Origin of the sequence: Amycolatopsis sp. 195334CR (assembly GCF_017309385.1) — a bacterium.
Lineage (GTDB): Bacteria > Actinomycetota > Actinomycetes > Mycobacteriales > Pseudonocardiaceae > Amycolatopsis.
The window spans coordinates 2,121,274-2,351,959 of sequence record NZ_JAFJMJ010000002.1; the positions used below are offsets into that span (position 1 = coordinate 2,121,274).

The following is a 230,686-nucleotide window of genomic DNA, read 5'->3' on the forward strand; positions in this document are numbered from 1 at the left end:
ACGTGCAACCGCATTCGGGGGCGCAGGCGAACGCGGCCGTGCTGGCCGCCCTGCTCGCACCGGGGGACACCTTCCTCGGCCTCGACCTCGCGCACGGCGGCCACCTCACCCACGGCATGCGGCTGACCTTCTCCGGCAGGTACTTCGACGCCGTGCCGTACCACGTGCGGGAGGACAACCACCTCGTGGACATGGACGAGGTGGCCCGGCTGGCCCGCGAGCGGCAGCCGAAGCTGATCATCGCGGGCTGGTCGGCCTACCCGCGTCAGCTGGATTTCGCCGAGTTCCGGCGGATCGCCGACGAGGTCGGTGCCTACCTGATGGTGGACATGGCGCATTTCGCCGGTCTGGTCGCCGCCGGGCTCCACCCGAACCCGGTGCCGTACGCGGACGTGGTCACCTCGACCACGCACAAAACCCTCGGCGGTCCACGAGGCGGCGTGGTGCTGGCGAAGCGGGAGCTGGCGAAGAAACTCAACTCCGCGGTGTTCCCCGGCCTCCAGGGCGGTCCGCTGGAGCACGTGATCGCGGCCAAGGCGGTCGCGTTCAAGCTGGCCGGGGAGCCCGCGTTCCGGCTGCGCCAGGAACGCACGCTGGCCGGGGCGAAGCTCCTCGCCGACCGGCTGCTGGCCGAAGACGGGGTCGGCGTGGTCTCCGGCGGTACCGACGTGCACCTGGTGCTGGCCGACCTCCGGCATTCCGAAATGGACGGAAAGCAGGCCGAGGACCGGCTGCACCGGGTGGGGATCACGGTGAACCGCAACGCCGTGCCGTTCGACCCCCGGCCGCCGATGGTGGCTTCCGGCGTGCGCATCGGCACCCCCGCACTGGCCGCCCGCGGCTTCGACGAGGCCGATTTCGCCGAGGTCGCCGACATCATCGCGCTCGCGCTGCGCCCCGGCACCGGCGAAGCGGAACTCGCCGCGCTGGCCGCCAGGGTCGAAGCGCTCGCCGAACGCCACCCCCTCTACCCGGAGCTGCCGGTATGACCCAGACGAACCCACCGGGCGCGGACCTGCCCGAGCACCCCGACTTCCTGTGGCGCAACCCGGAACCGAAGAAGAACTACGACGTGGTGATCGTCGGCGGCGGCGGGCACGGCCTGGCCACCGCGCACTACCTCGTCCGCAACCACGGGATCACCAACGTGGCGGTGCTGGAGAAGGGCTGGCTGGCCGGCGGGAACATGGCCCGCAACACCACGCTGATCCGGTCGAACTACCTGTGGGACGAGTCCGCGGCGATCTACGAGCACTCGCTGAAGCTGTGGGAGGGGCTGGAGGACGATCTCGGCTACCCGATCCTGTTCTCCCAGCGCGGGGTGCTCAACCTGGCGCACACCGAACAGGACGTCCGCGACTCGGTCCGCCGGGTGGAGGCGAACAAGCTCAACGGCATCGACGCGGAATGGCTCGGGCCCGACGAGGTCAAGCGGATCTGCCCGATCATCAACACCGCCGAAGACATCCGCTACCCCGTGCAGGGCGCGACCTACCAGCCGCGCGCGGGCATCGCGAAACACGACTACGTGGCGTGGGGTTTCGGCCGTCGCGTGGACGAAGCCGGGGTGGACCTGATCCAGGACTGCGAGGTCACCGGGTTCACTGTGGACGGTGACCGGGTGACCGGGGTGCGCACCACCCGCGGGGACATCGGGTGCGGCACGGTCGCGCTGTGCGCCGCCGGGCACACCTCGGTGCTGCTGGACCAGCTCGGCGTGCGCGCCCCGCTGCAGTCGCATCCGCTGCAGGCACTGGTTTCCGAGCTGCTGGAGCCGGTGCACCCGACGATCGTGATGTCGAACGCCGTGCACGTCTACGTCTCGCAGGCGCACAAGGGCGAGCTGGTGATGGGCGCCGGGGTGGACTCCTACAACGGGTACGGGCAGCGCGGTGCCTTCCACATCATCGAACGGCAGATGGCCGCCGCGGTGGAGCTGTTCCCGGTGTTCGCCCGCGCGCACCTGCTCCGGTCGTGGGCGGGCATCGTCGACGTCACCCCGGACGCGAGCCCGATCGTCGGGCACACCCCGTACGAGAACGTCTTCGTCAACGCGGGCTGGGGGACCGGCGGGTTCAAGGCGACCCCGGGCATCGGCTGGTGCTTCGCGCACACCCTCGCCCACGGCGAGCCGCACCCCTACGTCGCGCCGTTCGGCCTGGACCGGTTCACCACCGGTGCGCTCGTCGACGAACACGGCGCCGCCGCCGTGGCCCACTGAACCGGGAGGTCCGTCATGCAACTGATCCACTGCCCCTGGTGCGGCCCGCGCGAGGAGGTCGAATTCCACTACGGCGGCCAGGCCGACATCGCCTATCCCGAGCGCCCGGCCGAACTGTCCGACCAGGAATGGGCCGAGTACGTCTTCTACCGCGACAACCCGAAGGGCACCTTCGCCGAGCGGTGGAGCCACTCCGCCGGGTGCCGCCGCTGGTTCAACGCGGTCCGGGACACCCACACCTACCGGTTCCTGAGCACCGCGAAACCACGGCAGAAGGAGGTGCGGGTATGAGCCGCGTCCACGGCTACGGTCGCGTCGACCGCGACCGCGTGCTGTCGTTCACCTTCGACGGCCGCACCTACACCGGGCACCCCGGCGACACCCTCGCGTCGGCGCTGCTGGCCAACGGCGTGCACCGGGTCGGCTCCAGCGTCAAGCTCGGCCGCCCGCACGGCGTCAGCGCCGCGTGGACCGAGGACGCGACCGCGCTGGTGCAGATCGAGCGGCCGTTCCCCGAGCCGATGCTCCAGGCCACCACCGTCGAACTGGTCGACGGCCTGGTCGCCCGCGGGGTCGACGGCCAGGGCCGCCTCGCCGAGGTCCCCGACCCCGCCCGCTACGACCGCAAGCACACGCACACCGACACCCTGGTCATCGGCGCCGGCCCGGCCGGGCTGCTCGCCGCGCTCGGCGCGGCCCGCGCGGGGGAGGACGTGGTGCTGGTCGACGACCGGCCCGGCGCGGGCGGCAGCCTGACCGGGACCGAGTCGATCGGTGGCCGTCCCGCGCTCGAATTCGTCGCGGACGCCGTCGCCGAGCTGGCGCGCCTCGGTGTGCGGCACCTCCAGCGCACCACCGCGTTCGGCCAGTACGACGACGGGTTCGTGCTGGCGCTGGAACGCCGCACCGACCACCTGGGCTTCGACGCCCCCGCCCGGCGCAGCCGTCAGCGCGTGCACCGCATCCGCGCGCTGAAGGTCGTGGTCGCCACCGGTGCGCAGGAACGGCCGATCGTGTTCGAGGACAACGACCGGCCCGGCATCATGCTGGCCGCCTCGGCGCGGGACTACCTCCACCGGTACGGCGTGCTCGCCGGCCGCGAGATCGTGGTGTTCACCAGCGACGACGCCGCGTATGCCGCCGCGGTCGACCTGGCGGGGGCGGGCGCGCGGGTGACCGTGCTCGACGTCCGCGACAACCCGCCGCGCGACTGGGAAATCCGCGCGAACGAGGCCGGGATCGTGGTGCACCCGTCGGCCGCGGTCACCGGGACCGAGGGCGAGGAACACGTGCGGGCCGTGCTCGCCCGGACCACCGACGGCGGCGTCCGGCTGCCCGCCGACCTGCTGCTGGTCTCCGGTGGCTGGAACCCGGTGGTGCACCTGTTCAGCCACGTGCGTGGGGCACTGGCCCACGACCCGGCGCTCGGCGCGTTCCGCCCGTCCGGCTCGCTGCCCGGCGTGGTGGTGATCGGCGCGGCCAACGGCACCCTGGACCTGGCCGGTGTGCTGCGCGAAGGCGCCGGCCCGGACGCACCGGCGGCCGGTCCCGAACCGGTCCGCACGCCGAGCGCGGTGGTGTGGCGCACCGACGGCGACCCGGACCGCCAGTTCGTCGACATCCAGCGCGACGCCACGGTGACCGACATCGGCCGCGCGGTGGGCGCCGGGCTGCGCTCGGTGGAGCACGTCAAGCGGTACACCACCATCGGCACCGCGCACGACCAGGGCAAGACCTCCGGCGTGATCGCCTCGGGCATCACCGCGGAACTGCTCGGCGTGGGGATCGAGGAACTCGGCACCACCACCTTCCGCCCGCCCTACACGCCGGTCGCGTTCGCCGCGCTGGCCGGCCGGTCGCGGGGCAGCCTGTTCGACCCCGTGCGCACCACCCCGCTGCACGACTGGCACGTCGAGGCGGGCGCGGTGTTCGAGGACGTCGGGCAGTGGAAGCGGGCGCGGTACTACCCGCGCCCCAGTGAGGACATGGATGCTGCGGTGCTGCGGGAGTGCGCGGCCACCCGGTCCGGTGTCGGCGTGCTCGACGGCTCCACGCTCGGCAAGATCGACGTGCGCGGCCCGGACGCCGGGATCCTGCTGGATCGCTTGTACACCAACATGATGAGCACGCTGAAGGTCGGCCGCGTCCGGTACGGGGTGATGTGCGGCAACGACGGCATGGTGCTCGACGACGGGACCGTGCTGCGGATCGGCGAGCAGCACTACCTGCTCACCACGACCACCGGCGGCGCGGCCACCGTGCTGGACTGGATGGAGGAGTGGCTCCAGACGGAGTGGCCGGAACTGCGGGTGCACCTGACCTCGGTCACCGAGCAGTGGTCGGTGTTCCCGGTGGTCGGCCCGCGCTCCCGGGACGTCGTCGGCGAGGTGTTCGCCGAGCTCGACGTGACCAACGAGGCGTTCCCGTTCATGTCGTGGCGCGACACCACGCTCGACGGTGTGCCGGTGCGCGTCGCCCGGATCTCCTTCTCCGGTGAGCTGGCCTACGAGGTCAACGTGAACTCCTGGTACGCGCCCGCGCTGTGGCAGCGCCTGCTCGCGGCGGGGGAGAAGTACGGGATCACCCCGTACGGCACGGAAACCATGCACGTGCTGCGCGCGGAGAAGGGCTACCCGATCATCGGCCAGGACACCGACGGCACGGTCACCCCGCAGGACCTCGGGATGGGCTGGGCGGTGTCGAAGAAGAAGGAGGACTTCGTCGGCAAGCGCTCGTTCGCCCGGCCGGAGAACCAGAACCCGCAGCGCAAGCAGTTCGTCTCGCTGCTGCCCACCGACGGCTGCACGAAGCTGCCCGAGGGTTCGCAGATCGTCGAGCTGCACGAGGACGGCAAGCTGCCGGAACCGCCGGTGCCGATGCTCGGGCACGTCACCTCCAGCTACCACAGCGCGGAACTCGCGCGCCCGTTCGCGCTCGCCCTGGTGAAGAACGGCCGCGCCCGCATCGGCGAGGTGGTGCACGTGCCGGTGGACGGCGCGCTGGTGCCGGCGCTGATCGGCGAAACCGTGCTGGTCGACCCGGAAGGAGCCCGCCGCGATGGCTGACACCCTGTACCGCACGCACCCGCTGGAGAACCGGCGCGCGGCACTGGCCGGGCTGCCCGGCGGGCTCACCGCGTACCCCGAGCCCGAGTTCGCGGCGGTGGACCTGCGGGTCGATCCGGCCGGGCCGGGCGCCGAAGCGGTCGGCCGCGCGCTCGGCACGGCGCTGCCGGTCGAGCCGAACACCTGGACGCACACCGCCGACGGCCAGCTGATTTGGCTCGGCCCCGACGAATGGCTGGTCACCAGCACCACCGCGCTGCCGGAGCAGTTCGAGCAGGAGCTGGGCTGGGTGGTCTCGGCGTTCGACGGCGCGGCCGTCGACGTTTCCGCGCAGCGCACCAGCATCCGGCTGCGCGGGGAGCACGCCAGGGACCTGCTCTCGCTGGGCTGCTCGATCGACCTGCGCCCGACGGCGTTCGGCCAGGGCGCCTGCGCGCAGACGCACCTCGGCCAGACCGGGGTGCTGCTGCTGGCCCTCGGCGCGGCCGACTTCCGGCTGTTCGTCCGCCAGTCCTTCGCCGCGTACCTGGCGGACTGGCTGGTCGACGCCGCCCAAGACGTTCCGGAAGGAGACCTGACATGAGCACGCCCCGCGTTGTCATCATCGGAGCCGGGATCGTCGGCGCCAACCTGGCCGACGAGCTCACCGAGCGCGGCTGGGACCAGGTCACCGTGCTCGACCAGGGCCCGCTGCCGCTGACCGGCGGTTCCACCTCGCACGCGCCCGGCCTCGTCTACCAGACCAACGCGTCGAAGACGATGACCCAGTTCGCGTCGTACACCGTGGAGAAACTGCTGGGCCTGGACGCCGATGGCTGGTGCTTCAACCAGGTCGGCGGTCTGGAGGTGGCGACCACCCCGGAACGGCTGGCCGACCTGCACCGCAAGCACGGCTGGGCGCTGTCCTGGGGGGTGCCCGCCGAGGTGATCGGCCCGGACCGCTGCCTGGAGCTGCACCCGTTGCTGGACAAGGACAAGGTGCTCGGGGCACTGCACACGCCGACCGACGGGCTGGCCAAGGCGTCCCGTGCGGTGGTCGCGCTGACTGCCCGCGCCGAGGCACGCGGTGCGGTGTTCCGCGGCTCGACCCGGGTCACCGACGTGCTCCAGCAGGGCGGCCGGGTGACCGGCGTGCGGACCGACGCGGGTGACGAGATCCCGGCCGACATCGTGGTGTCGTGCGCCGGGTTCTGGGGCCGCGCGGTCGGGGAGCTGGTCGGCATGAAGGTGCCGCTGCTGCCGCTGGCCCACCAGTACGCCCGCACCGGGCAGCTGCCGGAACTGGTCGGCCGCAACGACGAGCGCATCGAGGCGAGGCTGCCGATCCTGCGGCACCAGGACCACGACCTGTACTACCGCGAGCACAACGACTGCCTCGGCATCGGCACCTACGCGCACCGCCCGATGCCCGCGCGGCTGGCCGACCTGCCTGAGGTCGACGGGGTGAGCGAGCAGGCCATGCCGTCGATGCTGCCGTTCACCGAGGCCGACTTCGCGCCGTCGTGGGAGCACAGCAGGCAGCTGCTGCCCGCGTTGCGGGACGCCAAGGTGGAAACCGGGTTCAACGGGGTCTTCTCGTTCACCCCGGACAACGGGCCGCTGATCGGCGAATCACCGGACGTGGCCGGGTTCTGGATCGCCGAGGCGGTGTGGGTGACGCATTCGTCGGGCGTGGCCAAGGCGGTCGCGCAGCTGCTCACCGACGGCCGCAGCGAGTTCGAACTGCACGGCTGCGACGTCAACCGGTTCGACGAGCTGCAGACCACCGATTCCTATGTGGACGAGACCGCGCAGCGCAACTTCGTGGAGATCTACGACGTGCTGCACCCGTTGCAGCCCAAGCTGTCCCCGCGCGAAGTGAAGGTCAGCCCGTTCTACGACCGGCAGAAGGAGCTCGGCGCGTTCTTCCTCGAAGCACACACGTGGGAGCGCCCGCACTGGTACGAGGCCAACGCCCGGCTGGTCAAGGACCTGCCGCCGGAGTGGCAGCCGCCGTCGCGGGACGCGTGGTCGGCGATGTTCCACTCACCGATCGCCGCGGCCGAGGCGTGGAGGACGCGTACCGCGGTCGCGCTGTACGACATGACCCCGCTCAAGCGGATCGAGGTCGCCGGGCCCGGCGCGACGGACTTCCTGCAGCGGCTGACCACCGGCAAGATGGACAAGTCCGTCGGTTCGGTCACCTACGCGCTGCTGCTCGACCAGGCGGGCGGTGTCCGCTCGGACGTGACCGTGGCCCGGCTCGACGAGAACCTGTTCCAGGTCGGCGCGAACGGGAACCTCGACCTCGACTACTTCCGGCGGCAGGCCCCGGACGACAACAGCGTGCAGATCCGCGACATCACCGGCGGCACCTGCTGCGTCGGGGTCTGGGGCCCGCTGGCCAGGGATCTGGTGCAGCCGCTGAGTGACGCCGACTTCTCGCACGAGGCGCTGAAGTACTTCCGCCTGCAGCGGGCGCACATCGCCGGTATCCCCGTTGTCGCGATGCGACTGTCCTATGTGGGCGAACTGGGCTGGGAGATCTACACCAGCGCCGAATACGGCAGGCGGTTGTGGGACGTGCTGTGGGAGGCCGGGCAGCCGCTCGGGGTGATCGCCGGTGGCCGTGCCGCCTTCAACAGCCTGCGCCTGGAGAAGGGCTACCGGGCGTGGGGCACCGACATGACCACCGAGCACACGCCGTACGAAGCCGGGCTCGGCTTCGCGGTGAACAAGAAGAAGACCGGGTACGTCGGGCACGAGGCGATCGCCGGGCTGGAGCACGAAACCCCGGCGCGGCGGCTGGCCTGCCTCACCGTCGACGACGGCCGGAGCGTGGTGCTCGGGCACGAACCCGTGTTCCTGGACGGGGGAGCGGCCGGGTACGTCACTTCGGCCGCGTTCGGGCACACGATCGGCAAGCCGATCGCCTACGCCTGGCTGCCGTCCTCGGCGGTGGAGGGCACCTCGGTGGAGATCCAGTACTTCGACCGGAAGGTACGGGCCACGGTCACCGCCGAACCGCTGGTCGACCCGGACATGACCCGCATCCGCCGGTGAAGGGGCAGTCGCTCATGCGCAAGCACGCCATCGAGACCTATTTGGACGATCTGGCCGCCAGGACCCCGGCTCCGGGCGGTGGCGCGAGTGCCGGGGTGCACGTGGCGCAGGCGGCCGCGTTGCTCGGGATGGTCGCCCGGTACAGCTCGGGTGACACGGTGGCCGAGATCCGGGACGCCGCGGACGAGTTGCGCGAGCGGGCGCTGTCTCTGTCCGAAGAGGACATCACCGCGTTCGGTGCGGTCGGGGCGGCCTACCGGCTGCCGCGTTCGTCGGCCGAGGAGGAGCGGGCCCGGTCGGCGGCCATCGCCGAGGCGCTGGTGGGGGCGGGCCGGGTGCCCGCCGAGGTGGTCGCGGTGGCGGAAGCCGTGGTCGTGCTGGCCGAGCGCCTGCTGCCGGTCGGCAACCGCAACGTGGTCACCGACATCGCGGCAGCCGCCGACGCCGCTCGCGCGGCGGCCACCACGGCGCGGGTCAACGTCGAGATCAATCTCGCGGGCATCACCGGCCCGGCCGAGCGCGAGGCGCTGGCGCGGGCGATCGCGGTGGTGGACGAGATCGCGGCCCGCGCCGACCGGGTGACCGCCGCCGTCCGGGCGGTGATCGCGCGATGACCAGTCAGCTGCTCTCGACCACCGAGGTGCTCTCCGGGGCCGCGCTGGCCGGGGAGATCCGCGCGGAGGTGACGGCGGCCGCAGCCGGTCTGGCACCGCACCTGGCCGTGGTGGTGGCGACCGCGGACGAGTCCACGGCGTGGTACGTCCGGTCGATCAAGGGTGCCGCAGGGAAGACCGGGATCCGGTGCAGCGTGGTGGATCTCGGCCCGGACGCCACGCCGGAGCGGATCCGCGCGACGCTCGCGGAACTGAGCGCGGACCGGGAGGTCGACGGCATCATGCTCCAGACGCCGTTGCCCGACGGCGCCGACTTCGGCGAGTTGGCCGGGGCGATCAGCCCGGCGAAGGACGTCGACGGCGCGAATCCCGTCTCGCTGGGACGCCTCGCGGCCGGGCGGCCGGCCTTCGCCCCGGCGACCGCGGCGGCGGTGATGGCTTTGCTGGACCACTACGAGATCCCACTGGCCGGACGACGGGCGGTGGTGGTCGGACGGTCCACTGTGGTCGGTAAGCCGGTGGCGCAGCTCCTGCTCCACCGGGACGCGACGGTGACCGTGTGCCACCGCCACACCAAGGATCTCGCCGCACACACCGCCGAGGCGGAGGTGCTGGTGGTCGCCGTCGGGCGGCCCGAGATGATCGGCGAGGTCCGGCCGGGCGCCACCGTAATCGACGTCGGCACCACCGCAACGGCAGACGGCGGCTTGGTAGGCGATGTCAACGCCGCGGCCGTGACCGGCGTGGCGGGCGCCCTGACCCCAGTCCCCGGCGGCGTCGGCCCGGTGACCACGGCTTTGTTGCTGAGCCACACCGTGCGCTCAGCCGCGGGGAGGGCCCCATGACCAGCACCGCTACCACGCTCGGCGCCACGACCACCGCCGCCGCTCCGCGGGCCGCGGCCTCCGGCGCCAGGACCAGCACCGCCACCGAGCGACCTGCCGCAACCGGGACCGCCACCGAGCGACCCGCCGCATCCGGCGCCGTGACCGGTGCCGCCACCGAGTCTGCCTGCGTGCCCGGCGCCATAGCCGCGCCGAGTGCGTTGCCGTTCGATCGGCCGGGGATCCGCCCCCTCCTGTGCGGGATCGTCAACGTCACCCCCGATTCGTTTTCCGACGGTGGCGCCTTCGCCGACCACGACGCCGCTGCCGAGCACGCGCTGCGCCTGATCCGAGAAGGCGCCGACCTCGTCGACCTCGGAGGCGAGTCGACCCGCCCCGGTGCCCACCCGCCCTCCGTGGCCGAGGAGATAGCCCGCGTCGTACCGGTGATCGAGCGGCTGGCGAAGCGCACGGACAAGCCGTTGTCGGTGGACACCTCACGCCCCGAGGTCATGCGGGCCGCCGTCGCCGCCGGCGCCACGGTGATCAACGACGTCCGCGCCCTCCGCTACCCGGACGCCCTGGAAACCGCCGCCGAGCTGGGTGTGCCGGTTTGCCTCACGCACATGCTCCGCCCACCGCACCTGATGCAGCGCGACCCCGTCTACGTCGACGTGGTGGCCGAGGTCCTGACCTTCCTCCACCGGCGGATCGAGGCCTGCGAGGCCGCGGGAATCCCCCGCGAGCACGTGATCGCCGATCCGGGGTTCGGCTTCGGCAAAACCCTGGCGCACAACCTCGAACTGCTGCGCTCACTACCGGCGTTCGCCGAGTTGGGGGTCCCGGTGATGGCCGGGTTGTCGCGCAAGGCGATGCTCGGCCGGCTCACCGGGCGGCCGGTGGACCAGCGGGTGGCCGCCTCGGTGACCGCCGCCGTGCTCGCCGCGCAGCGGGGAGCACGGATCCTCCGCGTCCACGACGTGGCCGCGACGAGTGACGCGCTCGACGTCCTCGAAGGCCTGGGGTGAACCGTGCCGTCAGATGATCGCCCGGATCGCCTTCTCGAAGCCGGTGACGTGGTCGCGGGCCAGCCCCGCGGCGCGCTCGCCCTCACCGGCGGCGATGGCTTCGAGCAGGCCCACGTGCTCGCCGATGTGCGGGTCGAAGTGGGTGATCCGGTCGAGGAACAGGCAGAAGATCCTGGTCGCGAGGTTGTTGTAGCGGACCAGCGTGTCCTCGAGGTGCGGATTGCCCGCGGCGCGGTAGATCGCCCGGTGCACCCGCATGTCCCAGTGCATCAGCTCGTCGCGTGCCATGGTGCGCACGTCGTTGGTGCGGATCGTCTCGGCGAGCTCGGCCAGCTTGTCGCGCACCGCCTCGCCCGAACCCTCGGCGGCGCGGCGGGCGGCCAGCGGCTCCAGCTGCACGCGGATCTCGGAGATGTAGGCGAGATCGGTGATGTCCACCCCGGTGGCGAAGGTGCCGCGGCGGGGGTAGGAGATCACCAGCCGGTCGACCTCGAGCCGTTTGAGCGCTTCCCGGACCGGCGTGCGGCCGACGCCGAGCGATTCGGCCACCGCGACGTCGTCGATCGGGGCCATGGGCGGGATCTCCAGCATGATCAGCCGGTCGGTGAGCGCGGCGTAGGCGCGGTCGGCCAGGGAGGTGGGCGGCCGCTCGAGCTCGTCTGGGGCGATGGTCACCGCCCCATCCTACGCAGGATTGGCCGCGAATTGATATATGAGTCGGAGCGCCGATGACCATCTCCGTGTTCGACCTGTTCAAGGTGGGTATCGGGCCGTCGAGCTCGCATACCGTCGGCCCGATGCGCGCCGCCTACCTCTTCGTCACGCGGTTGCGCGAGACCGGGCGGCTCGGCCGGACCGCCCGGGTGCGCTGCGAGCTGTTCGGCTCGCTCGGCGCCACCGGGCACGGCCACGGCAGCGTCAAGGCCGTGGTGCTCGGCCTGGCGGGGGAGCAGCCCCACCTGGTCGACCCGGTGGCCGCCGATCCGGCCGTGGCCGCGGTGCGGGCCGAGCGGCGCATCCAGCTCGGCGGCAAGCACGAGATCGCCTTCGACGTGGACGAGGACGTGGTGCTGCACCGGCGCGAGCGGCTCGACTTCCACAGCAACGGCATGGTGTTCACGGCCCACGACGACACCGGCGCCCTGCTGGACCGGCGCGAGTACTACTCGGTCGGCGGCGGCTTCGTGCTCGACGAGGACGAAGCCGGACGACCGGTGCTGGTCGAGGACCCGACGCCGGTCCGCTACCCGTTCACCACCGGCGACGAGCTGCTCGCCCTGACCGCCGGAACCGGGCTGCGGATCAGCGACATCATGCTCGCCAACGAACGCTCGTGGCGGGGCGAACCGGAGATCCGCGCCGGGCTGCTGCACATCTGGGCGGTCATGCGCGAGTGCGTCGACCGCGGCACGCACACCGGGGGCACACTGCCCGGCGGGCTCAAGGTCCGCCGTCGCGCGGCGGCCCTGCGCGAGCGGCTGGAGTCCGGTGTGGACGAACCGGATCCCCTGCACGCCATGGAATGGGTCACCCTGTTCGCGCTGGCGGTGAACGAGGAGAACGCGGCGGGCGGCCGGGTGGTCACCGCGCCGACGAACGGTGCGGCCGGCATCGTGCCCGCGGTGCTGCACTACGGCGCCCGGTTCCTGCCGCGCTTCGGCGACGAGGACGTGGTGCGCTTCCTGCTCACCGCGGGCGCGATCGGCCTGCTGTTCAAGGAGAACGCCTCCATCTCCGGGGCCGAGGTCGGCTGCCAGGGCGAGGTGGGCTCGGCCTGCTCGATGGCCGCGGGCGGGCTGGCCGAGGTGCTCGGCGGCTCCCCGGCGCAGGTGGAGAACGCCGCCGAGATCGGCATCGAGCACAACCTGGGCCTGACCTGCGACCCGGTCGGCGGACTGGTGCAGATCCCGTGCATCGAGCGCAACGCGGTGGCCTCGATCAAGGCGATCACCGCGGCCCGGATGGCGGTCCGCGGCGACGGCGCGCACCACGTGTCGCTGGACAAGGCGATCAAGACCATGCGCGAGACCGGCGCGGACATGAAGGACAAGTACAAGGAGACCGCCCGCGGCGGGCTGGCGCTCAACATCGTCGAATGCTGAAGTCGAATGCTGGAGGAGAACCCGTGAGCGACACCTTCACCCTCACCCTGAGCTGCCCCAACCGCACCGGCATCGTGCGCGCGGTCAGCGGGTACCTGTTCGAGCAGGGGTGCGACATCGGCGAGCACCGGCAGTTCGACGACAACGTGCGGGACCGGCTGTTCATGCGCACCCAGGCCACCGCACCGGCGGGCGCCGACCTGGACCGGATCGCCGCCGACTTCGAGCCGGTGGCCACCGAGTTCGGCATGACCTACGAGTTCAGCCCCGAGCGCCCGGCACGCGTCCTGGTCATGGTGTCGAAGCTGGGGCACTGCCTCAACGACCTGATCTTCCGCTGGCGCGCGGGCAGCCTGGGCGCCGACATCGTGGCCGTGGTGTCCAACCACGAGGACCTGCGCCCGATGGCCGAGTCAGCCGGCCTGCCGTTCACGCACATCCCGGTCACCCCGGAAACCAAGGAAACCGCCGAAGCGCGACTGCTCCGCCTGGTCGACGACTACGAGGCCGAACTGGTGGTGCTGGCGCGGTACATGCAGATCCTGTCCGACGCCACCAGCAAGGCGCTGCACGGGCGCGCGATCAACATCCACCACTCGTTCCTGCCCGGGTTCAAGGGCGCCAAGCCGTACCACCAGGCCTACGACCGGGGCGTGAAACTGGTCGGGGCCACCGCGCACTACGTCACGTCCGATTTGGACGAAGGCCCGATCATCGAGCAGGAGGTCATCCGGATCGACCACACGCACGACCCGCGTGCCCTGCAGACCGTCGGCCGGGACGCCGAGGCGCTGGCCCTGTCGCGCGCGGTCCGCTGGCACTGCGAACGCCGCGTCCTGCTCAACGGCCCCAGCACGGTCGTCTTTCCCTGAACCGCGTGCTGGGTCAGGGTGCGGCCGGCGGGAGGTCCATGATGCCGGTGGCCTGCGACCAGGCACAACGCCACGTGCCGCCGTCCTGGGTGTAGACGTCGGTGTGCCAGGCCTCGTGCCGCGGGATGTCCGCGCCGTGGACGGTGAGTTCGATGACGCACCGGTAGCGGAGGACGACGACATCGGTGCCGACGATGGCGTCCACGTCGCCGATCAGCGACAGATCCCGGTAGGCGACCCGCCCGGTGGTGAGGAGATCCAGGTACTCGGCCTTCGTCCACACCGTGCCGGTCGGGTTGCACAGCCGGTACTCCTCGGCGTGCAAGCGGTCGTAGGTGCCGCGATCCACGTCGAGGAGGCACTGGATCCGTTCCCGCTCCGCCTTGATCACCTGGCCGGCCACGTCGTCGGTCATACCCGCTCCCGTCCACTCGTTCGTTGACGTCGGGACACAGCCTAGGCGGCGGCGACTTCCCTGAGTACCGAAAGAAAAGCGTCCACCGCGGGCAACCGGCTGTTCTCCCGCGTGGCCACCGCGATGGTGCGCGTGATGGCCGGTTCGACCGGCACCAGGCTCACCCCGGGAAAGCCCTCCACCGCGGGCCTCGGCACCAGCGTGACCGCGAGTTCGTTGGCCACCAGCGCCATCTGCGTCGGGAAATCGTCGACCACGTGGTGGATCCGGGCTTCCACGCCGTGGCGGCGCATCGCCTGCAACTGCGCCTCGTGGCTGTCGGTGCCGGGGCGGCAGGCGGTCCACACCTCGTCCCGCACCTGGTCGAGGGTCAGCGAAGCTCGCCCGGCGAGCCGGTGCGTCGCGGCGATGGTGAGCACCACCTCGTGCACCAGCAACGGTTCCAGCCGGATGCGGGGTGGCACCCGGACCGGCAGGGTGGACCAGCTCTCCACCACCACCGCGTCCAGCTTCCGGTTGCCCAGCATCGGGATCAGGTCGATCGGCTCCCCGCTGCGGGTGCTCGGCACGACTTCCGGGTGGCGGTCGGCGAGCACCCGCAGCGCCGGGCCGAGCAGCAGGCCGAAGCTGCTGTTGAGCGCCCCGACCCGCAGCGGCCCGCTGACCCGGCCGTGCAGGGTGTGCAGCGCGTGCTCCGCGCGGCCGGCCGCCTCGGTCATCTCCCTGGCGGCCTCGGCGACGATCCACCCGGCGGCGGTCAGGCGGACGCCCCGCCCGTCCGGTTCGAGCAGGGCCGCGCCCGCTTCCCGTTCCAGCTTGCGGATCTGCTGGGTCACCGCCGGGCCGGTGACGTGCAGGACCGCCGCGGCGGCGCTGATCGAGCCGTGTTCGGCCACGGCGGCGAACACCCGGAGGCGCTCCCAGGTCAACATCTAAGCCATACTAATCAGACCAAGCAAATAATAGTAACTTGTGCTGCGCAGTGGCCGCGCCGGACAGTGGACCACGTGGTGACCACGGCAACTCCTCGCGCGCTGACCGCCCCGCCGGTGTGGGTGGTGCTCGGCGCGCTTTCCCTGTCCTCGTCGTCGATCCTGATCGCGATCGCCGGCACCCCGACGGCGACCACCACCTTCTGGCGGTGCGGCCTCGCGCTGGTCCTGCTCGCGCCGCTGCTGGCGTGGGAACTGCGGCGGCACGGCCTGCCCGACCGCCGGACGCTGTGGATGGGCTCGCTCGCCGGGGTGTTCCTCGGCGCGGACTTCCTGCTGTGGAACGTCAGCATCGGGGACGTGGGGGCCGGGATCGCCACCGTGCTGGCGAACCTGCAGGTGGTGATGTTCCCGCTGGTGGCGCGCGTGTTCACCGGGGTCCGGCTGGACCGGCGGTTCGTGCTGGCGCTGCCCGTCCTGCTGGTCGCCGCCGCGGCCGCCGGCGGGGTGATCGGGCCGGTGGCGCTCGGCGAGAACCCGTTGCGCGGTACGGTGTTCGCGTTGACCGCGGCCCTCGGTTACTCGGGATTCCTCTACTTCAGCCGGGAATGCGGGGTGCGAGCGCCCCGGCACGTGGTCACGCCGGTTTTCTTCGCCACGGCGTCGGCCGCCGCACTGGCGGTGGTGTTCGGCGGGCTGACCACCGGCATCCAGTTCTCGCTCGGCCCGCGGACCTGGCTGGCGCTCGCGCTGGTGGCGGTGTTCGGTCAGGTGCTGGGCTGGTTGCTGGTGGGATGGGGCCTGCCGAGGCTCGCGCCCGCGGTGTCGTCGGCGCTGCTGTTGCTGCAGCCGATCGGGGCGGTGCTGCTGGCGATGGTGGTGCTGGGGGAGGTCCCGTCGGTGACGCAGGTGGCGGGCGGCGCCGTCGTGCTCGCCGTGGTGTGGTTGCTGGTCGCGGGAAAACCGCGGAATTCACCCCATCAGGGCTAGTCGGCGGCGGCCGGGTTTGAGATCGACTTCGCCGCGGCTAACCCCCTGGCGACCGGCCGGGAAAAACCGGCCGCGGGCGTAGGAGAAAGAATGAGTTTGTTCGACAAGGCGAAGGAAGCCATCGGCAACAACCCGGACAAGGCCGAACAGGGCATCGACAAGGCCTCGGACGCGGCGAAGTCCAAGTTCGGCGACCACGCCGACAAGGTGGACCAGGCTTCGGACAAGGCGAAGGACTACCTGCGCAAGGACGACAACCCCGAAGGCCACTGAACGCCACCCGCGAGGCGGTGCGGTGAACCCCACCGCACCGCCTGTTTCCCCGGTTTCATGAATGGCGGGCGGGCTTCGGATAAGCGACGTTCGTGAGTTCTTCCGAAACCGCCCACAATCGTTGCTGCAGTTGGACGTCGTGCGCCCGGCTGCTCGCCGTGACCAGGTCCGGGAAACCGCCGATCTCGAACAGCCCGGCGGGACCGAAGTAATCACCACCCTTGACGCCGGGGTCGGTGGCCGCGCGCAGGGTGGGGAGGGCGCCCATCGCCGGTGTGCGGCCGAAAAGGCGCGCGATCACCAGGTTCGGGACGCGGAAGAACGGTGACGAATACCGGAACACCTCGGTGCTGGCACCGCCCGGATGCGCCGCCACGGAGATCGTGTCCGTTCCGGACAGTCGCCGGTGCAGTGCCTGGGTGAACAACAGGTTGGCCAGCTTCGACCGGGCGTAGGCACCGCCCCCGGACTGCGGGTCGGCCGGATCGATGCGCCCGAAGCGGTGCCCGATGCTGCTGACCGTGACCACCCGCGACCCCGGCGTGGCGAGCAGCAGGTCGAGCAGCCGCCCGGTGAGGGCGAAGTGACCGAGGTGGTTGACGCCGAACTGGATCTCGAAGCCGTCCTCCGTGCGGCCGGACAGCCCGGTCACCCCCGCGTTGTTCACCAGCAGGTCGACGCGCCGGTGGCGGTCGCGGATCTCCTCGGCCGCCTCGCGCACCGAATCGAGTGACGCCAGGTCCAGCCGCACCACTTCGGTGGTCCCGCCGATCCGCTCGGCCGCCGCCCGTGCCTTGTCCGGGTTCCGGCAGGCCAGCACCACCGAGGCGCCGCGTGTGGCGAGCGCTTTCGCGGTTTCGAACCCGATGCCGGTGTTGGCACCGGTGACCACCGCGACCCGGCCGTGCTGGCCGGGAATGTCCGTTTCGGTCCACTTGCCCATGCTCGACTCCTAACCTGAACCAGTCGTTCATGTTGTATCATGAACCGGGAGTTCAGGTTTGTCGCGAAGGGTGGGCACGGTGGCCGGACGGGGAGGCTTGCGCGCGGACGCGGCCCGCAACCGGGCGGCGATCCTCGACGCCGCCCGCACGCTGATCGCCGCCCACGGCACCGAAGTGGGCATGGACCGGATCGCGGCCTCGGCCGGGGTCGCGGTCGGCACGCTCTACCGCCACTTCCCGACCAAGAACGACCTGGTGCGGGCGATCGTGACCGAACTCGGCGCGACGATCGCCGGGACCCTCGACGTCGCACTGGCCAGGATCGGTGCCGGGCGGAGCACCGCGCTGGACGAGCTCGTCGCACTGGTGCACCGGGTGGTGGTGACGATGGGGCAGGAACGGCTCCTGCGGGACGCCCTCGGTGAAGCCGGGGAACTGCACGCCGTCCGCGAGAGCGCCGAGCGGATCCTGGGCCGCCTGGTCGCCGAAGCCCATCGGGACCGGGCCCTGCGACCGGACGTGACCGCCGAGGACATCGCTCTCCTGCTCGCCACCTCACCCGGCGACGAGGTCCCGCGCCCGGCCCGGGAACGCTGGGTGGAACTGGCGCGGCGCGCCCTGGTCGCGCCCGGGGCCTGAGACCGCCCACTGTGGACAGTCGGGGCGGCCGGAACCGCCCTGGCTACGCGAGACCTATATCGGCTCGGGCGCGCTGAAGTATAGGGGCGTTATAGACCGTTGCTGATCAATGGCACCCAGTAGATGGTCGGCAGTGGCCTCGCGGCGACCCGCCGCGTCGGGCCCGGCTCGAGGAGTGGGTGGCGTGGGCGACAACGAACCTTGGCTGAGCCGGATCGCGGACACGGTGCGCCGATCGGGGACGGGCCTGATCACCGACGAGGGCCGCGTTTCGTGGGCCGAACTGGTGGACCGCGCGTGGAAGATCGCGGCCGATCTGCGGGCCTACCCGCACGGGCTGGTGGTCGCGCCGGACGGCGGGCCGGATTCGGTGGTGGCCCTGCTCGCGGCGGGGCTCGCCGAACCCGCGCAACCCTGGGTGATCGGCGATCCGGCCCGGTGGGGCACCGGGGAACCGATCGGCGGAACCGCGCTGTGGGCTGCCGGGCCGCAAGCCGCGCCACCGGCCGAAATCGACGGCGCCACCTACGCTACGGCCACCGAAAGCGTGACGGGACAACCCCAACTGCTCTTCGGGCGGCCGGACAGCCTGCACGAAGCAGCCCGGCTCTACGCCGAGGGGCTGCCCGAATTCGCCGACGCCGAGTTGTTCGCGGCCTGCGCGCCGATGGACTTCGCCGAGACCTTCCACCTGGTCGTGCTGCCCTCGATCGTGCTCGGCCGGGACCTGATGCTGTTCCAGCCGCGCCAGTGGCGGGCCGCGGGCACGGCGTTCGACGGCAGGCCGGTGGTCTGCCTGACCACCACCGCGCTCGCCCTGCTCGGCGCCAGGGCGGCCCCCGAAGACCGGGACTACACCGGCGTCTGCTTCCTCCCGTCCGGCGGCGGCCTCACCCCCGAACGCGCCGAGCGCGTGGCGGCGCGGTTCGCCGGCTGTTCGTTCCTGAACGTGCTCGGCTCACCCGAGACCGGGCTGCTCGCCGTCACCCGTGAGGTGGCTGAGGACGGCCACGTCGGGAAACCGCTGGCAGGCAAGCAAATCTGGCTCCGCGACGTCGGCGAGGACGGCGTCGGTACATTGTGGACGGCCGGACCGGACGCCCGGATCGCCGCCTCCGACGGCTTCCTGCGCCGCACCCCGGACGGTGCGGTCAGCAAGGGCCACCTCGCGCACGCCGTTCCCGGCGGCGGGTTCGTGCTCGACGGCCAGGCGGGCGACCTGGTCGAGCTCGACGGGCGGAGCGTCGACCCGGCCGAGGTGGTCGCCGCCGTGCGCGGCCTCCGCGGGGTGGTCGACGCCTCGCTGACGGTGGACCGCTCCGGCCCGGCCGAACGGGTCACCGTGGTCGCCACCGGCGACGTCACCGAGGAGCAGGTCCGGCGGCGGCTGGGCGCGCTCGCCGTCGCGCTGGTGCCGCACGAGGTCGTCTGCCACATCCCCACCGCGTGAACAAGGAAGGTGCGATGAGCAAGGATCTGGTGGTCCTGGTCAACCCGAACAAGGTCTTCCCGCCGATCGCGCCGTACGCGCTCGACGTGCTGACGACCTCGCTGGAGAACGCCGGATTCGCCGTCGAGGTGGTGGATCTGACCTTCGGCCGCGACGAATGGCAGCTGGTGCTGCGCGACTACTTCACCGGCCGGGACCCGTTGCTGGTCGGGGTGACCGTGCGCAACACCGACACCGTCTACGCCTTCGAGCAGCGGCCGTTCGTCAACGAGCACAAGGAGATCATCGACGAGATCAAGCAGCTGACCGGGGCCCCGCTGGTGACCGGCGGGATCGGCTTCTCCACCATGCCGTTCGCGCTGCTCGACTACTTCGACGTCGAGTACGGCGTCAAGGGACCGGGCGAGCTCATCCTGACCCAGCTGGCGGACGCGCTGCGGGCCGGGCGCGACCCGCGGGACATCCCCGGGCTGATGGTCAACCACGGTGGTGGCCGGGTGGTCCGGAACCCGCCTGCCCAGCTGCTGGCCGGGCGGGACAACGGGGCCACGATCCAGCTGGGCGGGCAGTTCGAGAGCCGGGCGTGGCAGGCCGAGACCACCTCCAGCTACCGGCGGCACGCCGAGGTCCCGTTCCGGGTGGACAACCTCGCCTACTACCGCGGTGGCGGGCTCGGCAGCATCCTCACCAAGAACGGCTGCGTCTACCGGTGCACGCACTGCGTCGAACCCGACGCGAAGGGCACCCGGTTCGCCCGCCGGGACGTCGCCTCGGTGGTCGACGAGATGGAGATGCTGACCGACCACGGCATCTACGACCTGCACACCACCGACAGCGAGTTCAACCTGGCCATCAACAACAGCAAACGGCTGCTGCGCGAGATCGTGGCCCGCAAGAACCGCGACCACAGCACCTCGCTGCACCGGCTGCGGTTGTGGGTCTACTGCCAGCCCGCCCCGTTCGACCAGGAGTTCGCCGAACTGCTCGCCGCGGCGGGCTGCGCCGGGGTGAACGTGGGCGCCGACCACGTGCGCGCGGACCTGCTCGGCCGGTGGAAGGTGACCGATCGCGGCGGCGCGTACTACACCTTCGCCGACACCCAGCGGCTGGTCGAGCTGTGCCACGCCAACGGCATGATGACCATGGTCGAGGCGCTGTTCGGCATGCCGGGCGAGACGCTGGAGAGCATGGCCGACTGCATCGACCGGTTCATGGCACTCGACGCCACGGTCACCGGGTTCAGCCTCGGCCTGCGGTTGTTCCCCTACATCGACCTCGGCCGCGAGCTGGCCGAGGAATGCGACGGCGTGCGCACCGCGGCCGGGCTCCAGTCGAACACGGCCACCGGCCCGATCGTGCTCAAACCACTGGAGAAGTGCTCCGGCCCGGTGGAGTACGAGCGGCAGTTCATGTTCGACGAGAACGGCGATTTCCGATTGGTTTGTTATTTCTCGCCGGAATTGCCGGAGGACGAGGAAACGGTCAACTCGCCGACCGGCCGCTGGTACCGGTCCCTGCAGTTCCTCTGGGACTACATCCCGGAGTCCGAACTGTACCGGGTGATGCTGCCGACCGCGGCGGGCATCAGCACCTACGACAACAACTACGCCGACAACCCGTTCCTCACCAGCCTGGTCGGCCTCGGTTACACCGGCGCGTTCTGGGCGCACTGGCGTGATCGCGAGACGATCATGGCGGTGGCCAAGGACAACGGGCTGCTCGCCGACGTACCGGTCTGAGCCACGGTGCCGCAGAGGAATCGAATAGATCAACTATAGCCGGAACTGATGGTATCGGGTTCGAATTCGCAACATCCCGAATGCGCCGGACTGCCCTGAATGAGGTGCTGATATGAGTGTGAAGAATCCCGATCACGTCGTTATCGTAGGCGGCGGTACGGCCGGGTGGATGACGGCTTCGTACCTGAAAGCGGCGTTCGGCGACCGGTTGTCGGTCACGCTCGTGGAGTCCGGCCGGATCGGCACGATCGGCGTGGGCGAAGCGACGTTCAGCGACATCCGGCACTTCTTCGAGTTCCTGGACCTGAAGGAGGACGACTGGATGCCCGCCTGCAACGCCACCTACAAGCTGGCGGTGCGCTTCCAGGACTGGCGCCGGCCGGGGCACCACTTCTACCACCCGTTCGAGCAGGTGCGCTCGGCCAACGGGTTCCCCCTGGCCGAGTGGTGGATGCAGAACGGGCCGACCGACCGGTTCGACAAGGACTGCTTCGTGATGGCCTCGCTGTGCGACGCCGGCCGCAGTCCCCGGTACCTCGACGGTTCGCTGCTGGGCGACGTGTTCGACGAGGGTGCGGACGAGCCAGCCGGGCTGACGATGGCCGAGCACCAGGGCAAGACGCAGTACCCCTACGCCTACCACTTCGAGGCGGCGCTGCTGGCGAAGTACCTCACCGGGTACTCCACCGACCGCGGCGTGCGGCACGTCATCGACGAGGTCCAGGAGGTCAAGCTCGACGAGCGCGGCTGGATCGACCACATCGTGACCAAGGAGCACGGGGCCATCCACGGCGATCTCTTCGTCGACTGCACGGGTTTCCGCGGCGTGCTGCTGAACCAGGCGCTCGAGGTGCCCTTCGTGTCCTATCAGGACACCCTGCCGAACGACCGGGCGGTCGCCCTCCAGGTGCCGCTGGACATGGAGAAGCGGGGGATCCGCCCCTGCACCACCGCCACCGCCCAGGACGCGGGCTGGATCTGGACCATCCCGCTGTTCGGCCGGATCGGCACCGGCTACGTCTACGCCAGCGACTACCTCAGCCCGGAGGACGCCGAGCGCAGACTGCGCGAGTTCGTCGGTCCGGAGGCGGCCGAGGTCGAGGCCAACCACATCCGCATGCGCATCGGGCGCAGCGCGCAGTCGTGGAAGAACAACTGCGTGGCCATCGGGCTCGCCAGCGGGTTCGTGGAACCGCTGGAGTCCACCGGGATCTTCTTCATCCACCACGCCATCGAGCAGCTCGTGCGGCACTTCCCCGGCGCCGACTGGCAGCCGAAGCTGCGCGACAGCTACAACGACTCCGTCGCCAACGTGATGGACGGCGTGCGCGAGTTCCTCGTCCTGCACTACCGGGGTGCCGCGCGCGACAACACCCAGTACTGGAAGGACGCCAAGACGCGGCAGATGCCGGACGCGCTGGCCGAACGCGTCGAGCGCTGGAAGGTCCAGCTCCCCGACTCGGAGAACATCTTCCCGTACTACCACGGCCTGCCACCGGTGTCCTACATGTGCATCCTGCTGGGCACCGGCGGGATCGAGGCCCGGCCGTCGCCGGCGCTCGCGCTGGCCGACGACACCGCCGCGCAGAAGGAGTTCGCCTCGATCCGGGACAAGGCCAAGTACCTGGTCGAAACGCTGCCCACGCAGTACGAGTACTTCGCGGCGATGCGGTCATGACCGCCCTCGGACTGCTGCACGCCGCGGGCGCGCTGCTGGTGGTGCTGGCGATCGGCTGGCTTGGCCGGTTCGCCGCCCGCTCGCTGCGGCAGCCCGAGGTGATCGGTGAGATCGCGGCCGGCCTGCTGGCCGGGCCGCTGGTCATCGCCCTGCTCGGCCGGACCACCTTCGACCTGGTGCTGCCGGGCGAGGTGGTCGGGGTGCTGAAGCTGGTGGCCGAGGTCGGCCTGGTGTTGTTCCTGGTCGGCCTCGCGCACAAGCTGCGCGGCGGCGGGCGGGCGATTTCCCGCCGCACCACCGGCTGGCTGGTGGTCGGCGGGCTGGTCCCGGCACTGGCCTCGGGGCTGCTGCTGGCCTGCTGGATCATCTTCGTGGAGGACCCGGCGGTGCGCGGGCAGGCGCCGGTGGCGGCGTTCCTGCTGATGTGCGCGATCGTCATGTCGATCACCGCGGTGCCGGTGCTGGCCAGGATCCTCGCCGACCGCGGCCTCACCGATTCGGCCGAGGGACGGCTGTCGATGACGGCGGCCATCATCATCGACACCGTCGGCTGGCTCCTGCTCTCGGTCGCGGTCGGCCTGGCTTCCGGGCGGTTGAGCGGTTTCCTGCAGGCGCTCGCGGTGCTCGGCGGCGGTGCGCTGGTCGCGTTCGCCGTGCGGGCCGGGCTGCGCACCCGCCTGGCGAGCGCGCTGTCCGAACGCCGTCCGGTGGTCGCCGGGATCGGCCTCGCGGTGATCGCGCTGGTGGTCGCGCTGGGCGTGGAACGCCTCGGCCTGACCGCGATCTTCGGTGCCGTGCTGGTCGGGCTGGCGGTTCCGGCGAGCGGGGCGTGGACCGGTGTGGTGGCCGCGGTGACCAAGGTGGGCCGGGCGCTGATCCCGGTGTTCTTCGTGGTGACCGGGCTGACCGTGTTCGCCGCGAGCTTCGGCTCGCTGCCGTGGGCGCTGATCGTGGTTTCGGTGGTGCTGGCGGTGCTCGGCAAGGGCGGGGGCAGCTATCTCGGCACCCGCCTGGCCGGCGAGTCCGGCCACACCGCGATGAAGGTCGGGGTGCTGATGAACACCCGCGGCCTGACCGAGCTGATCGTGCTCAAGGTCGGCTTCAGCACCGGGATCCTCACCGCGCCGATGTTCGTCGCGCTGGTGATCATGGCGGTGGTGACCACCGCGATGACCGGTCCGCTGCTCCTGCTGCTGGACCGCCGGGCCGTGCTCGCACAGGCGGTGCCGTCGTGACCGAGTCGATCCTCGGCCGGGACCTCGCGGCCACGCCCACCGGGTTCCGCGCGATGATGCGGGGTTTCCCGACCGGCGTGGCCGTGGTCGCGGCCTGCGACCACACCGGGCAGCCCCGCGGCATGACCTGTTCCTCGGTCTGCAGTGTCGCGCTGGACCCGCCGACCCTGCTGGTGTGCCTGCGTTCGGGCAGTCCCACCCTGGCGGCGGTGACCGACCGCGGCCTGTTCACCGTCAACCTGCTGCACGAACGGGCCCAGTCGACCGCGGAGTCGTTCGCCTCCGGTCAGCCGGACCGGTTCGACCGCACCGACTGGGAGGCGGGTGCCGCCGGGCCCCGGCTGCTCGCGGACAGCCACGCCGTCGCCGACTGCCGGGTGGCGGACACCCGGGGGATCGGTGACCACGTGGTGGTGTTCGGCGAGGTCGAGCACGTCACCTGGGACGAGGACTGCCACCCCCTGCTGTACGGCCTGCGCCGGTACGGCCGCTGGGGCGACTCGCGGTGATCCGCGGGTAACGCCCCGGCGGCCGCCGCCGCTGTCTCGATCGACCTCGGGGTATTGCGTGGCCCGCCATGTCCACAGTAGACTCAGGCGTGACGGAACCGGTTGCCGGTCAAGGAAAATCAGCCGGCGCAGCGCACGGGGGAGTGGGTCACGGCGAGTGCGGCCACCAGTTCGGGGAGCTGGTATCGGCTCGGCACCGCGGGGCTGACCGTGAGGAAGTGCGCCGCGACGAGCTCGTCGAGCAGATCGAGGGTGGTGTGCACCGATTCGCCGAGTACCCCGGCCGCGGTGGCGCAGGTGAAGGACCGCGTACCGCGGGAAGCCAGCGCGGACAGCGCGTGGATCAGCCGGTCCGGCAGCTTCGTGTAGGCGGGCTTGAGGAAATCGCGCACGTCGAGATCACCGATGCGCAGTTCGGCCAGTCTCCGCCGGGGATCGGCGAGCCGTTCGGCCAGCTGCGCCAGCGTCCAGTGCCGCCGGGCGGCCAGGATGGCGCCGCTGATCCGCACCGCCGCGGGGAGCTGGCCGCACAGCTTGGCGATCTGCAGCGCCGCCTCTGTCTCGGCGGTGACCCTGGCTTCGCCGGCGATCTTCTTCAGCAGTTCGACCGATTCCCGCGGGGAGAACACGTTCAGCGAGATGCGGGTCGTGCCCTCCAGGGTGGCCAGCGGGAACCGGCTGGTCACCAGCATGCCGCAGCTGGAGTCGCCCGGGTGCAGCGCGCGCACCTGGCGTTCGTCGGCCGCGTCGTCGAGCACCACCAGGGTCCTGGTGCCGGAGAGAATGCTGCGGTAGGCGTCGATCCGGGCGTAGAGCGTGTTGGGCTGCTTGGACTCGGACAGCCCGAGCTGGCCCAGCGCGGTGCCGAGCACGGTCATCGGGTCGGGCGGGTTCGGCGTTTTCCCGCCGAGGTCCACCAGCAGCTGGTGATCGGGGAAGTGGTGCCGGAGCTGGCGCGCCACCCGCATGGCGAGCGTGGTTTTCCCGGCACCGCTGGGGCCGCCGATCGCACACGCGGTGGGCGGGTTGTCCTGCCCGGCCGAATCGGCGAGCACGGAGAACGCCAGTGCGGCCTCGTCGGCGCGGCCGACGAAATCGCTCGGTTCGTGCCGCAGCCCCGGCCCGGTCAGCCGGACGCCCGCGGTCACCGGCGCGGCCGGTGACATGACCAGCTCGGAGGTCAGGATCGACTGGTGCAGCTCCTGCATCTCGCGGGACGGGTCCAGGCCGAGCGAATCCACCAGCGTGCTGCGAAAACTCCGGTAGACCGCGAGCGCGTCGGCGGTGCGGCCGCAGCGGTGCAGGCCGGTCATCAGCTGCATGCACGGCCGTTCGCGCAGCGGCTCGGCGGCCACCAGCGCGGTCAGCTCGGCGATCAGCGACTCGTGCCTGCCCAGCGCGAGCTCGGCGTCGATGCACTTCTCCAACGTCAGCAGCCGCGCCTCTTCGAGACGCGGCTGCTCCACCGCCGCGAGGTGGCGGGTCACGCCGGCCAGTGCCTGGCCGTTCCACTTCGCCAGTGCCGCCCGCAACAGGGTGGAGGCCTCGGCGTGTCTGCTGTCCGCCAGTGCTTCCTGGCCTTGTCTGGACAGGTGCTCGAATTCCACCAGGTCGACCTGGGTGTCCCTGCCCTCGGTGAACCGCAGCCGGTAGCCGGGGGGCTGGCGCTCGATCTTCACCGCGTCGCCGAGCAGGCCGCGCAACCGGGAGGCGTAGGTCTGGATCTGTGCCTGGGTGGTGCTCGGGAGCTGGTCGTCCCACAGGATGTTCATCAGCCTGCCGTCGGAGACGACGCGGCCGTGGGCCAGCAGCAAGGAGGCGAGGACCGTGCGTACCTTGGGCCCGCGCAGTTCGATTGGCGTACCTCCGGACCAAGCACTAACCGGTCCGAGTACCTGAAACCGCATCGAATCCCCCAGTTGATTCGGTGGCTGGTCGTTACTACGCGAGTGCGTAACTCGGAGGCTAGCAGTGAGGAAAAAACATCACAATGGGCTAGGGAGTTTCCCCTAGGGGTGCGTCCGTCATTGCCCGCCGTGGCCGCGCGAAGTCATGCACTGACTGGTTTCGCCAGGGATCGGGGCGGCTTCGGCTATCCGCCCGCGCGATCCGCACCGAGTGCACAAAAGGTCGGGACCATTACCATTAGCGGAACGTTAATTGTCTGTGCTTACGCCAATAATTGCAGGTCAGCGTGGCGAATAGGGTGGTAGAGCGCGCTACCGGCCGGTGCCTGCGAACGGGTGACGCGGTGCCGGTGAGCGGGATCGGCGGTGCGGCGGGGTGGGCCCGGGGGTAATGCCGGCGGCTACCTCACGAGGTGTCAGCGCAATTCACCTGGATGCGCCACGGCGGTAGCGCGATCGACGCACAGTGACCCCATGACAATCGTCATTGGCGCGCACCGGGACGGCGGGCCGGTGATGAATGCGCGTTCATTTTGCCACGCGCCCCGGCGCGCGCGGAGTCGATATTGGTTCCGTATGGCTCGGTCTTGCATCGTTCGCCTCGAGCCGAACCCCTGTCCGTGAGGAGATTCGAGGCGATGGCAACGGCAGCGCCCTGGGCGCCCACAGTGATCCGTCCCGCCGACGTCGACGCCGAGGCGACCGCCGCCGGGTTGAAGGGACACCTGGGATCCATTGATCTCGGTGCCCTGCTCGTCGAGCGCAAAGCGCTGGTCTGGCGCGGTTTCGGGGTGGAGCGCGCCGAGTTCGACGCGATGGTGGACCTCCTGCTGCCCCAGCGCTGGGCCTACCGCCACGGCAACTCGCCGCGCACGAAGGTCGGCGACAACATCTACACCTCGACCGAGTACCCGCCCGAGTACACCATCTCGATGCACAACGAGCTGTCCTACGCACCGCGGTACCCGAGCCGGTTGCTGTTCTTCTGCGAGCAGGCACCGGAGAGCGGGGGAGCGACGCCGGTGGTGGACGGCGCGCGGTGGCTGGCCGCGCTCGACGACGAGGTGCGCGAGGCGTTCGCCGGCGGGGTGCGCTACCGGCAGAACCTGCACAGCGGCCTGGGTTTCGGGAAGAGCTGGCAGGACACCTTCGAGTCCGACAGCCGCAGCGAGGTGGAGGGCTTCCTCGCCGACACCGGCGCGGAGTGGGAGTGGCGGTCCGACGGCGGGCTGCGGATCGAGCAGCCGGGCCCGTCGACGAAGCTCGACGAGCGCACCGGGACCGAGGTGTGGTTCAACCAGGCCGACCAGTGGCACGCGGCGAGCCTCGGCGACGAGACCGCGGCCGCGCTGGCCGCGATCATGCCGGAGGGCGACCTGCCGCAGTCGGTGCTGTTCGCCGACGGCTCCCCGGTGCCCGCCGAGTACGTCACGCAGGTGCGGGACCGCGGGCTGGCCGAAGCGGTGGACGTGGACTGGGCGCCGGGGGATCTGATGCTGATCGACAACGTGCTGGTCGGGCACGGCAGGCGGCCGTTCACCGGCCCCCGCCGCGTCCTGGTCGCGATGGCGGGATGAGAAGGGGCTGCGAAATGCTGGAAACTGTTGCGGCGGAACGAACTCTGCCCTACGTGGTGACCGGGGAGCGGGACCGCCTGGAGCCGGTGATCGACCGCGACCGGGCGCGGCTCCGCCAGGCGCTGCTCACCCACGGCGCGCTGCTCTTCCGCGGCTTCGACGTGCCCGACGTGGCGGCGTTCGAGTCGGTGGTGCGCGAGATGTCCGGTGAGCCGATGACCTACAACGAACGGTCCTCGCCGCGCCACGCGATCAAGGGCAACGTCTACACCTCGACCGACTACCCGGCCGACGAAGAGATCTTCCTGCACAACGAGAGCTCGTACCAGGCGGCCTGGCCGCGCCTGCTGTACTTCTACTGCGACAACGAGCCGACAGCGCGCGGGGCCACCCCGCTGGCCGACATCCGCCGGGTGTACCAGGCCATCGATCCCGAGGTGCGGGAGGAGTTCGAGCGCCGGGGCTGGATGCTCACCCGCAACTACCGCCAGGGCGTCGGCATCGCCTGGCCGCAGGTGTACGGCACGCAGGACCCCGCCGAGGTGGACCGGTACTGCGCCGGCCGCGGCATCGGCACCGAATGGCTCGGCCCTGACCAACTGCGCACCACGGCGGTGCGGCGGCCGTCCTACGCCCACCCGGAGACCGGTGAGCGGGTCTGGTTCAACCACATCACCTTCTTCCACCTGACCACGCTCGAAGCGGAGGTGCAGGAGGGCCTGCTCGCCATGTTCGGCGAGGAGGGCCTGCCGATCAACACCTACTACGGCGACGGCGGCCGCATCCCCGACGACGTGATGGACCACCTGCGGGCCTGCTACCGGGCCGAAACCCGCCGGTTCGACTGGCGCCACGGCGACGTGCTGGTGGTGGAGAACATGCTGACCGCGCACAGTCGCGAGACCTACGAGGGCCCGCGCCGGATCGCGGTGGCGATGTGCGAGGCCCACGTCTCGGACTACCTGAAGGCAGCCGACGCATGACTTCCGGGCTGTCCGCCCCGCGGAGATCGGGGTGGTGCCGGATCTTCCGCCCGAGACCGGCGGCGACCACCCGGCTGATCTGCTTCCCGCAGGCGGGCGGCGCCGCCAGCACCTTCCACGGCTGGGCCGAGCGCCTGCCGGAGTCGGTGGAACTGGTGGCCGTGCAGTACGCGGGCAGGCAGGACCGCGCGGACGAGGAGCCGATCGGCGACGTCGGAACGACGGCTTCGCTGGTGGCGGCCGACCTCGAGCCGTTGTTCGACCGGCAGGTGGCGTTCTTCGGGCACAGCCTGGGCGCCACCATCGCCTTCGAGGTGGCCAGGAAGCTGCACCCGCGCTTCCCGACGCCGATCTCGCGGCTGATCGTCTCCGCGCGGCTGCCGCCGTCGCGGTGCCTGCCGCGGGGTGACCGCTTCCGCAGCGACGAGGAACTCCGCCGGTACCTCGGCCGGGCGGGCGGCCGGTCGGCCGAGGTACTGGCGAGCGAAGAGCTCTGGCGGCTGGCGGTCCCCGCGTTGCGCGGTGACCTGCGGATGGCCGACAGCTACACCTACGTCGAGGGCGCGCCGCTGACCTGCCCGATCACCGTCATCGCCGCCGAGCAGGACCACGGCTGCGGCCCCGCCGACCTGCGTGGCTGGGCCGCGCACACGATCGGCGCGCTGGACGAGCACGTGGTGCCCGGCGATCACTTCTACGTCAACGCTCCCGGCGGGGAGCTGTTCACCGTCCTGGTCGACGCGCTGGGGGCCCGTTGACCCGCCAGTTCGGGAGCGAAATGGAGAGCCGAATGTCCCAGACTGCCAATGTGGAAACCTGGCTGCGGCGGCGTCGCGGGTCCGGTGGCGCCGGCGGGATCGCCAGGGTCGAGCGCGGCGGGCCGCTGCCCATGTCGTTCGGCCAGGAACAGATGTGGTTCCTCGACCAGCTGGTCCCCGACAGCGCCGAGTACCTGGTCCCGTTCGCCATCCGGCTGACCGGTGAGCTCGACCGGAAAGCGCTCTCGCGGGCGTGGGACGGGCTCGTCGAGCGGCACGAGATCCTGCGCACGCGGCACGTGCTCGACGACGGGGAACCGCGTCAGCTCATCGACGAGCCGCGGTCCGGGCAGCTGTCGATGGTGTCGGTCGCCGGTGCCTCGGCGCAGCAGCGCGTCACCGAACTGATCGAGGCGCAGTCCGCGCTGCCGTTCGACCTCGGGCGGCAGTGGCCGGCGCGCGCGACGCTGGCGGAGGTCAGCGACACCGAGCACGTGCTGATCGTGGTCTTCCACCACATCGCGTGCGACGCGTGGTCGTCGCGGCTGGCGCTGTCCGACCTGTGGACCCTCTACGCCGACGGCGAGGCGGCGAAGCTGCCGGAACTGACCGTCCAGTACGCGGACTTCGCCGCGTGGCAACGCGCGAGGCTGACCTCCGACACCGGCGACAAGCAGCTCGCCTACTGGGAGGAGGTGCTGGCCGGGGTCCCGCAGCTGGACCTGCCCACCGACCTGCCGCGCCCGCCGGTGCGCGGGTACGCCGGGGCCGAGGTGGACTTCGAGCTGCCGCCCGAGGTCGGCGCCGAGGTGGTGGCGCTGGCCCGTGCCGCGGGCACCACGCCGTTCGTGGTGCTGCTGACCGCGTTCCAGTCGCTGCTCGCGCGCTACACCGGCAGCACCGACGTCCCGGTCGGCACCATCGTCTCCGGGCGGACCCGGCCGGAACTCCAGCACCTGGTCGGCAACGGCATCAACACGGTGGTCATCCGCACCCGGTGGGCCGGGCGGGAGAGTTTCCGCGAGCTGGTCGGCGGGGTCCGCGAGACCGTGCTGGACGCCTTCGACCACAGCGCCGTGCCGTTCGCCAGGGTGGTGGACAAGGTGCAACCGCGCCGCGACCCGTCGCGGACCCCGGTGTACCAGGCGGTGTTCTCCTGGCACGAAGCCGGTGGTCACGGCCCGGAACTGATCGCCGGGCTGAAGGTCGAGCCGATCCCCGTCGGCGGTGGCGTCGCGCGGTGCGATCTGGAACTCCAGGTGGGCCAGACCGCCGAGGGCGGGCTGAGCGCGAGGCTGATCTACGCCACCGAACTGTTCGAGGCCGCCACGATCGAACGCATGGCCGCGCACCTGACGCGCCTGCTCACCGCCGCGGTGGCCGACCCCGACCAGCTGGTGTCCGCGATCGAGATGCTCGACGACGCGGAACTGGCTTCGCTCACCAAGGCCGCGGAACCGATGCCCGCCACCGAAGACGTGTTGCGGCGCTTCGATCAGCAGGTCGCCCGCACCCCCGACGCCGTCGCGGTGCGCACCGACGACGGTGAGACGACGTTCGCCGGGTTGAACGCACGCGTCAACGGGATCGCCGCGCAGCTGCGGGAAGCGGGCACGAGCCGGGGCGAGATCGTCGGCATCCTGCTCGACCGCGGCGTCGACCTTTTGGCTTCCATGCTGGCTACCTGGCGCGTGGGCGCGGCGTACCTGGCGATCGGCCCGGAACTGCCGCCGCTGCGCTGGGGTCAGCTGCTCACCGACAGCTCGGCCAAAGTGCTGATCACCGGTGAAGACGTCAGCGAAGTCTTCGGCGGACGGGTGCTGGTGCCGGACCACAGCGATTCGGTAGAGGGCGAATGGCCCGGCGTGTTCGACCTCGACGCGCTGGCGTACGTCGTCTACACCTCGGGCTCGACCGGCCGCCCCAAGGGCGTCGCGGTGACCCACCGCGGCCTGATCAACCACCTGGACTGGGTGGTCGACAGCTACATCGGCGACCGCACCGGTGGCGCGCCGCTGTTCTCCACGGTCGCCGGTGACGTGGTGGTGCCGACGTTGTTCGCGCCGCTGCTGGCCGGTCAGCCGGTGCACATGTTCCCGCAGGACCTCGACCTGGCGGACCTCGGCGCGCGGCTCGCCGCGGCCAAGCCGTTCGCCTTCGTCAAGCTCACCCCCGGCCACCTCGAACTGCTGTCGCACCAGCTGACGCCCGCCGAGATCAACGGGCTGGCCGGTTCCGTGGTGACCGGTGGCGACGTGCTGCTCGACCACGTGGCGAAGCAGTGGAACTCCTGGCTGGGCGACGGACGGCTGGTCAACGAGTACGGGCCGACCGAGATCACCGTCGGCAACTCGACCTACCTGCCGGGCGAGGACTCGCGGCGCGAGGTGGTGCCGATCGGCAGCCCGATCCCGCACACCAGCATGTACGTGCTCGACGAAGCGCTGCGCCCGGCGGCGGTCGGCGTGATCGGCGAGGTCTGCGTCGGCGGGTCCGGCGTCGCGCTCGGTTACCTGGACCAGCCGGGGCAGACCGCGGACAAGTTCGTGCCGGACCCGTTCGGGGCGCCCGGTTCGCGGTTGTACCGCACCGGCGACCTCGGGCGCGTGATGGCCGACGGCAACCTCGAGTTCGTCGGCCGCGCGGACGGTCAGGTCAAGGTGCGCGGGTACCGGGTGGAACTCGGCGAGATCGAAGGGGTGCTCACCGGGCACGCCGAGGTCGAGGAGTGCCGCGTGGTGCTGCGCGGCGAAGGCGACCAGCGTGATCTCGTCGCCTACGTGGTCGGCGCCGCCGACACCGAGCGGCTGGGCACCTGGCTGGCCGGCACGCTGCCCGAGTACATGGTGCCGAAGCTCGTGCCGCTGGACCGGATCCCGTTGACCGCCAACGGAAAGCTCGACGTGTCCGCGCTGCCGGAATGGGCCGCGCCCGAGGTGGACTTCGTGCCGCCGCGGACGCCCGTGGAGGAGCGGATCGCCGAGGTGTGGGCGGAGGCGCTGCGGGTCGAACGCGTCGGCGTGCACGACGGCTTCTTCGACGTCGGCGGCGACTCGATCCGGGCGGTGGCGCTGGTCGGCGCCCTGCGGCACGCCGGGTACGACCTGTCCGTGGCGGACGTGTTCAGCTACGGCACGGTCGCCAAGCTCGCCAAGCTGATCGAAGGCCGCGAGCAGGTCTCCGAATCGGGTTCGGTCGCGCCGTTCTCGCTGATCAGCGAAGCGGACCGGGCGCTGGTGCCGGACCGCGTCGAGGACGCGTACCCGTTGTCCCGCAACCAGACCGGCATGATCTTCGAGATGCTCGCCGACGAGCAGAACCCGTACCACTGCACCACCACCTTCTTCATCAAGGACCCGGCGCCGTTCTCGCTGGCCGCGATGACGCAGTCGGCCCGGCTGCTCAGCCAGCGGCACGAGGTGCTGCGGACCTCGCTGCACCTGTCCGGGTACTCGGTGCCGATGCAGCTGGTGCACGACGACGCGCAGATGGCGGTCGGCATGCGCGACCTGCGGGGGATGGCCCCCGACGAGGTCGACCAGGTGCTCAAGGAGCACGTGGCGCACGAGCGGGCCAACCTGTTCGACATGACCGTGCCCGGCCTGATGCGGTTCTTCGCCTTCCCCACCGACGAGAACGGGTACTGGCTCTCCATCACCGAATGCCACCCGGTGCAGGAGGGCTGGGGGTACCACTCGATGGTGATGGAGCTGCTCACCTGCTACGGCTCGCTGCGCAGGGGTGAGGAACCCGTGCCGTACCACCGGCCGGAGGTCCGCTTCGCCGACTTCATCGCCGAGGAGCTGGCCGCCATCGAATCGCCGGAGCACTCCGGTTACTGGCGCGACCTGATCACCGGGCACACGCCGTTCGCGCTGCCCGACGAATGGGGCGACCGCGCGGCACCCGGCGCCAAGCACCAGGCGATGGCGGACTGGCGCGATCTCAAGCCGCGGCTGCGCGAGGCGGCGGCCGCCGCCGGGGTGTCGATGAAGTGCGTGATGGTGGCCGCGTTCACCAAGGTGCTGGCCCAGCTGACCGACGAGGAGTCGTTCCACTTCGGACTGATCACCGACGCCCGCCCGGAACGGCTCGGCGCGGACACGGTGTACGGCATGTACCTGAACACCCTGCCGTTCGGCGCGCGGCGCCCGGCCGGGACCTGGCGGGACCTGCTGCGCGCCACCTTCGAGCGCGAGGTCGGGCTGTGGCCGCACCGGCACTTCCCGTACCCGGAGATCGTGCGGATGGCCGACAAGCGGCAGCGGCTGATCGACGTGATGTTCAACTACCACGACTTCAACCAGGTGGACACCGATCTGGTGGCCGAGCGGAAGGGGCTGGACGACAGCCCGACCGACTTCGGCCTGACCGTGTCCACCCGGGTGGACCTGGTGCTGGTGACCGCCGACTACCGCAAGCTCGGGCCGGCGCAGGCCGAGCTGATCGCCCAGACCTTCCGGCTGGTGCTGGAGGGCATCGCGAACGACCTCGACGGGGACGCCACCGCGACGCTGCTGCCGGAGGGGCACCGCGCCTGGCTGCTCGACTCCGCCAGGGAACCGGCGCGGCCCGCCGGGCGGGCGAACGCGGTTTCCCACGTGCTGGCCGCGTTCGGCGAGCAGGTGGCACGCACGCCGGACGCCGTCGCGGTGCGCTGCGGTGACGAGGTGCTCACCTACGCCGAACTCGACGAGCGGGCCGCCCGGCTGGCGCACCACCTGCGGGCACGGGGGTTCACCCCGGGCTCGGTGGCCGGGGTGATCGGGCGGCGGGACCTGAACCTGTTGCCCACGCTGCTGGCCACCTGGAAGGCGGGCGGGGCGTACGTGCCGCTCGACCCGGCCGCCCCGGAGGACCGGCTGGCCTACGTGCTGGCCGATTCCGGTGCCCAGTGCGTGCTGACCGCGCCCGGGCTGACCAGCCGGGTCCCGGCCGCGTTCACCGGTCCGACGGTGTTCACCGACGCGGTGGGCGAAGCGCGGCTCGACGACCCGGGCACCGGGGACGGGCTCGCCTACGTCATCTACACCTCCGGTTCCACCGGACGGCCGAAGGGCGTGCGGGTCAGCCACCGCAACCTGGCCAACTACCTGGGCTGGGCGGCGGCCGACTACCCGGCGGGCGGGGACGGCGGGGCGCCGCTGCTGTCCACCATCGCCTCCGACCTCCCGGTGACCGCGTTGTTCGTGCCGTTGCTGGTCGGCCAGGCGGTGCACGTGCTGCCCGACGACCTCGACCTGACCCACCTCGGCGCCGCGCTGCTCGCGGGCGGGCCGTACAGCTTCGTCAAACTGACCCCCGGTCACCTGGAGGTGCTCGCGCAGCTGATCGACCAGCCGGTGGCCGCCACCATGGTGGTCGGCGGCGAGGCGTTGCGGGGCGCGGTCGCCCAGCGGTGGGCGTCGATGCCCGGCAGCCGGGTGATCAACGAGTACGGGCTCACCGAGACCACCGTCGGCAACTCGGTGCAGGTGTACGGCGACGGCTCGCGGCCGGTGGTGCCGATCGGCAAGCCGGTGCCGAACTCCGCGATGTACGTGCTGGACAACCGGCTCGAACTGGTACCGGCCGGGGTGGTCGGCGAGGTGTGCGTGGCCGGCGACGCGGTGGCGATGGGTTACGTGAACCGCCCGGCGATGACCGCGGAACGGTTCGTGCCCGACCCGTACGGCCCGCCGGGGTCACGCCTGTACCGCACCGGCGACCTCGGCCGGGTGCTCGCGGACGGTTCGGTCGACCTGGTCGGGCGCCGCGACGGGCAGGTGAAGATCCGTGGGTACCGAGTGGAACTCGGTGAGATCGAAGCCGTGCTCGGCGACCACCCGCGGATTTCCGAGGCCAGGGTGCTGTTGCAGCCGACCGCGCGCGGGGACCGCAAACTGGTGGCCTACCTCGTCACCGACGGTGAACCGCTCGGGCTGGAGGAGGTCCGCTCGTGGCTGGCCGATCGCCTGCCCGACTACATGCAGCCCTACGCGGTGGTGCCGCTGGAGCGAATGCCGTTGACCGCCAACGGAAAGCTCGACACGGCGGCGCTCCCACTGCCGGACGGCGGCGGGGCCGAGGACAGCTATGTGGCGCCGGTGGGCCCGCTCCAGGAACAGCTCGCCGCGGTCTGGGGCGAGGTGCTCGGGCGCCGGGTCGGCGCGGAGGACACCTTCGCCGAACTCGGCGGCGACTCGATCAGCGCGGTGGCGCTGACCGGCGCGCTGGACAACGCCGGCCTGGGCGTCACCGTGCGGGAGTTGTTCGCCCACCCGACGGTGGCCGGGCTGGCGGGTTTGCTGGCCGCGCGTTCCGGCAGCTGATGGCGCGCGCGGCAGGCCGGGGCCCGGCATGAGTGCCGGGCCCGCGGCGGCGGGGACCCGCAGCGACCCGCCGCCGCTGCGCCGCAACACCGATTTCCTGTTGCTGTGGACCGGTGCCGGTGGGGCCGAGCTCGGCGCGCGGATGAGCGTGATCGCCTTCCCGCTGCTGGTGATCTGGCACACCGATTCACCGGTGGGGGCCGGGCTGGTCTCGTTCGCCGGACTGCTGCCGCTGCTGTTGTTCCAGCTGCCCGCCGGCGTGCTGGTGGACCGCTGGGACCGGCGGCGGCTGCTGATGCTGTGCAACGCGGTGGCCGCGGTGGGCATGCTGAGCGTGGCGGTGGCGCTGGCGTTCGGTGTGGTGTGGCTGCCGCACCTGCTGCTGGTGTGCTTCGCCGACGGCACGTGCATGGTGTTCTACCGGCTCGCGGAACGCACGGCGGTGCGGAACGTGGTCGCGCCGGAACACCTCACCGCGGCGATGTCGCAGAACGAGGCGAGGGGACGGGCGGCCAGCCTGATCGGCCAGCCCGCCGGGAGTTCGCTGTACGCGCTGGTGTGGTGGTCGCCGTTCCTCGCCGCGGCGGTCGGCCACCTGGTCTCGCTGGGCAACCTCACCCGGGTCAAGCGTCCACTGCAGACGGAACGGGTGAAGCGGAAGCGGGATCTGCGCGCGGACCTCAGCGCGGGCTTCAAGTGGTTGTGGGGACAGCGGTTCCTGCGGGCCGCCACGGTGGTGGTGGCGGTGACCAACTTCCTCGCGCAGATCGTCACCATGGCGCCGCTGGTGGTGTTCAAGGAAACCGGCGTGTCGGCGGCGCTGGCCGGGCTGGTCGGCCTGCTCGGCGGGCTCGGCGGGGTGTGCGGGGCGCTGACCGCGTCCTGGGTGCTGCGGCGGGTTTCGCTGGGCAGCCTGATCTGGCTCGATCTCGGCGCGCGGTGCGTGCTGGTGCCGATGATGGCGTTCACCACCTCGGTGCCGCTGCTGGTGGCGCCGTTCGCGGTGATGTCGTTCACCGGCGCGATGATGAACGTGGGGGCCGGGGCGTACATGGCCGGCGCGGTACCGGACGAGGTCCACGGGCGCGCGATGAGCGTGATGCTGCTGACCGCCGGGGGCGCGAACTCGGCGGGTGCGCTGGCGGCCGGCATGCTGCTCGGCTACCTCGGTACCCAGACGACGCTGCTGGCGGTCGGGGGCGTGCTGGTCGTGGTGACGGTGGCCGCGGTGTTCTCCCCGTCGATCCGCAAGGGCCCCGACTGGGAGCACTGACCAAGAACACGAATGTGGCCTCCGGAGCGGATTCCGCCCCGGAGGCCACATTCGTGTCCGCACACTTCGACGCCAAGAAGAAGGTGGCTTCCCTCGCACCCAGGCGCGAGGGAAGCCACATCCACACCGGCGTTACGCGTCGAGTTCGGCCATGCGGTTGCGCAGGCTCAGCGGCCGCATGTCGGTCCACACCTTTTCGATGTGGGCCAGGCATTCCTCCCGGGTGCCCTCGGTGCCTTCGTGGTGCCAGCCCGCCGGGGTCTCGCGGCCGGCCAGCCAGATCGAGTACTGCTCCTCGTCGTTGCGGACCACGCGGTAGACGAGTTCGTTCTCTGCCATCGGTTTTCCCTTTCTCACCAGGTACAAGGAGTTCAGAAGCTCGGGGCCGACGTCGGCGCGCGCAGGGAGCCGAGGTACGGGTGCCACAGGTGGTCGGGGTCGTTCTCCACCGCGGCCACCACCTCGCGCATGGCGGCCAGCGCCTTGGGCTCGGTCCCGTCGTACACGTCGCCCTGCAGCATCTTCAGCACGTCGATGCGGTACCGCGGGTCCTGGACGAACGCGGTGAACAGCACGTTGAGCCGGTAGTAGATGGAGATGAACTCGTACCAGTACTTCACCGCGCGGCGCAGTTTGGTCTCGTAGGCGTCGAACCGCTTCTTGTCGAAGTCACCGGCCGCGTGCGCGGCGATGATGTCCTGGCTGGCGATCCGCGCGCTGTTGAGCGCGACGCTCACCCCGCTGGAGAAGATCGGGTCGACGAACCGCGCCGCGTCGCCGATCATCACGAACCGGTCGCCGCAGATCTGCTCCATCGCGTAGCTGTAGTCGCCCTCGGCCTTGAACGGCCGGATCTGCTCGGCCTTCTTCAGCGCCTCGGCCAGCTCGGGACGGCTGGAGACGAAGTCCCAGAAGAACTGCTCGCGGTCGGTGGCCGCCTCGGCGAACCGCTTCTTCTGCGTCACCACGCCGATGCTGGTGATGGTGTCGGTGATCGGGATCTGCCAGACCCAGGTGTCCTTGATCGGCAGGAAGTGCACGAAGATGTGGTCCGCGGTGGCCACGTTCGGGCTGAGCGCCTCGCGGTCGAGGCCCTCGAACCAGGTGTGCAGCGCGTACTGGTCGAACACCGGGTCGGCGACCTTCACCTTGAGCTTGCGGCCCAGCAGGGTCTGCCGCCCGGAGGCGTCGACCACCATGCGCACGGTGTAGTCGGTGGTGCGCGGGCCGAACCGGACGCTCAGCCGGACCACGTCCGGGTCGTCGAAGTCGACGTCGAGCACGCGCGCGCCGTTGAACACGGTCGCGCCCTGCTCCTGCGCGTGCCGCAGGAGGATGGCGTCGAACCGGCCGCGGTCGACGTGGAAGGTGTAGTCGCGGTCGACGCCGGCCTGGTTGCGCTCGACGAACTGGACTTCGGCCGACCAGTCGTGGCTGAGCCCCTCGTAGCCCATCGTCGGGATGGACCTCGACTCGGCGGAGGTCCAGGAAGCCCCGTACTTGCGCGGGAACTTGGCCTCGTCGATCTTGTCGAGCGCGCCGATCTCGACCAGCACCGGGGTGGTCGCCGGGACCAGGGACTCACCGACGTGGGGGCGCGGGAAGGTCTCGCTCTCGAAGACCACCACCGACAGGCCCGCCCTGGCCAGGTAGGAGGCCATGGTCGAACCGCCGGGTCCGCCGCCGATGATGGCGACGTCGAAATCAGCTGTCTGGGAAGGCACAGGAGCTCCGTTCATCGGTGGGAGGCCGCGGCCGACTCGGCGAGCACCAGCCCGGCGATGGTGCGGATGTCGCGGAAGTTGCGGGCGCTGATCTTGGCGGGGGAGATGTGCACGCCGTACTCCTCGCGGACGTGCGTCATCAGCAGCGCGGTGCGGAGCGAGTCGAGGATCCCCCACTCCAGCAGCGGGCTGGTGAGTTCCAGCTCCTCGTCCTCGTCGCCGAACAGGAACTCCGTCCGCACGTACCGGAGCAGCGCCTGCTCCAGCTCTTCGGTGTTCACCCTGGTCTCCTTTCCTGAGCGAGCGCGGGCCGCCCGGCCAGTGCCCGGCGGTCCACCTTCCCGTTGGCGGTGCGTGGCAGGTCCTCGGTCAGGTGGACCTGGTCGACCACGGCGTAGGACGGGAGCGTGGTGGCGCAGTGCGCCTTGATCGCCAGCCGGCCCGGCGACTGGCCGGGGGCGGGCACGACGAACGCGACCAGCCGCGCCTCGATGCCCGCGCCGGTGACGATGACCGCGGCGTCGTCGACCGCGGGGTGCGTGGTGATGGCGACTTCGACCTCGGCGAGCCCGATCCGGTGGCCGCGCACCTTGACCGTGTGGTCGGCGCGGCCCACGTAGTCGAACGCGCCGTCGTCGAGCACGCGGACGATGTCCCCGGTGCGATACGGGCCGGCCTGCGGCGGGGCACCCCAGTACCCCATCAGCACGGTCGGCCCGTCGACCAGCAGCTCGCCCTCCTCGCCGGGACCGGCGACGCCGCCGTCGGCCCGCTCGGCCCACACCTTGTCGCCGCTGCACGCGCGGCCGATCGGCACCGGCTGGTCGCGGGCCAGGTCGCCGGGCGTGACCTCGTGGAAGGTGCACACGTTCGTCTCGGTCGGGCCGTAGAGGTTGAGCAGGCGGGCCGGGGTCCACGCGGCGAGCGAGCGGACACCGGCGATGGGGAACGGCTCCCCGGCGAAGCTGACCACACGCAGCCCGGGGGGCGGCGGTGCGTCGAGCAGGCCGCCGTGACGCATCATCAGCACGAGCGCGGAGGGCACCGAATACCACACGGTGATCCGCGCGTCCCGCAGGAAGCGCACCAGTTCGGCCGGGCTGTAGGCCAGCTCGGCGGGCAGCAGGTGCACCGACGCGCCGGTGGCGAAGGCCGCGTACAGGTCCATCACGGACAGGTCGAAGACCAGCGGCGCGTGGTTGGCCAGGCGGTCGGCGGGGCCGATCTCCAGTTCGGCCGCCGCCCAGTGCACGAAGGCCAGCGCGTTGCGGTGGCTGATGCACACGCCCTTAGGCGTACCGGTGGAGCCGGAGGTGTAGAGGATGTAGGCCAGCTCGTCCGGGCCGACCGCTTCGGCGACCGGAACCAGACTGTCCACTGTGGTCACCGTCTCGCGCAGGTCGACCACCGGCACGGCCGGTGCCGAGCCGAGCGCGTCCAGCCGGGCGGTGTCCGCGCAGAGCACCGCGGCACCGCAGGCCTCGGCCAGCGAGAGGACCCGCCGGACCGGCGCGGTGCCGTCCATCGGCACGTAGGCCGCGCCGAGCCGGAGCACCGCCTGCATGGCCACCACCACGTCGACGGACTTGTCCGACCAGAGCAGCACGCGGTCACCGCGGCGGACCCCGAGCCGGGCGAGCCTGCGGGCGAATCCGTTGGCCCGGCGGTCGAGTTCGCGGTAGGTCAGGTTGTGCTCGCCACAGGCGACGGCGAGCCGGTCCGGGTGGGCCGCCGCCGTCTCGGCGACGAGCGAATGCAGGTTCACAGGCCCATTCCCCTCGCCACGATGGTGCGGTGGATCTCGCTGGTGCCGGAGAAGGTGGTGCTGGGCACCGAATCCCGCAGCTGCGCCTCGATCCCGGTTTCGGCCAGGTAGCCGCTGCCGGCGAACACGCGCATCGCGGTCAGGCTGTTGGCCACCGCGGCCTCGGACACCGCCAGCTTCGCCAGCGACACGGCCGTCACGTCGGTGCGCCCCTGGTCCATCAGCCAGCACGCGCGGTACAGCAGCAGCCGCGCGCTCTCCAGCCGCTGGCGCATCTCCGCGATCGGGTGCGCCACGGCCTGGAACTCGCCGATGCGCTTGCCGAACTGCTGCCGCCGCCTGGCGTGGGTGACGCAGCGCTTGAGCTGCGCCTCCATCAGGCCGAGGTAGATGGCGAACAGGCAGGCGCGTTCCCAGCCCATCGAGTGCTGGAAGATCATGCCGCCCTGGCCGGGTTCGCCGAGCACGTGGTGGGGCCCGACCTCGGCGTCGGCGAGGGTGAGCCGTCCGGCGGGGCAGCCGTGCAGGCCCAGCTTCACCATCGGCGGGCCGACCGAGAGGCCCTCGGTCCCGCGCGGCACCACGAACCCGGTGGTGCCGAGGAAGCCGTCGGCCGGGTCGGTGACCGCGTAGACCACAAAGACGTCGGCCAGGGGAGCGTTGCTGGAGAACGACTTCTCGCCGGTGAGCCGGTAGCCCTCGGCGGTGGCCACCCCTTTCATGGCCAGCCCGCCGACGTCGGAGCCCGCGCTGTCCTCGGTGATCGCGTTGGCCGCGATCAGCTCGCCGTTCGCCAGCCCGGGCAGCAGCTCGGCCGCGGTCTCGGGGGTGCCGAAGTCGCGGATGGCCACGCAGCAGGCCAGCAGGTGGGCGGCGACCCCGAAGGCCAGCCCGGTGTCCGGGCAGGCCTGGCCGAAGGTTTCCAGGCACAGCGCGGTGTCGACCGCGCCGAGCCCGCCGCCGCCGTGCTCGACCGGCAGGCACAGCCCGGTGAGCCCGAGATCGGCGGCCGCCCGCCAGCGCTCCCTGGTGAAGTGACCGTCCGGTGTGGACGGAGGAGCGCCGCCGAGCCGCTCGCGCACGGCTTCGGCCAGTTCCGCGCGGCGCTGCCGTTGCGCCGGGGTGAGGTCAAATTCCATGGGCGTGTTCCGACTCGAGTTCGGCGCGGATCCGGCTCTCCACCACTTCGGCCAGCGCGGCCACGGTCGGGCCTTCGAACACCGCGCGGATCGGCAGTTCGATCTCGTAGGCGTCCTGGATGGCGGCGACCAGCCGGATGGCCAGGATCGAGTTGCCGCCGGTCTGGAAGAAGTCGCTGTGCGCGCCGACCTCGTGGCCGAGCAGCCCGGCGAACACCTCCGCGATGTGCGTCTCGACCACGCCCTCGGGCGCGACCAGTTCGGTCTCGTCCGGCGCGGCCTGGGCGATGAGCTTCCGGGAGTCGAGCTTCCCGTTGGCGGTCAACGGGAACCGGTCGACGAAGGTGTACGAGCCGGGCACCATGTACGCCGGGAGCCGCCGCGTGCATTCAGCACGCAGCTCTTCGGCGAGTCCGGCGTCTTCGGCCGCGGGCACCACGAACGCCAGCAGCCTGGTCTCGCCGTTGTCGGTGTCGTCTCCGGTACCGGCCAGCACCACGGCTTCGCGGACGGACGGGTGCTCGGCGAGCACGGCGCCGATCTCCCCGAGTTCCACCCGGTACCCGCGGATCTTCACCTGGTCGTCGCTGCGGCCGAGGAAGTGCACGTCCCCGGACGGCAGCACGGTGGCCAGGTCCCCGGTGCGGTAGAGGCGTTCCCCGTCACCGAACGGGTCGGGCAGGAAGCGCTCGGCGGTCATCGCCGGCGCGTTGGCGTAACACCGGGCGAGACCGATGCCACCGACGTACACCTCACCGACCACGCCGACCGGGACCGGCCGCAGCAGGGGGTCGAGCACGCGCATGGTGACCCCGGGCAGGGCGCGGCCGATCGGCACGGCCTCGCCGGTGACCGGCGGCTGGACCGGGTAGGTGCAGGTGCCCACCGTCGCCTCGGACGGCCCGTACTCGTTGATCAGCCGGTTCGGCCCGAGCACGGTGGCCCAGTGGTCGGCGAGCCGCACCGGGAGCGCCTGGCCCGCCACCACGATCACCCCGGCCAGGTCGGCCGACCAGTCCGCACCGAGCTGCTGGGACAGGATCTCCAGGTGGCCCGGGGTCAGCTTGATGAAGCTGAACGGCGCCAGGTTCCGCAGCAGCGAGCCGAGTTCGGTGAGGTCCATGTCGCCGGGCAGCAGGTGCACCGGCTGCCCGGCCAGCAACGGCGCCCACAGGTTCGGGACCACCAGGTCGAAGGCGACCGAGGAGAACACCGGCGCGCCACCGGAGCCGCGGCTCGCCAGCTCGCCGGTGGCCCACCGCAGGTGGTTGGCCAGCCCGCGGTGGGTCACCTGCACGCCCTTCGGCTTGCCGGTGGATCCCGAGGTGTAGATGACGTAGGCGAGCAGATCGGCGTCGGTGACCCGGTCCGGGCGGTGCCGCGGCGCGTCCTCGTTCTTGTCTTCGTCGAGCAGCAGCACCTTCGCGGTGGACCCGGCCAGCCGCTCGCGGAGCGCGGCGGTGGTGATCACGATCGGCGACCCGGCCTCGGCCAGCACCAGTTCCGTGCGCTCGGCCGGGGCGTCGGGGTCGAGCGGCAGGTACGCGGCGCCCGCCTTCCACACCCCGAGGAACGAGGTCATCAGGCCGATACCGCGTTCGAGCAGCACGGCGACCACGGAGTCCGGGCCCGCGCCGAGTGCCTGGAGGCGGTGCCCGAGCTGGTTGGCCGCGGCGTCGAGCCCGGCGAAGGTCAGCCGGTCCGGTCCGCAGGCCAGCGCGGTCGCGTCCGGGGTGCTGAGCGCCTGGCGCTCGAACAGCTCCAGCGTGGTGGTGTCGTCGGCCTCGACCGCGGTGCCGCGGGCCGCCTCGTCGAGCATCGCCCGCTCCCCGGCGGACAGGAAGTCCACTTCGGACAGTGCGACGCCGGGATCGGCGGCGATCGCGCCCAGCAGCGCGACGAAGTGCTGGGTCATCCGCTCGACGGTGGCCGGTTCGAACAACGCGGTGGCGAACTCGAGCCCGCCCGCCATCGTGCCGTCCGGTTCCGCCCGCAGGTACAGCGTCAGATCGGTCTTGGCGATGCGGGTGAGGTCGAGCAGGGTGTCCCAGTCCTCCGCGTCGGCGGCCGAACCGGTCAGCTTCTCGTCGTGCAGGTCGAACGCGACCTGGTAGAGCGGGGTCCTGGACAGGTCGCGCTCCGGCGCGAGTTCGGCGACCAGCCGGTCGAACGGCAGTTCCTGGTGGGCGAAGGCGTCCTTGCAGGTGTCGCGCACCTCGGCCAGCGCGGTGGGGAAGTCGGTGTCCGGGTCCAGCCGGCAGCGCAGCACCAGGCTGTTGAGGAAGAACCCGACGATGCCCTCCAGCTCGGGCCGGTGCCGCCCGGCGACCGGGGTGCCGATCACCACGTCCCAGTCGGATTCGTAGCGGGCGAGCAGGGTCGCGAACGCGGTCAGCAGCGTCATGAACGGCGTCGCCCCGGCACGCTTGCCCAGGTCGTCGAGCGCCTTCGTGACGGTGGCCGGGACGGTGAAGCCGATCATCCCGCCACGCCCGTCGCGGGCGGCCGGGCGCGGTTTGTCCAGGCGCACGGTGGTCGGCGTCGCGCCGTCGAGCACGGTGCGCCAGTGCGCGAGTTCCTTGTCGATCACCTGCTCGTCGAGCCGGTCGCACTGCCACGCCGCGAAGTCGGCGTACTGCAGCTCCATCGGCGGGAGGGCGGGGGAGCGCTCGGCCCGCACCGAGGCGAGCAACTCGGTGAACTCGCGTTCCAGCACCGCCGAGGACCAGCCGTCCAGCACGATGTGGTGCGCGGAGAGCACCAGCACCTGGTGGTCCGGGGTGCGCCGGAGCAGCGCCCTGGTCACCGGGCCGGTCTCGATGTCGAACGCGCGGTCCAGCTCCCGGTCCAGTTCGGGGCGGAACTCCTCCTCCGGCAGCTCCACCACGCGGAGCTCGTACGCGCCCGGCGGATCGATCACCTGCACCGGGTCGCCGTCACGCAGGACGAACCGGGTGCGCAACGCCTCGTGCCGGGCCAGCAGCAGGTCCAGCGCGCGCTGGACCTGCGCGGTGGTGGTGTCCGCGGCCACCCGGACGAACAACGCGGAGACCCATTCCCGGCTGCGCGGCCGCATCCGGTCGAGCACCCACATCCGGCGCTGCCCGAACGACAGCGGCAGGTCGCCGTCGCGGGACACCCGGGTGATCCGGTCGTCCGGCGCGGTCGCCTCGGTGATCAGCGCGGCCTGCTCGGCGAGCGTGCTGGCGTTCATCAGCTTGCTCAGGTCGATCGACGCGCCGGACGCCTTGCGCATCCGGTTGGCCAGGCGGGTCAGCTGCAGCGAGGACCCGCCGAGCGCGAAGAAATCGTCGTCGGGGCCGACGGTCTCCTCCTGGAGCAGGTCGCACCAGATCTGCGCGACGATGCGCTCGGCAGGCGAGAGTTCGGCGGTGCCGGGCGGGGTTTCGGCCTCCGGCACCGGCGCGGGGAGCGCGGTCCGGTCCACCTTGCCGCTGGCGGTGGTGGGGAAGGCGGTCAGCCCGAGGTAGGCGACGGGCAGGTGGGTGGCGGGCAGCCGCTCGGCGAGGAACTCGCGCAGGTCCTCGGGCACCGCCCCGGTTTTCGTCCGCACGTAGGCGGCCAGGCGCGTCCCGCCCTCGGCGATGGTGAACCCGGTGACCACGGCACCGTCGAGCGCGGGGTGCGCGGCGAGCGCGGCCTCCACCTCACCCGGTTCGATCCGGACGCCGTTCACCTTGACCTGGTGGTCGAGCCGCCCGACGTACTCCAGCAGGCCTTCCTCGATCGTCCGCACCAGGTCGCCGGTGCGGTACCGGCGGGACCCGGGAGGGCCGGACGGGTCCGGCACGAAGCGCTCGGCGGTTTCCCCGGGACGGCCCAGGTACCCGCGTCCGACACCCGGGCCCGCGGCGAGCAGTTCACCGGTGTGCCCGAGCGGGACCGGCTCGCCGTGTTCGTCGACCACCAGCACCCGCGTGCCGTCGACCAGCCGCCCGATCGGCACCGGCCCCGACCGCTGTGCCGGGTCGAAGCGGTGCGCGGTGACCTCGATCGTGCATTCCGTGGGGCCGTAGGTGTTCCACACCTCGACCGCGCCGGGATCGGGCAGCAGCGCCAGGAACCGGTGCGCCAGTTCGGCGTGCAGCTGCTCGCCGCCGGAGGACAGCACCCGCAGCGCGCGGCACGCGTCCCAGCCGGGTTCGGCGACCAGCGCGCGCAGGACCGAGGGCACCACCTGGAGCACGGTGATCTCCTGCTCGGCGACCACCCGGACCAGCGCGGCGGGTTCGCGCTCGACGCCGACCGGAGCGACCACCACGGTGGCACCGCAGATCAGCGGCGCCCAGACCTCCCACTCGGCGGCGTCGAAGGTCATCGGCGTCTTCTGCAGGATCCGGTCACCGGGCCCGAACGCGTGCGCGCGCACGGTCCACCGGATGTGGTTGGCGACACCCCCGTGGTGCACCACCACGGGTTTCGGCATCCCGGTCGAACCGGAGGTGAACAGCACGTACGCGGCGTTGTCGTGGTCGACCGGCACGCGTGGTGCTTCCGCCGAGTATCCATTCGCGACGGTCAGGTCGTCGTCCAGCACCACGGGTTTCGCGCCGGAGCCGGAGAGGTCGACGCGGGGCTGGGTGAGGACCACGTCGGCACCGGCTGCGCGCAGCAGGGCGTCGGCCCGGCGCCGGGGGTGCGCCGGGTCCACCGGCAGGTAGGCCGCGCCCGCCCGCCACACCGCGAGCAGCGCCACGATCAGGTTCACCCCGCGGTCCAGGCAGAGGCCGACCACGCTTTCGCGGCCGATCCCGTTGGCCGCCAGCAGGTTCGCGAGGCGGTTGGCGCGGGCGCCGAGTTCGGCGTAGGTCAGCGAGCGGTCCGCGCCCGCCACGGCCACCGCGTCCGGGGTGACGGCGGCCTGGCGGGCGATCAGCTCGGGCACGGTCAGCGTTTCCGCCTGGTGGTTCATCGGGTTCTCCTCAACGGCTCAAGAGGCTCAGGGGATTCAGGCGAGGACGTGACCGTCCCTGGTGCGCAGCGCGCGGGAGCGCCGGTGGTCGAGGTGGACGAAGGTGCGGTGCAGCCAGCGGTCCTGGCCGTCGTAGCGCGGGGTGAACAGCGTCCGGCCGTGCAGCGTCACGCGGTTGTCGACCAGCGCGAGGTCGCCCGGCGCCATGATCAGCGCCTCGGCCGCCTCGGTGATGGCGTCGTGCAGCACCTCGAGCGCGTTCTTGGCCTCGTCGTCGTTGCCGGAGGTGGCGTGGAAGTCCACCTGCACGTCGGGATCGGCGGGGTCGCCGGTGAACACCGCGTGCTGCGGCGCGCCCTCGCCGTCCATGCCGAACGACGGCGGCGCCTCGGTGGTGAACCGGCGTTCGCCGAGCACCTGCCGGATGTCGGCGGGCAGCGCGCCGACCACCTGGCGAACGCAGGACAGCAGCAGCCCGGCCACCCGCTCGTGGTCCGCGCGCACGCAGAACAGGCCGACGAAATCGGGGCGGCGCGGGTGGAAGGCGTTCTCCACGTGCATGGCGAGCCGGGTGCTGCCCGCGTTGCTCTGCTGCGCCTCCATGCCCGGCACCGGCACCACGTTCTGCACCAGCGCGCCGGACTTCTCGTTGCGGTAGGCGATCACCTCGCCGAGCTGCATGGACAGCAGCCCGATCACCGCGGCGCCGACGCTCGCCACGCGCTCGACCGAACCGGGCTCGGTGGGCGTCGGCCGGTCGGCGGCGCCGGGCAGGTTCCGGATCAGCAGCGCGCCCGCGTCGCCCGGGTCGTTGGCGAACTCCCGCAGGCGCTGCCGCACCCGGACCGGCAGTTCGGCCGCGTGGTGGCGGCAGTCGTCGATCCACCGGCCCTCGTCGATCAGCCGCGGCGGGGTGCCGACCAGTTCGCGTGCCACGGCGAGGACCTGCTCCCGCTCCGCGTCGGTCACCACGAACTCGAAGTCCTTGGTCATGTTGTTCCCTCCAGCCGCCCGTCGAGGGGCGCGACAAGTGGTGTTCGGGCGAAGAGGCCGGCGACGGTCAGCCCGGGGTCGTGCGCGATGGCGGTGAACGCGGCGGCCACCCGGTCGAGCAGGGCGGTGGCCTCCTCCCGGCTCACGGCGTCGGGCCGGAAGCCGAGCCGGACCTGGACCCGCGGCCCCGGCACCACGACGAGTCGCAGCGGGTAGGGGGTGTCGTCGCTGAGGTGGTGGTCCGCCACGTGCAGATCACCCAGGGCGGCGTCCCATTCGGCGGGGTCGAACGGGTAGTTGAGCACCATCAGGGTGGTGTCGAACAGGGTGACCCGGTCGTGGCCGGACTGCCGCTGGATGTCGGCCAGCCCGAGGTGGTGGTGGTTGAGCAGCGGGACCTGCTCCCGCGCGAGCCGGGCCAGCGCGTCGGCCACCGGCGCCTCGTGCTCCAGCCGGACCCGCACCGGCACGGTGTTCGTGAGCAGCCCGACCATGTCGTGCACCCCGGCGATCTCCGGCGGCCTGCCGGAGACCGAGGTGCCGAAGATGACGTCCTGCTCGCCGGTGAGTTCACCGAGCAGGCCCGCCCAGACCAGCTGCACCACCGCGTTGAAGGTGACCCCGGCCTGCTTGGCCCGCTCGGTGAGCCGCGTGGCCACGTTCTCGGGCAGGTGGGTGATCAGCAGTTCGTGCGTCACCTGGTCGGCAGGCAGGTCGGGGGCGACCCGCGTCGGGCCGGCCACCCCGGCGAGGTAGTCCGCCCACGCCGCGCGCGCGGCACCGGTGTCCTGCGCGCGCAGCCAGGTCAGGTAGTTCCGGTAGCGCGGCGGCGCGGGGAGCACGCGGTCGTCGCCGTGCGGGTAGCAGGCGAAGAACTCGCGCAGCACGATCGCCATGGACCAGCCGTCCCAGACGATGTGGTGCGCGGTGAGCACGAGCTGGTGGCGGTCCGGGCCGAGCCGGACCAGCTGGACCCGCAGCGGCGGTGGCTGGTCCAGCCGGAACCGGGCGGCCCGGTCGGCGTCGGCCAGGTGCGCCGCGCGGAGGTCGCGCTCGCCGGGGTCGAGGTCCGAGAGGTCGTGCTCGGTCCACGGCACCGGCGGCGGGTCGGCGGGCACCAGCTGGACGGGCTCGGCCACGTCGTGGTCGAAGGCGGCGGCCAGCGCCGGGTGCCGCCGGACCACCGCCGCCAGCGCGGCCCGCAGCCGGTCCGCGTCCAGCGGCCCTTCGAGGATCATCCGCAACTGCTCGTTGTAGACGTCGATGGTGTCCTTGGTGACCAGGTGGTGCAGCAGGAGCGCCTCCTGCAGCGGGGTCAGCGGCAGGATGTCGGCGGTACCCGGCCGGTCCCGGGTGAGCTCGTCGATCTCCTCCTGGTCGAGGTCGACCAGCGGCACGTCGGACGGGGTCATTCCGCCCGCGCCGGGTAGCGCGGCGTGCGCGGCCAGCCCGGTCAGCGCGTCCCGCAGGAGGCCGAGGAAGTCGATGACGTCGGCTTCGTCCAGCACCCCCGACGGCCACATCGCCCGCACCGTGAGTTCCGTCCCCTGTGGACGGTCGTAGGCGAGGACGTTGATCTCCAGCTCGTGCGGCATCACCATGCGCGGGTCGGCGGCGCCGTCGAACGGGTCGTCGCCGGTGAGCGCCCAGTCCGCGGCCTCGGAGACGGTGAGCCTGCCGAGGTAGTTGAAGGCCAGCCGGGGCGAGCCGAGCGGGGCCAGCACCCGAGCGGTGTCGTCGTTGAGGTACCGCAGCAGCCCGAAACCGAGGCCGTGATCGGGGATCGCGCGCAGTTGCTCCTTGACCCGCTTGAGCACCGGGCCCAGCTCGGCGCCGCCGGAGACCACGGCGGGCCAGTCGAGCGCCCCGGGATCGACGGCCACCGGGTGGATGCTGGTGAACCAGCCGACCGTGTTGTCCAGCGCGACCGGCTGCCCGGCGTCCTGGCGGCCGTGCCCTTCCAGGTCCACCAGCACGGCGGTGCCGCCGGGCAGCCACCGTTCGCGCCAGCGCCGGGCGGCGAGCGCGAACGCGGTCAGCAGCACGTCGTTCTGGGTGGCCCGGTACCGGTCGGGCAGCACGGTCAGCAGCGGTTCGGCGAGGCCGTCCGGCAGCGTGAGTTCGGTGGCGGCCGCGGTGTCGAAGGTGTCGGTGCCCGTGCGTTCCCGCTTGCCGATGGGCGGGTCGTCGGTGGTGAGGACGCGTTGCCACAGCGCGGCCTGCGCCGTCCAGCGGGGTTCGGCCGCCGCGGTGGCGAGCTGGTTCGCCCAGGTGCGCGGGGACGTGCCCGCCGGTGCCCACCGCGCGGTCCCGTCGGCGGCCACCACCTCCCACGCGTGCGCCAGGTCGTCGAGCAGGACGCGCCACGAGACCCCGTCCACGGCGAGGTGGTGCAGCACCAGGAGCAGCGTGCCGTGGTGGTCCTCGCCCGCGTTGCACCACACCGCGCGCACGAGGCTGCCGTCGGCCGGGCACAGCGCGGCGACGGCAGCCTCGCGCTGTTCCTCGACCACGGCGTCGAGATCGAGCCCTGTGACGTCCACAGTGGACAACACGTCCGCCGTGGCGGGTGCGTCGGCACGCAGCGAACGCACGTCGGTGAGCCGCGTGCGCAGCGCCGGGTGGCGGTCGATCACCAGCTGCAGGACCTTGGCGAGCCGGTCGTGCCCGGCCCCGGCCGGGACGCGGACGCACACCGACTGGTGGAACCGGTCGATCGGCCCCAGTTCCGTCGCCCAGCGCACGATCGGGGGAGCGGGGAACGCGCCGAGGCCGTCGTCGGCCTCCGCGGTCACGTCCCGCCCGACCACCTCGGCGAGTTCGGCGACGGTCGGGTGCTCGAACACCTGCCGCGGGGACAGCACCAGACCGGCCGCGCGGGCGGCGGAGACCAGGCGCAACGCCAGGATGCTGTCGCCGCCCTGGGCGAAGAACGAGTCGTGCACGCCGATCTCGGCCACCCCGAGCACTTCGGCGAACATCCCGCAGAGCGCCGCCTGCACCTTCGTCGCCGGGGGCTGGATGACCCTGGGCCCGGAACCCGCCGGGTCCGGCAGCGCGTCGCGGTTCACCTTTCCGTTGGGCAGCACGGGAAAGGAGTCGAGCACCAGGATCGAGGACGGCACCATGTGCTCGGGCAGCGCGTCGCGCAACCGGCGGCGCAGCCCGCCCGTGTCCACCGCCGCGCCCGGCGCCCGCAGCGCGTAACCCGCCAGCTGCTTCCCACCGGACCGTGTGCCCTTCACCAGCACGATGGCGTTCTCCACGCCGGGAGCCGAGCCGAGCGCGGCCTCGATCTCCCCGAGCTCCACCCGGAAACCGCGGATCTTGACCTGGTGGTCGGTGCGGCCGAGGAACTGCAGCCTGCCGTCGTCGCGCTGGAACACCCGGTCCCCGGTGCGGTACATCCGCGCGCCGGGCTCGGCGTAGGGGCAGGGGAGGAACCGGTCCGCGGTGAGCCCCGGCTGGTTGAGGTACCCGCGGGCGACGCCGTGCCCGGCGATGTACAGCTCGCCCGCGACCCCGGGCGCCACCGGCCGCAGGTCGCCGTCGAGGACGTACACCGCCACGTTGTCGGTCGGCCCGCCGATGGTCACCGGCTCACCGGGCAGCAGCCGGCCACCGGTGGCGCAGGAGGTTTCGGTGGGGCCGTACATGTTCATCATCCGGCGGTCGCGGGCCCACCGGCCGACCAGGCGGTCGTCCGAGGGTTCGCCGCCGACCACCAGGTGCACGAGGTCCGGCAGGTCCCCGTCCGGCAGCTGGCGCAGCACGCTGGGCGGCACGGCGGCGTGGGTGATCCGCTCGGACTTCAGCGTGGTGATCAGCTCGGCGGGGGTGATGCTCGCGGGCTCGGGCGGCAGCACCAGCCGGGCCCCGGCGACCAGTGCAGGCCAGATGTCCTCGCCCGCGGCGTCGAAGGCGGGGGAGAGGTACTGCAGCACCCGGCTGTCCGGGGTGATGCCGAACCGGCCCACGTGGTCGAGCGCGAAGTTGACCAGGCCCTGGTGCTGTGCGACCACGCCCTTCGGCGAACCGGTGGACCCCGAGGTGTAGATGACGTTGGCCGCCGAAGCGGGGGCGAGCGCGACCGGCTCGGCGGGGTGCCCGCCGGACGGCAGTTCGCCGGCGTCGACCATGACCACGTCGGCGGGCAGCACGGCGGCCGCGGTGGCGCTGTCGGTGACCAGCACGCACCGCGGCGCGCTGTCGGTCACCATGTACCGCAGGCGATCCGGCGGGTAGGCGAGGTCGAGCGGCAGGTAGGACGCGCCGGCGCGGAGCACGGCGAGCATCGCGACGATCAGCTCGGGGGAGCGCGGCATGGCGAGCCCGACGACGTCCTCCCGGTGCACACCGCGCTCGATCAGCCGGGCGGTGAGCAGGCCCGCCTTCGCCTCCAGCTCGCCGTAGGTCAACTGGCTCCCGGTGCCGCTGAGCGCGATCGCGTCGGGTTGCCGCCGGGCGACTTCGCGCACGAGGTCGACCACGGTGCGCCCGTCGCGGGCGCGGGCGGTGTCGTTGCGCCGGACGAGCACTTCGGCGCGTTCGGCTTGGGTGAGCAGCTCGATCGACCGGAACTCCTGGTCGGGCGCGGCGGTGGCGGCCAGCACGAAGGCGGTCCACCGGCGCAGCGCCCCCGCGAGCCCATCGGCCCGGTGCAGCGCGGGATCGGCGTCGACGGCCAGTGCCAGGCCCTGCTCGGCCGCGCCGGTCACGCCGAAGGTGAGGTCGATGCTCGGCCCCGACGCCAGGTTGACCGCGCTCGCCGTCGCGTCGGCGAAGCGGAACTCCCTGGCGTACGGCATGAAGTTGAGGATCGGGCCGAGCGGCCCGTCCTCGGCGAGCCGCGTGCCGAGCGCGTGGCACAGGTCGTCGTAGCGGAAGCGCTCGTGCCGCTGCACGGCGGCGGTCTCCTCGGCGACCAGCGGCACCAGTTGCCGCAGGGTCATCGACGGCGACACCTCCAGCCGGAGGGCGAGGGTGTTGGCGGCCATGCCCGGGGTGAGGCTCGCGCGCCCGCCGCGCCGCCCGTTGCCCGCCAGCCCGAGCACCACGTCCCGGCGGCCGGTGATCCGGTGCAGGTAGGCCGCGGTCGCCGCGACCACCGCCAGCTGCCAGGTGGTGCCGAGCCCGGCGGCGGCCTCGGCCAGCGGCGCGGATTCCCCGGCGGGCAGGTAGGACACCTGCCGCGCGCGGATCGTGCGCTCGTCCCGGTCACCCAGCACGGCGGGCACCCGCATTGGCTCGGGGGAGTCGGCGAAGCGCTTGGTCCAGTAGGCGCGGTCGGCCTCGAAGTCCGCGCTGGCCCGGTACTTCTCGTCCTTCGCGATCAGTGCGTCGAGCCCGCCGAGGCGGGCGGTGGTCCGGTCCTGCCCGCGCACCAGGGCGGTGTAGGTGTCGGCGAGCGCGTTCTGCATCAGGTGCATGCTGTGCCCGTCGGTGAACATGTGGTGCATGCGCAGGTAGAGCAGGTGCCGGTGGCCGGTGATCCGCAGCAGCGCGGCCCGGGACACCGGTCCGGTCGCGAGATCGATCGGCTGGTCGAGGTCGTGGTGCATCCAGTCGAGCGCTGCGGTGTCGTCGGGCAGGTCCAGTTCGTGCAGCGGCGGGACGCACTCGGCGAGCACCTGGTTCAGCTCACCGTCGGCGGTTTCCTCGACGCGCAGCACCCGCAGCACGTCGGCTTCCGCACCGAGCGCGGCCCACGCCCGCCGGAACAGCGGCAGGTCGAGCGGTCCGGTGACGGTCAGGTATTCCGCGCAGGTGTACCGGCGTTCGGTCGGATCCTGCTGGTGGGCCAACCAGACGGCTCGCTGCGCACTGGACACCGGCAGTCGTCCGTGGTTCCCCGTGACCATTTCGCTCCTGTCGCGCGCTCACCGCAAAACCCCAACGTCTGTGATGGTGTTGGCGCCGACTATGCGCGAGCTATACCGGTCGCGGAGCGCGGAAGTATAGGGCCGGTATAGGCCCTTGCTGATCATGGGAATATGAGACGTACGAACGGTGCCGCCCGCGTTCTGTGGCCGGCCGCGCTGCTCGCGCCGCTGGTGTTCGGCCTGGCCCCGGCCGCGGCCGCCGCCCCCGCGGCGTGCACGTGGAGCGAGAGCGTGCTGCCCATGCCCGCCGGCGCGCTGGCCGGTGACGTGGCCGCGACCGACAACAGCGGTGGGTACGCGGGCACCATTTCCTTCGGCGCGGATTCCGAACAGGGCGGGCCCGCCGTGTTGTGGAAGAACGGGCAATTCACCAATTACGGCTACCTGCCCGATCCGGCGTACGACAAGTTCGTTTCCGTCCAGGACGTGAACGGCGCCGGAACCGTCGTCGGCACGGCTTTCACCGCGGATTGGGGCATTCCGAGCGCCATTCGCTCACGTGACGGCAAACTGGAGCGCCTCCCCGAACTGCCCGGCGGAACGGCCTCACAGGCCGAAGGCATCAACGAGCGCGGCGACATCGTCGGTGCCGTCGAAACGGAAGTCGACGGCGGGCCGTTCTGGCACCCGGTGCTCTGGCCCGCCGACCGGCCGGGTGAAGTGGTGGAACTGACCGGGCTGCCGGAAACCCAGGGCTACGCCACCGGTATCGACCAGGACGGCACCGTGCTCGTCGAGGTCGACGACCCGGACCAGAACCGCGTGCCGTACCTGTGGAAGGACGGGGCGGCGAAGCCGCTTCCGTTGCCCGGCGGTGGTTATGACGTGATCACACGGGGCATCTCGAACGGCCGCGTGATCGGCCAGGTGTCCTACGAATCGGGTGACGCGGGCGGCGTGGTGTGGGACCGGAACGGCCGGCCCACCGCGGTGGCGCGGGGCGCCGATCTCCAGGACATCAACGGGAACGGGCGGATCGTCGGGCGGACCGACGCGCCCGACTGGGACGAGTACGGCGTCTGGAACCTGGCGGCCCTCGACTCCACCCTGGGCTACACCGCGGAGCGCGGGCTCGAACTGCGGGTTTCCAGCGACGACGGCACGATCGCCGGTCGCACCTGGAAGTTCCCCGGCGGCCGGGACGAGCCGACCGTCTGGAAGTGCGCCTGACTCACTGGTGAGCGCCGCGGTCCGGCGCCGGCTCGCGACGCGACAGCCGGCGCCGGATCAGCTCGGTCACCAGCGGCACCACCAGCGCGATGCCGAAGCCCACCAGCAGTCCCTTCACCGGGTCGTCGGCGAAACTGGCGCCGCCGAGGTAACCGACCGCGGTGCAGTACCCCGCCCACAGCGTCGTGCCGATCAGGTCCAGCACGAGAAAACGGCGCCAGGGATAGGAAATGCTGCCGGGCGCGATCGCCCCGGTGATCCGGCCGCCGGGCAGGTGGCGCCCGGCCACGATCAACGCGGGCGCGTGCCGGTGCGCGGCGCGCCTTGCCCGTTCGGACCACCGGCGCGCGCGTTCCCCGCGTTGCAGCCGAGCCAGCACCCCGGGGCGCACGCGCCTGCCGATCCAGTATCCCGCGCAGTCACCGGCCAACGCGCCCGCCGCGGCCAGCACGGTGAGCAGCGCCAGGCGTTCCGGATGCGCGGCGACCAGCACGGCGACGGTGACCACCGCGGTTCTGCTGGGCAGGAACGGAATCAGCGCGTTCGCCGCGGAAAGCACGAACACGAGCACCCAGGGCCAGGGGGAATCGACCGCTTCACGCAGGCCGTCGACCACCGAATCCAGCATCTCGAACATGGCCGGTTCCGATTCACCTCGCCGTTTTCGGCCGTGGTTCCGGGAAACGCCCGCGGCTCGGCATGAACGACTCCGTTCGAAGGGGGTGAATTCGATGCTGGCACCAGGCCTTGCCGAAGGCTACCGGGACGGCGTCGATCTCGGGGTTGTTTCAGGGAATTCCCGCGTATAACGCCCTATTCAGCTCCGCTGTGTGCGGCGCTTGCCGCAACATACCGCAAAAGCCTGCATAAGACGGCAGGCAGGGGTGTTAACGTAAGGTCGTGGCCAAGCAAGCCGTGATCTACAAGACCGAGGCGGGGGAGCGCGAGATCCTTCGCCGCTACGAGGAAATCCTCGCGGGCTGGCCGGTTCCGGCCGGACGCCACCACGTGCCGACCCGCGAGGGCGACACGTTCGTGCTGGTGAGCGGCCCCGAGGACGCGCCACCGCTGGTGCTGCTGCACGGTTCCGGCTCGAACGCGGCGATGTGGGCCGGGGACGTCGCGGCCTGGGCGCGGCACTTCCGCGTGCACGCCGTCGACATGATCGGCGAGCCCGGGCTGTCCGCGCGCTCGCGCCCGCCGCTCGACTCCACGGCGTACGCCGACTGGCTTGATGACGTCCTGGATCACTTCGGCCTCGACAGCGCCGCGTTCACCGGCGCCTCACTCGGCGGCTGGCTCGCGCTCGACTATGCGATCCGGCGACCGAGGCGGGTGGACCGGCTCGCGGTGCTGTGCCCCGGCGGGGTCGGCCGTCAGAAGTTCGGCTTCCTGTTCAAGGTCGCGCTGTACCGGCCGTTCGGCGCCTGGGGCCTGCGCCGGTCGATCAAGGCGGTCGCGGGCGTCGATCCCGGCGACACCCCCGAGGTCGCCGACTACCTCACGCTGATGTTCACGCACTTCCAGCCCCGCCGGGACCGGCTTCCCGTGTTCTCCGACGAAGCGCTGCGCGGGCTGGCCATGCCGGTGAAGGTGATCGTCGGCGCGCGCGACGCGATGTTCGACTCGGCGGAGACGGCCCGGCGCGTCGAGAACACCGTGCCGCACGCGGAAGTCACCGTGCTGCCGGACGTCGCGCACTCCATCATCGGCCAGACGCAGCCGATCATGGACTTCCTAACGCGTTGACCAGCTCGTCCAGTCCGCCGAACCGCCCATCGAAGGCGTCGGTCGCCGCCGGTGGGTCGCCGACCGGCCGTTCGACGTAGGCGGTCCGCATGCCCGCCGCCTGGGCGCCACGCAGGTCCCAGGCGTGCGCCGCCACCATGAGCACGCTTTCCGGCGGACAGGCGGCGACATCGATGGCGAGCCGGTAGACCTCCGGCGACGGTTTGTACGCCCGCACGGTTTCGCCCGACAACGCGGTGTGCCAGCGAAGTCCGGCGTGCGCGCTGATCCGCAGCAGGGCCGTGCGGCTGGCGTTGGACAGGCCGATCACCGGGAACCGCTGCGCGAGCCGGTCGAGGCCGGCGACGGAATCGGGCCAGGGCGGCAGGTGCTGCGCCTGCCGTGCCACGGTCGCGGGATCGTCGCAGCCGGCCACTTCGGCGGCTTCCCGGTCGATCGCCTCGGAGTCGGCGTACGCGCGCTGCCCGGCCGCGATGCGCTGCTGTTCGGTCTCGACGTGCCGCTGCCACGAGGCGAGTGCCTCGTCGTCGGGCAGCGCGGCGCGAATGCCGCGCGGCTCGTCGACCAAAGTGCCGAGGACGTCGAAAACGACCACCTGGATGCCGCGGATCTCGACCATGCCTGCTCCCGTCACCCCTTCGACTGGTGACGATGTTGCCAGCCGGGTCCGTCACCGGTCAAGATGGTGACGTGGATTTCGCCTTCGTCAGCGGCAACCCGGCCCTCGACCTGGCCGGGACCGTGGGTTCCCGCCGGGACGCGCCGGTCGACACCCTGGCCACCCCCGCGGACCTCGAACGCTGGGTGGCCGCCTGCGCCGAGCTGCCCAGCCAAGTCACCGCCGACGCGGTGACCTTCGAGCAGGCGCTGGAACTGCGCGAAGCGCTCTACCGGCTCGCACTGGACCGCGTGCTCGACCAGCCCTTCGACCGGGCCGCTCTCAAGACCGTGAATCGCGCAGCCGCCGGACCGGTACCCGCGCTGGAACTCGGCGACGCGGGCGTCCGCATCTCCGGGGACCTGCGTGCCGTGCTCGCCCACCTGGCCCGGAGCGGGATCACCCTGTTCGCCGATCGGGAGGCGTGCCTCAAGGAGTGCGGTCGCGCGAGTTGCACCCGCATCTACGTCGACCGCTCGCGCGGCACCCGCCGCACCTGGTGCGGCATGGACGAATGCGGCAACCGCGTCAAGGCCGCCGCCTACCGCGCCCGGCAGCGGGCCACGCGCTGACGCAACTTCGGCACGCCACCATTGCGTAGCATGCAACAATGCCCGACCACCTGGATCTGAACCTGCTGCGTGTGTTCGACGCCCTGCTCCAGGAAAGCAGCGTCACCGCGGCGGCCGAACGCCTCCACCTGTCCATCCCGGCGACCAGCCGGGCGCTGGGCAGGCTGCGGCGGGCGATGGGCGACCCGATCCTGGTGCGGGCCGGGCGGGGCATGGCCCCGACGCCGTTCGCGCTGCGGACCGCGCCGCGGGTGCGGTCCCTGCTCGACGAGGCGGTGGCCCTGATCAGCGCGGACCGCGAAATCACCCCCGCCGAGCTCGAACGTACTTTCACGATCCGGATCAACGACGGGGTGGCCGCGACGCTGGCCACCGCCGCCGTCGAAGCCACGGCGAGGCTGGCTCCCGGGGTGGTTCTGCGCTTTGTCACCGAGGGCAGCGAAAGCGCCGAGGCGCTGCGCGACGGTTCGGTGGACCTGGACATCGGCGCGGGGGAGCTGCCCGCGCCCGACATCAGGTCCGCGGCGCTGTACCGCGAACGCGTGGTCGGCATCGTCCGCGCAGACAGCGCGCTGGGCCGCCACCGCCGCCCGTCGCTGGCGCAGTTGTGCAAGCACCCCCACGTTTCGGCGTCCCGGCGAGGGCGGGCGCGGGGTCCGCTCGACGAGGTGCTGGCCGCGGCCGGTCTCCAGCGCCAGGTCGCCGCCGTGGTGCCGACCTCTGCGGTGGCGGCGTTCCTGGTGGCGTCGAGCGACTACGTCGGGCTCGTACCGCAGCGCCTCGCCGAGCAGTTCGGCGACGCGCTGGGCATTCGCTGGTTCCCGATCGCCGCCGAACTGCCGGAGATCGACGTGCGGCTGCTCTGGCACGCGCGGCTCGACGCCGACCCGGCCCACCGCTGGCTGCGCGGCACCCTCCGCGACGCGCTGTGACCATCCACTGTGGACAGCATGAATAGTCAGAGAACGGACGATTGACTCGTCCGGGTGACTGTTATAGCTTTTCGAGGTCCGGGATTGGACTAGACCAGTCCAGGTGGTGGGGGTCTACCGCCCGCCAGCCGCCTTCGACGGGAAGAGGTCATCGTGCCGAAAGGGCATGTGAACAGTCGTTCCAAGGGGATGAGAGCCCTCACGCTCTCCTGCGCCGGCCTGCTGGGGGCCACCATGCTCGCCGCGGCCGGGCCCGCGAGCGCGACCGGAGCGCAGAACGAAACCGGAGCGCAGAACGAGATCGCACAGGCGGAACAGGCCCTTCGCGGGCTGACGCTGGAGCAGAAGATCGGCCAGTTGTTCGTGGTCACCGTCTACGGCAAGTCGGCGACCGACGCGCACGCGATGAACCAGCAGATGTACGGGGTGGCCACGCCGGCCGAGGTCGTGCGCAAGCACCAGGTCGGCGGGGTCATCTACTTCAACAACGACGACGCCGACAACGTGGACGACCCGCTGCAGCTGGCCAGGTTCTCCAACGGCCTGCAGCGCGCGGCGCTGTCCTCCGGCGCGCGCATCCCGCTGATCACCTCGATCGACCAGGAAGGTGGCCAGACGACCAGGATCAGCGCGCCGGCCACCGAGTACCCGAGCAGCATGGCGCTCGGCTCGACCAGGTCGGCGGAGAACGCCGGGAAGATCGCCGCGATCAACGCCCGCGAACTGCGCGCGATGGGCATCAACCAGAACTTCGCCCCGGTCGCGGACGTCAACTCGAACCCGCTCAACCCGGTGATCGGCACCCGCTCGTTCTCCTCGGAGCCGGGGCTGGCCAGCGAGCTGGTGGCCGCCGAGGTGCGCGGTTACCAGGACTCGGGCAAGCGGACCGAAACCGTGTCCACCTCGGCCAAGCACTTCCCCGGCCACGGTGACGCGGCCACCGACAGCCACACCGGGCTGCCGATCATCGAGCGGTCCGAGGCCGACTGGCGCAAGATCGACCTGCCGCCGTTCCAGGCCGCGATGGCCGAGGGCGCGGACTCGATCATGAGCGCGCACATCTCGATGCCGAGCCTCGACCCGTCGGGCGCGCCGGCGACGCTGTCCAAGCCCATCATGACCGGGCTGCTGCGCGAGGAACTGGGCTACGACGGCGTGGTCGTCACCGACGCGCTTCGGATGGACGCGATCCAGAAGCTGTACCCGAACACCGAGGCGCCGGTGCTGGCGCTCGAGGCGGGCGTGGACCAGATGCTGCTGCCCGCGAACTTCGCCGACGCGGTCAAGGGCGTTTCGGACGCGGTGGCCAGCGGCAGGCTCACCGAGGAGCGCATCGACCAGAGCGTGCTGCGCGTGCTGAAGCTGAAGGCCAAGCGCGGCATCCTGGCCAAGCCGCTGGTGGACGAGCGGGCCGTGGGCAAGATCGTCGGCAGCAAGAAGCACCGCGACGCGGTCTCGAAGATCACCGACCGGGCGACCACGGTGCTGCGCAACGACGCGGGCCTGCTGCCGCTGAAGAAGCCGGGCAAGGTGCTGGTGGCCGGCTGGGACAAGGCCGACTTCCCCGGTTACCCGGCGGACCCGGTCACCTCGCTGGCGAAGGAACTGCGCGGCACCGCGCGCCCGACCGGGGAGAACCCGACCGAGGCCGACGTCGCCGGTGCGGTCGACGCGGCCAAGGGCGCGGACACGGTGGTGGTGCTGGCCAACGGCCTGCGGACCAGCCCGGCCCAGGTCTCGCTGCTGAAGGCGTTGCAGGCAACCGGGAAGCCGGTGGTCGCGGTGTCGCTGCAGGAGCCGTACGACCCGGCCTTCGCCGACGCGCCGACCTGGGTGGCCACCTACGACTGGCGCGACGTGTCGATGTCGACGCTGGCGAAGGTGCTGCGGGGCAAGCTTTCCCCGGCGGGCAAGCTGCCGGTGGACATCCCGGCGGCGGACGACCCGGCGAAGATCCTGTTCCCCTTCGGGCACGGCCTGACCTGGTGAGCTGAGCGCGATAGCCTCCAGGGAAATCCGAATCACTTCCCTGGAGGCGGTCGTGCGCCGGCTGACGCTCGTGCTGTGCCTTGCCCTGATCATGGTGGCCTTTCCCGCCGCGACCGGTTCGCCCGCGGTGGCCGAGCAAGTCGTGGTGGCGTGTGCGAACACCACCACCGACGACGACCGGCTCAACACCGCCATCGCTGCGACTTCTCCCGGCGACGAGGTGGTTTTCGAGGGTACGTGCCTGATCGACGGCACCATCAAGCTGCTCGGTGAGCGCGCCTACCGCGGGCGGTCCCGTGCGGGCACGGTGATCCGGCAGGCGGCCGGGGCGAACCTGCCCGCGATGCTCGCCAGCGATTCCTACCTGGACAACGTGCCGTACACCGGGCTGCCGGTCGCGGTCGAATCCGTTTCGCTGGACGGCAACCGGGCGGCCAACCCGGCCGCCGGGGACGCGCTGGTGCTGCGGTCCTGGCAGTCCACCGTCCAGGACGTGGAGATCTTCGGCGCCACGCGGCACGGCATCCGGCTGACCAATCTCTCGGCGAACGGCACCGCACTGCAGAACACCCAGGTGAACGGCCGGATCGTGGGCAACCACGTGGCCGAGTCCGGTGGCCGCGGCATTTTCGTCGAGGACACCGGGAACTCCGTCACCGACTGGCAACTGCTGGACAACTGGATCGCCGACTCCGGCTCCGACGGCATCGCGCTGGACAACACCGCGGGCTGGATGGTCCAGCGCAACCACGTCTACGGCGTCGGCGGCACGGCCATCGCCGCGCAGCGCCTGTTCGCCAGCACGGTTTCGGACAACTACATCGAGGACTTCGTCACCGCCGGGCTCCAAGCCTCCCTCCAGGGAGATGCCGCCTCGACGATCGCGAACAACCGGATCTTCCGGTTCAACGGCGGGGGCGGCACCTTCCTGTCGCTGGGGGTCAACTACGGCACCGGGAACGCGACGGTCACCGGCAACGCCATCCGCGGCGGCGGTACCGGCACCGGACTGGACTACCAGCTCGGTGGCGGCACCGCCTGCCTGGTGGCGTCCACCGGCAACCTGGTCACCGGCGTCACCACGCCCCGCCGGGTGGCCACCGGGGTCACCGTGACCGCGGGGCTCTGACGGTCAGCAGGAAGTGTCCACTTCGGGCAGTTCCGTCTCGCTGAAGTACTGGTGCACCAAGGTCTTCGTGCACTCGGACCGGGTGGCCGCGCCGTGACCCATGCCCTCGTGGGTGACCAGCACCGAACCGGGTAGTTGCGCGGCCACGTGCTGGGCGCCCTGGTGTGGCGTCGAGGCGTCGTACCGGGAGTTCAGCACCATGATCGGCGGCGCGTCACCGGCCCGGAGCGGGCGTTGCGGGTTGGTGGCGGGCACGGGCGGGTTGATGCACAACGCCGCGGTGTCGTAGGCGGAGGAGCGGACGTCGGGCGCCACCGCTCTGGTCCGCTCCGCCAGCCGCTGAATGTCCGAATAGGACCCGAGATCATTCCGGTTGTCCGCGCACTGCAGGAAGATCGGCAACGGGGTGGTTTCGGCGGCGGCCGTGGCGGGTGCCGGTGCGTCCAGGTTCGCGATCTCGGCGGCCACGGCGGGCAGGTCCGGGCGCGTCAGCGGCGACACGACCCGGCTGGTGAGCGTGGACGCGCTGATCGGCAATGTCCCGGCTTCGGCGCGGTCGAACAACGCGGCGAGCCGGGCGCGCACGTCGGTGCCGTGCAGGACGCACGCGGCGTCGGTGTCGCACCACGCGACGAACTGGTCGAACGACTCCTGCCCGGCCAGCGCCCCGGTCACGGCGAACTGGCCGGAATCCACGCTGTGGTCGTAGACGCCGTCCAGGACCATGGTCCGGATCCGCTCGGGGAACTGCTCGGCGTACATCTGCCCGGCCACCGTGCCGTAGGACAACGCGTAGACGTGCAGCTGGTCCTCACCGAGGGCGGTGCGCAGCAGGTCGACGTCCCTGGCCACCTGCGTGCTGTCGAGGTGGTCGAACACCGGGCCGGTGCGTTCGCGGCAGTCCGCGCCGACGGCTGCCTGCGCGGTCAGCAGCTCGTCGAACTCGGCCTGGTCGCGCGGTTCCGGACGGTCCAAAGTGGCCACCAGTGCCGAGTCGCAGAGGACCGGTGAACTGCGGCGGACCCCGCGTGGGTCGAAGCTCACCACGTCGAAGTGCTCGACGACCTCGGGCGGCAGCAACAGCCCGAGGATGCGCTCGTCGGTGACCGCGTCGACGCCGGAACTACCCGGTCCGGCGGGCAGGTACACGATCGTGCCCCGCTTCTCCCCGGTGGCCGCGTGCCGGGCGGCGGCCATGCCGAACCGGGCGCCGTCGGGCTCGGCCCAGTCGACGGGGACCTGGAGCGTGGCGCACCAGGCGTTCTCGGCGCAGGAAGTCCATTCGGGAGCGGCCGAATCGGGCAGGACCATCGACGCGGCCAAAGCGGTCGAGAGCAGGAGCAGGCGTAGGTTCATGGGCTCCACGGTGGCCGCGGGACCGGCCCGGCACCTCCGACCCGCGGCCACGGCCTTCTCCTACCGCGGGAGGAGGCGGGCCCGCCCGCGAGTTCCTAAGGTCGGGGCGTGACCACCTTGCGATGGCTGCCGATCCGCGTGCTGCCCGTGCTGGTGACGGCCGCCTACCTGGCCGCGCTGCACGGTCCGGTGCCGGTGACCGCGCTCGACTGGGTGCTCGGCCTCGCCGCGGCCGGGCTGACCGGCGCGGGCGCGTGGATCCCGCTGACCGCGTCCCTCGCCCAGGCGGGGCTGCTGCTCGCGGTGGACGGCGGTGGCGCGCAGGCGGTGATGCCGGTGCTCTTCGTGCTCGCCATGATCACGCTCGGTGAGCTGTGGATGCGGCGTGACGGCTGGGCCTGCCTGGTGGGCACCGCGGTGTTCGCCGCCGCGCAGGTTTGGCTGTACGCGCCTCGCCTCGACCCGCTGCTGACCTCGGCGTCGGTGCTGCTGACCACCGCGCCGCCGGTGCTGCTCGGGGTGTACATCCGGTCGGTGCTGCGGGTCGCGCTGGAGGCGGACCGCCGTCGCGAGGAGGCGGTGGTGGCGGCGCGGGTGGCCGAGCGCACGGCCATCTCCCGCGAACTGCACGACCTGGTGGCGCACCACCTGGCCTCGATCGCGGTGCAGGTCGGCGCGGCCCGCCACGCGCTGCGCGGCACCGATCCCGGGGTGGACGAGGCACTCGCCCAGGCGCACACCACCACGCGGACCGGGCTGGCCGACCTCAAGCGGCTGATGACCGTGCTGCGGGATCCGGCGTCGATGACCGAGGCCGCCGGGGCCGCCATCGCCGGGGAGGACGGCCTGCCGACCGCGCTCGCCGCCGCGGTGGGCCGCACCCGCGCGAGCGGGGTGGTGCTCGACGCGGACGTCGATCCCGACGTGGTGGGCCTCGATTCGATCCACCGCCTCGCCGTGCTGAGAGTCGTCCAAGAAGGACTGACGAACGTGGTGAAGCACGCGGGCCCGCACCCGCGCGCCACGCTGACGGTAAGAGCCGGCGACGAGGCCGTGCGGATCGTGATCACCGATGACGGCACGGGGGCGCGACCCGGTTCGCCGGGTTTCGGGCTGGTCGGCATGCGGGAACGCGTCGAGCTGCTCGGCGGCCGGGTCACCGCGGGCGGCCGGGACGGCGGCTGGACGCTGGACGTGACGATCCCGTCCGGGGGAGAGCCGTGATCCGGGTATTGCTCGCCGACGACCAGCGGCTGGTCCGCGCCGGGCTGCGGATGCTGTGCGAGGGCAGCCCGGACCTCGAAGTGGCCGGTGAGGCCGGGAACGGCGACGAGGCGATCCGGCAGGTGGCCCGGCTGGACCCCGACGTGGTGCTGATGGACCTGCGGATGCCCGGCGTGGACGGCATCACCGCCACCGCGCGCATCGCCGCGGCACACCCGGAGGTGCGCATCCTGGTGCTGACCACCTTCGACGACGACGAGCACCTGTACCCGGTGCTTTCCGCCGGGGCACGCGGTTTCCTGACCAAGGACGCGCCGCCGGAAGAACTGCTCGACGCCATCCGCCGCACGGCCGCGGGGGAGTCGCCGTTCAGCCCGCAGGTGCTGCGCCGCCTGGTGCGCACGGCGGTCGGCGCGCACCGGGCTCCCGTGCGGGAACTGGGAACGCTCACCGACCGGGAACGCGAGGTGCTCGCGCTGGTCGGCGAAGGCCTGTCCAACGCCGAGATCGCCGACCGGCTGCACGTGGCCGTCAGCACGGTGAAAACGCACGTCACCGCGTTGATGACGAAGACCGGCGCGGACAACCGCGTCCGGCTCGCGGTGCTGGCCCACCGGGGCAGTTCGCCGAGGACTTAAGCGCGTTGCCGGTCGTGGCGGCCGTGGAAATACTTCGCGGTGGACGATCGTGGACGGAAGGAACAGCATGAGCAATCCATTCGACGACGAGAACGGCCGGTTCTACGTCCTGGTCAACCACGAGGACCAGCACTCGCTGTGGCCCACCTTCGCCGAGGTGCCCGGTGGCTGGCGCGTGGTCTTCGGTGAGGACAGCAGGGCCGCGTGCCTGGACTACGTCGAGAAGAACTGGACCGACATGCGGCCGAAGAGCCTGATCGAGGCGATGGCGGCCGAGCAGAACTAGGCGGGGGATCGCATGTCGCTCGCTATCGAGGCCGACGGGCTGGTCAAGCGCTATCGCGGGACGACCGCACTGGACGGGGTGGACCTGGCCGTGCCGGCGGGCAGCGTGCTCGGCGTGCTCGGCCCGAACGGCGCGGGGAAGACCACCGCCGTGCGGATTCTGGCCACCCTGGTCCGGCCCGACGCCGGGCGCGCCGTGGTCGCCGGGCACGACGTGACCGGCGACCCGGTGTCGGTGCGCCGGTCCATCGGCCTCACCGGCCAGTACGCCGCGCTGGACGAGGAACTGTCCGCCACCGAGAACCTGGTGCTGATCGGGCGCCTGCTGGAACTGTCCCGGGCGCAGGCGAAGGCCAGGGCGAAGGAACTGCTCGACGGCTTCAGCCTCACCGAGGCCGCGGGCCGTGCCGTCCGGACGTACTCCGGTGGGATGCGCCGCCGCGCCGATCTGGCCGCGAGCCTGGTCGGCCGTCCCGAGGTGCTCTACCTCGACGAGCCGACCACCGGACTGGACCCGCACAGCCGCAACGAGGTCTGGGACGCGGTCCGGGCGCTGGTGGCCGACGGGGTGACCGTGCTGTTGACCACCCAGTACCTGGAGGAAGCCGATCAGCTGGCCGACCGGATCACCGTGTTCGACCGCGGCAAGGTGGTCGCGGGCGGGCGCCCCGACGAGCTCAAGCGGCGCGCGGGCGGGCAGACACTGGAGATCCGGCCCGCGCTGCCCGTGGACGGTGACCGGGTGAGCGCGCTGCTGGCCGAGCTGACCGGCCGTCCGTCCGAAATGGACGAAGACGGGCTGATCACCGCGCCGGTCGGCGATCCGATGGTGCTCTCGGCGCTGGTGCACCGGTTGCGCGAGGAACGGATCGACTACGCCGAACTGGGTCTCCGATCGCCCACTTTGGACGAAGCCTTCCTGAGCATCACCCGGGGGCGGGCACTGGTCACCGAAGGCAGTGCCCGGTGACCGCCGCGGTGCGGATCGGCCCGGCGAGCGCGCTGCGGCAGAGCCTGGCGCTGGCCGGGCGCGGGGTGGTGCGGATCAGGAAGAACCCGGACACCCTGCTCGACGTCACCGTGCAGCCGATCCTGATGCTGTTGCTGTTCTCCTTCCTGTTCAGCGGCGCGATCGCGGACGGGGACCACGCGGGGTACCTGCAGCAGCTGGTGCCGGGGTTGATGGTGTTCGGCACGCTCTACGTCAGCGTCGGTACCGGGGTCGCGTTGTGCACGGATGTCGCGAAGGGCGTGTTCGACCGGTTCCGCAGCCTGCCGATCGCGCGCTCCGCTCCGTTGGCGGGGGCGGTGCTCGGTGACGTGGTGCGGTACCTGATCGCGGTGCTGGTGCTGCTGGTGGTCGGGGTGGTGCTCGGGTTCCGGGTGCAGACCGGGCCGCTGCCGGTGGTGGCGGCGATGGCGTTGATGGTGGCGTTCGGCTTGTGCCTGTGCTGGGTCTCGGTGCTGGTCGGGTTGCTGGTGCGCAGTCCCGCGGCGGTGCCGGGGTTGTTGTTCGCGGTGATCATGCCGTTGAGCTTCGGCAGCAGCGTTTTCGTGCCGGCCGCGACCATGCCGGACTGGCTGCGCGTGTGGGCCGAGGTGAATGTGGTGACGTTGCTGAGCGAGGTGAACCGGGGGTTGCTGGTCACCGGCACCGTGCCGGGTGGCGCGCTGCTCGGGGCGCTGATGTGGATGGCGGGTTTTGTACTGGTGTTCTTCCCGTTGGCGGCGCGGGCTTATCGGCGGCGCCTTACCTGAGTTGTTTGGCGGGATGGGGGAGGTGAGGATGGCTGGTTGGTTGCTGTCCCGTTGCCGGCCGCCGGTTTGTCAGCCTTCCCTGCAGCGGGGTGCGAAACGTTAGCCGGGGGCCTGACTGGAGCCACAACCAGACTCCCCCTTCCCCAACCCGGTCCGCAGCCAAAAACACGGTGAGGATCTGCTTGTCAAGGCATCTTTCCCGCCTTGACAAGCAGATCCTCACCGTAGTCACAATCAGCTGCCGGGTTGGGGAACCACCACCCCCGGCCGCGAATCAAGCATGATGCTCCCGCAGCAACTGAGCGATCTGGAACGCCAACTCGATCGACTGGCTCGCGTTCAACCGCGGATCACAGGCGGTTTCGTACCGGGTACCCAGATGGGTGTCGAGCACCTCGTCGGCACCGCCGAGGCATTCGGTCACGTCGTCCCCGGTCAATTCCAGGTGGACCCCACCCGGGTGCACACCTTCCGCGCGGTGCGCCGAGAAGAAGCCGGCGATCTCCGCGGTGATGTCCGAGAGGCGCCGCGTCTTGTAACCGCTCTGGGAAACAAAAGTATTGCCGTGCATGGGGTCGCACGCCCACACCGGCGAATGCCCGGTCGACCGCACGGCCCGCAGCAGCGGCGGCAGCAGATCCCCCACGCGCTCGGCGCCGAGGCGGGCGATGAGCACCAGCCTGCCCGGCACGAAGTCCGGGTCGAGCCGGTCGCACAGCGCGCGCAGGTCGTCCGCGGTGGTCGACGGGCCCACCTTGAGCCCGATCGGGTTGGCCACCCCGGACAGGAACTCCACGTGCGCACCATCGAGCTGCCGGGTGCGGTCGCCGATCCAGAGCAGGTGCGCGCTGGTGTCGAACCAGCTGCCGGTCGCCTGGTCGAACCGGGTCAGCGACTGCTCGTACTCCGGCAGCAGCGCCTCGTGCGAGGTGAACAGCTGGACCTGGTGCAGCGCCTGCATCCCGCCGGTGTCGACCCCGCAGGCGGACATGAACCGCAGCGCCCAGGTGATCGCGTCGGCCGCCGCCTCGTAGTGCCGTCCGGCCGGGCTGGCCAGCACGAACTCCTGGTTCCAGGCGTGCACCTGGTCCAGGTCGGCGAACCCGCCCTGGGTCAGCGCCCGCAGCACGTTCAGCGTGGCCGAGGCGTGGTGGTAGGCCCGCCGCATCCGGTCGGCGTCCGGGACCCGCGCTTCGGGTGTGGGTTCCGGGCTGTTCACGATGTCCCCGCGGAACACCGGCAGCTCCACCCCGTCGACCACCTCGGTGGGCTTGCTGCGGGGTTTGGCGAACTGGCCGCCGATGCGCCCCACCTTGACCACCGGCAGCCCGGAGCCGTAGGTGAGCAGGATGGCCAGCTGCAGGATCACCCGCAGCTTGCTCCGCACCCCCTGTTCGGTGCAGGAGCGGAAGGTTTCCGCGCAGTCACCGGCCTGCAGCAGGAACGACTGTCCACTCGCGACGGACGCGAGCTGCCGCTGGAGCGAGGTGATCTCGGCGGGCAGCACCAGCGGTGGCTGCAGCGCCAGTTCGTCGGCCACCGCCCGCACGGCCAGCGGATCCGGCCAGTCGGGTTGCTGGTGGATGGGCAGCCCGCGCCACGAACCGGGCTGCCAGTCCACCGGGGCGCGGTGCGCGGCGGCGAGTTCGGGTACCAGGGTCATCTGCATGCTGAAAGCAGCTCCTTCACCAGTGCCGAGGGGTCGTCCCCCTGTTCGATCCGGCCGACGATGGCGCTGCCGACGACGGCGGCGTCGGCGTGCCCGCGCAACGCGGTCAGCTGGTCCGGCCGCGAGATGCCGAACCCGGCGGCGACCGGCAGCGCGGTGGCGGCCCGGACGCGGTCGAGCAGGCCGGTCACGTCGGCGGGCAGGGCGGACCGGCTGCCGGTGATGCCGGTGACGGTCACGCAGTAGACGAATCCGGTGGAGGCCGCGCAGGCCGCCGCCACCCGGGGCGCGGAACTCGTCGGCGCCACCAGGAACACCGTGTCCAGTCCGGCCGCGCGCAACGCCGGGGCCACCGGCGCGGCCTCCTCCACGGGCAGGTCCGGCACGATCACCCCGGCCACCCCCGCCTGCGCGGCGTCGGCGGCGAACCGCTCGGGGCCGTAGTGCAGCACGGGGTTGACGTAGGTCATCAGCACCACTGGCGCGCCCTGCTCGGCGGCGATGTCGGCGGCCGTCTCCAGGCAGGTCTCGACGGTGGCGCCGGCGTCCAGCGCGCGGCGGCCCGCCCGCTGGATCACCGGGCCGTCGGCCAGCGGGTCGCTGTAGGGCACGCCCAGTTCGATCGCGCCCACCCCGGCCGCGGCGAACCGCTTGCCGAGCTCGCGGGTGGTCCGGTCGTCCGGATCGCCCGCCATCAGGTACGGCACCAGCGCGATGCCGCCGTCAGGTCGCCGCAAGCGCGCCGATAGCCGGGTTGCCGTTGGTGTGCTCATCCACCGCCCCTGTCACCGTGTCCATGTCCTTGTCACCCCGGCCCGAAAGGCAGACCAGGATCCGCCCGCCGGGGCCGAGTTCGGCGGCCAGCGTGCCCGCGTGCCGCAGCGCGTGCGAGGTCTCCAGCGCCGGGAGAATGCCTTCGAGCCGGGTGCACAGGCGGTACGCCGCCAGCGCCCCGTCGTCGTCGACGGCCACGTACGAGGCGCGGCCCTGTTCGGCGAGCATCGCGTGCTCGGGACCGACGCCCGGGTAGTCCAGCCCCGCCGAGATCGAGTGGGTGGGCCGGATCTGCCCGTCGTCGTCCTGGAGCACGTAGCTGAAACTGCCGTGCAGCACGCCGGGCGTGCCCCTGGCCGCGGCCGCGGCGTGCTCGCCGATGCCGGTGCCCGTCCCGCCGCCTTCGACGCCGATCAGCCGCACGCCGGTGTCGTCGAGGAAACCGCTGAACATGCCGATCGAATTGGACCCGCCGCCGACGCACGCCAGCACCACGTCCGGGAGCACGCCCTCGGCGGCGAGGTACTGCTCGCGCGCCTCGTCGCCGATCACCCGCTGGAACTCGCGGACCATGGCGGGGTACGGGGCCGGGCCCACCGCGGACCCGATGATGTAGTGCGTGTCGCGCACGTTGGTCACCCAGTCGCGGATGGCCTCGGAGGTGGCGTCGGTGAGCGTGCCGGTGCCGGAGGTGACCGGCCGGACCTCGGCGCCGAGCAGGCGCATCCGGCGGACGTTGACCTCCTGGCGCCGCATGTCCAGCGCACCCATGTAGATCGTGCAGGACAGCCCGAAGCGCGCGCAGACGGTGGCCGTGGCCACCCCGTGCTGCCCGGCGCCGGTCTCGGCGATGATCCGCCGCTTGCCCATGTGCCGGGCCAGCACGGCCTGCCCGAGCGCGTTGTTGAGCTTGTGCGCGCCGGTGTGGCACAGGTCCTCGCGCTTGAAGTGGATCTTGGCTCCGCCGTGGTGCTCGGTCAGCCGTTCCGCCTCGTAGAGCGGGGTCGGCCGGCCGACGAAGGTGGCCGAGCGCTGCCGCAGCTCGGCCAGGAAGGCCTCGTCGGTGCGCAGGTGCTGCCAGGTCTCGCGCAGTTCGTCCAGCGCGACCATCAGGGTTTCGGGAACGTAGCGGCCGCCGAACCGGCCGAAGCGGCCCTCACTCACCGTCGCTCAACTCCTCGATCGTGGTCGCCGGATCGGCCGACCGCATCAGCAGTTCGCCGACGAGCACCGCGTCGGCGCCGTCCTTCCGCATCCGGCGGGCGTCGCCCGCGCCACCGATCCCGCTCTCGGCCACCAGCAGCGGCTCTCCGCCGACGTGACGGCGGATCCGCCCGGACAGGGTCAGGTCGATGCTGAAGTCGCGGAGGTCGCGGTGGTTCACCCCGAGCACCCGCGTTCCGGCGGCCAGCGCCCGGTCGGCTTCCGCGGTGTCGTGCACCTCGACCAGCGCCTCCATGCCGAGTTCGCGGGTGAGCGCGAGCAACTCGGCCAGTTGCCCACCGGGCAGGGCCGCCACGATCAGCAGCAACGCGTCGGCGCCGAAGGCCCTGGCTTCGTAGACCTGGTACTCGTCGGTGATGAAGTCCTTGCGCAGCACCGGAACCCGCGCCTCGGTACGGGCGATCGGCAGGTCGTCGACGGACCCGCCGAAGCCCTCTTCGTGGGTCAGCACGGAAATCGCGGCGGCCCCGCCCGCGCGGTAGGCCGCGGCCAGCCCGGCCGGGCGGTAGTCGTCGGTGAGCGGACCCTTCGACGGGCTGCGTGGTTTCAGTTCGGCGATCACCCCGAGACCGGGACGGCCCAGCGCCGCGGCGAAATCGCGGGGTGCGGGCGCGACCGCGGCTCGTTCGCGCAGTTCGGCGAGCGGGGTGGTGGTGCGGTGCTTCTCGGTCTGCCGGTCCGCCGCGTCGAGCAGCTTCCCGAGGATCCCGGAACGGGCGGCGATCACGCGGGCACCTCTTCGGTTTCCGCGTGCCACGAGGTCACGGTCCAGTTCTCCAGCAGTTCGCCGGCCGCGCCGCTGTCGAGCGCCCGCGCGGCGAGGTCCAAGCCCTCAGCCCAGTGGGCCGCGCGTTCGGCGGCCTTCAGCGCGGCCGCGGCGTTGAGCAGGACCACGTCCCGCGCCGGGCCGGTCTCACCCCCGAGCACGCGGCGGATGATCTCGGCGTTGACCTGCTTGTCCCCACCGGTCAGCGCACCGGGCCCGGCGGGGGCCAGGCCGAGCTCGGCCGGGTCCAGCCGGGACACCTGGTACCCGTCGCCGGTCACCTCGGCCACCACCGCGGGCGCGGCGGTGCTCAGCTCGTCCATGCCGTCCTCGGAGTGGAACACCAGCGCGTGCCGCACGCCGAGGCGGCCGAGCACCTCGGCCATCGGCGCGACCAGGTCCTGGCTCGGCACGCCGACCGTGCGGAACTCCGCGTTGGCCGGATTGCACAACGGGCCCAGCAGGTTGAACACGGTGCGGACACCGAGTTCACGCCGGGGCCCGGCGGCGTGGCGGAAGGCGGGGTGGAACACCGGCGCGTACAGGAAGGTGATCCCCGCGGTCCTCAGGCAGTGGGCCGCGCCGGCCGGTCCGAGGTCGACGCGCACGCCCAGTTCCTCCAGCACGTCGGCGCTGCCGCAGGCCGAGGAGACGCTGCGGTTGCCGTGCTTGGCCACCGGCACCCCGCACGCCGCGGCCACGATCGCCGCGGTGGTGGAGATGTTGAAGGTGTCCAGCCCGTCCCCGCCGGTGCCGCAGGTGTCCAGCACCCCGGGATCGATCGCCAGCGGGGTGGCGAATTCGCGGGCCGCCAGCGCCATCCCGGTGATCTCGTCCACGGTCTCACCGCGGGCGGCCAGCGCCATCGCGAAGCCGGCGATCCGGGCCTGGCCCGCCTCCCCGGACATGATCACCCGCATCGCGTCGGCGGCCTGTTCCGTGCTCAGCGCCTGCCCTCTGGCCAGCGGTCCCAGCTGTTCAATCATCAGCGTGCTCCAGGAAGTTGGCGATCAGTTGCTTGCCCTCCGGGCTGAACACCGACTCGGGGTGGAACTGCACCCCGAAGGTCGGGTGCGCGCGGTGGCGCAGGCCCATCACCACCGGGCCGGCGGTGGCGTTGACCACCAGCTCGGCGGGCACGGTGGCCGGATCGACGACCAGCGAGTGGTACCGGGTGGCGGTGAACGGGTCGGGCAGCCCGGCGAGCACGCCGGTGCCGTCGTGGGCCACCGGCGAGGTCTTGCCGTGCATCGGCGCGCCGCGGCGGATCACGCCGCCGAAGGCCGCAGCGATGACCTGGTGACCGAGGCAGACACCGAGGATCGGCAGCCTGCCGCTGAGTTCGCGGACGGCGGCCAGTGAAATCCCCGCCTCGGCCGGCGTTTTCGGGCCGGGGGAGATGACCAGCAGGTCGTGCCCGGCGAGTTCGTCCACAGTGGTCTCGTCGTTGCGGCGCACCACCGGTTCGGCGCCCGCCTCGGCCAGGTAGTGCACCAGGTTGTAGGTGAACGAGTCGTAGTTGTCGATCACGGCGACCCGGGGCCTCACGGGCGGGCCTCCGCCGCGTGCACGGCGGTGAGCATGGCTCGTGCCTTGTGGCAGGTTTCCCGGTACTCGGCGGTGGGATCGGAGTCGGCCACCACCCCGGCGCCCGCCTGCACGTGGACCTGCCCGTCGGCGATCACCATGGTGCGCAGGGCGATGGCGAGATCGGCGGCACCGCCGAAGCCCACCGTGCCGATCGCGCCGCCGTAGACCCCGCGCCGCTCGTCCTCCAGCTCGGCGATGATCTCCATCGCGCGGATCTTCGGCGCGCCGGAGAGGGTGCCGGCCGGGAAGGTGGACCGGAGCGCGTCCAGTCCGGTCCGGCCGGGCGACAGTTCACCGGACACAGTGGACGAAATGTGCATCACGTGGGAGAACCGCTCGATCCGCATCAGCTCGTCGACGGTCACCGTGCCGGGCACGGTGACCCGGCCGAGGTCGTGCCGCCCGAGATCGACCAGCATCACGTGCTCGGCCCGCTCCTTCTCGTCGGCGAGCAGTTCCAGCTCCAGCGCGAGGTCGTCGGCGGCATCGGTGCCGCGCGGGCGGGTGCCCGCCAGCGGCCGGGTCTGCACGCGGCGGCCGTCGGCCCTGACCAGCAGTTCGGGGGAGGCGCCGACGATGTGCCTGCCCCCGCCGAGGCTGAGGTGGTACATGTACGGCGAGGGATTGGTGGCGCGCAGCTGCCGGTAGAGGTCGAGCGGACTGGCCTCCAGCGGTTTGCTGAACCGCTGGGAGAGCACGATCTGGAAGGCGTCGCCCGCGGCGATGTACTCCTTGGCCCGCTCGACCCTGGCCTCGAACTCGGCCTGGGTGAAGTTGGACCGCCAGCCGGCCAGCACGTCCGCCGGTGGCTCCGGGCTGGTGGTGAAAGGCGCGGGCGGGACCGGCGTCAGCAACCGCTCGCGGATCTCGGCGAGCCTGCCGGTGGCGGCGTCGTAGCTCTCCTCGCGCGGGCGGTGCGCGGTGATCAGCAGCACCCGGCGCGTGGCGTGGTCGAACACGACGAGGTCGTCACAACTGAGGAACGCCGATTCGGGCAACCCCGGCGGCGCCCCGGCGGACACCGGGAGGCGTTCGAAGTGCCGGGCCGTCTCGTACCCGAGATACCCCATGGCACCCCCGTGGAACGGCGGCAGCCCGCGCACCGGCGCGACCGAGCGGTCGAGCAGCGCGGCCAGGGCGTCGAGCGGGTCACCGGCGGGCAGTTCCAGCGGGCGCGGCCGGTAACCGAGGTAGGAATACCGCGCCACCCCACCGGAAACCGGCACGCTCTCCAGCAGGAAGCCCGGTTCGTCCGGGCCGCACAGCTGGGTGAACGCGGTGACCGGGGTGACCAGGTCGGCCAGGAACTCCTGGTACACCGGGACGATCTCGTGGTCGCGCGCGAGGGCGGCGGTGGTGGTCCGATCGGGCGTGGACCGGTGGTCCGCGGCGAGCACCTGCTCGGCGAGGTCGGTCGTCATGGGCACTCCAATCGGCGGAGCTACCCGCCGTCCAGGCTGTCGGGTCCGGAGGAAATCGTGCGCGGAAAAAACGTGCGGAGAGCTGACCCGCGGAGCGTAGGTTCGGGCGCGGTGGCCGCGCCAGTGGGTTAAGCGGCCGGTAAAACGGCCTGCGTCAGGTGTACCACCAACCGCGCTGAACTGCGATATTCATTCTCCGCGCGCGCTTATAGCCGTTGTAGAGGACGGGCTGCGAAGCTGGCGGTCTTCGACCAGTCGGGGAGAACGGGGGGCGGATGCGCAGCTCGGCCGTGCTCGAATTGTTCGGGTCGCGGGTTTCCCGCTCCCCGGACGCGATCGCCGTGCGTTCCGGGCGGGAGGCCGTGAGCTACGGCCAGCTGGACCTCGCCTCGGCACGGCTCGCCTTCCGCCTGGCCGCAGGCGGCGCCGGGCCGGGAAAAGTGGTGGCACTGCACCTGGACCGCGGTCCGGAGCTGGTGATCGGGCTGCTCGCCGTGCTCCGGACCGGTGCCGCGTTCGTACCGCTGGACGCCGCTCATCCGGCCGGGCGGCTGCGGTGGCTGCTGGAGGATTCGGGTGCCGATCAGGTCGTTTCGAATTCACCGCTGCCCGGCGGTTTCGGGAATTGCGCGGTGGTTCCGGTGGTCGGCCCCGGCACGGAGTTGTTGCCGGAACGGCCGATCGATCCGGCGGCCGCCGCCTACCTCATGTACACCTCCGGATCCACCGGTCCACCCAAGGGCGTGGTGGTCGAACACCGCCAATTGGCCTCTGTGTGCGCGGTGTGGGAAGAACTGTACCGGTTGCGTGAACGTCCGCTGGAATTCGTTTCCGTGACCGGTTTCGCCACCGATCTGTTCTTCGCCGATTTCGCCCGTTCGGTGCTGTACGGCGGGACGCTGATCCTCGCCCCTCGTGAAGCCATCACCGACCCCGCGCGACTGCTCGACCTCATCGAGCACACGGGTGGCACCGCGCTCGAACTGCTGCCGTCGCTCGCGAAGGCACTGGGCCAGGAAGCGGCACGGCGTGGTGGCATGCCACCGCTGGACCTGGTGTCGGTGGGATCCGAGGCGTGGCCGAGTGGGGACGGCCGTGCCTTCCGCGCCCTGCTGAGCCCGGAAACCCTGCTGTTCAACGCGTACGGCACCACGGAGACCACAGTGGACTCCTGCGTGTACCGCGTGGCGTCACCGGATGATTGGCCGGGCTCGGTGCCGATCGGCCGCCCGGTGCCCGGAACCACCGCCTACGTGCTCGACGAGGACCTGGCCGATGCCGAGACCGGTGAGCTGTACCTCGGCGGCGAAGGCGTGGCGCGGGGATACCACCGGCGCCCCGGGCTCACCGCCTCCCGCTTCCTGCCCGACCCGTTCCGCCCCGGCAAGACCATGTACCGCACCGGCGACCTGGTCAGGCGCCAGGAGAACGGGGTGCTCGAACACCTGGGCCGGGTCGACGACCAGCTCAAGATCCGCGGTTTCCGCGTCGAACCGGGAGAAATCGAGAACGTCCTGGTCCGGCACCCCGCGGTGGACCGGGCGGTGGTCGCGTCACCGGACGAGCCGGGGCGCCGAAGACTCGTCGCCTACTTCGTGCCCGTCGAAGCGGAACCGCCGGCGACGGCGCACCTTCGCGAGTTCCTGGCGGCCAGGCTGCCGGAACACCTGGTGCCGACCGCGTTCGTCGCGCTGGAGCGCTTCCCGGTACTGCCCGGCGGGAAGGTCGATCGCCGCGCGCTGCCCGCTCCGCCGCGCACGGTCGAGGGCGCGGAACCGCGCACCGAGTCGGAACGCGTTCTCGCCGGGATCTGGCGTGAGGTGCTCGAACTCGACCACGTCGGTATCGACGACAACTTCTTCGATCTGGGCGGGGATTCGATCCTCGGCATCCAGGTCGGCGCGCTCGCCAGGGCACGGCTCGGGGTGGTCTGGCCCTATCGCGCGTTGTTCGACCGGCCGACCGTCGCGGAACTGGCGGCGCTGCCCGGTGAACCGGCGACGGAGGTGCGCGTCGCGGAAGCGGGGGACCGGTTCCCCGTGTCGTTCGCGCAGCGGCGGCTCTGGTTCCTGCACACGCACTCACCCGGCGCGGAGTACAACCTCCCGAAAGCGCTGCGGTTGCGCGGCGAACTGGACGTCGACGCCCTGCGATCGGCCTTGACCGCGCTGGTGGAACGGCACGAGATCCTGCGCACGAGCTTCCCGGTCGAGCGCGACGTGCCCTGGCAACGGATACACCCACCGGCCCCGGCCGACCTCGAACTGGTCGACCTCGACGGGGAGCAGGGCCTGGACGATCTCCTGCACGCCGAGGCGGAGGTGGTCTTCGACCTGGCCGAGCGCCCGCCGGTACGGCTGGTGCTGGCGAAGCTCGGTCCCCGGGACCACGTCCTGGTGCTGAACCTGCACCACCTGCTGACCGACGACTGGACCAGCCAGATCCTGCTCGCCGAACTGGCGGAGCACTACCGCGCGGCGGTTACGGGCGAGGCGTCGCGCCTGCCGCCGCTACCCGCCCGATACGCGGATTTCGCACGCTGGCAGGCCGAACACCTCACCCCTGAACTCGCCGACCGGCAGTTGTCCTTCTGGCGCACCCAGCTAGCTGGGCTGCGCCCCTTCGAACTCCCACCGGACCGGCCGCGACCGGCCCGCCGCTCGGCCGAGGGGGCGGCACACCGGACCGAGTTGTCCCCGGAACTGACCGCCCGGCTGGCCGAGTTCGCCAGGACCCGCCGGGTCACCCTCTTCACCACCCTGCTCGCCGCGGTCAAGCTGGTGTTCGCCCGGCTGGCCGGCGAGCCCGACGTGGCGGTCGCGACGGTGGAGTCCGGGCGGGAGCGGGCCGAGTTCGCCGACGTGGCCGGCTTCTTCGTCGGCACCGTGGTGCTCAGATCCACAGTGGACGAGGAACAAAGCTTCGACGGCCTGCTCGCGCGGGTGCGCGAAACCGTGCTGGCCGCGATGGACAACGCCGACGTGCCGTTCGACCGCGTGGTCTCGGCGCTGGCCCCGAAACGGGACCTGGCCGCCCTGCCGCTGGTCCGCACCGCGGTGGTGATGCAGAACGCGCCGGTGCGCCACGGCGTCTTCCCCGGGTTGTCCGCCGACGAGGTGGACCTGCCGATGACCGCCGCGAACATCGACCTCAACACCGAGTTCCGGCTCGTCGGCGACCGGCTCCACCTCGTCGTCAGCTACCGCACGGACCTCTACGACCGGCGCACGATCGAACGCCTCACCGCACAGCTGACCGAAGTGCTCGCGGCGGTGGTCGAGGAACCGGACCGTCCCCTGTGGACGATGCCGCTGACCACGGCGCCCCTCGCGAAGCCCGTGTTCGGGCTCTCGCTGCCGGCGACCCCGATCCTGTTCGCCGACCTCGCCCGCCGGTACCCCGACGAGGTCGCCGTGGTCGCCGGTGTGGTTGAACTGACCTACCGCGAACTGGCCGAACGGGCCGAGGCACTGGCCGATCGCCTCGCCGAAATCGGCGCCGGGCCGGAGGTCCCGGTGGCCGTCTGCCTGCGGCGCGGGATCGACCTGGTGGTGAGCGTGTTCGCGGTGTTCCAGGCCGGCGCGGTGCTGGTACCGGTCGACCCGGGGCACCCGCCCGACCGGATCGCCTTCGTACTGGCCGACTCCCACGCGCTGGTCGTGCTCACCGACGAGGCGGGCGCGGACCGGCTGCCCGGCGGCGCGCCGGTGCTGCGGGTCGACGGTGCCCAGCCGGTCGCGCCGAAGCGCCGTCAAGTCGTTCCCCAGCCGGACAACCTGGCCTACGTCGAGTACACCTCCGGCTCCACCGGGGTGCCGAAGGCGGTGATGGTCGAACACCGGTCGCTGGTCAACAGCGCGGCGGACGCGCGTGTCCAGCTCGGCCTCGGGCCCGGCACGCGGATGCTGCTGCACTCACCGATCACCTTCGACTTCGGCCTCTGGCAGCTGCTGATGCCGCTGCTGTCCGGCGCGGCGGTCTGCCTGAGCGAGGCGGGGGAGCGGGACGGCACATTGACCCTGGCCGAGCAGATTCGCCGCGACCGGATCACCGTGGCCTCGCTGACCCCGGCCCTGCTGTCCACAGTGGATCCCACCGCGGTGCCCGGGCTGGAACTGGTGACCGTCGGCGGCGAGCAGTGCCCGGCCGAACTGGCCAGGAAGTGGCTGGCGCACACCGCGTTCGGCAACTTCTACGGCCCGACCGAGGCCACCCTGGCCTCCACCGGCCTGATGCTGGCCAGGGGCGCCGATCCGGGCCCGGGTGCGGCGATGCCGATCGGCCCGCCCATCCAGGGCAACACCGGCTACGTGCTCGACCGGTACCTGCGCCCGGTGCCGCCGGGCGTCGACGGTGAGCTGTACATCGGCGGCATCGGGGTGAGCCGGGGTTACTTCGGCCGGCCCGGCCTGACCGCCGACCGCTTCCTGCCGGACCCGTTCGGCCCGCCCGGTTCGCGGGTGTACCGCACCGGTGATCTGGTCCGCCGCCTCGATGACGGCTCCCTGGAGTTCCGCGGCCGGATCGACCGGCAGGTCAAGGCCCGCGGGTTCAGGGTGGAGCCCGCCGAGATCGAGGCGATGCTGACCGGGCTGCCCGAGGTCAGCGAGGCGGCGGTGATCGCCGACGACGGTGGCCGCCTGCTCGCCTACGTGGTCGCGGAAACCCCGCTGGACGACGAACTGCTGCGGGCGGAAACCGCACGGGTGCTCCCGGCGTACATGGTCCCGGCCGCCTTCGTCACCCTCCCCGAACTTCCCCTGACGGTGAACGGAAAGCTCGACCGGGCGGCGCTCCCGGTGCCGGAGGCACGCTCCCGGTGCAGCTACCGCGCGCCCGGAACCGAAGCCGAGGCGCGTCTCGCGGAGATCTTCCGTGAGGTGCTCGACGTGGAACGCGTCGGCGTCGACGACAACTTCTTCGAACTCGGCGGCGACTCGATCCTGAGCATCCGGGTGGCCGCGGGCGCGAACCGCGCGGGTCTCCGGCTGACCTCGCGAGAGGTGTTCGAACGGCAGACTGTCGCCGAGTTGGCGGCCGGGCTGCCCGCCGAACCGAGCCCGGTGGTGCGCGACGACACGGCCGTGTCGGGTGCGGTGGAACTCACCCCCATCCAGCGGTGGTTCCTCGATACCTTCACCGTCCACCCCGGACAGTTCACCATGTCCCGCTTCCTCGAACTCGCGCCGCGAGTCGACCGGGAGACCGTGCGGACAGCCGTGCTCGCTCTCGTCGCCCACCACGACGCTCTGCGCCTCCGGTTCAGCCGGGAGCACGGGCAGTGGCTCCTCGCGACCGAACCCGGGGAGGTCTTCCGCGCCCATGATCTGTCCGAAGTGGATGACGCCGGTCAAGCGATGGACCGCCGGATGGCGGAGGCCCGCGCGGAACTCGACCTCGCCACCGGTCCGCCGTTCCTGGCCGATCACTTCGACCTGGGGGAGGGGCGGCCACCCCGGCTGCTCCTGACCGTGCACCACTTCGTCGTCGACGGGGTCTCCTGGCGCATCCTGCTGGAAGACCTCCGCACCGCGTGCGCGCGGCGGGACCTCGGCCCCAAGACGACCTCGTTCCAGCAGTGGTCGCGAATGCTCCGCGAGCAGGTGGAAGCGGGCGCGCTGGACGGCGAACTGCCCTACTGGACCCGGGTCCACGAGCGCACCGCACCGCCGCTCCCGCTGGACGGCCCCGGCGGGCAAGGGCGCACCGAGACGATCACCGTCCGGCTGACCGCCGAGGAGACCGCGGCGCTGCTCCGCGAGGTGCCCGGCGTCTACCGCACGCAGGTCAACGACGTGCTGCTCAGCGCGCTGTCGGTGGCCGTGTCCGGCTGGACCGGCCACGATCGCGTGCTGCTGAACCTGGAGACCCACGGCCGGGAGCAACTGCCCGGCCAGGCCGATCCGTCCCGCACGGTCGGCTGGTTCACCAGCCAGTTCCCCCTGGTGCTCGACCTGCCGCGGGACCGGGACTGGCGCACCGTGCTGCGCTCGGTCAAGGAGCAGGTGCGCGAGGTCCCCGGCCGCGGGCAGAACTACGACGCGCTGCGGTACCTGTCCGGGGTGCTCGACGGCGGGCACCCCGCGGAGATCAACTTCAACTACCTCGGCCGGTTCGCCGACGCGGCCAACGAGCTGTACCTCCGCGAGTTGCCGGTCGTCGACGGCCCGCATCCCGAAGAAGCACGCCCGTTCCCGCTGGAAGTCACCGGCGTCGTCGAGGCCGGGGAACTGGTGCTGCGCTGGGACCATTCACCCGCGACACTGGCCGGCGCGACCGTGCGTGGCCTGGCCGAACACACCACCGACGCGCTGCGGGCGATCATCGCGCACTGCCGCGCCGACGGCGCCGGTGGTCGCACCCCGTCGGACTTCCCGCTGGCCGGGCTCGACCAGGCCGCGGTGGACCGGCTGGCCGGTGACGGACGGTCGGTGGAGGACGTCTACCGGCTCACCCCGATGCAGGCCGGGATGCTGTTCCACACCCTGGCCGGCGGCGACGAGGTCTACACCTGCCGGACGAGCGTGACCTTCGACCGCGTGACCGATCCGGCCGCGTTCGCCGAAGCCTGGCAACTGGTGGCCGGTGCGGCCCCGGCGTTGCGCAGCACCGTGCACTGGGCCGGGCTGCCCGAACCCGTCCAGGTGGTGCACCGGCCCGCGCCACTGCCGGTGACCTGGCACGACTGGCGCGAACTCCCCGACGAGCGGGACCTCGTGCGACGCCTGCGTGAGGACGACCAAGCCGCCGGACTGGACCTCACCGGCGCACCGCCGACCCGGCTGGCGTTCGCCCGGCTGGCCGGCGACCGGGTGCACGTGCTGATGACCACGCACCACCTGTTCATCGACGGCTGGAGCCTGGCCAGGCTGCTCTCCGACGTGACCGCCGCGACGGAAGCGCTGAGCCGGGGAGAACAGCCGGACCTGCCACCGCAACGCCCGCTCCGGGACTACTGCGAATGGCTGGCGGCCCAGGACCACGATGCCGTCGCGGCCTACTGGGGCAAGGTGCTCGACGGTTTCCGCGAGCCGACCCCGTTGCCGTTCGACCGCCCGCCCGCGCCCGGACACCGCACCCGCCGGACCGGGACCAGGACGTTGCGGTGGAGCGAAGAGCGCACCACCGGACTCCACGACTTCGCCCGCCGCCACCGGCTCACCGCGCACACCGTGGTCCAGGCGGCGTGGGGCTTGCTGCTGTCCCGGCACGGTGGCACCGGCGAGGTGCTGTTCGGCACCACGGTCTCGGTGCGCCCGCCCGAACTCCCCGGCGCGGAGACGATCATCGGCCCGCTGATCAACACGCTGCCGGTCCGCCTCACCGCGGATCCGGGGACGACCGTGCTGGACTGGCTCGCCGAGATCCAGGCCGGGCAGGCCGAGGCCCGTGAACACGCCTTCTACCCGTTCTCCCGGCAGCAGGAGCTGACCGAGGTGCCGCCGGGCGTGAACCTGTTCGACAGCACCATCGCCTTCGAGAACCACGCGGAGAACCCGTTCGAGGTGGATTTCGACGGCGATGACGTGACCAACTTCGCGCTCGGGCTGGTCGTGTTGCCCGGTTCCTCGCTCCACTTCGAACTGTCCTACGACGAGGACCTGTTCGACGACGCCACCGCGGAACGGCTGGTCGCCCGCCTGGACACCGCACTGCGCTCGCTGACCAGCGCGCCGGAGCAGCCGCTGGCGGCCGTCCGGATCCTGCCCGACGCGGAACTGGACCTGCTCGGCCGCTGGGGCGCGCCACTGCCGCCCGCTCGGCAGCGAACCGCGGCCGAACTCTTCGCCAAGCAGGTGCGCCGCGACCCGGACGCCGTGGCGGTTTCCGGCGGCACCGACCTCACCTACCGAGAGCTGGACGAGCGGGCGGGCAGGCTGGCGCACCGGCTCGGCGTGGGCCGCGAGTCCGTGGTCGGGGTTTGCCTCGACCGCGGTGCCGACGCGCTCACCGGCATGCTCGCGGTGGCCAAGGCCGGGGCCACCTGGCTGCCGATGGACCCGGCCCAGCCACCGGACCGGTTGCGGTGGCTGGCCGAGGACGCCGGTGCGGCCGTGGTGCTGACCGACCGGAATTCGGCGGGACGGTTCCCCCGCGAACTCCGGGTGGACGAGGTGCGGTGGGATCGCGGGCCGGTGCTAGACCGGCCGTCCCGGCTCGACGACGCCGCCTACGTCAGCTACACCTCGGGCACCACCGGGCGGCCGAAGGGCGTGGTGGTGCCGCACCGGGGACTGGCCGCACAGGTGTCGGCGCTGTCGAGATCTATCGGTACCGGGCCGGGAAGCCGGGTGCTGCAGTGGCTTTCCCCCGCCTTCGACGCGTCCATCCTCGAAGTGCTCGCCGCGTTGTTCACCGGCGCGACGCAGGTACCGGCGCCACCGGGCACCCCGGTGACCGGGCTCGCGGAGGTGGCGCGGGCGCACGGCGTGACCCACGCGATGATGCCGCCGTCGGTGCTGGCGGTGCTGCCGGAAACCGACTGGCCCGCCGAGGTCACCGTGCTGACCGGCGGCGAGGCGGTCCCGGCCGCGCTGGCCGCCCGGTGGTCGAAGGGGCGGCGGCTGGTCAATTCCTACGGCCCGACAGAGGTGACCATCAGCCCGACGTTCGGCCGCCCACTGTCCGGAGTGGACGCCCCGCCGATCGGCCTGCCGATCGAGGGCGCCGTGGTCCACCTGCTGGACCCGGCCCTGCGCCCGGTCCCGGTGGGCGTGGTCGGCGAGATCTTCCTCGGTGGCGACGGCGTCGCCCGCGGGTACCACCGCGCGCCGGGCGCGACCGCGGCGAGCTTCGTGGCCGATCCGTTCGGTGAGCCGGGCGCCAGGATGTACCGCACCGGTGACCTGGCGCGGTGGTCCTCCGACGGCGAGCTGTACTTCGCCGGTCGCGTGGACGCGCAGGTGAAGGTGCGCGGGGCACGCGTCGAGCCGGGTGAGGTCGAAGCCGCGCTGCTGCGGCACCCCGAAGTGCGCGAGGCCGCGGTGACGGCGGCGGGCACCGGCGCCGAACGGCGGCTGGTGGCCTGGATCGTGCCGCGGCACCGGCCGGGGCCGACGGCGGGCGAACTCCGCGAGCACCTCGCGGCCATCCTGCCCGAGCAACTGCTGCCCGCCGAGTTCGGCGTGCTCGACCGGATGCCGCTGACCTCGCGAGGCAAGCTCGACCGGGCGAAGCTGGCCGGTACCGCGGTGGCACCCGGCGCTGACTACCTGGCGCCCCGCACGGACAGCGAACGGCTGGTGGCGCGGGCCTGGGCGACCGTGCTCGGCCGCGAGGAGATCGGCGTCCGGGAGAAGTTCTTCGAGGCGGGCGGGTCCTCGCTGACGCTGGTCCGGCTGGCCGGGGAGTTCGCCCGGCTTGGGCGCACCGAACTGCCGGTCGCGGTGCTGCTGGAGCACCCGACCATCGAAGCCATGGCGAAGCGCGTCGGCCAGGCACGACCGGCCGCGGACCACGAACTGTGAGGCAGGGGATGAACGCGGAACCGATAGCGGTGATCGGCGCGGCCTTCGCGCTACCGGGTGGGCTGCGCACCTTCGACGCGTTGCACACCGCGCTGTCCGACGGCCTGGACGCGGTCCGCGCGCCGGGTGCCGACCGTGTGGTGCACGCCGGTGGCGAGTCCGATGTGGACTACCTGCGGCAGGGCTACCTGGACCGGGTGGACGTGTTCGACCACGGCTTCTTCGGCCTCTCCCTCGGCGAGAGCGAGCTGATGGACCCGCACCAGCGGCTGAGCCTGCAACTGGTGCACGAGGCGCTGGAGCACGCCGGGTACGCGCCGTCGGGACTGCGTGGTTCGGACACCGCGGTGATCGTCAGCGCGCCCGACCCGGCCTACGCCCGGCTGTACCAGGGCGAGGACTCCCGGCAGGTGCTGGGCTCGCTCCCGGCGGCCGTCGCGGCCAGGATCGCCTACCTCCTCGACCTCACCGGACCGGCGCTGGTGGTGGACACCGCGTGCAGCGGCAGCCTGAACGCGGTCGCGCTGGCGGTGGCGCACCTGCGGGCCGGCCGGACGGAACTGGCGGTCTGCGGTGGGCTCAGCGTCGATTCGGTACTCACCCCCGCACGTGGTCACGAGCCCTTGCCGGGTGTCGGGTCCGGCGCCGGGGTGTGCCGTCCGTTCGACGCGGGTGCCGACGGCACGGTCGGCGGCGAGGGCGGCGGTTTTGTCGTGCTGAAGCGGCTTTCCGCGGCACTGTCCGATCAGGACAACGTGCTCGCCGTGCTCCGCGGGGTGGCGGTCAACCACAACGGCGCCCGCGCGGTCGGCATGAGCGCGCCGAGCCCGTCCGCCCAGGCCGAGGTGATCCGCGCGGCACGGCACGAAGCGGGCATCGCCGCCGAGACGATCGGTTACGTCGAAGCCCACGGCTCGGCCACGCCGCTCGGTGACGTGATCGAGGTGACCGGGCTGGCCGAGGCGTTTCCCGGCGGGTCGCCGCCGATCGGCTCGGTGAAGAGCAACTTCGGCCACCTCGACCACGCGGCGGGTATCGCCGGGCTGCTCAAGGTGATCTGCGCGCTGCGGTACGGGACGCGGTATCCGACCGTCCACTTCGAACGGTCGAACCCGGCGTTCCCGGCACCGATCGTGGTGGAGACCGAACCGGTGGCCTGGACGGAGGAGCCGAGGCGGGCGGGGCTCAGCTCGTTCGGCATCACCGGGACGAACGTGCACGTGGTGGTGGAGCAGGCTCCGACGGCCACGGCCGTGCCGGACGACGGTGAACCGCGGCTGGTGACCGTGTCGGCGAAAACCCCGGCAGCGCTGACCGAGTACCTGCGGTCGCTGGCGGAGTTCACCGAGAACACCTCGCACTCGCTGGCGCAGATCGCGTCGGTGCTGAACGCGGGCCGCGATGACCACCCGTACCGGCGGGCCTTCGTGGCGCGGGACGTCGGCGAACTCGCCGGGGCACTGAGACAAGCTGTTCCGCCGGAGCGGCCGTCCGCCGAGGTGCCGGTGGTGCTGCTGTTCTCCGGTGACGGGGAGGACTGGGCGCGGCAGTTCGAGCTGTACCAGCTGGTGCGCTCGCTCGGCCTGGACGACACGAGAATGGTCGGCAGCGGCACCGGGAACCTGGCGGTCCGGCTGGCGCGGGGCCGCATCACCCCGGCCGAGGCCGAAGCGGCCGCCGCGGACCTGACCCCGGGCGTCGACCCCGACGGCCTGCGGCGAGCCGTGCGCGGGTTCGTCTCCGACGGCGCGGTGCTGCTGGAGATGGGGAAGGACGGGATCCTCGCCCGGGAGATCGCCGAACTGGAACCGGACCTGCCGATCGTCCGGCTGCTCGCCGACGGCGGCCCGCTCGCGGCGCTGGCCGAACTGTACGAACTCGGGGTGGACCTCGCCTGGCCTGCCGGGGACCGGCCGCCACGGATCGAGGTGCCGACCTACCCGTTCGAACCGGTGTCGTGCTGGGTTCCTCGGCCTCAACCCACCGTCCCCGCACCACCACCCGTCGCCGTGGTCCAGCCGCCGCCCGCCGACGACCTCGAGCAAGCCGTCGCGGCGGTGTGGGCGCGCGTGCTCAAGGCGGAGGGCATCGGCCCCGACTCGGACTACTTCGAACTCGGCGGCACCTCGATCGCCGGGATCAGCCTGATCCGGGAGTTCGAGAACGAACTGCAGGCCCGGCTGAGCTTCACCGAGTTGTACGAGCACCGCACGGTTCGCGCCCTCGCCGCCCTCATCGCGCAGCGCCGGACGGACGGGCCGGTGGACTGGTCCATCCCGGTCCTGCCCCGCGGCGGCCCGCTGCCGATCTCCATCGGCCAGGCGCAGCTGTGGTACCTCGACGTCCTGGACCCGGGCACCCCGCTCTACAACATCCCGCTCGACCTCCGCTACCGCGGCCCGCTGGACCGGGAGGCGATGCGCGGTGCCTTCGCCGACCTGTCGGCCAGGCACGAGATCATGCGCACCCGGATCGTGGCCGACGAGAACGGCCGTCCCCACGCGCTGGCCGACCTCCCGGGCGTGGACCTCCGGATCGTCGAACTGCCCTCGGAGGCGGCGCTCGCCGAAGCAGCACACCGGGAAGGCGCCCGGCCGTTCGACCTGGCCGCCGGGCCGCTGGTGCGGGCCGTGCTCTTCGCCATCGGCGAGCACGACCACCAACTGCTGTGCACCTGGCACCACATCGCCTTCGACGGCTGGTCGCCCCGGATCTTCCTGCGCGACCTGAGCGAGTTCTACACCGCGCGGGTGACCGGCGCCGAACCCGTGCTCCCCGAACTCCCCGTGCAGTACCCGGACTTCGCCGGCTGGCAGCGCACCTGGCTCGACGACGAACGCCGCGAGCGCGCGCTGGTGTTCTGGCGGCGGCAACTGGCGGACCTGCCCCGCACCGAACTGCCGCTCGACCACCCCCGGCCACCGGTCGAAACCCACGCGGGCAAGCTCCTGGGCTTCACGCTGGAGTACGACGTGGCCGAGCGCCTGCGCGAGCTGAGCGCGTCGGCGGGGGTGACCACCTTCGTCACCATGCTCGCGGTGTTCGACGTCCTGCTCTACCGGTGGGCCGGGCACGAGGACGTGGTGGTCGGCGCGGCCACCTCCGGCCGGATCAACCCGGCCACCCACGAACTCATCGGCTACTTCAACAACGTGGTGCCCTTCCGCACCCGCCTGGACGGCAACCCCGGTTTCCGCGACCTCCTGCTCCGCGTGGCCGGCACGGTGGCCGGTGTGCTCGACCACGAAGAGCTGCCGTTCGCCGACATCGTGGCCGATCTGCGCCCGGAGCGGGATCCGTCCCGCCACCCGCTGTTCACCGTGTCCTACACCCACCAGAACACCGAAACCCACCCGGCCGAGGTCCCCGGCATGGTGGTCAGCACCCCGGAGGAACGCGGGTACGGCATCGTCGACGGCACGTCGAAGCTCGACCTGACCCTCGGCCTCGCCGACCAGGACGGCGGCCCGATGGGCTGCTACCTCGAGTACGCCACCGCTCTGTTCGACGAAGCCACCATGGTGCGGCTCGCCGCGTTGTTCCGGCAGATCGTGGCCGAGGTGCTGGACCACCCGGACCGGCCGATCGGCGAACTGGGCCGCGGTGCCGAGAACGACGAACCCCGAGGAGATTCGATGAGCACGCCCACCGACACCGAGCGGGTGCTCCACGGCATCTGGACCGAGCTGCTCGGCCGGGACTCCATCGGCCCGGACGAGGACTTCTTCCTGATCGGCGGTGACTCGATCCTGAGCGTCGGCGTCGCCGCGCGGGCGGCGCGAGCCGGGATCACCGTCACCGCGCAGGACATGCTGAAGTACCCGACCCTGCGGAAACTGGCTGAGATCGCCGCACCGGCACCGGCCCCCGAACCGGCCACCGCCGACAGCGGGCCGATCCCGCTCACCCCGCTCATGCTCGACATGCTGGAAGCGGGCGGGCAGCCGGGGGCCTCCGACTTCGTCGTCTCGGAACTGCTGGAGGTCGCCCCGGGCACCGGGCTCGACCGGCTGCGTGGCGCGCTGGCCGAGCTGGTCCGGTGGCACGAGCCACTGCGGTACCGGTACCGCCGGAACCGCCTCGGCTGGCGGATCGAACCGGCCCCGGCGGTGTCCACTTCGGACATCCTGGACAGCAAGGTGCTCCCGCCGCTGGACGAGGCCGCGGAGCTGGCGCTGCTGACCACCGACGCCGCCGAACTCAGCGCCGAGCTCGACATCACGGCCGGGCGGATGGTGCGGGGCCGCTTCTACGACCGGGGCGCCAGCCGCCCCGGGCTGATGTTGCTGGTGCTGCACCACTTCGCCCACGACGAGATCTCCACCGTCCCGTTGCTCGACGACCTGAACGGCGCGCTGACCGGGAAGAACGACGCCACCGCACCGCGCCCGCCAGCGCTGCGGAACTGGTCCTGCCTGCTCACCGGGCTGGCGCAGAGCGACGAACTGGCCGGCGAACTCGACTACTGGACGAGCGTGCTGCGCCAGGGCGCGGGCGAGGTGCTGCCCGAGAGTTCCGGCAACGCCCCGGGTGTGCTCAAGCGAGTGGTGGAGGGCGAACGGCTCGCCAAGCTGCTCTACGAACCGGGGCCGACCAGCCGCGAGGCGTCGTTGTGCGCGGTGGCCTGCGGCTGGTCGCGCTGGCGCGGTGAGCCGGGTGCGTTCCTGTCCACCATCGGCCACGGCTACCCGAACCCGTTCCGCCCGGAGGACCGCTCGCGCTCGCTGGGCTGGTTCACCAACGGCTTCCCGATGTACCTGCCGGTCGACCCGGCGGCCGACGCCGCGGCCGCGCTGCCCGAGATCGCCGACGTGCGGCGCTCGGTGCCCAACGACGGCGTCGGCTACGGCGTGCTGCGGCGGCTCAGCCCGGCCACCCCGGACGTGCGCGAATTCCGTTCGCTGGCCGAGCCGACGGTGATGGTGGAGCACCGGACCAGCGGGGTGAACCCGATCCGGCTCGGCGGCCCGCTGTCGATCCGGTCGGTGCCGATCCCGCTGCCGATGCCCTCCCTGCTGGCGTTGCGGCCGATCCTGTTCTCCACCTCGGTGCGCGACGGGCGGGCCGAGATCGAACTCGTGCACAGCGAGCGGTTCGGCACGAAGGAGATGGAGGTGCTCGCCGACCGGGTGGCCGAGGCGTTCGCCGAACTGGACGCCGTCCGGTGACCGCCCCGCTGGCGGTCCGCTCGATCGCGGACTTCCGGCCGGAGCGGGTGGTGAAGGTCCCCGACCTGCCGGAGCTGGCCGAGCTGACCGACGCCGAACGACAGGCATGCCTGGCCCTGGGCATCGAGCGGGTCCACGCGGACCCGGACCACGACGCGGTGGACCTGGCCGCGGGCGCGGCGCGGAAGCTGCTCGCCGAAACCGGAGCTTCACCCGGCGCGCTGCTGGTGATCGGCTCCCGTGCGCCGGGGCGGCTGATGAGTTCGGAGGCCACGCGGTTGCAGGAACTGCTGGGCCTGCCCGACGCGCTCACCTTCTCCGTCGGCGGGCTCGGCTGCGTGTCGATCACCCCGGCGCTGCTCACCGCGCGCGGACTGCTGGCCGCCGACCCCGGTCTGGGGGAGGTCCTCGTGGTGCACGGCAGCAAGCCACCGACCCCGCGGCGGTACCGGCACCCGGTCACCGTCAGCGGTGACGGCGGGCAGGCGGTGCTGCTCGCCAGGACGGGCCCGGTGCGCGTGCTCGACATCGCGCAGGCCACCAACGGCGCCTACTGGGATCTGTACACAGTGGACTTCCGGGACCGGCCCACGGCGGACTGGCGCGAGGAGTGCGCCGACACGCGGCGGTATTCGTTCACGCTGGCGATGGAGGGCCGGGCGCGGTTGCGCGAGCTGTACCGCGAACTGCTCGCCAGGAACGGCATGACCACCGGCGACGTGACCTGCCACCTGAGTCAGAACCTGTCGGCCGGGGCGTTCCGGTTCACCGAAGAAGCCCTCGGCGTCCGGCTCGCGGCCGCGTGTGCCGGGAACCTCGCGGTCAACGGGCACCTTGGGCCGAACGACGTCCTGTTCAACCTGTCCGGCGCCATCGCGGGCGGTGAGCTGCCGCCGGGTTCGCGCGCGGTGGTGTTCAACGCCAGCCCGGTCGCGGCGTGGAGCCTGCTGCTGGTCGAACACGCCGGTGGCGAAGCGGAAACGCACTACCTGTAGGAGGGAACGGATGCGGACCGAGGTGACCGACGCGGAGGTGCGCGCCCCGCTGCTGGAGTTCGTCACGTCGCTGGTCGGCGTGGCGCTGGGGCCGGACGAGGACTACTTCGAGCAGGGACTGGTCAGCTCGCTCGTGGCGCTGGAACTGGTGACCTTCGTGGAGCACCGGTTCGGGCTCACCGTCGACGTGGAAGACCTGGACCTCGACCACTTCCGCACGGTGAACCGGCTGACCGCGTTCGTGCTCGCGAAGCTGGCGGGCTGAGGTGGATCCGGCCGAATTCGACGCCGCGAGCTGGGACGCGCAGGGCGAACTGCCCGCCGAGGTGCGCCGGGCGGTGGCCGGTTCCGGCTGGTTCGGCACGGACCTCCCGGCCGAGTACGGCGGCCGCGGCGGTACGCAAGCGGAGCTGGGGGAGTTGTGCGCCGAGGTCGGAGGCGCGTGTGGTTCGGTGCGGGCGCTGATCACCGTGCAGGGCATGGTCGCCGCGGCCATCCACCGCTGGGGTACCGCGGCGCAGCGGGCGGACTGGCTGCCCGCACTGGTCTCGGGTGACCAGCTCGCCGGGTTCGCCGCGACCGAACCGGGAGCGGGAACCGAACTGTCCGCTGTGGACACCCGCGTCGAGCGGTCCGGGAGCGGGTTCACCGTGACGGGTGAGAAGCGCTGGATCACCTTCGGCCGGGCGGCGACGGTGTTCCTGGTGCTGGGCAGGCTCGACGGCAAGCCGGTGACCGTGCTGGTCGGGGCCGACCGCGCCGGGGTCAGCGTGGAGCCGGTGCACGGGCAGCTCGGCCTGCGGGCCGCGATGATCGCGCACGTGCGCTTCGACGGTGTCCGCGTACCGCAGCGGAACCTGGTGGCACCGCCCGGATTCGGACTGTCCCATGTGGTCGCCACCGCACTGGACCACGGCCGGTTCACCGTCGCCTGGGGCTGTGCCGGGATGGCCGCGGCCTGCGTGGCCGACGCCGCCGGGCACACCGCGCAGCGGCGGCAGGGCGGGGTGCCGCTCGCCGAGCACCAGCTCGTGCGGTCGATGCTGGCCCGGATGTCGGTGGCCACCACCGCCGCGCGCGAACTGTGCCGGAGCGCGGCGAACGCCCGTGACGCCCGGGAGCCGGGCGCGGTCGCGGCCACGGTGATGGCGAAGTACGCCGCCGCGCGGGCCGCCGCCTCGGCGAGCCAGGACGCCGTGCAACTGCTCGGGTCCGCCGGGTGCGCGCCGGACAGCCGCGCCGGCCGGTTCTTCCGCGACGCCAAGGTCATGCAGATCATCGAGGGCTCGGACCAGGTCGCCGAGCTGCACATCGCCGAACACCTGCTGCGGCAGCACAGAACGGGGGAAAATGGGCACGCCGGTGAAATGCCTGGTCTGGGATCTCGACGACACGCTGTGGCGGGGAGTGGTGCTGGAGGGTGACCGCGCGGAACCGGTCCCCGAAGCCGTGCGCACGCTGCGGGAGCTGGACGAACGCGGGATCCTGCACGCCACCGCCAGCCGCGGTGATCACGCCACCGCGGTCGCGCACCTGGAGCGGCTGGGCCTGAAAGACCTGTTCACCGTGGTGGAAGTGGGGTGGGGCGCCAAATCCGGCGCGGTCCGGCGGGTGGCGGAACTGCTCAACCTCGGCCTGGACAGCTTCGCCTTCATCGACAACGACCCGGTCGAACGCGCCGAGGTGGTCGCGGCCCTGCCCCAGGTCCGCGCCTACGCCGCCGAGGACGCGGGGAAGCTCCCCGGGCTGACGGAGTTCCAGCCGGTGACCCGGACCGCGGAATCGGCCCAGCGCCGCCGGTTGTACCAGGTGGAAGCCGGGCGGCGGGCGGCGGAGGAAGCACACGACGGCACCGCGCCGGAGTTCCTCGCTTCGCTGGGGCTGACCATGACCATCCGCCGCGCCACCGCCGGTGACCTGGCCAGGGCGCACGAACTCACCGTGCGCACCCACCAGCTCAACACCACCGGGCTGACCTTCGACGAGCGCGAACTGGGGCGGCTGGCCGAGTCCCCGGACCACGAGGTGCTGGTCGCCGAGCTGACCGACCGGTTCGGCCCGTACGGGGTGATCGGGCTGGCCCTGACCGAGAGCGACCCCGCGAACACCACGATCAAACTGCTGCTCACCTCGTGCCGGGTGGCTTCCCGCGGCGCGGGCGCGGCGCTGATCGAGCAGGTGGTGCGGCGGTCGCTGGCCGCCGGGCGGCGGCCGCGGGCGGAGTTCGTGCCCACCGAGGTCAACCGGATCATGCTGGTCACCCTGCGGTTCAGCGGGTTCGAGGTGGAGCACGACGCGGGCGACCGGCTGCTGCTGGCGCACCGCGGTGAACCGGTCTCGCGGTCCGGGCACATTCGCGTACTGGCCGAGACCCACTGACGACGGAGGAGCGGGGACATGGGGAACTACGCGGTGCTCGGCGGCGGCACCATGGGCTGCGGGGTCGCGCAGTGCCTGGCCGCGGTGGGGCAGGTGGTGGTGTACGAACCGGCGGCCGCCGCGCGCGGCGCCGGACCGGGCCGGGTGCGCGACGGCGTGCGCCTGGCCCGGATGCTGCGCCGCACCGGCCCCGCACCGGACGAGGTGCTCGACCGCATCCGCTGGACCGATCGCTGGGAACAGCTGGACGCGCCCGAGTTCGTCGTCGAATGCGTGCCGGAACGCCTGCCGCTGAAGGAAAAGGTGCTGCGCGCGGCCGAGGAGCACAGCGCGCCGGGCGCGGTGTTCGCCTCGTGCACCTCGGCCATCCCGGTCGACCACCTGGCCGGCTGGCTGGGCGATCCCGGCCGGATGATCGGCACCCACTTCATGAACCCGGCCCCGCTGAAGGACGCGGTGGAGGTGGCACGCGGTCCGCGCACCACCGAGGAAACCCTGCGCCGCACCACGGAACTGCTCACGCGCATCGGCAAGAAGGCCATCGTGGTCGGGGACGCGCCGGGTTTCGTGTCCAACCGGGTGCTGATGCTCACCGTCAACGAAGCGGCCACCGTGCTGCACGAGGGCACCGCCGACGCGGCCACCGTGGACGAGGTGTTCCGCGAGTGCTTCGGGCACCGCATGGGCCCGCTGCGCACCGCCGACCTGATCGGCCTGGACACCATCGTGGACACCCTGCTGGTGCTGCTGGAGTTCACCGGGGACCCGCGCTTCCGGCCGAGCCCGCTGCTCGCGGAGCTGGTCGCGGCCGGTCACCTCGGCGAGAAAACCGGCCGCGGATTCCACCGGCCCCGGGTTCATGAGGGGGATTCGGCGCCAGCTTAATGCCTTGGACGGGACCGGAATCGGTCGGCAAGCTGATTGCCGGTGATTGTTTGGTGCCCGCCACTGGCGCTGGTGGCTGATATTGTCAGGGAAGGGTTTCTATGCCGGAAAACGTGGTTATCGTGGGCGGGGGAACGGCGGGCTGGATGACCGCGGCCTATCTCCGGGTCGCGTTCGGCGACCGGGTCGGGGTCACCCTCGTCGAATCGAAGTCGGTCTCCTCGATCGGGGTCGGTGAAGCCACCTTCAGCACCGTGCGGCACTTCTTCGACTACCTCGGGCTCGACGAGCGCGAGTGGATGCCGGAGTGCCACGCCACCTACAAACTCGCCATCCGCTTCGAGAACTGGCGTGAACCGGGCAAGCACTTCTACCACCCGTTCGAACGCACCAGGGTGGTCGACGGTTTCCCGCTGACCGACTGGTGGCTGCAGCAGCAGCCGAGCGACCGCTTCGACCGCGACTGCTTCGTGATCGCGTCAATGGCCGACGCGAAGAGCTCACCCCGTTATCACGACGGCAGGCTGTTCGACCAGGAGTACCGCGAAGCCGACGACCAGCCGCTGTTCCGGTCGACGTTGTCCGAGCAGAACGCGCAGTTCCCGTACGCGTACCACTTCGACGCCACGCTGCTGGCGAAGTTCCTGACGAAGTACGCCACCGAACGCGGCGCCAAGCACATCCAGGACGACGTGCTCGACGTGGCGCTGGACGCCGAAGGCGCGATCAGCCACGTGGTGACCAAGGAACACGGCGAACTGCACGGTGACCTGTTCATCGACTGCACCGGATTCCGGTCCCTGCTGCTGGGCAAGGCGCTCGGCGAGCCGTTCGTCTCGTTCCAGGACACCCTGCCCAACGACAGCGCGGTGGCGCTGCGGGTGCCGGTCGACATGGCCGACCGCGGCCTGCGCCCGTGCACCACGGCGACCGCGATGGACGCCGGCTGGATCTGGACCATCCCGCTGTACGAGCGGCTGGGCACCGGCTACGTCTACGCGAGCGACTACTGCGGGCCGGAGGAGGCCGAGCGGGCGCTGCGCGAGTTCGTCGGCCCGGCCGCGGCGGACCTGGAAGCCAACCACATCAAGATGCGCATCGGCCGCAGTGAGCGCTCGTGGGTGCGCAACTGCGTGGCGATCGGGCTGGCCAGCGGGTTCGTCGAGCCGCTGGAGTCGACCGGGATCTTCTTCATCCAGAACGCCATCGAGCAGCTGGTGAAGCACTTCCCGGACGCCGAGCGCTACGACGCCCTGCGCACCGCGTACAACCGCCAGGTGGGCAACGTCATCGACGGCGTGCGCGAGTTCCTGGTGCTGCACTACTACGCCGCCGCCCGCAACGACAACCGGTACTGGCGGGACGCGAAGACCCGCCCGATCCCGGACGGCCTCGCCGAGCGGCTGGAGCTGTGGCGCACCCGCCTGCCCGACGCCGACTCGATCTTCCCGCACTACCACGGGTTCGAGCCGTACTCCTACCACGCGATGATCCTCGGCCTCGGTGGTCTGGAGGTGAAGGCCTCGCCCGCCCTCAGCCGCTTCAACGACGCCGCGGCGGCGAAGGAACTGCAGCTCGTCCGGGACCAGGCCGCCGAACTAGTGACCGGATTGCCCAGCCAGTACGAGTACTTCGCGCACTTGCACAGCCTCGCTCCCGCGGAGCGAGCCCGCCGCTAGAAAGTGTTTTTGCCGGTTTGCGTGGCGGTGCGGGTGGCGGAACCTCAGGCGTCTTCTCGCTCCGGGATCTTCACCTCATGAATGCCGATTCACCACGGTGAAGCTGTCCTCGCGAGAAGCCGCCTGAGAACCCGCTGCGGTGCGAGTTGGTGGCTCACGGCAAGCGGCTCCGCCGCTTGGTGAAACACCACCCGGGGCACCGCGCCCCATGAGTACGGAGGTGTGCGGATGACCGAATCGATGACCGCGCCCGGGGTGACGGCCGACGCCGTCACCGTCGGGGCGGGGGAGTTCCGGGCGCTGATGTCCGGGTTCCCCACCGGCGTGAGCATCGTGACCACCCGGGATCTCGACGACCGGCCGTGGGGCATGACCTGCTCGGCGATCTGCAGCGTCTCGGTGGACCCGCCGACCCTGCTGGTCTGCCTCCGCCGGGAGAGCCCGACGCTGGCGGCGCTGCTGCGCCGGGCCACCTTCACGGTGAACCTGGTCCACGAGCACGGCCGCCCGGCGGCGGAACTGTTCGCCTCGGGGGCCGCCGACCGGTTCGACCGGGTCCGCTGGACCGCCGAGCCGGGCGCCGGCGGGCCCCACCTGGTCGACGACGCGCACGCGATCGCCGACTGCGCGGTCACCCGGCACGAGGTCGTCGGCGACCACAGCGTCGTGTTCGGCCAGGTCTTCCGGCTCAGTCCCCAGGCACCGGTGCCGCCGCGCCCGCTGCTCTACGGCAGACGCCAGTTCGCCAGCTGGCCCGGCTGAAGCCGGAACCCTTCTTCGGCGGCCCCGGCGCCGGTTCGGTGCCGGGGCCGCCGCTTTTCCGCGAGTCCGAATGTTGGGGGAACGCAGTGACTGAATCGACCGACCAGCGCACGCTCACCGGCGTGTTCGCCGAGCGCGTCGCCGAGCGGCCCGGCGCCACGGCGGTGGTCTCCGACCGGCTCACGCTGACCTACCGGGAACTCGACGCGCGCGCGGGCAGGCTCGCGGCCCGGCTGGCCGCGGCGGGCGCGGGTCCCGGCTCGGCGGTGGCCGTGCTGATGGAGCGGTCCGCCGAGGTGATCGTCACCTTTCTCGCGATCCTCAAGGCGGGCGCGCACGTCGTGCCGGTGCACGCGGGCTCCGGTGCCGAGCGGACCCGGTTCTTCCTGGAGACCACCGGCGCGAACCTGGTGGTCACCGACGAGGCACTGGCCGGGCAGGTCCCGGACGGCGTCCCCACCCTTCGAACAGCCGACGAACCCGGCCCGGAGCTGTCCCGGCGCGTGCTGCCGGACCAGCTGGTCGCGGTCATGTTCACCTCGGGATCGCAGGGACGGCCGAAGGGTTCCGCGCTCAGCCACCGCGACGTGGTGTGGCTGGCCGGGGACGAGCACTGGCGGCCCGGCGGTGTCGGCCGGTTCCTCGCTCATTCACCGCACGCCTTCGACGCCACCACGCTGGAGATCTGGGTACCGCTGCTCACCGGCCGCACGGTGGTGGTCGCCCCGCCCGGCGAGGTGGACGCGCCGGTGCTGCGCCGGATGGTGGCCGAGCACGGGGTGACCGATCTGTGGCTGACCGCCGGGCTGTTCCGCCTGCTCGCCGAGGAGGACCCGGGCTGCCTCGACGGCGTGCGCGAGGTCTGGACCGGTGGTGACGTGGTCTCACCCGCCGCCGTGGCCCAGGTGCGGGCGGCCTGCCCGGGCTTGGCCGTGGTCAACGGCTACGGCCCCACGGAGACCACCACCTTCGCGCTCAGCCACCGGATCACCGGGCGGACCCCGGCCGGGCACGTGCCGATCGGCCGGGCCCTGCGCGGCAAGCGCGCCCACGTCCTCGACGACCGGCTGCAACCGGTCACGCCCGGCGGCACCGGCGAGCTGTACATCGGCGGCGACGGCGTCTCCCAGGGTTACCTCGGCAGGCCGGACCTGACCGCCACCCGGTTCCTGCCGGACGTCTCGGGCGCGGGCCGCATGTACCGCACCGGCGACCTGGTGCGGCTGGGCACCGACGGGGTGATGGTATTCGCCGGTCGCGCCGACGACCAGGTGAAGGTGCGTGGCTTCCGCGTCGAACTCGGCGAGGTCGAGGCCGCGCTGGACGCCCATCCGTCGGTCGCCCAGTCCATTGTGGTCGCCAGGGAGGACCGGCCGGGGGTGAAGCGGCTGGTCGCCTACGTGCTGCCCGCCGGGGACACCACCGGCCTGCTCGCCGACCTGCCACTGCCCGAATACCTGGTGCCCGCCGCACTGGTCACCGTGGACGCGTTCCCGCTCACCGCGAACGGCAAAGTGGACCGGCAGGCGCTTCCCGCGCCGGAGTTCCACGCCGGTTCGGCCGAAGCCGGGACCGAGACCGAGGAACTGGTCGCCGGGATCTGGGCCGAGGTGCTGGGGACCGGCCCGGTCGGGGTGCACGACAACTTCTTCGACCTGGGCGGGGACTCCCTGCTCGGCCTGCGTGTCGTCGCGCGCCTGCGGGCGAACGGGCTGAACCTGCCCGCCCGCGCGCTGTTCGACCGGCCGACGGTGGCGGGGCTCGCCGAGGTGGTCACCGCGGCCGCCCCGGACGAGCTGGTCCCGGTCCCGCGCCCGATCGAGGGCGTGCCGTTGTCCCCCGCGCAGGAACGGATGTGGTTCGTCCGGGAGTTCAGCCCGGACAGCCGCGAGTACCACACGGGCGCGGCGGTGCGGTTGACCGGCGTGCTCGACCGGGCGGCGCTGGAGGTCGCCTGGGCCGCGCTGGTGCGGCGGCACGAATCTCTGCGGACGACATTCTCCACTGTGGACGGCCGTGCCGTGCAGTCGGTCCTTGAGCCCGGCCCAGTGACGCCCATCCCGGTCGTGGACGACGTGCGCGCCGCGCTGGAACCGTGGTTCGACCTGGCCGCCGGCGAGGTGGTGCGCCCCCGGCTCGTGCTGGACGGCGCCGAACCGGTGCTGGTGCTGGCGATGCACCACATCGTCACCGACGGATGGTCCATGGGCGTGCTCACCCGGGATCTCGGCGCGCTGTACCGCGCCGCGCTGGAGACCGCCGAGACCGACCCGGCCGTCCTGCTCGACCGCGCGGACCTGCCCGCGCTTCCCGTGCAGTACGCGGATTACGCGGTGTGGCAGCGGAAGCAGCGCGGCGATCTCGACTACTTGCGCCGTGAGCTGGCCGGGGTCCCGGCCCTGGAACTGCCGACCGACCGTCCGCGCCCGGCGAACCGAACCGCCGCGGGTGCTACCACGACGTTCACCGTCCCCGCCGAACTACTGGACGAGTTGCGCGCGCTCGGCCGTCGCGAGGGCTTGAGCTTGTTGATGACCGCCGTGGCCGCGGTGCAGTTGGTGCTGTCGCGGTACTCGGGGCAGGCGGACTTCGCACTGGGCACGGTGACCTCCGGCCGGGACCGGGCCGAGGTCGAGCCGATCGTCGGCCTTTTTGCCAACACGCTGGCAATTCGGGCTCGGGTGGAGGGGACCGAGCCGCTGCCGGGGTTCCTGGCGCGCGTGCGGGAGGCCACGCTGGCCGCCCTCGCCCACGACGTGCCGTTCGAGCAGGTGGTGGACGCGGTGGTAACCGACCGGGACACCAGTCGCACGCCGGTGGTGCAGGCGTTGGTGACCCTCCAGCAGCTCGGCTGGGACGAGGTCACCGCCGGCGAGCTGACCCTGCGGACCGAGGCCGTGCCCCGGCTCGGGTCGCAAATGGACCTGGCGTGGGAGTTCTGGGAGGCGGGGGCGGAACTTCGCGGGGAACTGACCTACAACAGCGACCTGTTCGACGCCACCACCGCCGACCGCCTGGCGGCGCAGACCGTCGCGGTGCTGGAAGTGCTGGCGTCCGGTGTGGACTCGCCACTGTCCGCTGTGGACCTGTTGCCCGCTCCGGAGTTCGACGAGGTGGTGCACGGGTGGAACGACACCGCCGGTGAAGCGGTGCCGGGTACCTTGCCCGGGCTGTTCGCCGAGGCCGTGGCGCGGACTCCGGACGCGGTCGCGGTGATCGCGGGGGAAGAGGCGGTGTCGTACGCCGAACTCTCCGCCCGCGTCGACGAGCTGGCTCGGTACCTGGTCTCGGCTGGCTTGCGGCCGGAATCGCGGGTCGGGGTGTGCGTGCCGCGTGGGGTGTCCCTGGTGGTGGCCTTGCTGGCGGTGGTGCGGGCTGGCGGCGCGTATGTGCCGATCGACCCGGACTACCCGGCGGACCGCCTCGCGTTCATGGTGGCCGACTCGGGCGCGGTGGCCGTGCTGGCCGACGGTGAGCTGCCGTTCGAGGCCGAGGTGCCGGTGATCGACGTGACCGCGGTGCCGGAGGCGTCGGATGCGCTTCCGGTGGTGGCAGCCGACCAGGCGGCTTATGTGATCTATACGTCGGGGTCGACGGGGCGGCCGAAGGGTGTGGTGGTCTCGCACCGGTCGATCGTGAATCGTCTGCAGTGGATGCAGGATGAGTATGGGCTGACTGGTGCGGATCGGGTGTTGCAGAAGACTCCGTCTAGCTTCGATGTGTCGGTTTGGGAATTCTTCTGGCCCTTGATGGTGGGGGCCGGTCTGGTGATGGCTCGCCCCGGCGGTCATCGTGACCCGGCTTACTTGGCCGAGGTGATTCGGCGGTATGGGGTGACGACTATCCACTTTGTGCCGTCGATGTTGCAGGCTTTTGTGCTGGAGGCATCCGGGTGTGTGGGGTTGCGGCGGGTGATTTGCAGTGGTGAGGCGTTGCCCGTGAGTCTGCGGGATGAGTTCGTGCGGGTGTTGCCGGGGGTGGGGCTGCATAATTTGTATGGGCCGACGGAGGCTGCGGTTGATGTGACGGCGGCGGAGGTCACGCGCGGACCGGTGACCATTGGTGGGCCGATTCTGAATACCCGGGTGTATGTGCTGGATGGGTGGTTGCGGCCGGTGCCGGTTGGGGCGCCGGGTGAGTTGTATCTGGCGGGGGTGCAGTTGGCGCGGGGGTATCTCGGTCGGCCGGGGTTGACTTCGGAGCGGTTTGTGGCGGATCCCTTTGGTGAGGGGCGGTTGTACCGCACGGGGGATGTGGTGCGGTGGACTGACGCTGGGCAGCTCGACTATCTCGGTCGTTCCGATGATCAGGTGAAGATTCGGGGGTTCCGGATCGAGCTGGGGGAGATCGAGGCGGTGCTGGATCAGCACCCCGATGTCACCCGGTCGGTGGTGGTGGCGCGGGAGGATCAGCCCGGCGTGAAGAGGCTGGTGGCATATGTGGTGGGCACGGTCCCCGAGGCTTATCTCGCGGAGAGGTTGCCGGAGCACATGGTTCCGGCGGCGATCGTGGAGCTGGACGAGATTCCGCTCGGGCCCAGTGGCAAGGTGGATCGGAAGCAACTGCCCGAGCCTGAGTTCACCAGCAGCGGGTTCGTCGCGCCGCGGACCGAACTGGAGTCGGTGATCGCGGGCGTCTGGGCCGACGTGCTGGGTGTGGAACGGGTCGGCACCGGCGACAACTTCTTCCGGCTGGGCGGCGATTCGATCCTGAGCCTGCGGGTGGTGGCGCGGCTGCGGGCACTCGACCTGGAGGTCTCCCCGCGAGCGCTGTTCGACCGGCCGACGGTGGCCGGGCTCGCCGGGCTGGTGGCCGCCGGAACCTCCGCCGCCCCGGTGGTTGCCCGGCCGCACGAGCCGACGGGTGACGAGCTTTCCTCCGGCCAGGAGCGCATGTGGTTCGTGCAGGAGTTCGACCCGTCGAGCACCGAGTACAACTCGGGCGTCGCGGTCCGGTTCGCCGGTGACCTCGACGAGGCTGCCTTGGCCGTCGCCTGGCGGGCGCTCGTGCAGCGGCACGAGTCCCTGCGCACCACCTTCGCGGCCGTGGACGGACGAGCGGTGCAGCTCGTGTGGGCGACCGGGCACGTCGAGATCGAGACGATCGACCTGGCGCCGGGCGAGACCGTCGCCGAGTTCGTCCGCGGCGAGCTCAGCCGCGGGTTCGACCTGCGGTCGGGACCCGTCGTCCGGCCGGCGTTGCTGCGCCTCGCCGCGGACGAAGCGGTGCTGGTGGTGGGGCTGCACCACATCCTCACCGATGGCTGGTCGCTGAAGGTGCTCGTCGATGACCTGGGCGCGTTGTACCGGATCGCGGTGGAGGAAGGGCTTCAGGAGCCGGAAGCGGTGCTGGCTCGCTCGGGGCTGCCCGAGTTGCCGGTGACCTACGCGGACTTCGCCGCCTGGCAGCGGGAACGCGTCTGGGACGTGGAGTTCTGGCGGCAGGAGCTGGACGGGGTCCCGGCACTGGAACTCCCGACGGACCGCCCGCGCCCGGCCGTGCGGACCACGGCCGGGGCGACGGTCGGCATTGCCGTGCCCGAAGACCTGGCCGCCGAGCTTCGGCGGATGTGCCTGGGCCGCGGGGTCACGCCGTTCATGGCGCTGGTCGCGGCGGTGCAGCTGGTGCTCGCCCGGTACTCGGGGCAGGACGACTTCGCGGTCGGCACGGTCACCGCCGGGCGTGACCGCCCCGAGGTGGAGAACCTGGTCGGGCTGTTCGTGAACACGCTGGCCCTGCGCACCCGCGTCGACCACGGCGCGTCGCTGGGTGAACTGCTGGGGCGGGCTCGGGAGACGGTGCTGCGGGCGTTCGCGCACGCGGACGTGCCGTTCGACCGGGTGGTAGACGCGGTGGTGACCGGGCGCGACACCAGCCGGACGCCGATCGTGCAGGCGGTGGTGCTGTACCAGGACGGTGATGGTTCCACTGTGGAGCTTCCCGGCGTGCGGATGGAGGAACTGACGCTCGCCCGCGAGACGGCGCAGTTCGAGCTGACCTTCGAATTCACCAGCACGCTGTCAGGTGTGCTCAACTACAACCGGGATCTGTTCGACGCGAGCACTGCGGAACGCCTCTCGGCCCAGGTGGTGGCGGTGCTGTCCGCCATGGTCGACGACCTGGACGCCCGGTTCGTGAACACGTTGCCACCGGCCGAGTTCGCCCAGGTCGTTTCGGGTTGGAACGCGACGGCTGGTCGGTCGGTGCCGGGTACCCTCCCGGGTCTGTGTTCCCACTCCTCCGATGCGGTGGCGGTGATCGCCGAGGACGAGTCGGTGTCGTATGCGGAGTTGTCGGCGCGGGTGGATCGTCTGGCGCGGCACCTTGTTTCAGTGGGTGTGGAGCCGGAATCGCGGGTCGGAGTCTGCGTGCCGCGTGGGGTCTCCTTGGTCGTGGCCTTGCTGGCGGTGATGCGAGCGGGTGGCGCTTATGTGCCGATTGATCCGGACTACCCGGTGGATCGCCTTGAGTTCATGCTCGCGGATTCGGGTGCGGTCGCGGTGGTGGCCGATGAGTTGCCGTTCTCGGCTGATGTTCCGGTGATCGGTGTGGACGCTCCGGATGCGGAGGCCACTCTCCCGGTGGTGGTGCCGGATCAGGCTGCTTATGTGATCTATACGTCGGGGTCGACGGGGCGGCCGAAGGGTGTGGTGGTCTCGCACCGGTCGATCGTGAATCGTCTGCAGTGGATGCAGGATGAGTATGGGTTGAGCGTCGGGGATCGGGTGCTGCAGAAGACTCCGTCTAGCTTCGATGTGTCGGTGTGGGAGTTCTTCTGGCCGTTGATGGTGGGGGCTGGGTTGGTGATGGCTCGCCCCGGTGGGCACCGTGACCCGGCTTATCTGGCCGAGGTCATTCGGCGGAATGACGTGACGACTGTCCACTTTGTGCCTTCGATGCTGCAGGCATTTGTGCCGGAAGCCGCCGGGTGCGGTGGGTTGCGGCGGGTGATTTGCAGTGGTGAGGCGTTGTCGGCGGCCCTGCGGGATGAGTTCGTGCGGGTGTTGCCGGGGGTGGGGCTGCATAATCTGTATGGGCCGACGGAGGCCGCGGTGGATGTCACCGCTGCCGACGTGACCATGGGGCCGGTGACTATCGGTGGGCCGATACTGAACACTCGGGTGTATGTGCTCGACAACTGGCTGCGGCCGGTGCCGATCGGGGCGCCCGGTGAGCTCTACCTCGCGGGGGTGCAGCTTGCGCGGGGATATCTCGGTCGGCCGGGGTTGACTTCGGAGCGGTTTGTGGCGGATCCCTTCAATCAAGGGCGTCTTTACCGCACCGGGGATGTGGTGCGGTGGACCGCGACCGGTCAGCTCGACTACCTCGGTCGTTCCGACGACCAGGTGAAGATCCGGGGGTTCCGGATCGAGCTGGGGGAGATCGAGGCGGTTCTCGATCAGCACCCCGACGTCTCCCGTTCCGTGGTGGTGGCGCGGGAAGATCAGCCTGGGGTCAAGAGGCTGGTGGCGTATGTGGTGGGCTCCGCGAGCCAGGCGTACCTCTCCGAGAGGCTGCCGGAGCATATGGTTCCCGCGGCGATCGTGGAGCTCGACGAGATTCCGCTCAACCCGAGCGGCAAGGTCGACCGGAAGCAACTGCCCGTGCCCGAGTTCACCAGCGAGGGCTCCATCGCCCCGCGGACCGAGCTCGAAACAACGATCGCCGGGGTGTGGGCCGAAGTGCTCGGCCTCGACCGTGTGGGCGTCTTCGACAACTTCTTCGACGTCGGCGGCGACTCGATCCTCAGCCTCCGCGTGGTCTCCCGCCTCCGTGCGCTCGGGCTCGCGGTCACCTCACGCGACGTCTTCGTCCGGCAGACGGTGGCCGGGCTGGCCGTGATCGCGGAACCCGCCGCGGAGACCACTGTGGACACCGCGCCGGTGGGCGTGGTCGGCCTGTCCCCGATCCAGCGCTGGTTCCTCGACACGCACCCACTGGCGCCCGACCACTTCACCATGACCATCCAGGTGGAACTCCGCCCGGCCGTGGACACGGCACTGCTGGTCCAGGCCTGGCAGGCCGTCGTCGCCGCGCATCCCGGGTTGAACCTCCGGTTCGGTAACGGAACCCAGGAGGTGGCCGAGTCCCCGTCCGAGGTGTGGTGGCGGACCGACCAGGACTTCGACCCCGCCCTCCAAACCGGACTCTCGTTGACCGCGGGACCGGTCACCCGCTGCGTCGTCCTGCGGGGCAACCGGGTCGCCTTCGTCGTGCACCACATGGTGGTCGACGCGGTGTCGTGGCGGATCCTGCTGGAGGACGTCGGCGCCACCTACGAACGCCTCCGCGCCGGTGAACCAGCCGCCATCGAACCCACCGGCACCGCCTTCGACCGCTGGACCGCGGGTGTGCTGGCCGCCGCCGAACTGGGCCGGTTCGACGACCAGGCCGGTTACTGGACCGAGCTGGGCCGGGACGCCACCTGGGAACTGCCCGGCGACCCGAGCGCCACCGACACGGTGGCCGGGCAGCGCGTGGTGCACGCCGAGCTGTCCGCCGACGAGACCGAGGCCCTGCTCCACCAGGTGCCCCCGGTCTACCGGACCCGCATCAACGACGTCCTGCTCGCGGCACTCGGCGTGGCGCTGACGGACTGGCTCGGCTCCACCCGGGTCATGATCGCGATGGAGGGCCACGGCCGCGAGGAGGAACTGCTGCCCGGCACCGACCTGGGCCGCTCGGTGGGCTGGTTCACCACCCTGTTCCCGGTCGAACTGCACACGGAATCCACAGTGGACTGGGCACGGGCGATCACCAGCACGAAGGAGAACCTCCGCCGCATGCCGGACCACGGCTTCGGCTACGGCGTGCTGCGATACCTGCGGGAACGCCCCGAACTTTCCCGCGACCCGGAAATCGGGTTCAACTACATCGGCCAGTTCGACGTGGACGCCGACAGCCCGGTCTTCGACCGCTTCCTGCCGGTCACCGGCGACCACCACCCGGAGGAAGCGCGGCCCTTCCCGCTCGACATCACCGCCGAGATCAGCGAAGGCCGGTTGCGCGTCGCCTGGGCCTACGCCGGAGCGCGGTTCGACGACGCCGAGATGGCCCGCGTGGCCGAGGCCTTCACCGGCGCGCTGCGGGACCTGATCGCGCACTGCGCCGAGCCGGGCACCGGCGGGGCCACCCCCGGCGACTTCCCGCTCGTGCGCCTCGATCAGACCACTGTGGACACCCTGCTCGACGGCGGCCGCGACGTCGCCGACGTCTATCCGCTGACTCCGATGCAGCAGGGCATGGTCTTCCACACCGTGCGGGAGCCGGAAAGCCCCGCCTACCTCGAACAATTGGTGTTCACCCTGGACGGCGTCGCGGATGCGAACCGGGTGGCCGAGGCCTTCCGGCAGGTGGTGGCCGAGTCGGACGCACTCCGCACCAGGGTCGTCTGGGACGGGGTGGAGGTGCCGCTCGGCGTGGTGCAGCGGACCGCCGAACTGCCGGTGACCACCGTCGATCTGTCCGGAATGGACGAAGCCGCGTTCGACGGCCTGATCGCCGCCGACCGCGCCGCCGGGATCGACCTGAGCACCGCACCGCTGACCAGGGTGACCCTCGCCCGCCTGGCCGGGAACCGGGTGCGCGTGCTGTGGACCTTCCACCACGCCCTGCTCGACGGCTGGAGCACCGCCATCGTGCTCGACGAGGTGCTCGCCGCCTGCGCGGGCCGCCAGGAAGCCGTGGCCCGCCGCCCGTTCCGCGACTACGTGGACTGGCTCGGCACGAGGGACACGCAGGCGGGCCTGGCCTACTGGCGTGGCCTGCTCGACGGCTTCGGCGAGGCCGTGGCCCTGCCGTGGGACCGCACCCCGGCGCCGGGCATCCAGTCCTGGGCCGCCAGCAGGGTGGACCTCACCCCGCCGGACGGGCTGACCGAGCGGGTGGTGGACTTCGCCCGCCGGCACCGGCTCACCGTCAACGCGCTGGTCCAGGGCGCGTGGGCGCTGCTGCTGTCCGGCCACTCCGGCGCCACCGACGTGGTGTTCGGGGCGACCACCAGCGGCCGTCCCGCCGAACTGGCCGGTGCCGAGTCGATGATCGGGCTGTTCATCAACACCGTGCCGGTGCGCGCCCGCCTCGATCCGGAGACCGAGCTGATCGCCTGGCTTCGCGCACTGCAGGACATCCAGCTCGAATCCCGCCGCCACGAACACGTCCCGCTGGCGCGCATCCAGGCCTCGGTCACCGACGGGCAGACACCGCTGTTCCACAGCATGGTGTTGTTCCAGAACTACCCGATGAGCGAGCGCAGCGCCGACGGCGCGATCACCGTCACCGGGCTCGAAGCGCTGGAGGCGACGAACTACCCGCTGACGCTGATCTCCTTCCTCCAGGACCGGCTCGGGTTTGTGCTCGGCTACGACCAGGACCTGTTCGACGAGGACACCGTCCTGGTGCTCGGCAACCGGCTCATCGCCCTGCTGGACCGGATGACCGCCGCCGCCGGACAGCCGCTCAGCGCGCTGAGCGTGCTCACCGGCGCCGACCACGACCTGGTGGTGCGCGGCTGGAACGGCGGCGGGACCGGGGTCCCGGCGCTCACCCTGCCCGAGGTCTACGCGCGCGGTCGTTCACTCGCGGCCGGGGAACCGGCGGTCGTCGACGGCCCCGATTCGTTGACCTACCAGGAACTCGACACGAGGTCGGACCGGCTCGCGCGGCAGCTCGCCGGAGCGGGCGTCGGCCCGGACGTGGTGGTCGCGCTGTGCCTCGACCGCGGCATCCCGTGGCTGGTGGCGATGCTGGCGGTGAGCAAGGCCGGTGGCGCGTTCGTCCGGCTCGACCCCGACCACCCCGCCGACCGCCTCGAGTTCATGCTCGCCGACTCCGGGGCGGCGCTCGTCGTGACCGCCGGTGGGGTTCGCGCGCCCGGCTCGCTGCCGGTCGTCGATCTCGACCAGGAGTACGCGGACGTGTCCGCCGAACCGGTTCCGGCGCACCCGGACCACCTCGCCTACATCATGTACACCTCGGGTTCGACGGGACGGCCGAAGGGCGTGGCGGTGTCGCATCGCGGGGTCGCCGGTTTGGCGGCGGCGCACGAAAAGGCGCTCGATCTGGGCGTGGGTTCGCGGGTGTTGCAGGTGGTGTCGCCGAACTTCGACGCGGCGGTCGCGGACGTGGTGATGACCTGGTACGCGGGCGCCACGCTGGTGCTTTCCGGCCGTGCGCAGGTCACCGGTGAAGAGCTGACCGAACTGCTCGGCACCGCCGAAGCCTCGCACGTGATGGTGCCGCCGGGTGTGCTGGCGACCGTGCCTGCCGGGGAGTTCCCGGCGTTGCGGCGGGTGATGACCGGTGGCGAGGCGATGAGCGCGGAGGTGGTGGCTCGCTGGGGCCGGTATGGGCTGATCAACGCCTATGGGCCCAGCGAAATCTCGGTGACGGCCACGCTCAGCGGACCGCTGACCGACGCGCGCGCGGACTCGTGGCCGATCGGTGGTCCGATCGACGGCCTGCGGGTCTACGTGCTGGACGGCTGGCTGCGCCCAGCCCCGGTCGGGGTCGCGGGTGAGCTTTATGTGGCAGGTAACGGTCTCGCCCGGGGTTACGTGGAACGGCCCGGGCTGACGGCCGAGCGCTTCGTCGCGGACCCGTTCGACCCGAGGGGCGGGCGACTCTATCGCACCGGGGACCTGGTGCGGTGGCTGCCGGACGGGCAGCTGGTGTTCGTCGGCCGGTCCGACCACCAGGTGAAGATCCGCGGCGTCCGGATCGAACTCGGCGAGATCGAGGTGGTGCTCGACCAGCACCCTGCGGTGGCGAAGGCGGTGGTGGTCGCGCGCGAGGACACGCCGGGCGTCAAACGGCTCGCGGCCTACGTGCTCGCCGCCGACGGGCAGCGGGTGGACACCGGCGAGCTGCGCCGGTTCGCCGGCGAACGGCTGCCGGAGACGATGGTCCCGGCCGCGGTGGTCGCGCTCGACACCATTCCGCTGACCGCCAACAGCAAGATCGACCGGGCGGCCCTGCCCGCGCCCGAGTTCACCGGCGAGGACGCCGTCGCCCCGCGCACCGAACTGGAAGCGGTGCTCGCCGGGGTGTGGGCCGAGGTGCTGGGCACCGGCGAACTCGGGGTGTCCGACAACTTCTTCGACGTGGGCGGCGATTCGATCCTCAGCCTGCGGGTGATCTCCCGGCTGCGCGCACTCGGCTTCGGCGTCTCGGCGCGAGCGCTGTTCGACCGGCCGACCATCGCCGGGCTGGCCGAGCTGATCTCGGCCGACCTGGACGGCGAACCGCGGGCGGCCGAGGCGATCACCCGGACGGTCAGCGGCGCCGCCGGGCTTTCCCCGGCCCAGGACCGCCTCTGGTTCGCGCAGGAATTCGAGCCGGGCAGCATCGAGTACAACTCGGGCTTCGCCGTCCGCCTCTCCGGCGCGGTGGACGTGGACGCCCTCCGCACGGCTTGGGACGCCGTGGTCCAGCGGCACGACGCCCTCCGGACCACCTTCGACGCGGTCGACGGCCAGAGCACCCAGCTGGTCGGTTCAACGGGACCGGCGCTCGAAGTGCTTGACGTGCCCGCCGGCGAAGTCGACGCCGTCGTGCACGCGGTGCTGGAGGAGCCCTACGACCTCGGAACCGGGCCCGTCGTGCGGCCTCGGCTGGTGCGGGGTTCGCCCGAGGAAGCCGTGCTGGTGGTCGGCATGCACCACATCGTCACCGACGGCTGGTCCACCGGGATCGTGCTGCGCGAACTGGGCGTGCTGTACGGCGAACCGGACGCGGTACTGCCCGCGCCGCCGGTGCGCTACGTGGACTTCGCGGCGTGGCAACGAGATCGGGACTGGGACGAGCGGCTGGAGTTCTGGCGGGGCGAACTCGCCGGGCTGCCGGTGCTGGAGCTGCCCGCCGACCGGGAACGCCCGGCCGTGCGCACCACGGCCGGCGCGGTGACCGAATTCGCGCTGTCGGCGGAGACCGTGGCCGAGCTGAAGGTCCTGTGCCGCCGCGAAGGGGTCACGGTGTTCATGGCGCTGGTGGCCGCCGTCCAGCTGACGCTCTCGCGGTACTCCGGTCAGGACGACTTCGCGCTGGGCACGGTCACCTCCGGCCGCGACCGCGCGGAGATCGAAGGCGTGGTCGGCCTGTTCGTGAACACCCTGGCGCTGCGGGTGAAGGTGGACCACTCGGCCACGCTCGGCGAGTTGCTGACCGGGGTTCGCGAGACCGTGCTGCGCGCGTTCGCCCACGCCGACGTGCCGTTCGACCGGGTGGTCGACGCGGTCAGCACCGACCGGGACACCAGCCGTCCGCCGGTGGCGCAGGCGATGGTGATCCACCAGAACACCCCGCGCGAACCAGCCGGGTTCGCGGGCCTGGTCACCGGCGAGTTCCCGGTCGAACTGGCCGAGGCGAAGGCGGACCTGTCGGTGGAGTTCGAGGAACGCGCCGACGGTGGCCTGCGAGCGAGCGTGCTCCACCGCACCGATCTGTTCGAGCGAACCACCGCGGACCGCATGGCGGACGCGTTGCGGCGTGCCATCGAGGCGTTCACCGGTGGCGCGGACACCCCGCTGGCCGTGCTCGGCGCACTGTCGGACACCGAACACGAGCAGGTCGTGCGCACCTGGAACGAGTCGGGAACGGTGACGCCCCGGACCCTGCCCGAGTTGTTCGGACTGGGCCTGCTCAAGGCCGCGGCCGAACCGGCGGTGGTCGACGGCGACCGCACGGTGACCTACGCCGAGCTGGACGCCATGGCCACCGGCCTGGCGCGGCGGCTGGCCGGGCGCGGTGTCGGCCCGGACGTGGTGGTCGGCATCTGCGCCGGTCGTGGCGTGGACTGGCTGGTCGCGCTGCTCGGCGTGGCCAAGGCCGGTGGCGCGTTCGTCCGGCTGGACCCCGCGCACCCGGCGGATCGGCTGGCCTTCGCGCTGGCCGACTCGGGCGCGGCGCTGGTGCTCGCCGAACCCGGTGCCGAGCTGCCGGACACCGGCGTGCCCGTGCTCGACCTCGACCCGGCCGGACCGGAGGCCGAACCGGTGCCGCCGCACCTGGACCAGTTGGCGTACGTGGTCTACACCTCGGGTTCCACCGGCCGCCCGAAGGGAGTGGCGGTCCCGCACCGCGGGCTGGCGGCACTGGCCGAAGCACACGTGCGCGCGCTGGGACTGACCGTGGGTTCGCGGGTGCTGCAGGTGGTCTCGCCGAACTTCGACGTGTCCGTGGCGGACCTGGTGATGACCTGGTCCGCCGGGGCCACCCTGGTGCTGTCCGGCCGGGACCAGGCCACCGGGCACGAACTGGCCGACCGGCTCACCGACGGGCGGATCACCCACGCGATGATCCCGACCGGACTGCTCGGCGCGCTGCCCACGGGCCACTACCCGGACCTGCGGCGGCTGGTCGCCGGCGGCGAGGCGATGAACGCCGAGGTGGTGCGCACCTGGGGCGCGTACGGCCTGGTCAACGCCTACGGGCCGAGCGAGGTCACGGTGGCGGCGACGCTGAGCGGGCCGCTGACCGACGGCGCCCACTGGCCGATCGGCAAGCCGGTGCCCGGCACGCGGGCCTACGTGCTCGACCGGGCGCTGCGCCCGGTCCCGGCCGGTACGCCCGGCGAGCTGTACCTCGCCGGGGACGGGGTGGCGCGGGGTTACGCGGGCCGCCCGGCGCTGACCGCGGAACGGTTCGTCGCCGAACCGGCGCGGCCCGGCGGCCGTGTCTACCGCACCGGCGACGTGGTGCGCTGGCGGTCCGGTGGGGACCTGGAGTTCCTCGGCCGTTCGGACGACCAGCTCAAGATCCGCGGGTTCCGGGTGGAGCCGGGGGAGGTGGAGGCGGTGCTCGACACCCATCCCGGGGTCGCGCGTTCCGCGGTGGTCGCCAGGACCGACACCGCCGGGACGCGACGGCTGGTCGCCTACGTCGTCGCCACCGAAGAGTCCGATGTGGAGGGTGCGCGGGCGTTCCTGCGCGAACGGCTGCCGGAGCACCTGGTGCCGTCGGTGGTGGTGCCGCTGGCGGAGTTCCCGCTGACCGGCAACGGCAAGGTGGACCGCGCCGCGCTGCCGGTGCCCGCGTTCGACCGGCCGGACACCGAGTACGTGCCGCCGCGCACCGAGCTGGAGGCGTCCATCGCCGAGGTCTGGGCCGAGGTGCTCAAGATCGACCGGATCGGCGTGCACGACAACTTCTTCGAGATCGGCGGCGACTCGCTGCTGAGCATCCAGGTGGTCTCGCGCCTGCGCGGCCTCGGGCTGGTCATCTCGCCGCGCGCGTTGTTCGACCGGCCGACGATCGCCGGTTCGGCCGCGCTGGTGGTGGCCGACGCGGGCGCCGGGACCGCGGTGGTCCCGGTCGCGCGCGGAACCGGCGGGCTGCCGATGTCGGCCGCCCAGCAGCGGTTGTGGTTCGTGCAGGAGTTCGAACCGGACAGCACCGAGTACAACTCGGGGCTGGCCGTGCGCCTGATCGGTGAGCTGGACCTGCCCGCGCTGCGGGCCGCGTGGGCCGCGCTGGGCTGGCGCCACGAAGCACTGCGGACCCGGTTCGGCACCGAGGACGGGCAGGGTGTGCAACTGGTCCAGCCGCCCGAAGCGGTGCCGGAGCTGATGGCCGAGGAAGTGGCCGCCGCCGAGGTCGGCGCGCGGGTCCGGGCCGAGCTGAACCGCGGCTTCGACCTCCGCACCGGACCGGTGGTGCGCCCGCACCTGTTCCGCGTCTCGGACCGGGAAGCCGTGCTGGTGCTGGCGATGCACCACATCGTCACCGACGGCTGGTCGATGGGGATCGTCACGCGGGAACTGGGCGCGCTGTACGAAGCCGCGCTCGACGGGACCCACCGGGCGCCGGAGGAGCTGGTGGCCGCGGCCGGGCTGGCCCCGCTGCCGGTGCAGTACGCGGACTTCGCGGTGTGGCAACGAGCCCTGCCGTGGGACGAGCGGCTGGAGTTCTGGCGCGGCGAACTGGCCGGGGTCCCGGTGCTGGAGCTGCCGACCGACCACCCCCGCCCGGCCGTGCGGACCTCCTCGGGCGCAGGGGTGGAGTTCGAGGTACCGGACACCGCGGCCGTCCGGCGGATGTGTCGCCAGGAGAACGTGACCGTGTTCATGGCCCTGGTGGCCGCGGTCGAGCTGGTCCTTTCGCGGTTCTCCGGGCAGGACGACTTCGCGCTCGGCACGGTGACATCCGGTCGTGACCGGGAAGAACTGGAAGGCGTGGTCGGGTTCTTCGTGAACACCCTGGCGCTCCGGGCGAAGGTGGACGAGTCGCTGGAGATCGGCGAGTTCCTCGGCGGCGTTCGGGAGACCGTGCTGCGGGCCTTCGCGCACGCCGAGGTGCCGTTCGACCGGGTGGTGGACGCGGTGGCGGACACCAGGGACACCAGTCGCACCCCGGTGGTGCAGGCCGTGGTGGCACTGGAGAACGTGCCCCGCGGCGGGTCGGCGATGGCCGGGCTGGCCGTGGAGGAACTCGCGCTGGGCCGGGAAACCGCGCAGTTCGATCTGTCCTTTGTGTTCGGTGAGCGGGACGGCCTGCTCCGCGGTTCGCTGACCTACAACAGCGATCTGTTCACCGCGGCCACGGCCGAACTGCTCACCGGCTGGGTGGTGGCGGTGCTCGGCGGCCTGGCCGCCGGTGGCGCGGTGGCCGAGGCCGGCGTGCTGCCACCGGGTGAGCGGGATCGGGTCACCGGTTTCGCGGGCACGCCCGGCGAGGCACCCGGCACGCTGCCGGAGCTGTTCGCCGCCGCGGTTGGCCGCGATCCGGAAGCCGTGGCCGTGGTGTCGGACGAAATCACGCTGACCTACGGCGAACTCGACGCGCGTTCCGATCGGTGCGCGGGCGCGCTGACCGAACGCGGCGTCAAGGCCGGCGACCGCGTGCTGGTGCTGCTCGGCCGTTCGGTGGACGTGGTGGTGTGGCTGCTGGCGATCGCGAAAACCGGAGCGGTGGCCGTGCCGGTGCACGGCTCGGCGCCGGCGGAACGCGTGAAGTGGCTGGCCGAGACGACGGAAGCGGTGGTCGCGCTCGCGGACGAGCCCGCCCGGGTCCCCGCCGGAACGCCCCTCGTTCGTCCCGGCGAGGCCGGCGATTTCCCCGGCGTGCCGGTGCTCCACCCGGACAGCGCGCTGTACGTCATGTTCACCTCCGGCTCCACGGGCGTGCCCAAGGGCGTGATGGCGACGCACGGTGACGTGGCCGACCTGGTGTCCGACCCGGCGTGGGGGTCGGGTGCGCACGAGCGGGTGCTGGTGCACTCGCCGACGGCGTTCGACGCGTCGACCTACGAGCTGTGGGCGCCCCTGCTCTCGGGCCGCACCGCGGTGGTGGCGCCGCCGGGTGACGTGGACGCGACCGTGCTGCGGTGGATGGTCACCGAGCACGGGGTGACCGGCCTGTTCGTCACCACCGCGCTGTTCAACCTGATCGCCGAGGAGGACCCGGCCGCGCTGACCGGCATCCGGGAGATCTGGACCGGCGGGGAAGCCGCCTCGCCCGCGGCGATGCTGCGGGTGCGGGAGGCCGCGCCGGACACCGCGGTCATGCACGTCTACGGGCCCACCGAAACCACCACCTTCGTCACGCACGCGCCGATGCGCACCGACCGGCTGGCCGCCGGGATCGCGCCGATCGGCAGGCCGATGGCCAGGACCGGGGCCCACGTGCTGGACCGCTGGTTGCGGCCGGTCCCGGTCGGCGTGGCGGGCGAGCTGTACCTCACCGGCGGTGGCCTGGCACGCGGGTACTTCGGGCAGTCGGGGCTGACCGCGGAACGCTTCGTGGCCGACCCGTCCGGCGGCGGGGGCCGGGCGTACCGCACCGGTGACGTGGTGCGGTGGCTGCCCGACGGCCAACTGCTCTACGTCGGCCGGTCGGACCACCAGGTGAAGATCCGCGGTTTCCGCATCGAACTCGGGGAGATCGAGGCCGCGCTGGCCGCGCGCCCGGAGGTGGCGCAGGTCGTCGTGCTGGTGCGGGAGGACCAGCCGGGCAGCAAGCGGCTGGTCGGCTACCTGGTGCCCGCGATGTCCACAATAGACACCGCGGTGGTCAGGGCGGCGATCGCCGACGTGCTGCCCGAGTACATGGTGCCCGCGCTGGTGGTGCTGGACCGGTTGCCGCTGACGCCCAACGGCAAGGTGGACCGGGCCGCGCTGCCCGCGCCGGAACTGGGCTCCAGCGAGGAGGAGTACGTCGAGCCGCGCACCGAACGCGAGCAGGTGCTCGCCGAGGTGTGGGCCGAACTGCTCGGCCTGGACCGGGTCGGGGTGCACGACAACTTCTTCGACCTGGGCGGGGACTCGATCCTGAGCATTCAGTCGGTGTCCCGGGCACGCGAGCGCGGGTTGTCGTTGTCCTCGAAGGATCTGTTCCTCGCGCCGACCGTCGCCGGACTGGCCGCGCTGGTCACCGACGCGGGTGAGACCGAACCCGAGGTAACCGGCGTCGGCGAGCGGGTGTCCGGGCCGGTCGAGCTGACCCCGATCCAGCGGTGGTTCTTCGACACGCACCGCGTTTCCCCGCAGCACTTCACCATGTCCACCTACCTGGAACTGGCCGACGGCGTCCGGCTCGACGACGTGGCGCGGGCCGTCGACGTGGTGGTCGCCCACCACGACGGGCTGCGCTCGCGGTACAACCTGGTGGGGGAGCAGTGGTGGCAGCGGGTGCTGGAGACCGAGACCGCGCAGGTGTGCTCCCGGCACGACCTGTCCGCGGTCCCCGCCGGTGACCTCGACACCACGATCGAGCGCCTGCTCGGCCGCGCCCACCGCGAACTGGACCTGACCTACGGCCCGCTCGCCGAGTTCCTGCTCTTCGACTGCGGACCGGACCGCCCGGCACGGCTGGCGATCGTCGCGCACCACCTGGTGATCGACGGGGTCTCCTGGCGCATCCTGCTCGGCGACCTGGCCCGCGTGGCCACCGGGCAGGCGGCGGACCCCGGCCCGCGGACCACGTCGTTCCAGGAGTGGGCGAACGGCCTGACCGCACTCGCGAACTCGCCGGAAATGGCCGGGGAGATCGACTTCTGGCGCCGCACACCGGAAGCCGCGCCGCTGCCGGTCGACCGGCGCGGGCGCAACCTGGCTGGTTCGGCCGCGACCGTGACGCAGACACTGGACGCCGAGGTCACCCGGACGCTGCTGAAGGTGGCGCCGGGCCGGTTCCGCACCCAGATCAACGACGTGCTGCTGGCCGCGTTCGGCCGGGCGCTGAGCGGGTGGAGCGGGCACGACCGGGTGCTGGTGACGCTGGAGGGACACGGACGCGAGGAGGTCGTCGACGGCGCCGACCTCTCCCGCACGGTCGGCTGGTTCACCACGATGTTCCCGGTGGGCTTCGAGGTGCGGCCCGGCGAGGACCGGCGGTCGACGATCGCCGCGGTGAAGCGGACCCTGCGCGCCATCCCGGACAAGGGCATCGGGTACGGGCTGCTGCGGTACCTGCGTGAGGGTGATCCGCTCGCCGGGGTGGTCGAGCCCGAGGTCGGCTTCAACTACCTCGGCCAGTTCGACACCGCCGACGCCGGGGACGGGTTCTACGGCCGCGGCCTGACCGATCCGACCCCACCGCACGGGCCGGAGGACCCGCGCCCGCACGTGCTCGACGTCGGCGCGAGCGTGTCCGGCGGTGAACTGTCACTGGCGATCGCGTACTCGGAGAACCTGCATGACGCGGCGACCGTGCGCGACCTGCTGCGGCGCTTCGCCGAGGAACTCACCGCGGTCGCGGCCGACTGCTGACGGCCGGAGCGCGCTTCAGTGCGCTTCCTGGAGGTAAGCGAGCACCGCCAGCACCCGGCGGTGCCCGCTTTCGCTCTGCTGCAGGCCGAGTTTGGCGAAGATGCTGCGGATGTGCTTGCTCACCGAGGTTTCGGTGACGAAGAGCATGCCGCCGATGGTGCTGTTGTCGTAGCCCTCGGCCATCAGCCCCAGCACCTCCAGCTCGCGCTTGCTCAGGTTCCCCAGCGCGTCGCCCTTCTTCTGCTGGGTGAGCAGCTGCGCGATCACCTCCGGGTCGATGGCCGTGCCGCCCTCGACCACGCGCCGCAGGGAGTCCAGGAAGTTCTCCACCTTGCCGACCCGCTCCTTGAGCAGGTAACCGACCTTGCCGCCCTCGGACAGCAGTTCCGTGGCGTAGCTGTGCTCCACGTGCGCGGACAGCATGAGCACCGGGAAACCGGGGTAGCGGCGCCGGGCCTCGACGGCGGCACGCAGCCCCTCGTCGCGGAAGGTCGGCGGCAGCCGGACGTCGACCACGGCGACGTCCGGCCGTTCGGCACCCAGCACGGCGAGGAAGTCCACGGCGTTCTCCAGCGCCGCCACCACTTCGAAGCCCTCCGACCGGAGCAGCAGCACCAGTCCTTCGCGCAGCAGCGCGTCGTCCTCGACGATCACGACTCGCACGGCAGCACCACGTTCAGCTCGGTGGGACCGCCGGGCGGGCTGCTCAGCGACATCTCGCCGGAGAACGCCGCGATCCGGCGGCGCATCCCCATCAGGCCGGTGCCGAGCGCCTCGTCGGCGCCCCCGTGCCCGTCATCGCAGACTGTGATCAACAGATTGTCCTTTTCACTGGTCACCCAGACTTCGACGGTCTCCGCGCCGCTGTGCTTGGCCACGTTGGTCAGCGACTCCGAGACGATGTAGTAGGCGGCCGCCTCCACCGCGGCCGGGATCGGCGGCACGCGGTCCACGTTGAGCTCACACGGTATCGAGGACCGCGAGGTCAGCGCGGACAGCGCGCCGGCCAGTCCCCGGTCGGCCAGGATCGGCGGGTAGATGCTGCGGACCACCTCGCGCAGCCCGGCCAGCGCGTCGGTGGCCGCGTCCTGCGCCTTGAGCACCAGCGGCAGCGCGGTGGCCGGATCCCGGCGCAGCGCCCGTTCCACCATGCCCAGGTGCATCGACACCGCGACGATCCGGTTCTGCGTGCCGTCGTGCAGCGCGCCCTCGATCCGGCGCAGCTCGATCCCGTGTGCCTCCAGCGCGGCGGCGCGGCTGACGGTCAGCTGCGCGACCTGCTCGGCCAGCCGCAGCCGCCGCCGAGGGGGCGGCGAGAGCAGCCGCCTGCCGATCCCGGCGTGGAACCGGGCCAGCGGCGGCGCGATCAGCATGGCGATCAGCGTGTAACCGGTGGCCAGGCCGAGCATGCCGAACGCACGCGGCCAGGAACTGATCTGGTAGATCATGCTGACCGGCCGGTCGGCCGGGACCAGCCACCACCACAGCGGCACCGACACCGCGAACAGCGTGCCCACGGTCAGCGCCAGCCCGGCCACCCCGAGGAAGATCCCCAGTGTGGCGTGGAAAAGCAGGTACAGCAGATCGCGCCGGGTCGCCTCGTCGGTGAGCGCGACGTGCAGCCGCGTGGAGGCGGGCCCGGTCAGCGGCCGGTAGTCCTCGGCCACCTCGACCCCGAGGTAGCGGGAGATCCGGCGGCGCTCCAGCCGGGTCAGCCGCCGCGACCCCCTGATCACGCCGGGGATGAGCAGCACCCCGATGAGCAGGATGCTCAGCACGATCACCAGGAACGGCAACAGCGCCAGGGTCAGCACCGAAAGCAGGGAAGTGCCGAATCCGCCGAACAGATATCGGCAGGAGCGGACCGTGTCGAGGAATCGATTTCGAATGCGGAGAACCGCGCTTTCGACGGTGAATTGATCCGCGCTATCCGCTGTGTCCGCCATGTCCGACAAGGCCGTGACTCGCTGTTCCCCCGTGAATTCCCCGTGGTGGAGCCTAGCCGACCCCGGTCGCCGCTGTCCACCGGACCGGGGTCGCCCGGCCGGGCGGTACAGCTGGCTGTACCCCGGAAGCGGGGTCCTGCCAGATTGTCCGCCGCTCCCGGCGGCAAATACGATCGCCGCAGCCGAGAAGAACCCGGGGGAACAGCAATGAATGGAGCGGCAAAGGCCGTGATGGAACAGCGGGCGACGGCCGAGTCCGTCCGGCTGGAGGCGGTCACCAAGGTCTACGGCACCGGGAAAAGCGCGGTGCACGCGCTGCGCGGGGTGGACCTGAACCTGCCGCACGGCAGCTTCACCGCGGTGATGGGCCCGTCCGGTTCCGGCAAGAGCACGCTGCTGCACTGCGCGGCGGGGCTGGACCGGCCGACCTCCGGCGCGGTCCGGCTCGGCGATAAGGATCTGTCCCAGCTCACCGAAGCCCAGCTGACCGAATTGCGGCGGACCAGGGTCGGCTTCATCTTCCAGGCCTACAACCTGATCGGCTCGCTGACCGTGGCCGAGAACATCACCCTGCCGCTGCGGCTGGCGAACGTGAAGACGGACAAGGCGTGGCTGGCCGAGATCGTCGCGCAGGTGGGGCTTTCCGACCGGCTCAAGCACAAGCCGAGCGAACTGTCGGGCGGCCAGCAGCAGCGGGTGGCGATCGCGCGGGCGCTGATCACCCAGCCCACCGTGGTCTTCGCCGACGAGCCCACCGGCGCGCTGGACACCCGCACCGGGCACCAGGTGCTGGAGCTGCTGCGGCGCATGGTGGACACGCTCGGTCAGCGCGTGCTGATGGTGACCCACGATCCGGTGGCGGCGTCCTGGGCCGACCGGGTGGTGTTCCTCGCCGACGGTGCGCTGGCCGGGGAACTCGAACGGCCGTCGCCCGATCAGGTGGCCGACCGGCTGACCAGGCTCGGGGAGTGGTGAACCGATGTTCGGCCTGGCCTGGCGGACGATCAAGGGGCGCAAGGGCGGTTTCGCCGGTGCCTTCATCGCGCTCTTCGCCGCTTCCGCGCTGATCACCGGCTGCGGGATCCTGCTCGAATCGGGGCTGAACTCCGGCGCGCCGCCCGAGCGGTACGCCGGTGCCCCGGTGGTGGTCGGCGCCAAGCAGGCGCTGGAGGACCCGAACGTGCCGGACATCCCGTACGGCGGCCGGGTCCGGCTGCCCGCGGACACGGTGGCGGCGGTGGCCGCGGTGCCCGGGGTGGCCTCCGCGCTCGGGGACGTCAGCTTCCCGGTGACCATGGCGAAGGACGGCGCGATCGTGCGGCCGGCGTCGGCCGCGGTGTACGGGCACGGCTGGGATTCGGCCGCGCTCGGCCCGTTCCAGCTGACCGGCGGCCGCGCCCCGGCCGGGGCGAACGAGGTGGTGCTGGACGACCGCCTCGCCGGCGAACTCGGGCTCGGCGTGGACAGCCGGTTCACCCTCGCGGTGGGCGCGGTGCCGTCGGAATACCGCGTGGTGGGGCTCACCGGACTGTCGGGGGACGGTGAGCTCCGCCAGCACGCGGTGTTCTTCACCCCGGCGGAGGCGGGAAAGCTGGGCGGTCACCCCGGCCAGGTGGACGCGGTCGGCGTGCTGCCCGCGGCCGGGGCCGACCCGGCGGAACTGGCCACCCGGATCGACACCGCGCTGAGCGGGCGCGGGGTGCAGCTGTTCACCGGCGACGAGCGCGGGGCCATCGAGTTCCTCGACGTCGCGCAGGCCAAGGGCACGCTGGTCGCGGTGGCCGGGTCGTTCGGCGGGGTGGCGCTGATGGTGGCGCTGTTCATCGTGGCCAGCACGCTGGCACTGCAGATCCAGCAGCGGCGCCGGGAGCTGGCACTGCTGCGCGCGATCGCGGCCACGCCGAAGCAACTGCACCGCCTCATCGGCATCGAGAGCGTGCTCGTCGCGCTCGTGGCGGCCCTGCTCGGCCTGGTGCCGGGGGTGCTGCTCAGCTCGGCGATGCGGGACGCCTTCGCCGGGATCGGCCTGGTCCCCGCCGACTTCGCGCTGGTCACCGGCCCGGTGCCGATGCTGGTCGCGGTGGTGCTCTGCGTGGTCGCGGCCCGGGTGGCCGGCTGGCTTTCCGCGCGCAAGGCCGCGCGCATCCGCCCGGTGGAAGCGCTCGGCGAGGCCGCGGTGCAGTCGCCGAAGCTCGGCTGGGTGCGCTCGGTGGTCGGCGTGCTGCTGCTGGCCGCCGGGGTCGGGTTGTCCATGCTGCCGCTGGTGGTCTCCGGGGACACCGCGACCGGTGCCGCCGCGATGTCGGTGGTGGTGCTGGTGATCGCGGTCGCGCTGCTCGGCCCGCGGCTGGCGGTGATCGCCATCGTGATGCTCGGGCCGTTCCTCCGCGCGAGCTCGCGGACCGGTGGCTACCTGGCCGCGGCGAACACCCGGGCCAACTCACGCCGCCTCGCCTCGGCCATCACCCCGTTGGTGCTGGCCATCGCGATCGCGTCGGTGCAGTTGTTCACCGGCACCACGCGCATGGCCATCGCCGAGGACCAGGCCAGTGCCGGCGTGGTGGCCGACTACGTGGTCAGCGGTGGTGCGTCCGGGCTGTCACCCCGGATCGCGGACGAGGTCGCGGCCGTGCCGGGAGTGGCCACCGCGACCCCGGTGCTGCGCACGCAGCTGCTGGGCGACTACTTCGTGGCCGGGGCGACCAACTCCAGCACGCGTGCCTTCGGCGCGCAGGGCGTGGCTCCGGCCGGCCTGGCCGCGAACATGGACCTCGACGTCCGCCAGGGCAGCATGGACCAGCTCACTGGCGACACCGTGGCGCTGAGCCAGGTCGGCTCGGAGCTGTTCGAGGCCGGGCCGGGGCAGCGGATCCAGCTGCACCTCGGCGACGGCACGCCGATCAACCCGATGGTGGTGGCCGTCTACGGCAACGGGCTCGGCTTCGGTGACCTCACCCTGCCCAGGGACGTGCTGCTGGCGCACAGCCCGAACGGGCTCGACGACATGGTGCTGGTCAAGGCCGAGCCGGGCGCGGCCGAGGCGGTGCGGACCGCGCTGGAGGGCGTCGCGGCCAAGTACCTCGGGGTCGGCGTGCAGGACCGGGCCGGGTTTTCCGCGGCGCAGCAAGGGAAGTTCGAGATGCAGGGGCTGGCCACCACGCTGCTGCTGATCGCGGTGTTCGCCTACATCGCCATCGGGGTGGCCAACACGCTGGTGATGGCCACCGCGGAACGCCGCCGCGAGTTCGCCCTGCTGCGCCTGGTCGGCACGGACCGGCGGCAGGTGAGCGGGATGATGCGCACCGAGGCCTTCGTGGTGATCGTGATCGCCGCGGTGATCGGCTCGGTGCTGGCCGTGCCGCCGCTGGTCGGGGTGAGCCTCGGGCTGAGCGAGCGGGCCGATCCGTACCCGGCCGTCGATGTGCTGACCTACCTGGCGATCCTGGCCGTCACCGCGCTGATCGCGTTGCTGTCCATCATGATCCCGGCACGGCTGGCCATGCGGACGCGGCCGGTCGAGGCGATCGGCACGCGCGAGTAGCACGCGGTTGTTTCGCGGTGCCTTAACCGCGTTGTCCGGTCGTCCACCTCGGACGAAGCTGGTTCGCGCAAGCGAAATTCCGGGGTGTGTTGGGAGATCGAGATGACGGTTCTGCCCGAGTTTCCGGTCGAAGCCGTGCGCCGCTACTACCGCCTCGTCGACGCGGGTGACGTCGACGGGGTGGTGGCGTCGTTCACCGAGGACACGGTCTACCGCCGACCGGGTTACGAGCCGATCGTCGGCCACCGCGAACTGCGCGAGTTCTACCGCGGCACCAGGGTGATCGAGCGGGGTGAGCACCGGATCTCCTCGGTGGTCGCGCACGACGACCTGGTCGCGGTGAACGGGGACTTCACCGGCACGCTGAAGGACGGCACCGCGGTCGAACTGCGGTTCGCCGACTTCTTCACGATCAGCGCGGACGGCCGGTTCAGCACCCGTGAGACCTTCTTCTTCGCCCCGATGGTCTAGGTGAGTCCCATGACGACAGTGACCACCTCGCTCACCGTCCACCCGGTCGCCTCGCGGCTGTCCGCGGCGGACCGCGCGGCCCGGCTGCGCAAGCCCGCGTTCGGCTCGGTGTTCACCGAGCACATGGTTTCCGCGCGCTGGACCGCCGAACGCGGCTGGCACGAGGCCGAACTCCGGCCGTTCGCGCCGATCGAGATGCCGCCGTCGATGGTCGGCCTGCACTACGGGCAGGTGGTTTTCGAGGGCCTCAAGGCGTTTCGCGGCGAGAACGGGGAGGTCGCCCTCTTCCGTCCCGACGAGCACGCCGAACGGTTCCGGAACTCGGCCCGCCGCCTGATGATGCCGCCGCCACCGGTGGAGCTGTTCCTGGAGGCCGCCGCGGAGCTGGTGCGCCAGGACCAGGACTGGCTGCCCGCCGACCCGAACATGAGCCTGTACCTGCGCCCGGTCCTGTTCGCCAGCGAGGCGGACCTGGGGCTCCGGCCCGCTGTGGAGTACCGGCTGCTGGTGATCGCCTTTGTGACCGAAGGTTTCTTCGGCAGCACGCTGAAGCCGGTGACGGTGTGGCTGAGCGAGGAGTACACGCGCGTCGCGGCCGGTGGCACGGGCGCGGCCAAGTGCGCCGGCAACTACGCGGGCGCGTACGCCGCCCAGGCCCAGGCCGCCGCGCACGGCTGCGACCAGGTGGTCTGGCTCGACCCGGTGGAACGCAAGTGGGTCGAGGAACTCGGCGGCATGAACCTGTTCTTCGTGCTCGGCGCGGGCGACCGCGCGAGCCTGCTCACCCCGCCGCTGACCGGCACGATTCTGCCCGGCATCACCCGGGCCTCCCTGCTCACCCTGGCCGGGGACCTGGGCATCCCGGTGCGGGAGGAGCGGCTTTCGGCGGCGGAGTGGCGGGACGGCTGCCGCGGCGGCGAAATCACCGAGGTGTTCGCGTGCGGTACCGGGGCCAGGGTGTGCCCGGTCGGCGAGGTCCGATCCGCCACGGATTCCTGGACCGTGCCGGGGCGGGGCGAGGTGACCGCCCGGCTCGCCGAGCGGTTGTTCGGCATCCAGCGCGGCACCCGGCCCGACCACCACGGCTGGCTCCACCACATCGGTGAAAGGGGTGCCGGATGACCGCGGCACGCGAACGGACCGAGGCGCGCTGGCTCCGGCGGTTCGGCGGACCGGAGGACCCCGCGACGCGGTTGGTCTGCTTCCCGCACGCCGGGGGCAGCGCCAGCTTCTTCCGCGGCTGGCCCGCGTTCCTGCCGTCCGAAGTGGAGCTGCTGGCCGTGCAGTACCCCGGCCGCCAGGACCGGATCTCCGAACCGCTGATCGGGGAGATGGCCGTGCTGGCCGACCGGATCACCGAGGCGATCCGTCCCCGGCTCGACCGGCCGACCATCCTCTTCGGACACAGCCTCGGCGCGACGGTGGCCTTCGAGGTCGCCTCCCGGATCGCCAAGAGCAGCGCGCTGGCGGGGCTGGTCGTTTCGGCACGGGCGGCACCTTCGCTGGCGCGGCCGCACAGCGTCTACCGGCGCGACGACGCCGGTGTGCTCGCCTACCTGCGCGAGCTGGGCGGCATGGACAGCCGGGTGCTGGCCGACCCCGAACTGCGCGAACTGGCGCTTCCGGTGGTGCGCAACGATCTGCGGATCGCGGGCACCTACCACTACGTCGAGCGCCCGCCCCTGGACTGCCCGATCACCGCGATCGCCGGGGAGTCCGACGGCACCTTCCCGCCCGAGGACGCCGCGGGATGGGCCGCGCACACCACCGCCGGGTTCGAGCACCACGTGCTGCCCGGCGACCACTTCTACCTCGAGAACGCCCCGGCCGCCTTTGTCGGCCTGCTCGCCGGGGCACTGGCGAAAGCGCGGTGAGCGATGGTGCGCACGACTCCGGCAGGCACCCCGCTGGGGGACCGGTTCCACCTGTACGACACGACGTTGCGGGACGGGGCCCAGCGCGAGGGCATCTCGTACTCGGTCACCGAGAAGCTCGCCGTGGCGCGGCTGCTCGACGAACTCGGTGTCGGCTTCATCGAAGGCGGCTGGCCGGGCGCGCTGCCGAAGGACACCGAGTTCTTCGCCAGGGCCGCCGACGGTGAACTGGACCTGCGGCACGCCGCGCTGGTCGCGTTCGGTGCCACCCGCAAGGCCGGTGTCCCGGTCGAGCAGGACCGGCAGGTGCGGGCGCTGCTCGACTCGCGCGCACCGGTGATCACCCTGGTGGCCAAAGCCGACCTCCGGCACATCACCGCCGCACTGCGCACCGACGTGGCCGAGAACTGCGCCATGGTCGCCGACACCGTCCGCTTCTTGGTGCGTGAAGGGCGCCGCGTCTTCCTCGACGCCGAGCACTTCTTCGACGGCTACCACCACGACCCGGATTGCGCGCTGCGCGTGCTGGACGCGGCGGTGACCGCGGGCGCCGATGTCGCGGTGCTCTGCGACACCAACGGCGGTCGGCTGCCGCTGGAGGTGGCCGAGACCGTGGGTGAGGTGGCCGCCAGGACCGGGTTCCGGCTCGGCATCCACTGCCAGGACGACACCTCGTGCGCGGTGGCCAACACGATCGCCGCGGTGCAGGCCGGGGCGAGCCACGCCCAGTGCACCGCGAACGGCTACGGCGAACGGGCGGGCAACGCCGACCTGTTCGCCGTCACCGGGAACCTGGTGACCAAGCTCGGGCTTCCGGTGCTGCCGCCCGGCGCACTGGCCGAGCTGAGCCGCGTCTCGCACGCCGTGGCCAGGATCGCGAACCTCGCCCCGAACGCCCACCAGGCCTACGTCGGGAACTCGGCCTTCGCCCACAAGGCGGGTCTGCACGCGAGCGCGATCAAAGTGGATCCGGAGCTGTACAACCACATCGTTCCGGAGACCGTGGGCAACGGCATGCGGGTGCTGGTCACCGAGATGGCCGGCCAGGCCAGCATCGAGCTCAAGGGACGGGAGCTCGGGCTGGACCTGGCCGGTTCACCGGAGGTGCTGCGCTGCTCCGCGCGGCGGGTGAAGGAACTGGAGGCGCAGGGCTGGTCGTTCGAATCGGCCGACGCCTCACTCGAACTGCTCATCCGCGCGGAGATGGCCGAAGCACCCGAGGCGCCGTTCGCGCTGGAGTCCTACCGCGTGGTGCTGGACCGCCGCCAGGACGGTGAGATCACCTCCGAGGCCACCGTCCGGGTGCGGGTGGCCGGCCGGCGGGTGATCGCCACCGCCGAGGGCAACGGCCCGGTGCACGCGCTGGACGCCGCGTTGCGCGAGGCGCTGCGGCCCGCGTACCCGTGGATCGCCAGCGTGGGGCTGGTCGACTACAAGGTCTCGATCCTGCCCCAGGAACAGGGCACCGACGCGATCACCAGGGTGCTCGTCGAGTCCGGGGACGAGGAACGGACCTGGCGGACGGTCGGCGTGCACCCGAACATCGTCGAAGCGAGCTGGCTGGCCCTGTGTGACGCGCTGGCCTACAAGTCGATGACCGCGGCCGCGCTCACCGGGGCGGCCTGAGTGCCCGGCGACCGAGGGGAGTCCGGTGTGGACGAACGGGTGGAACTGCTGACCGAGCTGGTGCGCCGCTACCGCGTGCCGGGCGCGCAGCTGGCGGTGTACGAACACGGGGTGCTGACCCAGGTGGAGGTCGGGCACGTGCGGGCGGGAGGGGAACCGGTCGCGCCGGATTCGCTGTTCCCGCTCGGCTCGGTGACCAAGTTCGTCACCGCGACCCTGGTGCTCCAGTTGGTCGGTGACGGCGACCTGGAACTGGACGAGCCGATCGCGACCTGGCTGCCGGAGCTCCGCGGCGGCACGCCCGGGTCGGCGACCGTCCGGCAACTGCTCAGCCACACCAGCGGCCTGCCCGACATGGTCGGCGCCGAGGTGCGGCCGGGTGCCTCACTGCGGGCCCATGTGCTCGCCGGACGCGGTGAGGAACTGGTCTGCGAGCCGGGGAAGACCTTCTCCTACTCGAACTTCGGCTACGTCGTGGCCGGGTACCTGGTGGAGCAGATCACCGGGATGCGGTGGGCGGAGGCGGTGCGGTCGTTCCTGCTCGACCCGCTGGGCGTGCCCGGCGGCGTGCTCAGCGAACCCGGGCCGGGGATCACCCAGCACGCGGTGCACCTGCCGACCGGTGCGGTGCAGGTGGTCGAGCCCGAGGTGCCGCTGGCGGTGGTCCCGGCCGGGGCGCTGACCACCACCGCGGCCGGGTTGCTGACCCTGGCGCTGCCGCACTGCGGCGGGTTACCGGCGGACATGCCGATCCTGGAACCGGCCCAGATCGAGGAGATGGGCCGGACGATTCCCGGGGCCGAACCGTTCGGGCTGGCCAACGCCTGGGGGCTCGGCCTCGCCGGATTCGACCGCCAGTGGCTCGGCCACGACGGCAACACCGGTGGCGCCACCTGCACCCTGCGGATCCACCCGGCCACCGGCACGGCACTGGTGCTGATGACCAACGCCACCTCGGGCAGGCAACTGGCCGACCGGTTCCTCGACGACCTCGCGGCGCGAGGCTTCGGCCCCGGCGCCTACCACGTACCCGATCCGGGAACACCGTTGTCCGGCAAAGAACTCCGTGCGGCAGCGGCCGAACTGACCGGGCGGTACCGGTCCGGCGGCCGGGTGATCGACGTGCGTGCCGAAGAATCCGGCGAACTGGTGCTCCAGCAGGGCCACGGCGGTGGCTCGCGGCTGACGCTCTACCCGAACCTGGTGTTCCAGATCGCCGGGAAGGCGGGGGAGCGGACCGCGCCGCCGGAAAGCCCGGAAGGACTGCGTGGCGACGAATTCACCGAACACCACCGGTTCCTGCGGACCGCGGACGGCCGGATCACCGGTGTGCAGTACGCCGGCGGCCGTGTGGTGACGCGCGTTTAAGCTGGTTCTACATCGCGTTGTGACCCGTTTCCCCCGCTCATAGCCTGAAGATGGCGAATTCCGAGACGACGGGGGCGGTTCTTCGGTGATGGATGCACGGTCTTTGCTGACGGACGCGCAGTACGACGAAATCGTTCACCGGTGGAACACGACCGGCCGCCCGGCGAAGCGGAGTTCGGTGCCGGACGAGTTCTCCGCCAGGGCCGCGGCGAATCCGGACGCGCTCGCGGTCAGTTCGCCGGAGCTGACCCTGACCTACGCCGAGCTGGAGCGCACGGCCAACCGCATGGCGCACCAGCTGCGCTCGCTCGGCGTCGGCCCGGAATCCGTGGTGGCCCTGCTGATGCGCCGCTCGGCGGACCTGATCGTCGCCGCGCTGGCGGTGCTGAAGGCCGGTGGCGCCTACCTGCCGCTGGACACCCGGCAGCCCGACGACCGGCTCGTCTTCCAGCTCACCGAGGCCGAAGTGCGGGTGGTCGTCCGTGACGCGGAATCGGTGCGGGAGGCGGTGTTCGCGGGCCGGGACGTGGTGACGACCGGCGTCGGGGACTGGTTCACCGGACACGACCAATCCGCTCCGGCGGGCGTGGTCGAGCCGGACCGGATCGCCTGCGTCCTCTACACCTCGGGTTCCACCGGCACGCCCAAGGGCGTCGCGTCCACGCACGCGAACATCGCCGACCTGGCCGCCGACGACTGCTGGCGCACCGGCAGCCAGGAGCGCGTGCTGTTCCACTCGTCGCACGCCTGGGACGCCTCCACCCTGGAGTGGTGGGTGCCGCTGCTCAACGGCAGCCAGGTCGTGGTGGCCCCGCCGGGACAGCTGGAGATCGGCGAGCTGTGCCGGTTGATCACCACCCACCGGATCACCGGGATCTGGCTGACCTCCGGGCTGTTCAGCCTGATCGCCGAGGAAGCGCCGGAGAGCCTCGCGTCGGTCCGGGAGGTGCGCACCGGCGGCGACGTGGTGTCCCCGCAGGCCGTCGCGCGGATCACGGCCGCGTGCCCCGGCCTGGTGGTGACCAACGGCTACGGCCCGACAGAGTCCACGGTTTTCGCCTCGCACAACGTGTTGCCCCCCGGCGCGCGGCCGGGCGCGGTGGTGCCGATCGGCCGTCCGCTGCAGAACCGGCGGCTGTACGTACTCGACGAGTTCCTGCGCCCGGTGCCGCCCGGTACCGCGGGCGAGCTGTACATCGCCGGCGCCGGGCTGGCGCGTGGTTATCTCGCCGATCCAGCCCGGACCGCCGGGCGCTTCGTGGCCGATCCGTTCGGCGCGGACGGTGGCCGCCTCTACCGCACGGGCGATCTGGTGCGCCGGCTCCCGGACGGCTTGCTGGCCTTCGTCGGCCGGGCCGACGACCAGGTGAAGCTCCGCGGCTTCCGGATCGAACTGGGCGAGATCGAACGTGTGCTGAACGCGCACCCGTCGGTGACGCAGTCGGTGGTGGTGGTCCGCGAGGACCAGCCCGGCGTCAAGCGGCTGGTCGGTTACACGGTCGCGGACTCCACAGTAGACGGATCAGCCCTGCGGAAGCTGGTCGCCGATCAGCTGCCCGACTACATGGTGCCCTCGGCCGTGGTGGTGCTCGACGCGCTGCCGCTGACCGTCAACGGCAAGGTGGACCGGAAGGCGCTGCCCGCCCCGGTGCGCGACGGCGGGTCGGAGTACACCGCGCCCCGCGGTGAGATCGAGGCGGTGATCGCCGGGCTGTGGGCCGACGTGCTCGGGGTCGACCGGGTGGGCGTGCACGACAACTTCTTCGACCTGGGCGGGGATTCGATCCTGAGCATCCAGGTGGTCGCGCGGATGCGCGGTGCCGGGCTGGACGCGTCGGCCCGTGCCCTGTTCGACCACCCCACGGTCGCCGGTCTCGCCGAAACGGTGGTGCGGGCGACCGCGGCCGCGCCACTGACAGCGGCGTCCCGTGTGGACGGTCGCGCGCCCCTTTCCTACGGCCAGGAACGGTTGTGGTTCGTCCGGGAGTTCACCCCGGAGAGCCTGGAGTACAACTCGGGCGCGGCGGTCCGGCTGCTCGGTCCGCTCGACGAAGCCGCGTTGCAGGTCGCCTGGCGTGCGCTGGTCCGGCGGCACGAATCGCTGCGGACCACCTTCGAAACGGTCGACGGTGACGCGGTCCAGGTGGTGCGGGACGAGCCGGGGGACACCACGTTCGCCCACGCTTCGGCGACCGGGCAGCACGAGCTGGACCAGCTGCTGCGGGCCCACCTCGAAGCGCGGTTCGACCTGCGGTCCGGGCCGGTGGTGCGCCCGTTGCTGGTGCGCCTTGGCCACACCGAGTCGGTGTTGTTGCTGGCGATGCACCACATCGTCACCGATGGTTGGTCGATGGGCGTGCTGACCAGGGAATTGGGCGCGCTCTACCGGTTCGCCACCGAACACGGCGTCACCGCGGACGAGACGCTGGCCGCGGCGGCGGGCCTTCCGGAACTTCCGGTGGGTTACGCGGATTTCGCGGTGTGGCAGCGGAATCGTGACTGGGACGAGCAGATCGGCTTCTGGCGCGGGGAACTGGACGGGGTCCCGGCGCTGGAACCACCGACCGACCACCCCCGGCCCGCCGTGCGGACCTCGACGGCGGCGATGGCGGAGTTCACCGTGCCCGAGGACCTGCTGGAACGGGTGCGCGAGTTGTGCCGCCGCGAGAACGTGACCGTGTTCATGGCACTGGTCGCGGCCGTCAAACTGGTGCTGTCGCGGTATTCGGGCCAGGACGACTTCGCCGTCGGCACGGTGACCTCCGGCCGTGATCGGGAGGAGCTGGAAGGCGTCGTCGGGCTCTTCGTGAACACGCTGGCACTGCGGGCCACAGTGGACGAATCGGCGGACGCGGGGACGTTCCTCGGCGGGGTCCGCGAAACGGTGCTGCGGGCTTTCGCCCACGCTGACGTGCCGTTCGACCGGGTGGTGGACGCGGTGGTCACCGACCGCGACACCAGCCGCACCCCGCTGGTGCAGGCGCTGGTCACCGTCCAGTCGCTGGCCTGGGACGAGGTGCGCGCGGGCGCGCTCACCCTCCGGAACGAGGACCTGCCCCGGCTCGGCGCGCAGATGGACCTGTCCTGGGAGTTCTGGGAGAACGGCGCTCGCGGCACGCTGACCTACAACAGCGATCTGTTCACCGCGGCCACCGCCGACCGGCTGACCGCGTGGGTCCTGGCGGTGCTCGACGGGCTGACCGCGGGCGGTCCGGTGGCCGAGGCCGGGGTGCTGCCGCCCGGGGAGTTCGACCGGGTGGTGCACGATTTCGGCGGGTCGGTCGCTTCGTGGTCCGAGGACACCCTGCCCGGCCTGTTCGCCGCCGCCGTCGCCCATGATCCGGACGCGGTGGCCGTGGCCTCCGACGACGGGGAGTTGTCCTACCGCGAGCTGGATGCCCGGTCGGACGACGTGGCCGGTTACCTGGCCGCGAGGGGTGTCGGTGTCGGTGACCGCGTGCTGGTCGCGCTGGAGCGCTCGGCCGACGTGGTGGTGTGGCTGCTGGCGCTCGCCAAGGCGGGCGCGGTCTCGGTGCCGGTGCACGAGTCGGCGCCGCCGGAACGGCTGAAGTGGCTGCTCGACACCTCGGGAGCGGTGCTGGTGGTCGCGGACCAGACCTTCGCGAGCCGCCTGCCCGCCGACGAGCGGGTCATCCGGCCCGAGGACGTCACCGCGGTCGAGTTCACCGGCGCACGGATCCACCCGGACCACGCGCTGTACGTGATGTGGACCTCCGGTTCGACGGGCCTGCCCAAGGGCGTGGTGACCACCCACCGCGACGTGGTGAACCTGGTGTCGGATCCCGCCTGGCGCTCGGGGGCGCACGAGCGCGTCCTGGTGCACTCGCCGTTCGCCTTCGACGCGTCGACCTACGAGCTTTGGGCGCCGCTGCTGACCGGCCGGGCGGTGGTGGTGGCCCCGCCGGGCGACGTGGACGCGGCGGCCGTGCGGCGGATGGTCGCCGACCACGGGATCACCGCGCTCTGGCTGACCGCCGGGCTCTTCCGGCTGGTGGCCGAGGACGATCCGGCCGCGTTGGCCGGCGTGCGAGAGGTGTGGACCGGCGGTGACGTGGTGCCGGTGGCGGCAGTGAGCCGGGTGGTCGGCGCCTGCCCCGGGCTCACCGTGGTCAACGGCTACGGGCCCACCGAGACCACCACCTTCGTCACCACGTCCCGGCTGACCGCGGACAAGCTCGCTTCCGGGTCCGCGCCGATCGGCAGGCCGATGCGGGACACCAGGGCGTACGTACTGGACCGGCGGTTGCGCCCGGTGCCGGTGGGGGTCCCGGGTGAACTGTACGTGGCGGGCGAGGGGCTGGCGCGCGGGTACTTCGGCCAGCCGGGGCTGACCGCGGAACGGTTCGTGGCCGATCCGCTGGGCACCGGAGGCCGCGCGTACCGCACCGGTGACCTGGTGCGCTGGCTGCCGGACGGTGAGCTGGCCTACCTGGGGCGGTCCGACGACCAGGTGAAGATCCGCGGGTTCCGCATCGAACTCGGCGAACTGGAGAGCGCGCTCGCCGCACATCCGGCCGTGGCGCAGGCCGTCGCCGCGGTTCACGAACCACAGCCCGGCGTCAAGAGACTGGTCGCCTACGCGGTCCCCGAGTCCGAAGTGGACGCTGTCGAATTGCGGGCGTTCCTGGCCACCGGCCTGCCCGAGTACCTGGTGCCCTCGGCCGTGGTGCTGCTGGACGAGGTGCCGCTGACCGCGAACGGCAAGGTGGACCGGCGGGCGCTGCCCGCGCCGGAGCAGTCCGCCGAGGTTTCGGCCGCGCCCGCCACCGAGCTGGAGTCGGTGATCGCCGGGGTCTGGGCCGAGGTGCTGGGTGTCGAAGCCGTGGGGGTGCACGACAACTTCTTCGACGTCGGCGGCGATTCGATCTTGAGCCTGCGCGTGGTCTCCCGGCTGCGGGCACTCGGGATCACGGTGAGCTCGAGGGACGTGTTCGTCCGCCAGACGGTGGCGGGCCTGGCGATGGTCGCCGAACCGGCCGGAGCGCCGGAGCCGGCGGCACTGGGCCCGGTGGGCACGGTCGCGCTCACGCCGATCCAGCGGTGGTTCGTCGCAACGCATCCGGTGGCCCCCGAGCGGTTCAACATGTCGATGCTGGTCGAACCGGCCGAAGGCGTCGACCTTGAACTGCTGGTGGAGGCGTGGCGGGCGGTGGTGGACGCGCACCCGGCGCTCAGCCTCCGGTTCGACCTGACCGGTGGCACCCAGGAGGTCGTGGAGGCCGGTGCCGAGGTCGAATGGCGGACGGTCACCGACTTCGACGCGGCGGTGGCCGAGGCGCAGGCAGGGCTGTCCCCGGCCGAAGGGCGCGTCGCCCGGTGCGTCGTGCTGCGGGGCGAAACCGCGACACGCGTGCTGTTCGTGGTCCACCACCTGGTGGTCGACGCGGTGTCCTGGCGGGTGTTGCTGGAGGATCTCCGTGCCGCCTACGAATCGCTGAAGGCCGGCCAACAGCCCGAACTGAACCCGTCGACCCCGTTCGACCGCTGGGCCGAGGGCTGGCTCGCGCAGGCAGCGCGGTTCGACGAGCAGACCGGGTACTGGGCGTCCGTGGGCGCCGAGGCGCTCTGGGAACTGCCGGGCGCGGACGGTCGCGCCACCGTCGATGGTCAGCGGTCCGTCGCGGTGGAACTGTCCGAAGAGGACACCGAGGCGCTGTTGCAGCAGGTACCCGCCGTGTACCGCACGCAGGTCAACGACGTGCTGCTGGCCGCGCTCACGGTGGCGCTCGGCGACTGGCTCGGCTCCGACCGGGTGGTGGTGGACCTGGAGGGCCACGGCCGCGAGGAACAGCTCGTGCCGGGCGCCGACCTGAGCCGGTCGGTGGGCTGGTTCACCTCGATGTTCCCGGTGGAACTGACCGCACGGCACCGCGCGGACGGCACGGTGGACTGGGCGCGGCAGATCACCGCGACGAAGGAGTACCTGCGCGCGGTGCCGGACCACGGCCTCGGATACGGCGTGCTGCGGTACGTGACCGGGCGGGTGGTGGCGGACCGGCGTCCCGCGATCAGCTTCAACTACCTCGGGCAGTTCGATCTCGGCGGCGGGCCGGCCTTCCGGTCCGCGACGCTGAACCCCGGCGGCGAGCACCACCCGGACGAGGCGCCGGCGCACCTGGTCGACGTGGTGTGCCGGGTGGCGGACGGTCGCCTCGAGCTCCGCTGGTACTACGCCGGTGACGTGGTGGACGGTGCCGCGATCGGCGATGCCGCCGAAGCCTTCGCGGACGCGTTGCGGGCGTTGGTGGTGCACTGCGCGCAGCCGGGTGCCGGTGGCTGCTCGCCGTCGGACTTCCCGCTGGTGAACTGGGATCAGTCCACTGTGGATCGGGTGCTGGAGGACGGGCGCGGGGTGGTGGACGTGTACCCGCTGACCCCGATGCAGCAGGGCATGGTCTTCCACAGCGTGCACGAGCCGGACAGCCCCGCCTACCTGGAGCAGATCTCCTTCACCCTCAGCGGGGTCGGTGACCCGCGCCGGGTGGGCGCGGCGTTCCAGCGCGTGCTGGACCAGTCCGACGCGCTGCGGGTCCGGGTGGTCTGGGACGGCGTGGACGTGCCCGCCGGTGTGGTGCACCGCGATATGACGCTCCCGGTCGATTACCTGGACTGGATCGGGCTGCCCGCGGAAGCCGTCGAAGACCGGTTCGCGCGATTGCTGGACCAGGACCGGTCCATCGGCCTCGACCTGGCGAAGCCGCCGCTGATGCGCCTCACCGTGGCCGAGGTCGGCGGCGGCGACCTGCGGGTGCTGTGGACCTTCCACCACCTGCTGCTCGACGGCTGGAGCACCGCGGCGATCCTCGGTGAGGTGCTGGCCGGATGCGCGGGCCCCCCCGGCACGCTGGCGAGACGCCCCTTCCGCGACTTCGTGGAATGGCTGGCCGCCCAGGATTCGCGGGCGGGCCTGGCTTACTGGCGCACGCTGCTCGACGACCTCGGTGAACCCGCGCCGCTGCCGTGGGACCGGACCCCGGCACCGGACGCGCAGCACTGGGCGACCAGCACGCACCAGGTCGCGTTGCCCGAGGGCGTGCCCGCGCGGGTGGTGGAGTTCGCGCGCGAGCACCGGCTGACGGTGAACGCGGTGGTGCAGGGCACGTGGGCGCTGCTGCTGTCCGGGCTGTCGGGCAGCCGGGACGTGGTGTTCGGGGCGACGACCAGCGGCCGCCCGGCGGACCTGGCCGGTGCGGAGTCGATGCTCGGCCTGTTCATCAACACCATCCCGGTGCGCGCTCGGCTGCGCCCGGACACCGTGGTGCTCGACTGGCTGCGGGAGCTGCAGGAAACCCAGCTGGACTCGCGACGGCACGAGTTCGTGCCGCTGGCGCGGATCCAGGCGGAGATCGCCGGCGGGCCGCTGTTCCACAGCCTGGTGGTGTTCGAGAACTACCCGGTGGATTCGGTCGCGGCCGGTGCGGTCCGGCTGAGCGGGGTCGGCGCGGTGGAGGCGGTGAACTACCCCCTGACCCTGACCGCGTACAGCGGCGATCAGCTGGTGGATACCGATCGCGGGCTCGGCCTGCTCCTCAAGTACGACCCGATGCTGTTCGACGAGGCCACCGCCGTGGTGCTCGGCGACCGGCTGGCCACGCTGCTCTCACGCGTCCTCGATGGCGCCGAACAGCCCCTTCAGGCCGTCCACGCGCTGCCCGCCGCCGAGTACGACCAGGTGGTGCACGCCTGGAACGCCACCGGCGGGGGCGCCGTGCCGGGCACGCTGCCGAGCCTGTTCGCCGACGCGGTGTCCCGGACGCCGGACGCGGTGGCGGTGGTGTCGGAGGACGAGTCGGTGACCTTCGCCGAGTTGTCGGCGCGGGTGGATCGGCTGGCCCGGCACCTGGTTTCGCGTGGGGTGGGCGCCGAGTCGCGGGTCGGGGTTTGTGTGCCGCGCGGGGTTTCGCTGGTGGTCGCGGTGCTGGCGGTGGCGCGGGCCGGGGGCGCGTACGTGCCGCTGGATCCCGACTACCCGGCGGAACGGCTGGAGTTCATGCGCGCCGACTCGGGCGCGGAGATCGTGTTGACGGCCGAGGTGCCCGACGTGACCGAGGCCGAGCTGCCCGAGGTGCTGCCGGACCAGGCGGCGTACGTGCTCTACACGTCGGGTTCGACCGGGCGGCCGAAGGGCGTCGTGGTCTCGCACCGGTCGATCGTGAATCGTCTGCAGTGGATGCGGGATGAGTATGGGCTGACTGGTGCGGATCGGGTGCTGCAGAAGACACCGTCGAGCTTCGACGTGTCGGTGTGGGAGCTGTTCGGGCCGCTCGCCGCTGGCGCCACCCTGGTGATGGCGCGTCCCGGTGGGCATCGTGAACCGGGTTATCTGGCCGAGGTCATCCGGCGGTACGGGGTGACGACTGTCCATTTTGTTCCGTTGATGCTGCGGGCCGTGCTGGCCGAACCGGCCGTCGCCGAGTGCCGGGAGCTGCGACAGGTCTTCTGCGGTGGGGAACCGTTGCCGGTGAGTCTGCGTGACGAGTTCACCGCGACCCTGCCGGGCGTTGCGCTGCACAACATGTACGGGCCCACGGAGACGGCGGTGGACGTGACCGCGGCCGAGGTGACCCGTGGGCCGATCACCATCGGCGGGCCCATCCCGAACACGCGGGCGTACGTACTCGACGGCTGGCTGCGCCCGGTGCCGGTGGGGACGTCCGGTGAGTTGTACCTGGCCGGTGTGCAGCTGGCGCGCGGGTACCTGGGGCGTCCGGACTTGACGGCCGCGCGGTTCGTGGCTAACCCCTTCGGTGATGGCCGCCTGTACCGAACCGGCGACGTCGTGCGGTGGTCGGCGGCCGGGCGGCTGGAGTTCCTCGGCCGGTCCGACGACCAGGTGAAGGTGCGCGGCTTCCGCATCGAACTGGGCGAGATCGAAGCCGCCCTGGACCGCCAGGCGGGGGTCGCGCGATCGGTGGTGATCGCCCGACAAGACCCCCACGGCACGCGGCGGCTGGTCGCCTACGTAACCGCCAACCACCCCGCGACTCCCGATGGCCACGCGACCACCGACGACCGCGCCTCTGCCGACGGCCATGCGACCGACGACGACCGCGTGGCGGCCGACGGCCACGTAACCGGTGACGGCGGCGTGACCAGCGAGGGCGACGTGACTGGCGACGGCCGCGTGATTGCCGAAGGCCGCGTGACCGGTGAGGGCGACGTGACTGGCGACGGCCGCGTGGCTGCCGAAGGCCGCGTGACTGGCGAGGGCGGCGTGACTGCCGAAGGCCGTTTGACCGGCGACGGCGTGGCCGCCGACCGCCAGGCGACCGCCGACGGTCACCTGGATCCGGCGGCGTTGCGGGCAGCGCTGGCCTCCGTTCTACCTGACTACATGGTGCCCGCCGCGGTGGTCGAGCTGCCCGAGTTCCCGGTCGGTCCGAGTGGCAAGGTGGACCGGAAGCGGCTCCCCGCGCCGGAGTTCGCCGGCGAAGGGTTCACCCCACCCCGCACCGAGCGGGAGGCGGCCATCGCCGAGGTCTGGGCCGACGTCCTCGGCCTCGACCGGGTCGGTGTGTTCGACAACTTCTTCGATGTCGGCGGCGATTCCATCCTGAGCCTCCGGGTGGTCTCCCGGATGCGCGCGGTCGGGTTGACCGTGACCTCGCGGGACGTCTTCACCCGGCAGACGGTCGCCGCGCTGGCCGTGGCGGTGGGCGAGTCCACTGTGGAGACGGTCGACCGGGGACCGGCCGGGGTGGTCGGGTTGTCGCCCGTGCAGCGCCGGTTCTTCCGCAACCACCGGATCGCCCGCGATCACTTCGGCATGTCGGTGCTGATCGAACTCGACGAGGGCGTGGATCCGGCCCGGGTGGTCGAGGCCTGGCAGGCCGTCGCGGCGGCACACCCCGCGCTGAACCTGCGATTCGCGCCCGACGGCACCCAGCGCGTCGTCGAGTCCGCGCCCGAGGTGTGGTGGCACGACACGGAAGACCCGTGGGCCGGGCTCTCGGCGAGCGACGGCCCCCTCACCCGCTGCGTCGTCTCTCCCGGACGGATCCTGTTCGTGGTGCACCATCTGGTGGTGGACGCGGTGTCCTGGCAGGTATTGCTGGAGGACCTGGCCGACGCCTACGCGAAGCGCGAGATCACGCCTCCGGGAACCGGCTTCGACCGCTGGGTGGCCGGGTTGCTCACCGCCGCCGAGAACGGGCGGTTCGACGCGCAGGCCGACTACTGGACTTCGCTGGGCACCGAGGCGGTTTGGGAGCTTCCTGAGCGCGTGCTCCGGGTACCTGCCGCCGACGCGCTTGCGTCCAACACCGTCAGCCGGTTGCGCACGGTCTCCGTCGAACTATCCACTGAGGACACCCGAGCGCTGGTGCAAGAGGTGCCGTCGGTGTACCGGACGCAGGTCAACGACGTGCTGCTGGCCGCGCTCGGCGTAGCGCTCGGCGACTGGCTGGGTGCCGAGCGAGTGGTGGTGGACCTGGAGGGGCACGGACGCGAAGAGGAGGTCGTACCCGGTGCCGACCTTTCGCGAACGGTCGGCTGGTTCACCACGGTGTACCCGGTCGAATTGGGCGTGAGCGGTGACTGGCGGCGGGTGATCACCGAGACGAAGGAACGCCTGCGGGCGGTGCCGGACCACGGTATCGGGTACGGCGTCCTGCGTTACGTCCGGGAAATCCCGGAGCTGGACCGCGATCCGTGGATCGGCTTCAACTACCTCGGCCAGCGTGACTCCAACACGGGCCTCGGCCGGGTACTCCCCGTCGAAGGCGACAACCACCCGGACGAGCTGAACACGCACCTCGCCGACGTGGTGGCGGAAGTGCGCGAAGGCCGTCTCCGGGTGGACTGGGTGTTCGGCGGTGACGCACTGGACGCCGACGCCATGGCGGATGTGGCCGGTGCGTTCGCGGACGCGTTGCGGGCGCTGGTGGCGCACTGCGCGCAGCCGGGCGCCGGTGGCTGCTCGCCGTCGGACTTCCCGCTGGTGGACTGGGATCAGTCCACTGTGGATCGCATACTGGGCGACGGGTGCGGGGTGGTGGACGTGTACCCGCTGACCCCGATGCAGCAGGGCATGCTCGTCCACACCTTGCAGGAGCCCGGCGGTACGGCCTACCTCTCGCAGCTGACCTTCACGATCAGCGGAATCGACGACGCTCGCGAGGTGGCGGAACGCTTCCAGCGGGTGCTGTCGGCCTCGGACGCGTTGCGCACCAGGGTGGTCTGGAAGGACGTGGACGTCCCGGTCGGTGTGGTGCACCGCGACGCCGTTCTTCCGGTGACCTATGTGGACAGTGTGGACCAGCTCGCCGGGCTGCCCGCGGTGGAACTCGACGCCGTTCCGCTGATGCGGCTGGCCGTGGCTCCGCTGGGCCCGGGGGAGTACCGGGTGCGGTGGACCTTCCACCACCTGCTGCTCGACGGCTGGAGCACGGCGGCGGTGCTGGCGGAGGTGCTCGGAGGTGCGGCCGAACCGCGCCGCCCCTACCGGGACTACGTGGACTGGCTGAACAACCAGGACCTGCCCGCCGGGCTGGCGTACTGGCGTGCATTGCTCGACGGATTCGACGGTCCGCAGGCGCTGCCGTGGGATCGGCCGCCGGCGCCGGGTCACCGGCCGTGGGCTTCGCGACGCGAACCGGTGGCGCTCCCCGATGGGCTTCCCGGCCGGGTGGCGGAGTTCGCGCGCACGCACCGGCTGACGGTGAACGCGGTGGTGCAAGGTGCGTGGGCGCTACTGCTGTCGGGGTTGTCCGGGGGCACGGACGTGGTGTTCGGGGCGACGACGAGTGGGCGTCCGGCTGAACTGGCCGGGTCGGAGTCGATGATCGGGCTGTTCATCAACACGCTGCCGGTGCGTGCCCGCCTGACGCCCGGGCGTCCCGTGGCCGACTGGCTGCGCGACCTGCAGGACGGGCAACTGGAGTCGCGGCGGCACGAGTTTGTGCCATTGGCGCGGATCCAGTCGGGCGGGCCGCTGTTCCACAGCCTGGTGGTGTTCGAGAACTACCCGGTCGAGCCCGCGGGTGCCGTCCGGCTGGGTGAGGTGGATGCGGTGGAGGCGGTGAGCTACCCGCTGACCTTGACCGCGTACACCGGTGACCAGCTGATCGAGACGGATCGGGCGCTGGGTCTCCTGCTGAGCTTCGATCCCGAGTTGTTCGACGCCGTGACCGCGACAGCCTTGGGGGAGCGGCTGGCGCTGGTGCTGGCTCGGCTGGTGGAGAACGGTTCGCGCCCGTTGTCGGTGGTGAATGCTTTGCCTCCGGCCGAGTTCACCCAGGTGGTCAGTGGTTGGAACGCCACTGCGGGTCGGTCGGTGCCGGGCACTCTGCCGGAGCTGTGTTCGCGCGCGTCGGATGCGGTGGCGGTGATCGCGGAGGACGAGTCGGTGTCGTATGCGGAGTTGTCGGCGCGGGTGGATCGTCTGGCGCGGTATCTGGTTTCGGTGGGTGTGGAGCCGGAGTCGCGGGTCGGGGTGTGCGTGCCGCGGGGTGTGTCGCTGGTGGTGGCGTTGCTGGCGGTGATGCGGGCGGGTGGCGCTTATGTGCCGATTGATCCGGATTATCCGGTGGATCGCCTTGAGTTCATGCTCGCGGATTCGGGTGCGGTGGCGGTGGTGGCCGATGAGTTGCCGTTCTCGGCTGATGTCCCGGTGATCGGTGTGGATGCTCCGGATGCGGAGGCCACTCTCCCGGCGGTGGTGCCGGATCAGGCTGCTTATGTGATCTATACGTCGGGGTCGACGGGGCGGCCGAAGGGTGTGGTGGTCTCTCATCGTTCGATCGTGAATCGGTTGCAGTGGATGCAGGATGAGTATGGCTTGACCGGCGGGGATCGGGTGTTGCAGAAGACTCCGTCTAGCTTCGATGTGTCGGTGTGGGAGTTCTTCTGGCCGTTGATGGTGGGGGCTGGGTTGGTGATGGCCCGACCGGGTGGTCACCGGGATCCGGATTATCTCGCGGAAGCGATCCAGAAGGACGGGGTTACCACTGTCCACTTTGTGCCGTCGATGCTCCAGGCCTTCGTGCCGGAGGCATCGGGGTGTGTGGGGTTGCGGCGAGTGATCTGCAGTGGTGAGACCTTGTCCGCGAGTCTTCGGGATGAGTTCGTGCGGGTGTTGCCGGGTGTGGGGCTGCATAATTTGTATGGGCCGACGGAGGCTGCGGTTGATGTGACGGCGGCGGAGGTCACGCGCGGGCCGGTGACGATCGGTGGGCCGATTCTGAATACCCGGGTGTATGTGCTGGATGGGTGGTTGCGGCCGGTGCCGGTTGGGGCGCCGGGGGAGTTGTATCTGGCGGGTGTGCAGTTGGCGCGTGGGTATCTCGGTCGGCCGGGGTTGACTTCGGAGCGGTTTGTGGCGGATCCCTTTGGTGAGGGGCGGTTGTACCGCACGGGGGATGTGGTGCGGTGGACCGACGCTGGGCAGCTCGACTATCTCGGTCGTTCCGATGATCAGGTGAAGATTCGGGGGTTCCGGATCGAGCTGGGGGAGATCGAGGCGGTGCTGGATCAGCACCCCGATGTCACCCGGTCGGTGGTGGTGGCGCGGGAGGATCAGCCGGGTGTGAAGAGGCTGGTGGCGTATGTGGTGGGCTCCGCGAGCCAGGCGTACCTCTCCGAGAGGCTGCCGGAGCACATGGTTCCGGCGGCGATCGTGGAGCTGGACGAGATTCCGCTCGGACCGAGCGGCAAGGTGGATCGGAAGCAACTGCCCGCACCCGACTTCGGCGGCGAGCACGTGGCACCCGCCACCGAGCTCGAGAAGGTGATCGCCGGGGTCTGGGCCGAGGTGCTGGACACCGCCGACATCGGGAGCACCCAGAACTTCTTCGACGTCGGCGGCGACTCGATCCTCAGCCTCCGCGTGGTGTCGCGGTTGCGCGGGCTCGGGCTGGCCGTGTCCGCCCGCGACCTCTTCGACCACCCGACCGTGGCCGCCCTGGCCGCGGTGGTGCACGCGGAGGACGGCGCGCCGATCCTCCCGGTGCCGCGACCGGAGGACGGTTCACCGCTTTCCTTCGCACAGCAGCGGTTGTGGTTCGTCCAGGAGTTCGAGCCGGACAGCGTCACCTACAACTCGGGCATCGCGCTGCGCCTGTCCGGCGAACTCGACGTGGCCGCGCTCGAAAACGCCTGGCAAACCGTGGCAAGACGGCACGAATCCTTGCGCACCACCTTCGACGCCAAGGACGGCCAAGGCGTCCAGCTCGTCGGTGAATCCGCGCCCAGCCTGGTCGTCACCGATCTGTCCGAGCTGCCCGAGGATGAGCGCGAAGCAGCCATCGCTCGTGCGGTGCGGGCCGAACTCGGCGGGGGTTTCGACCTGCGCTCCGGGCCCGTCGTACGACCCCGCCTGATCCGCGCGTCCACTGTGGACGCCGTACTGGTGCTCGCGATGCACCACATCATCACCGACGGCTGGTCCGCCGGCGTGCTCATCCGCGAGCTGACCACCCTGTACCGGGGCGACGCGGAACCTCCGCTGCCTCCCGTGCAGTACGCGGACTTCGCCGCCTGGCAGCGCGAGCGCGACTGGACCGGCCACCTCGACTTCTGGCGGCGGGAACTCGCGGACCTCCCCGCACTGGAACTGCCGACCGACCGCCCGCGTCCGGCTGTCCGCACGTCGGCGGGCGCCACCGCGGGCTTCGAAGTGCCGCCGGAGCTGGCCGAAGCGCTCGCCGGGGTCTGCCGCGAACTGAACGTCACCCCGTTCATGGCCCTGCTCGCGGCCGTCCAACTGGTGCTCTCGCGCTATTCCGGTCAGGACGACTTCGCGGTCGGCACGGTGACTTCCGGCCGGGACCGCGAGGAGATCGAGAACGTGGTCGGCCTCTTCGTGAACACGCTGGCGTTGCGGGCCCGCGTCGACCGCACCGGCACGCTGGCCGATCTCCTGACCGGCGTTCGCGAGACCGTGCTGCGGGCGTTCGCCCACGGTGACGTGCCGTTCGACCGGGTGGTGGACGCGGTCGCCGGGGCCAGGGAGGCGAGCCGCACGCCGGTGGTCCAGGCGATGGTGATCCACCAGAACGCCCCTCGCCCGGCCGCGGCGGTGCCCGGCCTCGAAGTGCGGGACTACCCGGTGGAACTGCCCGAGGCGAAAACGGATCTCGCGGTGGAGTTCGACGAGCGGGCCGACGGCGGCCTCCGAGGCACGGTGGTCTACAGCACCGACCTGTTCGAGCGCTCCACCGTGGACCGGATCGCCGGATCGCTGCGCCGGGTGCTGACCGCGATCGCCACCGATCCGGCCACCCCGGTCTCACGGCTCGACCTGCTCTCGGGCACCGAGTACGACCAGGTGGTGCGCGGCTGGAACGGCACCGGTGACGTGGCCGCGCTGACCCTGCCCGAGGTGTTCGCCAGGGGCGCGGCCCGGGCCGGGGCCGGGATGGCGGTGGTCGACGGCACCAACGCGCTGACCTACCGCGAACTGGACGCACGGTCCACCGCGCTGGCCGGGCGGCTGGCCGACCTGGGCACGGGCCCGGACGTGGTGGTGGGCGTCTGCACCCCGCGCGGGGTGTCGTGGCTGGTCGCCGTGCTGGCGATCGCGAAGGCCGGTGGCGCCTTCGTCCGGTTGGACCCCGAGTACCCGGCGGACCGGATCGACTACATGCTCGCCGATTCGGGTGCCTCGCTGGTGCTGACCGGCGACGGCGCGAAGCTCCCGGCCACCACCGGCGTTCCGGTGCTCGACCTGGACACCTTCGACGCCTCCGGCTCGGTCGCCGACCTCCCCGCCGTGCGACCGGATCACGCGGCCTACGTGGTCTACACCTCCGGTTCGACGGGACGGCCGAAGGGTGTGGCGGTTTCGCATCGCGGGGTCGCGGGTTTGGCGGCGGCGCATGAGAAGGCGCTCGATCTGGGCGTGGGTTCGCGGGTGTTGCAGGTGGTGTCGCCGAACTTCGACGCGGCGGTCGCGGACGTGGTGATGACCTGGTACGCGGGCGCGACCCTCGTGCTTTCCGGCCGGGATCAGCTGTTCGGCCCCGAACTGGGCGAGCGGCTGGCCAGCGACGGCATTTCCCACGTGATGGTGCCGCCGGGGGTGCTGGCGACCGTGCCCGCCGGGGAGTTCCCGGAGTTGAGGCGGGTGATGACCGGTGGCGAGGCGATGAGCGCGGAGGTGGTGGCCCGCTGGGGCCGGTATGGGCTGATCAACGCCTACGGGCCCAGCGAGATCTCGGTGACGGCCACGCTCAGCGGACCACTGACCGACCCGAACGCCGGGATCTGGCCCATCGGCGGCCCGATCCCCGGCATCCGCGTGTACGTGCTGGACGACGCGCTCCGCCCGGCGCCCATCGGGGCGGCCGGTGAGCTGTACGTGGCGGGTGACGGCCTCGCCCGCGGATACGTCGGACGCCCGGACCTGACCGCCGAACGCTTCATCGCGGACCCGTTCGACCCCGTGGGCGGGCGGCTCTACCGCACCGGCGACGTGGTGCGCTGGCTCCCGGACGGGCAGCTCGTGTTCGTCGGCCGGTCCGACCACCAGGTGAAGATCCGCGGCTTCCGGATCGAACTCGGTGAGATCGAATCGGCGCTGGACACGCACCCGGACGTGGCCCGCTCGGTGGTGGTGGCCCGCGAGGACACCCCGGGTGTCAAGCGGCTGGTGGGCTACGTCGTCGCCACCGATCAGTCCGAAGTGGACACCGCCGCGGTACGCGAGCACCTGCGCGACCGGCTGCCGGAGTACATGATCCCGGCGGCGGTGGTGGCGCTGGCGCACTTCCCGCTGACCGCCAACAGCAAGATCGACCGCAAGGCGCTGCCGGAGCCCGAATACGGCTCGGGGGAGGACGAACCGCGCACCGAGGTGGAGAAGGAGATCGCCGAGGTGTGGGCCGGGGTGCTCGGCCTGGACCGCGTCGGGGTGCACGACAACTTCTTCGACCTGGGCGGCGATTCGATCCTCAGCATCCAGGTGGTGTCACGACTGCGGGCGCTGGGGCTGAGCGTGAGCTCGAAGGACGTGTTCACCCGGCAGACGGTGGCGGCACTGGCGGTGGTCGCCGAGCAGGTGACCGGCGCAGAGGTGCCCGACGGCCCGGTGGGCGCGGTCGGCCTGTCGCCCATCCAGCGCTGGTTCCTGCGGTCGCACCCGGTGCACCCGGAGCAGTTCAACATGTCCGTGCTGGCCGAACTGGCCGACGGGGTGGACGCCGGGCTGGTGGTCGAGGCGTGGCAGCGGGTGGTCGCCGCGCATCCCGGGCTGAACCTGCGGTTCACCGGGGAGACCCAGGAAGCGGTCGCGGCGCCGTCGGAAGTCTGGTGGCACACCGGCGACGTGGCGGAAGCGCAGCGCGGCCTCTCCCTGACCGACGGCCCGCTCACGCGGTGCGTGGTCCTGGGCGACCAGGTGCTCTTCGTGGTGCACCACCTGCTGGTCGACGCGGTGTCGTGGCGGGTGCTGGTGGAGGACCTCAGCACGGCCTACGCGCGACTCGCCGCCGGCGAGGAGCCGCGAATCGGCCCTGCGGGCACATCGTTCGACCGTTGGACGGCCGGGCTGCTGGCATTGGCCGAGGACGGCCGCTTCGACGACCAGGCGGAGTACTGGGCCTCGGTCGGCGCGGACGCCGCGTGGGAACTGCCGGGCACGTCCGGTGAGCACACCGTCGCCGAGCAGGAGGTGGTGGTGGCCGAACTGCCGGCCGCCGAGACCGAGGCACTGCTCCACCAGGTGCCGTCGGTGTACCGGACGCAGGTCAACGACGTGCTGCTGGCCGGTCTCGGCGTGGCGCTGTCGGACTGGCTGGGGTCGGCGGGCGTGGTGGTGGACCTGGAAGGGCACGGCCGCGAGGAGGAACTCGTGCCCGGCTCGGACCTGAGCCGGTCGGTCGGCTGGTTCACCACGATGTTCCCGGTGGAACTGCGCGGGGAGCGCACGGCCACGGGCGCCGTCGACTGGGCACGGGTGATCACCGGGACCAAGGAGCGCCTGCGCGGCATCCCGGACCACGGCCTCGGGTACGGGGTCCTGCGGTACCTGCGGGAACTCCCGGAGCTGGGCCGCGATCCGCGGATCAGCTTCAACTACCTCGGCCGCTTCGAGGCGGGCGGCGGGAACGAGCTGTTCAGCCGCTTCCTGCCGGTCGAGGGGAACCACGCGCGGGACGAGGTGCGGCCGTTCGACCTCGACGTGCTCGCCGAAATCGACGGTGGCGCGCTGAAGGTCTCGTGGGTCTTCGCCGACCCGGCGCTGGCGGAACCGGTCCGGCGGGTGGCCGAGGCCTACGTCGAGGCGCTGCGGGCGCTGATCGAGCACTGCGCGCGCCCGGACTCCGGTGGCTGCACGCCGTCGGACTTCCCGCTGGTGACCTGGGACCAGTCCACTGTGGATCGCGTGGTCGGGACCGGCACCGGGGTGGTGGAGGTCTACCCGCTCACGCCGATGCAGCAGGGCATGGTCTTCCACAGCCTGCACGACCCGGAGAGCTCGGCCTACCTGGAGCAGGTGGCGTTCACCCTGGGCGGGGTGCGCGACCCGCACCGGGTCGGCGCGGCCTTCCAGCGGGTGGTCGACGAGGCCGACGCGCTGCGGGTGCACGTGGTGGTCGACGGGGTGGACACCCCGGTCGCCGTGGTGCACCGGCGGGCCGTGCTGCCGGTGTCCTATCTGGACTGGACGGGGGAGGCCGACGTGGCCACCCGCTTCACCGAACTGGCCGATGCCGACCGGGCACGCGGCATCGACCTCGGGGTGGTGCCGCTGATGCGGCTGACCGTGGTGCGCACCGGCGCCGACGAGGTCCGGTTGCTGTGGACCTTCCACCACGCCCTGCTCGACGGCTGGAGCACCGCCGCGGTGTTGAGCCAGGTGCTGGCCGAATGCGACGGCCGCCGCACGGATGTGCCACGACGGCCCTTCCGTGACTACGTGGCGTGGCTGGCCGGCCGGGACCAGGTCGCCGGGCTCGGTTACTGGCGGAACCTGCTCGACGGGTTCACCGAACCGCTTTCGCTGCCGTGGGACCGCCAGCCCGTGCCGGGTGCGCAGCACTGGGCGAGCAGCCGGGTCGAGGTCCCGCTGCCCGACGCGGTGGCCGCCGGGGTGGTGGCGTTCGCCCGCCGCCACCGGCTGACGGTGAACGCCGTGGTGCAGGGCGCCTGGGCGTTGTCGCTGTCGGCGTGGTCCGGCGCGCGGGACGTGGTGTTCGGCGCGACCACCAGCGGCCGCCCGGTAGACCTGCCCGGGGCGGAGGCGATGATCGGGTTGTTCATCAACACCATCCCGGTCCGCACGCGGCTCGCGCCCGGAAAGCCGCTGCTCGACTGGCTCCGGGACCTCCAGGACACCCAGCTCGGCTCGCGCGGCCACGAGTACGTGCCGCTGGCGCGGGTGCAGCAGGCGGTCACCGGCGGTTCGGCGCCGTTGTTCCACAGCATGGTGGTGTTCGAGAACTACCCGGTGGGCCAGGAGCTGACGGGCGGTAGCGGGCTGGAGATCAGCGACGTGTTCGCGCCGGACGCGGCCAACTACCCGCTGGTGCTCGCGGCGGCGGTGGCCGGGGAACTGGGCCTGACCGTCGGCTACGACCCGGCGTTGTTCGACGAGACCACCGCGGCACGGCTGGCGGACCACCTCGGCTCGCTGCTGGCGCGCATGGTGGCCGGGCCGGAGCAGGAGCTGCGTGCGCTCGCCGGGGCCGACGAGGTGCCCGCGACCTGGAACGTCGCGGAACCCGTGCCGCCGCTGAGCCTGCCGGAGGTGTTCGCCCGCGGGGTGGCGCTGGCCGGTGACGCGCCGGCGGTGGTCGACGGGACCGAGTCGGTGAGCTACGCCGAACTGGACGCGCGTTCCGATCGGCTGGCCGCGTTGCTGGTGAGCCGGGGCGTCGGACCGGAGGTGGTGGTCGGGCTCTGCGTGCGCCGGAGCGTGGCGTGGCTGGTGGCCGTGCTGGGCGTGGCGAAGGCGGGTGGTGCGTTCCTCCGCCTGGACCCGGACTACCCGGCCGAGCGGATCGCGTACCTGCTCGACGATTCCGGTGCCGAACTGGTGTTGGCCGACGCGGAACTTCCGGTGGCGACGGAACTGCCCGTGGTCGACCTGGCGGTGGTGCCGCCGGCATCCACAGTGGACTTCACTCGGCCGCGGCCGGACCAACCGGCGTACGTGGTCTACACCTCCGGCTCGACCGGCAGGCCGAAGGGCGTGGTGGTTCCGCACCGGGGCTTGGCAGCGCTGGCCGAGGCACACCGGCGGGCGCTGGAGCTGACCCCGGGGTCCCGGGTGCTCCAGGTGGTGTCGCCGAACTTCGACGTTTCGATCGCGGACCTGCTGATGTGCTGGTGGTCCGGCGCCACCTCGGTGCTGTCCGGTCCCGGGCAGGCCGGGGGAACCGAACTGTCCGAGTTGCTGACCGACCGGGCGATCACGCACGCGATGATCCCGGTGGGCCTGTTGACCGTGCTGCCGGACGGCGAATTCCCCGCGTTGCGGCGGCTGCTGACCGGCGGCGAGGCGATGAACGCCGAGGCGGTCGCCCGCTGGGGTGAGCGCTACGGGCTGGTCAACGCGTACGGGCCGAGCGAGGCCACCGTCGCGGTCACGCTGAGCCGCCCGCTGACCGATCCGGCCGCCGGGAACTGGCCGATCGGCGGCCCGGTGCCGGGCACCCGGCTGTACCTGCTCGATGACTGGCTGCGGCCGGTGCCGATCGGCGTGCCCGGTGAGCTGTACCTGGCTGGTGACGGGCTCGCGCGGGGTTATGCCGGACGGCCTGGGCTGACCGCCGGACGGTTCGTCGCCGACCCGTTCGGTCCGGCGGGCGGGCGGCTGTACCGCACCGGTGACCTGGTCCGCTGGGCGCCCGAGGGCGAACTCGAGTTCATCGGCCGTGCCGACGACCAGGTGAAGATCCGCGGGTTCCGGATCGAGCCGGGTGAGGTGGAAGCCGCGCTCGACGCGCATCCGGACGTCGCGCACACGGTGGTGCTGGCGCGGGAGGACCAGCCGGGCGTCAAGCGACTGGTGGCCTACGTGGTGCCGGTGTCCTTTGTGGATCCTGTGGCACTGCGTGCCTTCGCCGCGGAGCGGCTGCCCGCCCACATGGTGCCCGCGGCGGTGGTGGTGCTCGACGAGTTCCCGCTGACGCCCAACAGCAAGGTCGACCGGAAGGCGCTGCCCGCACCGGAGTTCGCCGGTGAGGCCGAGTACGTGGCGCCGGGCGGGGGCGCGGAGGCCGTGCTCGCCGAGATCTGGTCGGATCTTCTCGGCCGGGACCGGATTGGCGTGCACGACAACTTCTTCGACCTCGGTGGCGATTCGATCCTGAGCATCCAGGTGGTCTCGCGGGCTCGCGAACGGGGACTGCGCCTGTCGTCCCAGGAGGTGTTCCGCCACCCGACGATCGCCGCGCTGGCCGGGGTCGCCACCGCCGCCGAGGAAGCGGCGGACGACCAGCCGGTCAGCGGTGCCGTGCCGCTGACCCCGATCCAGCGCTGGTTCTTCGAAACCAGGGCGCACGCCCCGGACCGGTTCGACATGCCGTTGTTCCTGGAGCTGGCGCCGGGCGTCGACGAGCACGCGCTGCGAGCGGCGGCCGGCGCCCTGCTGGCGCACCACGACGCGCTGCGGATGCGGTTCGCGTTCGAGGACGGTGAATGGACGCAGTACAACCTGGCGGAGGACACGCTGTGGTTCTCCACTGTGGACGTTTCAGAGACGGACCTCGAAGCCGCGATTCGTGAGGCTCGTACCGGGTTGAGCATCATCGACGGGCCGATGATCCGGTTCGTCTTGTTCGACGCCGGACCCGGGGAACCGGCGCGGTTGCTCGTGGTGGCGCACCACCTCGTGGTCGACGGGGTGTCCTGGCGGGTGCTGCTGGCCGACCTGGAGTCGGGCTACCGGCAGGCGTCGCGCGGGGCCGAGATCGACCTGGGCGCGCGGACCACCTCCTTCCAGGACTGGTCGCGCCGGCTGGCCGAGCACACCGCGAACGGCGGGCTCGACGAGGAAGTGGCCTACTGGAACGAGGTCCGGGCGGTGCGCGTGCCGGACCTGCCCGCCGATCCCGCCGGGCGCAACACCATCGACCTGCGGGACGGGGTGGCCGCCGAGCTGACCGAGGCGGAGACCACCGCGCTGCTGCAGGCCGTGCCCGGCCGGTACCGCACGCAGGTCAACGACGTGCTGGTCGCCGCGCTGGCCGGGGCGGTGGCGGACTGGGCCGGAGTCGACCGCGTGCTGCTCAACCTGGAAGGGCACGGCCGGGAGGAGATCCTGGAGGAGGTGGACCTGTCCCGCACCGTCGGCTGGTTCACCACCATGTACCCGGTGGCGGTCGAGGTGCCCGGCGGCCGGACGTGGGACGGCCTGATCCGCTCGGTCAAGGCCGGGCTGCGCCGGGTGCCGCAGCGGGGGATCGGGTACAGCCTGCTGCGTTACGGGACCGGTGGTTCGCGGTTGGCGCCGGGGGCCGAACCGCAGATCGGCTTCAACTACCTCGGCAAGTTCGATCCCGGCGCGTCCGACGGCGTGATCGTTGGCGCGCTGCCGGTGCCGCACCTGCCCGAGGCGCCCGAGGTCGCGCCGCACCTGCTCGACGTGGTCTGCCGGGTGGCAGGCGGCCGGTTCTCCGTGGAGATCGCATACTCCAGGGAGAAGTTCGGCGCGGCGGCGATGCGGGAGCTGGCCGACGGGTTCGTCGGTGCCCTGCGTGCGGTGATCGAGCGGCGCTGACGCGAAACGGCCCGCCGGTGCGAAACCGGCGGGCCGTTCCGGGGCGGACGATCAGCGGAACTGCGAGAAGTACTGGTACTGGCTGGGCAGGGTGTCCACCAGGCTGGTGGCCTTGTCGCGGATCAGCTGGAACTCCTTGCGTGCCGCGGTGTCGTCGAGCAGGTCCAGTGCGGGGGAGGGGTGGACGGGGATGGCGCCACCGCCGAGCAGGATGCACATGTAGGAGTACGGCGGCAGGCCGTGGTAGTTCGGGAAGACGTTCTCGGAGTCGGGCAGCTTCGCCTGCCACCGCTCCAGCCGTTCGGCGAGCTGGTCGGGCACCGCGCGGGTCTTGGTGTCCTTCCAGTACGGCGTGTCCGCCTTGGCGGCGGCCTGGTAGTGCAGCACCAGGAACTCGCGCACGCCGTCCATCACGTTGCGGATGGCGGAGTTGTAGAGGTCGCGCAGGCGCGGATCCCAGTTGTCGCCGGGGAAGAACTTGACCAGCTGCTCGATCGCGTGGTGGATGAAGAAGATCCCGGTGGACTCCAGCGGCTCGACGAACCCGCTGGACAGGCCGACGGCCACGCAGTTGCGCACCCAGGAGTTGCGGGTGCGGCCGATCCGCATGGTGATGTGGTTGGCTTCCGCATCCTCGGCGGCCGGGCCGACGAAGGCGCGTAGCGTGCGCTCGGCCTCCTCGGGGTCGCAGTAGTCCTTGGCGTAGACGTAACCGGTGCCGATGCGGCCCTGCAGCGGGATGGTCCAGATCCAGCCGGAGTCCTGCGCGGTGGCCGTGGTGCACGGGCGGATGCCGCGCTTCTCCATGTCCAGCGGCACCTGGAGGGCGACCGCGCTGTCGTTGGGCAGGTGCTCCTGGTAGGACTCGAACGGCTCGCCGAGTGCCTTGTTGATCAGGAGCCCGCGGAAGCCGGTGCAGTCGATGAACAGGTCGCCGGTGATCGGGCCGTGGTCCTTGGTGACGATGTGGTCGATCCAGCCGCGCTCGTCCAGCGACACGTCCACCACGTCGTCGACGAGGTGCCGGGCACCGCGCCGGGTGGCGTAACCGGTCAGGTACTTGGCCAGCAGCGCCGCCTCGAAGTGGTAGGCGTAGGGGAACTGGGTCTTGCCCTGGTGCTCGGACATGGTGGTGCGCACCGCGTCCACGCCGCTGCCCTCGACGTACTCCTGGTCGATCAGGCTGCCGTCGAGGAAGCGCGGGCTGCGTTCCTCGTCGCAGAGCGCGGCCATGACGAAGCAGTCGCGGTCGAACCGCGCGCCGGGCCGGAGGCGGAGCCACCAGTCGGTCAGCGCGAACCCGTCCACCGTCGGCATCTGCTCGAACGGGTGGTAGAAGTGGTGGCCGGGTTTGCGCCAGTTCTCGAACCGCACGGCCAGTTTGTAGGTCGCGTTGCAGGCGGGCATCCACTCCCGTTCCTCCAGCCCGAGGAACTGGAAGAAGTGCCGGATGTCGCTGAAGGTGGCTTCGCCGACCCCGATCGTGCCGACCTTGCCCGATTCGACCAGGGTGACGTCGATCCGGTCCTTGAAGGCGGCCCGCAAGTAGGCGGCCGTCATCCAGCCGGCGGTACCACCGCCCACGATGACAATGCTCTTCGGCATCGGTGACTCCATTTTTCCTCGGAGGTCAATTCACCGCGAGAGCCTATTTCGGGCAGCATCGGCGAGCGACGGGCTTAAGCCTCGGCTAAAGTCCCGCGCCCGTTCGGCGGACTCCAGGTTCCCATGCGCGCCAGCCGGTTGACCAGCGTCGGCGGCGAACAGTGCGGGAGGCTATCCCCGTGCGGTAGCCCAGCCTGTACCCGGAATGAGGGGGCTGGTACTGGTGCCGTTCCACTGCGTGACGGATATGTTTCCGAGGAACGAATGGGGTGCCATGTATGCGCTGGAAATGGACACCGTGAGCAAGAACTTCGGGCCGGTCACCGCGCTCGACCGGATCAGCATCGGGGTGGCACGGGGTAGTTTCACCGCGGTCGTCGGCCGCGCCGGGTCGGGCCGGAGCACCCTGCTGCGGTGCGCGGCGGGGTTGTCCGCGCCGACTTCGGGCACGGTGTGGCGCGACGGGTCGGCGGTGGAGCTGGCCGTGCCGGGCGGGCCGGGGGAGCCGGGCACCCCGGCCGGTCCGGCCGGGGCGTGGCACGAGGAGGTGGTGACCGGCCTCGGCCTGGGCGACGCGGCGTCGGACCACGACGCCAGGGCGCGCCTGGCGCGGGCCCTGCTGCGCCGCCCGGGCCTGCTGTTGGTCGACGAGCCGACGCGCGGGGTCGGCACCGGCTACCGGAGCGGCGCCATCCGCCTGCTCCGGCGGCTGGTCGACCGGTACACCAGGACGGTGCTGGTCACCACCGCCGACCCCGCGGTGGCGGCGGCGGCCGATGTCGCGCTTTTCCTGGAAGGCGGCCGGTTCGTCGACGCCATCGACACCCCGACGGTGGGCCAGGTGGCGGGCCGCCTGACCGGGCGCCGGTGACTCGCTCGGACCTGATGGCGGGCGGACCCTGGTGATCCGGCCGGACTCCGATGGCGGGCCGCCCGGCGGGGCGCCGGTGATCCGGTCGGATTCCGATGGCGGGCTGCCTGGCTGGGTGCCAGTCCGAGTCCGATGGCTGGCCACCTGGCCGGGCGCCGGTGATCCGGCCGGACCCCGATGGCGGGCCGCCTGGCTGGGTGCCGGTCCGAGTCCGATGGCAGGTCGGCTGGCTGGGCGACGGTGGTCCGGTCGGATTCCGATGGTGGGCCGCCTGGTGGGGTGCCGGAGACGGGGTCAGACTCCGACGGCCACCGGGTTGTCGGCGGGCGGGCTGCCCAGTGCCTCACAGAGGTCCGGTGCGTCGAAGCCGTTGAGCAGCGCCAGGCCGAGCGGGGTGAGTGTGTGCAGCGCGGTGTTGAGTCGCCGGTGGGTGGTGATCAGGCCCGCCTCGCGCAGCACCGCGGTGTGCTGGCTCGCCGCGGCCGCGGAGATGTTGATCCGCCGCGCGAGTTCGCTGGTGGTGCAGCTCTCGGTCAGCGTGCGGATGATCGCCGCCCGGGTGCGGCCCACCAGCGCGCCCAGCGGCCGCGCGGATTCGGCGGCGGTCGCGGTGCCCCACAGGCCACCGGCCGCCGAGCGGTCGATCGGCACCGGGAACGCCAGCGTCGGCGGCCTGCCGTCACCGGCGGTGTCGATCAGCACGCCGGGCCGGTCGGCCAGGAACAACGACGGCACCAGCACCAGGCCGCGCCCGTCCAGCACCACCTCCTGGTCACGCGGGCTGGGAATGGACAGCGTCGGGCACGACCACTGCACGGTCGGGTGCAGGATCTCCAGGAACCGCTCGATCCCACCACCGAGGATGACCCGGCCGCGGGCGGCGGTGTCCGCCTCGACCTGCGCGCGCAGCCGCGCCCAGTACGGCGCGACGGCCACCTTGTGGAACGCGTGGATCGCGCTGAGCACGTTGTGCCGCTTGGCTTTCGCCAGTTTGCCGGTCGGATCGGGGCACGCGCCCGGGTGCTCGACCATGGCCAGCAGGTCGGGCACCGGGCGCACCACTCTGGCCAGGTTCACCAGAGAGCGTCCCCGCTGTCCCAGCCGGGCGTGCGTGCGCTCGCGCCAGGCGGCGAACTCGTCGCCGCCGCCGTTGCGGGCGAGCAGTTCGACCGCGAACAGCGTCTCGGCCACCGGGTCGACCGTGCTCGCGATTCTGGTGCGCGCCAGGTCTTCCACCGTGAAACGAAGGTGATACATCCGCCGATCCCCCAAGAGTTGTGGTGCGTGGCTGACAAACGGCCGGTCCGCCGCAGCCTTCCCCAGTGCGGCCGCGAACCGCTATCGACGACTGTCGTGGTGAAACCCCGGCCAGTCAGGGTAGCGGGTGGCTCCCGGTTTCGTCGGCCATTTACGCGAGCCGGCCGATGCTATCAGTCAATGGAAGACCGAGTAGCGGGGATTCTCAGATTCCGGGAGGATTTCTCGATGATTCCGCTGTTGTTCAATTCGGTGTACAGCTGTTCTCGTCACCGGGGTATTTAAGATGTCCGGAACGAGTTTGGTCCGAAGCTATCACCACGTTCGCCCGGGTGCGAGACGGCAGGCTATCCCTGTGCGGGTACAGCTGGCTATACCTCTTCCTGGCGTTCGGGGTGCGCACGATCGGGTAATTCCGAGGGGTTGTCAATACGACGGCAGGGCGTTTTTTCTGGCAGTCGGTGAAACGTGGAGTATCACGAATTCGTACGCGCGCGGAAACGGTGGGTGATCTTCCGGCGAAATGTCACGCAGCGGGGGTGGATGATCACCGGTGGTACTGGCGGACGGCCGGACCCGGGTCGGTGCCCTCGACCATGGCGGTGCCGAGCGGGGTACGCAGGTGCCTGGCCACCCCGTCCACCCGGCGGCTGACGACCAGCCCGGACGCGCGCAGCACGGCCAGGTTCCGCAGCGCGAGGTCGGCCGGGATGCCGGTGAGCTCGACCAGTTCCGCGGTGGTGCGCGGGGCGGCCAGCCCGTGCAGGAGGCGGGCGGGCAGCGAACCGAGCAGGTCGCGCAGGGCCCCGGTGCGCGCACTGCTCCGATCGGGTCTGGTGAACGGCGGGTACACCGGGATGGCCGTGCGGAGCAGCAGGGTCGCCGGGTGGTCCGCGGTCGGCTCCAGCAGGAGCGCCGGTCGGTCGCGCAGGAAGTGCACCGGGGACAGGCGCAGCCCGCGCCCGTCCAGCCGGATCTCCCGGTGCCGCTGGGCGGGCAGCGCCAGCACCGGGTTCCGCCAGTGCACGCCCGGGTCCAGTGTGCCCAGCAGGTGGTCGAGCCCGCTGGTGAGCAGCGTGTGCAGCCGGATCTCGTGATCGGCCTGCACCCGCGCGACGACCTGGTCCTGGTACGGCGCCACGGCGATCCGGTGGAACTCGTCGAGCGCGCGCCGGAGGTGGTGCGGTTCCGCGGGATCGGCGCGCCGCGCCATCGCCAGCATGTCCGGCACCGGGCGGAGCACCCGCGCGAGGTTGACCAGCGAACGCGCCTGCATCGGCAGTTCGGCCGCGGTGCGCTCCCGCCAGGCGGCGAACCGCCTGCCGCCGCCGCGGCCGGCGAACAGGTCCAGTGCCAGCACGGTTTCCAGCACCCGGTCCGGGGCCGGCCCGAGCGTGGTTCTGAGCAGGTCGTCGTCGGTGAACCGGATGTGCAACATGCTCCCCCAGCCGATGCCCATGACGCGGTTTTCGCCGGATGCGGTGATCACCGGCGGGACCGAGCTTAACCCGTTGCCGACGGCCCGTGGTACGGCCGAAAGCCGGGGTGCGTTCGCCGGTGATCTGCTCAGCGAAAAGGTTTTCGCGGGCCGGGGAGAACGCTACCGTTGGCCGGGCGCCCGCACACGACACGCGTTCGGGGAACAAATCGCGGCCGGTGCGCGCTGGGGGGTTTCATCGGCGAACCGTGAAGGGGGAGCGGTGCGTCCGGATCAGGACGTGGCGGAACCGGGAACGGGCGGGGTTTCGCGTCCGGCGAGAAGGGCGTTGCGGCAGGTCTGCGCGCGCGTCGCGGTGGTTTTCCGATTGTCCGCGGCGGGGTGCGCGCTGGTCGCCGCGCCGGCCGGTTTTGCGCCACCGGCGAATTCCCGCGCAGTGGCCGCCGCGGTGGTACTGCTGGTGTGCTGGGCGGCGGTGTTCGCGCACCAGGTCCGCCGCCGCGGGCTGCGGCCGTGGCTGGCGGCCGTGGACGTCGGACTGGTCGCGGTGCTCTGCGGGGCGCAGTCCTGGTTGCTGCCCGCGGCCGCGCTGCCCGGCGGTGGCGCCACCGGCTGGGTGGTGATGGTGGCCAGCAGTTCGGTTTTCGTGGCGCAGTTGGCCCTGCGCCCGGTCGCCGGGCTGACCGCGACGGCGGTGGTGGTCACCGGGTACTGCGCGGGCGCGCCGTCGAGCCCGGACATGCTGGTGGTGCTGGGGTGCCAGGGTGTGCTGCTGGCCGGTGCGGTGCACCTGCTCCGCCAGGCGGGCGACGCGGCCGATCTGGCCTGGGCGGAGCGGTCGGCGCACCGGGTGCGCGCCACCGTGGACGCGGCGGTGCGCGCGGACGAACTGGCGAACCAGCGTCGCCTGCACGACACCGGCTTGGCCACGCTGACCATGGTGGCCACCGGCGCGATCGCCAGCAGTTCGCCCGCGCTGCGCGAGCGAGCCGACGCCGACGCCGATGTGGTGGCGGCACTGCGTACGCGGCCGACCGTGCGCGAAGAGGAGAGTGGCGACACAGCCCGGCTGGATCTCGCGCTGCGTGCGGCCGGGCTGATTCCCCGTCCCGGTCTGCCCGAGCTCCGGGTCGATCTCGACGTGCGGCCGATCACCCTTCCCGCCGGCGTGGTGGCCGCGTTCGCCGACGCCACCGCCGAAGCGCTGACCAACGTCGCGCGGCATTCGGGGGAATCACGGGCCCGCGTGTCCGTGCGACCGGGCCGGGGAACCGTGGTGGAGATCGAGGATTCCGGCGTCGGCTTCGATCCGGCCGCGGTCCCGGCGGCGAGCCGCGGGCTCCGGCTCTCGGTGGTCGAGCGCCTGCGGGCGGCGGGCGGGCACGCGGAAATACGGTCCGGCGGCGGAACGGGCACGGTGGTCCGGTTGCGGTGGCCCGATGTCCGGTGAGGCGCGCGCGCCGGTGGCGGTCTTCCGCTACCGGCGGATCGTCGAGCTGTCGGTGATCGCGGTCGCGGTGAGCTGGCACTTCGGGGTGAACCTCGGCCAGCTGGCAGGGCATCTGCCCGCCTACCGGAATCCGGTGCTGCCGCTGGTTTCCTGGTGCGGGCTGGGGGTGATCACCGCGGTCGGCGGGGCCTCGCTGTTCCGCGGTGGCCGGGGATCGCGCCTGGCCGGTCCGCTCGCCGTGGTGGCGCTCGCGTGCAGCGGCCTGACCACCGCGGCGAGCCTGCCCGGTGACGTGATCGGGCCGCTGAGCTGGTCGTGGGGCACGGTCGGCTGGTGCGGGCTGGTGCTCCTGCTGCGACGGCCGTCGTGGGCGCTCGCGGCGTTCTTCGCCGGCAACATCGGCCTGACCGCGGCGTTCCTGGCCGGGGCGGGCCAGTTCGACCGGGTGGCCGCGGCGCGCTTCCTCACCGTGGTCTGTACCACCACCGGCATCCAGCTGTGCGTGGTGCTGATGGACCGGCTGATGCGCCGGATCACGCTGCGCGCGGTGAACGCCGACGACGAGCGGGTGCGGCTGCTCGCGGCGAGCATCGCCGCGCGGCAGGTCCACCTGCGGCGCCGGTCGCGGTACGCCTACCTGGCCGCCGAGTTCGAGCCGCTGCTGCGCGGCCTCGCCGACGGCGGCCTCGACCCGGCCGATCCCGCCGTGCAGCACCGGTGTGCGCTCTCCGCCGCGCGGATGCGGCGGCTGTGGGCGGAAACGGACGAGACCGTCGACCCGCTGCTGCACGAACTCCGTGCCTGCGCGGACATCGCCGAGCGGCGCGGGGTGGCGGTCGAATTCCTGACTTCGGGGCCACTGCCCGTTCTCCCGCCGGAGAGCAGGCGGCTGCTCACCGAGGCACCGCTGGAAGTGCTGACCGCGGCGCGCACGCGGGCCCGCGTGACCGTGCTGGGCGATGCGGACGCGATCACCCTGAGCGTGGTGGCCGACGTCGACCCGGCGACCGCGATTCCGCCGCGGGAGCACCGGAAACTGACCGTCACCGCGCAATGGGAGGAGGACGAGCTGTGGATCGAAGCGCGCTGGGCACTCCCATCCGCGTTGTCGTCGTCGACGACCACCCCGTCGTGATCGAGGGTGTCCGCGCCTGGCTGGCGCGGGAACCCCGGGTCCGGGTGGTGGCGGCGGTCGACTCGCCGGAGGACCTGGACCGGGAGTCGCTGGCGGCCGCCGACATCGCCCTGCTCGACCTCAACCTCGGCGGGCGGACGCGGTTCGACAACATCGGCAGGCTCACCGGCGCCGGGCTCAAGGTGATCGTCTATTCGCAGTTCACCGACCAGGACACCGTGCTGCGCGTGCTGTCCTCCGGTGCCAGGGAGTTCGTCGCGAAGAACGAGGGCGGCGAGCACCTGCTGGGCGTGGTGCTGGCGGTGGCGACCGACGAGCCCTACGTCACGCCGACCACGGCCGGTGCGCTCGTGGCCGACGACGCGGCCGACCGCCCCCGGCTCTCGGAGCGGGAGCGGACCGCGCTGCTGCTGTGGTTCCAGTCGAAGTCGAAGGCCGCGGTGGCCAGGCGGATGCGGGTTTCCCCGCACACGGTGGACATGTTCATCCGGCGGGCCCGGCTGAAGTACAGCCAGGCGGGCCGGTCCGCGCACACGAAGTCGGATCTGCTGGCCCGGGCGATCGAGGACGAGCTGGTGCGCCCGGAGGACCTACTGGACGACACCACCGGCGGCGACTGAGCCCGGTGCGCCGAGGAGTTCGCGGCGGCGCACCAGGAGCAGCATCGGCCCGGTCATGGCGGTGGTGACCAGCGCCATCACCACCAGGGCGAGGAACACCGCCGGGGAGAGGATGCCCGCGCTGTACCCGGCTTGCAGCACCACGAGTTCGGTGAGGCCACGGGTGTTGAGCAGGACGCCGACGGTGGTGGCGACGGGTTTGCTTTCCCCGCCCAGTCGGGCGCCGAGCAGTCCGCCGCCGAGCTTGCCCGCGACGGCCAGCACCACGGCGGGGACGATCAGTTCCGCGTGCAGCGCCGGCGTGGACCGGGTGAACACGTCGATCCCGGCCACGACGAAGAACACCGGCACCAGCGCGCGCCCGACCCGGCTGACCCGGTGCACGATGGCGGCCCAGGCGTCGCCGCCCGGGATGGCGAGGCCGACGAGCACCGCGCCGATCACCCCGGTGAGCCCCCAGTGCTCCAGCGTGGTGGCGGTGGCCAGGGCGATCCCGGCCAGGAAGAGCGCGGTGGTCCGGGGGAAGCGCGCCGGGGTCCAGGTCCCGAGCAGCCGCCGGCTCAGCAGGGCCAGGCCGAGTCCGGCGGCCAGGACGGCGAGGGCGATCCCGGCGTCGGCCAGCCCGTTGCCCGCAACGCCGATGGCGAGGCCGAGCATCAGCCACGAAATGCCGTCGATGATCACGGCGGTGGTCATGGAGAGCCGTCCGGCCCGGGTGTCGGCGAGCGAGTGCTCGGTGAGGATCCTGGCCAGCACGGGAACCGCGGTGACGGACAGGGCGACCGCCATCATCAGGACCAGCGCGAGCGGTGACGACCCGCCGCGCAGTTCCGGTCCGCCCGCCAGCAGGAGCCAGCCGCCGAGGGCCGCGCCGAGCAGCAGCGGGGGCAGCAGGGCGCCGCCGACGGTCCAGCCGACCGCGCGTTTCGGCAGCCCGGACCGCCCGAGCTGGAGGTGGTGCGCCACGCCGACGAGGTAGAGCGCGAGACCGGCCTGGCCCGCGACGCGGAGGCCGTCGGAGACGGAGCCAGGCAGCACGACGTCGAAGCCGGACCGCCCGGCGATGGCGATGATCACCGGCCCGGTGACCAGTCCGGCGAGGATTTCGCCGATCACGGGTGGTTGCCGCAGCAGTTTCGCCAGTGCGCGGGCCAGGTGCGCGAACAGCAGCACGACCGCCACGGCCGCGGCGAGGTGCAGCAGGAATCCGGGTTCGGGTAACCGCATGGCGACCGCTTTCGTATTCGGCGAAGAAGGGCGGGTCGTGCGGTTACGCTAGATTCGCCGGGCAGGTGGCGGCCACGTGCTTAAGGGATCCGCGAAATGCGCTGGCCCGGCCCACGTGGACGTGGCGTGGGGGAGTCGCGAGTCCACGCGGGCCGGCGGCGACGGTCTTGCGGGAACCGTCGCCCGCTTTGTGCCCCGATAGTGCGGCGCCAGGCCATTTTATGAGTGGCCGGGAGACCGGCACCAGGTAGCAGGCCGGAGCTTCGGGGGTATAGCGGGCAGTACCCCAGGCCGCCGCGGGGCGCCGGACAATTCAGCTTCGTTACGGTTCGCGATTTCCGGTTAATAGGTGATGTTTTACTCTGGTCACGCGCTATCGGTACGGGTATAAGGTCGAGATGGAATCGGATCGGGCCCGCGGGAAGCCGATCACCCGGGTGCCCGGCCGCCGGTGCCAGCCGGTCACCCCGATCGAGGTTTACTCGCGAGTTCTTGATCGAATAGGGTGGTGGGGCCGATGCGGCTACGGTGGGCTTCGGCTCCGAAAGGACAGCGATGATCCATCAGGCGGGAGCCAGGTCGTATGAGCATTCCTCCGACCTGGCGGCCGGCGCGGCCGACGCCACCGTGAACTACGCCCTCGAACTGGACGCCGTCACCTGGGGCACCGGGGACCGGCCGGTGCTGGCCGGGGTGACGATCGGACTGGCCGAGGGCAGTTTCACCAGCCTGTTCGGCCGTCCGGGCGCGGGCAAGAGCACGGTGCTCGCCTGCGCCGCCGGGATCGAGCGGCCCGAGTCGGGCTCGGTGTGGCTCTACGACCGGGAAGTGACCGAGTACGAGCCGGGCGATCGCCCGCTGGCGCTGCTCACCGGCGATCTCCGGCCCGATCCGGCGAGAACGCTGCGCGAGCAGCTGAACGGCGGTGGGGACACCGCGTGGACCGAGGCGCTGGCGGGCTGGCTCGACCTGGGCGGGTCGCTCGACAGCTACCCCGGTGAGGTCTCCGCCGAGGTGGGTCACCGCGCCGCCGTGGCCGCCGCGCTGGCCTCCCGGCCGGGCGTGGTGCTGGCCGATGAGCCTTCCGATGAGCGGGTGGTTCGGCTGATGCGCAGGCTGGTCGATCTCCACGAGCGTACGGTGCTGGTGGCGACCGCCGATCCGGTGGTGGCCGCCACCGCCGACGTGGTGGTGTTCCTGGGTGAAGGCCGGTTGGTCGACGCCGTGAGCGCCCCTTCGGCCGAGTTGATCGAGGGCTATCGGGAGTAGCCGGGCACCAAGGGGGGAGGGGGCGTGCTGCTGCGCATCGTGTTCGAGCGCGCCGATCTGCAACGGGTCCGCATCGCGCCGGGGCCGGATCCGATGTGGGAGACGGTGCTCAGCCTGCACTGCGCGCGGGAGCGACCGGCGACCGCGCGGCTGGCCGCCTGGCGCGCGCGGGCGCGGAAACGAGTCCGCGAGGTCGAGGGGGCCCGCCGCTGGCTGAGCACGATGTTCGCGCTGGTGCCCCAGCGCGGCCCGTTCCCGGACTTCCTGACCCCCGGCGACCGGATCACCGATCTGGCCACCGGCTGCGAAGCCCTCGCCTGCACCCCGCGCGCGGCGCTGCGGGCCGACGTCGCCGCGGTGTTCGCCGACCGCCCGGCGCCGGACTGGGCCGGTGACCTCGCCGCCGGGCGCCTCGACCAGGTGCAGGCGGTGACCGAGGCGACGCGCCGGGCCCACGACCTGCTGGTGGCACCGCACTGGCCCGATCTGGCCGCCGCGGTGTCGGCCGACCGGGCCCGCCGCGCGGACACCCTGCTCACCACCGGCGTCGGCGGCATGCTCGCCGGGCTGCCCGGCGTGGTCGGCTGGGACGGCGGCGAACTGCTGATGCGCTACCCCGTCGACCGCACGGTGCACCTGTCGGGCCGCGGGCTCACCCTGGTGCCGTCCTACTTCTGCGCCGACCGCCCGGTCACCCTGATGGACCCCGACCGGGTGCCGGTGCTGGTCTACCGCGCGGCGGGGGAGGTACCGCCGGACCGCGGCGTGTCGCCGGAGCTGGTCAAGCTGCTCGGCCGCACCCGCGCGGAATGCCTGGGCGCGGTGGACGTCCCGCGCAGCACGAGCGAACTGGCCGCGCTGCTCGGCACCTCGGTCAGCGCGGCGAGCAAGCAGGCCACCGTGCTCCGCGAAGCCGGACTGCTGCGCAGTGAGCGCGACGGCGCGTCGGTGGTGCACAGCCTGACCCCGCTCGGCGCGGGGCTGCTGGACGGCCGGTACTTCGGGTGAAGTTTTCCCCGTGAGGCAAACCCGTGGCGTGCGTGCCGCGGTGGCTGTTTGATCCGTCGCCAGGAAACCTGTTTGGGGGGACATGGTGATGGAGTTCGAGGTGCTCGGCTCGGTGCGCCTGCGGGAGGCCGTGCCGACGGGGCGGCTTCGGCGCACCCTGCTCGGCGTGCTGCTGGCCAACGCGAACCGGGTGGTGCCGTCGAGCGTGCTGACCGACGCGATGTGGGGTGACCAGCGCGACGACCGCGTCGTGCGCAACCTCCACACCCACGTCCACCGGTTGCGCGGGGTGCTCGGCGAGCCGGGGCGGCTGCGCTCGGAACCCGAGGGCTACCTGCTCACGGTGTTGCCGGGCGAACTGGACGCCGAGCGGTTCGAGGCGCTGATCGAGGACGGGATCCGGACCAGCGCGCACGATCCGGGGCGCGGGGCCGAGCTGATCCGCAAGGGGCTGGCGATCTGGCGCGGTGCCCCGTTCGGCGGTCTCGACGTCCCGGTGCTCCACGACGAAGCCCGGCGGCTGGGGGAGCAGCGCCTGCTCGCCACGGAGGAGCTGTACACCGCGGAACTGGCCGCCGGCCGGCACACCGCGGTGATCACCGAGCTGACCGAGCTGGTCGCGCGCTACCCGCTGCGGGAACGGCTGCACGGCCTGCTGATGACCGCGCTCTACCGCGGTGGCCAGCAGGCGGGTGCCCTGGCCGCGTACCGGACGGCCAGGGCGGTGCTGGTCGAGGAACTCGGTCAGGAACCGGGACCGGAACTGCGGCAACTGGAACGGCGGATCCTTACCGGGGAGCCGATCGAGACCGCGCGAGTCGTGGCTGTACCCGCCCAGCTTCCGCACGATGTGCGCGGGTTCGTCGGCCGGGAAGACCAACTCGCCGAACTGGACGAGCTGGAGCCGGGCGAGATCGTGGCGGTGGTCGGCGAAGGCGGGGTCGGCAAGACCGCGCTGGCCGTGCGATGGGCGCATCGCGCGCGGGAGCGGTTCCCGGACGGGCAGTTGTATGTGGACCTGCGCGGTTATGGCCCGGAAGAACCGGTGCCGCCGGGTGACGTGCTGGCCGCCTTCCTGCGCGAACTCGGCTTGGACAACGCGGCGATTCCTGACGACGTGAGCGAGCGCGCGGCGCGATTGCGCTCCCTCGTCGACGGCAGGCGCCTGCTCATCGTGCTGGACAACGCGCGCACGGTGGAGCAGGTCCGGCCGTTGCTGCCCGGTGGTTCGTCCTGCGCGGTGCTGGTGACCAGCCGCGACGCGCTGGCCGGGTTGGTCGCTCGTGAAGGGGCGCACCGGATCCGGCTTGGCCACCTGTCGCACGACGAGGCGGTCGCACTGCTCCGGGAACTGGTGGGGCCACGGATCGAAGAAGTGGTTCCCGCGCTGACCGAGTGCTGCGCCCGGCTGCCGCTGGCCCTGCGCCTCGCGGCCGAGACGATCAACGCGCGGCCCGGCTGGGACCTCGACGATCTGCTCACCGAGCTCACCACGGCCCCGCTGGACGTGCTCGACGCCGGTGGTGACGAGGAAACCGGTCTGCGCGCGGTGTTTTCGTGGTCGTACCGGTGTCTTCCGCCCGAGGCCCGCCGGTTGTTCCGGGTGTTCGGCCTGCGTCGGAGCCGCGAGGTGGAACTGCATGCGCTGGCGGGAGCCGGGTACCGGGCCACCAGGTCGCTGTTCGACGCGTTGCTGCGCGCGCACCTCGTCGAGGAGGTGGCGCCGGGCCGATACCGGCTGCACGAGCTGCTTTTCGCCTACGCCAAGGATCTCGTCGAAGCCACGGACGAGCGTGCGGCACCGGGCCGGTTGATCGACCGGCACCCCACGGCCGAGGTGCTCCCGCTGGCGCGGACCGCGGCGATCCGGCGGCGGGAGAAGACGCGAACGCGGGCCAGACTCGCCTGACGAGCGCCGGGAGGGGTCCCCGCGCCTTGGTGCACCATCCCCGCCGAGTGGAACGGCGAGGAGGACGCATGCCCAGCGTGGAGGAGATTCGTGCGCGACGGCCGCTGGAGGCGACGGTGGCCCGGTGGTTCGGGATCGGCGCGGCGGTGGTGTGGGTGCCGGTCATCGGCTACCTGTGGCTGCAACTGGCGGTGATCGGCCTGTTCTTCTACCTCTTCGGCGCGTTCGGCGTCGCGAAGGGACGGCAGGCGGGCCGGATCATGTCCACGATCGGGCTGGCGGTGACCTGGTTCCCGCTGCTGCCGTACTGCTGGCTCGGGTTCTCGGATCCCGGCCCGTTCAGCACCATCTACGCCGTGCTGGACATCGTGGCCGTGGTGATTTCCGGGTTCAGCCTGACGCTGATGTACCACCCCGCGTCGAACCGGTACATCCACCTGGTGACCGTGGCGCGGCGGGCGGAGCTGCGATGAGACCGTGAAGCAAGCCCCGGGAAAGAACGATCCGGCACCGTCCCGGATTCGGACGTTCTCAGGGGAGGGACCATGAAAAAGCGGAGCTTGGTCGCGGGATTGGTGATGGCGCTGCCGGTGGCGCTGGGGGTCGGTGTGGCGGACAGCGCGCCGTCCGCCGCGCCGGCCGCCGGTTGCGCGGCCGAGGGCGCGGTGTTCAACCAGCCGCACCGGCCGGGCGATGACGAGAAGATCCACCGCCAGATCGTCTGCCTGGTCGACGGCACGGAATCCGGCGCGGAGATCCGGGTGGCGTCCTATCACTTCGCGCACGAGGCCATCAAGAACGCGCTGCTGGCGGCGTACGGTCGTGGTGTCAAGGTGAAGGTCGTGGTGGACCGGGCGGTGCCCGTCGATTCCCATGACGCGCCGGTCTACGGTGAACTGCGGGACAAGATCAAGAGCGACTTCTCCCAGGACTCGTGGGTCAACCACTGCTACGGCGTGGGCCCGGTGACCGACGAGGCGGACCGCGCCTGCCTCGGCAACGCGAAGATGCACAACAAGCTGCTGTTGTTCTCGCGGACGCACGGGGTGGACAACGTCTCGTTCCTCACCTCGTCGAACCTCGAGGACAACAAGGTGCCGGGCAACTCCGGCACCGACATGTGGAACAGCGGCTACACCGCGACGGATTCGGCGTTGTACGGGCACTTCTCCCGCTACTTCGACGACCTCTCCGGGGTGGAGGGCGGCAAGTGGACGGACCCGGCGGACCCCGGCTACTACCGGACCGCCGCACTGCCCAAGACGTACGGGAAGTACACCGTGTACCACTCCCCGCGCCAGGAGGGGAGCACCGCGCTGGACATCCTGTCCCAAGTGGACTGCGCGGACGGCACGAAGGTGCGTGCCGCGATGTGGAACATCAGCGGGGACGAGGACGGCGATCCGGGGTCGAGGATCGCCCAGCGGCTGGTCGAACTGGACAACCAGGGCTGCGAGGTGGACGTCGTCGCCGACGTGATCTCGAACGAGCCGGCCGGGCCGTTGCGCGACCTGCTGGCCGGCGGGCCGGAGGTGCGGGAGTTCTACAGCGGGCAACCGCACGGCGTGCACGAGAAGAACCTGCTGATCGATGGCGGGTTCGCCGGGAAGTCGAAGCAGAAGGTGGTCTTCACCGGGAGCTACAACTTCACCTACCGGTCGGTGCGGGTGAACGACGAAACCTGGCTGCGGGTCGACGATCCGGCCGTGCACGACAGCTTCCTGGCGAACTTCACCGAGGTCCGGAACGCCGCGCACACCTGCTGGCAGAGCGCCGAGGCCGACGGCTGCGGTGGTGGCCGGGTGATCGACCCGAACCCGACCGGCTCGCTGAACTGCCACCAGACGGCCGACAAGTACCTCGGCGCGGGCGCCCTGTACCTCTACGGCGAGGACAAGTGCGCGGGAGGGCACGACGCCAAGGACACCAGCGGCGGCGACCGGGACCACGGTGACGGCGAAGGTCAGGTGAAGAACTACGACAACCAGGTGAACTCGCTGGTCAACACCACCGCGAAGCACGTCAAGTTCTTCAACTACCCGAACTACAACGAGGGGCACCCGGAGGGCCGCACCTTCTGCGTGCGGCCCGGCCAGTGGGTGAACAGCCTCCTCCCGTACGGTGACAACCAGGGCAGCTGGGAGAACAGCATCAGCTCGCACAAGCTGGTCGAACCCGCCGAATGCACCCGCTGGCTCGGCGGCTACCACGAGCCGAACCGTTAAGCACCACCTGGCTGGGTGACGCCGTTGACCTTCAGCGTGTACGGCGCGTACTGCTGCACCCGCTCCGTCGGCTCGTCGTACGAGATGATGGCGACGACCTGAGGGAACAGCGTGAACGGCAGCAGCTGGTACCGGTTCAAGCCGAAACTGTCCCGCCCGTCGAACTCGGCGTGCAGGGCGACCGCGCGCCGCTCGTCGTAGCCGATGAGGCGGACGTTCCAGTTGTGCACCTCGATCGGCGCGGCTTCGGTCGGGGAGTCGAAGGCGTCCAAAGTGGAGCCATCACTGAGGGGAGCGCCGCCGAGGGTGACGTCGTCGACCTTCAGGCCGCCTTCGTTGGTCCCGCCGTCGCTGATGTAGCGGAAGCCGAGCAGGACCGACTGGCCCGCGTAGGCCGTCAGGTCGAACGAGTGCGGTTCGAAGCCGTTCGTCGTGCCGTTCAGGCCGGGGCCGAGCGGCGCGGCGACGGTCTTGTCCCCGCCGACGGCGGCATAGGTCTTGCCGCCATCGGTGGAGACGACGACGTAGGCGTGGTCGAAGCCGAACTCGGCGCCGTACTTCGCGAGCAGGCGGAGCGTCGGATCGGCGGTGGGCACGGTCACCGGCGTGACCGCGGCCGAATCGAGGTTGTAGTCGTTGCCGGACCAGAGCACCGGGTCACCGGGGCGGTCGGGATCATCGGTGACCACCGTCCACTGGAGCGGGATCGACGGCAGGGCGGCGGCCCCGGTGAACTGCAGCGACCGCAGGTCACGTCCACTGAGGACGGTGCCGTCGGCCTTCTTCAGCAGGGTGTAGTCCGCGCCGTTCGGGGCCGCGCCGGGGTTGTCGTTGACGTCGGCGTTGCCGAAGTTGACCGTGGAGCGCAGGCTCGCGGTGGTCACCCGGTGCTTCGGCACCCCGAGCGTGAACCCGTGCGGGGACTCGCCGACGACCTTGTCCAGCAGGGTCGAGGTCTGGAAGTCGTGGAGCACCCGGTACAGCCCGGGCCCGCCCTCGGCGGCGAGTGCCGCGCCCACCGCGGGCAGCCCCTGCGCGGTGCCGTCGCGGTGCATGCGCGAGATGAGGTCGACACCGTAATGGTCGTACAGGTACATCAGGAACGAGAACGCGTGACCGATGTCGGACGGCGGTTTGCCCTCGCCCCAGAGATTCAAGGAATTTTCCGGCCCGCCGCAATCCCGGACGTTGTTGTACGGCGTCTGCACGTTCCCGAAACCCTGGTAGCAGTTGATGCGGAAATCGGCGCGGGGCTCGAACACCGTCGCCTTCGTGTTCACGTAACCGGTGTACGCCTCGGTGAACAGGGAAATGCCTTCTTCGAGCCAGATCGCCTCGAACGGATCGGTGTAGTAGGTGAGCGCGTGCTGCCATTCGTGGGCGATGTTGGCTTCGTACAACCGGGTCCGCGCGGGACGGCTGGTGCACGGGTCGGCGGTCGGTTCGTGCGGCGGACTCGCGCCCGAGCGGTGCGCCCAGTCGAAGATGTCCACGCTGATCACGTTCCGGTCGAGCAGTTCGGTGTACTGGCGGGAGAAGAACCCGGTGACCCCACCGGCCGGGAGCGCCTGGAGGTCGTAGTAGTTGAGGTCGCGGATGTTGTCGACCAGAAGCACGGTCTTGGTGCCGTCCCCGGTGTAGTCGCCGCCGTTGCCGTTCGCGTCCGGCTGCAGCAGGGCATTGGTGCCGTCCCGGGAGGGCGGCGTGCTGAAGATCGCGTCCTCCTTCGGCCGGATGTTGCCGTCGAACTCGGTGATCAGGGCGCTCACCTGGGCATCGGTGAGTTGCGTGACCGACGGGTCGGCCTGGCGGCAGTCGCCGGCCGGGAAGGCGACGTCGTTGGCCACCCACACCTCGATCGAGGTGCCGACCCCGCGCAGCGTGTAGTCCTTGCGGTAGATGCCGCCCTTGAAGTCGTCGAGGCCGAGCCATTGGCGGACGGTGCCGGGGGAGGGGGTCGCCGCGGCCGCGCGCCGGGTGTTTTCTTTTGGCTCGTATTTGTTCGGAATGGCGATTTCCTGGCCGTCGACCGGGAATGTCGCACGGCTCAGATCACGCGATTCGGCGGGCGCCTGCGGCGCCGCCGCGGCCGGGGGAACTTGGACAGTTGTGGCGCCCAGGAGGAAAATTGCCAGCACCGGGAAAAACCGTCTTCTCGCCATGGCGGAAAAATCTAGCAGGGCGCTCCCGGCTCGAATTGATTTCTTCGATCAGGTGGAAGACGTGGCTTTTTCTGACGACCCGGTAAGCGTTCCTTATCGATCGGCGGTGCGGCGGAACTCGCTGGGGTTGGCGCCGCGGACGCGTTTGAACGCTGCGCTGAAACCGAACGGGTCGGCGTACCCGACGGTGCGGGCGACGTCGGCGATGGTGGCGCTGTCCCGGCCGAGGAGCAGGTCCGCGGCCAGCGTCATCCGCCAGTGGGTGAGGTAGGTCAGCGGTGGTTCACCGACCAGGTCGGCGAACCGCTTGGCCAGCGTCGACCGCGAGACCCGGGTCCGTTCGGCGAGCGTGGCCACCGTCCACGGCGCGGCCGGCTCGGAGTGCAGCAGGCGCAGCGCGTGGCTGACCACCGGATCGCGCTGGGCGGCCCACCAGGCCGGGGGTTCGCCGCCGGGCCGGTCGAACCAGGACCGCAGCGTGCAGACGAGGAGCCAGTCCAGCAGCCGGTCGAGCACCGCCTGCTGACCGGGCGCGTCCACGGCGACCTCGGCGGCGAGGTGGTCCAGCACCGGGTCGTCGCCCTCCCCGCCGTCGACCCGGAGCACGACGGGCAACGCGTCGAGGAGCCGCTGGCTGATCTCGCCGCGCACGGGGTACGCGCCAACGATCAGGGTCGTCGGGCCGGGACCGTCGTCGTGCCAGCCGAGGCGGTACCGCGTGCCGCCCTGCTCGGGCGTCGCGCAGTCCTCGCCGCATTCGATCGGCTCGGCGCTGGTGCCGGGCTCGTCGACGAAGGTGAACGTGCCGGGCCCGCGCACGATGATCGTCTCGCGGGCGCGCAACGGCTCGGCCGGGCCGTGCTCGGGCACGATCCAGCCCCCGCCGGTGACCACGGTGCACAGGGTCAGCGGCGCGCCGTCGACGAAGCGCAGTGCCCAGGGCGGCATCAGGGTCGAGCTGCCGAACAGCGAGCCGTGGGCTCGCACGCCGCGGATCAGGTCGCTGAAGACGTCCATGTACCCGAGGTTAGACGATCACACAGGCTATCCGGCTTCTCGCCTATGGGCACGTCCAAATCCAGCGGGTTAGATCGGTCCCATGAGCACCACTTCGCTGACTGACCAGGACCTCGACTTCCTCCGCCGCCCGCTGCACGGGTTCCTCACCGTGGCCGAGGGACCGGTGCCGTCGCAGCCCCGGCCGGTGTGGTTCGAGGTCACCGACGAGGGCACGATCCAGCTGTTCACCGAGCCGGACGCGCTCAAGGTGCGGCGGCTGGGCCGCGACCCGCGCGCGTCGATCGTGGTCGCCGCGCCAGTCGGGGAGCGCGAGCGCTGGGTGTCCGTCGCGGGCCGCACCACGCTGGAGGCCGAGGGCGCGCACGAACTGGCCGACCGCCTGGCCGCGCGGTACTGGGATCTCGACGACCCGGCGCGCGCCGAGGAGTTCGCCGGGATCCGGGCCATGGACCTGCTGCGCCTGGTGATCCACCCGGAACGCGTGGCCCGGTACCAGTTGTAGGCTGCCCGGGGTGAGCGGGCCGGGTGAGCGGATGCTGGAACTGTTGTCGCTGCTGCAAAGTGGGCGCGACTGGCCCGGCACCGAACTCGCCGAGCGCCTCGGCGCTTCGCCGCGCACCCTGCGGCGCGACCTCGACCGGCTGCGCGAACTGGGGTACCCGGTGCGGTCGGCCCGCGGGCCGGGCGGGAGCTACCGGCTGGTGGCCGGGCGGGCGCTGCCGCCGCTGATGTTCACCGACGACGAGGCCGTGGCCGCCGTGGTGGGGCTCCGGTTCGCCGCGCTGGCCACCGGTGACCCTGGCGCCGACGACGCGCTGCGCAAGCTGGAGCAGGCGCTGCCGAACCGCCTCCGCTACCGCACCGAGGCGGTTTCGGTGGCCACGGAAGGCGCCTCGCGACCGACCTCCGCGGCGGATCCGACGGTCATCGCCGGCCTCGCGACCGCGGCGACGGCGCGGCAGCACGCGGAGTTCGACTACACCGCCCGCGACGGCGCCCGCTCACGGCGTCGCGTCGAGCCGTACCGCCAGGTGCTGCTGGGGCGCCGCTGGTACCTGCTGGGATTCGACCGCGACCGGTCGGCGTGGCGGACCTTCCGGCTCGACCGGATCACCGGCGTGCACGTGCCCGGCACCACGTTCCGCCCGCGCGAACTGCCCGCCGACGGCATGACCGCGTTCGGCGCCGACCGGGGCAGGGGAGCGGTGGTGCACTTCGACGCCCCGGTGGAGGCGGTGGCCGAGAACCTGCGTGCCGAAGCGGGCTCGCTGGTCGCGGTGGACGACGGGAAGTGCCGGTACGTCACCGGCACCGACGACTGGGCGTGGCTGGCGGTGGCGGTGGCCGCGGTCGGCGTGCCGTACCGCATCGACGGGCCACCGGAGCTGATCGACGAAACCCGCCGGCTCGCGCACCGCGTCAGCCACGCCACGCCCGGTGTATAACGACCTATTCAGCTCGGCTCAACAGAACCGGCAGGCTCTGCAGCGCGCGCACTGTGGGCTGCCTCCGCCAGTGCAAGGACTCGGCGGGGACGGCCAGACGGATGTCGCGGCATTGTTCGAGCAGCACGGCGAACGCGACCTGTGCCTCCAATCTGGCCAGCGGCGCACCGAGGCAGTAGTGGATGCCGCGCCCGAAGGCCACGTGCCCGCCGGCGTCGCGGCGGACGTCGAACCGATCGGGATCGGGGAACCGCCGCGGGTCCCGGTTGGCCGCCAGCACCGACCCCATCACCACGTCACCCCGCCGGATCTCCGTGCCGGCCATGGTGAAGTCCTCGGTGGCGAACCGCAGCAGGCTCGAACCGAGTGTCGACTCGTACCGCAGCATCTCCTCGACCGCGCCGGGCACCAGCTCGGGCTTGGCCCGCAGGACGGCGAGCTGGTCGGGGTGGCCGAGCAGGGTCAGCAGGCCGCCGGCGATCAGGCTGGACACCGTGTTGAACCCGCCGACCAGCAGCATCAGCGTCATCGCGGCCAGTTCCGTGCCGTCGAGCCGATCCGCGCCCCGGTGCTCCGCGATGAACGCGCTGAGCAGGTCGTCACCCGGCTCGGCCTGCTTGGCGGCCACCAGCTCACCGGTGTAGGCCGAGAGCCAGGCGATCGCGCCGGGCACCTGCTCCGCCTCGGCGGGGTCGCTGGAGAGGAAGCGGTAGGTGTGCTCGGCGAACTCCTTGCTGTCGGTGACTGGCACGCCGATCAGCCGCATGATCATCTCGATGGTCAGCGGCAGGGAGACGTCGGTCATGACGTCGGCGTGCCCGCGCGCGGCCGCCTCGCCGATCAGCCGTTCGGCGACCTCGCGCGCGAGCGGGCGCAGGCGTTCCACCTGCCGCGGGGTGAACGCGCCCTGCGCGAGCCCGCGGAGCCGCGTGTGCTCGGGCGGGTCCACCACGGCGAGGCACTGCCCGAGCCCCATCGCCTCGGCGGCCGCGACCCAGGGCACGGCCCGCACCGGGGCGGGCGCGTTGCCGGGGTTCACCGACAGCCTCGGCTCGGTGTACATCGCCCGCAGGTCGTCGTACCGGGTGACCAGCCAGCCCGCCACCCCGTGGTGCACCACCCACGGGAGCCGCTCCCGCTCGCGCAGTTCGGCGAGCACGGGAAAGGGGTTGTCGAGGAAGTCCTGGCCCAGTCGATCCAGATCCATGCCGCCACCTCCGGGTGCACTAATGCATTTCTGTGGTGAATTCACGCGGCGAAGACGCCGATTTGCTGCAACAAGGTGAATGCGTCGTAGTAGTCGGTGTGATGAATGATTAGTCCGTCCGGGCCCACGTCGAGCACGCTGATCGCGGGCAATTCGATGCGGCTGCCGCGCACGGCGGTCGGCGGCAGGTGCGGGAAATGCCCGGAAAGCACGCCGCGGCCGGTCCAGGTGATCACCAGGCCGGACTCCGTCGGCAGGACGCGGTCCAGGTCGACGCGGCTTTCCGGGCTGGCCGCACGCCATTGCTCGAAGAAGCCGGCCAGCTCGGCGCGGCCGCGGAAGGTCCGGTGCAGCGCCATGTCCTCGAAGATCGCGTTCTCGGCGTAGCAGGCCACGTAGGCGGCCACGTCGTGCTCGTTGAACGAGTTGACCCAGCGTTCGGCCAGTTTCACACTCATGGGTTTCCTCCTGGAATCGGGAATGGGATCACGATCGCCGAAGCGTGGTGGGGCAGCAACATCAAAAACAGCAAAGCGCACGATCGGAGATTGCCGGCATGGCCGGATAAGTATGGTTCCCGGTATCCGAAAACGAGACCGAGCAGGGGCTGGGGAAGATGACGAACCAGGCAATCGGTGACCGCCGGGCGCGCGGTGCGGAGATCGTTCCGGTGCCGCGGCCGGTGCTGCGCGACGAACTGCGCAGCACCTTCGCGATGCGGCGGGACCAGGTCGGTTTCCTGAACGAGATGATCGGCCGGTACGGCGACATCGTGCAGATCCGGGTGCTCGGGATCAAGATGGCGATGTTGAACCACCCGGACTACTTCGAGCACGTGCTGGTGCGCAACCACGAGAACTACAACAAGGACACGTTCCTGTTCCGGGCGATCGCGCCGATCCTGCGGGGCGGGTTGATCGGGAACGTCGGCGGGGAGCCGTGGCGGCACCAGCGGCGGACGATGCAGCCGTCGTTCCACCGGCCGCAGGTGGCCGGGTTCGCGTTGAACATGACCGACGAGACCGGGCAGATGCTGGACCGGTGGGACCGGCAGTACGGGCCGTCGGACGTGGTCAACGTGAGCACCGAGCTGGGGCAGCTGGCGATGCGGATCGTGTTCCGGTCGCTGTTCGGGGCGAAGGTGGGTGCGCGGGGCAAGGCGATCGAGGACATGTTCTTCGAGGCCAACCAGATCGCCTGCGCGTTCTTCCGGTTCCCGCTGATCCCGCTGACCTGGCCGACGCCGTCGCACCGGCGGCTGGCGGAGATCATCCGGACGATGGACGGGTTCGTCGCCGACATCATCGCCGACCGGGTGCGCAGCGGTGAGCAGCACGACGACCTGCTCGACGCGATGATCCACGCCGTGGACGACGTGACCGGGACGGGGCTGTCGGAGCAGCAGCTGCACCGGGAGGTGCTGAACCTGATCATCGGCGGTTACGAGACCACGAGCAATTCGGTGTCGTGGCTGATGCACACCGTGGGGCAGCACCCGGAGGTGCAGCGGCGGCTGCTGGACGAGGTGGACACCGTCCTCAATGGACGGGCGCCGACCTTCGACGACGTGCTGAACCTGAAGTACACCAGGATGATCGTGGACGAGACGCTGCGGTTGTACACGCCGGCGTGGCAGACCATGCGGTCCTCGATCGAGGAGGACGTGATCGGCGGGTACCGCATCCCGGCGAAGTCGGACCTGTACCTCAACATCTACGCGCTGCACCGGCATCCGGAGTTCTGGCCGGACCCGGAGGTGTTCGACCCGGACCGGTTCACCCCGGCCGAGATCGCGAAGCGGCCGAAGCAGGCCTACATCCCGTTCGGCAGCGGGCCGCGGATCTGCATCGGCAAGCACTTCGCGCTGACCGAGCTGGTGATCATCCTGGCGATGATCGCGCAGCGGTACGAGGTGGTGATCCCGCCGGGCTGCGGGAACGTGCAGCCGGAGCCGTTGATCACGCTGCACCCCAAGGGCGGCGTGCACGTGCGGATGGTGCGGCGATGAGCGGCCCGGTCACCCGGATGGTGGCGGCGTTCGAGGCCATCGCCCCGGAGTGCAACCCGCACGCCGACGCCGCGACCGCGCACCTGGACCGGTGGGTGGCCGACCAGGGGCTGGTCGGGCGGGCGGCGGCGCGGGAGCGGTTCGACCGGGCGGCGTTCGGCTGGTTCGCCGCGATCACCTATCCGACCGCGAGCGAACGCGACCTCGGCCTGGTCGCGGACTGGTTCGCCTGGCTGTTCCTGCTCGACGACCAGCTCGACGACGGGCTGCTGGGCCGGGACCCCGAGCGCACGCACGAGTTCCTCGGCGCGTTGTTCGGGGTGCTGGAGGGCAAGGGCGCCGATCCGGGTGCGCCGTCGATCGTGACGTCGCTGGCGGATCTGTGGGCGCGCACGACCGAGTCGGCGAGCCCGGCGTGGCGGCGGCGGTTCGTCGAGCACGTGGTCGCCGGTGGGCTGGCGGCCGGGTGGGAGTCGGCGAACCGGGTCAGCGGCACCATCCCCGGCGAAGCGGACTACGTGGAGAAGCGGCGGCACACCGGGGCGATCTACGTGTGCTTCGACCTGATCGAGATCGTCGAGCACTTCGACGTGGCGGCGGCGGTGTATGACGATGAGCCGTTCGCCGAGGCGGTCCGCGCGGCCTGTGATGTGGTCGGGTGGACGAACGACCTGTATTCGCTGGACAAGGAGACCGCGCTCGGTGAATACCACAACCTGGTCACCGTGGTGCAGCACGCGCGGGGGATCGGCCAGACCGACGCGATCGGCGTGGTCGCCGAGCTGATCACCCGGCGGCTGCGCGAGTACCTCGCGGCCGAGCCGCTGCTGCGCAAGCGGTACCCGGGCGTCGAGCCCTACCTGGCGGGCCTGCGGTCGTGGATGCGCGGGAACCTCGACTGGTCGGCGAGCACCCGCCGGTACCGCGAAGCGTCGCACGACACGGAAAACCCGGCCGGTTACCTGGAGACCGCGCTCATCGACCGGAGGGCGGCATGAGCGCCCCCGCGTTCGAAAGCGCGCCCGGGGTCAATCAGGGCGTGGTGCTGGCGCGGCGGCTGCTGCCGCCGGTGCTGGCGGAGTGGATCGACCGGCTCGGTGGGGAGCTGGCCACGGTCTGCGGTTACCAGCTGGGCCTGTGCGACGACGCGGGCAAGCCGACCGGCGGGGTGGACGGGAAGCTGCTGCGACCGGCGTTCGCCTTGTTGTGCGGACTGGCCACCGGGGCGCGACCGGCCGACGTGGTGCCCTCCGGCGCGGCGATCGAGTTGCTGCACAACGCTTCCCTGATCCACGACGACATCATGGACGGCGACCGCGAACGACGGCACCGCCCGACGGTGTGGGCGCGGTTCGGCGAAGCCACCGCGATCCTGGCCGGTGACGCACTGATCGCGCTCGGCTTCGAGGTGCTCGCCGCCCAGCGCCACCCCGCCACCGCGCGCTCGGTGGCGGTGCTGGCGAAGACCCTGCGACTGCTCGCCCGCGGCCAGGAACTGGACCTCAAGTTCGAGACCGAACCCAGCGTGTCCCTGGACGACTGCCTGGCCATGATGACCGGCAAAACCGGGGTGCTGCTCGGCTGCGCCTGCCGCCTCGGCGCCGCCCACTCCGGCGCCCCGGCCGAATGGGCCGTGCGGTTCGAACGCTTCGGCACGCACCTCGGGGTGGCTTTCCAGCTCGCCGACGACCTGCTGGGCATCTGGGGCGATCCGGCGGTCACCGGCAAACCCGTCGGTGCCGACCTGCGGGCCCGCAAGAAGAGCGCACCGGTCGCCGCCGCGCTCACCGCCGGGACCACCGGCTCCCAACGCGTCGCTTCGCTCTACGCCAAGCCCGAACCGCTCACCGATGCCGAAGTCGCCGAGCTGACCGGGCTCGTCGAGGAAGCGGGTGGCCGCGACTGGACCCGCGCCGAAGCCGACCGCCAGGTCACCGCCGCCTGGGACCTGATCGACGTGCTCGACCTCGACGGCCCGGGCCGCGCCGGCCTGGCCGCGTTGACCGCCACGCTGCTCGACCGCGATCACTAGGGAAGGACTCCGATGCGGATCCTGTTCGTCACCAACGTCTTCCGCGCGCACCTGCTGGCGCAGGCGGCTTTGGCGTGGGCGTTGCGCACCGCGGGCCACGAGGTGTGCGTGGCCGGCCCACCGGACCTGGAGCAGGACCTGGCGCACACCGGCCTGCCCGGCGTGACGATCGGCGGCCTGCTGCGGATCGACGAGAAGATGGCCGCGGCCGGGCCGCACTACGCGCAGCTGCCGCCCGCCGATCCGCGGGGACGGCGGACCGGGCGTTCGGTGCAGACCGACTTCGGCTGGGGTGATCCGCACACCGAGTTCGCCGACTTCATCGGGGGCACGCGCGCCGCGATGTTCCCCGATGACGCGGTCGACGACCTGATCGCCCTGGCCCAGCGGTGGCGGCCGGATCTGGTGATCACCGACCCGACCTGCTTCCCGGCCATGGTGGCGGCCCGGATCACCGGCGCCGCCTGCGCGCGGCAGCTGTTCGCGGTGGACCGGATCGGGCAACTGCGCGAGGCCTGCCGGAACCGGCCGGGCCCGGCCGATCCGCTGCGGGAGTGGCTGGAGCCGGTGCTGGCGCGCCACGGCCACGAGTGGGACGAGTCGATCGCGGTGGGGCAGTGGACGATCTCGCCGCAACCGGCCTGGCTCCCGGAGTTCGGCGGTGTGCACTACGTGCCGATGCGCCGCATCCCGGTCAACGGCCCGTCGATCGTCCCGGACTGGGTGTTCGAGCCGCCCGCCCGCCGCCGGATCTGCCTGACCCTGGGCATCTCGCACCGGCAGATCGGCGGCGCCGCTTCGGTGGCTCCGTTGCTGGAGGCCGTGGACGGCCTCGACGCGGAGGTGGTGGCGACCTTCGACGCGCACCAGCTCCGGTCGGTGACCACGATCCCGGACAACGTGCGCGCGGTGGACTTCGTGCCGCTGAACGCGCTGCTGCCGACCTGCTCGGCGATCGTGCACGAGGGTGGCAGCGGGGCGTTCGCGGGAGCGCTGGAGCACGGCGTCCCGCAGGTCATCGTGCCGCAGGAGTTCACCATCGAGAAGTGGCTCGGCCCGGTGGCCATTGCCGAAGGACTGGAGGCGCGTGGTGCCGGGGTCTACGCGGCGAACGCCGGGAAGCTGACCGCGGAGACCCTCCGGCAGAGCCTGAAACTGGTGCTGGAGGACCCGTCGTACGCGGCCAACGCCGACCGGCTGCGCACGGAGGTCCGCGCGATGCCGACCCCGAACGACCTCGTCCCGGTGCTGGAGAAGCTGACCGCGCGGTACCGGGCCTAGCGCGCCCGGCCGTCCCGGAGCATTCCGACGGACTTCTCGATGCGCCGAGCCCGCGTCTCCGGCGTTTTGGCGCCGTCGATCGAGAGCACGTGCCACCGCTTGTTGCTGTAGGAGATGCTCTCGAAGAACGACTGGGCCGCGGGTTCGGCGGCGAGCGCTTCGGCGAAGTCCGGCGGCACGTCCACCTCGCGCGGCTTCGTGTCCAGTTCGAGGCCGACCTCGACCTCGTCGCCCGCGGCCAAGCCGGCGGCGGTGCGGTTCTCCGCGCTGAGCGGGACCAGGTACCGGCCGCCCATCACGGCCACCGTGCTCCGGTAGCGGTGGTCGCCGATGGTCACCGTGACCGCGGGCCGCTTGCCGCTGCCGAGCGCCTCGACGACCTCGGCCGGTACCTCGAAGCCGGTGGCGGTCTTGCTGCCCAGCTCGATCTTCGTCCGGAATCTCATGCGCTCATCCAACCCCCGGGCGCGAACGCCTGCCTGCTGTGGCGGAGCAGTTCGCGCACGGCCGGGCTGCTGGTGTTCTTCCACACCAGCGCCAGCAACGCGGGGATCTCGGCGTCCGCGATCGGCCGGGCGAGCAGCCGGTCGCGGTAGACCGAGGCCATCGACTCGCTGAGCACGGCCACCCCGAGCCCGCGGGCGGCCAGGTCGGCGATCGCGTCGGCGGCGCTGGCCTGCAGCCCGATCGCCGGGCGCAGCTCCCGCGCGGCGCAGGCCAGGTCGAACACCGTGCGCAGGCCGGTGCCGGGCGGCATGCAGATCAGCGGGTGCGCGGCCAGTTCGGCCAGCCGGACCTCGGGTGCCGCCGCCAGCGGGTGACCGTCCGGGACCAGCACGACCAGGCGGTCGCGGACGATGGTCAGCGCCTCCAGCCCGGCGGGCGTGTCGACCGCGGTGCCGATCAGCGCGAGGTCGATGGTGCCGTCGCGCACGCCGTCCACGAGCTGGTCGGAGTTGTCCTCCAGCAAGGAAAGCTCCACCCCGGGGTGCGCGCGGTGGAAGGCGGCGAGCGCCTCGAACAGCGGGGTGACCGTGCAGCCGATGACCATGCCGATGGTCAGCCTGCCGCGGATCAGGTCGGTCACCTCACCGACCGCCTGGCTGACCGCCCCGGCCGCGCTGACCGCCGCGCGGGCGTGGTCCAGCGCGGCCTTCCCGGCGACGGTGAGCGTGGCGGTGCGGGCGGACCGGTCGAACAGTTCGGTGCCGAGCTCGCGTTCCAGCTGGCGGATCTGGGCGCTGACCCCGGACTGGCTGATGTGCACCCGCTCGGCCGCGCGCGTGAAATTCCGCTCCTCGGCGACCGCGATGAAGTACTCCAGCTGCCTCAGCTCCATGACCGGTAATGCTAGCTCGTGTCGGCACCAGCTCTGAGAGTTCTCAAGTCGCCAGGGGCGTGGGGGAGGGCGGTGAACTCGGCGAACACGCCGTAGTGATCGCTGGCCTGCACCCCGCCGACCGGCTCGGTGAACACGCGACGGCAGTCCACCACCGCGAACGGCGGGCCGTGCGGCCCGGCGCGTTGCATGACGTAGTCGATCCGGCGGCCGGCTTCACCGGGCATGTCACCGGCGCGCACCAGCGGGTTCTCGGGGGAGAAGGTGTGGCCCGCGCCGCCGCGCCAGGCGTCGGCGTAGCACGTGCTCGTGCCGTCCAGTGACTGCTTCCCGGTCCAGAACCGGACGCTGGCGGAGTCGGGTTCGGCGTCGAAGTCACCGGCGAGCACCACGGGTGTCGCCGGATCGGGCACCAGGCGTTCGACGAACCGGGCCGCGGCCACCGCCTGCCGTTCACGCTCCACCTCGTAGCCGTAGGGCCAGCTGGGTTTGTGGTGCACCAGCCACAGCGGTGACGGCGCGTGCACTTCGACGGCGACGGTGGCGCACCAGGCGGTCCGGATCTCGCGCCCGGGCGGTCGCTGGTCCAGTTCGCGCACGGCACCGAGCGGCCACCGGCTGACCGCGACGGCGCCCACCCCGGACTCGTCACGCCCGGAGTGCCAGGCGAAATGCCAGCCGGGGCCGAGCAGATCCACGATCTCGTCGTCGACCTCCTGCACCGTGATCAGGTCGGGCGACAGCGCGCGGATGCCGTCCGCGAGCACCTCCCGGCGCCGGGGCCAGTCCGCGAACTCCGGCGCCAGCGCGTTGAAGGTCAGGATGCGCATCTCGTCCTTCCCGCGTGGAAGCGATCGCAACGGGTACAGCGGGGGAGAACCGAATGGAGGCAAGTCATGCGCACTACGCGGCCACGCCGCCCGGTCCAGTTCTTCGCCCTTGTCGTGGGGGTCGCCTTCCTGGTGGTGGGCCTGCTCGGGTTCCTCCCCGGTGTGACCGGCGGGGAACTCCACTTCGCCGGGCCGCACTCCGACGCCGAACTGTTCGGCGCCTTCCAGGTCTCCGTGCTGCACAACCTGGTCCACCTGGCGTTCGGCGTGGTCGGGGTGGCCGCGTTCGCCGCGGCCGGTCCGGCGCGCACCTTCCTGATGGTAGGCGGCGCCGCCTACCTGGTGCTGTGGATCTACGGGGTGGCGCTGGACGACGAGAGCCCGGCCAACTTCATCCCGCTGAACAACGCGGACAACTGGCTGCACCTCGGCCTCGGCGCCGGGATGATCGCGCTCGGCCTGCTCAGCACGGTGGGCGAGCGGGTCAAGGGCGAGTACCCCCGCGACCCGCTCGAGTCAGACCGCTGACCACCCGTTGTCCACCGGCAGGATCACGCCGTTGAGGTTGCTGGCGGCGTCCGAGGCGAGGAAGACGATCACCGCGGCCTGCTCGTCGGCCTCCGCGACCCGTCCGAAGTTGCCCAGGTAGGGCGCGATCGCGGCGGGGCCGTGGCCGTCGGCGGGCAGTTCCTTGGCGATCGTGGTCATGGTGGCGCCGGGGGCGATGGCGTTGGTGCGGATGCCGTTGTTCCGGTACATGATCGCCAGCGACTTGGTCAGCCCGACGACGCCGTGCTTCGACACGGTGTACGCGGTGCCCGCCGCGCTGCCGCGCAGGGCGGCCTCCGAAGCGGTGTTCACGATGGCGCCCTTGCCGCGCGCCAGCAGGTGGGGGAGCACCGCCCGGCTCAGCAGGAACGGCGCGGTCAGGTTGATCCGCAGCACCCGTTCCCATTCCGCGTCGGTGACGTCGGCCGCGGCGGTCATGCCGTCCATGATCCCGGCGTTGTTGACCAGGACGTCGATGCCGCCGAACGAGTCGACCGCGGTGGCGGTGACGCGGTCCACGACGGCCTGGTCGCTCAGGTCGCCCACCACCGCCACGGCCGTGCCGCCCGCGTCGGTGATCTCCGCGACCACGGCTTCCGCGCCCGTGGCGTCGAGGTCGGCGACCACCACCCTGGCGCCCTCGCGGGCGAAGCGGAGCGCGGTCGCCCGGCCGATGCCCGCCGCCGCGCCGGTGACGATCACGCTGCTGTTCTGGAGAGTCATGATCCTACTTTCTGGCATTCTGTGACAGTAAGTCCGAGTGTGCCAGATAGTAGGCTGCGGTGGTGGCAGACCGGAGCGTGGTGGGGCGGCCGCCGCTCACCGAGCGGCGCAAGGCGGAAACGCGGGTGGAGATCGCCCGCGAGGCGGTGGCGTTGTTCACCACCCGCGGGGTGGCGGCGACCTCGGCCGAGGACATCGCGGCCGCGGCGGGGATCTCGACGCGCACGTTCTGGCGCTACGCCACCGGTAAGGAGGACAGCGTCCGGCCGCTGCTCACCGCCGGGATCGACGTGCTGGCCGGGGTGCTGGGCGCGTGGCAGCCGGGGCAGGACATCGCCGCGGTGTTCGACGAGGCCGCCAAGGGCACCATCGCGGACGTGCCGACGATGATGTCCCTGGTGCGCCTGTCGCAGACCGAACCGGGGTTGCGGGCGGTGTGGCTGCGGGCGCACAACGACGCGGAACTCGTCTTCGCCGACGCGATCGCGCGCTCGCTCGGTCGCCCCGTGGGGGACCTCGACGCCCGCGTGCTGGCGGCGATGGTCAACGGCGCGGTGCGCGCGGCGGTCGAGCACTACGCCGAGGGGGAGCGGGCGGACTGGGCCGATCTGACGGCCGTGGTGGAGAAGGCGCTGCGCACGGTGATGCGAGCCTTCCCCGGCCAGTCAGGTGTATAACGACCTATTCAGCACCGCTTTGTCGCGCGCGCCATTCGGGCGCGAGAACAGACCAGACTTCGAGGTCCTGGCGCTCTCCGTGAAAGAAGTTGTACTCGCGCAGGACGCCGTCGCGTTGCATGCCGAGGCGTCGCGCGACGGCGATGCTGGCTTCGTTCGCGGAAGCGACCCGCCATTCGACGCGGTGGATGCCGCGGTCTTCGATGGCCCAGTCGATGATCACCCGGACCGCCCTGGTGACCAGGCCCCGCCCCGCGGCCGCCGGCTCCAGCCAGCACCCGGCCTCGGCCACGCCCTGCTCGACGTCCATGGTCCGGAACAGCACCCCGCCCAGTAGCTTGCCGCCTTCGCGGATGCCGTAGATGCGGCCGGTGTCGGTCGCCGCCTTGTCGGCGTAGGACTGCAGGAAGGCCCGGCTCGACACCAGGTCGGTGACCCGGTCCGCCAGGCCGATGTGCTGCCCGACGAACTCGCGGCCGCGGTCGATGTTGGCCAGGAACTCCTCGGCGTGCCACGGTTCGAGCGGGCCCAGTTCGGCGTCGCCGAGCGGAATCGCGTACATGCTCCGAACGCTTTCACCACCGCTGTCCGGTACCGGCCGCGCCACGAGTATTGACCACCGTGATGTGGCTCACATAGCGTCGATGGTCGGAGTGAATCGTTTCAAAGTCCCGCGTTCCCCGGTCGGAAGGCAGGTTGTGCGATGGCTCGTGGCAGGGTGGCGGCGTGGTTCGCGGCGCTGGTGGTGCTGATCGGCGTCCTGGTCCCGGTACCGGCCAGCGCGGGAGAAGGCATCCGGCCCGGCTCGCTGACCGTGAACGACCGGGTCGACCCGCTCGGCATCGGCGGGGAGCGGCCGCACTTCGGCTGGCAGTCCACTTCGGACCAAAGGGGAGCCGTCCAGAGCGCCTACGAAGTGTGGGTCGGCCGCTCGCCCGGCGCGCGGGATGTCTGGACCAGCGGGCGGGTCAGCTCCGACCGCCAGTTCGACATCGCCTACGGGGGCCCGGACCTGCGGCAGGCGACCCGGTACTTCTGGCAGGTCCGCGTCTGGGACGGCCACGGCCGGGGGAGTCGCTGGAGCGAGCCCGCGTGGTTCGAAACCGGCCTGTTCGGCGCGGGGGACTGGGCCGGCGCGGAGTGGCTGACCGACCGGGACGAAGCGCTGACTTGGGACGACTACACCGTCGACACCGAATTGAGCTTGAAGGCGCTCGCCGCGGGCGTGTTCTTCCGCGCGCCCGGCGCGCAGAACGGCTACCTGTGGCAGATCAGCGTCGCCGACGGCACGGGCAAGCCGAAACTCCGCGTGCACAACCGGATCAACGGCACCTACACCCTGCTGGCGGTCGTCGACATCTCCGGAACCGTGTCGCAGGACCAGCTCCTCACCAGCCGGACGCGGTTCGCCGTCTCCGCGAACGGCGACACGGTCACCACCACGATCAACGGCACGCGCGTCGACGAGCGCCAGGTGAGCGACTTCGCGGCGGGCAGCTTCGGCTACCGCGTGGTGAACGCCGCCGAGGGACAGGAGAAGGCGGTGATCCACCGCGCCACCGTCACCGGGGCCGACGGCACCACGCTCACCGACGTCGACTTCGCCGACGGCCACAACCCGTTCTCCGGCGGCACGGTCGGCGCGGAGGGGCTCGAACTGCTGACCACCGCCGAAGTGCTCTACTCCCACCGGACGAGTCTTCCCCTGTACCGCAAGGAATTCACGGTGACCAAGCAGGTCAAGCAGGCGCGGGCCTACGGTGCCGCGCTCGGGGTGTACGAGCTGAGCCTCAACGGCGCGAAGGTCGGTGATCACGAACTGGCGCCGGGCTGGACCGACTACACCACGCGCGTCCAGCACCAGACCTACGACGTCACCGGCCAGGTGCGCGCGGGCGCGAACGCGTTCGGCATCGCGCTGTCGCCGGGCTGGTACGCCGGTCGGGTCGGCAACTACCCGCCGGGCGTCTACGGCTCGGCGCCCGCGGTGGTCGCGCAGCTGCGGGTCGACTACACCGACGGCAGCCACGAGTGGATCCGCACCGACGGCTCATGGCGCACGGCCAACGGCCCGTTCGTGCTCGGCGACCTGCAGGCGGGGGAGACCTACGACGCCCGGCTGGCGCGTCCCGGCTGGAACACCCCCGGTCACGACGAGACCGGGTGGGTGCCGCCGGACCTCGCCGAATCCGCGAGCGCGCGCCTGGTGCCGCAGCCCGACGAACCGGTGCGCGAAACCGAGCGGGTGCCCGCGATCGCCCGCACCGAACCCGAACCGGGCACGTTCATCTACGACCTCGGGCAGAACCTGGTCGGCGTGACCAAGCTCCGGCTGACCGGCCGCGCCGGGCAGACCGCGACGATCCGGCACGGCGAAGTGCTCAACCCCGACGGCACGCTGTACACGGAGAACCTGCGCGGGGCCGCCGCCACCGACCGATATGTCTTCGCCGCCGACGGCCCGGTCGACTACGAGCCGACGTTCACCCAGCACGGGTTCCGCTACGTCGAGATCACCGGGGTCACCGCGCCCTCGGCAGCCGAGGTCGAGGGCGTGGTGTGGGGCTCGGACCTGCGCACCACCGGCACTCTGTCCACTTCAGACCCGATGCTGAACAGGCTGCAGCGCAACATCACCTGGGGGCAGCGCGGCAACTTCCTGTCCGTGCCGACCGACACCCCGGCCCGTGACGAACGGCTCGGCTGGACCGGGGACATCAACGTGTTCGCGCCGACCGCCTCGTTCAACCAGGACACCCGGGCGTTCCTGCGGAAGTGGCTGGTCGACCTGCGGGCCACGCAGCGGGAGAACGGGGACTACTCGTGCATCGCGCCGGATCCGGCCAACGCCGGTCACGGCGGGGTCGGCTGGAGCGACGCGGGCATCACCGTGCCGTACGCGGTGTTCCGGGCGTTCGGGGACACCGCGACCGTGCGCGAGCACTACCCGTCGATGAAGCGGTTCCTCGAGTTCGTGCGCGCGGGCGCGGGGCCGGACCTGATCGACGACGGGCGCGGCCGGTTCGAGGACTGGCTCAACCTGAACGACCCGACGCCGAGCGGTGTGCTGGGCACCGCCTACTACGCCGAGAACGCGCGCATGCTCTCGGAAATGGCGCGGGCACTGGGAGAGCACGCCGACGCCGACGCCTACGCGGCGTTGTCGGGCGAGGTGCGGGCCGCGTTCGCGAAGGCGTTCGTGAACGGCGACGGGGTGGTGTCGGGCAACAGCCAGACGGCGTACGCGCTCGCGCTGGGCATGAACCTGGTCCCGGCGGAGGCCAGGGCGAAGGTGGCCGACCGGTTCGTGGGGAAGATCCAGGCCAGTGGTGGTTCGCTGACCACCGGATTCCTCGGTACGCCGTGGCTGCTGCCCGCGTTGAGCGGAAGCGGGCGGTTCGACCAGGCGTATGCGCTGCTGACGCGGCAGGAGTACCCGTCGTGGGGGTACGAGGTGAAGATGGGTGCCACCACCATGTGGGAGCGGTGGAACTCGATCAACCCGGACGGCAGCTTCGGCGATCCCGCGATGAACTCGTTCAACCACTACGCCTACGGGGCGGTGGGGCAGTGGATGTACGAGCACATCGGCGGCCTTTCGGCGCTCGAACCGGGGTACCGCAAGGCGCGGATCGCGCCCACGCCCGGCGGCGGGCTGACCAGCGGCGAAGGCGCGTTCGACTCGGCGTACGGCCTGCTGAAGTCCTCGTGGCGCACCGACGCCGGTGCGTTCTGGCTGACCGTCGACGTGCCGGTCAACACCACCGCGGAGGTGGTGCTCCCGGCCGGTCCGGCGACCGAGGGCGGCCGGGCGCTCGCGGAGGCGCCGGGGGTGCTCGCCACGTCGTCCGCGGGCGGGGTGCTGACGGTGACGGTCGGGTCGGGGCACTACGAGTTCCGGGCCGGTCTGCCAGAATCTCCCGCGTGACTGGGGATGTCCACGAACGTTTTGTGATGGGTGACGGGGAGCGGCCGCGGTACAGCCAGCTGCTGCACGCGAACTACGTCGGGTTGGGGCCGAAGCGGGACGAGTTCGTCCGGAAGCTGGTCGAGGCGGCTGGGGAGGTCACCGACGAGGAGCTGGCAAAGCTGCTCGACGAGGGCTGGCGGGAGAAGATCACCGCGGCGTGGTTGATCGGCCTCGGCGGGCGCGCGGGTTTCCGGCAGCGGATCGGCGAGCTGCTGCTGGAGAGCAATTACGTCTACGCCGGGCAGGGTTACTGCTTCGCGCTGGCCCGGTTCGGCACCACGGCGGACGCGGCGATTCTCGCCACGTACCTGGACCGGTACCTGGCGCGGCCGGACCTGCGGTACGACCAGGAGTGGGCGCTGGTCGCGCTGCGGCAGGTGGACCGCAAGCTGGGGCAGCGGTACGCCACGCAGTTCACCTGGCCGGGTGGCCCGTGGCACGCGTGGGCGGCAGCGAACCGCGCCGAGAAGGAGGACGGGCGCGATCTGGTGGTCTTCGCCTGGTCATTGCTCGATTAGTGGCAAGGTCGGGTACGTGGACTATCACGGCAGGGTGGACGCGCTGGCGCGGACGTGGCGGGACTGGGCTGAGCTGGGGGAGGGGCTGAGCGAGGCCCAGTGGCGGCTGCCTTCCCGTTGTCCTGGCTGGGATGTGGCCGCGCTGTACGCGCACCACTCGGCCATGCCGCGGGATCTGCACGCGGCCGAGGCCCCGGCGGGGGAGCCGGAGGGCGAGGTGATGACCGCGGTGGCGGCACTCCGGCGGTTCAACACCGAAGGCGGTCTCGCGGCGACGGCCGGGCCCGCGGTGGCGGACGAAGCGGTCACCGACGCGGCCGCGACGGGCAGGCACGCGATGATCGAACGGTTCACCGTGCTGGGGCCGCTGGTGCTGGACCGGTTGCGCGCGGCGGGGCCGGAGCCGCGGGCGGTGTGGCGGCCGGGGGTGGTGCTGCCGTTGTCGGAGGCGGTGCGGATCGTGCTGCTCGAAGCGACCGTGCACCTGCTGGACGTGCGGCGGGCGCTGGGTCAGGCGCCGGACGCGCCGGCGGGCGCACTCGCCGACACGGCCGCGTTGCTGGCGGAAATGGCGTCGCCGGTGGAGTTCATCGAGGCCGCCGCCGGGCGGTCTGCCGTCTCACCGCTGCCGGTGCTGCGCTGAGTCATCGCCGCTCAAGCGAGTTCGATGAGTGAGCCGTCCGCGAGCAGGTCCGCCACGGAACGCGCGAGCACGTAGGCAGTGCCGCCGCCCGCCTGCTCGTACCAGGGCACGGCGGTACCGGTGATGGCGCGCACCGACCGGGTCAGCCGGTAGAGGTGGTACTCGCGCTGTTCGCGTTCGGCCTTGTGCGAGCGGTGGGTGAACCCGGTGCGGGCGGCGAACAAGGTGTTGCCCGATGGATCGCCGTAGCGGTCCACCTCGATCCCCGGCGGCAACGTCACCAGTTGCTTGCCTTCGTACAGCGAGAGTCCGCCGTCGTCGCTCATCGGCTGGATCGGCCAGGCCCTGGTCGGCCGCTTCGCGTCGGGAGGCAGTTCGCCGCGGAAGGCGGCCTGGTTCAGGTGGAGGTGACCGACGAAGGCGCGGGCCGCTTCGAGCGCCGTGGGGAAGGTGGCCCGGCGGTGGCGCTGCTCGCCCTGGGCCCAGAACACCGACCACCGCCCGTTGTCCGGGGCCAGGCACCAGGCGCCGTCCGCGCTCTCGCCGACCCGGTAGCGCGACGGATCCAGCCCCAGTTCGACGGCGGCTTGCTCGGCCGCGGTGAGTGCGGCGCGGGTCGCGAGGGCGTCATCGGGATCGTGGGCGAGCGTGCGCACCGCCGCCTTCCCCGCCCGCTCGGCGAGCCACCCGGGCACCATGCCGTCGTCACGCGGGAAGTCCGCGAGTTCCCGGACCGCGGCCGACGCCGGCGGCTCGGTGTCCCAAGCGGGCTCGTCGTCCCAGGTGTAGCGGGAGTCGATCCGGGAGTCGAGGTGCACCACCGCGGTGACCTCGTTCCAGGTACCGCGGCCCGCCCGATACATGGCGGCACGGAGCCGGGCGAGCAGCTCGCCCACTTCCGGGCGCGGTGTCCACGGTTCGACGGCACCGTCGGTGGCGCGGCGAACAGTCGCCCGCAGTTCGACGTGCTCCCCGGCGGCGCGGTAGGCGATCGCCGCCTCGGCCCAGTCCGGCGGGCAGGAACTGGTCACCAGGTTGGAGACCAGGCCCCAGAGGCGGTGCTGGTCCTCCACAGTGGACAGCGGGCCGAACGGCAGGTCGGCGGCGAAGTGGTACTTCACGTAGACCGTGCCGGGCGCGTCGATGAACAGGCGGGCGGACGACCAGGAGGTCCCGTCCGGCTCCGCCATCGCCTCCCGCAGCCGGAGCAGGCTTTCCCTGGTCTTCTCGGGGACCGGGGGAGTGGTGCCGGTCTCCGGCAGTACGGTCAGCGTCCACCGTTCGGGAGCGGTGGTGCACAGCAGGTCGATGCGGCGCCAGCCCGCCGGGACCGCGTCGGCGAGCGCGAGGCCCGCCGCGTTGGTCAGTTCCTGCCGCTGCGCGGCGTCGATCGGCATGCGGGAACCCTGCCACAGCGGCTCAGCGGTGGTGCGTGAGGAGGCGCAGGGCGTCGGCGGAGGCGGGGTCGTTCGGGGTGTAGATCTCCAGGCGGTGGCTCGGGCTGTCCGGCTGCAACCACACCTGGTAGGTGACGTCCACCGCGCCGAGCGTGGGGTGGCGCAGGTACATCGGCCCGACCGTGCAGTCGGCCACATCCCCGGTGGCCCACAGCGAGGCGAACTCGTCGCTGCGCATGGTCAGCTCGCCGATCAACGCGGCCAGCCGCGCGTCCGTCGGGAACCGGCCCGCGGTGAGCCGGAGGTACGCGACGTGGATGCGGGCGAGTTCGTCCCAGTTGCGGTGCAGGTCGCGCAGGTGCGGGTCGAGGAAGAACAAGCGCGGGATCGACGGCCGCTCCTCGAAGTCCAGGTGTGAGGCGAACAGCGCGTGCCCGGACCGGTTCCACGCCAGCACGTCGCCGCGCCTGCCGAGGATGAGCGCCGGGGTCGCCTCGCCGAGGGCGTCCAGCAGGGCGAGCACACGCGGGTGCAGCACTTCCGGCTCCGGTTCGGTCAGCCCGGGCGCCGTTCGCCGGGCGAGGTTGTGCAGGTGGGCGGTCTCGACCGGATCGAGCCGCAGCACGCGCGCGAGCGCGTCGAGCACCTGCTCGGAGGCGGTGTCGGCCTGTCCCTGCTCCAGTCGTGTGTAGTACCCGGCGCTCACGCCCGCGAGCTGCGCGAGCTCCTCCCGGCGCAGCCCGGGGACCCGCCGCGAGGTGCCGTAGGTGCGCAGGCCGACCTCGTCCGGGGTGACCCGGCCGCGACGGCTCTTCAGGAATCCGCCCAAGTTCTCCACGAAGCCGAGCCTAGGCGGCCCGCGCGGCCCGTGGGTGCACCTGCTGGGTCTACCCACGGCACGGGGATGGCTGGGGCGCGCGCACTGCCGGACGGTGGCCGTCATGGCACAACAGCACAACGCCCGCGCCTGGGCCGGGCTCCTGGTGGTCCTCGGGCCGGTACTGCTCGTTTCGATGGACGGTTCGATCCTGTTCCTGGCGATGCCCCGCATCGGTGAGGCCCTCGCCCCGAGCGCGGACCAGGCGCTCTGGATACTGGACAGCTACGGGTTCGCGGTCGGCTCGCTGCTGATCGCGTTCGGCAACCTCGGTGACCGCTTCGGCAGGCTGAAGCTGCTGATGATCGGCACCACGGTCTTCGGCCTCGCCTCCGCGGGCGCGGCGTTCGCGCCGACCCCGGAACTCCTGATCACCGCGCGGGCGCTGATGGGTGTGGCGGGCGCGACCCTGCTGCCGTCCGCGCTGGCCGTGCTGAGCGAGCTGTTCACCGACCCGCGGCTGCGGGCGCGGGCCATCGGCATCTTCGCCGCCGCGTTCGCCGCCGGTTTCGCGATCGGCCCGGTGCTCGGCGGAGTCCTGTTGGAACGGTTCTGGTGGGGCTCGGTGTTCCTGATCAACCTTCCGGTGCTCGCCCTGTTCCTCGCCTTCGCGCCGATCCTGCTGCGTGAGGTCCGGACGGTCCGGACCGGCCGGGTCGACGTGGTCAGCGTGGTGACCTCGGCGGCCGGGCTGCTGCTCGCGGTGTACGCCCTCAAGCACGTCGCCACCGAAGGAGCGGCCGTCGTGCCGGTGCTCACCGGGGTCGCCGGCGTGGCGCTGCTGGTGTGGTTCGCCCGGCGGCAACGGCACCTCGAACACCCGCTGATGGAGTTCACCCTGTTCCGCGACCGCGTGTTCACCGTCGCGATCATCACCGGGCTGCTGCCGCTGGCGGCGTGGTCGGCGGCTGCCTACCTGGCGGGCATCTACCTCCAGTCCGTGCTGGACCTGCCCGTCCTGCGCACGGCGCTGCTCGCGCTGCCGGGCGCCGCGGTGCTCACGATCACCTGCGTGGTGACCCCGTTCGTGGTCGACCGCGTCGGCAAGCGGGCCGCGCTGGTCGCCTGCCACTTCGCCATCGCGGCGGGCCTGCTGTTCCTGCTGCCCGCGACGACCACCGGCGGGATCGGCTGGTACGTCGCGTCCACGGTGATCGCGGGTGTCGGTTACGGCATCTCGTTCGCCGTCGTGGCGGACACGGCCGTGGGGGCGGTGCCCGCGGAGCGCGCCGGGTCGGCGGGGGCGATCGCGGAGACCAGCAACGAGATCGGCAACGCGCTCGGGATCGCGTTGCTGGGTTCGCTGGCGGCGCTGGTGTTCCGCGTCGGGGGACCGGACCTGGCGCCCACGCTGGGGGAGACGCTGCAGTTGCCGAGGCTCGCCGCCGGGGTGGTGGAGGAGGCGAAGGCGGCCTTCGTCTCGGGCCTGCACTGGGTGGCGGTGGTGGCAGCGGTGCTGCACGCGGGGCTCGGCGGTCTCGCCCTCCGCTGGATGCCGCGTCCGGCACGTCACCTGACAAGTGTATAACGACCTATACGCTCGGGCTTTGAGGGATAAAATCCGCCGGACCGCGGAAACCCGCTGAAGACAGGAGAGCCAGATGACGCTCACCGAGGTGATGGCCGAGCTGTCCGCTCTCGAGGACCCGAAGATCCGCGCGGTGAACGAGAAGCACGGCGACGATCACGCGGTGAACCTCACGAAGCTGCGCGCGGTCGCGAAGCGGTTGAAGACCCAGCAGGACCTCGCCCGTGAACTCTGGGGGACGGGTGACACCGCGGCGAGGCTGCTGGCGTTGTTGATCTGCCGGCCGAAGGCGTTCGACCGGGACGAGCTCGACGCCATGCTCCGCCAGGCGCGTACGCCCAAGGTGCACGACTGGCTGGTGAACTACGTGGTGAAGAAGAACCCGCACACCGAAGAGCTGCGGGTGACGTGGTTCGCCGATCCGGACCCGGTGGTCGCGAGCGCCGGCTGGGCGCTGACCACCGACCGGGTGGCGAAGCGGCCCGACGGCCTCGACCTGGGCGGCCTGCTCGACCGGATCGAGGCGGAGATGAAGGGCGCGCCGGACCGGTTGCAGTGGGCGATGAACCACTGCCTGGCCCAGATCGGCATCGAGCACGCCGGGTACCGCGCCCGCGCGCTGGAGATCGGTGAGCGCCTGGAGGTGCTCAAGGACTACCCGACGCCACCGAACTGCACCTCGCCGTTCGCGCCGGCCTGGATCACCGAGATGGTGCGCCGTCAGGAAGCGGGCTAGGGGCGCGCAGGAGTTCGGTCAGCGCGGCGATGCTGTGGTCGCGGTGGCCCTGGTCGACGGCCCTGGTGAGCAGGTCGTGCATCGGGGTGAGCCAGGAGAAGTCGATGCCGGTTTCCTCGGCCAGTTGCCGGTCGTCGGCGATGGCCGCGTGGAACAGGCCGAGTGAGGACGCCGGGTTGGTGTAGTCGCCGGAGTCGATGTGCTCGGCGAGGCTGGGCAGCACCGAGGCGATCATCTCCAGCCACTTCACCTCGTACGGCACGAGTGAGGCGGCGGGCAGGCCGCGGGCGTTGATCAGCGCGGCGCCCTGGAAGAAGCCGAGCAGCGCGGGCAGCAGCGTGCCGCCGACCGCGGTTTCGTACAGCGCGGCCAGGTCGACGTCGTCGCCGAGGAACACGGTGTCGCCGCCGAGTGCGCGGAGCAGGTCGGCGTGCTGGTCGAACACGGTCCGGTCGCCGCTGTAGTAGAGGAGCGTGTCGGGTTTGCCGACCGCTTCGGGCACGTTCTTGACCGCGCCGTCGAGGAAGCGGGCGCCCTGGGCGGTGGCCCAGTCCGCCATGGTCCTGGCGTTGGCCGGGGTGCCGGAGTTCAGCGTGATCAGGGTGCGGCCGGAAAGCGCGCCGGCGGCGGGTTCGAAGGCGGACAGGGTGGCGTCGTAGGTGGTCAGGCAGGCGATGGTGAGCGGGCTGGCGGCCACGGCTCGTTCGATGTCGGGGACTTCGTGGCGAGCGAGGGTGGGGACGCGGCCGGGGGTGCGGTTCCAGGCGGTGACCGAGTACCCGGCGTCGAGGAGCGCCTGGGCGAGGGCGGAGCCCATCGCGCCGAGGCCGGCGACGGTGACGTCTGTGCTGTGCATGTGCTGATCTTGACCAGGCACGTACATTTGGGGAAGTACCTACATTTTTGTTCGTGCGATTTTCCGGAGGTTGCCGGTGAAGCGGCGGCGGTACACGTGCGGGCTGGACGCGGCGATCGACGTGATGGGCGGGAAGTGGAAGGCGCTGATCCTGTGGGCGCTCTACGACGGCGCGCTGCGCTTCGCCGAGGTGCGGCGGGAGGTGCCGGGGATCAGTGAGCGGATGCTGATCCTTTCGCTGCGGGAGTTGCAGACGGCGGGGGTGGTGCACCGCGAGGACCACCACGAGGTGCCGCCGAAGGTGGAGTATTCGCTGACCCCGTTCGGGACGTCGTTGCTGGAGGCGATGATGCCGCTGGGTGAGTGGGGTGAGAAGAACATGGCCACGATCGAGGCCATCCCCCGCGAGGACGCCTAGTACTTTCTGCCTATCGAGGTCTCCCCGAAGCGCTGATGTGCGGCACCGGCTGGTCGGCCACTGTGGACTTCGTCGTGGGAAGTCCTTTTGAGGCAAGGAGAAACCGGTGCACGCAGTCCACGCGGTCGCGGCGGGGACCGATGTCGGTGGTTGGCTCGTGGTCGGCCGGGGTGACGATCGGGCGCGCGCGTGAGCGGCGAGATCCGGGTGAGCGGGCTGACCAAGCGCTACCGGGACGGGGTGGGCGTGCACGAGCTGAGCTTTGTCGTGCGGCCGGGGGTGGTGACCGGGTTCCTGGGGCCGAACGGGGCCGGGAAGTCGACGACGATCCGGTTGATGCTGGGGCTGGCGCACGGCGAGGGCCGGACCACGTTCGGTGGGCGGTCCTACGCGGAGCTGCCGGATCCGGTGCGCACGGTCGGGGTGCTCGCGGACGCGTTCCACCCGGCGCGCACGGCCGCGGCGCACCTGCGGATGGTGGCCGCCGGTGGTGGTGTTCCGGCGAGGCGGGTGCGTGAGGTGCTGGCCACGGTCGGGCTGGAGGCGGTGGGTGGCAAGGCCGTCGGGAAGTTCAGCCTGGGCATGAAGCAGCGGCTGGGGCTGGCGACGGCGTTGCTCGGTGATCCGGAGTTCCTGCTGCTGGACGAGCCGGCGAACGGTCTCGATCCGGAGGGGGTGCGGTGGATCCGCCGGTTCCTGCGGCGGCTGGCCGATGAGGGGCGGACGGTGTTCGCTTCTTCGCACCTGCTGGCGGAGATGTCGCAGCTGGCGGACGACCTGATCGTGATCAACGGCGGGCGGTTGCTGTCGGCGGGGCCGCTGGAGGAGTTCGTCGGCAGGCACGCGCACAGCGAGGTGGTGGTGCGCTCGCCGGACGCGGTCGGGCTGGGCATGGTGCTGACGCGGTCGGGGTTGCGGGTGCGGCGGGAGCCGGCCGGGGAGCTGGTGGTCGGCACGGGTGACGTGGAGCTGCGTGGCGTCGAGCGGGGTGCCGGTGCGGGAGCTGTTCGTGCGGCGCAGCGGGCTGGAGGAGGCGTTCATGGCGGCGACGGAGGGGGTTCGATGAGGAACGCGGTGGCGTACGAGTGGTTCCGGGCGCGGTCGTTGCGGTCGACGTGGGTGCTGGTGCTCGGGGCGGGGGTGCTGCAGTTCGCTTCGGGGTGGTACTGGGGGCTCAAGCGGGATCTGGGTGGTATGGACGCGTTCGGGGCGTCGTTCGGGCTGGTCGCGCGGCTGGGGGCGATCCTGGTGGCGGCGGTGGGGGTGGGCGCGTTCGGGTTGGACCACCAGCACGGCACGGTGGTGACGACGCGGCTGGTGCTGCGGGCGCCGTGGCGGATCGTGGTGGCGCGGGCGCTGGTCGGTGGTGGGCTGGCGTTGGCGGGCGGGGTGCTGATGGTGGTGTTGTCCGCGGCGGGGGTGCTGGCGGGCGGCGGGAGCCTGGGTGGTGCCGGTACCGGCCGGGTGGTGGCCGGGGTGTTGCTGCTGGCTGTTCTTTCCGGGTTGGCGGGGGTGGCGCTGGGCGGGTTGCTGCGGCACACCGCGCTGGCGATCGGGGTGTTCGCGGTGTGGGCGCTGGTGGTGGAGACGGTGGTCGCGCTGGTGGTGGACGTGTCGCCGGGGGTGTTGCCGTTCAGCGGTACGGCGATGTGGTCCACGGCGGGGGTGGAGCCGGGCTGGTCGGGGCCGGTGGTGTTCGCCGGGCTGGCGGTGGCCGGGCTGGTGGCGGTGCGGGTGGTGCTGGCTCGCCGTGACGCCTGAGGTGCGCACCTCTAGCCTGTGCGCGGTGGAGGAACGGGTGAAGCGGTGGCTGGCCTGGTGGGATGGCCGTCCGGGTCTGCTGCTGCTCGACGTGCTGGTGGCCGCGGGAACGGTTTTTGTGGACCTGTCCGGGGGTGATCCGGCGGATCCGCATCCGGCGTTGTACGTGCCGGCGGTGTTCGCGGCGGGTCTGGCGTTGGTGTTCCGGCGGCGGTGGCCGTTCGTGGTGTTGCTGGTGGTGGCGGCGTTGTTGCCGGCGGGGACGGCGTTGATCCCGCTGACGGTGGCGTTGTACTCGGTGGCGGCGCGGCACGGGGTGACCCTGGTGACCGGGGCGGGTGTGGTGGTGTCGCTGGCGGTGCAGGTGGTGTTGCGCGGTTGGGAGGGGCTGGACGAGGTCCAGTCGGTGGTGCTGATGATGGTGGTGTTCGTCGTCGGCCCGGTGCTGGGCGGGTTCTGGATGCACCAGCGCGCGGAGTTGCTGGCGGTGTTGCGGGAGCGGGCGGAGGAGGCGGAGCGGACGCGGACGCTGCTGGCGGATCAGGCGGTGTTCGCCGAGCGGCGGCGGATCGCGCGGGAGATGCACGACGTGGTGGCGCACCGGGTGACGGCGGTGGCGTTGCAGGCGGGGGCGTTGTCGTTGCAGGCGCCGGACGAGCGGACGGGGCGGACGGCGGAGACGATCCGGTCGGTGAGCGCGGCGGCGCTGGACGAGTTGCGGGGGATCCTGCGGGTGCTGCGGGACGAGGTGCCGCACGACGGGGGCACGGCGGCGCCGTCGGACATCGGGGTGCTGGCGTCGGTGGGGGAGCTGGTCGAGGAGGTGGTGGCGACCGGGGCGCGGGTGGAGCTGGAGTTGCCGGATCCGCTGCCGGTGGTCTCCGGTGAGGTCGGGCGGGCGGTGTACCGGGTGGTGCAGGAGTCGCTGACGAACGCGGGCAAGCACGCGCCGCACGCGGCGGTGGCGGTCCGGTTGGCCACAGTGGACGGTAAGCTGCGGGTGGCCGTGGTGAACCGGCTCACCCCCCGGTCGGCGGGGGTGCCGGGGTCGGGCTACGGTCTGCTCGGCATGCGTGAGCGGGTGGAGCTGGCCGGTGGGGTGCTGGAGGCCGGGCCGGATCCGGCGGGCCGGTTCCGGGTGTGCGCGCGGTTCCCGGTGCCGGAGGAGGCGGGTTGACGATCAAGGTGCTGCTGCTCGAGGACGAGGAGCTGGTGCGGGGCGGGATCCGGATGATCCTGGAGTCGGACCCGGACATCGAGGTGGTCGCCGAGGACGGGGACGGGGTGCGGGCGGTGGAGCTGGCCGACCGGTTCCGGCCGGATGTGGTGCTGACCGACGTGCAGATGCCGAAGGTGGACGGGATCGAGGTGACCCGGTTGCTGGCGGGGCGTCCGTCGCCGCCGGCGGTGGTGATCCTGACGACGTTCGACATCGACGAGTACGTGTACGCGGCGTTGCGGCACGGGGCGGCGGGGTTCCTGTTGAAGGACACGCCGCCGCGGGAGCTGGTGACCGCGGTGCGGGTGGTGGGCCGGGGTGAGGCGATGTTGTCGCCGAAGATCACCAAGCGGTTGCTGTCGAGTTTCGCCACCGGTGAGGCGGGGGCGAAGGCGCGGGCGAAGCTGGCCGGGTTGACGCCGCGGGAGCACGAGGTGGCGGTGCGGATCGGTGAGGGGCTGAGCAACGGGGAGATCGCCGCGGCGCTGGTGGTCAGCGAGTCGACCGTGAAGGTCCACATCGGACACATCATGGCGAAGCTGGGCACGGCGAACCGGACGCAGGTGGCGATCCTGGTCCACGACGCGGGTCTGGCGCGCTGACGGACGGGGTCCGCGTGCAGTGAATGTGGCTTTCACTGCGGATTTGGCAGTGAAAGCCACATTCACAGCATCGGCGGCGGCCCTCAGGGGGACAGGGCGGCGTGGAGGTTGCCGTCGTTGCCCTTGAGGCAGGCGGCCGATGGCGCGTCGCCTTCGAGGAATTCGCCGAGGCAGCGGGCGAACTGGGCGTGCCCGGCGGCGTTGGGGTGGAAGGACTCCTGGATGGCGTGGTTGGCGCGGTCCACAGAGGACAGATCGGTCCACTGCACGGTGAGCCTGCTGAACCACTCCTGCCCGGCGTTGGCGCCGCCGCTGCACGCTTCGTGGCCGACTCCGGCGCGTGAGAGGTCGAGGAAGCGGGCGCCGGTCTGGGTGGCGGCGGTGCGCAGGCCCTCGGTCAGCGCGGTGATGCCGGGTCCGGCGACCCAGTCGAGGTCCTCGGTGCGGAACGGGCAGCCGTTGAGGTTGCGGAAGGTGTCGGGGATGCCGGGGCCGATGGGGGCGGCGTAGGACTGGAGCACCAGGTCGTAGTCGTCGGGGGTGTAGCCGCGGTCGGCGAGTGCTTTCCTGACGTCGTTCACGGCGCCGACGACGCGGGGCACCATCGCGTCGATCCGGGGCTGCCACTCGGTTTTGAGCCGTTCGCTGCACGGGGCGGCGCGGACGTTGAACCAGGACTGGAAGCACTCGGAGATGAGCTGGGAGAAGTGCGGTTCGTCGTTGGCGCCGACGGCGATGACCACGGCGGCGACGCGGTTGGTCCGGGTGAGTTCGCTGAGCCGCTGGGCCTGGCTGGGTTCGGTCCACTGCTTGGCGTCGCCGAGGCCGACCTGGGCCGAGGGGGCGCCGGAGCAGGCCAGGTTGACGCGGGTCTCGATGTGGGAGACCTGGGTTTTCTCCACCGTGGCGTTGGCGGAACGGTGGCACCAGTTCCCGTTGAGGCCGTTGGTTTCCGGGGTGTAGAGGCCGGCGCCTTCGCCGGAGAGCGTGCTGTCGCCGAGGCTGACCAGGGTGAGCGGGCCGATGCCGGGCGGGCCGGGTGGTTCCAGCGGCCTGCCGGGCTGGGACTCCGGACCGGCGAGGACGAAGATCGCCACCAGGGCCGTCACGAACGCCAGCGCACCCGCGCTCATCCACCACCGATACCGTCGCATCGGTGCCCAGTCTACGGATCAGACCTTGAGTGGCGGTGGGGTGACGGCGTCGGGCAGCTCACGTTCGGCGTGCCGGACGCGGGGGCGCAGCCAGGTCAGCGCGACCACGAGCAGCAGCGCGGGTCCGACCAGCAGGAACACCACGGCGATGCCGCCGCCCTGGCCGAGGTCGAGGCGCTGGGCGAGCGGGGTGCCGACGAGCTGGGCGACGGGTCCGGCCAGTCCGTAGGCGATGGGTTCGGCGGACCAGGCGACCATGCGGCGGATGGCGAAGACGCGGCCTTGTTTGTCCTGCGGGGTTTTGAGCTGCCAGAGGGTGGCGGAGGCGGCGTTGGTGACGGCGTAGCCGCCGAGGATGCCGAACATGCCGGCGGCGAGCACCCACACCGACTGCTCGAGGCCCATGGTGAACACGAGCACGGCGTGGCAGGTGGCGACGGTGAGGATGGCGCGGATGAGGCGGCGGGGGCCGCGGCTCATGCTGATCACCAGGCTGACCGCGGTCATGCCGGTCCAGCCGATGGCGTTGACCACGCCGAGGTCGCCGGGGGTGTGGGTGCTGAGCACCAGTGGCGGGACGAGCACGATGGCCATTTCCATGACCAGGTTGTTGGCGGCGAAGAAGAGCAGGAGGCCGAGCAGGCCGGGGCGTTCGCGGATGAAGCGCCAGCCTTCGAGCAGTTCGTCGCGGTGTGAGGGGGCTGGGCCGTCGGGGCGTGGGCGGGCGGGTTCGACCGGCAGCCAGCGGAAGGAGTAGAGCAGGGTGCCCAGTGCGGCGGCGAGGGTGAGCAGGTCGACCACGAGCAGGCCGCGCAGGCCGATCAGGGCGTAGAGGCCGCCGCCGAGCAGGGCGCCGAAGACCTGGCCCGCGGCTTCGATGAGGGAGACGCGGCCGTTGGCCTTGCCGAGGTCGTCCTTGGTGACCAGTTGCGGGACCAGTGCGGAGAAGGCGGGCCATTGGAAGGCCTTGAACACCGCGCCGATGCCGACGAGGACGTAGACGTGCCAGAGTTCGAGCGCGCCGGTGGTGTGCAGGAGCACGACCCCGGCGGGGGCGAGTGCGGCGCCGGTGTCGGAGAGCAGCATGACGCGGCGGCGGTCCCAGCGGTCGACGAGTGCGCCGGCGACGGGGAGGACGAGCAGGGCGGGCAGGGAGGCGGCGAGCACCAGGGTGGCGAAGTAGGTGGGGGAGCCGGTGTCGAGGAAGACCCAGACGCCGATGCCGAAGGTGGTCATCGCCGAGCCGATCAGGGAGACGCCTTGACCCGCCCAGATCAGGTTGAACACGCGCACGTCAGCGTCCTCCGGGTTCGGTCACCGCGCGGTGGAGGGTGGTCAGGAAGTGGGTCAGGCGCCGCTCGATGCCGTCGGGGGTGAACAGGGTGGTGTTGTGTTCGAGCCAGCCGGCGAGGCCGCCGGGGGTTTCGTAGCAGCGGAGGTGGAGTTCGTAGCGGCAGGTGCCGCGGTCGAGGGCGAGCGGGGTGGTGGTGAGGCCGGTGAGGTCGTCGGCGGGGCTGGGGAGGTTCTGCATGCCGAACATGACCTGGCAGCGGGGCTGGCCGAGGGCTTCGTAGGGGGTGTGCTGGTGTTCCCAGGCGTCGAGCACGGTGTCGCGGACGCGGGTGAGCAGGGTGCGGAAGGCAGGGCGGCCGGTGAGGTCGGCGGGGAGGGCCAGGAGGTTGGCGTAGGGGCCGGCGTTGTGCTCGGTGGCGGGATCGGGGCGGTTGCTGACCGGGACGGCGATGCGGAAGCGCTCCTGGCCGGTTTGCTCGTGGAGCCAGCGCTGGGTGGCGGCGAGCAGGACCATGAACTCGGTGGTGCCGGTGTCGGCGGCGAGTTCCCGGATGGCGGCGGTGGTGGCGGGTTCGAGGTCGAAGTAGCGGGTGGCGCCGTCCAGTGGGGTGGGGCTGGGATCGCGTGTGGCGTCGTCGGGCGCGGCTTCCACGGAGTCGCGGGTGGCGTCGGCGAGCGAGGTGGGGCTGGTGGGCGAGGTGGCGCCGGTGAGTGGGACGGGGCCGATGGCGTCGTCGGGTGAGGTTGGGCCGGTGGGCGCGGCGGCTTCCGCGGAGCCGCGGGGGTGGTCGGTGGGGAGGTCGAGCACGGCCGGAACGTGCGCGAGCCTCGCGGTCCAGTAGTCCACATCGGACTGGCTGGTGGGCGCGCCGCGGTACGGGGTGGCCGGGGGTAGCTGCGGGGGACGGTCGGTGAGCTGGGCGTTGTAGTACTCGGTGAGGTCGCGCTGCAAGATCGACAGCGTCCACCCGTCGGCGGCGATGTGGTGGGCGGTCAGCGCGAACAGGTGCCGGTCGGCGCCGCAGCGGATGAGGGTGGCGCGGATCGGGGGGCCGTTCTCCAGGTCGAATGGGGTGCGGAGTTCGGTTTCGGCCAGTGCGGTGGCTTCGGCTTCGTCACGGGCTTCGCGGCGGAGTACCCGGATGAGCACGTTGGGTTCGACGTGGGCGCGGTCGGTGAAGCGGGTCCGGAGGATTTCGTGCCGGGCGACGGTGGCGTCGACGGCGCGGACGAGCGCGGTTTCGTCGAGCGGCCCGTCGAACATCGCGGCGAATCCGACGTGGTAGGCGGCGGTGCCGGGGTGCTCGCGGCTGTGGTCGAGGATGGCGCGCTGGGTCAGCGTGAGTTCCCCGGCGGGCCCACTGGCACTGGCGGCCACCTCGATACCGGTCTGGTTGTCGAGCCACGCGGCGAGTCCGGTGACGGTCGGGGTGTCGAGCACGGTCCGCAACGGCAGCGAGACGCCGAACCTGCGACGGATGCGGGCCGCGAGCTGTGCGGCCAGCAGGGAATGACCGCCGCGGGCGAAGAAGTCGTCACCACCGCCCGCCCCGAGCAGTTCGTCGAACAGCGATGCGAGCACCGCTTCGGTCGGCGTCCGGGCCTCGTGGCTCGGTACGACCGGGGCGTCCAGGGCGGCGAGGGCTTTCTTGTCGACCTTGTTGTTCGCGGTGCGCGGGAGTGCGGCGAGCGCCTGGATCCAGGACGGGACCTGGTATTCGGGCAGCACCCCGCGCAACGCATCACGCAGGGCGTCACCGTCGAGCGTGGCCGGGGTGACGTAGGCAGCCAGGTGCACCGGATTTCCGGTGGCCACGACGGCGGCTTCCCCGACCCCGGGCAGCCCGCGCAGCACGTTCTCCACGCCCGCCGGTTCGACGCGGTTGCCGCGGATCTTGACCTGGTCGTCCAGCCGCCCCAGGAAGCGCAGCGAACCGTCGCCGTCCCAGCGGGCGAGGTCGCCGGTGCGGTAGGCCCGGGCGCCGGGCACCCCGGCGAACGGATCGGGCACGAACCGCTCGGCCGTCAGGTTCGGCCGGTGGTGGTAGCCCTGGGCGAGGCGGCTCCCGCCGATCCACACCTCCCCCGGAACCCCCAGTGGCGCGAGGTCCCCGTGCCGGTCGACGATCCACAGCCGGGCACCCGCGACGGGCAGCCCCAACGGCGCCGGTCCCTCGGTGCCCTCGACGATCGCGTGGGCCGTGGTGGTCATGGTGGCTTCGGTGGGCCCGTACTGGTTGACCACCAGCGGGCGCCCGCCGAAGACCTCGCGGGTGCGGGCGCGGTCGGCGAGGTCGAGCGCCTCACCGGCGGTGAGCACGAGCCGCAGGTGCTGCCCGTGCCCGGTTCCGGCGGCGGCGAGCAGGGCCCGCAGGAGCGTGGGCACGACGCTGAGCAGGCAGGTGACCTTTTCGCGGTCGATCAGGTCGAGGATGGCCTCGGGGTCGGCCGCGTGCTCGTGGTCGAGCAGGACCACGCGGGCGCCGGTGGTCAGCGGCCCGAACAGGTCGCGGATGGCGGCGTCGAACGGCAGCGACGCCAGCTGGAGCACGGTGTCGCCGGGGCCGAGGCCGAACCGGGTGCCGAGGTAGTCGGCGAGGTACTCGGCCGCCGCGGCGTGCGGGGTCCGCACGCCTTTGGGACGGCCGGTGGAGCCGGAGGTGTAGACGAGGTACGCCAGGTCGTCCGGGTCGATCTCGACCAGGGGTGGTTCGGCGTTGTCGGCGTAGATCAGCTCGTCGACGACCAGCGCGGCGCCGCTGTCTTCGACCAGATCCCGCCGCCGCGTTTCCGGGTGGTGCGGGTCGAGCGCGAGATACGCGCACCCGGCACGCCAGGTCCCGAGGATCGCGACGGCCTGGTCGGGCCCGCGTTCCAGCGACAGCGCGATCAGCTTCCCCCGCGCACCGACGGAGAGCAGGTGGTGCGCGAACCGGTTGGCGCGTTCGTCGAGCTGCCGGTAGGTCAGGCCGGGGACCGCCGGGGCGTCCGGTGTGCGTGCGGCCTGGGCGGTGAACAACTCCGGGAGCGTACGACGCGGCCCGGCCGGTACCTCCGGGGTGAGCGCGGCGCGTTCGGCGGCGGTGAGCACGGGAAGATCGGCCAGCGGGACGTCGGGGTCGGCGAGCGCGCCCCCGAGCACCGTGTGCAGGTGCCCGATGAGGCGTTCGATCCGCCCGGCCTCGAACAGCCCGGTGCGGTAGACGAGCCAGCCGCCGGTCGCGTCCTCTTCGAAGAGCAGGTTGAGGTCGGCCTTGGTGTGCTCGGGGTGGAACGGTTCGGGTTCGAGCACCACGTCGTCGGCGAAGTCGGTGGTGCTCGCCACGGACGGGTCGAGGGTGACGCTGTACCGGGTCAGTGCGGGACCGTCGAGGCCGAGTTCGCCGACGAGCCGGTCGAACGGCAGCGTGCGGTGTTCGTAGGCGGCGAGCACGGCGTCGCGGACGCGGTGCAGCAGTTCGCGGTAGGTGCCGGTGGTGTCGAGCCGCAGCACGACGGTGTTGAGCAGCAACCCGACGACGTCCTCGAGTTCGGGACGGGCGCGGTCGGTGACCGGCATGGTCAGCACGAGGTCGTCCTGGCCGGTGTACCGGCTGAGCAGCGCGGCGTATCCGGCGAGCAGGCCCATGAACGGCGTCGCGCCCTCCGCCGCGGCGAGCGCCGCGAGCGGGCCGGTGATCGCGGCGGGCACAGTGAAGTGGCGGGCGGCCCCGGCCGAGCCCGGCTCGCGTGGCCCGTCCGCGGGCAGGTCCGGTGCCGGGGGCAGGTCGGCCAGCCGCGTGCGCCAGTAGTCGAGGGCGGCGCTGTGGTCGAGTTCGTGCTGCCAGGCCGCGTAGTCGGCCGCGCCAAGGCGCCGCTCGGGCAGTGCGTGGCCGGCGTAGGCGGCCCGCAGGTCGTCGAGCAGCACCCCGATCGACGATCCGTCCACAATGGAGTGGTGGAAGACCAGGGCGAGCACGTGCTCGCTCGCGTCGACGGTGATGAGGGTGGCCCGGGCGAGCGGGCCGGTGGCCAGGTCGAAGCGGAACGCGGCCTCGGCCTTGAGGATCGCCTCGACCTCCTTCGGTGAGGACGCGGTGGTGGTGCGGACCGGGATCGGGGTGTCGGCCAGCGCGCGGATGGGGCGCCCGTCGGTGGCGGGGAACGCCGTGCGCAGGGCTTCGTGCACGGTGAGCGCGCGGATGGCGGTGGTGAGCGCATCGACGTCCAGCGGCCCGTGCAGCCGGCAGATCGCCGGGAGGTTGTAGGCCGGGTCGCCGGGGGAGAGCTGGTCGACGAACCACAGCCGCGCTTCGGCCGCGGACAACCGCGTGCGGTCGGCCGCCGGTTCGACCGCGGGCAGGGCGGGGCCGCTGACTTCGGCGAGGCGGTCGGCCAGGCGCCCGATGGTGGGGGTTTCGAACAGCAGCCGCAGCGGCACCGGTACGCCGAGGGTTTCGCGGATGCGGCCGATCATCTGCACCGCGAGCAGGGAATGCCCGCCCAGCGCGAAGAAGTCGTCCTCACGGCCGACGCGCTCGACCCCGAGCACCTCGCGCCAAATCTCGGCGAGCTGCCGTTCCACCGGGGTGGCCGGTTCCACATAGGACACCGCCACGGCGTGGCCGGTGGGTGCGGGCAGCTTGCCGCGGTCGACCTTGCCGCTGGAGGTCTGCGGCAGCCGGTCGAGCTGGGTGTAGGAGGCGGGGACCAGGTACGCGGGCAGCCTGGCCGCGAGCCAGTCCCGCAGCACCCGGGGTTCGACCGGGTGCCCGAGCAGGTAGGCGGCGAGCTGGTCGCCGTGCACCACGACCACGGCCTGGTCGACCGCGTCGTGTTCGGCCAGTACCGCCTCGACCTCGCCGAGTTCGATGCGGTGGCCCCGGAGCTTGACCTGGTGGTCGATGCGGCCGAGGCATTCGAGCTGGCCGTCCGGCAGCCACCGTGCGCGATCACCCGAGCGGTACAGCCGGGCGCCGCCGAAAGGATCGGGCACGAAGCTCTCGGCGGTCCGGTCGGGACGGCCCAGATAACCGCGGGCCAGTTGCGCCCCGCCGATGCACAGTTCACCCGGCACGCCGATGGGCTGCGGATTCAGGTTCTCGTCGAGCACGTAGCACGGGCTGTTGGCGATCGGGTGCCCGATGGGCACGGCGGACTCGCCGAGGTGGGTGTCGCCCGCGGTGACCAGCACCGTGGTTTCGGTGGGGCCGTAGGCGTTGAGCAGCTTCGCGTCGGTGGCGGTCAGGAACGCGTCACGCAGCTCGGGCGGCATCGGCTCCCCGGCGCTTTCCACCAGTTCCAGTGAAGCGAGCGAACCGCCTTCCGCGGCGACGAGCGCGGCGAGCATGGTCGGCACGAAGTGCGCGCGGGTCACCCCGTGCTCGGCGATCAGGCGCCGCAGGTAGGCCGGGTCGCGGTGCCCGCCGGGCTCGGCGACGATCAGCCGCGCGCCGGCGTGCAGCGCGGTGAACAGCTCGGTCACCGACACGTCGAAGGTGACCGTGGTCTTGAACAGCACCGCGTCCCGCGGCGCCGGGCCGTGGGTGTCGAGCTGCCAGCGGATCTGGTTGTGGGCGGCGCGATGGCTGATCATCACGCCCTTGGGCCTGCCGGTGGAGCCGGAGGTGTAGAAGACGTAGGCGAGGTCGTCGGGATCGGTGTGCACCTCGGGCGGACCGTCGGGCGCGTCGGGGACCTCGTCCATCACCACCGTGGCGCAGGTGGTGACACGCGGTGCGAGCACCGCGTCGGTGACCACCAGTGCCGCGCCCGCGTCTTCGAGCACGGCGGCGCTGCGCGCGTCGGGGTTGTCGGGGTCCAGTGGCAGGCAGGGCGCCCCGGCCCGCAGCACGCCCAGCAGCGCGACCACCAGCTCGGCGGAGCGTTCGAGCAGTACGCCGACCGGGCGGTCGGGCACCGCGCCGAGGCGGACCAGGTGGTGCGCCAGCCGGTTCGCGCGGCGGTCCAGCTCGGCGAAGGTGACCTGCTCGGCGCCGTCCACCAGCGCGATCGCCGCACCGTCCACACCGGACAGATCGCCGAGGTTGGGCGGGTGGCCGTAGTCGGCCGCCCAGCCCGGCCACCGCTGGGTGACCAGTTCGAGCTCCGCCGCGTCCATCAGCGGCAGTTCACCGATCGGCCGGGCCGGATCGGCCACGGCGGCCCGGGTCAGCGTGGTCAGGTGCCCGAGCAGCCGGCGCGCGGTCGCCTCGTCCCACCGGCCGCTGTCGTACTCCAGCTCCAGTTCCAGCCGCCCGTTGTCCTCGCCGGCCTCCAGCGTCAGCTCGAACTTGGCGGCCCCGGTCCCGGCGCGCGGCACGTAGGTCATCAGCACGTCACCCAGGCGCAGCGGTTCGCGGTCCACGGTGATCCAGTTGAGCAGCACCTGGAACACCGGGGTGGCGGCGAGATCGCGGTCCAGCGGCAGCTCGCCGACCACCGTCTCGAACGGCACGTCCTGGCGGGAGAACCCGTCCGAGGCGGTGGTCCGGACCTGGCCGAGCAACTCGGCGAAGGTGGTGCGGCCGTCCATGGTGGACCGCAGGGCGACGGTGTTGACGAACAGCCCGATCAGCGGTTCGACCTCGGGGGTGGTGCGCCCGGCCACCGAGGTGCCGACCACGATGTCGGACTGGCCGCTGTAGCGGTGCAGCAGGGTCTGGAAGCAGGCCAGCAACACCATGAACGAGGTGGCGCCGCTGCGCCGGGCCAGCGCGTGCAGCCCGGCGGTGAGTTCGGTGTCGAGATGCGTGCGGACCAGCCCGGCGCGCCCGTTGCCCGCCTGGGCGCGGTCGGCGGGCAGGTCCAGGCGCGCGGAAGCGTCGGCGAGCTGCCCGGTCCAGTACGCCAGCTGGTCGCGGTGGTCGCGTTCTCGTTGCCACGCGGCGAAATCCGCGTACTGGATGGCCAGTGGCGCGGGGTCGGGCAGGCCCGCGTACCCGTCGGCGAGTTCACGCAGGAGCACGTCGATCGACGACGCGTCGAAGGCGATGTGGTGCAGGGTGAGCACGAGGTGGTGGCAGGTGTCGGAGGCCCGCAGCAGCAGTGCCCGCCACACCGGCCCGCGCCGCAGGTCGAACGGGCGCGCGAACTCCGCCATCACCTGCGCGTCGAGGTCCTCGCCCTGGTCGGCGTGCCGCAGTTCCAGCGACCGGGTGCCGACGACCTGGTACTCCTCGGCACCACGCCGTTCGTAGACGGTGCGCAGGATCTCGTGCCGCCGCTCGACCCGGCGCAGCGCGCCTTCGAGCCGCCCGGCGTCGAGCGGGCCGTCCAGGCGGAAGGTGAACACCACGTGGTAGGTCGCCGCGCCGGGACGCAGTTCTTCCAGGAAGAGCATGCGTTCCTGCGCCGGCGACGCCCGCCGCGGCCCCTCACCACGCTGGATCCGGCGAACGGACTTGGCCCGCGCGAGCCGCTTCTCCAGCAGGGCCTGGAGCCGGGCGTCTGTGCTCATGCGTCGAGTTCTTCGAGCAGCACGGCCTCCACGACCGCGGCGAACTCGCCGAGCGTCTGGTTGTCCAGCACGGCCATCATCGGCACGTCCACCTCCAGCACCGCCTTGACCCTGGCCATCAGCTGGGTGATCAGCAGGGAATGCCCGCCGAGGTCGAAAAAGTTGTCCACCACCCCGACCCGCTCCACCCCGAGCACGTCGATCCACAGCTCCGCGAGCGCCTTCTCCACCGGCGTGCCGGGCTCGACGTAGGGCACCGGCTCCTTCGGCGCGGGCAGCGCGCGGCGGTCGAGCTTGCCGTTCGGGGTCACCGGCAGCTCGTCCAGCACGACGACCTGCGAGGGCACCATGTACGCGGGCAGCCGCCGCGCGAGCTGGTCGCGCACCTCGGCCGGGTCCGGGTCGTCGCCGGGCGTGCGGACCACGTACCCGACCAGCTGCGCGCCCTGCACCAGCGCCACCGCCGAGGCGACGCCGGGCGCCGCGGTCAGCGCGGCCTCCACCTCGCCCAGCTCGATCCGGAACCCGCGCAGCTTGACCTGGTCGTCCTGCCTGCCCAGGAACTCGATGGTGCCGTCGGGCCAGTACTTCGCGCGGTCCCCGGTGCGGTACAGCCGCGCGCCGAGCCGGTCGCTGAACGGGTCCGGGATGAACTTCTCGGCGGTCTTCTCCGGATCACCGTGGTAGCCGAGGGCCAGGCAGTCCCCGCCGATGAACAGGTCACCGGGCGCGCCGACCACCGCGGGCCGCAGCGCACCGTCGAGCACGTAGTAGCGCGCGTTGTCGATCGGCCTGCCGTAGGGAATGCTGGCCCAGCCCGGATCCACGCGCTCGACCGGGAAGGAGTTCGACCAGATCGCCGCCTCGGTCGCCCCGCCCAGCGCGATCACCCGCGCCCCGCCGAACGCCGCGCGCACCGAATCCGGCAGCGTCACCGGAACCCAGTCACCGCTGAGGAACACCAGCCGCAGCGAATGCTCCGCGCGCGGCCCGCGCAGCGTGAAGAACGGCTCCAGCTGTTGCAGTGCCGCCGGCGCCGAGTCCCAGAAGGTGATCGGCTCCTCGGCCAGGATGGACAGCAGCCGGCGCGGGTCGCGGATCTCCTCGTCGGTGGCCACCCGGACGCTCCCGCCCGCGGCCAGCACGCCGAACACGTCGTAGACCGACAGGTCGAACCCCAGCGAGGTGATGAACAGGACCCGGTCGGCCGGGCCCATGCCGTGGGTGGTGTTGACCCATTCGATCAGGTTCACCACTGGCGCGTGGGAAAGCAGCACGCCCTTCGGGGTGCCGGTAGAACCGGAGGTGAAGATGACGTAGGCCAGGTCGTCCGGCTGCGCCCGCCGCGGCTCACCGGCGGAGTCCGCCAGCGCCCAGCCCTCGCTGCCGTCCGGTTCACCGAGCCACAGGATCTCCCGCTCGCCGAGTTCGCGGGCGGCGGCCACCTGGTCGCGGTCGGTGATCAACACCGGCGCGTTCAGCGTGGCCAGCAGTTCCCGCGCGCGTTCGGTGGGCAGCGACGGCTCGATCGGCGCGTAGGCGGCCCCGGCCTTGAGCACCCCGAGCAACGCGACGACGGTGTGCACGGACCGGCGCAACCGCAGCGCCACGAAGTCACCCGGGCCGACCCCGGCCGCGGCGAGGCGGCGGGCCAGCTTCCCGGCCGCGGTGTCGAGTTCGGCGTAGGTCAGCCGCTCGGCGCCCTGGAGCACGGCGAGCGCGTCCGGGGTGCGGGCGGCCTGGCGCTCCACCAGTTCGTGGATGCACGCGGGGGTTCGCGCCACCGCGGTGTCGTTCCACTCGTGGGTGATCCGGTGCTGTTCGGCGGGGGAGAGCACGCTGAACTCGTGCAGCGGGGTGGCGCCGGTGCGGGCGACCATCTCGGTCAGCACCGCGTCGAGGTCGTCGAGCAGGCGGCGCGCGTCGGCCTCGCCGATCCGGCCCGCCGCGTACGCCAGCCGCAGCCGGACGTTCGGCTCGTCGAGGTCCAGGCGCAGTTCGAGGGCGTGCTCGGTGCCGGTGCCGTGGTCCCAGCGGACCACCTTGTCGAACAAGGCGGTGCCCTCGGCCAGCCCGGCGATTTCGGCGAGTTCGGCTTCGGTCGGCGCCGGCTCGGCGAGCCCGGCTTCGAGCTGGGCGCGCAGGCTCGCGAAGAACGCGGTCAGCGGCAGGTCGTGCCGCAGGCGCACGCGCAGCGGCGTCGGCCGGTCCACCCCGGCCGGGCGCACCCCGAACACCACGTCGTCGGTGCCCGCGTGCGCGGCCAGCACCAAGGTCCACGCCGCCACCACCACGTGCTCGGGCGGCACCCCCGCGGGCGCGCCCGCCTGCTTGAGCCCGGCCAGCGACGCGGACTCGCGCTCGGCCACGGCGTCAGCGTGCGCGTCGGTACCCCGTTCCCCGCCGAGCCGCGTCGGCTCGGCGAAGCCGGTCAGCCGATCGGTCCAGAATTCCCGGTTCACCAGGGCCTCCTAAGCCTCGAGCAGTTTCGGAAGGTCGTTCGCGATGGAGCGCAGGGGGTCGACCACCAGCGGGCCGCCACCGCGGGCCTGCCACCAGCGGGTCAGCAGGTGCACCTCGGTGCAGCCGGCGATCACGCCCCGGCAGCCGTACTGCACCACCAGCTCCTCGACCGCCCCGGCCAGCGCGGTGCTCACCGGTTCGCGCTTGAGCCGGTAGAGCAGCCGGTGGATCTCGTCCTGGGTGCCCGCCGGTGGCAGCAGCACCCGGTGCGCCACCGCGGGCCAGCGCGGGTTCGACTCGAACACCTTCGCCGCGCGCGTACCGCTGGTGGCCAGCATCAGGAACGGGCCGTCGCCGCCGACCTCCAGGTCGTCGAGCACCACCTCGACCAGTGAGATCAACCGGTCCCGCAGCTCGGGGCCGAGCCAGCGGGTGAAGTGGTGCGCGGTGACGCAGGTGAGCACGATCCGGGTGGCGCCCTGATCGGCCAGGCTCTGCAACCGGTGCCGCAGGCGCGCGGTGAACTCCTGGTCGCGGCCGGCGAGAATGGCTTCGGTGCGGTCGGGGAACGCCGGGTCGGAGTCGAGCAGGCAGTGCGGCAGTTCCTGCTCGGCCGAGGGCCCGTGCCGTTCGTCCGCGGTCTCGTAGACGGTGCGGAGGAACTCGGCCGAGGCGTAGGGCCCCATGCCGCCGAGAATGCCGAGCATCTTTTCCCTCCTCGAGCCAGCTGGACACCGCCGACGAGTGTCGCGCCTCGTCACGGCTTTTCGGTGCGGCCGGGGCAGGGTTTAGAAATCCCCTTAGAGCGTGCCGCGTGGCCCTGGCCACCTCCGGCGGGCACGGCTATGCATGAACCTCGCGGATCCTATTGAGCGCTGGGGGCGGCGTTGCTGGCTTCGCACACCCGATCCGTGAGCAGAAGGGGCTTCCCCGTGCAGCCAACCGTCCTGCAGTCGTGGCTCGTGCGCCAGATCGCGTCCCGGACCGGGCTGGACCCCGACGCCGTCGACCGCGACGCACCGCTGACCGGGTACGGACTGTCCTCTCGCGACGCCGTGCTCCTGATCGGCGAACTCGGCGAACTGCTCAAAATGGACCTTTCCGCCACGCTTTTCTGGGACCACCCCACGATCAACGCGCTCACCGCCCACCTCACCGGGCAGGAAACCCCGGCCGCGCCCCGCGAACGCGCCGCGGCCGCGCCGGACGAACCGATCGCGGTGATCGGGCTCGGCTGCCGGTTTCCCGGCGCCGCCTCACCGGCGGAGTTCTGGGACCTGCTCGACCGCGGCGGCGACGGCATCGCCGACCCGGCACGGCGCACCGCCGACCTCGGCCGCACCCACGGCCTGCTGCGCGACGTGCACGGCTTCGACGCCGGCTTCTTCAGCATCTCCGGCCGCGAGGTGTCCTCTGTGGACCCGCAGCAGCGGCTGCTGCTCGAACTCGCCTGGGAAGCGCTCGAACACGCCGGGATCGCCCCGACCTCGCTGGCCGGCACCCGCACCGGCGTGTTCGTCGGGATCAGCACCAGCGACCACGCCCGCGGTGCCGAGCTCACCGCGCACAGCGGAACCGGGCAGGCGCTGAGCATCGCGGCCAACCGGCTGTCCTACTTCCTCGACCTCAAGGGCCCGAGCCTGGCGGTGGACACCGCGTGCTCGTCCTCGCTGGTCGCGGTCCACCTGGCCTGCCGCAGCCTGCGCGCGGGCGAAGCCGAGACGGCGCTGGCCGGCGGGGTGAACCTGCTGCTGTCCCCGGAGCTGACCGAGGTCTTCGGTCAGGCGGGCATGCTCGCCGAAGACGGCCGGTGCAAAACCTTCGACGCCGCCGCCGACGGGTACGTCCGCGCCGAGGGCGGCGGCGTGGTGGTGCTGAAAACCCTCTCCGCCGCCCAGCGCGACGGCGACCGCGTGCTCGCCGTGCTGCGCGGCTCGGCGGTCAACCAGGACGGCCGCAGCAACGGCCTGACCGCGCCCAGCGGAGCCGCGCAGCAGGCGGTCATCCGCGAGGCGCTGGCCGACGCCGGGCTCACCCCCGCCGACATCGACTACGTGGAAGCCCACGGCACCGGCACCCCGCTGGGCGACCCCATCGAAACCCGCGCGCTGACCGCGGTGCTCACCGAGCCCTTCCTGCTCGGCTCGGTCAAGACCAACATCGGCCACACCGAGGCCGCCGCGGGCATCGCGGGCCTGATCAAGGTGGTGCTGATGCTGCGGCACCGCCGCGTCCCCGCCCACCTGCACCTGCGCGAACGCAACCGGGAGATCGCGGCGGGCCCGTTCGAGATCCCCGAGTCCACTCGCGACTGGACACCCCGGACCGGGCCGCTGACCGCGGGCGTCAGCTCGTTCGGCTTCGGCGGCACCAACGCCCACGTCATCGTCGCCGAACCCACCGGCACCCCGGCGGCGCCCAGCGGCAGCGAACTGCGACCCCGGCACGTCGCCACCCTCAGCGCCCGCACCGAAACCGCGTTGCGCGCGCTCGCGGCCGACTACGCCGAACTCGACAATCCCCACGTCCGCGACCTCTGCTTCACCACCAACACCGGCCGCGCCCACCTGCGCCACCGCGCCGCCTTCACTGCCTCCACCACCGAAGAACTCCGCGACCGCCTGACCGCCATCGCCACCGGGCAACCCGGCACAACCGTCCACATCGGACAGAAACCCCCGGCCGGGCCCGGCGGCCTCGCCTTCCTGTTCAGCGGCCAGGGCGCCCAGTACGCGGGCATGGCCCGCCAGCTCTACGCCACCAGCGCCCGGTTCCGCGGCCTGCTCGGCGAATGCGGTGAACTGTTCGGCGAACACGTCGGCACCGCGCTGCCCACCCTGCTGTTCTCCGGTGACCGCCTCGACGAGACCCGCTACACCCAGCCCGCGTTGTTCTGCCTCGAATACGCACTGGCCCGGCTCTGGGAAAGCTGGGGCGCGCGACCGGACTACCTGCTCGGGCACAGCGTCGGCCAGTTCGCCGCCGCCTGCGTGGCCGGGGTGTTCGACCTCGCCGACGGGCTGCGCCTGGTCACCGAACGCGGCCGCCTCGTCCAGGAACTCGCCGAACCCGGTGCCATGCTCGCGGTCTTCGCCGACGAGACCACCGTGCGGGCCGCGCTCACCCCCGGCCTGGCCATCGCCGCGGTCAACGGCGAGGAGAACCTCACCGTCTCCGGCGAACCCGCCGAAATCGCCGCGCTCGAGACCGCACTGGCCGCCCGCGGCATCCGGACCAAGGCGATGCGCGGCACCCGCGCCTTCCACTCCCCGATGATGGCCCCCGCCCGCGACGCCTTCGCCGAAATCGCCGCCTCCATCACCTACCGCGAACCCCGCATCCCGCTGATCAGCGACCTCGACGGCCGCCCGTGCACCCCCGACGCCGCCTACTGGACCCGGCACCTCACCGACACCGTCCGCTTCGCCGACGGCATCCGCGCCCTCGGTGAACTCGGCTGCGCCCACTTCGTCGAAACCGGCCCGCAGCAGGTGCTCATCGGCGCCGGGCGCCGCATCCTGCCCGGCCGCGTCTGGGTGCCGTCCCTGCGCGAGGGCGTCGACGACTGGGACGTGCTCACCGGCGGCGCCGCCCGCCTGTTCGCCCACGGCCGCGACCTCGACTGGGCGGCCTACCACCACGGCCACCGCGCCACTCGCGCCGACCTGCCCACCTACCCGTTCGAACGCCAGCCCCACCGGCCAGCCGAGGAGACGCCCGTGACCCCGTCCACGCCCCGCGGTGAGGACCCCGTGCTGCCGGTGCTGGCCCAGGTGCTGGCCACGCTGCTGGAGACCGGCGGCCCGATCGATCCCGACCTGTCCTTCCTGGAACTGGGCGCGGACTCGATGACCCTGTTCCAGACCCTGCAATCGGTGCAGCGCACCTTCGGCGTCGCGGTGCCGATCAACCGGCTGTTCGAGGAACTCAACACCCTCAACCGCCTCGCCGACCACATCCGCGCCCACGCCCCCGCCGACACCCTCGCCCCCGAACCCGTGGCGCCCGCTCCCGTCACGTCGCCGGTGCCGGAAGCCGGAACCGAGGTCGGCCGCTTCCTCGAAGTCCACGAAAAGGTCATGGCGCAGGCCTACGAACTGATGCGCGGCGGCCCCCAAACGCCCGCGCCGGCCGTGGCCCGCAAGGAAGTGCGCGCGGTCGCGCCCAAGGACACCTTCGTCGCCTTCGCCCCGAAAACCGCGCAGAAAACCGCCGGGCACCTCACCGACGCCCAGCGCGCCCTCGCCGAGGACGTGGTCACCCGCTTCTGCGAACGCACCAAGGGATCCAAGGCACAGGCCGCCCGCGAACGCGCCTACCACGCCGACGTCCGCCACGCCCCGCAGCCGTACCTGACCCTGCGCGAATCCCGCTACCCGCTGGTGGTCACGAAATCCAGCGGCTCCCACGTGTGGGACATCGACGGCAACGAGTACATCGACCTCACCATGGGCTTCGGCGTGAACTTCTTCGGCCACGGCGAGCAGTTCATCACCGACGCCATCACCGCCCGCCTGGCCGAGGGCATGCAGCTCGGCCCGCACTCCGACCTCGCCGACGACGTCTCCCGCCTGATCACCGAGATGACCGGCAAGCAGCGCGTGGTCTTCTGCAACACCGGCTCCGAAGCGGTGATGGTGGCCGTCCGCCTGGCCAGGGCGATCACCGGCCGCGACAAGATCGCCTTGTTCGCCGGCGCCTACCACGGTTCCGCCGACCCGATCCTGGCCCGCCAGGACCCCTCCGGCGAATCCGTGCCGCTGGCCCCCGGGGTGCCCGAGGACGTCTCCCGCAACGCGCTCGTGCTCACCTACGGCGACGACGCCTCGCTGGAGGTGCTGCGCGCCCACGCCGGGGAACTCGCCGCCGTGCTCGTCGAACCCGTGCAGAGCCGCCGCCCCGACCAGCAGCCCGTCGAGTTCCTCCGCCAGGTACGGGCCCTGACCAGGGAAACCGGTGTCCCGCTGATCCTCGACGAGGTGATCACCGGCTTCCGCATGCACCCCGGCGGCGTCCAGGGCCTGTGGGACATCCAGGCCGACCTGACCACCTACGGCAAGGTCGTCGGCGGCGGACTGCCGATCGGCGTGGTCGCCGGCGACGCGAAGTACCTCGACGCCATCGACGGCGGCGCCTGGCCCTTCGGCGACGCGCCCTACCCGCAGTCGGTGCGCACCTTCTTCTCCGGCACCTTCTGCAAGCACCCGCTCGCACTGGCCGCGGGCCGCGCCGTGCTGGAGGAGATGCGCCGCCGCGGCCCCGGCCTGCAGGAGGACCTCAGCAACCGGGTCGCCGCGCTCGCCGCCCGCCTGGACACCATGTTCACCGAAGCCGGCGTGCCGATCCGCGTCGCGCAGTTCGGCTCGCTGTTCCGCCTGCGCTTCCTGAACGAAGCGCCGTCCTCGGAACTGGTCGAGCTCTTCCACACCATGCTCGTCGCCCAGGGCCTCTACATCTGGGAAGGCCGCAACTGCTTCCTGTCCACCGCGCACACCGACGCCGACATCGAGCGCATCGTGGTGGCCATCGCCAGCACGGTCAACCAGCTCACCGCCGCCGGGTTCTTCCCCGGCGCCCGCCCCGCACTGGGCACCGGCGACCCCGACGAGGGCTACCCGCTCAGCGAGGTCCAGCGCGAGATGTGGTTCTTCGACCAGGTCAGCGCCGACCACTCCCGGTCCTACAACGAAAGCGCCGTGCTCGACCTGCGCGGTGAACTCGACGTGCCCGCGCTGCGCGCCGCCGTCGGCGACACCATCGCCCGCCACGACAGCCTGCACACCGTGTTCGCCAAGGACGGCTCGAAGCAGCAGGTCCTGCCCCGCCTGGCGATCGAGGTGCCGCTGGTCGAACTGACCGCCGACGCCGTGCGGCCCTGGTTCGACGCCCGCGCCGACGAGGTGTTCGACCTGGCCACCGGCCCGCTGGTCAAGGCCGCCATCCTCCGCCTCGCCCCGGACCACCACCAGCTCTACCTCGGCGTGCACCACGCCGTGGCCGACGGCTGGTCGTTCGTGGTGCTCTTCGAGGAGATCGCGCACCTCTACCCCCGCGACGCCACACCGCTGCCACCCGCCCCGCGCTACCGCGAGTTCGTGCACCGCCAGGCCGCCAAACCCGGCGACGCCGCGTACTGGGCCGAGCAGTTCCCCACCGGGCTGCCCGCGCTGAAACTGCCCACCGACCGCGCCCGGGACGCACAGCGCATATCTCTACAGGGCGGCCGGGTGGAAACCCGGTTCACCGCCGACCGCGTCACCGCGCTGAGCCGCGAACTCGGCGTCACCCCGTTCACCGTGCTCTTCGCCGCCTACGCCCAGCTGATGCACCAGCTCTCCGGCCAGGACGACCTGGTCATCGGCGTGCCGCAGGCCCAGCGCGACCACCCCGGCGCCGACCGGCTCGTCGGCAACTGCAGCACGTTGCTGCCGATCCGCAGCCGGTTCGACCGCACCCTGAGCGTGCGCGAGTACGTCACGCGGATCCAGCGCACCCTGGTCGAGGCCTACGCCCACCCCGCCTTCTCCACCTCCGCGCTCGGTGCCCGGCTCAACCTGGACCCGCGCGCCCAGGCCGTCGGCACCATCTTCAACGTCGACCGCGCCCCGGCCGTGCCGCGGCTGGCCGGGCTCACCACCGACCTTCAGCGCACCACCCGCCGCTACACCAAGATCGATCTCGAGGTCGACGTGCTCTTCGCCGGTGACCAGCTCACCGTCACCTTCGAGTACAACGCCGAACTGTTCGACCACACCACCGTCCGCCGCCACGCCCGCACCTACGAGGAACTGCTCACCACCTTCCTCGACCGCCCCGACGCCCGCTTCGACCAGCTCGACCCGAACCCGTGGAACGACACCGCCCACGACCTGCGGCCCGGCACGCTGCCCGAACTGTTCGAAGCCCAGGCCGCCCGCACCCCCGAGGCCGTCGCACTGGTGCACGACGGCGAATCCCTGACCTACGCCGAACTCGACGCCCGTGCCGACCGGCTCGCCGGCCACCTCGCCTCGCTCGGTGCCGGGCCGGAGCGGATCGTCGTGCTCGCCCTGCCCCGGTCGACCGACCTCGTGGTCTCCGTGCTGGCCGTGCTCAAGGCCGGGGCCGCCTACCTCCCGCTCGACCTCGACCAGCCACCGGCCCGCCTGGCCCAGCTGCTCGGCGACTCGGGCGCGGACATCGTGCTCGCTACCGGCGAAACCGCCGGGCTGCTGCCCGCAGTGGACGGTCTCGTCCGGCTCGACGACGTCGAGTTCGCCGAGGCCGAACTCCGCCGGGCCGAGCCGGCCAACGCCGCCTACGTGCTCTACACCTCGGGCTCGACCGGCCGCCCGAAAGGCGTGGTGGTCACCCACGAAGCCGTGTCGAACACCCTGCAGTGGTGGCAGCACGAAGCCGGGTTCGGCCTCGGCGACCGGGTCCTGCTCAAGACCCCGATGACCTTCGACCCATCCATCCTGGAGTTCTTCTGCCCGCTGTTCACCGGCGCCACGCTCGTCGTCGCCGAGCACAACGGCCACCAGGACCCCGCCTACCTGGTGTCGCTGATCCGCGAGACCGAGGTGACCTGCGTGCAGTTCGTGCCCACCACCCTGCGCGAGTTCCTCGCCGAACCGGACGCGGGGGAGTGCACCAGCCTGGAAACCGTGATGTGCGCGGGCGAGGCGCTGCCCACCGCGCTGGCCGAGCAGTGCCTCGATCTGCTCGACGCCGAGCTGTACAACCTCTACGGCCCCACCGAGGCCTCGATCGACCTGACCTTCTGGAAGGCCCGGCGCGGCATCGAGGCGGTGACCGTTCCGATCGGACGTCCGCTGTGGAACTTCCGGGTGCACGTGCTCGACGTCGACCTGCGCCCGGTGCCGCCGGGTGAGGCCGGGGAGCTCTACGTCGCCGGGATCGGCCTGGCCCGTGGTTACCTCGGCAGGCCCGAGGTGACCGCCACCGCGTTCGTGCCCAACCCGTTCGAGGACGGCGGCGCCCGGATGTACCGCACCGGCGACCTGGTGCGCTGGTCCGAGCACGGGGAACTGGAGTTCCTCGGCCGCGCCGACACCCAGGTCAAACTGCGCGGCGTCCGCATCGAACTGGGGGAGATCGAACAGGCCCTGCGCGCGCTGCCCCCGGTCGCCGACGCCTGTGTGCTGGTCCGCGACGAGCAACTGGTCGCCTACCTGGCCGGGGACATCGACGACCCGCTCGACCTCGTCCGCTCGTTGCGGGACGTGCTGCCCACCTCGATGATCCCGGCCCACGCGCTGGCGCTGGCCAGCCTGCCGACGCTGACCAGCGGCAAGGTCGACCGGCGCGCGCTGGCCGAGCTGCCGTTGCCCGAGCCGGAGACCACCGCCGCGGAACCCCGCACCGCTGCCGAAGAACGTCTGCTGGCGATCTGGACCGACGTGCTCGGCACTCCGACCGGCGTCCACGACGACTTCTTCACCCACGGCGGCACCTCCCTCTCCGCGATGCGGCTGCTCACCCGCGTCCGTGAGGAACTCGGCCACGAACTGACCGTGCGCGAGCTGTTCGCCGCTCCGACCGTCGCCGGACTGGCCGCCCGCTTCGCCGGGCACGCCGACACCCGTCCGCCCCTGCTCCCGGTCCCGCGCGACGAACCGATCCCGCTGTCGTTCGCGCAGGCCCGGCTGTGGTTCCTCTACCGGCTCGGCGGCCCCAGCCCGATGTACAACATCCCGATGTCCTTCCGCCTCGACGGCGACCTGGACACCGGCGCGCTGCGGGCGGCCTTCGGCGACGTGGTCGCCCGGCACGAGAGCCTGCGCACCACCGTCACCGAGATCGACGGCGTCGCCGTGCAGCACGTGATCCCCGCCGACGAGGCCACCGTCGACTTCGCCGAAGGCACCCCGGACGAGGCCGCCGAGCATGCTTTCGACCTGGTCAACGAACTGCCGCTGCGGGTACGCCTGCAGCCGGTCGGGCCGGCCGAGCACGTGCTGACCGTGGTGCTGCACCACATCGCCGGGGACGCGTGGTCGTTCGGGCAGCTCGCCCGCGACCTCGCCGCCGCCTACGAAGCCCGCCTCGGCGGCGCGGCGCCGGAGTGGACCCCGCTGCCGGTGCAGTACGCGGACTACACGATGTGGCAGGCCGAACTGCTCGGCGACGAGAAGGACCCCGACTCGCTGATCGCCCGGCAGCTGAAGTTCTGGAAGTCCGCGCTGGCCGGGCTGCCCGACGAGCTGAACCTGCCCTACGACCGGCCGCGCCCGGCCAAGCCCACCCAGCGCGGCGCCAGCCTGGAGTTCGAGCTGGGTGCCTCGCACCACTCGCGGCTGCTCGGCCTCGCTCGTGAGTCCGGTGCCAGTTTCTTCATGATCGCGCAGGCCGGACTGTCCACAGTGCTCACCAACCTCGGGGCGGGGACCGACATCCCGCTCGGCACCCCGGTCGCCGGGCGCGCCGACACCGCGCTGGACGAACTGATCGGGTTCTTCGCCAACACCGTGGTGCTGCGCACCGACACCGCGGGCAATCCGGCCTTCCGCGAGCTGGTGGCTCGCGTGCGCGAGGCCAACCTGCCCGGGTACGCCCACCAGGACGTGCCGTTCGAGCACCTGGTCCGGGTGCTCAACCCGCCGCGCTCGCGGTCGAGGCACCCGCTGTTCCAGATCATGCTGGTCTCGGAGAACACCGAACAGGTCGACGTCGGCCTGCCCGGCCTGCGGATGCGCGAGGAGCCGGTCGGCTCCACCACCGCGAAGTTCGATCTGGTGCTGAGTCTGCGCGAGCACTTCGCCGACGACGGCGGTGCCGCCGGGGTGCGCGGGTCGCTGGAGTACAGCACCGACCTGTTCGCCGAACCGACCGCGCGCGGCCTCGCCGACGGGTTCGTGCGCCTGCTGGAGACCGTGGCCGCCGACCCCGGCGTGCGCTGTGCCGAAATCCGATAGAAGGGCAGGGAAGATGAGCGACGAGCAGCACGGCCGGTACCGGGTCGTGGTCAACCACGAGGAGCAGTACTCCATCTGGCCGGAGAACCGCGAGAACCCGGCGGGCTGGCGGGACGCGGGCAAGGCCGGGAACAAGGACGAGTGCCTCGCCTTCGTCAGCGAGGTGTGGACCGACATGCGGCCGCTGAGCCTGCGGGTGCGGACGGAGGCACGCACCCATGCCGGTTAACCACGCGCTGCGCCCCGACCAGGGACACCGCACGCTGGCGGACGTGCTCGCCCGCAACCTGCCCGAACGCGCCGAGCAACGGGCCGTCGTGGTGCTCGACCGCGACGGCCGCGAAGTCTCGGAAGCCACCTACGGCGAACTGGACCGCCGCGTGCGCGCGCTGGCCGCGCTGCTGCAGCAGGTCGTCGCGCCCGGGGAGCGGGCGCTGGTGATGGCCCCGACCGGGCTCGACTTCCTGACCGGGTTCTTCGCCTGCGCCTACGCCGGGGTGGTCGGCGTGCCGGTGCCACCGCCGGAAGCGGGCGCCAAGCAGCTCGCCCGGTTGCGCAGCATCGTGAAGGACGCTTCTCCGGCCGCGATCCTGACTACTGCGGGCATTGCTGGTTCGGAGGCGGCGTCGGAGTTCGGGTCCGCGCAGTTGATCGTGGTGTCCGAAGTGGATGATCAGCTGGCGGAGCTGTGGACGGATCCCGGTGTGAGTGGTGGCGATGTCGCGTTCTTGCAGTACACGTCGGGATCCACGGCGGAGCCCAAGGGGGCGATGATCACCCACGCCAACGTGGCCGCCAACCTGGCCGCGGTGTGGCAGATGGCGCATGTTGAGCCCTCGCATGAGTTGCGGATCGTCAGCTGGCTGCCGCTGTTCCACGACATGGGGTTGCTGCAGCCGTTGTTGACCTTCTACACCGGCGGGCACCTCGCGCTGATCCCGCCGATGGAGTTCCTGCTGCGGCCCGCGGTGTGGCTGGAGGGGATGTCGCACTACCGCGGTGAGTTCAGCTGCGCGCCGAACTTCGCTTATGACCTGTGCGTGGCGAAGTTGTCGGAGTCGCAGCGGGCCGGGCTGGACCTCCGAAGCTGGCGGGCGGCGGTCAACGGGGCGGAACCGGTTCGCCACGACACGATGGCGCGGTTCGCGGAGGCGTTCGGGCCGTGCGGGTTCTCGGAGTCGGCCATCAATCCGGCGTATGGGCTGGCTGAGGGGATGGTGTACGTCAGCGGGGTGCGGGAGCCGGGGGACGTGCGGTATCTCGATTTGGATGTGGAGGCGCTGGAGTCGGGGCGGTTGGTACCGGCGGAGGGCGGGCGCCGGATTGTGGGGTGTGGGCGGGTACCGGCGAATCTCTCGGTGCGGGTTGTGGATCCTGGGACGGGGCTTCCTGTTGAGGCGGACCGGCCGGGGGAGGTCTTGATTGCTGGGGAGAGTATTGCGGCGGGGTATTGGCAGCGGCCGGAAGCCACCGCGGCGAAGTTTGGTGGGGGGTGGTTGCGTACTGGGGATTTGGGGTTTGTGTATGAAGGCCAGCTCTTTGTGCTCGGTCGCCTTGATGACATGATTATTGTGGATGGGCGCAATCATTATCCGCAGGATATTGAGCTGACGGTCGGGGAGAGCCACGAACTGCTCGATCCGAGTCGGTGTGCGGCCTTTGCGTATGAAGTGGATGGTCAGACTCGGGTCGGGATTCTCGCCGAGACGGCTCGGGGGGTGCCGGTCGACTCACCTGAGGAGGTCACGGAGGCTGTTCGGGCGGCGGTGGTCGCTGGGCATCAGTTGGGGGCGGTCGTGCGGATCTTGAAGCCCGGTGGGTTGCCCCGGACGACCAGCGGGAAGGTGCAGAGGGCCAGGAGTCGGGCGCTCTTTCTCGAGTGGTAGGAGGGGTGGCCGCCCCGATTTTTTAGTGTGACTACGGCGAAGACCCTGATGTCAAGGCGGGAAAGATGCCTTGACATCAGGGTCTTCGCCGTGTTTGGGCTGTGGATCGGGGGCGGGGAGGTGTGGGCGGGTCGTGTGGTCAGGTCTCGGTGTGTTGTTTCAGGAATTCTTCTAGGGTCTCGCGTTCGTTGTTGAGGGCGGATTGTTCTGGTTTGGTGAACGGGCGTAGTTGGTCAATAGTCACCACGCCCGTAGTGGTGGTGGTCCAGGTGGCGGAGACTCGGCCGTCTACCAGGACTACCCGGGTGCCGGCGACGGAGAGGCCCTTGTGCTCGTCGTCGATGATGCGGGAGCGGTCGTGGTAGCCGAGGATCGCGTTGTCGAAGGCGGGCAGGAAACGCACGGGGGCGGGGGTGTCCGGGTCCGGGCGCGGGGCGTCCGGCAGGTCCAGTAGTTCCCGGCCGCGTTCGTCGCGGAAGGTGACCAGGTCGTCGCGCAGGGCGGAGACGGCGGCGGGCAGGCCTGCGACGCCGGACCAGGCGCGGACGTCGGCGGTGGCGGCGGGGCCGTAGGCCGCCAGGTAGCGCCGTACGAGTGTTTGGCCGACGGGGTCCGTCTCGTCTTGGGGGAGTGGGTCGATTTCTTTGCCCAGCCACGAAGATATCGGCAGGTATCGTGCGCCTGCTTTTTCCTGCCAGAGGCCGCGCGGGGGTAGCTGCACTGCTGGGATGAGGGCGGCTAGCAGGATTTCGCCCAGGGGGCGGGTGCCTGTCTCCGGCCATTGGGTGGCTACCGCGCGGGCCAGGTCGCCCATGGTCCGTGGTTGGTCGTCGGCCAGGATTTTTTGGGCTGTGGTGGTGAGTTCCTCCAGGTCTACCCCGGCGAGTTCGGTTCGGTAGACGCCGAGCACCTTTTGGCGCAGCATGGCGTCGTGGCGGGATCGCCAGGCCAGGGCGTCCGCGGCGGTGACCAGGTGCACCGTGCGGCGCATCAGGTGGGTGCGTACTACCTGCCGTGTGGTGAGCAGGTCCGAGAGTTCTGCCGGGTTGAATCCGCGCAGTCGCGAGAACAGTCCGAAGAACGGTTCCTGTGGTTCTTGGGCCTGCATCCCGCACAGGTGGGTGACCGCGTCGAGTGCTGAGACGTCCGCGTGGTCGAGCAGGAACTGCCGCGCCAGGGTGGCGCGGTTGAGCGCCCGGGTGCTGAGTACGCCGGTCATGCCGTCCCCTCGATCAGCTCTGCGTCTGGCCGTCGATCGTTTCACGCAGGATGTCCGCGTGCCCGGCGTGCTGCGAGGTTTCGGCGATCAGGTGCATCAGCGTCCGGCGCACGCTCCGGCTGGCACCCGGCTCGTACCACGGGGCTTCGGGTAGCGGGTGCGCCGCCGAGAGGTCGTCGACCCCGGCGATGATCTCCTCGGTTCGGGCGGCGACCTCCTCGTACCGCGCGATCACCCCGGCCAGTGTTTCCCCGGGCTGCATCCGGAACTCGTTCCAGTGGTCGATCGCCCATTGCGGGTACTCGCGCGCGGTCCCGGCCATGAACTCCGCCCAGGTCACGCCCTCGGGCAGGTCGTAACGCACAGTCGACGAGCCCTCCACGGCCATCCGCACCGCGCTCTCCTCGATGGAGGCCACGTGCTTGATCAACCCGCCGAGGCACAGGGTGCTGGCGGTCGGCTGCTCCCCGGTCTGTTCGTCGGTGAGGCCCCGGGTGGTGCTGGTAAGCGCGGCGCGGGCGGCGGCGAGTTCGGCGAGCAGGTCGGTCCGCTCGGCGTCGAGGGAGGAGGTGGTCACGGCAGCGTCCTTCGGGTCGGTGGTGTCCGGTACCGCACCAGCCTCGCAGGAGAAGCGGCCAGGGTGTGTCCTAATGCCCGGATCGCCGGTACGCCGTCGTGGCGTACCGGCGAAGCGGGGTCAGTCGCGGACGGCCAGCTCGCCCAGTTCGGACCAGTCGTCCTGGTCGACCTTCGCGTTGACGATCCTGGGCGTTTCCGCCAGGTACGGCGGCAGGTCGCGCTGCGCGGCCTTGAAGTGCTCCGAACCCACGTGCGCGGCCCCGGCGTCGTCGTCGCGGAACGCCTCGACCAGCACGTACTCGTTCGGGTCGTCGAGGCTGCGCGACCAGTCGTACCAGAGGCAGCCCGGTTCGGCCCGGGTCGCCTCGGTGAACGCGCGCGAGATCTCCGGCCACCGGTCCGCGTGCTCGGGGCGGACCCGGAACTTCGCGGTAATGAAGATCATCTCTCTCCTTTCGGGTCAGGCGAACTGGATTCCACCATCGATCATCACCGACTGCCCGGTCATGTAGTCCGAATCGGGGGAGGCCAGGTACGAAACGTAGGACGCCACGTCCTCCGGCACCGACACCCGGCCGAGGTGGATCAGGTTGGCGTACTTCTCGATCGCCTGGCCCTTCCGGATGCCCTCGGACTCGGCGAGCTTCTCGTCGATCAGGTCCCACATCGCGGTCCCGACGATGCCGGGGCAGTAGGCGTTGACCGTGATGCCGTGCTTGGCCCACTCCATCGCCGCGGCCTGGGTCAGCCCGCGCACCGCCCACTTCGACGCCGAGTAGTGCCCGAGCAGCGCGAACGGCCGGTGCGCCACGATCGACGCCGCACCGATGATCTTGCCGCCGCCGCCCTGCGCGATCATCTGCTTGGCCGCGGCCTGGTAGCACAGGAAGATGCCGCGGGCGTTGATCGCCATCATCCGGTCCCAGTCCTCCGGGGTCACCTCGAGCAGCGGCAGCACCTGCGCGATGCCCGCGTTCGCCACCATCACCTCCAGCGAGCCCAGCGCGTCCACGGTCTCGGCGACCATGCGGGTGACCGACTCCGGGTCCGACACGTCCGCGGTGATCACCGCCGAGCGGCGGCCGGCGTCGCGGATCTCCTTGGCCACGGTCTCCAACTCGCCCGCGTTCGCCGGGATGTCGTTGACCGCGACGTCGTGCCCGTCGGCGGCGAGCCGCAGCGCGATCCCCTTCCCGATCCCTCGGGCCGCACCGGTGACGAGTACGTTCTTGCTCATGCGATGACTCCTTTGTGGTCGCTGGGCCTGAACGGAAAGTAGGCGGGCCCCGGCGGCACCGGCAGAGTCGCGCTGTCTCAGTTTGAGACAGCCCCGCGCGGGCGCATGATCAACGCGGCCACGAAGTACCGGCAGGTCACCGCGCCGCGGTTGGCGTAACCGTGCGGCGTGTCCGCGGCCAGGTACAGCGAATCCCCGGCGGCCAGTTCCACCTCGCGGTCCCCGACGGACATCGTCAGCGCGCCTTCGGTGACCGCGATGAACTCGTGCGACCCGGCGGCCCACGGCCCGTAGGTGCCCGGTTCACAACCCGGGGGGAGGGTGACCGCGATCCACTCGAAGTTGACCCCCGGCACCACCGGCGTCAAGATCGTCCGGCTCCAGCCGCCGGGCTCGAGCACGTGGTCCTGCTCGGCGGCCCGGCGCAGCACCACCCGCTGCGCCTCGGGGTCCTCGATCAGCCGGGTCAGCCGCACGCCCAACCCGGTGGCGATGCGGTCGAGCACCACCACGGTGGACGCCTTCTCCCCACGCTCCACAGAGGACAGCATGCTCGCGCTGACCGACGACCGGTCGGCCAGCGCCTGCAGGGTCATGCCGCGTTCCGCCCGCAACAGCTGAACACGCTTGCCCAAGGCGACGAGATCCATCTACGCTATAGTAATGAACTCGTCCGCTATAGTGAAGAGCCTGCGGGTGGCGACCCGCGAAGACCTTCCGGCGATCGCCGAGATCTACGCGCACTACGTGCGGACCAGCGTGGCCACGTTCGAGCTGACCCCGCCCGACGCCGCCGAGTGGGAACGCCGCTTCGCCGCGGTGACCGAGGCGGGACTGCCGTTCCTGGTGGCCGAATCCGATGGTGCCGTGGCCGGGTACGCCTACTGCGTGCAGTGGAAACCCCGGCCCGCCTACAAACACGCCGTGGAGAACTCGATCTACCTCGCCCCGGACGCGGCGGGCCGCGGCTTCGGCGGCGCCCTGCTCGACGAACTGCTGGCCCGCTGCGCCCAGGCAGGGATCCGCGAGGTGATCGCGGTCATCGCCGACTCCGGGGACCCGGCCTCGGCGGAACTGCACCGGCGCCGGGGCTTCACCGAGGTGGGCCGGCTTCGCCGGGTCGGCTTCAAGCACGGGCGCTGGCTGGACACGGCGTTGTGGCAGTGCAGCCTGACCCCGCCGAGTTGACTCGGAACGGGCTACCGGAGCTTGGCGCGGAACCAGTCCGGCAGGTTCTGCTCGGAGCGGTAAAACCGTTCCTGCTCCAGCACGTACTGATCGGCGGCCGGGGGCACCCCGAAGGCGGGCTCGTTGTCCCGGTCGAACTTCGCGTGGAAGGTCGCGGGCGGATCGATCACCAGCCTGAGCGAGAACCAGGTCCCGAGTCCCTCGGCGTACATTCCCTTGCGCAGCCTGGACAGCGGCTGGGAAACCTCCTTCGGGGCCCGGACCTGCTGGACCGAGCCGTCGCCCAGCCGGGCCGCGAAAGCCGGGCTCGCCTGGCGGCCGAGCACCAGGAAGTCGAAGATCAGCCGCTGCCAGCCCGCGGGGGCGGCCGCCGTCAGCGTCTTCGTGATCTCACCGAGCAGTTCGTTCTGCTCGATCGGGTTCAGCGTCATGCGTTGGGGCTCTCTCCAGTTCGCCGGTCAGTCCAGTGCGGCGGTGAGCACGCCGTCGAGCAGCCGCACGCGGCGGTCGGCGATCTCGTGCACCCGGTCGTCGTGCGTTGCGGCGATGACCGCGGCGCCTTCGGCCGCGCACTCGCGCAACAGCCGCAGCACCGGTTGGATGCTCGCCCCGTCGAGGTGCGCGGTCGGCTCGTCGGTCAGCAGCACCTTCGGCCGCCCGCTGACCGCGCGGGCCAGCGCCACCCGCTGCTGCTGCCCGAACGACACCTCGGTCGGGTAGCGCTCGGCCAGCTGCTCCACGCCCAACGCGGTGAGCAGCTCGGTCACCCTGGCCGTGATGTCCTCACCGGTCGGCCGCAACCGCAGCGGCAGTGCCACGTTCTCCGCCACGGTCAGCTCGTTCGCCAGGCCCAGCGCCTGCGGCAGCACCGCGCAGGTGTGCCACGGCGGCGCGTCGCTGATCGGCATCCCGTCCAGGTACACCGAACCGGCGTCGGGGGAGTCGAACCCGCCGAGCAGGGCCAGCAGCGCGCTCTTGCCGGATCCCGACCGGCCCGAGACCGTGGTCAGCTCCCCGGCGTGCACCTGCAGTTCCAGCCCGCGCAGCACCTCGACGTCCCCGCTGGGGTGGGCGAACCGCCGGTGCAGGCCCACCGCGCGCAGTGCGGGTTCGGTCATGCCGCCCGTCCTCTCCGGTCCTCGACCCCGGCCACCCTGCCCTCGGCCAGCCACACCACGCGCGAGCCCAGCGCGATCAGCCGGTCGTCGTGCGAGGCGGCCACCACGGTGAACTCGTCGGCCACCAGGTCGGCGATGGTTTCCAGGACCAGGTCCGCCGACGCGTCGTCCAGCTGCGAGGTCGGCTCGTCGGCCAGGATCACCGCCGCGCCACGGGCCAGCGCGCAGCCGAAGGCCAGCCGCTGCTGCTGCCCGCCCGACAACGCGGTGAGCTGCCAGTCCGCGGTGTGCGCGAGCCCGAGCCGCGCCAGGATCGCGGGTGCGTCGCAGGTGCGACGCGCCGACCGCGCCGCCGCGTACAGGTTGTCCTCGATGGACAGATACTCCAGCAGGTTGTCCAGCGGCTGCTGGAAAACCATGCCGAGGTGGTCCCGGCGCAGCAACCGGCGGGCGCGGTGACCCAGTTCCGTGGTGTCGGTGGCGTCGAACCGCACCACCCCGCGCGAGGGCCGGTCGACCTGGCCGAGCACCCGCAGCAGCGTGGACTTGCCCGAGCCCGACGGCCCGGCGAGCACGGTCAGCCCCCGCGAGGGCACGGTGAACGCGGCGTCGTGCACGGCGGTCACCAGACCGGCCGGCGTCGGGTAGTCCACCCCCACGCCGGTGAGCTGGAACATCGGGACGTCAGGCACGCAGCAACTCCGCGGTCCGGGCGGTGCGCACCGAGCGCACCGCGATCCAGCCTGCCATGGCCACCACCAGCAACGCCGCGGCGACCGCACCGAGCACGAACCACGTCGGATCGGGCGGGGCCGAGCGCGGCGCCAGCCAGCGCGCCGGGTCGAACCGGGGCGCCGAGATCGCCGCCACGGCCACCCCGCAGGCCACCCCGGTCACCACCGCCATCCCGGCCAGCGCGCCGTGCTCGATCAGGTGGCTGCGCAGCAGCGCGCGCGGGCGCATGCCCATGCGCAGCACCAGCGCGCCGGCCAGCGCGTTCTGCCGCCGCCGGACCTCGACCGCGACCAGCAACGCCAGCACGGCGACCACGCCCAGCACCCCGCCGAGCACGATCACGAAGCTGAAGGTCCACTCGACCAGCAGGAACGGCAGCGCGTCGAGCGCGGTCTGGCGGCTGACCTCGTTGGGGTGGGCCAGATCCGCCGCGGCCAGCGCCCCGGTCAGCCCGGCCAGCGGCAACTCCGAGAGCACCGTCCACTTCGGAACGCCGGTGAGCTGCTGCGGGGACAGCGAAGCCCGCGAGATCACGTACCCCGGCTTGCCGCCGATGATCGGGAACATGGCCAGATCCGCGACCGGCACGGCGTTGCCGAGGTTGGGCAGCACCGCGCTCTGCGAGGGCCGGTGCCCGACCCGCAGCGCGGGCACCCCGTCCGGGCCCGCCGGGCCGAGCCGGTCCAGCAGTGCCGGGTCGAAGTCGCCGAGCCAGGCCGATTCGGCGAAGGTGGCCGGGTCCACCACGAGCACCACGCTGCCGGTGCCGGTCAGCTCGCCGACCACGGTGCTGTTGCCGCGCAACGCCTCCGGCAACGGCACTTCGCCGGTGCCGATCGGGGATTCGGTGTCGGCGCGGGAGTTCGCGCCGACGAACAACCCGGACTTGGTCTCCAGCGCGTTCCGCTGGCCGTTGGCGATGCCGTTGCCCGCGGCCAGCGTGCCCAGCGCGAGCACACCGATCACCAGCACCCCGGTCACCGGGGCGCGGGCCCCGGCCAGCCGCCGGATCGCCAGTTGCAGCGCCGGACGCGACCAGAACCGCGCGCGGTGCGACGCCGCGAGCAGCAGCCAACCCAGCCGCGCGGCCACCAGCCCGGCGGTGAGCACCACAAAAACCGGGTAGGTCAGCGCGAGCGGGTCGATCGGCGGCACCGGATCGGTGGCCTGCAGCGGCGGCCGCTCGACCAGCCGCAGCCAGCCGACCAGCGCCAGCGCGGCGGCCCCCAGCTCCCACGGCAGCCAGAACAGCACCTGCCGCATCCGCCCACCGCTGACCCGGCCGAGCTGGAACTCCCGGTGCACCCGCACCGCGACCACCCCGGCGAGCAGCAGGACCGACAACGCCAGCACCCCGGCCGCGGCGGCGACCGACAGCAGTTTCGCCGGCGCGCTCGCCGCACCCGGCGGCCCGTAGACCCCGAGCATGAGGTGTGCCAGGCCGGTACCGGCGGCCCCGCCCAGCAGCAGCGCGACGCCCAGTTCCGCCACCGCGAGCCCGCCCAGCGCCAGCGGTCCGGCCCCGCGCGTGACGTGCAGCCGGACGTGCCGGTAGCGGCGCTGGTACCACTGCAGGCCGACGGTGCCGATGCCGCCGAGTCCGACCAGCACGCTCAACGCGGCCAGCGGCAGGATCGAGTCACGCACGTTCTCCTGCGCCAGCCGCGCGATCTCGGTCGAGATCGCGAACGGCGCCCCGGCGTCGAGCCGGGTACCCGGGCCCAGATCGGCGCGGACCGCGGCGACCAGGTCGCTCGCCCGGCGGGTCTGGTCCTCGGCTTCGGCCACGGTCGCCGGCACGGGCGCGTCGAAGGTGATGCGCATCGACTCCAGCCCCGGTGCGCCCGCGGCGGCGACGGCCTGGAAGAAGCTCGCGCGATCGGTGGCGAACACGATCGCGCCACCGGCCGGGTCGATCTTGCGCTGCTGCACCGCCAGCGCCTGCTGGGAGCACCACCAGCGCGGCGCGGGGTTCAGCAGATCCTGGTACACCCCGACGACCGGCGGCATTTCACCACCGGCCCCCCGCGTGCCGAGGCTCAACCCGGCCTGGGAGAACAGGTCCTTGCCCATCCACATCCCGGGCGCGCGGCTGCCGTCGAAGAGGGTGAGCTGGTCCAGTCCGCCGTCGGTGTAGCCGAGCCGGGTCTTGTAGTTGGTACCGGCGAACTCGACGTTGTTCAGATCCGGGGTGTACATCGCGACCCGGGGTTCGCCGAAGCCGTGTGCCGGGGCGTGCCGCCGGACCGCATCGAGCGTCGCGGGCACGGTCTCCGGGGCGATCCCGCGCTGGATGAACGAGGGCCCGTACAGGTCAGGGCAGGTGGTCTCGGCCTGCGCGGCGACCGTCGCGCCACCGGCCGCCGAAGCGTGCAGGACCGCCGCCCCGGCGAGAAAGCACGACAGCAACGCGGTGACCCCGGCGACGAGCAGCGTGAGCGGACTCGACAACGCGGCTCGCGGGGCGTTGCGCCAAGGACCGGCCCCGCGGTGCTTCTGAAACGTAGCCGACGTGGCCGACCCCCTGCGACTGCGCATGGAACCGCACGTTACCGCGCGGCGTCAGGAGAATTCCCCGAGTTGACCACTTTCGCCGAGTTCGTGACAAAGGTGTGCAGTGCGCTGAGTACCGCCGCGATCGCGGGGCGTGCCCGGGAACCCTGCCGCAGCACCGCGTCGATCCGGCGGTACCGGTCCAGCGGGGTGCACGGCACGTCGGTGCCCACGAGCGCGAGACCGGGCAGGATCGCCGCGCCCGCACCACGGGCGAGCAGCGCGGCGATCATCGGCAGCCCGTCGAACTCCCAGCGCACCGCCGGTTCGATGCCCAGTTCCCGCAACAGCCGGTCGGTGCCGGGACGCGACGGCTGCCCCGGCGGTGCGCACAACCAGGTCCCGCCGCCGGGATCACCGGCCAGGTAGAGCGGGTCGCGGTGCAGTACCTCGCGGTGCAGGCCGGGTTCGGCGGGCACGTGGTCCAGCCAGTCGTCGACCACCGCGATGTCGGTCTCGCGGGTGCGCAGGCGCCGCAGCGACTCGTCCGGGCTGTGCTGGTGCAGCACCAGTTCGAGGTCGGGATGCGCGCGGCTGACCTCGATCAGCGCGCCCGCCCACGCCGCGGCCGCGGTCGGGATGGTGCTGACCACGACCCGGCCCCGCACGCTCGTCCCGGCGAGATCGGCTTCCGCGGCCTCGGCGGCGTCGAGGATGACCGCCGCGTGCGCGGCCAGCGCGTGCCCGGCTTCGGTGAGCGTGGCGCTGCGGGCGGTGCGCTCCAGCAGCGTCCGGCCGACCTCGCGTTCGAGCACGGTCAACTGCTGCGACACCGCCGACGCCGAATACCCGCTCGCCGCCGCCGTGGCGGCGATCGTGCCGTGCACGGCGAACTGGTGCAGGAGCGCGAGGCGACGGAGTTCGAGCATCACAGAAGCTTACGCTCACCCCCACTGAGTCCCGCTGTACATGACGCTCGATCGGCGGGACGGTGGAGGCATGAAGGTCTCGACCGTTTCCCCGACCCTGGCCGTCAACGAAGAGGTCGCGCGCCGCCGCGCGGCCGGTCTGCCCACCGTCCCGCTCGGCTTCGGCGAAGCCGGGATCCCGGTGCACCCGCTGCTGACCACCGCACTCGGTGAGGCCGCGCCCGCGGCGGGCTACGGTCCGCCCGCGGGTATCCCCGAACTCCGCGAAGCCGCCGCCGGGTACTGGACCCGCCGGGGTGTGCCCGCCGACGCCGGTGACGTGGTCGCCGCACCCGGCAGCAAGGCGCTGCTGTGGGCGGTGCTCGGCGCGGCCGGTGGCGGGGTCGCGCTGCCGAAACCGAGCTGGGTCAGCTACGCCGCGCAGGCCGCGCTGCACGGACTGCCGTGCCACCTGGTGCCGGGCGCGGCGGGCGTGCCCGATCCGGACCGGCTCGACGCGCTCGGCCCCGAACTGGGCACCGTGGTGCTGACCCTGCCCGACAACCCGACCGGCGCGGTCGCCTCACCGGAGGCCGTGCGCGCGGTGTGCGAGATCGCCGAAAGGCACGACCTGCTGATCCTGTCCGACGAGATCTACCGCGACCTCGTGCACGACGCCGCGACGCCGTTCCTCAGCCCGGCCGAGGTGGCACCGGAGCGCACGGTGGTGACCACCGGGCTGAGCAAGAACCTGGCGCTGGGCGGCTGGCGGATCGGCGTCGCCCGGTTCCCGTCGCGGTCGCTGCGGGACGCGGTGATCGGCATCGGGAGCGAGGTCTGGTCGGCACCGGCGCAGCCCGTGCAGAAGGTCGCCGCGCTGGCCTTCACCGAGCCCGCCGCCCTGCGCGACCGCATCGAAGCGAGCCGCCGCCTGCACTCGCGGGTCGCTCATGCTGTCGCCCGCATCCTGACCGGCGCCGGCGTGGCGTGCGCGCCACCGCAGGCCGGTTTCTACCTCTACCCGGACTTCACCGGCTGGGCCGTGCCCGACGACCGCGAACTGGCCGCGCGCCTGCTCGACCTGGGCGTCGCGACCCTGCCCGGCTCGGCGTTCGGTGACGACCCCGGCGCGTTGCGGCTGCGGATCGCGACGAGCCTGCTCTACGGCGAGAACGACGAACAACGGCACGCCGCGCTGGCCAGCGACGATCCCGCGAGCCTGCCGTGGATCACCGCTCAGCTGGATCGCGTCGAAGAAGCCCTAAGCTCGGCCCGTGAACGATTTGGCCCGAGCCTGGGATGAGGCCGCCGAAGGGTACGAAGCCTACTTCGTGCCGCGGTTCGCGCCGTGGGTCCGCACCGCGGTCGACGCGCTCGGGCCGCTGCCCGACGGGCCGATCCTGGTGCCGTGCTGTGGCACGCTGCCCGAACTGGACGCGCTGACCGAGCGGTTCCCCGGCCGGGCGGTGGTCGGGCTCGACCTGTCCGCGGGCATGGTGCGCCTGGCTGCCGCCCGTGCGGCCGGGAACCCACGGGTGAGCGTGGTCGAAGGGGACGCGGTCACGCTCGATCCACAGTGGACGGGACGGTTCGCGGGCGTGGTGTCGGTGTTCGGCCTGCAACAACTCCCCGAGCCGGAGACCGCGCTCGCCTCGTGGGCGAACGCGCTGCGCCCCGGCGGCAGGCTGTCGGTGGTGTTCTGGCCGGGCACCACCGAAACCGACGGCCCGTTCGCGGTGATGCGCGAGGCGCTGAACCCGCACGTACCCCCGTCGGACCGCTCGTGGGAGGAGCGGCTGACGGGGTACACGCGCGACGAGTACGTCACGCACCCGATGACGCACCCGGACGCCGCGACGCTGTTCGAGTCCTACGTCCGCTCGGGCCCCCTGCGTGCCCTCGCCACAGCGCGCGGGGAGGAGTTCGTGGCCCAGTTGCGCGAGGACTTCCTGCGCCTGGCGCCCACCGGCGAATGGA

The 230,686-nt window shown here is 71.8% G+C and carries 141 protein-coding genes (2 of these 141 running past the window's edge); 85 read left to right on the forward strand and 56 right to left on the reverse strand.

Annotation, left to right across the window (positions count from 1 at the left end; translation table 11 throughout):
* The 9 genes in view from glyA to folP are tightly spaced (at most 15 nt apart) and all read left to right on the forward strand, a layout consistent with a single transcriptional unit that may run on beyond the window.
* A protein-coding gene (glyA, locus tag JYK18_RS33025) for a serine hydroxymethyltransferase (protein ID WP_206807320.1) crosses the window boundary here: on the forward strand, positions 1 to 989 show its 3' portion. 313 nt of this gene lie to the left of the window's left edge; the window shows 989 of its 1,302 coding nt (coding positions 314-1,302); the start codon falls outside the window, past its left edge; the stop codon is at positions 987 to 989.
* A complete protein-coding gene (locus JYK18_RS33030) occupies positions 986 to 2,221 on the forward strand; it encodes a sarcosine oxidase subunit beta family protein (RefSeq protein WP_206807321.1) in 1,236 nt (411 codons plus the stop codon). The genes glyA and JYK18_RS33030 overlap by 4 nt, the downstream gene beginning before the upstream one ends.
* 15 nt (positions 2,222 to 2,236) lie before the next feature.
* Positions 2,237 to 2,512, forward strand: coding sequence for a sarcosine oxidase subunit delta (locus JYK18_RS33035; RefSeq protein WP_206807322.1), 276 nt, complete (start codon positions 2,237 to 2,239; stop codon positions 2,510 to 2,512).
* Positions 2,509 to 5,286, forward strand: coding sequence for a 2Fe-2S iron-sulfur cluster-binding protein (locus JYK18_RS33040; protein WP_206807323.1), 2,778 nt, complete (start codon positions 2,509 to 2,511; stop codon positions 5,284 to 5,286). The genes JYK18_RS33035 and JYK18_RS33040 overlap by 4 nt, the downstream gene beginning before the upstream one ends.
* Positions 5,279 to 5,869, forward strand: coding sequence for a sarcosine oxidase subunit gamma (locus JYK18_RS33045; RefSeq protein ID WP_206807324.1), 591 nt, complete (start codon positions 5,279 to 5,281; stop codon positions 5,867 to 5,869). Before JYK18_RS33040 ends, JYK18_RS33045 begins: the two co-directional genes overlap by 8 nt.
* On the forward strand, positions 5,866 to 8,328 hold the full coding sequence (locus JYK18_RS33050) for an FAD-dependent oxidoreductase (RefSeq protein ID WP_206807325.1): 2,463 nt from the start codon (positions 5,866 to 5,868) through the stop codon (positions 8,326 to 8,328). Before JYK18_RS33045 ends, JYK18_RS33050 begins: the two co-directional genes overlap by 4 nt.
* A gap of 14 nt (positions 8,329 to 8,342) precedes the next feature.
* On the forward strand, positions 8,343 to 8,942 hold the full coding sequence (locus tag JYK18_RS33055; protein WP_206807326.1) for a cyclodeaminase/cyclohydrolase family protein: 600 nt from the start codon (positions 8,343 to 8,345) through the stop codon (positions 8,940 to 8,942).
* Entirely contained in the window at positions 8,939 to 9,787 is an 849-nt protein-coding gene (locus tag JYK18_RS33060; protein WP_206807327.1) for a bifunctional 5,10-methylenetetrahydrofolate dehydrogenase/5,10-methenyltetrahydrofolate cyclohydrolase, read from the forward strand. Before JYK18_RS33055 ends, JYK18_RS33060 begins: the two co-directional genes overlap by 4 nt.
* The gene (gene folP / locus JYK18_RS33065) at positions 9,784 to 10,794 is read left to right on the forward strand and encodes a dihydropteroate synthase (protein ID WP_206807328.1); all 1,011 of its coding nucleotides are present in this window, start codon (positions 9,784 to 9,786) and stop codon (positions 10,792 to 10,794) included. The genes JYK18_RS33060 and folP overlap by 4 nt, the downstream gene beginning before the upstream one ends.
* 9 nt (positions 10,795 to 10,803) lie before the next feature.
* Here folP and JYK18_RS33070 read toward each other — a convergent pair whose 3' ends face one another.
* Positions 10,804 to 11,469 carry a GntR family transcriptional regulator gene (locus tag JYK18_RS33070; protein ID WP_206807329.1) on the reverse strand — a complete coding sequence of 222 codons (666 nt, stop codon included), beginning with the start codon at positions 11,467 to 11,469 and terminating at the stop codon, positions 10,804 to 10,806.
* A 53-nt stretch (positions 11,470 to 11,522) separates the two neighbouring features.
* Here JYK18_RS33070 and JYK18_RS33075 point away from each other — a divergent pair, with 53 nt between their 5' ends.
* Together JYK18_RS33075 and purU are read left to right on the forward strand one after the other, a co-directional pair.
* Positions 11,523 to 12,896 carry an L-serine ammonia-lyase gene (locus JYK18_RS33075; RefSeq protein ID WP_206807330.1) on the forward strand — a complete coding sequence of 458 codons (1,374 nt, stop codon included), beginning with the start codon at positions 11,523 to 11,525 and terminating at the stop codon, positions 12,894 to 12,896.
* Positions 12,897 to 12,919: 23 nt separating this feature from the next.
* Entirely contained in the window at positions 12,920 to 13,768 is an 849-nt protein-coding gene (gene purU / locus JYK18_RS33080) for a formyltetrahydrofolate deformylase (protein ID WP_206807331.1), read from the forward strand.
* Between the two features lie 13 nt (positions 13,769 to 13,781).
* Here purU and JYK18_RS33085 read toward each other — a convergent pair whose 3' ends face one another.
* Together JYK18_RS33085 and JYK18_RS33090 are read right to left on the reverse strand one after the other, a co-directional pair.
* Entirely contained in the window at positions 13,782 to 14,183 is a 402-nt protein-coding gene (locus JYK18_RS33085) for a nuclear transport factor 2 family protein (protein ID WP_206807332.1), read from the reverse strand.
* A gap of 41 nt (positions 14,184 to 14,224) precedes the next feature.
* Positions 14,225 to 15,115, reverse strand: coding sequence for a LysR family transcriptional regulator (locus tag JYK18_RS33090; protein ID WP_206807333.1), 891 nt, complete (start codon positions 15,113 to 15,115; stop codon positions 14,225 to 14,227).
* Positions 15,116 to 15,190: 75 nt separating this feature from the next.
* Here JYK18_RS33090 and JYK18_RS33095 point away from each other — a divergent pair, with 75 nt between their 5' ends.
* Both JYK18_RS33095 and JYK18_RS33100 read left to right on the forward strand, forming a co-directional pair.
* Positions 15,191 to 16,105 (forward strand): DMT family transporter, encoded by a 915-nt coding sequence (locus tag JYK18_RS33095; protein ID WP_206807334.1) that lies wholly within the window; start codon positions 15,191 to 15,193, stop codon positions 16,103 to 16,105.
* Between the two features lie 90 nt (positions 16,106 to 16,195).
* Positions 16,196 to 16,378, forward strand: coding sequence for an antitoxin (locus JYK18_RS33100; RefSeq protein ID WP_206807335.1), 183 nt, complete (start codon positions 16,196 to 16,198; stop codon positions 16,376 to 16,378).
* 55 nt (positions 16,379 to 16,433) lie between these two features.
* Here the strand turns inward: JYK18_RS33100 and JYK18_RS33105 are convergent, their stop codons facing one another.
* Positions 16,434 to 17,321 (reverse strand): oxidoreductase, encoded by an 888-nt coding sequence (locus tag JYK18_RS33105; protein ID WP_206807336.1) that lies wholly within the window; start codon positions 17,319 to 17,321, stop codon positions 16,434 to 16,436.
* A gap of 79 nt (positions 17,322 to 17,400) precedes the next feature.
* On the opposite strand from JYK18_RS33105, the gene JYK18_RS33110 reads away from it, so the two are divergent.
* The 6 genes from JYK18_RS33110 to JYK18_RS33135 all read left to right on the forward strand — a co-directional run bounded on the left by JYK18_RS33110 (position 17,401) and on the right by JYK18_RS33135 (position 24,572).
* Entirely contained in the window at positions 17,401 to 17,961 is a 561-nt protein-coding gene (locus tag JYK18_RS33110; RefSeq protein ID WP_206807337.1) for a TetR/AcrR family transcriptional regulator, read from the forward strand.
* A gap of 184 nt (positions 17,962 to 18,145) precedes the next feature.
* Positions 18,146 to 19,411 (forward strand): hypothetical protein, encoded by a 1,266-nt coding sequence (locus JYK18_RS33115; RefSeq protein WP_206807338.1) that lies wholly within the window; start codon positions 18,146 to 18,148, stop codon positions 19,409 to 19,411.
* 14 nt (positions 19,412 to 19,425) lie between these two features.
* On the forward strand, positions 19,426 to 21,150 hold the full coding sequence (tsrT, locus tag JYK18_RS33120) for a tryptophan 2-C-methyltransferase (protein WP_206807339.1): 1,725 nt from the start codon (positions 19,426 to 19,428) through the stop codon (positions 21,148 to 21,150).
* A gap of 112 nt (positions 21,151 to 21,262) precedes the next feature.
* Positions 21,263 to 22,828, forward strand: coding sequence for a tryptophan halogenase family protein (locus tag JYK18_RS33125; RefSeq protein WP_206807340.1), 1,566 nt, complete (start codon positions 21,263 to 21,265; stop codon positions 22,826 to 22,828).
* A complete protein-coding gene (locus JYK18_RS33130) occupies positions 22,825 to 24,063 on the forward strand; it encodes a cation:proton antiporter (RefSeq protein WP_206807341.1) in 1,239 nt (412 codons plus the stop codon). Before JYK18_RS33125 ends, JYK18_RS33130 begins: the two co-directional genes overlap by 4 nt.
* Positions 24,060 to 24,572 carry a flavin reductase family protein gene (locus tag JYK18_RS33135; RefSeq protein ID WP_307796165.1) on the forward strand — a complete coding sequence of 171 codons (513 nt, stop codon included), beginning with the start codon at positions 24,060 to 24,062 and terminating at the stop codon, positions 24,570 to 24,572. Before JYK18_RS33130 ends, JYK18_RS33135 begins: the two co-directional genes overlap by 4 nt.
* A gap of 119 nt (positions 24,573 to 24,691) precedes the next feature.
* Here JYK18_RS33135 and JYK18_RS33140 read toward each other — a convergent pair whose 3' ends face one another.
* Complete coding sequence (locus JYK18_RS33140) at positions 24,692 to 26,479, reverse strand: AfsR/SARP family transcriptional regulator (protein ID WP_206807342.1); 1,788 nt, start codon at positions 26,477 to 26,479, stop codon at positions 24,692 to 24,694.
* A 638-nt stretch (positions 26,480 to 27,117) separates the two neighbouring features.
* On the opposite strand from JYK18_RS33140, the gene JYK18_RS33145 reads away from it, so the two are divergent.
* The 5 genes from JYK18_RS33145 to JYK18_RS33165 are packed head-to-tail and all read left to right on the forward strand — an operon-like array spanning position 27,118 to position 37,381.
* Entirely contained in the window at positions 27,118 to 28,056 is a 939-nt protein-coding gene (locus JYK18_RS33145) for a TauD/TfdA family dioxygenase (RefSeq protein WP_206807343.1), read from the forward strand.
* 14 nt (positions 28,057 to 28,070) lie between these two features.
* Positions 28,071 to 29,039 (forward strand): TauD/TfdA family dioxygenase, encoded by a 969-nt coding sequence (locus tag JYK18_RS33150; protein ID WP_206807344.1) that lies wholly within the window; start codon positions 28,071 to 28,073, stop codon positions 29,037 to 29,039.
* On the forward strand, positions 29,036 to 29,797 hold the full coding sequence (locus tag JYK18_RS33155) for a thioesterase II family protein (protein WP_206807345.1): 762 nt from the start codon (positions 29,036 to 29,038) through the stop codon (positions 29,795 to 29,797). The genes JYK18_RS33150 and JYK18_RS33155 overlap by 4 nt, the downstream gene beginning before the upstream one ends.
* 32 nt (positions 29,798 to 29,829) lie before the next feature.
* Entirely contained in the window at positions 29,830 to 36,108 is a 6,279-nt protein-coding gene (locus JYK18_RS33160; protein ID WP_206807346.1) for a non-ribosomal peptide synthetase, read from the forward strand.
* A 28-nt stretch (positions 36,109 to 36,136) separates the two neighbouring features.
* Positions 36,137 to 37,381 (forward strand): MFS transporter, encoded by a 1,245-nt coding sequence (locus tag JYK18_RS33165; RefSeq protein ID WP_206807347.1) that lies wholly within the window; start codon positions 36,137 to 36,139, stop codon positions 37,379 to 37,381.
* 132 nt (positions 37,382 to 37,513) lie between these two features.
* Here JYK18_RS33165 and JYK18_RS33170 read toward each other — a convergent pair whose 3' ends face one another.
* The 8 genes from JYK18_RS33170 to JYK18_RS33205 are packed head-to-tail and all read right to left on the reverse strand — an operon-like array spanning position 37,514 to position 53,796.
* Positions 37,514 to 37,720 (reverse strand): MbtH family NRPS accessory protein, encoded by a 207-nt coding sequence (locus tag JYK18_RS33170; protein ID WP_206807348.1) that lies wholly within the window; start codon positions 37,718 to 37,720, stop codon positions 37,514 to 37,516.
* Positions 37,721 to 37,752: 32 nt separating this feature from the next.
* Positions 37,753 to 39,105: an NAD(P)/FAD-dependent oxidoreductase gene (locus JYK18_RS33175; RefSeq protein ID WP_307796166.1), complete on the reverse strand. Its 1,353-nt coding sequence runs from the start codon at positions 39,103 to 39,105 to the stop codon at positions 37,753 to 37,755.
* Positions 39,106 to 39,116: 11 nt separating this feature from the next.
* On the reverse strand, positions 39,117 to 39,386 hold the full coding sequence (locus JYK18_RS47070) for an acyl carrier protein (RefSeq protein ID WP_206807350.1): 270 nt from the start codon (positions 39,384 to 39,386) through the stop codon (positions 39,117 to 39,119).
* On the reverse strand, positions 39,383 to 40,870 hold the full coding sequence (locus JYK18_RS33185; RefSeq protein ID WP_206807351.1) for an amino acid adenylation domain-containing protein: 1,488 nt from the start codon (positions 40,868 to 40,870) through the stop codon (positions 39,383 to 39,385). Before JYK18_RS33185 ends, JYK18_RS47070 begins: the two co-directional genes overlap by 4 nt.
* Positions 40,867 to 42,009, reverse strand: a complete 1,143-nt coding sequence (locus JYK18_RS33190; RefSeq protein ID WP_206807352.1) for an acyl-CoA dehydrogenase family protein — start codon at positions 42,007 to 42,009, stop codon at positions 40,867 to 40,869. Before JYK18_RS33190 ends, JYK18_RS33185 begins: the two co-directional genes overlap by 4 nt.
* Positions 41,999 to 46,942, reverse strand: coding sequence for a non-ribosomal peptide synthetase (locus JYK18_RS33195; RefSeq protein WP_206807353.1), 4,944 nt, complete (start codon positions 46,940 to 46,942; stop codon positions 41,999 to 42,001). The genes JYK18_RS33190 and JYK18_RS33195 overlap by 11 nt, the downstream gene beginning before the upstream one ends.
* Positions 46,943 to 46,978: 36 nt before the next feature.
* Entirely contained in the window at positions 46,979 to 47,935 is a 957-nt protein-coding gene (locus JYK18_RS33200; RefSeq protein WP_206807354.1) for a TauD/TfdA family dioxygenase, read from the reverse strand.
* Positions 47,932 to 53,796, reverse strand: a complete 5,865-nt coding sequence (locus tag JYK18_RS33205) for a non-ribosomal peptide synthetase (protein ID WP_206807355.1) — start codon at positions 53,794 to 53,796, stop codon at positions 47,932 to 47,934. The genes JYK18_RS33200 and JYK18_RS33205 overlap by 4 nt, the downstream gene beginning before the upstream one ends.
* Positions 53,797 to 53,928: 132 nt before the next feature.
* On the opposite strand from JYK18_RS33205, the gene JYK18_RS33210 reads away from it, so the two are divergent.
* Positions 53,929 to 54,987, forward strand: coding sequence for a hypothetical protein (locus JYK18_RS33210; RefSeq protein WP_206807356.1), 1,059 nt, complete (start codon positions 53,929 to 53,931; stop codon positions 54,985 to 54,987).
* A 1-nt stretch (position 54,988) separates the two neighbouring features.
* On the opposite strand, the gene JYK18_RS33215 is transcribed toward JYK18_RS33210, so the two are convergent.
* A complete protein-coding gene (locus JYK18_RS33215; protein ID WP_206807357.1) occupies positions 54,989 to 55,624 on the reverse strand; it encodes a DedA family protein in 636 nt (211 codons plus the stop codon).
* Between the two features lie 263 nt (positions 55,625 to 55,887).
* Here JYK18_RS33215 and JYK18_RS33220 point away from each other — a divergent pair, with 263 nt between their 5' ends.
* Complete coding sequence (locus JYK18_RS33220) at positions 55,888 to 56,736, forward strand: alpha/beta fold hydrolase (RefSeq protein WP_206807358.1); 849 nt, start codon at positions 55,888 to 55,890, stop codon at positions 56,734 to 56,736.
* Here JYK18_RS33220 and JYK18_RS33225 read toward each other — a convergent pair.
* The gene (locus JYK18_RS33225) at positions 56,714 to 57,355 is read right to left on the reverse strand and encodes a haloacid dehalogenase type II (protein WP_206807359.1); all 642 of its coding nucleotides are present in this window, start codon (positions 57,353 to 57,355) and stop codon (positions 56,714 to 56,716) included. The two genes, JYK18_RS33220 and JYK18_RS33225, sit on opposite strands and share 23 nt — an antisense overlap.
* A 71-nt stretch (positions 57,356 to 57,426) precedes the next feature.
* Between JYK18_RS33225 and JYK18_RS33230 the strand changes: the two genes are divergently transcribed.
* The 4 genes from JYK18_RS33230 to JYK18_RS33245 all read left to right on the forward strand — a co-directional run bounded on the left by JYK18_RS33230 (position 57,427) and on the right by JYK18_RS33245 (position 62,016).
* On the forward strand, positions 57,427 to 57,966 hold the full coding sequence (locus JYK18_RS33230; protein WP_307796167.1) for a CGNR zinc finger domain-containing protein: 540 nt from the start codon (positions 57,427 to 57,429) through the stop codon (positions 57,964 to 57,966).
* A gap of 38 nt (positions 57,967 to 58,004) precedes the next feature.
* On the forward strand, positions 58,005 to 58,898 hold the full coding sequence (locus tag JYK18_RS33235; RefSeq protein WP_206807360.1) for a LysR family transcriptional regulator: 894 nt from the start codon (positions 58,005 to 58,007) through the stop codon (positions 58,896 to 58,898).
* A 189-nt stretch (positions 58,899 to 59,087) separates the two neighbouring features.
* The gene (locus tag JYK18_RS33240) at positions 59,088 to 60,887 is read left to right on the forward strand and encodes a glycoside hydrolase family 3 protein (RefSeq protein ID WP_206807361.1); all 1,800 of its coding nucleotides are present in this window, start codon (positions 59,088 to 59,090) and stop codon (positions 60,885 to 60,887) included.
* A 52-nt stretch (positions 60,888 to 60,939) separates the two neighbouring features.
* Positions 60,940 to 62,016 (forward strand): right-handed parallel beta-helix repeat-containing protein, encoded by a 1,077-nt coding sequence (locus tag JYK18_RS33245; protein WP_307796168.1) that lies wholly within the window; start codon positions 60,940 to 60,942, stop codon positions 62,014 to 62,016.
* A 3-nt stretch (positions 62,017 to 62,019) separates the two neighbouring features.
* Here JYK18_RS33245 and JYK18_RS33250 read toward each other — a convergent pair whose 3' ends face one another.
* Positions 62,020 to 63,372, reverse strand: a complete 1,353-nt coding sequence (locus tag JYK18_RS33250; RefSeq protein WP_206807362.1) for an alpha/beta fold hydrolase — start codon at positions 63,370 to 63,372, stop codon at positions 62,020 to 62,022.
* Positions 63,373 to 63,480: 108 nt separating this feature from the next.
* Between JYK18_RS33250 and JYK18_RS33255 the strand changes: the two genes are divergently transcribed.
* The 5 genes from JYK18_RS33255 to JYK18_RS33275 all read left to right on the forward strand — a co-directional run bounded on the left by JYK18_RS33255 (position 63,481) and on the right by JYK18_RS33275 (position 67,277).
* Positions 63,481 to 64,596 (forward strand): sensor histidine kinase, encoded by a 1,116-nt coding sequence (locus tag JYK18_RS33255; RefSeq protein ID WP_206807363.1) that lies wholly within the window; start codon positions 63,481 to 63,483, stop codon positions 64,594 to 64,596.
* Complete coding sequence (locus JYK18_RS33260; protein WP_206807364.1) at positions 64,593 to 65,234, forward strand: response regulator transcription factor; 642 nt, start codon at positions 64,593 to 64,595, stop codon at positions 65,232 to 65,234. Before JYK18_RS33255 ends, JYK18_RS33260 begins: the two co-directional genes overlap by 4 nt.
* Positions 65,235 to 65,301: 67 nt before the next feature.
* The gene (locus JYK18_RS33265) at positions 65,302 to 65,520 is read left to right on the forward strand and encodes an MbtH family protein (protein WP_206807365.1); all 219 of its coding nucleotides are present in this window, start codon (positions 65,302 to 65,304) and stop codon (positions 65,518 to 65,520) included.
* Positions 65,521 to 65,532: 12 nt separating this feature from the next.
* Positions 65,533 to 66,489, forward strand: coding sequence for an ATP-binding cassette domain-containing protein (locus tag JYK18_RS33270; protein ID WP_206807366.1), 957 nt, complete (start codon positions 65,533 to 65,535; stop codon positions 66,487 to 66,489).
* Positions 66,486 to 67,277, forward strand: coding sequence for an ABC transporter permease (locus JYK18_RS33275; RefSeq protein ID WP_206807367.1), 792 nt, complete (start codon positions 66,486 to 66,488; stop codon positions 67,275 to 67,277). Before JYK18_RS33270 ends, JYK18_RS33275 begins: the two co-directional genes overlap by 4 nt.
* Positions 67,278 to 67,551: 274 nt before the next feature.
* Here the strand turns inward: JYK18_RS33275 and JYK18_RS33280 are convergent, their stop codons facing one another.
* The 7 genes from JYK18_RS33280 to JYK18_RS33310 are packed head-to-tail and all read right to left on the reverse strand — an operon-like array spanning position 67,552 to position 74,721.
* On the reverse strand, positions 67,552 to 68,940 hold the full coding sequence (locus JYK18_RS33280; protein ID WP_206808273.1) for a class II 3-deoxy-7-phosphoheptulonate synthase: 1,389 nt from the start codon (positions 68,938 to 68,940) through the stop codon (positions 67,552 to 67,554).
* Positions 68,937 to 69,683: a tryptophan synthase subunit alpha gene (gene trpA, locus JYK18_RS33285; RefSeq protein WP_206807368.1), complete on the reverse strand. Its 747-nt coding sequence runs from the start codon at positions 69,681 to 69,683 to the stop codon at positions 68,937 to 68,939. The genes JYK18_RS33280 and trpA overlap by 4 nt, the downstream gene beginning before the upstream one ends.
* Positions 69,670 to 70,884 carry a tryptophan synthase subunit beta gene (trpB, locus tag JYK18_RS33290; RefSeq protein ID WP_307796169.1) on the reverse strand — a complete coding sequence of 405 codons (1,215 nt, stop codon included), beginning with the start codon at positions 70,882 to 70,884 and terminating at the stop codon, positions 69,670 to 69,672. Before trpB ends, trpA begins: the two co-directional genes overlap by 14 nt.
* Positions 70,877 to 71,671 carry an indole-3-glycerol phosphate synthase TrpC gene (gene trpC, locus JYK18_RS33295; RefSeq protein WP_307796170.1) on the reverse strand — a complete coding sequence of 265 codons (795 nt, stop codon included), beginning with the start codon at positions 71,669 to 71,671 and terminating at the stop codon, positions 70,877 to 70,879. The genes trpB and trpC overlap by 8 nt, the downstream gene beginning before the upstream one ends.
* Positions 71,668 to 72,696 (reverse strand): anthranilate phosphoribosyltransferase, encoded by a 1,029-nt coding sequence (gene trpD, locus JYK18_RS33300; protein ID WP_206807369.1) that lies wholly within the window; start codon positions 72,694 to 72,696, stop codon positions 71,668 to 71,670. Before trpD ends, trpC begins: the two co-directional genes overlap by 4 nt.
* Positions 72,689 to 73,258 (reverse strand): aminodeoxychorismate/anthranilate synthase component II, encoded by a 570-nt coding sequence (locus JYK18_RS33305; RefSeq protein WP_206807370.1) that lies wholly within the window; start codon positions 73,256 to 73,258, stop codon positions 72,689 to 72,691. Before JYK18_RS33305 ends, trpD begins: the two co-directional genes overlap by 8 nt.
* Positions 73,255 to 74,721 carry an anthranilate synthase component I family protein gene (locus tag JYK18_RS33310; RefSeq protein ID WP_206807371.1) on the reverse strand — a complete coding sequence of 489 codons (1,467 nt, stop codon included), beginning with the start codon at positions 74,719 to 74,721 and terminating at the stop codon, positions 73,255 to 73,257. Before JYK18_RS33310 ends, JYK18_RS33305 begins: the two co-directional genes overlap by 4 nt.
* Before the next feature lie 275 nt (positions 74,722 to 74,996).
* Between JYK18_RS33310 and JYK18_RS33315 the strand changes: the two genes are divergently transcribed.
* From JYK18_RS33315 to JYK18_RS33360, 10 genes are all read left to right on the forward strand, one after another.
* The gene (locus JYK18_RS33315) at positions 74,997 to 84,188 is read left to right on the forward strand and encodes a non-ribosomal peptide synthetase (protein WP_206807372.1); all 9,192 of its coding nucleotides are present in this window, start codon (positions 74,997 to 74,999) and stop codon (positions 84,186 to 84,188) included.
* A gap of 8 nt (positions 84,189 to 84,196) precedes the next feature.
* A complete protein-coding gene (locus JYK18_RS33320; RefSeq protein WP_206807373.1) occupies positions 84,197 to 89,356 on the forward strand; it encodes a condensation domain-containing protein in 5,160 nt (1,719 codons plus the stop codon).
* On the forward strand, positions 89,353 to 90,351 hold the full coding sequence (locus tag JYK18_RS33325; RefSeq protein ID WP_307796171.1) for a 3-oxoacyl-ACP synthase: 999 nt from the start codon (positions 89,353 to 89,355) through the stop codon (positions 90,349 to 90,351). The genes JYK18_RS33320 and JYK18_RS33325 overlap by 4 nt, the downstream gene beginning before the upstream one ends.
* A 10-nt stretch (positions 90,352 to 90,361) precedes the next feature.
* On the forward strand, positions 90,362 to 90,616 hold the full coding sequence (locus JYK18_RS33330; protein WP_206807374.1) for an acyl carrier protein: 255 nt from the start codon (positions 90,362 to 90,364) through the stop codon (positions 90,614 to 90,616).
* A 1-nt stretch (position 90,617) separates the two neighbouring features.
* Entirely contained in the window at positions 90,618 to 91,775 is a 1,158-nt protein-coding gene (locus JYK18_RS48100) for an acyl-CoA dehydrogenase family protein (protein ID WP_206807375.1), read from the forward strand.
* The gene (locus JYK18_RS33340) at positions 91,702 to 92,730 is read left to right on the forward strand and encodes an HAD family hydrolase (protein ID WP_206807376.1); all 1,029 of its coding nucleotides are present in this window, start codon (positions 91,702 to 91,704) and stop codon (positions 92,728 to 92,730) included. Before JYK18_RS48100 ends, JYK18_RS33340 begins: the two co-directional genes overlap by 74 nt.
* 18 nt (positions 92,731 to 92,748) lie before the next feature.
* The gene (locus JYK18_RS33345; protein WP_206807377.1) at positions 92,749 to 93,615 is read left to right on the forward strand and encodes a 3-hydroxyacyl-CoA dehydrogenase family protein; all 867 of its coding nucleotides are present in this window, start codon (positions 92,749 to 92,751) and stop codon (positions 93,613 to 93,615) included.
* 122 nt (positions 93,616 to 93,737) lie between these two features.
* Positions 93,738 to 95,294, forward strand: a complete 1,557-nt coding sequence (locus tag JYK18_RS33350; RefSeq protein WP_307796172.1) for a tryptophan 7-halogenase — start codon at positions 93,738 to 93,740, stop codon at positions 95,292 to 95,294.
* A gap of 228 nt (positions 95,295 to 95,522) precedes the next feature.
* Positions 95,523 to 96,056: a flavin reductase family protein gene (locus JYK18_RS33355; RefSeq protein ID WP_242582364.1), complete on the forward strand. Its 534-nt coding sequence runs from the start codon at positions 95,523 to 95,525 to the stop codon at positions 96,054 to 96,056.
* Positions 96,057 to 96,094: 38 nt separating this feature from the next.
* Positions 96,095 to 115,759, forward strand: coding sequence for a non-ribosomal peptide synthase/polyketide synthase (locus JYK18_RS33360; protein ID WP_307796173.1), 19,665 nt, complete (start codon positions 96,095 to 96,097; stop codon positions 115,757 to 115,759).
* 15 nt (positions 115,760 to 115,774) lie between these two features.
* Here the strand turns inward: JYK18_RS33360 and JYK18_RS33365 are convergent, their stop codons facing one another.
* Positions 115,775 to 116,422, reverse strand: a complete 648-nt coding sequence (locus JYK18_RS33365; protein WP_206807380.1) for a response regulator transcription factor — start codon at positions 116,420 to 116,422, stop codon at positions 115,775 to 115,777.
* Positions 116,410 to 117,648: a sensor histidine kinase gene (locus tag JYK18_RS33370; RefSeq protein ID WP_374195090.1), complete on the reverse strand. Its 1,239-nt coding sequence runs from the start codon at positions 117,646 to 117,648 to the stop codon at positions 116,410 to 116,412. The genes JYK18_RS33365 and JYK18_RS33370 overlap by 13 nt, the downstream gene beginning before the upstream one ends.
* A 288-nt stretch (positions 117,649 to 117,936) precedes the next feature.
* Here JYK18_RS33370 and JYK18_RS33375 point away from each other — a divergent pair, with 288 nt between their 5' ends.
* The 8 genes from JYK18_RS33375 to JYK18_RS47710 all read left to right on the forward strand — a co-directional run bounded on the left by JYK18_RS33375 (position 117,937) and on the right by JYK18_RS47710 (position 149,269).
* Positions 117,937 to 118,680: an ABC transporter ATP-binding protein gene (locus JYK18_RS33375; protein WP_206808278.1), complete on the forward strand. Its 744-nt coding sequence runs from the start codon at positions 117,937 to 117,939 to the stop codon at positions 118,678 to 118,680.
* 4 nt (positions 118,681 to 118,684) lie between these two features.
* A complete protein-coding gene (locus JYK18_RS33380; RefSeq protein ID WP_206807382.1) occupies positions 118,685 to 121,246 on the forward strand; it encodes an ABC transporter permease in 2,562 nt (853 codons plus the stop codon).
* Positions 121,247 to 121,348: 102 nt separating this feature from the next.
* On the forward strand, positions 121,349 to 121,717 hold the full coding sequence (locus JYK18_RS33385; RefSeq protein WP_206807383.1) for a nuclear transport factor 2 family protein: 369 nt from the start codon (positions 121,349 to 121,351) through the stop codon (positions 121,715 to 121,717).
* A 9-nt stretch (positions 121,718 to 121,726) separates the two neighbouring features.
* Positions 121,727 to 122,839 (forward strand): branched-chain amino acid aminotransferase, encoded by a 1,113-nt coding sequence (locus JYK18_RS33390; RefSeq protein ID WP_206807384.1) that lies wholly within the window; start codon positions 121,727 to 121,729, stop codon positions 122,837 to 122,839.
* On the forward strand, positions 122,836 to 123,591 hold the full coding sequence (locus JYK18_RS33395; RefSeq protein WP_206807385.1) for a thioesterase II family protein: 756 nt from the start codon (positions 122,836 to 122,838) through the stop codon (positions 123,589 to 123,591). Before JYK18_RS33390 ends, JYK18_RS33395 begins: the two co-directional genes overlap by 4 nt.
* 3 nt (positions 123,592 to 123,594) lie before the next feature.
* Positions 123,595 to 125,217, forward strand: coding sequence for a citramalate synthase (cimA, locus tag JYK18_RS33400; RefSeq protein WP_206807386.1), 1,623 nt, complete (start codon positions 123,595 to 123,597; stop codon positions 125,215 to 125,217).
* A 27-nt stretch (positions 125,218 to 125,244) separates the two neighbouring features.
* Positions 125,245 to 126,585 (forward strand): serine hydrolase, encoded by a 1,341-nt coding sequence (locus JYK18_RS33405; protein WP_206807387.1) that lies wholly within the window; start codon positions 125,245 to 125,247, stop codon positions 126,583 to 126,585.
* Between the two features lie 88 nt (positions 126,586 to 126,673).
* Positions 126,674 to 149,269 (forward strand): non-ribosomal peptide synthase/polyketide synthase, encoded by a 22,596-nt coding sequence (locus JYK18_RS47710; RefSeq protein ID WP_206807388.1) that lies wholly within the window; start codon positions 126,674 to 126,676, stop codon positions 149,267 to 149,269.
* 51 nt (positions 149,270 to 149,320) lie between these two features.
* On the opposite strand, the gene JYK18_RS33415 is transcribed toward JYK18_RS47710, so the two are convergent.
* A complete protein-coding gene (locus JYK18_RS33415; RefSeq protein WP_206807389.1) occupies positions 149,321 to 150,874 on the reverse strand; it encodes a tryptophan halogenase family protein in 1,554 nt (517 codons plus the stop codon).
* A 289-nt stretch (positions 150,875 to 151,163) separates the two neighbouring features.
* Between JYK18_RS33415 and JYK18_RS33420 the strand changes: the two genes are divergently transcribed.
* Entirely contained in the window at positions 151,164 to 151,745 is a 582-nt protein-coding gene (locus JYK18_RS33420; RefSeq protein WP_206807390.1) for an ATP-binding cassette domain-containing protein, read from the forward strand.
* A gap of 294 nt (positions 151,746 to 152,039) precedes the next feature.
* Here JYK18_RS33420 and JYK18_RS33425 read toward each other — a convergent pair whose 3' ends face one another.
* Positions 152,040 to 153,002, reverse strand: coding sequence for a helix-turn-helix transcriptional regulator (locus JYK18_RS33425; RefSeq protein ID WP_206807391.1), 963 nt, complete (start codon positions 153,000 to 153,002; stop codon positions 152,040 to 152,042).
* 547 nt (positions 153,003 to 153,549) lie between these two features.
* The gene (locus tag JYK18_RS33430; RefSeq protein ID WP_206807392.1) at positions 153,550 to 154,491 is read right to left on the reverse strand and encodes a hypothetical protein; all 942 of its coding nucleotides are present in this window, start codon (positions 154,489 to 154,491) and stop codon (positions 153,550 to 153,552) included.
* Positions 154,492 to 154,702: 211 nt separating this feature from the next.
* On the opposite strand from JYK18_RS33430, the gene JYK18_RS48105 reads away from it, so the two are divergent.
* From JYK18_RS48105 to JYK18_RS33445, 3 genes are read left to right on the forward strand one after another with little or no spacing between them, the layout of a single operon-like run.
* Complete coding sequence (locus JYK18_RS48105; protein WP_206807393.1) at positions 154,703 to 155,890, forward strand: sensor histidine kinase; 1,188 nt, start codon at positions 154,703 to 154,705, stop codon at positions 155,888 to 155,890.
* Positions 155,880 to 157,025 carry a hypothetical protein gene (locus JYK18_RS33440; protein WP_206807394.1) on the forward strand — a complete coding sequence of 382 codons (1,146 nt, stop codon included), beginning with the start codon at positions 155,880 to 155,882 and terminating at the stop codon, positions 157,023 to 157,025. Before JYK18_RS48105 ends, JYK18_RS33440 begins: the two co-directional genes overlap by 11 nt.
* Positions 157,022 to 157,645, forward strand: a complete 624-nt coding sequence (locus JYK18_RS33445; RefSeq protein ID WP_307796174.1) for a LuxR C-terminal-related transcriptional regulator — start codon at positions 157,022 to 157,024, stop codon at positions 157,643 to 157,645. Before JYK18_RS33440 ends, JYK18_RS33445 begins: the two co-directional genes overlap by 4 nt.
* Here the strand turns inward: JYK18_RS33445 and JYK18_RS33450 are convergent.
* On the reverse strand, positions 157,616 to 158,872 hold the full coding sequence (locus JYK18_RS33450; protein ID WP_206807396.1) for a cation:proton antiporter: 1,257 nt from the start codon (positions 158,870 to 158,872) through the stop codon (positions 157,616 to 157,618). The genes JYK18_RS33445 and JYK18_RS33450 overlap by 30 nt on opposite strands.
* Before the next feature lie 555 nt (positions 158,873 to 159,427).
* Here JYK18_RS33450 and JYK18_RS33455 point away from each other — a divergent pair.
* The 5 genes from JYK18_RS33455 to JYK18_RS33475 all read left to right on the forward strand — a co-directional run bounded on the left by JYK18_RS33455 (position 159,428) and on the right by JYK18_RS33475 (position 165,283).
* Positions 159,428 to 160,141: an ATP-binding cassette domain-containing protein gene (locus tag JYK18_RS33455; RefSeq protein ID WP_206807397.1), complete on the forward strand. Its 714-nt coding sequence runs from the start codon at positions 159,428 to 159,430 to the stop codon at positions 160,139 to 160,141.
* A 24-nt stretch (positions 160,142 to 160,165) separates the two neighbouring features.
* Entirely contained in the window at positions 160,166 to 161,149 is a 984-nt protein-coding gene (locus JYK18_RS33460) for a helix-turn-helix transcriptional regulator (RefSeq protein WP_206807398.1), read from the forward strand.
* Between the two features lie 88 nt (positions 161,150 to 161,237).
* Positions 161,238 to 163,058 carry an AfsR/SARP family transcriptional regulator gene (locus JYK18_RS33465; protein ID WP_206807399.1) on the forward strand — a complete coding sequence of 607 codons (1,821 nt, stop codon included), beginning with the start codon at positions 161,238 to 161,240 and terminating at the stop codon, positions 163,056 to 163,058.
* 68 nt (positions 163,059 to 163,126) lie between these two features.
* The gene (locus JYK18_RS33470) at positions 163,127 to 163,531 is read left to right on the forward strand and encodes a hypothetical protein (protein WP_206807400.1); all 405 of its coding nucleotides are present in this window, start codon (positions 163,127 to 163,129) and stop codon (positions 163,529 to 163,531) included.
* A gap of 72 nt (positions 163,532 to 163,603) precedes the next feature.
* Complete coding sequence (locus JYK18_RS33475) at positions 163,604 to 165,283, forward strand: phospholipase D-like domain-containing protein (protein WP_206807401.1); 1,680 nt, start codon at positions 163,604 to 163,606, stop codon at positions 165,281 to 165,283.
* On the opposite strand, the gene JYK18_RS33480 is transcribed toward JYK18_RS33475, so the two are convergent.
* Both JYK18_RS33480 and JYK18_RS33485 read right to left on the reverse strand, forming a co-directional pair.
* Positions 165,280 to 167,445, reverse strand: a complete 2,166-nt coding sequence (locus JYK18_RS33480; RefSeq protein ID WP_206807402.1) for a choice-of-anchor J domain-containing protein — start codon at positions 167,443 to 167,445, stop codon at positions 165,280 to 165,282. The two genes, JYK18_RS33475 and JYK18_RS33480, sit on opposite strands and share 4 nt — an antisense overlap.
* A 93-nt stretch (positions 167,446 to 167,538) precedes the next feature.
* The gene (locus JYK18_RS33485) at positions 167,539 to 168,462 is read right to left on the reverse strand and encodes an AraC family transcriptional regulator (RefSeq protein ID WP_206807403.1); all 924 of its coding nucleotides are present in this window, start codon (positions 168,460 to 168,462) and stop codon (positions 167,539 to 167,541) included.
* 82 nt (positions 168,463 to 168,544) lie between these two features.
* On the opposite strand from JYK18_RS33485, the gene JYK18_RS33490 reads away from it, so the two are divergent.
* Entirely contained in the window at positions 168,545 to 168,967 is a 423-nt protein-coding gene (locus tag JYK18_RS33490) for a pyridoxamine 5'-phosphate oxidase family protein (RefSeq protein ID WP_206807404.1), read from the forward strand.
* Between the two features lie 10 nt (positions 168,968 to 168,977).
* Complete coding sequence (locus JYK18_RS33495) at positions 168,978 to 169,910, forward strand: transcriptional regulator (protein ID WP_307796175.1); 933 nt, start codon at positions 168,978 to 168,980, stop codon at positions 169,908 to 169,910.
* A gap of 4 nt (positions 169,911 to 169,914) precedes the next feature.
* Here JYK18_RS33495 and JYK18_RS33500 read toward each other — a convergent pair whose 3' ends face one another.
* Together JYK18_RS33500 and JYK18_RS33505 are read right to left on the reverse strand one after the other, a co-directional pair.
* Positions 169,915 to 171,117 carry a cytochrome P450 gene (locus JYK18_RS33500; protein ID WP_206807405.1) on the reverse strand — a complete coding sequence of 401 codons (1,203 nt, stop codon included), beginning with the start codon at positions 171,115 to 171,117 and terminating at the stop codon, positions 169,915 to 169,917.
* A 41-nt stretch (positions 171,118 to 171,158) separates the two neighbouring features.
* Complete coding sequence (locus JYK18_RS33505) at positions 171,159 to 171,575, reverse strand: nuclear transport factor 2 family protein (protein ID WP_206807406.1); 417 nt, start codon at positions 171,573 to 171,575, stop codon at positions 171,159 to 171,161.
* Between the two features lie 158 nt (positions 171,576 to 171,733).
* Between JYK18_RS33505 and JYK18_RS33510 the strand changes: the two genes are divergently transcribed.
* Genes JYK18_RS33510 through JYK18_RS33525 form a run of 4 tightly spaced genes read left to right on the forward strand, consistent with a single transcriptional unit; the run spans position 171,734 to position 176,438 of the window.
* The gene (locus JYK18_RS33510; RefSeq protein WP_206807407.1) at positions 171,734 to 173,125 is read left to right on the forward strand and encodes a cytochrome P450; all 1,392 of its coding nucleotides are present in this window, start codon (positions 171,734 to 171,736) and stop codon (positions 173,123 to 173,125) included.
* Positions 173,122 to 174,123, forward strand: coding sequence for a terpene cyclase (locus JYK18_RS33515; protein WP_206807408.1), 1,002 nt, complete (start codon positions 173,122 to 173,124; stop codon positions 174,121 to 174,123). Before JYK18_RS33510 ends, JYK18_RS33515 begins: the two co-directional genes overlap by 4 nt.
* Positions 174,120 to 175,157, forward strand: a complete 1,038-nt coding sequence (locus tag JYK18_RS33520; protein ID WP_206807409.1) for a polyprenyl synthetase family protein — start codon at positions 174,120 to 174,122, stop codon at positions 175,155 to 175,157. Before JYK18_RS33515 ends, JYK18_RS33520 begins: the two co-directional genes overlap by 4 nt.
* A 12-nt stretch (positions 175,158 to 175,169) precedes the next feature.
* On the forward strand, positions 175,170 to 176,438 hold the full coding sequence (locus tag JYK18_RS33525; protein ID WP_206807410.1) for a nucleotide disphospho-sugar-binding domain-containing protein: 1,269 nt from the start codon (positions 175,170 to 175,172) through the stop codon (positions 176,436 to 176,438).
* On the opposite strand, the gene JYK18_RS33530 is transcribed toward JYK18_RS33525, so the two are convergent.
* From JYK18_RS33530 to JYK18_RS33540, 3 genes are read right to left on the reverse strand one after another with little or no spacing between them, the layout of a single operon-like run.
* Positions 176,435 to 176,884: a YdeI/OmpD-associated family protein gene (locus tag JYK18_RS33530; RefSeq protein ID WP_206807411.1), complete on the reverse strand. Its 450-nt coding sequence runs from the start codon at positions 176,882 to 176,884 to the stop codon at positions 176,435 to 176,437. The genes JYK18_RS33525 and JYK18_RS33530 overlap by 4 nt on opposite strands.
* Positions 176,881 to 177,777 (reverse strand): LysR family transcriptional regulator, encoded by an 897-nt coding sequence (locus JYK18_RS33535; RefSeq protein WP_206807412.1) that lies wholly within the window; start codon positions 177,775 to 177,777, stop codon positions 176,881 to 176,883. The genes JYK18_RS33530 and JYK18_RS33535 overlap by 4 nt, the downstream gene beginning before the upstream one ends.
* Before the next feature lie 11 nt (positions 177,778 to 177,788).
* Complete coding sequence (locus JYK18_RS33540; RefSeq protein ID WP_206807413.1) at positions 177,789 to 178,607, reverse strand: endonuclease/exonuclease/phosphatase family protein; 819 nt, start codon at positions 178,605 to 178,607, stop codon at positions 177,789 to 177,791.
* A gap of 66 nt (positions 178,608 to 178,673) precedes the next feature.
* On the opposite strand from JYK18_RS33540, the gene JYK18_RS33545 reads away from it, so the two are divergent.
* Complete coding sequence (locus tag JYK18_RS33545; protein ID WP_206807414.1) at positions 178,674 to 179,135, forward strand: DUF4383 domain-containing protein; 462 nt, start codon at positions 178,674 to 178,676, stop codon at positions 179,133 to 179,135.
* On the opposite strand, the gene JYK18_RS33550 is transcribed toward JYK18_RS33545, so the two are convergent.
* Positions 179,124 to 179,879: an SDR family NAD(P)-dependent oxidoreductase gene (locus tag JYK18_RS33550; RefSeq protein WP_206807415.1), complete on the reverse strand. Its 756-nt coding sequence runs from the start codon at positions 179,877 to 179,879 to the stop codon at positions 179,124 to 179,126. The two genes, JYK18_RS33545 and JYK18_RS33550, sit on opposite strands and share 12 nt — an antisense overlap.
* 62 nt (positions 179,880 to 179,941) lie before the next feature.
* On the opposite strand from JYK18_RS33550, the gene JYK18_RS48110 reads away from it, so the two are divergent.
* Complete coding sequence (locus tag JYK18_RS48110) at positions 179,942 to 180,556, forward strand: TetR/AcrR family transcriptional regulator (protein ID WP_206807416.1); 615 nt, start codon at positions 179,942 to 179,944, stop codon at positions 180,554 to 180,556.
* A 4-nt stretch (positions 180,557 to 180,560) separates the two neighbouring features.
* Here the strand turns inward: JYK18_RS48110 and JYK18_RS33560 are convergent, their stop codons facing one another.
* Positions 180,561 to 181,118 carry a GNAT family N-acetyltransferase gene (locus JYK18_RS33560; RefSeq protein ID WP_206807417.1) on the reverse strand — a complete coding sequence of 186 codons (558 nt, stop codon included), beginning with the start codon at positions 181,116 to 181,118 and terminating at the stop codon, positions 180,561 to 180,563.
* Between the two features lie 141 nt (positions 181,119 to 181,259).
* On the opposite strand from JYK18_RS33560, the gene JYK18_RS33565 reads away from it, so the two are divergent.
* Genes JYK18_RS33565 through JYK18_RS33575 form a run of 3 tightly spaced genes read left to right on the forward strand, consistent with a single transcriptional unit; the run spans position 181,260 to position 185,687 of the window.
* Positions 181,260 to 184,484, forward strand: coding sequence for an alpha-L-rhamnosidase (locus JYK18_RS33565; RefSeq protein ID WP_206807418.1), 3,225 nt, complete (start codon positions 181,260 to 181,262; stop codon positions 184,482 to 184,484).
* A complete protein-coding gene (locus JYK18_RS33570) occupies positions 184,481 to 185,044 on the forward strand; it encodes a DUF6000 family protein (protein ID WP_206807419.1) in 564 nt (187 codons plus the stop codon). The genes JYK18_RS33565 and JYK18_RS33570 overlap by 4 nt, the downstream gene beginning before the upstream one ends.
* A 16-nt stretch (positions 185,045 to 185,060) precedes the next feature.
* Positions 185,061 to 185,687: a maleylpyruvate isomerase N-terminal domain-containing protein gene (locus JYK18_RS33575; RefSeq protein WP_206807420.1), complete on the forward strand. Its 627-nt coding sequence runs from the start codon at positions 185,061 to 185,063 to the stop codon at positions 185,685 to 185,687.
* Between the two features lie 11 nt (positions 185,688 to 185,698).
* Here JYK18_RS33575 and JYK18_RS33580 read toward each other — a convergent pair whose 3' ends face one another.
* Together JYK18_RS33580 and JYK18_RS33585 are read right to left on the reverse strand one after the other, a co-directional pair.
* A complete protein-coding gene (locus JYK18_RS33580) occupies positions 185,699 to 187,084 on the reverse strand; it encodes a TNT domain-containing protein (protein ID WP_206807421.1) in 1,386 nt (461 codons plus the stop codon).
* 22 nt (positions 187,085 to 187,106) lie between these two features.
* Positions 187,107 to 187,922, reverse strand: coding sequence for a helix-turn-helix transcriptional regulator (locus JYK18_RS33585; RefSeq protein ID WP_206807422.1), 816 nt, complete (start codon positions 187,920 to 187,922; stop codon positions 187,107 to 187,109).
* A gap of 103 nt (positions 187,923 to 188,025) precedes the next feature.
* On the opposite strand from JYK18_RS33585, the gene JYK18_RS33590 reads away from it, so the two are divergent.
* Positions 188,026 to 189,489 (forward strand): MFS transporter, encoded by a 1,464-nt coding sequence (locus JYK18_RS33590; RefSeq protein WP_206807423.1) that lies wholly within the window; start codon positions 188,026 to 188,028, stop codon positions 189,487 to 189,489.
* 73 nt (positions 189,490 to 189,562) lie between these two features.
* Entirely contained in the window at positions 189,563 to 190,225 is a 663-nt protein-coding gene (locus JYK18_RS33595; protein ID WP_206807424.1) for a DNA alkylation repair protein, read from the forward strand.
* On the opposite strand, the gene JYK18_RS33600 is transcribed toward JYK18_RS33595, so the two are convergent.
* The gene (locus JYK18_RS33600; protein ID WP_206807425.1) at positions 190,191 to 191,081 is read right to left on the reverse strand and encodes an NAD(P)-dependent oxidoreductase; all 891 of its coding nucleotides are present in this window, start codon (positions 191,079 to 191,081) and stop codon (positions 190,191 to 190,193) included. The genes JYK18_RS33595 and JYK18_RS33600 overlap by 35 nt on opposite strands.
* A gap of 124 nt (positions 191,082 to 191,205) precedes the next feature.
* On the opposite strand from JYK18_RS33600, the gene JYK18_RS33605 reads away from it, so the two are divergent.
* The 4 genes from JYK18_RS33605 (at position 191,206) to JYK18_RS33625 (ending at position 195,081) form a co-directional block, all read left to right on the forward strand.
* Positions 191,206 to 191,499, forward strand: coding sequence for a helix-turn-helix domain-containing protein (locus JYK18_RS33605; RefSeq protein WP_206808280.1), 294 nt, complete (start codon positions 191,206 to 191,208; stop codon positions 191,497 to 191,499).
* Positions 191,500 to 191,688: 189 nt separating this feature from the next.
* Complete coding sequence (locus JYK18_RS47090) at positions 191,689 to 193,260, forward strand: ATP-binding cassette domain-containing protein (RefSeq protein WP_307796176.1); 1,572 nt, start codon at positions 191,689 to 191,691, stop codon at positions 193,258 to 193,260.
* Between the two features lie 25 nt (positions 193,261 to 193,285).
* Positions 193,286 to 194,437, forward strand: a complete 1,152-nt coding sequence (locus JYK18_RS48115) for a sensor histidine kinase (protein WP_206807427.1) — start codon at positions 193,286 to 193,288, stop codon at positions 194,435 to 194,437.
* Positions 194,434 to 195,081 carry a response regulator transcription factor gene (locus tag JYK18_RS33625; RefSeq protein ID WP_206807428.1) on the forward strand — a complete coding sequence of 216 codons (648 nt, stop codon included), beginning with the start codon at positions 194,434 to 194,436 and terminating at the stop codon, positions 195,079 to 195,081. Before JYK18_RS48115 ends, JYK18_RS33625 begins: the two co-directional genes overlap by 4 nt.
* An 83-nt stretch (positions 195,082 to 195,164) precedes the next feature.
* Here the strand turns inward: JYK18_RS33625 and JYK18_RS33630 are convergent, their stop codons facing one another.
* Genes JYK18_RS33630 through JYK18_RS33650 form a run of 5 tightly spaced genes read right to left on the reverse strand, consistent with a single transcriptional unit; the run spans position 195,165 to position 208,136 of the window.
* Positions 195,165 to 196,235 (reverse strand): GDSL-type esterase/lipase family protein, encoded by a 1,071-nt coding sequence (locus JYK18_RS33630; protein WP_206807429.1) that lies wholly within the window; start codon positions 196,233 to 196,235, stop codon positions 195,165 to 195,167.
* 18 nt (positions 196,236 to 196,253) lie between these two features.
* The gene (locus JYK18_RS33635) at positions 196,254 to 197,528 is read right to left on the reverse strand and encodes an MFS transporter (RefSeq protein ID WP_206807430.1); all 1,275 of its coding nucleotides are present in this window, start codon (positions 197,526 to 197,528) and stop codon (positions 196,254 to 196,256) included.
* Position 197,529: 1 nt separating this feature from the next.
* Positions 197,530 to 204,966 (reverse strand): non-ribosomal peptide synthetase, encoded by a 7,437-nt coding sequence (locus JYK18_RS33640; RefSeq protein ID WP_206807431.1) that lies wholly within the window; start codon positions 204,964 to 204,966, stop codon positions 197,530 to 197,532.
* The gene (locus tag JYK18_RS33645; protein ID WP_206807432.1) at positions 204,963 to 207,428 is read right to left on the reverse strand and encodes an amino acid adenylation domain-containing protein; all 2,466 of its coding nucleotides are present in this window, start codon (positions 207,426 to 207,428) and stop codon (positions 204,963 to 204,965) included. The genes JYK18_RS33640 and JYK18_RS33645 overlap by 4 nt, the downstream gene beginning before the upstream one ends.
* Before the next feature lie 9 nt (positions 207,429 to 207,437).
* Complete coding sequence (locus JYK18_RS33650) at positions 207,438 to 208,136, reverse strand: aspartate/glutamate racemase family protein (RefSeq protein ID WP_206807433.1); 699 nt, start codon at positions 208,134 to 208,136, stop codon at positions 207,438 to 207,440.
* A 225-nt stretch (positions 208,137 to 208,361) separates the two neighbouring features.
* Here JYK18_RS33650 and JYK18_RS33655 point away from each other — a divergent pair, with 225 nt between their 5' ends.
* The 3 genes from JYK18_RS33655 to JYK18_RS33665 are packed head-to-tail and all read left to right on the forward strand — an operon-like array spanning position 208,362 to position 219,232.
* Complete coding sequence (locus tag JYK18_RS33655) at positions 208,362 to 217,346, forward strand: non-ribosomal peptide synthetase/type I polyketide synthase (RefSeq protein WP_206807434.1); 8,985 nt, start codon at positions 208,362 to 208,364, stop codon at positions 217,344 to 217,346.
* 13 nt (positions 217,347 to 217,359) lie between these two features.
* Positions 217,360 to 217,575: an MbtH family NRPS accessory protein gene (locus JYK18_RS33660; protein WP_206807435.1), complete on the forward strand. Its 216-nt coding sequence runs from the start codon at positions 217,360 to 217,362 to the stop codon at positions 217,573 to 217,575.
* Entirely contained in the window at positions 217,565 to 219,232 is a 1,668-nt protein-coding gene (locus tag JYK18_RS33665) for a fatty acyl-AMP ligase (protein ID WP_206807436.1), read from the forward strand. Before JYK18_RS33660 ends, JYK18_RS33665 begins: the two co-directional genes overlap by 11 nt.
* A gap of 139 nt (positions 219,233 to 219,371) precedes the next feature.
* On the opposite strand, the gene JYK18_RS33670 is transcribed toward JYK18_RS33665, so the two are convergent.
* The 5 genes from JYK18_RS33670 to JYK18_RS33690 form a co-directional block, all read right to left on the reverse strand.
* Positions 219,372 to 220,451 (reverse strand): winged helix DNA-binding domain-containing protein, encoded by a 1,080-nt coding sequence (locus JYK18_RS33670; protein WP_206807437.1) that lies wholly within the window; start codon positions 220,449 to 220,451, stop codon positions 219,372 to 219,374.
* Between the two features lie 13 nt (positions 220,452 to 220,464).
* Positions 220,465 to 221,028, reverse strand: coding sequence for a DinB family protein (locus tag JYK18_RS33675; protein ID WP_206807438.1), 564 nt, complete (start codon positions 221,026 to 221,028; stop codon positions 220,465 to 220,467).
* A gap of 120 nt (positions 221,029 to 221,148) precedes the next feature.
* Complete coding sequence (locus JYK18_RS33680; RefSeq protein WP_206807439.1) at positions 221,149 to 221,475, reverse strand: putative quinol monooxygenase; 327 nt, start codon at positions 221,473 to 221,475, stop codon at positions 221,149 to 221,151.
* A gap of 15 nt (positions 221,476 to 221,490) precedes the next feature.
* Positions 221,491 to 222,267: an acetoin reductase gene (locus JYK18_RS33685; protein WP_206807440.1), complete on the reverse strand. Its 777-nt coding sequence runs from the start codon at positions 222,265 to 222,267 to the stop codon at positions 221,491 to 221,493.
* A 77-nt stretch (positions 222,268 to 222,344) separates the two neighbouring features.
* Positions 222,345 to 222,917 (reverse strand): helix-turn-helix domain-containing protein, encoded by a 573-nt coding sequence (locus JYK18_RS33690; RefSeq protein ID WP_206807441.1) that lies wholly within the window; start codon positions 222,915 to 222,917, stop codon positions 222,345 to 222,347.
* Positions 222,918 to 222,930: 13 nt separating this feature from the next.
* Between JYK18_RS33690 and JYK18_RS33695 the strand changes: the two genes are divergently transcribed.
* Positions 222,931 to 223,455 (forward strand): GNAT family N-acetyltransferase, encoded by a 525-nt coding sequence (locus tag JYK18_RS33695; RefSeq protein ID WP_206807442.1) that lies wholly within the window; start codon positions 222,931 to 222,933, stop codon positions 223,453 to 223,455.
* An 11-nt stretch (positions 223,456 to 223,466) separates the two neighbouring features.
* On the opposite strand, the gene JYK18_RS33700 is transcribed toward JYK18_RS33695, so the two are convergent.
* Genes JYK18_RS33700 through JYK18_RS33720 form a run of 5 tightly spaced genes read right to left on the reverse strand, consistent with a single transcriptional unit; the run spans position 223,467 to position 228,730 of the window.
* Positions 223,467 to 223,886 carry a hypothetical protein gene (locus JYK18_RS33700; RefSeq protein ID WP_206807443.1) on the reverse strand — a complete coding sequence of 140 codons (420 nt, stop codon included), beginning with the start codon at positions 223,884 to 223,886 and terminating at the stop codon, positions 223,467 to 223,469.
* 27 nt (positions 223,887 to 223,913) lie between these two features.
* Positions 223,914 to 224,573 (reverse strand): ABC transporter ATP-binding protein, encoded by a 660-nt coding sequence (locus JYK18_RS33705; protein WP_206807444.1) that lies wholly within the window; start codon positions 224,571 to 224,573, stop codon positions 223,914 to 223,916.
* Positions 224,570 to 225,265 carry an ABC transporter ATP-binding protein gene (locus JYK18_RS33710; protein WP_206807445.1) on the reverse strand — a complete coding sequence of 232 codons (696 nt, stop codon included), beginning with the start codon at positions 225,263 to 225,265 and terminating at the stop codon, positions 224,570 to 224,572. Before JYK18_RS33710 ends, JYK18_RS33705 begins: the two co-directional genes overlap by 4 nt.
* Positions 225,258 to 227,846, reverse strand: coding sequence for an FtsX-like permease family protein (locus JYK18_RS33715; protein ID WP_206807446.1), 2,589 nt, complete (start codon positions 227,844 to 227,846; stop codon positions 225,258 to 225,260). Before JYK18_RS33715 ends, JYK18_RS33710 begins: the two co-directional genes overlap by 8 nt.
* Positions 227,847 to 227,857: 11 nt before the next feature.
* A complete protein-coding gene (locus JYK18_RS33720; protein WP_206807447.1) occupies positions 227,858 to 228,730 on the reverse strand; it encodes a LysR substrate-binding domain-containing protein in 873 nt (290 codons plus the stop codon).
* Between the two features lie 70 nt (positions 228,731 to 228,800).
* Here JYK18_RS33720 and JYK18_RS33725 point away from each other — a divergent pair, with 70 nt between their 5' ends.
* Together JYK18_RS33725 and JYK18_RS33730 are read left to right on the forward strand one after the other, a co-directional pair.
* The gene (locus tag JYK18_RS33725; protein WP_206807448.1) at positions 228,801 to 230,012 is read left to right on the forward strand and encodes a pyridoxal phosphate-dependent aminotransferase; all 1,212 of its coding nucleotides are present in this window, start codon (positions 228,801 to 228,803) and stop codon (positions 230,010 to 230,012) included.
* Positions 229,984 to 230,686, forward strand: partial view of a trans-aconitate 2-methyltransferase gene (locus tag JYK18_RS33730; protein WP_206807449.1) — the 5' portion only. 35 nt of this gene lie beyond the right edge of the window; the window shows 703 of its 738 coding nt (coding positions 1-703); the start codon lies at positions 229,984 to 229,986; the stop codon falls past the right edge of the window. Before JYK18_RS33725 ends, JYK18_RS33730 begins: the two co-directional genes overlap by 29 nt.

Coding starts and splice junctions, on each gene's coding strand:
- JYK18_RS33030 (WP_206807321.1), top strand. CDS start 986: ATGACCCAGACGAACCCACCGGGCGCGGACCTGCCCGAGCACCCCGAC.
- JYK18_RS33035 (WP_206807322.1), top strand. CDS start 2,237: ATGCAACTGATCCACTGCCCCTGGTGCGGCCCGCGCGAGGAGGTCGAA.
- JYK18_RS33040 (WP_206807323.1), top strand. CDS start 2,509: ATGAGCCGCGTCCACGGCTACGGTCGCGTCGACCGCGACCGCGTGCTG.
- JYK18_RS33045 (WP_206807324.1), top strand. CDS start 5,279: ATGGCTGACACCCTGTACCGCACGCACCCGCTGGAGAACCGGCGCGCG.
- JYK18_RS33050 (WP_206807325.1), top strand. CDS start 5,866: ATGAGCACGCCCCGCGTTGTCATCATCGGAGCCGGGATCGTCGGCGCC.
- JYK18_RS33055 (WP_206807326.1), top strand. CDS start 8,343: ATGCGCAAGCACGCCATCGAGACCTATTTGGACGATCTGGCCGCCAGG.
- JYK18_RS33060 (WP_206807327.1), top strand. CDS start 8,939: ATGACCAGTCAGCTGCTCTCGACCACCGAGGTGCTCTCCGGGGCCGCG.
- folP (WP_206807328.1), top strand. CDS start 9,784: ATGACCAGCACCGCTACCACGCTCGGCGCCACGACCACCGCCGCCGCT.
- JYK18_RS33075 (WP_206807330.1), top strand. CDS start 11,523: ATGACCATCTCCGTGTTCGACCTGTTCAAGGTGGGTATCGGGCCGTCG.
- JYK18_RS33085 (WP_206807332.1), bottom strand. CDS start 14,183: ATGACCGACGACGTGGCCGGCCAGGTGATCAAGGCGGAGCGGGAACGG.
- JYK18_RS33090 (WP_206807333.1), bottom strand. CDS start 15,115: ATGTTGACCTGGGAGCGCCTCCGGGTGTTCGCCGCCGTGGCCGAACAC.
- JYK18_RS33100 (WP_206807335.1), top strand. CDS start 16,196: ATGAGTTTGTTCGACAAGGCGAAGGAAGCCATCGGCAACAACCCGGAC.
- JYK18_RS33105 (WP_206807336.1), bottom strand. CDS start 17,321: ATGGGCAAGTGGACCGAAACGGACATTCCCGGCCAGCACGGCCGGGTC.
- tsrT (WP_206807339.1), top strand. CDS start 19,426: ATGAGCAAGGATCTGGTGGTCCTGGTCAACCCGAACAAGGTCTTCCCG.
- JYK18_RS33125 (WP_206807340.1), top strand. CDS start 21,263: ATGAGTGTGAAGAATCCCGATCACGTCGTTATCGTAGGCGGCGGTACG.
- JYK18_RS33130 (WP_206807341.1), top strand. CDS start 22,825: ATGACCGCCCTCGGACTGCTGCACGCCGCGGGCGCGCTGCTGGTGGTG.
- JYK18_RS33140 (WP_206807342.1), bottom strand. CDS start 26,479: ATGCGGTTTCAGGTACTCGGACCGGTTAGTGCTTGGTCCGGAGGTACG.
- JYK18_RS33145 (WP_206807343.1), top strand. CDS start 27,118: ATGGCAACGGCAGCGCCCTGGGCGCCCACAGTGATCCGTCCCGCCGAC.
- JYK18_RS33150 (WP_206807344.1), top strand. CDS start 28,071: ATGCTGGAAACTGTTGCGGCGGAACGAACTCTGCCCTACGTGGTGACC.
- JYK18_RS33155 (WP_206807345.1), top strand. CDS start 29,036: ATGACTTCCGGGCTGTCCGCCCCGCGGAGATCGGGGTGGTGCCGGATC.
- JYK18_RS33160 (WP_206807346.1), top strand. CDS start 29,830: ATGTCCCAGACTGCCAATGTGGAAACCTGGCTGCGGCGGCGTCGCGGG.
- JYK18_RS33165 (WP_206807347.1), top strand. CDS start 36,137: ATGAGTGCCGGGCCCGCGGCGGCGGGGACCCGCAGCGACCCGCCGCCG.
- JYK18_RS33170 (WP_206807348.1), bottom strand. CDS start 37,720: ATGGCAGAGAACGAACTCGTCTACCGCGTGGTCCGCAACGACGAGGAG.
- JYK18_RS33190 (WP_206807352.1), bottom strand. CDS start 42,009: ATGGAATTTGACCTCACCCCGGCGCAACGGCAGCGCCGCGCGGAACTG.
- JYK18_RS33195 (WP_206807353.1), bottom strand. CDS start 46,942: ATGAACCACCAGGCGGAAACGCTGACCGTGCCCGAGCTGATCGCCCGC.
- JYK18_RS33200 (WP_206807354.1), bottom strand. CDS start 47,935: ATGACCAAGGACTTCGAGTTCGTGGTGACCGACGCGGAGCGGGAGCAG.
- JYK18_RS33205 (WP_206807355.1), bottom strand. CDS start 53,796: ATGGTCACGGGGAACCACGGACGACTGCCGGTGTCCAGTGCGCAGCGA.
- JYK18_RS33210 (WP_206807356.1), top strand. CDS start 53,929: ATGAGACGTACGAACGGTGCCGCCCGCGTTCTGTGGCCGGCCGCGCTG.
- JYK18_RS33215 (WP_206807357.1), bottom strand. CDS start 55,624: ATGTTCGAGATGCTGGATTCGGTGGTCGACGGCCTGCGTGAAGCGGTC.
- JYK18_RS33225 (WP_206807359.1), bottom strand. CDS start 57,355: ATGGTCGAGATCCGCGGCATCCAGGTGGTCGTTTTCGACGTCCTCGGC.
- JYK18_RS33235 (WP_206807360.1), top strand. CDS start 58,005: ATGCCCGACCACCTGGATCTGAACCTGCTGCGTGTGTTCGACGCCCTG.
- JYK18_RS33240 (WP_206807361.1), top strand. CDS start 59,088: ATGAGAGCCCTCACGCTCTCCTGCGCCGGCCTGCTGGGGGCCACCATG.
- JYK18_RS33250 (WP_206807362.1), bottom strand. CDS start 63,372: ATGAACCTACGCCTGCTCCTGCTCTCGACCGCTTTGGCCGCGTCGATG.
- JYK18_RS33265 (WP_206807365.1), top strand. CDS start 65,302: ATGAGCAATCCATTCGACGACGAGAACGGCCGGTTCTACGTCCTGGTC.
- JYK18_RS33270 (WP_206807366.1), top strand. CDS start 65,533: ATGTCGCTCGCTATCGAGGCCGACGGGCTGGTCAAGCGCTATCGCGGG.
- JYK18_RS33280 (WP_206808273.1), bottom strand. CDS start 68,940: ATGACCCTGGTACCCGAACTCGCCGCCGCGCACCGCGCCCCGGTGGAC.
- trpD (WP_206807369.1), bottom strand. CDS start 72,696: ATGATTGAACAGCTGGGACCGCTGGCCAGAGGGCAGGCGCTGAGCACG.
- JYK18_RS33310 (WP_206807371.1), bottom strand. CDS start 74,721: ATGACGACCGACCTCGCCGAGCAGGTGCTCGCCGCGGACCACCGGTCC.
- JYK18_RS33315 (WP_206807372.1), top strand. CDS start 74,997: ATGCGCAGCTCGGCCGTGCTCGAATTGTTCGGGTCGCGGGTTTCCCGC.
- JYK18_RS33320 (WP_206807373.1), top strand. CDS start 84,197: ATGAACGCGGAACCGATAGCGGTGATCGGCGCGGCCTTCGCGCTACCG.
- JYK18_RS33330 (WP_206807374.1), top strand. CDS start 90,362: ATGCGGACCGAGGTGACCGACGCGGAGGTGCGCGCCCCGCTGCTGGAG.
- JYK18_RS33340 (WP_206807376.1), top strand. CDS start 91,702: ATGGGCACGCCGGTGAAATGCCTGGTCTGGGATCTCGACGACACGCTG.
- JYK18_RS33345 (WP_206807377.1), top strand. CDS start 92,749: ATGGGGAACTACGCGGTGCTCGGCGGCGGCACCATGGGCTGCGGGGTC.
- JYK18_RS33355 (WP_242582364.1), top strand. CDS start 95,523: ATGACCGAATCGATGACCGCGCCCGGGGTGACGGCCGACGCCGTCACC.
- JYK18_RS33375 (WP_206808278.1), top strand. CDS start 117,937: ATGGAACAGCGGGCGACGGCCGAGTCCGTCCGGCTGGAGGCGGTCACC.
- JYK18_RS33380 (WP_206807382.1), top strand. CDS start 118,685: ATGTTCGGCCTGGCCTGGCGGACGATCAAGGGGCGCAAGGGCGGTTTC.
- JYK18_RS33385 (WP_206807383.1), top strand. CDS start 121,349: ATGACGGTTCTGCCCGAGTTTCCGGTCGAAGCCGTGCGCCGCTACTAC.
- JYK18_RS33390 (WP_206807384.1), top strand. CDS start 121,727: ATGACGACAGTGACCACCTCGCTCACCGTCCACCCGGTCGCCTCGCGG.
- JYK18_RS33395 (WP_206807385.1), top strand. CDS start 122,836: ATGACCGCGGCACGCGAACGGACCGAGGCGCGCTGGCTCCGGCGGTTC.
- cimA (WP_206807386.1), top strand. CDS start 123,595: ATGGTGCGCACGACTCCGGCAGGCACCCCGCTGGGGGACCGGTTCCAC.
- JYK18_RS47710 (WP_206807388.1), top strand. CDS start 126,674: ATGGATGCACGGTCTTTGCTGACGGACGCGCAGTACGACGAAATCGTT.
- JYK18_RS33415 (WP_206807389.1), bottom strand. CDS start 150,874: ATGCCGAAGAGCATTGTCATCGTGGGCGGTGGTACCGCCGGCTGGATG.
- JYK18_RS33420 (WP_206807390.1), top strand. CDS start 151,164: ATGGACACCGTGAGCAAGAACTTCGGGCCGGTCACCGCGCTCGACCGG.
- JYK18_RS33425 (WP_206807391.1), bottom strand. CDS start 153,002: ATGTATCACCTTCGTTTCACGGTGGAAGACCTGGCGCGCACCAGAATC.
- JYK18_RS33440 (WP_206807394.1), top strand. CDS start 155,880: ATGTCCGGTGAGGCGCGCGCGCCGGTGGCGGTCTTCCGCTACCGGCGG.
- JYK18_RS33450 (WP_206807396.1), bottom strand. CDS start 158,872: ATGCGGTTACCCGAACCCGGATTCCTGCTGCACCTCGCCGCGGCCGTG.
- JYK18_RS33455 (WP_206807397.1), top strand. CDS start 159,428: ATGATCCATCAGGCGGGAGCCAGGTCGTATGAGCATTCCTCCGACCTG.
- JYK18_RS33465 (WP_206807399.1), top strand. CDS start 161,238: ATGGAGTTCGAGGTGCTCGGCTCGGTGCGCCTGCGGGAGGCCGTGCCG.
- JYK18_RS33470 (WP_206807400.1), top strand. CDS start 163,127: ATGCCCAGCGTGGAGGAGATTCGTGCGCGACGGCCGCTGGAGGCGACG.
- JYK18_RS33475 (WP_206807401.1), top strand. CDS start 163,604: ATGAAAAAGCGGAGCTTGGTCGCGGGATTGGTGATGGCGCTGCCGGTG.
- JYK18_RS33480 (WP_206807402.1), bottom strand. CDS start 167,445: ATGGCGAGAAGACGGTTTTTCCCGGTGCTGGCAATTTTCCTCCTGGGC.
- JYK18_RS33485 (WP_206807403.1), bottom strand. CDS start 168,462: ATGGACGTCTTCAGCGACCTGATCCGCGGCGTGCGAGCCCACGGCTCG.
- JYK18_RS33490 (WP_206807404.1), top strand. CDS start 168,545: ATGAGCACCACTTCGCTGACTGACCAGGACCTCGACTTCCTCCGCCGC.
- JYK18_RS33500 (WP_206807405.1), bottom strand. CDS start 171,117: ATGGATCTGGATCGACTGGGCCAGGACTTCCTCGACAACCCCTTTCCC.
- JYK18_RS33505 (WP_206807406.1), bottom strand. CDS start 171,575: ATGAGTGTGAAACTGGCCGAACGCTGGGTCAACTCGTTCAACGAGCAC.
- JYK18_RS33510 (WP_206807407.1), top strand. CDS start 171,734: ATGACGAACCAGGCAATCGGTGACCGCCGGGCGCGCGGTGCGGAGATC.
- JYK18_RS33515 (WP_206807408.1), top strand. CDS start 173,122: ATGAGCGGCCCGGTCACCCGGATGGTGGCGGCGTTCGAGGCCATCGCC.
- JYK18_RS33520 (WP_206807409.1), top strand. CDS start 174,120: ATGAGCGCCCCCGCGTTCGAAAGCGCGCCCGGGGTCAATCAGGGCGTG.
- JYK18_RS33525 (WP_206807410.1), top strand. CDS start 175,170: ATGCGGATCCTGTTCGTCACCAACGTCTTCCGCGCGCACCTGCTGGCG.
- JYK18_RS33530 (WP_206807411.1), bottom strand. CDS start 176,884: ATGAGATTCCGGACGAAGATCGAGCTGGGCAGCAAGACCGCCACCGGC.
- JYK18_RS33535 (WP_206807412.1), bottom strand. CDS start 177,777: ATGGAGCTGAGGCAGCTGGAGTACTTCATCGCGGTCGCCGAGGAGCGG.
- JYK18_RS33540 (WP_206807413.1), bottom strand. CDS start 178,607: ATGCGCATCCTGACCTTCAACGCGCTGGCGCCGGAGTTCGCGGACTGG.
- JYK18_RS33545 (WP_206807414.1), top strand. CDS start 178,674: ATGCGCACTACGCGGCCACGCCGCCCGGTCCAGTTCTTCGCCCTTGTC.
- JYK18_RS33550 (WP_206807415.1), bottom strand. CDS start 179,879: ATGACTCTCCAGAACAGCAGCGTGATCGTCACCGGCGCGGCGGCGGGC.
- JYK18_RS33560 (WP_206807417.1), bottom strand. CDS start 181,118: ATGTACGCGATTCCGCTCGGCGACGCCGAACTGGGCCCGCTCGAACCG.
- JYK18_RS33565 (WP_206807418.1), top strand. CDS start 181,260: ATGGCTCGTGGCAGGGTGGCGGCGTGGTTCGCGGCGCTGGTGGTGCTG.
- JYK18_RS33580 (WP_206807421.1), bottom strand. CDS start 187,084: ATGCCGATCGACGCCGCGCAGCGGCAGGAACTGACCAACGCGGCGGGC.
- JYK18_RS33590 (WP_206807423.1), top strand. CDS start 188,026: ATGGCACAACAGCACAACGCCCGCGCCTGGGCCGGGCTCCTGGTGGTC.
- JYK18_RS33595 (WP_206807424.1), top strand. CDS start 189,563: ATGACGCTCACCGAGGTGATGGCCGAGCTGTCCGCTCTCGAGGACCCG.
- JYK18_RS33600 (WP_206807425.1), bottom strand. CDS start 191,081: ATGCACAGCACAGACGTCACCGTCGCCGGCCTCGGCGCGATGGGCTCC.
- JYK18_RS33605 (WP_206808280.1), top strand. CDS start 191,206: ATGGGCGGGAAGTGGAAGGCGCTGATCCTGTGGGCGCTCTACGACGGC.
- JYK18_RS33630 (WP_206807429.1), bottom strand. CDS start 196,235: ATGCGACGGTATCGGTGGTGGATGAGCGCGGGTGCGCTGGCGTTCGTG.
- JYK18_RS33640 (WP_206807431.1), bottom strand. CDS start 204,966: ATGAGCACAGACGCCCGGCTCCAGGCCCTGCTGGAGAAGCGGCTCGCG.
- JYK18_RS33650 (WP_206807433.1), bottom strand. CDS start 208,136: ATGCTCGGCATTCTCGGCGGCATGGGGCCCTACGCCTCGGCCGAGTTC.
- JYK18_RS33660 (WP_206807435.1), top strand. CDS start 217,360: ATGAGCGACGAGCAGCACGGCCGGTACCGGGTCGTGGTCAACCACGAG.
- JYK18_RS33665 (WP_206807436.1), top strand. CDS start 217,565: ATGCCGGTTAACCACGCGCTGCGCCCCGACCAGGGACACCGCACGCTG.
- JYK18_RS33670 (WP_206807437.1), bottom strand. CDS start 220,451: ATGACCGGCGTACTCAGCACCCGGGCGCTCAACCGCGCCACCCTGGCG.
- JYK18_RS33680 (WP_206807439.1), bottom strand. CDS start 221,475: ATGATCTTCATTACCGCGAAGTTCCGGGTCCGCCCCGAGCACGCGGAC.
- JYK18_RS33685 (WP_206807440.1), bottom strand. CDS start 222,267: ATGAGCAAGAACGTACTCGTCACCGGTGCGGCCCGAGGGATCGGGAAG.
- JYK18_RS33690 (WP_206807441.1), bottom strand. CDS start 222,917: ATGGATCTCGTCGCCTTGGGCAAGCGTGTTCAGCTGTTGCGGGCGGAA.
- JYK18_RS33695 (WP_206807442.1), top strand. CDS start 222,931: ATGAACTCGTCCGCTATAGTGAAGAGCCTGCGGGTGGCGACCCGCGAA.
- JYK18_RS33700 (WP_206807443.1), bottom strand. CDS start 223,886: ATGACGCTGAACCCGATCGAGCAGAACGAACTGCTCGGTGAGATCACG.
- JYK18_RS33705 (WP_206807444.1), bottom strand. CDS start 224,573: ATGACCGAACCCGCACTGCGCGCGGTGGGCCTGCACCGGCGGTTCGCC.
- JYK18_RS33715 (WP_206807446.1), bottom strand. CDS start 227,846: ATGCGCAGTCGCAGGGGGTCGGCCACGTCGGCTACGTTTCAGAAGCAC.
- JYK18_RS33720 (WP_206807447.1), bottom strand. CDS start 228,730: ATGCTCGAACTCCGTCGCCTCGCGCTCCTGCACCAGTTCGCCGTGCAC.
- JYK18_RS33725 (WP_206807448.1), top strand. CDS start 228,801: ATGAAGGTCTCGACCGTTTCCCCGACCCTGGCCGTCAACGAAGAGGTC.